The organism is Nonomuraea wenchangensis (assembly GCF_900111685.1).
Classification (GTDB): Bacteria; Actinomycetota; Actinomycetes; order Streptosporangiales; family Streptosporangiaceae; genus Nonomuraea; species Nonomuraea wenchangensis.
Genome location: NZ_FOHX01000002.1, coordinates 1 through 226,230, shown reverse-complemented (window position 1 = coordinate 226,230; position 226,230 = coordinate 1). Strand labels below are relative to the sequence as shown.

Sequence of the window (226,230 nt, the reverse complement as noted above, 5' to 3'; positions counted from 1 at the left end):
GGCCTGCGGGAGATCATCCTCGGCGAGAGCGACGTGCTGGACCAGACGGTGTTCGCGCAAGCCGGCCTGTTCGCCTTCGAGACAGCGCTCTACCGGCTCCTCGAATCCCTGGGGGTCCGGCCCGACTTCGTGGCCGGACATTCGCTGGGCGAGATCACCGCCGCTCACGTGGCAGGGGTGCTGGAACTGGCGGACGCGTGCCGGTTGGTGGCCGCTCGCGGCAGGTTGATGCAGGCGCTCCCGGCCGGCGGAGCGATGGCCGCGATCGGCTGCGGCGAAGAGGAAATCGCCCCCGTGCTGCGTGGTGACATTTCGGTGGCTGCGGTGAACGCGCCTGGTGCGGTCGTGGTTTCGGGCGCGGCCAGCCAAGTGGAGCAGGTCATCGACTGGGCGCGGGAGCGCGGATACCGGACCCGGCCGTTGCGGGTCTCGCACGCGTTCCATTCACCGCTCATGGAGCCGATGCTGGCCGAGTTCGAGCAGGTCGTCGCGGGATTGACGCTGCGGCGGCCGGAGCTGGCGCTGGTGTCCAACGTCTCAGGTGATCTGGCCGGCGAAGAGATCACTGACCCCGGCTATTGGGTGGAGCATGTGCGGCGGCCGGTCCGGTTCGCCGACGGCGTCCAAGTCATGCGGGAACGCGGCGTCACCCACTTCCTGGAGGTCGGCCCGGACGCGCAGCTCACTCCCATGGTCGAGCAAACGCTCACCCGCCAGGACGGCGAAGAGCCCTCGGTGGTGGCGTTGCTGCGCCGCGACCGCGACGAGATCACCCAACTGGTCGCCGGACTGGGCCAGGCATGGACGCGCGGCACCGGCGTGGACTGGACCGCCTGGCCGACCGGTGCACGCGGCAGCGACCTGGAGCTGCCCACCTACCCCTTCCAGCACCGCCGCTACTGGCTGCAGTTGCCTTCGACCGGCGACCCGGTCGCGCTCGGCCAGACTTCTGTCGATCATTCGATCCTGGGTGCGGTGGTGGAGCAGCCTGACGGCGGCGCGATCCTGACCGGCCGGTTGTCGGTCAGCGCCCAGCCCTGGCTGGCCGATCACGTCATCAACGGCACCGCGATCCTGCCCGGCACGGCATTCGTCGAGCTCGCCCTGCGCGCGGGTGACCAGGTCGGCTGCCCGGCCATCGACGAGCTCACTCTCCACGCCCCCCTGCCCATCCCCGACACCGACGGCGTCACTCTCCAGATCATCCTGAGCCCACCCGACGAGGACGGCCGGCGCCAGATCGGCATCCACTCCAAGGACGACCACGGAAACTGGACCCGGCACGCCACCGGCACCCTCACCCCCACCCCCGCCATCCCCGCCGACCTGAGCCACGCCTGGCCACCACCGGACGCCCAGCCACTGGACGTCACCGGCCTCTACGACCGCCTGGTCGACCACGGCTACGGCTACGGCCCCGCCTTCCACGGCCTCACCCACGCCTGGCAACACGGCGACGACCTCTACGCCGAGGTGTCGCTGCCGACCGACGTCGCGGACCCAGCGGGCTACGGCGTGCACCCGGCGCTGCTCGACGCGGCCATGCACGTGGGCATGCTGGCAGGACAGGGGGCGGGGGAAGACGGTCCGCTGATCCCGTTCAACTGGAACGGTGTCAGCCTGCACGCCGCCGGCGCCGCCACGCTACGCGTACGTCTGCGCCGCCTGGACGGCGACGCGGTCACCCGGCTGGATATCGCTGACTCGTCCGGCCGCCCGGTGGTGTCGGTGGAGGAGTTGACCGCGCGACCGCTCGCTCCCGGGCAGTTGAGCGGCGCGATCCCGGCCCAATGGTTGTACGAGGTGGCCTGGCGTCCGGTGGGCGAGCGTGGTGCCGAGGCCGTAGGGGCCGCTGCCGAGGTGCTGGACGTCGCTTCTTTGACAGGCGCCGGAGAGCCGGTGGACGGCGACGTCCCGGCCCGGGTACGGCGGGTCGTCGGCCAAGTCCTGAACGAATTGCAGACCTGGCTGACCGAGGGCGACACCCGACCGGTAGTGGTGGTGACCAGGGGCGCGGTCGCCGTGACCGACGCGGAGACGCCGGACCCGGCTCAGGCGGCGGTCTGGGGCCTGGTGCGTGCCGCTCAGTCGGAGGAACCCGGCCGGATCACCCTGGTCGACCTCGACCCGGACCTGGCAGGCGCGCAGGTCACCGACGGCATGTCGACCCCAGCGCTGCGGAGCGGCGAACCACAGGTCGCGTTGCGCGGCGACCGCCTCTGGGCGCCCCGCCTGGAGCGGGCCCGTCTCCGCGAGGAGCTCGCGACGCCCTGGCCGACCGACGGGACCACGCTGATCACCGGCGGCACCGGCGGCCTGGGCGCCCTGATGGCCCGGCACCTGGTCACCGAACACGGCGTGCGCCGCCTGCTGCTGATCTCCCGCCGCGGCCTGGACGCCCCCGGCGCCGCCGAACTCCGCGACGAACTGACCGAGCAGGGCGCGGAGGTGACCGTCGCCGCCTGCGACGTCGCCGATCGGGACGCCCTCACCGTACTGCTGGAGGAGATCCCCGACCTGCGCGCCGTGGTGCACAGCGCGGGGGCGAGCGCGAACGCGGTCCTCGCCGACCTCACGCCCGAGCTGGTCGACCAGGTGGCCGCGCCCAAGGCGGACGCCGCCTGGCACCTGCACGAGCTCACCCAGAAGCATGACCTGGCCGAGTTCGTGCTGTTCTCCTCGTCGGCGTCGCTGGTGGACAACCCGGGCCAGGGGAACTACGCGGCGGCGAACGCCTTCCTCAACGCGCTGGCCGAGCAGCGCCGGGCGGCGGGCCTGCCGGCGCGGACGCTGGCCTGGGGGCTGTGGGGCGGCGAGGCGGGCATGCAGAGCCTGCTGCGTGACGACGACCTGGCCAGGATCCGCCGCTGGGGCATGCTGCCGCTGCCGGTGGACGCGGGGCTGGCCTTGTTCGACGCGGCCCGGCGGGCGGATGCCGCCGTGCTGGCGCCGATCCGGCTGGACCCGGCCGCGGTGCGCGCCCGCGCGGACGGCGTTCCGGCGCTGCTCCAGGACCTGGCGCCGGCCGTACGGCGCACGACGGCGGCGCCGGGCGGGAACGAGCTGGAACCGCTGGCCGCGCTGGGCCCGGAGGAGCGCCTGGAGCGCCTGGTCGAGCTGGTACGCCGGCGCGCCGCCCAGGTGCTCGGACACGCGGACCCGGAGCCCGTCGAGCCGGACGCGGACCTGGTCGGCCTGGGCCTGGACTCGCTGGCCGCCATGGAGTTGCGTAACGCGCTCAACTCGGCCACCGGCGTCCGGCTGCCGGCCACCGCGGCCTTCGACTACCCGTCGGTCAGGGCGCTGGCCAGAGTGCTGGACGAGGAGATGGCTCCGGCGCCGGTCGCCGCGGCGCCCGGCGTACCGGCGACGGCGCACGGCGACGGGCCGGCCGCACAGGACGTGCCGGGTGCGGCGGAGACGTTGAGCGGCCTGTTCCGCGCGGCCGCCGCCGCCGGCAAGATCGAGGAGGGGATGACGCTGCTGCACGCCGCCGCCGCCGTCCGTCCCCGGTACGGCGTGGCCGACGCGCCGGCCCGTACCCCGGTGGTTTTGTCCACCGGCCCGCGTCGGCCTCGGCTGTTCTGCCTGAACTCGCCGATGGCCTTCGGCGGGCCGCACCAGTTCGTGCCGCTGGCCACGGAGTTCCGCGAGGTGCGTGACCTGGCCGTGCTGCCGGTGCCGGGGTTCGTCAGGGAGGAGAGCCTGCCTGACTCGCTGGACGCGCTCGTGCACGGGCTGGCCCGGGCGGTGACCGGCGGCGCGGAGGCCGTCGCGGAGCCGTACGCGCTGGTCGGGTACTCCGCCGGCGGGGTGTTCGCGCACGCGCTGGCCGGCGCGATGGCGGCGGCCGGGCAGGGCCCGGCCGCGGTGATCCTGCTCGACACGCACGTGCCCGGGGCGGGGGAGAGCACCGCGGTCTGGTCGTCGATCGTGGGCGGCCTGCTCGACCGGGAGGCCGTGTTCGGCCCGTTCACCGCCGCCCGGCTGTCGGCGATGGGCTGGTATGCCGCGCTGCTCTCCCAGTGGCGGCAGGGCGAGCTGGCGGCGCCGACGCTGTTCATCCGCGCCAACCAGGGGGTGGCGACGCCCGGCGGGACGACCGCGGGCGTCGGCGCGGGCTGGCAGCCGGCCATCACCCCTGGTACGGCGGTGCGCGAGGTGGCCGCCGACCACTTCAGCATCCTGGAGTCCGAGGCGCGGCAGACCGCCGCCGTGATCGAGGAATGGCTGGCTCAGCTGTCCGGGTGAGTCACCCGGACAGCGCGACGAGCGCGTCGGTCACCTCGGCCACCTGGTCGTCCAGGTAGAAGTGCCCGCCGGGGAAGATCCGCAGGTCGAAGCGGCCGGTGGTGTTCCGCTGCCAGGCGCGTGCCTCTTCGACCGTGGTCTTCGGGTCGTCGTCGCCGACGAAGACGACGAGGGGGCAGCCGACCGCGGCGTCCGAGTCGGACTTGTAGGTCTCCACCGCCCGGTAGTCGGCGCGCAGCGCCGGCAGCACCATCTCGAACAGCTCCGGGTCCTGCAGGAACACCGGGTCGGTGCCGTTGAGCTTGCGGAGTTCGGCGGCCACGCCGGCCGGGTCCCGCCGGTGCACCCACTCGTCACGGTAGGTGGACGGGCCGCGCCGGCCGGAGGCGACCAGCAGGTGCGGCGCCGTGCCGCGCCGCTCCAGGAGCAGGGCGAGCTCGAAGGCGACCAGCGCGCCCATGCTGTGCCCGAACAGCAGCGTGGGCCGCTCGTCGTCGGGGAGCGCGTCGGCGACGCCGGCGGCCAGCAGGCGCACGTCCGTCAAGGGCGGCTCGTGCCGGCGCTCCTGCCGGCCCGGGTACTGCACCGTGTGGGCGTCCAGCGCCGGGTGCAGCGCGGCGGACAGCTTGAAGTAGGCGCTGGCCGCGCCTCCGGCGTGCGGCAGCACGATGACCCGCGCCGGGGCGTCCGGCGCGGGGTGAAATCGCTTGATCCAACGCTCGTCCACGTCGTTCCTTCCGCAGTGATTCGTTCGCCGCCCCGCGGTGAGCCCTGGTGAGCTCACCGCGAGCCCGGCGATCACCCGCGGCCGGACGCCGCGGGCACCAGAGTGATGATGCTTTCCGTGTTCCGGGCGACCGCGGCCGCGCTGTAGAGCAGCGGCACCTGGGTTCCGGACGTCCAGGCGGCGGCGAGGTCCGAGTAGTGCGGGCTCGCCGGGTCCCCGGACTGCCCGGGGGCGCTCACGAAGGTGGAGTTGTCCCAGGCCCCGACGTCCAGCACCATCCGGTACGCGGCCCCGGACTGCGACCGGTAGAACCCTCGGTAATAGGTCGAGGCGTCCACCGTGGTCACGGAGCCGCCCCGGGGGAACGGGCCCACGCTGTCGCCCAAGGGGTTGGTGAACAGCGCCTGGTGCAGGCTTCCCCAGCGCCAGGCGGCCGGGTCGGCGCCGAGCTTGCCACGGACCTCGGCGTAGGCCGCGCGCAGCGTCTGCTGCACGAGCCGGTTCCGCACGGCGACGCCGTCCGTCCCGAACCAGCGCTCCGGCCGCTCCAGCGCGTCGATCACCTGCCGGGCGTCGGCGCGCGGCACCCGGGCGGCCACCGCCGCGGGCATGAACTGGGCGAGGAACGCCGGGCCGAGATGGCTGATGAGCCAGGGCTCGAACAGCGCGGCGCCGGGGGAGTCGGCGCTGGCCGTGCCGTCGTAGGCGAGCAGGTGCCGCAGCGCGGCCACGGTGTCCGGGTCGTCGCCGGCCGGGATGTCGCGCAGCACCGCGACGATGCGCCGGGCGTACTCGTCGACCTGGTCGCGCTGGAGCCGCGCCATCTCCGACGTGGTGTGCCGGGTGGAGCCGGACAGCACGTCCGAGATGCGTTCCTTGCGCGCCGACGGCTCCCACTCGTAGCCGACGCGCACCGGGTGGCCGGACGGCATGTCGTACTCGTTCGCCGAGGCGATGAAGCCGCTCTTGGGGTTGCTCACCTTGGGCAGCTCGGCGCCGTCGTGGAAGCCGTCCCATTCGTAGCGGCCGTCGCCGGGCACCGGCAGCAGCCCGTCGTGCCGTGGCCGCCGGGGGACCAGCGCGCCGGGCACCCAGCCGATGGTGCCGGAGGTGTCGGCGTAGATCAGGTTCTCCGGCGGCGCGGCCCAGCGCCGCACCCGGGCGGTGAACTCGGGGAAGCTCCGCGCGGTCATCGCGTCGAGACCGGTGAGGTACGGCGCCGCTCCCGGCTCCGACCAGGCGGTGCGCAGACCGAACGCGAGGCCGCGCGCCGCGTCCACCTTGAGCACCGGGCCGTGCCGGGAGAAGGTCAGCTCCACCTGGCGGGGCGTCGAGCCGGCCACCGGCACCTCCTCCCGCACCGTGGTGAAGGGCACCCAGCGGCCACGGTAGAGGTAGCGGCCCGGGTCGTCCGCCTTCAGGCGGTACACCTGGAGGTCTTCCTGGTCCGCGGCGAAGACGGTGAGCGAGAAGGCGGCGCGGTCGTTGTGCCCCAGGGAGATGCCGGGCAGCACCGGCTCGCCGGCGCCGATCACGTCCAGGCCGGGCGCGGACAGGTGGGCGACGTAGCGCAGCGCCGGGGCCGTGGTGGAGCGGTGCGGGTCGCCGGCGAGGATGGACCGGCCGGTGGCGGTGCGCGACGGCGCGAGCGCCCAGGCGTTCGACCCTCCGGGCGCCGGCGGCTCCGACCGGAGCGTGACACCGTCGAAGGTGACCGACGAGATGCCGAGCAGGTAGGTGTCGAGCACGTCCGCGGGCACGTCGCACGGGTCGAGCCCGTCCGGCACCTGAGGTTCGTGCGCGGGCTCCAGCTTGACGAGCGCCCGCGCGGCGGACTGTCCATTGGCGCACATCGCGGCCGCGCGCAGCGCCTCGGGGTACGCGTTGAGCGCCAGCCCGTGGCTGCGGATGCGCACCACGTCCTCGGGCTGCCAGCGGTCCGGCCGGTGACCCAGCCGGCGGAACTCCGGCGGCAGCGCCTCCGGGTGCGCGTTGACCCAGTCGACGTAGGCGTTGATGCCACGGACGAACGCGGTCACGGCGCGGCGCGTGTCCGGCCCGTAGGCGGCCCACTCCCGCTGCATGTCACCCCGGTACAGGAAGAGCCGGGCGGCCCGGTCCCTCTCCACGTAATTCGGCCCGAAGGCGGACGACAGCAGGCCGAGGCCGCGCCGCCGCCACAGGTCGAGCTGGAACAGCCGGTCCCGCGCCGCGTTGTACCCCTGCGCGAGGAACACGTCGTCGGTGTTGCGCGCGTACAGGTGCGGCACGCCGTAGCGGTCCACCACCAGCCGCACCGGCTCCCGCAGCCCGGGGACCTCGCGCGTGGAGGCGTCCACCGCGGCCTGCTCCGCCCGCGCGGGAACGGCCGGCGTGAGTGACAACACCGCGGTGACGATCGCGGTGACGGCACGGCGTAATGTCATGTTCCGCACCCGCCGGGCTCCCTCCGGAAGACGTCAATGTGGAAAAAATTCTCGTCGCCGGGGAGAGGCCGGGTAAGCCCCTACCCTCCCCTAATCCGGGTGGCTCACCGTGGCTGTGCGAAACCGGGCCTGGACGCCCCCTATTCGCCGGTCACAGGGGCTTTGGCGGTCCCTCGCCGATACCCCTGATGCTCCCCCTCTCTCCGGTCCGCGACCTTGCCGCTCCGCTCCGCCCCTGCTTAGCCTCGGGACACTTCCACGCAGCAGAGAGGTATAGGCCGTGAAAGGAATCGTTCTCGCGGGAGGTCGCGGAACGCGGCTGCATCCGATCACCGCCGTGGTTTCCAAACAGCTGCTCCCGGTGAGCGACAAGCCGATGATCTATTACCCGATATCGGTGCTCATGTTGGCCGGCATCAGGGACATCCTGCTCATTTCCTCGCCCGACCAGGTGCCCAACTACGTGCGGCTGCTGGGCGACGGCGCCCGCTTCGGGCTGAACATCTCCTACGCCTCCCAGGAATCGCCGGACGGGATAGCACAGGCGTTTCTCCTCGGCGCCTCCCACATCGGCGACGGCCCGGCCGCGCTGATTCTCGGCGACAACATCTTCCACGGCCCCTCCTTCTCGGAGGTGCTGGAGGAGAACGCGCGGGACGTGCAGGGGTGCGTGCTGTTCGGATATCCGGTGAGCGATCCCGGCCGGTACGGAGTCGGGACGACCGACGAGAGCGGACGCCTGATCTCGATAGAGGAGAAACCGGCGAAGCCGCGCTCCAACAGGGCCATCACCGGCCTCTACTTCTACGACAACGACGTCATCGACATCGCCGAGAATCTCAAGCCGTCCGAACGGGGCGAGCTGGAGATCACCGACGTGAACCTGGCCTACCTACGGGAGGGCAGGGCCAGACTGGTGGACCTCGGCAGAGGTTTCGCCTGGCTGGACACCGGCACGCCGGAGACGCTGCTCCAGGCCGGACAGTACGTGCAGACCCTCGAACAACGCCAAGGCGTGCGCATCGCCTGCCTGGAGGAGGTGGCGCTCCGCATGGACTTCATCGACGCGGAGGAGTGCTATCGGCTCGGAGCCGAGCAGTCGCAGTCCGGCTACGGCCAGTACGTCATGAGCATCGCGAGCAGTTACTCGCGATGAGGATCCTGGTCACCGGCGGCGCCGGTTTCATCGGCTCCCACTACGTCCGCACCCTGGCCGAGCGGGGCGACTGCACGCTGACGGTTCTCGACAAGCTCACCTACGCGGGCAACCTGGCCAACCTGGCGCCCGCCGACGGCCGCTTCACGTTCGTCCGCGGCGACATCTGCGACGCCGCCCTCGTCGGCGAGCTGGTGGCCGCGCACGACCAGGTGGTGCACTTCGCCGCCGAGACCCACGTCGACCGGTCCATCAGCGGTGCGGGGGAGTTCGTCCGCACCAACGTGACGGGGACGTACACGCTGCTCGCGGCGGCGGTCGAGCACGGGCTCGGCACGTTCGTGCACATCTCGACCGACGAGGTGTACGGCTCCATCCCCGAAGGCTCTTGGGGGGAGGAGCAGCCGCTGGCGCCCAGCTCGCCGTACTCGGCGTCGAAGGCGTCGTCCGACCTGCTCGCCCTCGCCTACCACCGGACGTACGGGCTGGACGTGCGGGTGACCCGCTGCTCCAACAACTACGGGCCGTACCAGTTCCCCGAGAAGGTCATCCCGCTGTTCGTCTCCCGCCTGCTCGACGGCGGCAAGGTCCCGCTGTACGGGGACGGCATGAACGCCCGCGACTGGCTCCACGTGTCCGACCACGTCGCGGGGATCGAACACGTACGGCAGGGCGGCCGGCCGGGAGAGGTCTACAACATCGGCGGCGGCACCGAGCTGACCAACCTCGAGCTGACCGGGCTGCTCCTCGAAGCGTGCGGCGCCGGATGGGAGCACGTGGAGTTCGTCGAGGACCGCCTGGGCCACGACCGCCGCTACTCCGTCGACGACGGCAAGATCCGCGCCGAGCTGGGCTACCGCCCGGCCGTGGACTTCGAGAAAGGCCTGGCCGAGACGGTCGAGTGGTACCGCGACAACCGCGCCTGGCACGAGGCGCATAAGGGGCCCTAGGGGTTGCCGCCGCTGATCATGGCGACCCACCATAACGTCGAAGGAGGGATCCGATGCGGATTCGCGAACTCGGCATCGGCGGGGCGTTCCTCGTCGAGCCCAAGGTCTTTCCCGACTCCAGAGGACTGTTCCTCGAAGTCTTCAAACAGCCTGCCTTCGCCGAGGCCGTCGGTCACCCGCTGACCGTGGCCCAGGTCAACTGCTCCGTCTCCACCCGCGGCACGATCCGCGGGCTGCACGCCATCCACCTGCCCGGCCAGGCCCGCTACGTGAGCTGCCCGAGCGGCGCCGTCCGCGACATCGTCGTGGACATCAGGGTGGGCTCGCCCACGTACGGCGAGCACGTGGTGGCGGAGCTGAGCGAGGACAACCGGCACGCGCTCTACCTGGCCGAAGGGCTCGCGCACGGGTTCGCCCCGCTGACCGGGCAGGCCACCGTCTTCTACCTGTGCTCCAGCACCTGGTCGCCGGAGAGCTCGTACGAGGTGAACCCGCTGGACCCCGACCTCGACCTGCCCTGGCCGCGCGACCACGAGCCCGTGCTGTCGGACAAGGACCGGGCCGCGCCCTCGCTGAAAGAGGCCGAACGGCTCGGCATCCTGCCTTCCTACGCCGACTGCCTGGCCCGTTACGCCGAACTCGCCACACCGGACGGAGCGCCGCGTTGATCCCGCTGTTCAAGGTCGCCATGTCGGAGTCGGCTCCGGCCGCGGTCGCCGAGGTCGTCGGCAGTGGCCAGATCGGCCAGGGCGCCAAGGTCGCCGCGTTCGAGCAGGCGCTGGGGGAGCGGATCGGCAACCCGCGCGTCGCCACGGTCAACAGCGGCACCTCGGGGCTGCACCTGGCGCTCCACATGGTCGCCGCGGCCGGGGACGACGAGGGCGAGGTGCTGTCCACGCCCCTGACGATGGAGGCCACCAACTGGGCCATCCTCGCCAACCGGCTGCGCATCAAGTGGGTGGACGTCGATCCCGCCACGCTCAACGTCGACCTCGACGACCTGGCCCGCAAGATCTCCCCCCGCACCCGCGCGATCGTCGTCGTGCACTTCGCCGGCTATCCGGTGGACCTCGGGCGGCTGGCGAAGATCCTCGACGAGGCCGAGGCGACCTTCGGGTTCCGCCCCGTGGTGATCGAGGACTGCGCTCACGCGTGGGGCGCCACCTACCAGGGCGGCCGCATGGGCACCCACGGCAACGTCGCGGTGTTCAGCTTCCAGGCGATCAAGCATCTGACCACCGGTGACGGTGGCGCTCTGGTGCTGCCGGACGACGAGCTGCACGAGCGGGCCACGCTGCTCCGCTGGTTCGGCATCAGCCGCGGCGCCGACCGGCTGCGCAACCCGCCGGACGTCGCCGAGTGGGGCTACAAGTTCCACATGACCGACATCAACGCCGCGATAGGGCTGGCCAATCTGGACTGGGCAGAGGAGGTCGTCGCCCGGCACCGGGCGCACGCCGCCCACTACGACCGGGAGCTCGCCGGCGTGCCGGGGCTGGAGCTGACCGAACGCGCGCAGGACCGCGAGTCGTCCTTCTGGATCTATCCCGTCAAGGTCGAGGACCGCGCCGGCTTCATGAAGCGCATGGACGAGGCCCAGATCATGGTCAGCAACGTCCACGAACGCAACGACACCCACACCTGCGTCCGCCGGTACGCCACGCTGCTGCCCGGACTCGACAGCGTGGCCGAGCGCGTCGTCTGCCTGCCCGTGGGCTGGTGGGTGACCGAGGAGCAGCGCGATCACATCGTCGAGACCGTACGTCGCGGCTGGTGAGAGCGGACCGCACCAACAGCTAGACCCGAGGGCTTGCCATCCATGTGATGCGCAGGCCCTTCTTCTTTGGCTCTTCGGCCGAACATGAATGCGGCGGGCGCTGGAGTGGAACCTGCGCCCGCCGCCCGATCTCAAGAACCTCCGCTATCCGTTGCCGCCCAGCTCCCGGTCCAGGATCTCGAAGAGCTCCTCCGCGGAGGCCGCGGCGAGCCGCTCGTCCTCCTCCGCCTTGGACGGACCGTCCGCCACGGGGGGAGCAGGCTCGGGAGCCACCGGCTCCGCCGGAGCCAGCCGCTCGGCCAGGTAGCGGGCGACCGCGGTGGCGTTCGGCTGGTCGAAGGCGAGCGTGGCGGGCAGCGGCAGGCCGGTACGCCGCCGCAGCCGGTTCCGCAGCTCGACGGCGGCCAGCGAGCTGAAGCCGAGCTGTACGAAGCCGCGCTCGGCGTCGATCACGTCCGCGCTGTCGTGCCCGAGCGCCACCGCCGCCTCGGCCTGGACCAGCTCGACCAGCATCCGGTCCCGCTCGCGGGCGGGCAGCCCGGCCAGCCGCTCGCGCAGCTCGGCCGCGCCGTTCGACTCGCTGGTCCGTTCGGCCACGGTGGCCGTACGGCGCACGCCCACGAAGTCACGCAGGAGCGCGGGCAGGTCGTCGCCACGAGCCCGCAGCGTGCGGACGTCCGGCTGGATCGGCGCCAGCACCGGCGCGGGCACGCGCAGCGCCGCGTCGAACAGCGCCAGCCCGGTGTCCGCGGAGATCGCCGGGATGCCCAGATTGCGGACCCGGGCCAGGTCGGTGTCCTGCAACGGCCCGCCCAGGCCGGTGTCCACCGCCCACATCCCCCACGTCAGTGAGGTGGCGGGCAGCCCGGCGGCGGCGCGCTCCGCGGCGAGCGCGTCGAGGAAGGCATTGGCCGCCGCGTAGTCGCCCTGCCCGGCGGCGAGCACCATCCCTCCTGCGGAGGAGAACAGCACGAAGCGGGCGAGGTCGTGCTTCTGGGTGAGCTCGTGCAGGTGCCAGGCGGCGTCCGCCTTGGGCCGCAACACGTGGTCCAGCCCCTCCTCCGTCAGCGTGCCGAGCACCCCGCCGGCCATCACTCCCGCGGTGTGCACCACGGCGCGCAGGCGGTGGGCGTCGGGGATCCCCTCCAGCAGCACGGTGAGGGCGTCCCGGTCGGCCACGTCGCAGGCGGCGACGATGACCTCCGCGCCCTGCTCGGTCAGTTCGTCGCGGAGTTCGGCGGCGCCGGGGGCGTCCAGGCCGCGGCGGGAGATCAGCAGCAGGCGTCGCACGCCGTGTTCGGTGACCAGGTGCCGGGCCATCAGGGCGCCCAGGCCGCCGGTGCCGCCGGTGATCAGCGTGGTCCCGTCGACCGGCCAGGTCCCGTCGTACGGGTCGGCGGCGCGCGACACCCGGTCGGCGCGACCCCTGGGCGGGAGCGCGGCACGGGTCAGCCGGGGGACCCACGGCCGGCCGTCACGGATCGCCAGCTCGGGCTCGCCGGCAGCCAGGGCGGCGCGCACGCCGTCCGACAGCTCGCCGGCCCGATCCAGGTCGACCAGGATGATCCGGCCGGGGTTCTCCTCCTGGGCGGCCCGCACCAGGCCCCAGACCGCGGCCCGCGCCGGATCCGGAGCCTCGGTGTCGCGCACCGCCACGGCGCCCCGGGTGACCACCACCACCGGCCGGGCGTCCGCCTCGGCCGACCAGTTCTGCAGCCCGGCAAGGACCGGACGCAGGGCACGCCGCACTCGATCCGGCACACCGCCGCCCGACGCCTCGCCGGTGCCGTCGATGACGAGCGCGCCGGAGACGTCCACGCTGCCGACGGAACCCGGCTGCGCGACCGGCCGCCACGTCACCGCGAGCAGCGAGTCCGAGGCCGGGCGGGCCTTCGCCAGCGCGTCGGCCTGAACCGGCCGGGACACCACCGTCTCCACCGTGGCCACCGGCCGTCCGGCGGAATCGGCCAGGTCCAGCCGGGTGACCTCGTCGCCGTCCAGCCGGCGCAGCCGTACTCGCACCGCGTCGGCGCCGGCGGCGTGCAGGGTGACGCCGTGCCAGTTGAACGGGATCAGCGTGGCCTTCGGCCCCGCCACCAGGTCCACGTGCATTGCGGCGTCGAGGAGCGCGGGGTGCAGGCCGTATCGGGTGGTCTGTCCGGCTTCTTCGGGGAGGGTGATGTCGGCGTAGAGGTCGTCGCCGTGTTGCCAGGCGTGGGTGAGGCCGTGGAAGGCGGGGCCGTAGCCGTAGCCGTGGTCGACCAGGCGGTCGTACAGGCCGGTGGTGTTCAGCGGCTCGGCGCCCGCCGGTGGCCAGGCGTGGCTCAGGTCGGCCGGGATGGCGGGGGTGGGGGTGAGGGTGCCGGTGGCGTGCCGGGTCCAGTTTCCGTGGTCGTCCTTGGAGTGGATGCCGATCTGCCGTCGGCCGTCCTCGCCGGGTGCGGTCACGGTGACCTGCACGACGACGCCACCGCTGGTGTCCGGGATGGGCAGCGGAGTGTAGAGGGTGAGCTCGTCGATGACCGGGCAGCCGACCTGGTCGCCGGCGCGCAGGGCGAGCTCGACGAAGCCGGTGCCGGGCAGGATCGCGGTGCCGTTGATCAGGTGATCGGCCAGCCACGGCTGGACGGTGACCGACAACCGGCCGGTCAGGATCGCGCCGCCGTCAGGCTGCTCCACCACCGCACCCAGGATCGGGTGGTCGGCGGCGGTCTGGCCGAAGGCGGCCAGGTCGCCGGTCGGGGCGGGCTGCAGCCAGTAGTGCCGCCGCTGGAAGGGATAGGTGGGCAGGTTCAGCTGGCTGGTCCGGGCACCGGTGGTCCAGTCCACGTCGGTGCCGCAGGTCCAGGCATGGCCCAGTCCGGCGATCAGTTGGGTGGTCTCGTCGCGGTCGCGGCGCAGCAGCGCCACCACCGAGGGCTCTTCGCCGTCCTGGTGGGTGAGCGTTTGCTCGATCATCGGGGTGAGCTGGGCGTCCGGGCCGGCTTCGATGAAGCAGCTGACTCCGTGCTCGCGCAGAGTGGTGACGGTGTCGGCGAATCGGACCGGCCGGCGTACATGCTCCACCCAATAGCCGGGATCGGTGATCTCTTCGTCGGCCAGCTCACCTGAGACGTTGGACACCAGCGCCAGCTCTGGCCGTCGCAGCGTCAGCCCCGCGACGACCTGCTCGAACTCGGCCAGCATCGGCTCCATCAACGGCGAGTGGAACGCGTGCGACACGCGCAACGGCCGGGTCCGATACCCCTGCTGCTGTGCCCACTCCACGACCTCGGCGACCTGCTCGGCCGCGCCCGAGACCACCACGGCACCGGGCGCGTTCACCGCCGCCACCGAGATCTCGCCACGCAGCATGGGGGCGATTTCCTCTTCGCCGCAGCCGATCGCGGCCATCGCTCCGCCGGCCGGGAGCGCCTGCATCAACCTGCCGCGAGCGGCCACCAGCCGGCACGCGTCCGCCAGATCCAGCACCCCAGCTACATGCGCGGCGGTGATCTCGCCCAGCGAATGCCCGGCCACAAAATCAGGTCGGACCCCCAGGGATTCCAGGAGCCGGTAGAGCGCTGTCTCGATGGCGAACAGGCCGGCTTGCGCGAACACCGTCTGGTCCAGCACGTCGCTCTCGCCGAGGATGATCTCCCGCAGGCCCACGCCACCGGCCAGGTCGGTCACCGCGAGTTCGGCTTCCAGGAGTGAGCACGTCTCGTCGAAGGCTCGGGCGAACACCGGGAAAGCCGCATGCAGTTCGCGGCCCATCCCGGGCCGCTGGGCCCCCTGGCCGGAGAACAGCACGGCCATCCGGCCCGGTCGCACCCGCCCCTGCACCACCGAGGCCGGTTCCGGCTCTCCGGCGGCCAGCGCTCGCAGCCCGGCCAGCAGATCCTCCCGGTCGGCTGCCAGCAGCACCGCCCGGTGCTCCAGCGCAGCCCTGCGTGCCAGTCCGGCCGCGACCTCCAGAGGATCGGCCTCGTCGTTCTCGGTCATGAAGCCGGCCAGCCGGTCGGCCTGCGCCCGCAGCGCAGCCTCGCTCTTGGCCGACAGCAGCACCGGAAGCGTGGCCGGCACGTTCACCGCCGACGGCTCCTCCGCGGGCGGCTCTTCCACAATCACATGAGCGTTGGTGCCGGAAATGCCGAACGACGACACCCCCGCCCGGCGCGGCCGACCCTCGACCTGCGGCCAGGGCTGGGGCTCGGTGAGCAGTTGAACCGCGCCGCCGGACCAGTCCACCTTCGACGACGGCGCGTCCACATGCAGCGTCTTGGGCAACAGGCCGTGCCGCATCGCCAGGATCATCTTGATGATGCCGGCGACGCCGGCCGCCGCCTGGGTGTGGCCCAGGTTCGACTTCACCGACCCCAGCCACAACGGCGACTCCCGGTCCTGACCGTAGGCGGCCAGCAGCGCCTGGGCCTCGATCGGGTCGCCCAGCGAAGTGCCGGTGCCGTGTCCTTCGACCACGTCCACCTGCGCAGGACGGATCCCCGCCGATGCCAGCGCCTGAGCGATCACCCGCTCCTGAGAGGGGCCGTTAGGCGCGGTCAGCCCGTTGGACGCCCCGTCCTGGTTGACCGCGCTGCCGCGCAGCACCGCCAGCACCTGATGGCCACGGCGCCGGGCGTCCGACAGCCGCTCCACCACCAGCACGCCCACGCCTTCGCCCCAGCCGACACCATCAGCCGCGTCGGCGAACGACTTACACCGCCCATCGGCGGCCAGCCCTCGCTGGAGACCGAAGTCGGTGAAGGTGTCCGGTGTGGACATCACCGTCACCCCACCGGCCAGTGCCAGATCACACTCACCCGAACGCAACGCCTGCGCCGCCAGATGCAGCGCCACCAGCGACGACGAACACGCCGTGTCCACGGAAACCGCCGGCCCTTCCAGGCCGAACGTGTACGCCACCCGCCCGGACACCACGCTGGCCAGGCTGCCGTTGCCCAGGTAGCCGGCATACTCCTCCGGCACCTGGCCCGGCCGAGTGCCCCAGTCGTGGTACATCACTCCGGCGAACACCCCGGTCGAGGTGCCGCGCAGCCCGGACGGGTCGATGCCGGCCCGCTCCAGGGCCTCCCAGGAGGTCTCCAGGAGAAGCCGCTGCTGCGGGTCCATGGCCGTGGCCTCACGCGGGCCGATATCGAACGGGGCGGGGTCGAAGTACGCCGCGTCGTGCAGGAATCCGCCCTGCTGGGTGTAGGTACGTCCCAGCTTGCCGGGCTCGGGGTCGTAGATGCCGGTGATGTCCCAGCCTCGGTCGGTGGGGAAGCCGGTGATGCCATCACGGTCATCGACCAGCAACTGCCAAAGGTCTTCCGGACTGGTCACCTGGCCGGGGAAACGACACGCCATCCCGACCACCACGATCGGATCACCAGCAGAGCTGGTCGGTGTGGCGGCCGGAACCGGACGGCGGGCAACGGTCCCCGACAGAGCAGCATCCAGATGCGCAGCCAGCGCGCGCGGAGTCGGATGATCGAACACCAGGGTAGGAGTGAGCCGCAGCCCGGTCACCGTGTGCAGCCGGTTACGCAACTCCACCGCGGTCAGCGAATCGAACCCGAACTCCTGGAAAGGCCGATCGGCATCGATGGCCTCAGCGCTGTCATGACCCAAGGTGGCCGCGGCCTGACCGCAGACCACATCCAGCAACCGCCGCTGCCGCTGCTGAGCCGACAGATGCGCCAGCTCCGCCACCACCGGCGGCACCTCACCGTCCCCGCCAGCTGCAGAGGTGTCGGCGGTGGGACGCGCGGCGGGACCGGCCAGCTCGCGCAACAGAGCCGGCAGATCATCTCGTCGTCCCAGCGCGGCCGGATCGAACCGGGCCGCCACCAGGTGAGGCTGACCGGCTTCCAAGCCGGCGTCCAGCAGGGCCAGCCCCTGATCCGCGGTCAGCGAGACATGTCCCGCGGCGCGCATCCGCGCCTCATCCCGCGCGCCGATCCGGCCGGCCATGCCCCGTTCCTCGGACCACGGTCCCCATGCCAGCGACACCGCCGGCAGACCGGCCGCGGCCCGGGCGACCGCCAGCGCATCGACGAAGGCGTTGGCCGCCGCGTAGTTCCCTTGCCCGGCCCCGTCCACCACTCCGGCCAGCGACGAGAACACCACGAATCGGGCCAGCTCACCATCACGGGTCAGCTCGTGCAGATGCCAGGCCGCATCCACCTTCGGCCGCAGCACCGCCTCCACCCGCTCGGCGGACAACGAAGAGATCACCCCGTCGTCCACCACCCCCGCCGCATGCACCACCGCACGCAGAGGGTTGGCGTCGGAGATCCCTTCCAGCAGCGTGGCGAGAGCGTCCCGATCACCCACGTCGCACGCGGCGACGGTGACCTCGGCGTTCAGCCCGGCCAACTCGTCGCGGAGTTCGGCAGCTCCGGGCGCGTCCATGCCCCGGCGGGAGACCAGCAGCAGATGCCGCACACCATGCTCGACCACCAGATGCCGCGCCACCAGAGCACCCAGCCCACCCGTACCGCCGGTGATCAGCGTGGTCCCATCGGTCGGCCAAGCCGCCACGGACTCCTCGCCACTCACCGGACCAGAACCGGGGGACGTCACCCGCCTCAGCCGCGGCACCCACAACCGGCCGCCGCGCAGCGCCACCTCCGGCTCACCGGAAGCCAGCGCCGCCGCCACCGCGTCGGCCATCTCACCTGCGTCGGTTTCCAGATCGACCAGTGCGATCCGGCCCGGATTCTCCGCCTGCGCGGCCCGTACCAACCCGAACACGGCGGCCTGAAGCGGGTCCACCTGCCCGCCGTCGGTGGCGACCGCACCTCGGGTGACCACCACCAGCCGGGCGTCGTCTCCCGGTTCCCGAGTCAGCCACTCCTGCAAGCGGGCCAGCACCGAACCCACGCCTTGGCGCAGGCGGTCCAGCAGCTCACTGTCGGCGGATCCGGCCCTGGCCCACTCGGTGGTGTCGATCACCAGATCTGCGCCGGTGCCGCCCGGCGACACCGTCACGTCCACCGGCCGCCACATGATCTCGTGCAGCCACTGGTACGCCGCAGAGCGCGAGCTCGACCATTGCGCCGGCACCGCACGGTAAGCCAGCGACGTCACCGTGGCCACCGGCCGGCCCACAGGGTCGGCGAGGTCGAGCCGGACCCCGGATTCGTCGTCCGGGCGCAGCCTGACCCGGGCCGCACGCGCCCCGTCGGCATGCAGCGACACCCCGCGCCAGGCGAACGGCAAGGCCGTGTCCTGGTCGTGGCCGGGCATCAGGTCCGTGCCGTGCAAGGCCGCGTCGAGCAGCGCCGGGTGCACGCCGAAGCCCGTTGCCTCCACCCCGTCGGCCAGCGCCACCTCGACGAACACTTCCTCGCCGCGCCGCCAGGCTCGGGTGAGGCCGCGGAAAGCGGGGCCGTAGCCGTAGCCGCGGTTCGCCATCGCCGGGTAGAGGCCGGTGACGTCGAGCGGTTCCGCGCCCGGCGGTGGCCAGTTCGCGAACTCCTGTGCCGACGCCGCCACGGGAGCCGGGGCGGGGGAGAGGAAGCCGGTGGCGTGCCGTAGCCAGATGCCGTCTTCGCCTATGGAGTGGATCTCCACGGGCCGCCGCCCGTCAGCGTCGGATCGGCCGGCGATCACCTGGATCGTCACCTGGCCCCGACTCGGCAGCTCCAGGGGGGCGTGCAGGGTGAGTTCGTCGATGGCCGGGCAGCCGACCTGGTCGCCGGCGCGCAGGGCGAGCTCGACGAAGGCGGTGCCGGGCAGGATCGGGGTGGCGTTGATGACGTGATCGGCCAGCCACGATTGAGCGCTGACCGACAACCGGCCGGTCAGGATCGCGCCGCCGTCGGGCTGTTCCACCACCGCACCGAGGATCGGATGGCCGGCGGCACCCAGACCGAGCGCGGCCGGGTCACTGGCCGGAGCGGGCTGCAGCCAGTAGCGGCGGTGCTGGAAGGGGTAGGTGGGCAGTTCCAGGTCACTGCTGCGGGCACCGGTCGGCCAGGCGGTCCAGTCCACGCCGGTGCCGCACGTCCATGCCTGGCCCAGTCCGGCGATCAGTTGAGCGGTCTCGTCCCGATCGCGGCGCAGCAACGCCACCACCGAGGGCTCTTCGCCGTCCTGGTTGATGAGGGTCTGTTCGACCATGGGGGTGAGCTGGGCGTCCGGGCCGACCTCCAGGAAGTGGGCGACGCCGCGTTCCCGCATGACTTGGACGCCGTCGGCGAACCGGACCGGCCGGCGCACATGCTCCACCCAATAGCCGGGCTCGGTGATCTCCTCGCCGGCCAGCTCACCTGAAACGTTGGACACCAGCGGCAGCTCCGGCCGCCGCAGCGTCAGCCCCGCCACGACCTGGCCGAACTCGGCCAGCATCGGCTCCATCAACGGCGAGTGGAACGCGTGCGACACCCGCAACGGCCGGGTCCGATACCCCTGTTGCCGCGCCCACTCCACGACCTCGGCCACCTGATCGGCCGCACCCGACACCACCACGGCACCGGGCGCGTTCACCGCCGCCACCGAGATGTCGCCACGCAGCATGGGGGCGATCTCGTCTTCGCCGCAACCGATCGCGGCCATCGCGCCCCCGGCCGGCAACGCCTGCATCATCCGCCCGCGAGCGGCCACCAGCCGGCACGCGTCCGCCAGATCCAGCACCCCGGCCACATGCGCGGCGGTGATCTCACCCAGCGAATGCCCAGCCACGAAATCAGGCCGGACCCCGAACGACTCCAGCAGTCGGAACAACGCCGTCTCGAACGCGAACAGCCCGGCCTGCGCGAACACCGTCTGATCCAGCACCCCATCGGCACCACGCTCGCCGAGGATGATCTCCCGCAGCCTTACACCATCGGCCAGGCCGCCGACCATCCCCGCGGTTTCGATGGCGGTGAGTTCGGCCTCCAGCAGGGCGCACGCGTCGTCGAAGGCACGAGCGAACACCGGGAAAGCCTCATACAGGCCGCGGCCCATCCCGGGCCGCTGGGCACCCTGACCGGAGAACAGCACGGCCACCCGGCCGGGCCGCACCCGGCCCTGCACCACCGAAGCCGCCGACTCTCCAGCCGCCAGCGCCCGCAGCGCGGCCAGCAGATCCTCCCGGTCCGCCGCCGGCAGCACCGCCCGGTGCTCCAGCGCAGCCCGGCGCACCAGCTCAGCCGCCACCTCCACCGGACCGGCCGCATCGTGCTCGGTCACGAACCCGGCCAGCCGCTCGGCCTGCGCCCGCAGCGCGGCCTCGCTCTTGGCCGACAGCAGCACCGGAAGCACCGGAAGCGCGGCCGGCACCTTCGCCGCCGACGCCTCCTCAGCGGGCGGCTCTTCCAGGATCACATGAGCGTTCGTGCCGGAGATGCCGAACGACGACACCCCCGCCCGGCGCGGCCGGCCCTCGACCCGCGGCCATTGCCGGGCCTCGGTCAGCAGCTCCACCGCCCCACCGGACCAGTCGATCTTCGACGAGGGCGCGTCCACGTGCAGCGTCTTGGGCAGCAGCTCGTGCCGCATCGCCATGACCATCTTGATCACGCTGGCGATGCCGCCGGCCGCCTGGGTGTGGCCCAGGTTGGACTTGGCCGAGCCCAGCCACAGCGGCGACTCCCGGTCCTGGCCGTAGGTGGCCAGCAGCGCGTGCGCCTCGATCGGGTCGCCCAGTCCGGTGCCGGTGCCGTGCGCGTCGACCGCGTCCACGTCCGCGGGCTCCAGCCGGGCGGCGGCCAGCGCGTCCCGGACGAGCCGGCGCTGTGCGGGGCCGCTCGGCGCGGTCAGCCCGTTGGACCTGCCGTCCTGGTTGATCGCGGTGCCGCGCACCACGGCCAGCACCCGGTGCCCGTTGCGGCGGGCGTCCGACAGCCGCTCCACCACCAGCACCCCGACGCCCTCGGAGAACGCGGTGCCGTCCGCGGCTTCGGCGAACGCCTTCACCCGGCCGTCCGGGGCGAGCCCCCGCTGCCGGCTGAACGCGGTGAACATGCCCGGGCTGCCCATCACGGCCACCCCGCCCACCAGGGCGAGGGACGACTCGCCCGAACGCAGCGAGGAGCAGGCCAGGTGCAGCGAGACGATCGCGCCGGAGCACGCGGTGTCCACCGTGATCGCGGGCCCGGACAGGCCGAGCAGATAGGCGAGCCGGCCGGTGACCACACTCGGCGCGTTGCCGGTCATCAGGTAGCCGTCCAGGCCCTCGGGCGCCTGGTGCACGCGCACGCCGTACTCGTGCACCTCGGCGCCGAAGAACGTGCCGACGGGCCGGTCGCGCAGCGACGTCGGGTCGATGCCCGCGTGCTCCAGCGCGGCCCAGCAGGTTTCCAGCACCACCCGCTGCTGCGGGTCCATGGCCAGCGCCTCGCGCGGGTTGATGCCGAAGAAGTCCGCGTCGAACCCGGTCGCGTCGGGCAGGAAGCCGCCGCGATCCACGTAGCTCTTCCCCGGGGCGTCCGGGTCCGGGTCGAAGAGGTTCTCCAGGTCCCAGCCGCGGTCCGTCGGGAAGTCGCCGAGCACCTCGCGTTCCTCGGCGAAGATCCGCCACAGCCCTTCGGCGGTGTCGACGCCGCCGGGGAAGCGGCACCCGATGCCGACGATGACGACCGGGTCGGCGTCGGCGTCGGGCGTGGCGTCCAGGACGTCCGCGCGGTCCGCCCCCGGCTCCGGCACGGGCAGACCGAGTACGGCGGCGCGGACGTACTCGGCCACCAGCTCGGGCGTCGGGAAGTCAAAGGCCAGGGTCATCGGCAGCGTCACGCCGGTGGCGGCGACCAGCCGGTCGTGCAGGTCCACCGCGGCCAGCGAGTCGAGGCCGAGCTCACGGAACGGTGCGCTGGAGGTCACCTCGGCCAGCTCGCCGCCCTCCACTCCGAGCAGCGACTCCCTGGTCTCCCGGAGCACCAGTTCCAGGAGCACCCGGCGCTGCTCCGCGGCGGGCAGCTCGTCGAGGCCGTCGAGCCCGGCCTCGAAGGGGCCGCCGTGGTCGCCAGGAAATGCCATCATGCGCTCCGGGGGTCGGGGTTCAGCGGCGGGTCGTAGACGCGTTGGCGTTGCAGCTGGGAGACGGAGACGATCTCGCCCCCGCGGATCACCACTTCGGTGGGCGCGGGGCGGCCGAGGAACAGCGACAGGCTGGCGGTGAGGCCGTAGGCGCCCGCGTGCGGGATGGTCACCAGATCGCCGGGGGCGGGGTCGGGCAGCTCGACCTCGCGGGCGAGCAGGTCGCCGGGCGTGCACAAGGGCCCGGCCAGCGCGGCCTTGCGGCCGGGCGCGGCGGCGGGCGGCGTGTCGCCGTTCGGTCGCGCGGGCTTGACCTGGACCGGGAGCAGCCGGCCGAGCCCGGCCATGCCGCCGAACGCGTTGATCCCCGCGTCCAGGATGGCGAAGGTGCGGCCCCGGCTCTCCTTGATGTTGATGACGGTGGTGTGCAGCTCGCCGCAGTCGGACACCAGGTAGCGGCCGGACTCGCAGGCGATGCTCGGCCGGCCCTCCCGCCACTGCGGCAGGTGCCGGTCCAGCGCCTCTTCCAGGCCCTTGCGCAGGTTGGGGTAGCCGGGCCGGGTGCCGGGCACGCCGTACGGCGCGGAGAACCCGCCGCCGAGATCCACCAGCTCCAGCGGTTCGCCCAGGATGCGCTGCACCTCGGCGGCGACCGTCACGGTGTGCTGGAACTCGCCGATCAGGCTGTCCTCGTCCGCGGCGTTGCTGAGCGGGAAGAAGTGGGCGCCGACGATCCGGACGCCGGGAACCGCGCGCATCGCGTCCACCTGCGCCGGCAGGTCCTCCATGTCGTTGCCGAACTGGGAGGGGGTGCCGGTCATCCGGATGCTGGTGGCGGCGGCCGCGGTGGCGCTGTTGACGCGCAGCAGGCATTTCGCGACGGTGCCCTGCGCGGTGGCGGCGGCGCCGACGTGTTCGAGGTCGGTGAGCGACTCCACGGAGAACAGCCGCACCCCGGCGGCGAGCGCCTCGGCCAGCTCCCCGGCGGTCTTGCCGGGTCCGGTGTACAGGCAGTCGGCGCCGGTGAAGCCCGCGGCCAGCGCGGCGGCCAGCTCCCCGGTGGAGCTGATCTCCGCCCGGCAGCCGCCGTCGCCCGCCGCCGTACGCAGCGCGCGGGCCACGTCCGGGTGCGGGTTGGCCTTGAGCGCGTAGTAGATCGCGGTGCCTTCCGGCATGAAGTCGGCCAGGTCCCGGTACGCCGCCGTGACCCGGTCCAGGTCGTACACGTAGAGCGGGGACCCGAACCGGCGGACCAGCTCCTCACGCGGGATGCCCGGCGGCTTCCGGTGGGGCTCCGCCTGCCGCGCCGAGTCCTGGGGCGCCGCCGCGCCCGTCTCCTGCGCGTGCAGGTGGCGCAGCCGGTCGCGGGCGTGCTTGCCGTGCGCGGACTGCGGGATCTCCTGGACCACCCTGCAGACCGCGGGCACCTTGGCCGGCTCCAGCCGGGCGGCCAGCTCGCGGAGTACGGCGTGGGGTTCCAGCGTCGCCCCGTCGGCGGCCTCGACGTAGATCGCGAGGTCGTGGTCGTCGTCCGGGGGCAGCGCGGCGGCCGCCCGTACCCCGGCGATGTCGAGCGCCGCCGCCTCGATCTCCACGGTGCTCATCCGGATGCCCTTGCGTTTGAACATGTCGTCCCTGCGGCCGTCGAAGTAGAGGTATCCGTCCTCGTCGAGGTGGCCGTAGTCGCCGGTGTGCAGGCGCGGCTCCCCGGTGCGCGGGTCGCGGCGGAAGGTCTTCGCGGTCACCTCGGGGTTGCGCCAGTACCCCGGCATGACGTGCGGGCCGGTCACCACGATCTCCCCGGTCGTCCCGGTGGGCACCGGGTTCCCTTCGGGGTCGAGAATGTGTACGGCGGTGCCGGCCAGCGGCCGTCCGACGGAGTCCGGGCGCTCCCGGTCCTCCTCCGGAGGCATGACGGAGATGCGCTTGCACTCGGTCTGGCCGAACTGGCGGACCACCCGGGCGCCGGGGAAGTGGGTCCGCAGCGCCTCGATGGTGGTGGCGGGCAGCGCCGCGCCGGTGTTGGTGAACAACCGCACCCCGGGAGTGGGCTCGCTCTTCCGCTGCGCCGAGGCGATGATCATGTTGGCCAGCGAGGGCACGATCGGCACCACCGTCGCCCGGGTCTTCCTGAGCTGGTCGACCAGCCGCAGGTCGGCGCCGGCGTCGGCGAAGACCACCTCGGCGCCCACGGCGCAGGTCATCAGCAGCTTGTAGAGCCCGTAGTCCCAGGACATCGGAAACCGGCAGAAGACCACGTCGTCCGGGCGGTAGCCGAGCGCCTCGACGAGCGCCACGGTGGCGAAGCAGACCTGGGCGTGGGGGAGGATGACCGCTTTCGGCTCCGCCGTGCTGCCCGAGGTGTACACCAGCGCGGCCAGGTCCGCGGGGTCGATCTCACTCGGTACGGTCCCGCGCGCCCCTCGGCTCGCGAGCTCGGTCACCTCGTCCCAGACCGTTCGGAAGTCGTGGACCGGTGCGCCGGTGAGGGCGCGTACGTCGTCGGGCTTCCCGTCGGCGGACGCGACGATCACCAGCGCGGGGTCGGCGTTCTCGAGCACCGAACGCAGGTGGAAGTTCTTCATCGCCGGGTTGAGCGGCACGAAGACGGCTCCGCGGCGGGAGACGCCGAAGAACAGCGCGGCCAACCGGCGGTCGGTGGGGGCCTGCACCACCACCCGCGAGCCCCGGCCGACGCCGTGCCGGTCCAGCCAGTTGTCCACCGCGTGGCTGGTCGTATCCAGTTCGTGATAGGTCCAGATCCCGGTGGAGTCCCTTACGGCTGGCGACTCGGGAAACTCCGCGGCGCTTTGGTCGAGAAAATCGTGGATGAATGTCCCGTTGTATCTCGGCCGGTTATTCCGCATAATCGACGATCTCCCTCAGGCGGCGGAGTTCAGGCTAAGCCGGGGCTCCGCCCCAGATGTACCCCTAGCCGCCCCTAACGTCGGGGCCGGTCGGCCTATGGTCGCGTTCAATAATTCGCTCTCTTTCCAGGGGGTTTACGCAGGGATTTCGCGGGAGTCGCGGGTTCGGGACAAGGGGTTGGCGGCGGCCATTCGAGCCGGCTTTCATGAGCAGGGCTCATCGGACCGGCGGGTCCACGTTCCACTTCTCGGGCAGATCACCGCCGCAGAAGACGCAGACGAAGTCGCTCTCGCGCACGATGTTGTGCTCCTGGCACCCAGGACAGCGCCGGAACACCACCTCGTGGGTGAAGCCGGACGGCCGCCCGAGCCCCGCACGATCGAGAGCCTGGGCGACCGACGGCCAGGAGCCGACGTCCGGGCAGTACCCGGTCGAATGGTTGCTGACGTCGCCCACGACCCATCGCCCTGCCTGGCGGGCGAAGCTGATCTCGCCGGCGCTCAGGACCGGCCGTCCGCCCGCACAGGCCACATGCTCGCTTCGTCGTGGCGCCAGCAGAAGCACGCCGTCCGCGCCGACCACGAAGGTGAACGGCTCGGCCAGCTCCGCCGGGGAGCGCTCGGCGACCCAAATGTCGAAATCAGCCGGCGAGCCGATCCGGCGGCCGCCGCCGCCGGGCCGGACCACGGCCTTCAGCTCGGCCGGTCCCACGTACCGGTAGTTCCACCCCCGCATGCTCACCTGTCAGGGCTCATGCGTCCGGCGGAGGGAGGCCGCGGGAGGTCCCCCGCCTGGGTCCAGGGAGCCGTACGGCGGGCCGGGCGCGGCGGGGCGGCGGCGGCAGTGGCGGCGGCGGTGGCGGCGGCGCGCAGGCGGATCGCGCAGATCAGCGCGCAGATCTCCTCGGCCGTGGGAGCTCCGGCGATCACTCTGATCTCGTTCACATCGGTGGGTTTCCGTGCTTGCGGTAAGGCGGAGGCACGTGCTTGGCGCGCAGCAGCCCGAGCGACCGGATCAGCCGCGCCCGGGTGTCGCGGGGGTGGATGATGTCGTTCACCAGGCCGTGTTCGGCCGCGTAGTAGGGGTGCATGAGCGCGCGGCGGTACTCCTCGACCCGGGTGTCCCGCTGCCGGTCCGGGTCGGGTGAGGAGGCGATCTCCCGGCGGAAGATGACGTTCGCCGCTCCTTCCGCGCCCATCACCGCGATCTCGTTCGTGGGCCACGCGAAGGACAGGTCCGCGCCGATCGAGAGGGAGTCCATCACGATGTAGGCGCCCCCGTACGCCTTGCGCACGATGACCTGGACGCGGGGGACGCTGGCCGCGCAGTACGCGTACAGCAGCTTGGCCCCGTGCCTGATGACGCCGCCGTGCTCCTGGTCGGCGCCGGGCAGGAAGCCGGGGACGTCGACGAGGCTGACGAGCGGGATGTTGAACGCATCGCACATCTGGATGAAGCGGGCGCCCTTCTCCGAGGACCCGATGTCCAGCACGCCCGCCAGATGGGAAGGCTGGTTGGCCACGATCCCGGTCACGTGACCGCCGAGCCTGGCGAGCCCGCAGATCAGGTTGGGCGCCCAGCCCTGGTGGAACTCGAAGAACAGGCCGTCGTCGACGATCTCCTCGATGACGGCCGACATGTCGTAGCTCTGCGCGGGGTCGCTCGGGACGAGGTCCACGAGCGGGTCGTTGCGGCGGTCCACCGGGTCGGCGCAGGAGACGGCCGGGGGCAGCTCCTGGTTGTTGGGCGGCAGCATGGAGAGCAGGAAGCGTACGTCCTCCAGGCACATCAGCTCGTCGTCGTAGACGAAGCCGGCCACTCCGGAGCGGGTGCCGTGGACCCCGGCGCCGCCCAGCGCCTCGCGGCTGATGTCCTCCCCGGTCACGGCCCGCACCACGTCGGGCCCGGTGATGAACATCTGCGCCGTGCCCTGCACCATGAAGACGAAGTCGGTGAGCGCCGGCGAATAGGCCGCTCCTCCGGCGCAGGGCCCGAGCATGACGCTGATCTGCGGGATGACGCCGGACATGCGTACGTGCCTGCGGAAGATGCCGCCGTAGCCGGCGAGGGCCGTGACGCCTTCCTGGATGCGGGCTCCCGCCCCGTCGTTGAGGCCGATCAGCGGCACCTTGGCGGAGGCGGCCAGATCCATCACTTTGTGGATCTTGTCCGCGTGGGCGGCGCCGAGCGCGCCGCCGAAGATGCGGAAGTCGTGGGCGTACACCATGACGTCCTGCCCGTGCACCTGCCCCCACCCGGCGACGACCCCGTCGGTGTACGGCCGCCGGGCCTCCAGCCCGAAGCCGGTGGCGGTGTGCCTGCGGAACGGTTCGACCTCGACGAACGTGCCGGGGTCGAGAAGGGCGTCCAGTCGCTCCCGCACGGTCAGCTTGCCCGCGGCGTGCTGTTTCTCCGTGGCCACCGGATCCGGCCCCTGGATGATGCCGTCCCGCACCAGTTCGAGTTCGGCGATCCTGTCGCGCATGGTCTCCTGCGGCAGCTGGCTCACAGGGCTCGGCGCGGTCTTGCTCATACAACCCCCACCGTGAAAAGCCAGGGAAATGAATATCGGCAACGCCTGCGAGGCGGACATTACGGGCAGCAGTGAAACAGGCCAACCCCTAACCATTAGGGGTGTCCGGGCGGTGACGGTCTCCGTATCGTCCCCTCATGTCGGCTGAGGAACTGTGCCGCCAGGAGGATGCGCGAACAATGACCGCCACCGATCAGAGTTCATGGGCGGTGTTTCGGCCCGGCATCAGTAGATTCGGCCAGACTTATCGTGCTTTCGCATGATTGAGGACCTCATGCCTCCCGGCGTGGTCATCGCCGAGTCGTTCGCCGATCCGCCGGACGCGGCGCTTTTCCCCGAGGAGGCGGCCCTGGTGGCACGGGCCGTGGACGCCCGGCGGACCGAGTTCGCCACGGGACGCCACTGCGCCCGTACGGCCCTGGCCGGGCTGGGGCTGCCGCCCGCGCCGATCCTGTCCGGACCGCGCGGCGAGCCGCTGTGGCCCGACGGCGTGGTCGGGAGCATCACGCACTGCCGCGGCTACCGCGCGGCGGCGGTGGCGCGGCGTTCCGACGTCCTCAGCATCGGCATGGACGCCGAGCCGCGCGAGCCGATGCCCCCCGGAGTCCTGGACGCCATCGCCCTGCCGCAGGAGCGGACCTGGGCGGAGAGCGCTCCGGAGCGGGGCCGCCTGCTGTTCACCATGAAGGAGTCGGTGTTCAAGGCGTGGTATCCGGTCACCCGCCGTAACCTGGGCTTCGACCAGGCGGAGATCACCGTCGACGACACCGGCACGTTCACCGCGAAGCTGCTGGTGCCCGGCCCGGTCGGCGAGTTCACCGGCCGATGGCTCGTCTCCGACGGATTCGTGGCCAGCGCGATCGTGTGGGGCTCGACGCCGCTGTCAGGCATGTGACCACTTGGACGCCGGTGACCTCCCGTTCCTTCGCGTCCTTTCGCATGGCGCTTGCCTGCTTACGTTCGGTGAGGCAGACTGGGGCTCGCCAATCCCTCTGGGGTGCGGAAGTGAGGCCGGGCCTCCCGATGGAATCGGGCGTCCGGCCTTTGCGCTGTCCGAGCTAGTCGACGCAGATGGTCGACATTTTGAGCGCCAGGTGACCGCCAGGCTTTTGGGCACAATGGTTGCTTTGCGGAGGCCGGTGAGAAGTCCTCGGTCGAGTTGGTCCTGCTAGGGCGAGCGCGATTCAATGACGACCTTGGCCGCTCCGGCTTGATCAACCTCGGTCAGGAGCCGTTCGAGGCAGCGCCGACGGGCTCGCTCGGTGCGGTGCCCGCCGCTGTATATGTGCACAGTCACGATGCCGGCTATCGGAAGTTCGGCGAGTGTGGTGGCGATGAGCCGCTGGCGGGCGGGGGTTTCGTCGCAGGGGGCGGCTCTTGTCGACCCGGGGATCACGGGTCCCGGCAGCCGTCCCGGGCAACCGGTCGACCGGCGCAGGCCCGCTGAGCCCTCAAGGGCTGTTCCGGGACCGGGCCGGCCATCTCGACGTCGTGAGCTACCTTCCCAAGAAGCACCACCACGGGATCGTCGTCAAGGGCGGCGTCACCTGACCTCCTGGATCCGGCCCGGCCGCGCCGGCGGCTCCTTCCCGGTCGCCGCGCCCTCCGCGACGTTGCCGCCGGACAGGACCGCGACGACGGGCCCCGGCGGCAGCTGCGCCCGGTGGGCGAGGTAGGCGGCCGTGGTGACCGCGCCGCTGGGCTCGGCGCGTTCCCCCAGCTCTCGTAGGAGCAGGCCGGCGGCGGCGTCGATGGCGTCCTCGGTCACGGTCAGCATGTCGTCCACGTACCGGTGGATGTGCTCCCACGCCAGGGCCCCCAGCACCGGCGCGCGCAGCCCGTCGGCGCGCGTGCGGTAGGTCAGCTCCACCGGCCACGCCGTCCGGGTGCCGGACCGGAAGCTGGCCGCCCCGTCGGCGGCCAGCTCGGGCTCGACGCCGATCACCCGGATCGCCGGGTCGGCGGCCTTGACCGCCACGGCGATCCCGGCCAGCAGGCCGCCGTTGCAGACCGGCACCAGGACGGACCCCACGTCCGGCAGGTCCGCGCGGATCTCGGCCCCGGCGCTGCCGTGCCCGGCGATGACGTCGAACGCGTCGGAGCCGATCACCGTCGCGCCGAACCGGTCGGCCAGCGCCAGGCAGACCTCCTCCCGCAGGGCGGGCGGCACGATCACCACCTCGGCGCCGAGCCGGCGCGCGGCGCTCACCTTCAGCTCCGGCGCCGTGTCCGGCAGGACGACGGTCGCCCGGATCCCCTGTTCGGCCGCGGCGTAGGCGATGGCCTGGGCGTGGTTGCCCGACGACTGCGCGATCACGTGCCGTACGCCCTGCCCGGCCAGCCGGACCACGGCGTTGACCGCGCCGCGCACCTTGAACGAGCGGGTGGGCTGCCGGTTCTCCGGCTTGACCCAGAGCCGTTCGCCGGGCAGCCGCAGCAGCGGCGTGCGCCGTACGTACGGCGCGATGCGGTCACCGGCCGCCCGGACGTCGGCCGCGGTGACGAACCTCGTGCGCACTGCGCCTTCCGTGTTCACGCGCTCAGCACCCTCTCCTGGATGGCGTCCAGATCGGCCGCGGCCTCCGACGGCGGCGCGGCGTCCGGGACCAGGTCCTCCAGGTGGTGCAGCGGCCGGTAGCGCAGCCCCAGCAGTCCCCACACCACCAGGAACACGCCGCTGGCCAGCAGCACCGCCCCCGCGCCACCGCCGGGCCCGTCGGTGAACCGCCCGGCCCACTCCGCCAGCGGGTCGGCGGCGAGGAAGCCGATCGGCTGCATGGCCGTGGCGATCATGATGTTCACCGCGAGGACCCGCCCCTGCAGCTCCGGCCCCACCTTGACCTGGATGATCGACAGCCAGTGCGCGTTGCCGATGCTCATGCACGCCAGCCGGATGAACAACCCGGCCGCGATCAGCCACACGACCGGCCACACGCCCATGAGCACGACGCCGAGCCCGGACCCGGCCACGAAGCCGATCATGCCGGTGGCCCGCCGCCGGGTGCCGCCCCACACCAGCACCACGCCGGTGCCCAGGGCCGCGCCGATGCCGCCGACGGCGGTCACCAAGCCCAGGTCGGCCGAGGTGCCGATGGACAGCACGACCGGGGTGACGAGCACCCACATCAGCGCGGTGCAGAAGTTCACCACCGCGAAGTAGAGCGCCATCACCAGCAGCGGCCGCCGCCTGCGCAGGAACCGCCACCCGCCGGTGAGCGCCGCCGTGAACGTCTCCTCGCGCCGGCGGAACAGCCGGTCGGGGAAGCGCACCAGCAGCAGCGTCACCACGCCGACCGCGAACGTGACCACGTCCACGGCCACGACCGCCGACAACCCGAACAGGCCGATCAGCGCGCCGCCCGCGAGCGGCGCGACCACGTTGCCCACGCCGAAGCCCACGTTCGCCAGCGCGTTGGCCTGCGGCAGGTACGGTTTCGGCACCAGCTGCGCGACCGCCGCCAGCCACGCGGGCTGCTGGAACGCCGCCACGACCGAGGTCACGCCCACGATGAGGCAGACGTTCCAGAACTCCAGTCCTCCGGTGGTCAGCAGCAGCACCAGCGCCACCATGGCGAGCCCGGACAGCGCGTCGCAGGCCAGCATGATCTTGCGCCGGTCCACCCGGTCGGCCAGCGCGCCGCCCAGCGGCGTGAGCAGCACGGCCGGGATCTGCGCCAGCATCGTGACCAGCGCCAGGTCCAGGATCTCGCCGCTGCGCTGGTAGGCCCACACGCCGAGCGCGAACGAGCTCAGCGCCGTGCCGAGCGCCGAGACGATCTGCCCGGACGCGACCGTGTAGAAGGGCCACAGCCGGGTGCGTTCGGGCGGTCGCACCGGCTCGGGGAGCGTTCCGGCCGCCCAGCGGGTCAGGTGCTCCAGCACCAGGGCGGCCAGCGGCTCGGCCTGGTGGCGCAGGAAGTAGTGGCCGGCCCTGGGCAGCACGGCCCGCTCCACCCGCGTCGCGAACGCCGCCCACTCGGCGTAGCGCTCCTCGTGCAGCTCGGTGGCGCGGTCGCGCTCCCCGACCAGGCTGAGGACGGGGGCGCGCAGCGGCGCCCCCTCGCCGGCCAGCTCGCGGCTGAACCACTCCTGCGCCTGGTCGGCGTCGTGCCGCATGGCGCGTACGGCGGTGCGCTTGGCGGCCTCGTCCATGTCGTCGAGCAGCCCGCCGGAGGCACGCAACGCGTCGCGGAACATCCGGTCCGACACCCAGCGGTCGCCGCCGAACAGCCGCCTGACCGCCCCGGGCAGCCGGGCCGCGGGGAAGCTCGCGGCGGCGATCACGCCCAGCACGGGCACGCCGTCCGCCTCCAGCCGGCGTGCGAGCGCGACGGCGGGCGCGGAGCCCACGCAGTGGCCGTAGATCGCGACCGGGCCCGACGCGCTCGCCGCCACCTCGGCGGCCAGCACGTCCACCAGCTCCTCCAGCGGCAGCGGCGGCTCGTCCGGGCGGGCGGGGTCGTGGCCGGGCAGTTCGGCCGAGAGCACCTCCACCCGGTCGCCCAGCGCCTTGGCCAGCGGCTGGTAAACCGCCGCGGAACCGCCGCCGTACGGCACGCACACCAGCGTGAACTCGCTGGCCCGCCCGCCGCCCAGGCGGTGCAGCAGCCCGCCGCCGTCCTCGCGGCCGAGGAACGCGGCCAGCTCGGCCACGGCGGGCCGGGTGAACAGGTCGATCACCCGCAGCCCGCGGCCGATCTCCTTGACCGCGCGCACCGCGGCGAACGAGTCGCCGCCGAGGGCGAAGAAGTCGTCGCCGGCCCCCACCCGCTCCACGCCGAGCACCCGGGCGTAGACCTCGGCGACCAGCTCCTCGTCCGGCGTCGCGGGCGCCGCGTACGCGGCCTGCTCCGCCACCGGCTCCGGCAGGGCGGCCCGGTCGATCTTCCCGTTCGGGTTGAGCGGGAGCCGGTCGAGCGCCATGACGTGCGCCGGCACCATGTAGTCGGGCAGCCGCTCGCGCAGCGCCGAGCGCACGGCCGCGGCCTCCACGGTCGCGGGCGTCACCCACGCGGCGAGCTGCCTGGCCTTCCCCTCGCCGACGGGCAGCACCACGGCCTCGGCGACCTGCGGCAGCGCCCGCAGCGCGGTGGTGACCTCGCCCAGCTCGACGCGGTAGCCGCGCACCTTGACCTGGTCGTCCACCCGGCCGCGGAACTCGATCCGCCCGTCTGCGGTGACGCGCAGCAGGTCGCCGCTGCGGTAGCAGCGTCCCTCCCCGGTCAGCGGGTCGGGGACGAACCGCTCGGCGGTCAGCTCGGGCCGGCCGATGTAGCCGCGGGTGACGCCGGGGCCGCCGACCACCAGCTCGCCGGGCACGCCGGGCGGCACCGGCCGCAGGGCGGCGTCCACCAGGTGCCCGTACACGCCGGGCAGCGGACGGCCCAGCGGCACGATGCCGGTCCGCCGGTCGGCGGGGATCTCCTCGGTATCGCACACCAGGCAGATCATCGTGGACTCGGTGTGGCCGTAGTGGCTCTGGATCCTGAGCCCCGGCCGGGCGGCCCTGGCCCGCTCCACCAGGTCCCACGGGCACGCCTCGCCCGCCAGGATCAGCAGCTCGCGCGGCAGCACGGCGGCCAGGTCGCCGCCCGAGGCCAGCAGCTCCAGGTGGCTCGGCACGCACTTGACGACGTCCACCCGGTGCTCGGCGAGGTAGCCGGCGAACGCGGCCGGGTCCATCGCGGTCTCGCGCGGCACCAGGTGCACCGTCCCGCCCGTGGTGAGCGCGCCGAACACGCAGGTCAGGCCGAAGTCGGCGGCGGGCGTGGAGACCACGGCGAACGAACCGCCGGGCACGCCGATGCGCGGCAGCATGCCGCCCAGGTAGTTCAGCACGCCGCCGTGCTCGGCGGCCACCGCCTTGGGCGTGCCGGTGGACCCCGACGTGAAGATCACGTGGTGCAGGTGCTCGGGCCGTACGTCGATCTCGGGGCGGGTGTCCGGCAGGGACGAGGGCCGGTCGAGGGCCAGCACCCGCCTGCCGTCGCCGATCAGGTGCGCGAACTCGCTCACCGTCACCACGGCCCGCACCCCGGCGGCCTCCAGCATCGCGGCGATCCGCGCCGCCGGGTACGCCGGGTCCATCGGCAGGTAGCCGCCGCCCGACTTCTGGATGCCGAACAACGCGCACGCGAGGTCCGCGCCCGGCTCCAGCAGCACGCCGACCGGCTCGTCCGCGCCCACCCCGGCCTCCAGCAGCCAGTGCGCGATCCGGTTCGCGGCCGACTCCAGCTCCGCGTACGTCAGCGCGCGGTCGGCGCCCACCACGGCCGGGGCGCCGGGCGTCTCGTCCACCCAGCGCTCGATCAGGTGGTGCACCGCCCCGGCGGGCCGATCGGGCGGCGGCCCGCCGGCCACGACCGGGCCGGTCACCGGCTCCAGCGGCACCGCGCCCACCGGCGCGTCCAGGTCGGCGAGCAGCCCGTCGAGCAGGGCGATGTACCAGCGGGTCAGCTTGGCCGCGGTGCCCGGCTCGAACAGGTCGGTCCGGTAGGCGAGCCCGCCGCGCAGCGGTGCTCCCGGCCCTTCGTCGACGACGTGCCAGCTCAGGTCGAACTTGGTGGTCAGCTCCGGCAGGTGGATCTCGGACGCCTCCAGGCCGGGCAGCTCCGGCCGCGCCACGCCCGAGATGTAGTTGAGCATCACCTGGAACAGCGGCGTGGCCGCCAGGTTCCGCTCCGGCCGCAGCCGGTCCACCACCCGGTCGAACGGCGTGCCCGCGTGCGCGAGCGCGCCCAGCGCGGACTCCCTCGCGCGGGCCAGCAGGTCACGCCCGGTCGGGTCGCCGCCCACGTCGGTCCGTACGACCACGGTGTTGAGGAAGCAACCCACCACCCCTTCGGTGTCGGGGTGGTCGCGGCCGGAGACCGGCACGCCGACCGCGATGTCCGCGCTCGCCGACAGCCGGGCCAGCAGCGCCTGCAGCCCGGCCAGCAGCACGATGAACGGCGTGGACCGGTAGGCGGCGGCCACCGCCCTGACCCGCTCGCTCAGCCCGGCGGGCAGCTCCAGGTCGAGCGCGGCCCCGCCCGGGTCGGGCACGGCCGGGCGCGGCCGGTCGGTGGGCAGGTCGAGCACCGGCGGCAGACCGTCCAGGTGCCCGGCCCACCAGTCCAGGTCGGCCGGGTCGGGCACCGGCGACACCTCGGCGTACTGCGCCGGCGGCGGGTCGAGCGGCGGGCGCAGGCCGAGGCGGGCGGCGTACAGGCCGGACAGCTCCGACAGCAGCAGCCCCCGCGTCCACGCGTCGGTGGCGATGTGGTGGAAGGTGAGCGAGAGCACGTGCTCGTCGTCGTTGACGGCGAGCAGCACGGCCCGCATCGGCGGCTCGCGGTCCAGCGCGAACGGCGTCGCCAGGTGGGCGGCCAGCACGTCCTCGACCTCCGACCGGTCCACACGCACGGTGGACACGGGCACCTCGCCGGCGTCGCGCACCACCATGACCGGCTCGGGGCCGGAGTCGTCCACCACGCCGCGCAGCACGTGGTGCCGCTCGGCCAGGTCACGTACCGCGCCCAGCAGCGCCTCCGCCCGCAGCGGGCCGCGCAGCCGCAGCGCCACCGGCACGTTGTACGCGCTGCTGTCCGGTTCGAGCTGCGCCAGGAACCACAGCCTGGCCTGCACCCCCGACAGCGGCACCGGCCCGTCCGCCGGCGCGCGCCGCACCCGCGCGGCCTCGGCCGGGCGGGGGAGCGCGGCGGCCAGGTCGGCCAGCACCGGGTGCTCGAACAACAGCCGCACCGGCACCGCCGCGCCCAGCCGCTCCCGCAGCCGACCGGCCACCCGGGTCGCCGCGAACGAGTGCCCGCCGAGGGCGAAGAAGTCGTCGTCCGCCCACACCTCCGCGAGCCCGAGCACGTCGGCCCAGACCTCGCCCACCAGGCGTTCCCCGGGAGTCCCCAGCGGCACCCGCACCGCGGGGCCCGCCTCGGGCACCGGCAGCGCGGCCCGGTCCACCTTGCCGTTCGGGGTGAGCGGCAACGCCTCCAGCACGCCGATCGCGGCCGGCACCATGTAGTCGGGCAGCCGCTCGCGCAGCGCCGCCCGCACCTCGGCCGCGTCCACCGTCGCCGGGGTCACCCAGGCGGCGAGGCGCCGCTCCAGTCCGGCGCCGACCGGCTGCACGTACGCCTCCGCGACCTGCGGCAGGGCCCGCAACGCCGCGGCGACCTCGCCCAGCTCGACGCGGAAGCCGCGCACCTTCACCTGGTCGTCGATCCGCCCCAGGAACTCGATGAGCCCGTCCCCGGTCACCCTGACCCGGTCGCCGGTGCGGTACCAGCCGCCGGTGAAACGTTCCGCCGTGAGGTCGGGGCGGCCCAGGTAGCCGCGGGCCACGCTGGGCCCGCCGATCCACAGCTCTCCGGGCACGCCGGGCGGCAGCGCCCTCCCGGACGGGTCGGCCACCCGGCACACCACGTCGGCCAGCGGCCGGCCCAGCGGCGCCCGGCCCGGGGAGCTCTCGCTCGCCTCGCAGGCCAGCACCGACACCGTGGTCTCGGTGGGGCCGTAGTGGATCTGCACCTCCAGGTCAGGCCGCGCCTCCCGGACCCGCGCCACCAGGTCCGCCGGCACCGCCTCACCGGCCAGGATCAGCAGCTTCGCCGGCAACGCGGCCGTGCCGAGGAGTTCGAGCTGGCTGGGCACCATCTTGATCGCGTCCACCGGGTGCGCCTGGAGGCGGGCGGCGAACGCGGCCGGGTCGGTGGCCGTCTCGTGGTCGATCAGGTGGAGGGTGGCGCCCGTGGTCAGCGCGCACCACACGTTCGTCATGCCCAGGTCGGCGGCGGCGGTGGAGACCAGCGCGTACGAGCTCAGCCCCGCCGGGACGACCTCGGCCACCGCGCCTAGATAGTGCGTGATGTGCCGGTGCTCGACCGCGACCCCCTTCGGCCGCCCGGTCGAGCCCGAGGTGTAGATCACGTACGCCAGGTGCTCCGGCCGCACGGCCACGCCGGGGCGTTCGCCGGAGGCGTCCGCGGCGGCGGCGAGCTCGGCGTCCGTGAGCACGATCCGCGCCCCGGCGTCGGCCACCACCGCCCGGTTGCGCCGCTCCGGGTAGACCGGGTCGAGCGGCAGGTAGGCCGCGCCCGCCTTGAGCACGCCGAGCATGGCGACGACCAGCTCGGGCCGCCGCTCCAGCAGCACGCCGACCGGCTCCTCCGGGCGCACCCCGCTCGCCAGCAGCCAGTGGGCCACCTGGTTGGCGCGGCGGTCCAGCTCCGCGTAGCTGAGCGAGCCGGCCGCGACCGCGTCCGGGCGGGCGTCGGCCATCCGCTCGACCAGCGTGTGCAGAGGCACGTCCACCGGCAGGTCCGCGTCCCGGCCGCGCAGGTCGTCGCCGGCCGGCAGCCGTACCGGCGCGTCCGGGTCGGTGAGCATGCCGTCCAGCAGCTCCAGATACCAGGCGGCGAGCCGCCGAACGGTGGCCTCGTCGAACAGGTCCTTGCGGTACCGTAACTCGCCCGAGAACCGGGTGCCGTCGTCGCCGAGCTCCAGGTTCAGGTCGAACTTCGCGGTCGGCGCGGGCGGCGACCCGGCCACGACCTCCAGCCCGGGCAACGACACCGGCGCCCCGGTGTCATAGACGTTCAGCATCACCTGGAACAGCGGCGTGACCGCCAGGTTCCGCTCCGGCTGCAGCCGCTCCACGATCCGCTCGAACGGCGTGCGGGCGTGCGCGTACGCGTCCAGCGCCGCCGTACGCGCCCGCGCCAGCAGCTCCGCGCCGGTCGGGTCGCCCGAGGTGTCGCCGCGTACCACCAGGGTGTTGACGAAACAGCCGACGACCCGCTCGGCGTCCGGGTGGTGCCGGCCCCCGTGCGGCACCCCCACGGCGAGGTCGTCGACGCCGGACAGGCGGCTCAGCAACGCCTGCAGCCCGGCCAGGAACACCATGAACGGCGACGTCCCCGCCACCGCGCGCACCTTCGCCGCCAGCGGCTCGGGCACCTCCACCGGAACCGCCGCGCCCTCCCACCCGGGCACGGACGGGCGCGGGCGGGCGAGCGGCAGGTCGAGCACCGGCGGCAGGCCCGCCAGGTGCCCGGCCCACCAGTCGAGGTCGGCCTCCGGCCGCCCGGCCTCCCACGCGGCCACGTCCGCGTACTGCAGGGCGGGGGGAGCGGGGGGCGGCTCCAGGCCGAGGCGGGCGGCGTACAGGCGGGCGAGATCGTCCAGCAGCACACGTTCCGACCAGGCGTCGGTGGCGATGTGGTGCAGGGTGAGCGCGAGCACGCACTCGTCGTCGGCGAGCCGGAACACCGTGGCCCGCAGGGGCGGCTCGGCGTCCAGCCGGAACGGCCGCCAGGCGTGCCCGGCCAGCTCCCGCTCCAGCTCCGCCGGGTCCACGTCCACCACCGGCACCGGCACGGCGGCGACGGGCCGCACCCGTCCCTCCGTGATGACGCCGCGCAGGATCCAGTGCCGCTCCGCCAGATCAGCCACCGCGCCGGTGAGGGCGGCGACGTCCACCGGGCCGCGCAGCCGCAGCGTCAGCGGCACGTTGTAGGCGGGCGTGTCCGGCTCCAACTGGGCCAGGAACCACAGCCGCTCCTGCGCCGGCGACAGCGGCATGTCCGTGGCCGACGTCGCCGGGATGCCGGGGGCGGCGGCCTTCTCGTTCTGCTTCAGCGCGGCGGCGAGCCTGGACCGGACGAGCTCGGCGATCCGGTCCTCACGTACCTCGGTCATCCCTCGTTCCCCTCCATCAGGTCGGCGGCCAGCAGCTCCTCCAGCGCGGCGGCGAAGTCGGCGAGCACCGGGCGGTCGAACAACAACCGCACGGGCACGGCGAGCTGCAACATCTCGCGGAGACGGGCGGCCACCCTGGTCGCGGCGAACGAGGCTCCGCCGAGGGCGAAGAAGTCGTCGCCGGCCCACACCTCGGGTCGTTCCAGCACCTCGGCCCAGACGGCGGCCACCAGGCGCTCGGCGTCGGTGGCCGGCGCGACCCGCGCCGGGTCCGGGCCGGTGTCCGGCTCGGGCAGCGCGTCGCGGTTCACCTTGCCGCTGGGCAGTGTGGGCAGGACCGGCAGGGCGACCCAGCGGCGCGGCACCATGTGGCCGGGCAGCCGGGACCGGGCGTGCCGCTCGATCGCGGCCAGGTCCGCCGTCTCCGGCGTGACGTAGCCGACCAGGTGCGCGTCCGCGCCCGTCCCCGCCACGGTCACCGCGGCTTCGGCGAGCTCGCGCAGCACGGCCTCGATCTCGCCCAGCTCGATCCGGTAGCCGCGGACCTTCACCTGGTGGTCGCGGCGGCCGTGGAACTCCAGCGTCCCGTCCGGCCGCCACCGCGCCAGGTCACCCGTGCGGTAGCACCGGCCGCCCGGCGCGAACGGGTCGGCCACGAAGGCGGCCGAGGTCAGGTCGGGCCGGCCCCGGTAGCCGCGGGCCACCCCGGCGCCGCCCAGCAGCAGCTCGCCGACCGCGCCCGGCGGGACCAGCCGCAGCCGCGCGTCCACCACGTACGCCCGCTCGCCCGGCATCGGCGACCCGATCGGCACCCGGTCGCCCTCGTGCGCGCGCACCCGGTGCAGTGTCGAGGTGACGGTGGCCTCGGTGGGCCCGTAGGCGTTCCACAGCTCGCCGACGCGGAGCAGGATCTGCTCGGCCAGCGCCGGGTCCAGTGCCTCCCCGCCGGCGAGGGCGCGCAGCGCGGGGCCGCCCGCCCAGCCGGCCGCGATCAACATCCGGTACGCGGTCGGCACCAGGTCGATCACCGTGGCCCCGCTCGTGCTGATCAGCTCCGCCAGCGCGTGCCCGTCGGTGGCCGTGGCCCGGTCCACCACCACCGACGTGCCGCCGGCGGTCAGGACGGCCCACAGCTCGGAGGCCGAGACGTCGAAGCTCAGCGGCGCGACCGCGGGCTGCACGTCGGCGGGGCCGAGGCGGAGCGTCGCGATCATCCCGGCCACGAGGGCGGCCAGGCCGCCGTGGGTCACCTCGACCCCCTTGGGGGCGCCGGTGGAGCCGGAGGTGTAGGTGAGATACGCCAGGTCCTCGGCACGCACCTCGGGCAGGTCCGCACGCGGACCCGCCGCGAGCCGATCCGCGTCGAGCGTCACCAGCCCGTCCGCGCCGGGGACCGGCGTCGCTTCGGCGGGTGCTTCGGCGGGTGCTTCGGCGGGTGCTTCGCCGCGCGTGAGCAGCACGCGGGCGCCCGCGTCCTCGGTCAGCAGGCGCAGCCGCTCGGCCGGGTGGTCCGGGTCCAGCGGCAGGTACGCCGCCCCCGCCCGCCACACGCCCAGCAGCACCGCCGGCAACATCCGGTCCCGAGGCACGCGGACGCCGACCACGTCGCCCCGGGACACCCCGTGCGCCAGCAGCCCGGCCGCGATCCGGTCGGCGCGGTCGTTCAGCTCGGCGTGGCTCAGCGCCGCGCCGTCCGGGCCGACGACCGCCGTGCCCGTCGTGTGCGACGCGAGCGCGACCGGCACCGGCGGCAGGTCCTCAGGCAGCCGCGGCCCGGCCGCGCGGGCCAGCAGCGCGGCGCGTTCGTCCGGGGTGACCGGCTCGAACGCCGAGATCACCAGGTCAGGCTCGGCCACCGCGCGCCGCAGCAGCCACAGCAGCCGGTCCAGATAAGCCTCGGCCGCCTCTCTGCCGAGCAGCGCCACCGCGTACTCCAGGTGCAGCTCGGCGCCGGCGGCCGTACGGTTGACGAGCACGCTGAACTCGTGCACCGCCGCGCCCGAGCCGACCTCGGTCAGCAGTTCGAGGCAGCCGGCCCGCACCGGCACTTCCGCGTGCTGCATGGCCAGCAGCACCGGGGCGCGGGGCAGGTCGGCGGGCGGGACCTCCTGATGGACCAGCGCCCGCGTGGCGGCCTGCCCGGCCTGCCTGACCAGCTCGCGGAAGGTCGGCGCGGCATCCGGCCGCAACCGCACCGGCAGCGTGTCGATCAGCGGTCCGACGACCCGGGCCAGCTCCGGCTCGGCGCGCCGCGCCGCGACCATGCCGACCAGCGTGTCCGGCTCACCGGCGGCCAGGGCGAGCGCGGCCAGGTAGACCGCGTACGGGGTCGTGCCGCACGCACGGGCCAGCGCGGCCACGCCGTCCGTGAACTCCCCGGGCAGCGGCCTGATCGCCCGGCCCGTCGTCAGGTCGGCGGGCGGCGGCCCCGCCACCGGCGCCCCCGCCAGCTCGCCGCGCCAGAACTCCCGCAGCCGCGCGAGGCCGGGCCGGTCCTCCTGCTCGCGCACCGCCACGTCGCCGAGCTGCACCGCCGGCTCGGGAACGGGCTCACCCGCCAGCTCGGCGGCCAGCTCGTCCATGAGCACGCCGACGGAACCGCCGTCGAAGGCGAGGTGGTCCGTCACGAGCACCAGCTCGGCCACGTCGTCCCCGGCGGGGCAAAGGCTCGCGCGGAGCAGCGGCACCTCGTCCGTCACGTCGAACACGTGCTCCGCCGCGGCCCGGGCCACCTTCACCGGGTCCGCGCCCGCCGAGTGCTCGATCAGGGGGACGGCGACGGGCGGGTGCACGACCGCGTACGGGACGCCGTCCTCGCCGACGGAGACGGTGCTGCGCAGGGCCTCGTGCCGGCGCAGGACCGCGTCCAGCGCCGCGCGCAGCGGCGCGCTCCCGCTGAGGCCGCGCACGCGCAGCCGGACGGACACGGTGGTGACCGGGGTGTGCGGGTGGAGCTGGCGCAACGTCCAGAGCTCGCGCTGCGTGGCGGTGAGCGGGTGCCGGGTCGCGCCGGTCCGCCGCACCGGCGCCGATCCCGGCTCACGCAGGCGCGCCGCCAGCCCGGCCGCGGTCGGCTCGGTCAGGAACGCCGCCAGCGGCACGGTGTGCCCGAGCCGCCGTGACAGCTCGGTCACCACCCGGGCGGCGGCCAGCGAGTGCCCGCCCAGGTCGGCGAACCGGTCGTGCACGCCCACCTCCGGCAGGCCCAGCACGTCCGCGATCACCTCGGCCACCTCGCGCTCGTCGTCGGTCCGCGGCGCGACCGGCGCCTCGCTCCCCGTGCGGGCGGCGCCCAGCTTGGGCAGGGCGTCGCGGTCCACCTTGCCGGTGGGGGCGATCGGCAGGTCGCCGGTTACGCCGATCCTGGCCGGGACCAGATGGTCGGGCAGGCGCTCGCGTAGCCAGTCGCGCAGCTCCGGTTCGGTCACGCCGGAGGCCGCCACGTGCGCGGCGAGGTAGGCGATGCCGTCGTCGTCGGTGTGCGCCAGCACGACGGAGCGGCGCACCGCGGGATGGCGGTCCAACGCCGACTCGACCTCGCCCAGCTCCACCCGGTATCCGCGGATCTTGACCTGGTCGTCGGCGCGGCCCACGTACCGCAGCAGGCCGTCCACCCACCGGACCAGGTCACCGCTGCGGTAGACGCGGGTGCCGTCCGGCTCGGTGCGGAACGCCTGCGACTCGTGGCCCAGGTATCCACGGGTCACGCCGGGCCCGCCGATCCACAACTCGCCCACTTCCCCGTCGGCGACCGGCCGGCCGGCGGCGTCGCGCACGCTGAGCAGCGCGCCCGCCATCGGCCCGCCCAGCGGCGGGTCGCCCTGGTGGTCGCGGCTCACCTCGAAGACGGTGCAGCCGGTGGTGCACTCGGTGGGGCCGTACATGTTGAGCACGCGGCGCACGCCGGGGTTCGCGTACATGCGCGCGACGAGGGCGGCGGTCAGCCGCTCGCCGCCGGACAGCACCATGCGCACGCCGTCCGGCAGCGGCTCGCGCAGCAGCACCGACAGGGCGGACGGGACACCGAAGACGGTGCGCACCTCGTCGCGGGCCGGCAGCGTCGGCAGGGCCAGCACGCTGTCCGCCATGATCACGGTTCCGCCCGCGCACAGCGGCGTGAAGATCTGCGTGATGGAGGCGTCGAAGCAGATGGAGGAGCCGGCCAGCATGCCGCTCAGCTCCTCGGCGGTGTAGGCGGACGCCTCCCAGCGCACGAAGTTGAGGGTGTTGCGGTGCTCCACGACCACGCCCTTGGGGCGGCCGGTGGAGCCGGAGGTGTAGATGACGTACGCGGCGTCGCCCGGCTCGCCCGGCGCCTCGGGCCCGCGCGCGGCGGGCGTCACGTCGTCCACGAGCACGGTGACGGCGCCGGTCAGCGACGCGGTGTCCCGCTGGGCCGCCGAGGTGACCACCACGCTGACGCCGGAGTCCTCGGCCATGAAACGTAACCGCTCGGCCGGGTAGGCCGGGTCCAGCGGCACGTAGGCCGCCCCCGCCTTCAGCACCCCGATCAGCGCGGGCACCAGCCACTCGTCGCGGCTCAGGCAGATCCCAGCCAGGTCGCCGCGTCCGACACCCCGCGCGGCCAGGGCGTGGGCGACCCCGTTGGCCATGCGGTGGAGCTCGGCGTAGGTCAGCCGGCTCGTGCCCGCGACGACGGCGACGCGATCGGGCGTACGCCGGCACTGCGCCTCCAGGGCTTCGTGGAGGCGGCCGGGCGGGTCTGTGAGAGGACGGTTCGCGCCCGTCACATCCGTGTTCATGTGTCCTCTTTCCAGCAAGGTCGAACGTGCCCGGGCGAGGTCGTCGCTGGGCACGCCAGGTCGCGCGGGCGGCTCACCGTCGCGTGGTCGGCGCATGCGTCCGCGGCGCGTGTCTGTTCCTTGGGGTCGTCTGCTCTATCCGCAAAAGATCATTATCCTCCGCAGAACAGCATCAATGGAGTGGCTTGCCGCTGACTTGGAACCTGCTTGATCTTGCTTGAAAAAGGCTGCGGCAACCGGGCCTGAGCGGGCTCAGGCGCAGACCGAGGGCAGCACGCACACCTTGGCCGCCATGCGGGCGGCGGTCTTGCGCAGCGTCCTGACGGCGTGGGCGCGGGAGTGGCCGAAGGTGTCCTGGTCGCCGGCCCAGCTGTACGGCTTTCCGTGCGGCGGGGTCCGGCGCCGGCGGGCGTCGGCGAGGAGGGTGCGCAGGGCGGTCCGGGCGGCGCCGGCGCTCCGGTTGATGACGAGCTGCTCGCTGGAGTGCTAAGGCGCTGGTGCCGTGGACGACGGTGCGCACGGCCGAGCGGTTCGCCGGTGAGACGTGTTCACGCCCGCAGGGGTTGAGCGTCAGGGGAGCGGTCGTCTTGTCGCTGATCCGCCACCAGGAGCGTGATCATGTCACGTTGGATGCGGCGAATGCCCTAATTGTTCGCCGACGGGCACGGGGGTCACGCGGATCGTCTCATCACGTGGAACTGCCGGGTGACCTCGTAGCCCGCCTTGGTGTAGAGGTGGCCGGCCGGGCTGTCCTCGCCGGTCCACAGGAACCACGACGAGTGCAGCCCTTCGGCGCGCATCCTGGTCATGGTGAGGTGGAGGAGGATCTTGCCGAGGCCGGTGCCGCGCCGGGTGGGGGCGACACCGAAGGGGCCGAAGCGCTCGGGGGTGCCGCGGTAGGCCGCGTACAGGGCGAAGCCCTCTATGTGGTCTTTTTTCGCGATGACGACCCGTTCGGGGTCGCGATGCTGCCGGATGGCCTCGCCCCAGTCGGGATTGAAGGCATCCGCCGCGAAACGGATCAGCTCGGGCAGCTCGCCCATGGTGGGGCTGCGGAAGACGTATCCCTCGCGCTCCCGCTCGCGCAGCAGCCCGTGCACCTCGGGCGGGGCCTGGTAGCCGACGAGGGTGCGGTCCATGGCGACCGGAGAGTGGAGCGTACGGAAGCCGAGCTCGCCCAGCAGCCGGTGTGCGCCGGGATAGAGCTCGGCGTCCACGCCCGGCAGCACGTAGTTGGGGGTGTACGACGAGAAGTCGACCTTCGTGCGGCCGAGGCCCTCCAGGAACGCCACCGCCTCGCCCACCAGCCGCCGCCCCAGGCCGCCGCCGCGGTGCTCAGGGACGACGAAGAAAAACGGGATCCAGCCGGCGTCCGGCTCCAGTCCGGTGCCGGGCGCCGGCGGGATCAGGCGGCGGACGGCGTACGCGCAGCCCACCACGTCGTCGCCGTCCACCGCCACGCGCAGGCCCTCGGGGTCGAAGTTGGGGTCGAGCAGCACACGCTCACCGAACCAGCGGGACGTCGTCGGGTCGGCGGGCATGCTGCGGTTCCAGGCGGCGACGAGAGGGATCTCGTCGCCGGACCGGAAGGGGCGGACGGCGATCACGAAGGAGAGCCTATGCCCGCGTCAGGGAGTGGTGAGATCGAAGCGGCGTACGGTCACCGCGCCGCCGAGCGCCTGGGTGGCGTAGTTGAAGATGCCGAAGCGGTAGCCCATGAAGAACTGCCAGGCGTTGTTCAACGTGAAGGCCGGCCCGAGGCTCGTGAACGTGCTGCCGTCGGTGCTGTAGGAGAAGCGGGCCTGCCTGCCGGACCCCGGCCGGATGTCGGCGGTGGCGCGCAACCAGATCCGGCCGCCCGAGACGGCCGCGCTCGCCGCCTCCGTGCCGGTGCCGGTGGTCTGCCACGAACCGTTCATGGTCAGCCCGTTGGTCATCACGACCCGGTTGACGCCGTTGTCGCGTTTGACCCCGATCCAGGCCGACTGGTCGCGCAGCATGGCCAGCCCGGCGCGGTCGCCGTTGCTCATCTGCGAGTAGTCGAGCTCGATCGTCGCCGTGGACGAGGGGCCCTGGATGCGGTGGGTCAGCGTGTTCCTGGCGTTGTAGAGGTCGCCCGTGACGGTCGCGGTCTGCAGGCGCAGGCCGTTGCCCGTGGAGAAGCGGGTGGTGTCGGGGTTGTGGTTCCACTCCCAGCGGTGGCCGAGGGTGCCCGAGGTGAAGGTGTCGGGCCCGATCATGGACGAGACGGTGCGGCTGGTCTGGATGTTCGGCTTCGGGTAGGTGGATCCCCAGCCGCCGTTGACAGTCTGCACGGTCGGCCAGTCGCCGGACCAGGTGATCGGCGCGAGCGCCGGCATCCGGCCGCCGGGGTAGGCGTCGACGAACGCCATGTAGTACCAGTCGCCGTTCTGCGTCTGGACGAGGCCGCCCTGGTGGGGGACGCCGCCGCCGGAGATGGGGCCGGGCATGTCCAACAGGACCTGGCGCATCTCGTACGGGCCCCACGGCGAGGTGGAGCGGAGGACGTACTGGCCGTTGGCGGGGCGGGTCAGCCAGATGTAGTAGTAGCCGTTCCGCTTGTAGAAGCGGGAGCCCTCCAGGGTGCCGACGTTGCTCGGGGTCTGGAACACCTGCTGGGAGCGGACCTGGCTGAGCCCGTCGGCCGAGAGCTGGGCGACGCTGATGGTGCCGTTGCCGTAGGCGACGTACATGGTGTCGTCGGTGTCGACCAGCAGGCCGGCGTCGTAGTAGCAGTTGTTGATCTGCGAGCGTTTGGTCCACGTGCCGTCCACGGCGGAGGCGGTGTAGACGTAGGTGCGGTTGAACTCGATGCAGCCGATCCAGTAGTAGGTGCTGTTGCTGGGCCGGTAGTTCAGGGTGGAGGCCCAGATGCCCTTCACGTACGCCCGGCCGCCGTTGAGGTCGTAGGCGCTGGAGCCGAAGTCGAGCCGCGGGACCGAGTGGCCCGCGTACTCCCAGTCGACCAGGTTGTAGGAGCGCAGGATCGGCGCGCCCGGCGAATAGTGCATCGTCGAGGCCGAGTAGTAGTAGGCGTCGCCGACCCGGATGATGTCGCCGTCGGCGAAGTCCTGCCAGACGACCGGGTTGGTGTAGCTGCCGTTGCCGTTGCCGTTGCCGCTGACCGGGACGAGCTGCCATTGCTGGTTGGTGCCGCCCCAGTCGTCGTACTGGACGATGTTGGCGCCGTCGGCGGTGGAGGCGCCCTGCACTTCGAGGGCTTTGCCGCTGTGGCGGGAGATCAGCCTGATGTAGCCGTCGGGGCTGTCGGCGAGCCGCCATTGCTGGTTGGCGCCGTTGGTGTCGCTCCATTGGACGATGGCGCCGCCGTTGGCGGTGGACCAGTTGGAGACGTCGAGGACCTTGCCGGAGTGGCGGGACTTGACGCGGTAGTAGCCGCCGCCGGAGTCGACGAACTGCCACTGCTGCTGGTTCTGGTTGTTGCGGGTCCACTGGGTGATGCGTCCGCCGTCCGCGGTGGACAGGTTGTAGACGTCCAGGGCCTTGCCGCTGTTGCGGTTGACCAGGACGTACCAGGCGTTGGTGTCCACGGTGGCGGCGTTGGCGGGCTGGGTCAGCGGGGCGATGAGCAGGCTCGCCAGTAAGGCGGCCACTGTCGCCAGGACGGACAGAGGTCTGTGCTTCATCGGGCGCTCCGTGTTAGCGCTAACATGAACGGGGCTTCGTCGCGGAGTACATCCGACGGGCGGCCCGCCGTCAACGAGCGGCGTCTCCCGCCGAGCGGGGGTTTTACCGTCACCCCGCCTTCCCTCCTGGAGTTTCGCCTCCGGCGAGGGGTGCTCGTCCTTATGAAAGTTTCATGGAATTCGCCGGGTGGCACTCGTTAAGTTGCGGCATCCGCGCTCGTTAAGTTTCTCCGCCGAATGGTTGACGGGCCGGAGTCAGGGCTTTACGTTCCTGCGGGACTGAAGCCACCAGGAGGAGCCATGACAGAGCCTGCGCGCGGAGACCGCCGATCGCTGAGCCGGAGAGCCGTCCTGACGACCATGGGAGCACTGCCGGTCCTCGCGGCCACGGCGCGGCCCGCGTCGGCCGCCGCGCCGGTGGTCATCGACCCGTCGGCGCGCCGGCAGACGATCCGGGGCTTCGGCGGCATGGCCCACGCGGCCTGGATCGGCGACCTGACGGCGGCTCAGCGGGACACGGCGTTCGGCGCCGGCGAAGGGCGGCTGGGGTTCTCGGTGCTGAGGATCCCCGTCCCCGAGAACCAGGCCGACTGGAGCCGCGACCTGGCGACGGCGAGGCGCGCGGTCGAGCTCGGGGCGACCGTGATCGCCTCGCCGTGGAACCCGCCGGCCGGCATGGTCGAGACCTTCGTACGCGGCAGCCAGACCAACGCCAGACGCCTCAAGTACGGCTCGTACGGCGCCTACGCCCAGCACCTGAACGACTTCACCACGTACATGCGGAACAACGGGGTGAACTTATACGGCATATCCGTGCAGAACGAGCCCGACTACGCGCAGGACTGGACCTGGTGGACCCCCACCGAGATGGTGCGCTTCCTGCGCGAGAACGCCGGCTCGATCAGCACCAGGGTCATCGCGCCCGAGTCCTTCCAGTACCTGAAGAACATGTCGGACCCGATACTCAACGACGCAACGGCGCTCGCCAACGTGGACATCATCGGAGCCCACCTCTACGGCACGCCGTACGCGAACTTCCCCTACCCGCTCTTCCAGCAGAAGGGCGCGGGCAAGGAACTCTGGATGACCGAGGTCTACTACCCCAACAGCAGCGACTCGGCGGACCTCTGGCCCCAGGCGCTGGACGTGGGGGAGCACATCCACCACGCCATGGTGGACGCCGAGTTCCAGGCCTACATCTGGTGGTACATCCGGCGCAGCTACGGCCCCATGCGGGAGGACGGGCAGCTCAGCAAGCGCGGCGCCAACATGGCGCACTTCGCCAGGTTCGTCCGCCCGGGATACGTGCGGATCGGGGCGACGGCGAACCCGGTGTCGAACGTCTACGTCTCGGCCTACCAGGGCGGTGACGGCACGGTCGCCGTCGTCGTCATCAACAAGGCGACCTCCGCCGTGAGCCAGCAGTTCACCCTGGCCGGCGGCACCGCGTCCAGCGTGTCGTCCTGGGTGACCGACGCGAGCAGGAACGTCGCGCCCCAGGGCGCGGCCGGCGTGTCGAACGGCTCCTTCACCGCCACGCTGCCCGCCCGCAGCGTGACGACCTTCGTGACCGGCGTGACCCAGACCCCTGGGGGCGTGGTCGACACCAGCGCCTGGTACGTCCTGGTCAACCGCAACAGCGGCAAGGCCCTGGACGTCTACAACCAGTCCACCGCCGACGGCGGACGCATCACCCAATGGACCCGCAACAACCAGAACCAGCAGCAGTGGCAGTTCGTCGACTCAGGCGGCGGCTACTACCGGCTCAAGTCCCGCCACTCCGGCAAGGTCCTCGACGTCTCCAACTGGTCCACCGCCAACGGCGGCGCCATCGTCCAATGGAGCGACACCAACGGCGCCAACCAGCAATGGCGACTCGCCGACAGCCCCGACGGCTACATCAGGCTCATCTCCCGCCACAGCGGCAAAGCACTCGAAGTCCAGGGCGCCTCCACCGCCGACGGCGCCAACATCGTCCAGTACGACGACTGGAGCGGCACCAATCAACAATGGCAACTGGCACGCGTGGGCTGACGAAAACCGAAAGTTTCACGGCAAGGCCCGCGCCGCGGCACCGCGGCAGGACTCAGAAATCCGAGGTGAGCGCCTCCACCCGCGGCCATTTCCACCCGGCCGTAAGCTAAGGCGCTCTTGACAGTACCTTTCTGCCCCGTATTTGCTCCGTCCTGCCACCACCTCCAGCAGATTGTTAGCGCTAACAGAGGAAAGGCGAACCGATGAAGCGTACGAGAAGACGTGCGGGCATCGGAGCCGCACTGGCGGTTCTGGTCACAGCGGTGGTCACCGCGCTGTCCGGGTTCCTCACGGTCACGCCGCAGGCGTCGGCCGCGGCCCTGACCGAGGTGACGGGCTTCGGGACCAACCCCGGCGGCCTGCGGATGTACCTCTACGTCCCCGACCGGGTGGCGGCCCGGCCGGGCGTCCTGGTCGCGATGCACGGCTGCAACGGCTGGGCGCCGGGCTTCCATCAGGGGACCGAGTTCGCCTCGCTGGCCGACAGGTACGGCTTCGTCGTCATCTACCCGCAGGCCAACAAGAGCGCCAACGGCATGTCGAACTGTTTCGACGTGTGGTCGAACGAGGCGCTGCGGCACGGCGGCGGCAGTGACCCGGTGTCGATCGTCTCCATGGTCAACCACGTGCTGCAGCGCTACAACGGCGACCCGCAGCGGGTGTTCGCCACCGGGTTCTCCTCCGGCGCGATGGAGACGCTCAACCTGCTCGCCACCTACCCGGACGTGTTCAAGGCCGGCGCGCCGTACGCGGGCGTTCCCTACGGCTGCCTCGGTCCCGCCGGGTGCGGCGACAAGACGCCGCAGCAGTGGGGCGACCTGGTGAGGAACGCCTACCCCGGCTACACCGGGCCCCGGCCGCGCGTGATGGCCTGGCACGGCACCGCCGACTCCGTGCTGTCGTACACGATGTTGCAGGAGGAGGTCGACCAGTGGACGAACGTGCACGGGCTGAGCCAGACCCCGGCCTCCACCGACAGCCCGCAGTCCGGCTGGACCCGGCGGGTGTACGGCTCGGGCCAGGTCGAGGCGTACACCATCACGGGAGCCGGCCACGACCTGCCGCGAGCGGGGATGGCCGCGTACGCCATCCGCTTCTTCGGCCTGGACGCCGGCTCCTCGACGACGACCCCCACCCCCGGTGAGGGGACCGGACAGCTCAAGGGAGTCGGCTCCGGGCGGTGCCTGGACGTGCCCGGCGCCGCCACCGCCGACGGCACGCAGGTGCAACTGTGGGACTGCAACGGGCAGGCCAACCAGCGGTGGGCCGTCACCTCGGCCGGCGAGCTCAGGGTCTACGGCAACAAATGCCTCGACGCGGCCGGCTCCGGCAACGGCGCCGCCATCCAGATCTACTCCTGCCACGGCGGCGCCAACCAGTCGTGGCGCCTGAACGCCGACGGCACCATCACCGGCGCGCAGTCCGGGCTGTGCCTGGACGCCGTGGGCCAGGGCACCGCCAACGGCACCCGGATCCAGCTCTACACCTGCCACGGCGGCGCCAACCAGCGCTGGACCCGCAGCTGACACCCCTCCCCCCAACAGAAGGTGATCATGAAACTTCGGTTCCGCGTCTTACCCGGGCGCGCCGCGCTCGTGATCATGGCGCTGCTCTGCGTCGTGGTGACGATCCCCGGCACCGCCAGGGCGGACAACCCGATCGTCCAGACGATCTACACGGCGGATCCCGCTCCGCTCGTGCACAACGGCCGGGTCTACCTCTACACCGGACATGACGAGGACGGCTCGACGTACTTCACGATGAAGGAGTGGCGGGTCTGGTCGTCCGCGGACCTGGTCAACTGGACCGACCACGGCTCGCCGATGAGCGTGGCCACCTTCAGCTGGGCGAGCGCGGACGCGTGGGCCGGCCAGGCCGTCGAGAGGAACGGCAAGTTCTACTGGTACGTCCCGGTGAAGGACCGGGCGAGCGGTCAGATGGCCATCGGCGTCGGGGTCTCCGACAGCCCCACCGGCCCCTTCAGGGACGCCATCGGCCGCCCCCTCGTCAGGAACGGCGAGATCGACCCCACGGTCTTCATCGACGACAACGGCCAGGCATACCTGTACTGGGGCAACCCCAACCTCTGGTACGTCAGGCTCAACGCCGACATGATCTCGTACTCAGGCAGCCCCACCCAGATCCCGCTCACCACGGCCGGCTTCGGCACCCGCACCGGCAACGCGAGCCGGCCCACCCTGTACGAGGAGGGCCCCTGGGTCTACAAGCGCAACGGCCTCTACTACAACGTCTTCGCCGCGAAATGCTGCTCGGAGTTCATCGGCTACTCGACGGCCCCCGGCCCCACCGGTCCCTGGACCTACCGGGGGACGGTCATGCCCACCCAGGGCAGCAGTTTCACCAACCATCCCGGCGTCATCGACTTCAACGGCGGTTCCTACTTCTTCTACCACAACGGCGCACTGCCGGGCGGTGGCGGCTACACCCGTTCGGTCGCCGTCGAGAAGTTCGCCTACAACGCCGACGGGACCATCCCGACGATCAACATGACCACGACCGGAGCGCCCCAGGTCGGCACGTTGAACCCCTTCGTCCGCCAGGAGGCCGAGACGATCGCCTGGGAGTCCGGCGTGGAGACCGAACCCGCCGGCGAGGGCGGCATGAACATCGGCTGGATCGAGAACGGCGACTACGTCAAGGTCAAGGGCGTCGCCTTCGGCTCCGGCGCGAGGTCCTTCAGCGCGCGGGTGGCCTCGGCGTCCAGCGGCGGCCGGATCGAGCTGCGGCTGGACGGGGCCAACGGCACCCTCGTGGGGACGTGCACCGTGCCCGGCACCGGCGGCTGGCAGACGTGGACGACGGTCACCTGCCCGGTGAACGGCGCGACAGGCACCCATGACCTGTACTTCAGGTACGCCGGCGGCAGCGGCTACCTCTTCAACGTGAACTGGTGGCAGTTCACCTCATGAAGGGAGGCAATCGGATGCGTAAGGTCATGAGATGGCTCCTGGCGGTATTACTGGCCGCCGGTTCGCTGGTCGCGGTCGGCGGCGGCACGTCGCCCGCCCTCGCCCTGGACAACGGGCTCGCCCGCACCCCGCAGATGGGCTGGAACGACTGGAACTCCTTCTTCTGCAACGTCAACGAGAGCCTCATCCGGCAGACCGCGGACATCATGGTCTCCAGCGGCATGGCCGCGGCCGGCTACCAGTACGTCAACATCGACGACTGCTGGTCCACGAAGAGCCGTGACGCCGGCGGCAACCTGGTGCCCGACCCGCAGAAGTTCCCCAGCGGCATGAAGGCGCTGGCGGACTACGTCCACGGCAAGGGGCTCAAGCTCGGCATCTACTCCTCGGCGGGCACGACCACGTGCGCGGGCTACCCGGCCAGCCTGGGCTACGAGCAGCGCGACGCCGCGCTGTGGGCGTCCTGGGGGATCGACTACCTGAAGTACGACAACTGCGGCGACCACCAGGGCAGGACCGGGCAGCAGCGCTACACCGCCATGCGCGACGCGCTGGCCGCCACCGGCCGCCCGATCGTCTACAGCCTGTGCAACTGGGGCCAGGAGAACGTGTGGACCTGGGGGATGCCGGTGGGCAACTCCTGGCGCACGACGGGTGACATCGCCTCGAACTGGAACTCCATCATGGGGATCCTGGACCAGCAGGTCGGGCTCGAGGCGTACTCGGGGCCCGGAGGCTGGAACGACCCCGACATGCTGGAGGTCGGCGTCGGCTCGCTCACGGCGACCGAGGGACGGGCGCACTTCAGCCTGTGGTCCCTGCTGAACGCGCCGCTCATCGCGGGCAACGACCTGCGGTCGATGAGCGCCGAGACCCGCACCATCCTGACGAACACCGAGGTCATCGCGGTCAACCAGGACTGGGGCGGCCGGCAGGGCCACAAGATCAGCGACAACGGCAACCTGGAGGTCTGGCGCAAGCCGATGTCGAACGGCTCGGTCGCGGTCGTCCTGCTCAACCGGGGCACCTCCACCTCGACCGTCTCCACCACCGCCGCGGCCCTCGGCCTGGGCTCGGCGTCCTCCTACTCGGTGCGCGACCTGTGGGCGCACACGACGTCCTCCTCCACCGGGACCATCAGCGCGTCGGTGCCCGGACACGGGGCGGCCATGTACACCGTCACCGGAGGGGGCATCGTCCCCGGGGTCGCGATCAGAGGCGCCGGCTCGGGCCGGTGCCTGGACGTCACGGGCGCCTCGCCGACCAACGGCGCTCAGGCGCAGATCTGGGACTGCAACGGCCAGGCCAACCAGCAGTGGACGCCCACCGCGAGCGGTGAGCTCCGGGTGTACGGCAACAAGTGCCTGGACGCCTACAACCAGGGCACCGCCAACGGCACCCAGGTGATCATCTGGGACTGCAACGGGCAGGCCAACCAGCAATGGCGCTTCAACGCCGACGGCACCATCACCGGAGTGCAGTCCGGCCGGTGCCTCGACGTGCCGAACAACGCCACCGCCAACGGCACCAAGCTGGTGCTCTGGTCCTGCAACGGCGGCGCCAACCAGCGGTGGAGCCGCGTCTGACGCGACACCACCGGACCCGGGGCCGGGCATGACGGCTAGGGTGACTCCGTGCGGTACTTAGTGATCTTGCTTGGGGTGCTCGCAGGGGTTCTCGCCGTCGCCCGGCGCCGGTTGGTGGTCGTCCAGGTGACCGGGCCGAGCATGCTGCCGACCTACCGCTCCGGCGATCGGGTGCTCGTCCGCCGGGTGGCCGGTGCGAGACTCGGACGGGGCCAGGTGGTGGTCTTCGAAGCGGCGCCGGACGGCCTGTGGCGCACCGGCCCGCTGTCCGCCCCGAAGGGCGCGAAGTGGCTCATCAAGCGGGTGGCCGCACTGCCCGGCGATCCGGTGCCGCCGGAGGTCGCGCCCGCGGCAGGCGCCCCCGAGGGGGCGCCGGTCCCCGCGGGGCGGCTGGTCGTGATCGGCGACGGCCCGCTGAGCGCGGACTCCCGGCACTGGGGCTATCTGCCCGCGGACCGGGTGCTGGGCGTGGTCGTGCGCAGGCTTTCCTCCTCGTAACCGCTGGCCTGGAGGCCGAACAGCCGCGCGTACTCGCCTCCCAGCGCCATGAGCTCGCCGTGTGAGCCGCGTTCGCGGATCCTCCCCTCGCTCAGCACCACGATGAGGTCCGCGTCCCGCAGGGCTCCCAGCCGGTGCGAGATCAGCACGCTGGTACGTCCCGCCCGATGCCGGCGCAGTCCCAGGTGGACGGCGTGCTCGGCCTCCGCGTCCAGGCCGGAGCTCGGCTCGTCGAGGATGAGCAGGTCGCGGCGGTGGCGCATCAGAGCGCGGGCCAGCGCCAGCCGCTGCCACTGCCCGCCCGACAACGTCACCCCCGCCTGCCGCTCGCCGCCGCCGTCACCGTCGCCTTCCCCGAAGAAGATCCGGCTGAGCAGCGTGTCGTAACCCCTGGGCAGGCTGTCGAGCGTGTCATGGATCCCGGCGCGCTGAGCGGCGGCCCGGATCGGCTCCGGGTCGGCGCCCGCGGCGAGGTCGCCGAGCATGATGTTCTCGGCGGCGGTGAGGTCGTACGACATGTAGTCCTGGAACACCACGCCGAGCCGGGCGCGCAGGTCGTCCGGGTGCACCTCCCGCAGGTCCACACCGTCCCAGAGGACGGCGCCGCGGACCGGGTCGTACAGCCGGCACAGCAGTTTGACCAGGGTGCTCTTGCCCGCCCCGTTCAGTCCGACCAGGGCGACGGCCTGGCCGTGCGGGATGAACAGGTTCACCCCGCGCAGCACCCAGGGGTGCTCGTCGTCGTAGCGGAACCACACGTCGCGCAGCTCGATGCCCTCGCGCAGCGGGGGCAGCGCGGCAGGCTCCGGGGCCACCGGGAGGCCGGGCTCGGCCTCGACGACACCGACGTAGTGCCCGAACATCAGCAGGGCGTTGTGCGCGCCGGCCCACTGGCTGACGATCGAGGTCAGGGCCGTCTGCACCCCGGCGACGGCGGCGACGAACACGGAGACGTCCCCCACGCTCAGGCTCCCCGCCGCGGCGGCCCGCACGGCCCAGAACAGGCCGCCGGCCGCGACGGCGGCGCCCAGCAGGGACATCAGCCCCTGGCTGCGCAGCGTCCGCCGGTCCAGATCCCGCTCGGCCTCGTTCACGGTCCCGAGTTCCCTGAGCATCCGGGAGCGCAGGAAGTCGCCGAGGCCGAACAGCCGCACCTCCTTGGCCGCGTCGGGGCTGGTGAGGAGGGCGCCGTAGAAGAGCTGGCGGCGGGTGTTGGAGCTGACGCCCCACAGCATGCGGGCCCTGCGGCGGCTCAGCGCGAGCTGCACCCGGGCCGACGGCAGCGCGGCGGCGATGACGATGACGACCATGACCGGACTGAGCACGGTCAGCGTGACCATGAACCCGAGCAGCGTCAGGATGCCCTGGCAGATCGCCAGTGACGAGCCGACGATCTGCTGCGGGGCGTTCTGGCCGGCCTCGTGGGCCAGCCGCAGCTCGTCGTGGAAGGAGGGGTTCTCGAACCGGCTGAGCCCGGGGTCGGCGTTGACGGCCCGGAACAGCCGATCGTAGATCAGCCGCTGCAGCCCCCGATGCAACTGTCCGTTGAGGTACTCGGCGACATGCGGCAGGACGACCAGGGCCAGGCCCGCCACTCCGAGCGCGGCGGCGAGGAGGAGGATGCCCGGGCCTCCGCCGGCCGCCAGGCTGTCGAGGACGAGCTTGGTCAGCCACGCGGTCGCCACCGGTGCCGCCCCCATGAGCAGCACCACTGCCAGCGAGCCGAGCACGGCGGCCGGCTGCGCCCGCCAGGCCAGCTCGGCCGCCACCCGTCCGCGACGGAACAAGGAGCCTGCTCCGGGGTCCGTCACGTGAGGGCCGCCAGCGGCAGCTCATCCGGGGTGAGCGCGGCGGCGGTGATCACCGCTCGGCCGTCGACGAGGTAGAAGGCAGGGAAGAACGACACCTGGAACGCCCTGCCCAGCGGCCCGTCCGGCGGCTCGACGACCACGGTCGCCACCGGGGCCAGGGCGGCCGCGAACGCACCGGCGTCCTCTTGCTCGTCCACGACCACCGCGAGCGCGCGCCCGGGCCCGAGGGTCTCCGCGCGGGTGGTGAACTCGGGCAGTCGTTCGTGACAGGCTGAGCAGGTGGTGGAGAACATCCCCACCAGGGTCGGCCCCGTGAAGAAGTCCCGCGACACCGTCGTGCCGTCGGTCGCGGCCGAGGTGAACCCCGGCAGCGCGGTGCCGGCCGCCACGAGGGGCGGTCTCGCCGGCCGGTCGGCGGCGAGCTGGGCCGAATGCTCCCGGAGACGGCGGATGACCGCCAGGGTCAGCAGCAGGTTCACGGCGCACAGGGCTCCGACGAGGACTACGGCGACAACGAGGTACGACATCGAATTCCCTTCACAGGCCGGCCCGCCCGGAGAACGGCGCCGACCGGCAGGCAGCCGGCGCCGCACTTCACAGGACGATCACTCGGTGCGGATCCCGGTCAGCGCCAGGGGGTGCAGCCGGTGTAACCGCCGGCGATGCAGCACGTCCTACGCATGGTGTAGCCGACGAACTTCGTCTCGTCCCAGCAGGTGTCCGCGGCGGCGGAGGTCGTGGGCAGCAGCTTGTCGAGCAGCCGGTCACCCAGCTTGCCAAGAGAACGGATCATGAACTCTCCTCTGGTCGAGCACCTCGTCCGTCGCGCCGTCACCGCGTCGCGGGAGTCGGTGATCATTGCTTGTGGCGCCTGCAACCTATGTCGGACCAAGATCAGAACTCGATGATGAAGATCGCCGCAAGGGGCAACCTTGTTTCGATGACTCTTGCCGTTGACAAGATCATCAGAGTCATGTAAAGGCGCGTAGCCGCTCAGGCGTGGCGGGGCGGAGCCGATCGCGGCGCCTTTTCCTCGGAAATTCAGGAAAGTCAATTACGGTATTGACACGCTTGAGTGAAGATCCGTAGCGTGTTGCGCAAAGGTCGGCATATGGGGCGCAATCGGGCGCCCTATGGAAAGGAAAAGTGTGCGACGTAGACTGGCGCAAGCCGCTTCAACGCTCCTGGCGGCAGTATTCCTGACAGCCGGAGGAAGCCTTCTCGCGACCGCTTCCGCACAAGCTCAGACCACGCACCAGACAAAGGTCGCAGCCCCGCCTGCGGTCTGGGTGGACTACAAGAACTACGCCACTTACGAAGCCTGCCGGCAGCAGGGCCGGGAAATGCTGGGCGGCGGAGTCGTCATCGCCTACACGTGCGACTATGACAGCCCGTTCTGGCTGCTCCGCGTACGCATCGAATAAACAGGAAACAGAGGACTGGTGGAGGGTGACGACCGTGCTCCGTCACCCTCCACCAGCCTTTCCTGAAGTTATCTGTAAACGCTCAGCAGCCAGTAGGGGCTGTCCCACGAACAGTCATAGTTCTTGACGATGCCCGCGTTCAGCAGCTCTTTCCCTTCCTGCTGGCAGGCCGCGTAGGTGGCGTAGTTCTTGTACGGCGTCCAGCCGGCCGCGGCGTAGGTCTGCTCTGTCGATCCGGCTTGGGCCGAAGCGGCCGCGAGGGAGGCTCCGCCGACCGTCAGGAATGCCGCTGCCATGAGCGTGGAGGTTGCTTGCGCCAGTCTACGTCGCACACTTTTCCTTTCCGCAGGACGCTGCAAAGCGCCCCATATGTCGGACTTTTCACAACACGCTACGGATCTTCACCAAGATCTGTCAACGCCGGGCGGAGGCCGGCCTACGGCGCAAGGCAGGCGGGAAGAACGCGCCGCCGGCCACGCCCCGCCGACCCGACTGCCCACCTGACCTCGGGCGGAGCAGCTTCACCCGGTCGAGCGGACCCGCCGGAACTCTGCCCGCCGTGAGGCGACGGACTAGGTGCCGCCGTCATCCGCTCCGCGGGAATCATCAGCCGCTCGACGCGCCAGCCACCGGATGACAAACACCCCGCCGAGCCAGCCGCCCCCGAACACGACAACCCGGGCGACGAGATACGCCGCCGTGATCCTCTCCGGCCCTTCGCTGATGAGATCTCCGGCCAGCAATCCCACGAGCACGATCAACAGCCAGAAGGTCCAGCTCTGCAGGGCCCTGGTCGCATCCCGGCCCCAGCGCCTTCGACGATCGGTCACCTCATGCCTCCGGCGGCGGGGACGCTCTGGCTCAAGGATGATCGCACATGCCCGCGTACTCATCGAAGGGCGAAAAGTCGCAGTAACTCCGCCTGCTCGGGGCGCAGGAGCAGCATCGGGTTGCTCGCGCGGGGGTAGATCTCGGCCGCCGCCCATTGTGCGGCCCGGACGCTGGAGGCGGTGCCGATCCTGACCCCGCGCGCGCGTAGCTCCGCCTGCACCTGCCGGACGTCGAACAAGTAGACCGACTCGATGCACCAGGGGCGAACGCTCCCGCGCGACGAAGCCGCCGGCGACGCCGGCCCCGTCAGCACGAGGTAGTAGTCCAGCGCCGCCCGCTCGTTCATGTCCACAAGGCCCTCGCGCTTCAAGTACCACTTCACGTTGACCGTCCGCCCATGCAGCGGACCAGCCGTGAACCGGCCGTCGACGGCGGTCACCGCGGACTTCTCCAGCTCGATGCCGAAGACCCGCGCCGCGATCCACCCGCCCAGGTGGCCCGCCGTCATAGGTCGCTGAATGATCGCCGCGATCTTCTCGTCGACGGTGTTCCGCTCCCTCAGCAGCGCCGCGATCTGCTCGACCTGGGAATCGCTCCTGTCGTCCACGGTCAGCCCGAGGTGAGGAGCGAGACGTAGGCGTTCGAATGCTGCTGCCCGGACATGAAGGAGACGAACTGTCTGACGAAGGCGCCCCGGGAGTAGCTGTCGCCGGCGCCGGTCAGGTCGCGTTGGAAGGCGGTGCGGAACAGGTTGAGGTATTCCTCGCTGTCGATCTTCTCGTCGTCGTCCACGTCGGTGACGTCGAACAGCACGTCGGCGATCTTGACGAGCCCGGTGCTGGGCAGGCGGGCGGCCGCGGCGGCGTATTCGTCGCGGGTGACCCGTCCGTCGCTGTCGCTGTCGAGAGCGCTCTGCAGCTCACGCCACCAGGCGGCGTACGCCTGGAACAGCCGGTCTTCCTCCTGCTCGCCCAGGTCGAGCCGGGTGGCGATCTCCCGCGCCATCGCGGCCAGGTCGGGCCAGCGCAGGTAGCCGTCGCCGGTCTGGTCGAGGACCTCGGCGAAGAACCGGTCGGCCGATCGGGTCACCTGGTCGTCCTCGCCGCCGCCGGCCGCGGGGGTGAGCAGACGCGCCAGGGCCGCTGCCTTGCCGGCCCGGCGGCGTACGGTCTCCCACGGGCCCGCCCCCTTGTGGGAGGGGTCGAGCAGACCCATGAAGAACTCCACCCGCGTCCAGCTCTCCGGCAGATGGCGGTTGGCGAGGGCGGCGCTGAGGTAGGCGGCCTGCATGAGGGTGCGGGCTCCCGGCAGGTCGGGCAGGGCGACGCGCCGGCTGAAGGCCTCGGGGAGCGAGGCGATGGTGATCGCCGTGGCCATCGGACCCGCCAGGGCCCGGCCCGCGGCCCACACCATGGGGTAGGGGCGCAGCACCGGAGGCGCGGGCACGTTGGCGAAGAGCCGGTAGAGGATGACGCTCACCGCCTCGTTGTTCTCCAGATGGTGCTCGACGATGTCGTCGTAGTAGGGCCAGAACTCCGGCAGCGTCGCGGGGAGGTGGTCGCTGGTGCCGTCGATCAGGGCCAGGAACGTGCGGTGCTCGGCGTAGAGCCGCCGCATCGCCTCGGCGTCGAGCGTGTCGCCGCTCAGCCGGCACATCGTCACCGTCGACTCGAACAGGGTCGCCACCACCCAGGCGCGCGCCGCCGGGTCGGTCGCGTCGTAGGGGCGGCCCTGCGCGTCGACGCCGGACATGCGGGAGTGGAGGCGGTTGAGCCGGGCCGCTTCGCGGTCGCGTACGCGCGGATCGGGGTCGAGGAGCCGCCGCGAACTCGTCGCCGTGTTGCGCAGCCGCCGCCAGGGGTGGGTGAGGAACGTGGAGTTCTCCATCAGCGCCGCGCCGATCTGCGGGTGGGCGGCCTCCAGCAGGGTGGCCCTCGTCACGGCGAGGCCCCAGCGCGCCTCGCCGACCAGGCGGCGCAGGATGGAGTCAGGTCCGAAGACGTCGATGTTCTCCTGGGAAACGGTGTGACTCATCGAAGGCCCTTTCCTGTCATGGTGGCGGGGCGGACGTCGCCGAACCGGCGCTGGCGACGGACGTAGGCGTCGAGGCATTCGCAGAAGTGGGCGGCGCGGAAGTCGGGCCAGAGCACCTTGGGGAAGACCCACTCGGCGTAGGCCACCTGCCAGAGCATGAAGTTGGAGATGCGCTGCTCGCCGGAGGTGCGGATGACCAGATCGACGTCGGGTGTGTCGGAGTAGGGCAGGTGCTCGGCGAAGCTCGCCTCCGTGACCTGGTCGGCCGGCGTCTCGGACCGGATCAGCGACCGCGCGGCCTCCACGATGTCGCGGCGGCCACCGTGGTCGAAGGCGACGGTCAGCGTCATGCGCTTGTTGTCGCGGGTGAGCGTCATCAGGTCGGTGATGTCCTGGACCAGCGGCGCCGGGATGCGCGGATCGGTCATGCCGAGGAACCTGCAGCGGATGCCCCGCGTGTGCAGCACCGGCGCGTGTTTGCGGATGGCGCGGCGGACGAGCCGCATGAGGATGTCGACCTCGCCGGACGGCCGCCGCCAGTTTTCTGTGGAGAAGGCGTAGAGGCTCAGCCAGGTGACCCCTGAGGAGCGCGCCGCCTCGATGACGTCCATGACGGCGGCCTCGGCGGCCTCGTGACCCGCGGTGCGCGGCAGCGATCGCTGCGCGGCCCACCGGCCGTTTCCGTCCATCACACAGGCCACGTGACGCGGCACGACCATGACCACCCCCATAGCTGTACGTGACTATACCAATACTCTAGGTGCTCGATGAGGTCATGGCTGCACGCGTACGGCTACCGGCCGGGAAATCTCGGAGACCCTACGGCGCGGATTCGGGGGGGCGCCGTGCTGCCTGCGATCTGCGGGGGCGGTCGGCGGACGGGGCCCGGCGGTCGTCCTCGCGCAGGACGCCGTCGGCCACCTGGTCGTACTCGGCCACGCGGGTCCGCCCGACCTCGCCCAGCTCCTCCACCACCGCCGCGATCAACGTCTCCAGCAGAGCCACGGCCGGGGTGAGCGAGTCGAACGGCGACGGCGAGCGCACCTGGGCGGGCAGCACCACGTCGGCCACCGCGGCGGCCGGGGACAGCCACGGGTCCGTCAGCAGCACGATCTTGACGTTGCGGGCGGCGGCGGCGTTGGCGAAGGCGATGCTCTCGTGCTGGTAGCGGCGGTAGTCGAACAGGACGAGCACGTCCTTGCGGCCCATGTCGAGCAGGTGGGCCGCGTGGTCGGCGGTCGAGCCCGCCAGGTGGGTCGTGCCCGGCCGTAGCTGCTGGAGGTGGGCGATCAGGTATTGGGCGAGGATCGTGCTGAAGCGCCCGCCGAGCGCCGAGACGCGCCGGGCGGGATCGGCCAGCAGCCCGGCCGCCTTGAGCAGCTCACCCTCCGGCAGTTGCTCGAAGGTCGCGGCGGTCGCCTCCAGGAGGACCCGGCCGGACCGTCCCAGCACGCCGTCGGAGTCCTCCTGCGGGGTGCCGTACTGGGCCAGCGGCGAGGTGTAGCGCTGCTGGGTCTCGCGCTTGATCGCCTGCTGCAGCTCCGGGTAGCCCTCGAAGCCGAGCCGGTACGCCAGCCGCAGCACGGTCGCGGCGCTGGTCTGGGCGAGCCCGGCGACGATGGCGAGCGGTTCGAGGCCCGCGGTGGGATAGCCGGCGAGGAGGGCGCGGGCCACCCGCTGCTCGGCCTTCGGAAGCTGGGGCAGCACCTCGCGGAGCTGCGCCGCGACGGTGCGCGACTCGGGCACGCCGGATGTCACCCTGCCTCCTGGGGGAAGAGACGGCGCGCCGCCCGCCGATGGGCGGCGCGCCGCAAAAGCGTACGCGGTTCACGCACCGTCCGTGAGCCCGCACCAGTCGATCGCGGTGAGCGCGTACGTCTTGGCCGACTGGACGAGCTGCGCGATCTCGACGTACTCGTTCTCGGCGTGGGCCGTGAAGCCGACGCCGGGGCCGTAGACCAGGCCGCCGAGGCCCTTGCGGTCCATCCACGTCAGGTCGCACACGCCCATGAAGCCGGCCCGCTGCGGCGCCACGCCGCCGGCCGCGGCGGCGTGCGCGCCCGCCACCACCGCGTTGAGCGGGGCGTCGTCGGGCAGCGAGTACGGCGGCCACAGCAGCTTCCACTCGAAGACCGGCGGGTGCTCGCGCAGCCAGGGGTCGGCGGCGCAGGCCGCGAGGACGCGGCTCTCGATCTCGGCGATGACCTCCTCGTTGGACCGGTCGGGGTGGTGGTAGACGCAGTACTCGACGGTCAGCTCGTCGGCGAGGAAGAACGGCACGAGGATCCCGGACGGGTTCGCCCGCAGCACGCCGGGGAGCAGGTTGAAGTAGCCGGGCGGGAAGAGCGGGTGCCGGTTGTGCCGGGCCCACTCGTCCTCCAGGGCACGCAGCGCCTGGTAGACGGTCAGGAACTTGTCGACGGTGTTCACGCCGAGCGCGTCACCTTCGAGGGTGGGGTGCACGGTCATGCCGCGCAGCCCGGAGTGGGCGGTCTTGCCCTCCAGCGAGATGCTGAACCAGAGCAGGCCGGGGGTCACCGGGACCTGCGCCGGCAGGGTGCCCGCCTGCCCGGACGGCTCGCAGACGATGGCCGCGTCGGCGGTGAACCCGGCCTCCAGCACGGCCGTGGTGCCGGCCTCGTGGTCGCCGACCTCCTCGCCGACGACGCCCTGCAGGAGGAGGTCGCCCGCGAGGCGCACCCCGGCCCGGCGCAGCGCGACGGCGGCGTAGGCGGCGGCGATCAGGCCGCCCTTCATGTCGGTCGCGCCGCGCCCGACCACCTTGTCGTCGGTGACGACGGCCTGGAACGGGTTGCCCCGCCACCGGTCGAGCCGGCCCTCGGGCACCACGTCCACGTGCCCGTTGAGCAGCAGCGACCGCCCGCCGCCGGCGCCCGCGACGACGCCGCACACGTTGTCGCGGCGGGGCTCGGCGGTGACCTTGGTGACGTCCGCGCCCGCCTCGGCGTAGAGGTCGGCCAGCAGGGCGCTGACGTCGCTCTCCGCGCCGACGATCTTGTCGTACTCCTGGCCGGGGTAGCGCGGGTTGACGCTGGGCACCGCGATGGCGTCGGACAGGCTGGACACCATGCGCTCGGCGAGCCGGTCCACCTCGTCGATGACCGCGTCCCGCAGGTCGCCGGTGTTCGTCATGACAGCTCCTTGACGTGGGTGATGGGTTCGGATGCGGACGGGGGGCGGTCGGCACGGCCGCGCCGTTCCCGCAGCGCGGTGACGGCGGAGCGGGCGAGGCCCGCCAGGCCCTTGGGCGCGGTCCAGAGGACGACGAGGATGAGCGTGGCGATCACGACGTCCCGCCACGGCCCGGCGTCCTGCAGCGCGTCCGAGACGACCGTGACGACCACGGCCCCGGCGATCGGCCCGTAGACGCTGCCGCTGCCACCCAGGAAGATCATGCTGAGCAGCAGGGTGAGGTAGCCGAAGCCGAAGATGTCGGTGCTGACCACGCCGTTCAGGAAGGCGTTGAAGCTGCCCGCCACGCCCGCGACGGCCGCGCCGATCATGAACACGATCAGGTGCTGCCGGACGCGGGAGATGCCCCGGCTGGTGGCCAGCGCCTCGTTGTCCCTGATCGCGAGCAGCGACCTGCCGAGCGTGGACCTGGTCAGGACCCGCACCAGCAGGGTGACCGCGAACAGCAGCGCCGCGCCGAGGAAGTAGTAGCCGATCCGGCCGTCGGCGCGCAGGCTCATGTCGCCCAGGGACAGCCGGGGGATGCCGACGATGCCGTTGGAACCCCCGGTCAGGCCCGCCTGCCCGAGCACCAGGTAGATGCAGAGCTGCGAGAACACGTACGTGGCCAGGCCGACGTAGATGCCGCGCAGCCGCAGCACCGGCAGGAACGCCACCAGCGACGCGAGCACCGCCGACACCCCGGAGACGGGCAGGGCCAGCCAGGGCTCGACGCCGGTGCGGGTGACGAGGATGCCGGTCGTGTACGCGCCGATGCCGAAGAAGCCGATCTGCGCGAAGTTGAAGATGCCCGCGAAGCCGAGCGTGAGGTTCCAGCTCAGCGCGAGCACGCCGTACATGGTGATGAGGATCAGCAGCAGCCTGCCGTGCGGATCGGTGACGACCAGCGGCAGGACCGCCAGCACGATCGCGTAGGCGGGCCATCCGGCCCACGTTCCGAACTTCGCCATCACGCGCTCCTCACCCGCGTGTGCAGCAGCCCTTCCGGCTTGACCAGCATGATCACGATCATCGCCAGGAACACCAGCACGGGGCTCCAGGACAGGCCGAAGTAGTACGTGGTGACCGCCTCCAGCAGGCCGATGGCGTACGCGCCGGCGATGGTCCCCGCGAGGCTGCCCGCGCCGCCGAAGGCGAGCACCACGAACGCGCGCAGCAGCGGGTCGCTCCCCATGGCCGGCGACATGAACTGCATGCTGCCGAGCAGCGCCCCCGCTACGGTGGCGAACCCGACCGCGACCATGACCACGAACAGGTAGACCCGGCGCGGCGGGATGCCCAGCAGTTGGGCGTGCTCGCGGTTCTGCTCCAGGGCGCGCACGGTCAGCCCGATGCTGCTGCGCCTGAGCACCAGCGCGAGCAGGCCGACCAGGAGCGGGGCGAGCACGATCGTGACGAGCTGGGTGCCCTGGACGACGGAGCCGGCCACGTCGACGCGCGCCCCGCCGAACGGCGGGAGCTGCTTGAGCTCCGGCCCCCAGATGAGCTGGGCGCCGGACTGCAGCAGCATGGTCGCCGCGAGCGTGGCCACCATCACCAGCATGTCCCCGTTGGGGCGCTTGATGAACGGGCTGACCAGCAGGAACTCGTACACCGCCCCGAGCGCGGCCATCGCCACGACGGCCCCGGCGAGCGAGACGATCAGCGGCAGCCCGGTCGTGTTGAGCAGCGTCCAGGTCAGGTAGGCGCCGAACATGAGCAGCGCGCCGTGCCCGAAGTTGAACACCCGCAGGGTGGACCAGATCAGGGTCAGGCCCGCCGCCATGAGCAGGTAGAGGCCGCCCAGCACGAGCGTGCTGGTGGCGATGACGCTAATGCCGCTCATCCGCGGCTCCTCCCAGAAAGAGCGACATCATCTCGTCGCGGCTCCGCTCGTCGTCCGACGCGCCGCTGTCCACGACGTCGCCGTGCAGGACGACGTGGTAGCGGTCGGTCAGATCGAGCACCAGCTCCATGTCGCCGTCGACCAGGATGATCGACGACACCTCGGCGCGGACCCGGACGATGCACTCGCTCAGCTCGTGCTTGACCTTCGGTGACAGGCCCAGGGTGGGCTCGTCGAGGATGAGCAGCGTGGGCTGGGCCATGAGGCCCATGCCGAGGCTGGCCATCTGGCGCTCACCGCCGCTCAGCGTGCCGGTGAGCTGGCGGCGGCGCTCCTTGAGCCGGGGGAAGACCGAGTAGACCCGGTCGAGCGAGTCCCGCCAGGAGCCGGCGTGGCCGCTGGAGGCGGCCGACAGCCGCAGCGCCTCCTCGACGGTGAGCTGCGGGAACAGCCGCGAGCCCTGCGGCACGTGGATCAGCCCGCTCCTGACCAGGTCGCGCGGCGAGCGACCGGCGGTGGAACGGCCGGCGAAGGTGATCGTGCCGGACGTGGGCCGGTGCAGGTTGGACACGCAGCGCAGCAGCGTCGTCTTGCCGTGGCCGTTGGGGCCGAGCAGTCCGACGGCCTCGTTCTCGCCGACGCGCAGCGAGATGCCGCGCAGCACTCCGGCCTGGCCGTAGCCGGCGGTCAGGTTCTCGACGGTCAGCAGATCGCTCATCGGGCGGCTCCCGGTCCGAGGTAGGCCTCCACGACCTTGGGGTCCGACAGGACCTCGGCCGGGACGCCGGTGGCGATGATCCGGCCGCTGTCCAGCACCGCCATGCGGCCGGCCAGGGCCTCCAGCACCGACAGCACGTGCTCGATGATCACCATGGTGACGCCGGAGCCGGCGATGCGGCCGAGCAGCCGGATCAGGGCGTCCTGGTCGGCCGGGTCGAGACCGGCGGCGGGCTCGTCGAGCAGCAGCAGCGCCGGACGGCTCACCAGTGCGCAGGCGATCATCAGCCGCTTGCGGTCGATGAGCGACAGGCCGTCCGCGGGGCGTTCCGGGTCGCCGCCGAGCTCCACGACGTCGAGGGCCTCGCGGCAGCGGGCCGGGTCGGGGCGTACGGCGCGGCCGGCCCCTCCGTACGCGGAGCTGACGCGCAGGTTCTCCATCACGCTCAGCGAGTCGAAGACGGCCTCGGTCTGGAAGGTGCGCTTCAGCCCCGCCTTGGCGATCAGGCGGGGCGAACGGTTCTGGATCTCCCGCCCGTCGAAGACGACCTCGCCCGAGTCGGGCCGGATGGGGATGCCGGTCAGCAGGTTGAACAGCGTGCTCTTGCCGGCGCCGTTCGGGCCGGCCAAGCCGAACACCTCACCCCGGCGGACCTCCAGGGAGACCCGGTCCACCGCCTTGAGGCTGCCGAACGACTTGCTCACCTCCCTCGCGGCGAGCAGCACGGGAGCGTCGCCCGTCATGCCAGCCCCCCGGGTCCGCGCCAGTCGCCCTGCGCCAGGAAGCCGCCGTCCACCGGCAGCAGCGTCCCGGTGACGAAGGAGGAGCGCGGGTCGGCCAGGAAGGCGACCGCGGTCGCGATCTCGTCCGGCGAGCACTGCCGCCCGATCGGCTGCCTGGCCGCCGCCGCCTCGCGCTGCCGCAGCGCCTCGGCGGCGTCGTCGGCGTCCAGCAGGTCGCGCGAGCGGCCCATGTCGTTGTCGACGTAGCCGGGCAGTACGGCGTTGACCCGGATGCCGAGCGGGCCGCCCTCGACGGCGAGCTGCCGGGTCAGGTTGGCGATGGCGCCCTTCGCCGCCGAGTAGGCGGGGAAGGCGGGCAGCCCCGTGACGCCGAAGATGGACGACAGGTTGACGACCGCGCCGCCGCCCGCCGCGGCCAGCAGCGGGAACGCCGCCCGGGCGCACAGGAACGTTCCGGTGACGTTGACGTCCAGCACCCGCCGCCACTCGGCGACGGGCACGCCGATGACGCCGCCGCCGCTCTCGGCCACGCCGGCGTTGTTCACCAGCACGTCCAAGCCGCCGAACTCATCCGTCACCCGGTCGAACAGGGCCGTCACGGAGCCTTCGTCCGACACGTCCGCCTCCTGGAAGGCGGCGGACAGGTCGCGGGCCGTACGGGCGCCGCGTCCGGCGTCGACGTCGGCGATCATCACCCGCGCCCCCTCCTGGAGCAGCCTGCGGGCGATGGCCGCGCCGATGCCGCTCGCCGCGCCGGTCACCAGGGCGCGCCGCCCTGCCAAAGGTGTGGCCATCGCATTGCCTTTCTCGAAATCGCTGGTGGTCATGGGGTGGGCACGCCCACGCCGTACGGCTTCATGAGGTCCACGCCCGCGGCCCACCGGTCGCCGGCCCGGCGGGCGATGCCGTTCGGGCGGGCGAAGTGCCAGGTGGTGGGCTCCTCGGCGACGATCTGGACGTCGAACCCGGCAGCGGCCAGCTCGCCGGCGGCCCGCTCGTCGGCGGCGGCCGCGCGCCGGTCCAGCCAGACCCGGCGGCCCTCCGCGTGCAGGCGCGGCGCGGAGACCGCCTCCTGGAGATCGGCGCCGTCGTGCCAGCGGGCGGCGATCTGGGCGACCGCCGAGATGATGCGCCGACCGCCCGACGCGCCCAGCGTGGCCTCGGCGCCGCCGGGACCTTCCAGGATCAGCGGGCTGACCGCGCTGAGCCCGGCCGCGCCGGGAGCGACGCTGGTCACCTGGCCGGGGCGGGGGTCGAAGTACATCATCCCGTCGTTGAGCAGGATGCCGGTCTCGGGCTCGACGATCCGCGAGCCGAACAGGTCCAGCACCGTCTGGGTGAGCGCCACCGTCATGCCGTCGCCGTCCACGGCCGACATGTGGGAGGTGCATCCCGCCTTGGGCGGGCCGCCGGCCTCGCGGGGGCCGGGGTCGCGGCCGGCGAGCCAGCCGTCCACGACCTCGGCGGCGTATTCGGCGGTGGCCAGCCTGGTCCACGGCCCGGGCTCGTCCGTGGTGACCTCGCGGAGCCGGTCGTCCATGGCCTGCGACAACACGCGCGCCCACAGCGCCGGTCCCGGGGGGAGGCCGCGGCGCCGCGCGGCGTCGGCGAGCTGCAGCGCCTCCGCCACAGTGATCACCCCGGTCGCCGCCGGCCCATAAAGACGTAGCCCACCGGTCCCGAGCCCACCAGTCCCGAGCCCACCAGTCCCGAACGCGCCGGTCCCGGTCCCGCCGACCCCGATCCCGTCGGCGCCGATCCCGCCGGCTCCGACCGCGCCAGCCACGGTCGCGCCGGCCACGATCGTGCCGATCTCGATGGGGGCGATCTGGCGTTCCTCCGCCTGGTAGCCGGCGAAGTCGGCCTCGCGGAGGAGGCCGCCCGCGGCGGCGAGCGTCGAGGCGATGGCCCGCGCGGCCCGGCCCCGGTAGAACGCGTCCGGGCCGCCGGCGGCGATCTCCCGCAGCACCCTGGCCAGCCTCGGCTGGACGAGCCGGTCGCCCGGCCCCATCGACGGCCCGCGCAGCGGCAGGCCGTCCGGCAGGAACAGCTCCGCGCTGGAGCGGAACCGGCGCAGCGTGCGGGCGTCGGTGCAGATCGCCGCCGAGGCGAACCAGTTCGTCTCGTGGCCGTCCTCGGCCAGCTCGATCGCCGGGGCCAGCACCTGGGCGAGCGGCAACCGGCCGAAGCGGGCGTGGGCGTGGCAGAGCGCGGCGACCGCGCCGGGCACGCCCACCGACAGCGGGCCGACGATGTTGGCGCCGTCCCGCACGGCGGGCCAGCCGTACAGTCCGGTGCCGGGCCCGGACGGGACCAGCGGGAACATCTCGGGCGTGGCCAGCGCGGGCGCGCGGATCGGCCCGGACACGGTGGTCGCGGTGGACGCGCCCGGCTCGCGGATCACGAGCCACGCGCCGCCGCCGACGCCGCTCATGAACGGCTCGACCACGCCGGTGGCGAAGGCGGTGGCCACCGCGGCGTCCACGGCGCTGCCGCCGGCGCGGAGCATCGCCGCGCCCGCCTCGGCCGCCCGCGGGTCCGGCGCGGTGACGAGCCCGCCGCCGCCGACCCGGCCGCCGCCGACCCCGCCGCCGTCAGCCCTGCCAGGCATCGGCGATCTCGCTCAAGGTCGCGAACCAGACGTCGCCCTTGCCCACCATCCGCTCCAGCAGCCCCTCCAGGACGAGCAGGTGGTGGGCGCGGCCGATCGTCTGCGGATGCATGGTGAGCACGTACACCGCGCCGGGCACGCGCTCATGGGCGTAGTCGAAGATGACGTTCCAGCGGTCCTCCATCGCCCGGTGCGAGCCCAGCGCGGACACGCCCGCCACGTACTCGACCGCGGGCCAGTCGTCGAGGTACCACGAGACGGGGATCTCGATGATCGGGCTCTCCGGGCCGAACTCGTTGGCCGACTCGTAGTTCACGGTGACCCGGCGCGGCCGGTACAGCTCGAACTCGCGGCCCATCAGCGAGCTGTCCCAGTCGAAGCCGAACTCCTCCAGCAGGTCCAGGGTGGTCTCGGAGAAGTCCCAGGCGGGGGAGCGGTAGCCGCGCGGGCGGCGGCCGACCACCTGCTCGTGCTGGCGCAGCGCCACCTCCATGAGCCGGCGTTCCTCGTCGGCGCCGAGGCTGGGCACGACCTCGTGGTAGCAGCCGTGCGCGGCGATCTCGTGCCCGGCCTGGAGGATCTGCTCGATGCGGTGCGGGAACGTCACCAGGTCGTGGCCGGGCGTCGCCCAGGTGGCGGGCACGTCGTGCCGGCCCAGCAGCTCGAGCAGCCGGGGCACGCCCTGCTCGGCGCCGAAGTCGCCGCGCGACAGGTACGACGGCGAGGTCCGCCCGAGCGTGCCCATCCACGGCGAGTGGGCGTCGAAGTCGAACGTCAGCGCCACGGCCATGCGCTTGCCGGGAGGCAGGGTGAGGAGGTTCGTCATCCCTGGTCAGCCCTTCGCCATCCACGGCGGCAGCCGGAAGGTGCCCGACTTGTACTTCTCGGGGGCGATCAGCACCCGCTTCTGGTCCTGGAACTGGAACGACTGCAGCGGCACGTAGTCGTCGCCCTGCTTGGCGAGGTGGGTGGCCTGGTCGAAGACGATCCGGCCGGACGCCTGCTCGGTGTCGATCTTGCTGATGGCCGAGCTGATGGCGAGCACGTCGTCGGGGTCGCCGACCTGCTTGAGCGCCTCCGCGTAGATCATGATCTCGACGTAGGTCATCACGCCCTGCGGGTCCACGTTGTCGGTCCCGTACGCGGCCTTCCAGTCGGCGGTGAGCTGGGCGGCGGGCGCGTAGTTCGCGGCGGGTACGAGTCCGGCGAGGTTGTTGAACAGCACGCCCTCGGCCTTGTCCTTGGTCAGCTCGAAGAACTGCGGCTGGTTCGGCCCGTACTGCATGAACACCAGCGACTGGGTGGGGTTCTGCAGGAACTGCTGCATGAAGCTGGCCTCGTTGGAGACCTGGTAGTCGGTGTTGACGATGAAGTCGGGGTCGGCGGCACGGATCTTGCCGATGATGGTGCCCCAGTCGTTGACCGCGCCGAAGGGCACCTTCTCCTCGCCGGCGATGGTCCAGCCCTTGGAGGTGAAGGTCTTGACCAGGCCGTCGGCGATGCCCTCGCTGTAGGGGTTGTCGGAGCGGACCACGAAGACCGACTTGTTGCGCGGCTTCCACAGGCCCTCTTCCGCCCACTTCTCGGCGAGCGCGACCGGCTCGGTGCCGTAGGCGTCGTAGTTGGGGGTGATGGACCAGACGGTCGGGTACTTGGCCGGGTCCTTCTCGATGATGGCCTGGGTCTGCGCGGTGTTGCCGCCGATCAGGTAGAGCTTCTCGGCCGCGGCGAACTCGTCGATCTCGAAGTTGGAGGTGGAGGCGTAGCCGGTGACGACCGCCTTGACCGAGTCGTCGTCGGTCAGGGTCTGCACGCCCTTGGTGACCGCGTCGTTCGACTGGCCCTGCACGTCGACCGTCTTGAGCTTGAACGTGTGGCCGGCCACGCCGCCGCGCTCGTTGAGCTGCTTGATCGCCAGCTCGGCGCCCTGCTGCATGCCCTTGCCGTCGGCGGCGGACCCGCCGGTCAGCGGGGCGAGCAGGCCGATCTGGATCTCCTTGCCGCCGCCCTCGGGCGCGGCGCCCTCGGACGCGGTGGTGGACGAGGAACAGGCGGTGGCGGCGGTCAGGGCGCCGGCCAGTGCGATGGCGGCGACGGCCCGGCGGCGGGTCCGGGGTCGGGGGAAGGGGAGACGGGCCACGGTGAAGCCTCTCTGCGCGATCAGCGATCGGGGGGTGGCGACGGTACGTCACCAATCGAAGTGAAATGTACGTTGCATATGCCGGTAAAGAGTAGGTGTGTAAAATATTCGTTACTTAACCGGGTCTGGCGGACATGCCGGTGATCAGGTGAAACGCGAATCAGCTCGGCGGAAGGGCCGTTCCGGCCAGGAAACCGCCGTCCACGTCGAGGACACTCCCCGTGACGAACGACGCGTCCGGATGGGCCAGGAAGAGGCAGGCGCGGGCGATCTCGGCCGGCGTGCCCATGCGGTGCACCGGCTGCCCGGCGACCAGGGTGGCCACGTACTCGGGGGCCAGGCCCGCCGTGGCGGGCACCTCGATGAGGCCGGGGGCGACCGCGTTCACCGTGACGCCGAGGGGGGACAGTTCGAGCGCCAGCACCTTGGTGAGCATCTCCACGGCCGCCTTCGACGAGCAGTAGTGGGACGCGCCCACCCGGGCGGACCTGGCCGCCGCCGACGAGACGGTGATGATCCGGCGGCCGTCGCGGCCCGGCAGCCTGGCGAACGCCTGCGAGGTCAGCATCACGCCGCGTACGTTGACGGCGTAGACCTCGTCCCACTCGGCGAGCGGCATGTCCAGCAGGGGCGTGTTGGGGTAGCGTCCGGCGCAGTTGACCAGGATGTCGAGGCGGCCGTGCCGCTCGGCGGCGCGGCGGAACGTCTCCTCCACGGAGGCCGGGTCGCGCACGTCGAGGCGGAGCGCCGACATCCGGCCGGGGCCCGCCACGACCTCGGCGGCGCGCTCGGCGTCCAGGTCGGCGACGACGACCGTCGCGCCCGCGTCGCGGAACGCCTCGGCGATGCCCCTGCCGATGCCCTGGGCGCCGCCGGTGACGAGGGCGACGGCTCCGGAAAGCCCGCCTGGGGAGGAGGTTCTGGCCATGGCTGCCCTTCCGTTCGGCGGCGGAGAGCGCCGTGACCTGCGCTTTCTCTCCGGCCGTGCTGAGTAACGTGCATGATAAATTTCATCTCGCCCTCTTGACCAGAGATTTGCATCAAATGTTTCATTTGGGCAGCCGGTCGCGGGCGTGCCGACCGGACTGGGAGGAGAGTGCGATGACCACCGGGACCGTCTTCGTGGCGACCTGCGACCTCGCGGCGCAGGTCCGCGGCCGGGCCGCGCCCGTGTCGAGGCTGGAACAGACGCTCCGCGGCGGAGTCGGCTGGGTGCCGGCCAACCTGGCGCTGAACTGCTTCGGCGACCTCGCGGCCGGCAACGTGTTCGGCTCGGTCGGCGACCTGCGGCTGATGCCCGACCCGGCCACCGCGATCGTCCTGCCGGCCGAGGAGGGGACGCCCGGCACCCGGCTCTACCTCGCCGACCAGACCGGCCTCGACGGCTCCCCCTGGCCCGGCTGCCCGCGCGGCTTCCTCCGCGCCGCACTCGACGACCTGCGCGAACGCGCCGGACTGGAGATCCACGCCTCCTTCGAGCACGAGTTCATGCTCGAAGGCGGCCAGCAGGGCGACGCCCCGCCGTTCTCGTTCCAGCGCGCCCGCGGCGCCGAGCCCTTCGGCACCGACCTGGTCACGCTGCTGGAGGACGCCGGGCTGGAGCCGGAGACCTGGCTGCCCGAGTACGGCCCCGGCCAGTTCGAGATCACCCTCCGCCCCGCCCCCGGCCTCGCCGCCGCCGACCGCGCCGTGCTCCTCCGCGAGATCGTCCGCGACCTCGCCCGCAGGCGCGGCCACCGGGCCACGTTCGCGCCGATCGCCGACCCGGACTCCGTCGGCAACGGCGTCCATGTGCACTTCTCGCTGCGGCGGGCGGGCGGCGGCGGCCCCGTCATGTACGACGCCGACGCCCCCGGCAGGCTGTCGGCCGTCGCCGCCGCGTTCGCCGCCGGCGTCCTGGAGCACGCCGGCGCCGTCGTGGCCGTCACCGCGCCCAGCCCCTCCTCCTCCATCCGGCTCACCCCGCACCGGTGGAGCTCCGGCGGGGTGTTCCTCGCCGAGCGCAACCGCGAGGCGCTGCTGCGCATCGCGCCCACCCTGGCGATCGGCGACGCCGACCCCGCCGCCCAGCTCCACCTGGAGTACCGGGCCGCGGACGCCACCGCCAACCCGTGGCTGGTCCTCGGCGTCCTCGTCCGCGCGGGGCTGGCCGGCCTGGCCGCCGGCGAGCCCGCCCGGGTCTGGCTCGAGTCCAGCAGCGAAGCCGACCTGGCCGGCGAGCCCCCGCTGCCCGCGTCGCTGCCGGAGGCGCTCGCCGCGCTCGAAGCCGACGACGTGGCGCGCGGCTGGTTCCCGCCCGAGCTGCTGCACACGTTCCTCACCGTGAAGCGGACCGAGCTGGACCACGTCGCGGGCCTGCCCTCCCACGAGCTCTGCAGGAAGGTCGCCGATGTCTACTGAGACCCCGGACGCCGCGCTGGAGACGGAACTCGCCGCGCTCCCCCTCGTCGACCACCACGTACACGGAGCCTCCGCCGACGATCTCGGCAGGGACGTGTTCGAGACCCTGGTGACCGAGTCGGACCGCCCGATCCCCGCGTTCATGACCCAGTTCGACTCCCAGATCGGGTTCGCCATCCGCCGCTGGTGCGCGCCCGTGCTCGGGCTGCCCGCGCACGCCTCACCCGAGGACTACCTGGCCCGCCGCGCCGAGCTCGGCGCGGCCGAGGTCAACCGGCTGCTGCTCACCGCGAGCGGCGTCGGCCGCTACGTGGTCGAGACCGGCTACCGGGGCGACGACGTGCTCAGCCCCGCCGGGATGACGGCCGTGTCCGGCCGGCCCGCCCACGAGGTGGTCCGGGTCGAACGGGTGATGGAGGACGTCGCGGCGTCCGGCGTCGCCGCCGCCGACCTGCCCGGCCGCTTCCGCGAGGAGCTGCGCCGCCGTACGGAGCACGCCGCCGGGCTCAAGAGCATCGTCGCCTACCGGCACGGCTTCGCCTTCGACCCCGCGCCGCCAGGCGAGCGCGAGGCCGTCGCGGCGGCGGGCCGATGGCTCGCCGACGCCGAGCGGACCGGGGAGTGGCGGGTGAGCGACCCCGTCCTGCTGCGCCTCGGCCTGTGGGCGGCGGCCGAGCGCGGCCTGCCGCTGCAACTGCACGCCGGGTACGGCGACCCCGACGTCGAGCTGCACCTGTGCGACCCGCTGCTGCTCACCCGGTGGCTCAAGCTGGTCGAGCCGACCGGCACGGACGTGCTGCTGCTGCACTGCTACCCGTACCACCGCAACGCCGGCTACCTCGCGCAGGTGTTCCCGCACGTCTACTTCGACGTCGGGCTCGGCGTCAACTACACCGGCAGCCGCTCGGCCGAGCTGATCGCCGAGTCGCTGGAGCTCGCCCCGTTCGCCAAGATTTTGTTCTCGTCCGACGCCTGGGGCCCCGCCGAGCTGCACTTCCTCGGCGCCCACCTGTTCCGCCGCGGCCTCGGCCGCGCCCTGCGGCACTGGGTCGACGCCGGCGAGTGGAGCGAGCGCGACGCCGTACGGGTCGCCCGCATGATCGGGGTGGACAACGCGCTGCGCGTGTACCGCCTGGAGGACGCCCCGTGAGCACGCGCCTGGCGGCCCGCCTGCTGCCCGCACTGGAGAAGGAGCTGCCCGCGGCCGGGGAGCTGCGCCGCAGACTGCACGCCGGCCCCGACCTGTCCGGCGAGGAGGGCCCCACCCGCGACCTCGTGCTCGCCGAGCTGCCCGGCGACGAGGCGCACCTGCTGGCAGGGACCGGCGCGCTCGTACGCGTCGGCGGGCCGGGCCCCGCCATCGGCGTCCGCGCCGAGCTCGACGCGCTCGCCGTGACCGAGCGGACCGGCGTCGCCTGGGCCTCCCGCACCCCGGGCCGCATGCACGCGTGCGGGCACGACGTGCACCTCGCCGCGCTGGTCGCGCTCGCCCGCGCGGTCGCCGCGACCGGCGACGCGGTGCCGCTGGTGGCGGTGCTGCAACCCCGCGAGGAGACCTATCCCTCGGGGGCGCGCGACATCGCCGGCTCGCCGCTGCTGGCCGCGCAGGAGCTCACCGCCGTGATCGGCGCGCACGTCCAGCCCACTCTCCCGGCGGGCACGGTCGCCGCCACCCCCGGCACGGTGAACGCCGCCGCCGACGAGTTCACCGTCGTCGTACGGGGCCGCGGCGGCCACGCCGCCTACCCGCACCTCACCAGCGACCCCGTGCTCGCCCTCGCCCACGTCATCGTCGGCCTCCAGCGGGTGGTGAGCCGTGACGTCGATCCGACCAGCTCGGCCGTGCTCGGCGTCTCCACCCTCGCCGCCGGGAGCGCGCCCAACGTCGTCCCCGACTCCGCCTCCGCCAGCGGCACGCTCAGATCGCTGAGCGACCCGGTGCGTGAGCGTGTCCACGCCCGCCTGCGCGAGGTGGCCGAGCTCGTCGCCCGCGCCCACGGCTGCGAGGCCACGGTCTCCATCACCCACGGCGAACCCATCCTGCACAACGATCCGGCACTCGCCGCCCTGGCCGGCGCGAACCTGACCGCGCTCGGGCTCGAACCCGCCCGGCCCATGTGGTCGTTCGGGGCCGACGACTTCTCGTACCTGTCGGCCGTGCTGCCGGGGCTGATGATGTTCGTCGGCGTGGACGACGGCGGCGGCGCCCGCCTGCACGGCTCGGACTTCCTGCCGGGCGACGACGCGGTACGCGACGTGGCCTTGGCGATGCTGGCGGGATACCTGGCGGCGGCCGGCGAAACGGCCTGACCTGGGAGTTCGGGTCCCGGCGAGCACCGGAACAAGTAAGCACTCGGCCAAGGGGGCGGCGTCCGGAGGCGACCGGGCGTGAGCATGTGATCATGCGTCACGTCCTCGCCGTCCTGATCCTGCTCGCCGCCGCCGCCGGCTGCTCCGCTCCCGCTCCCGTGGCCCCCGGGCCCGCCGCTCCCGAACGCGCCGCGCCTGCGCCCGCCCCCGCGCAGGCGCCGCCCGCCGGGCCCGTGCCCTGGCGCATCAAGAAACGCGGCGGCGAGCACGAGATCGAGGGCTACGCCGACCGCGTCAGCGTGCTGCCGGGGGAGCGGTTCCGGCTGCACGTCTCCACCACGGCGCCGCGCTTCATCGCGTCGGCGTTCCGGATGGGCGCCCGGCCGGTGCGGGTCTGGCGCTCCGCGCCGACCGGCGGGAGACGGCAGCCGCCGGCGCGCACCGTCGCGCGCACGGTGACCGCCGCCCACTGGAAGCCCTCGCTCACCGTCGACACCACCGGCTGGGCCGAGGGCGCATACCTGGTACGGCTGGACGCCTCCACCGGCGGCCAGCGGTACGTCCCGATCACCGTGCGCTCGGCCTCGGCCGAGGGTCGCGTGGTGCTCGTCAACGCGGTCACCACCTGGCAGGCGTACAACCTGTGGGGTGGCCGCAGCCTCTACAAGGGGCCAGGCGGCTTCGCCGACCGCTCACGCGCGGTCACCTTCGACCGCCCCTACGACGGCTCGGGCGCCCGGCTCTTCCTCGACTTCGAGTGGAACGCCATCCGGCTGGCCGAGCAGAGCGGCCTGCCGCTCGCCTATCTGACCAGCCTCGACCTGCGGCCGGGCGCGCTGCGCGGCGCCCGCGCCGTGGTGTCGCTGGGGCACGACGAGTACTGGTCGCCGACCATGCGGGAGGTCGTCACCCAGGCCCGCGACGAGGGCACGAACCTGGCCTTCCTCGGGGCCAACGCCGTCTACTGGCGGATCGCGCTGTCCGGCAGGACGGTCAGGTGCGACAAGGAGACCCAGTGCCCGCTCTGGCGGCAGTCGAAGCCGGAGAGCGAGCTGGTCGGGCAGATGTACGACTGCTTCCCCGCCGAGGCGGCCTACCGGGTGACCAGGCCGGGCCACTGGATCTTCGAGGGGACCCGGGGCAGGGTCTTCCCCGGCATGGCGGGCGTGGAGACCGACAAGGTGTCGGCCGGCTCGCCGGACGTCGAGGTGCTGGCCGAGTCGCCGGTCGACTGCGGCGGCCGGGCCACCGTGAGCAACAGCACCTACTACGTCGCCCCCAGCGGCGCCGGCGTGTTCGCCTCCGGCACGATGCGCTGGGTGTGCGGGATGAAGGGCGCGGCGTGCGGGCACGGTGTGACGCGGGCGGCCTCCGCCTTCACCCGGCGCGCCACGCTCAACCTGCTGACCAGGTTCGCCAAGGGCCCGGCCGGGGACCCGCACGAGCCCGGCCGCCGGCGTCACACCCGGACCTAGAGGTCGGCGACGCGGAGCGTGCCGGTCATGCCCAGCGGCTCGTGGCCGGTGACGCCGCACACGAGGGTCAGCAGCGCGCCGGACGGGGCGTCGAACCGCAGCGTCGCCGCCTGCCCCGGCGCCAGCACCGGCGTGTGCGCCGACACGCCGATGCCGGTCACGATGAGGTCGTGCGCCGTGGCCCCCGCGTTGGTCACCTCCAGCGTCACCGGTCCTGGCCGCAGCACGGGGTCGCCGACGCTCACGGCCCACTCGGTGAGGCCGACACGGGTGCTCGCGACCGGCGGCCGGTACTCATTGGAGTGCTTGACCATCAGCCGGTCCGACAGGAGCACCCCGCCGTCCATGCGGCCTTCGACGACCGCGCCCTGGCCGCCCGCGAAGACCGGGGAGACCTCGCCGGTGTGCCGCACCGGCAGGTTCCGTACGCCGTCGGTGAGCGTGAAGGAGACGCCCTGGGGCATGGTGTGCACGCTGCCGGCGACGACCAGCCCGCCGACCCGTACCCGGTCGTCCGGCTCCGGCGGCTCCTGGGCGATCTCCTGGGGCGTGCGGTAGTAGACGACCCCGTTGTCCAGCGCCTGGAAGACGAGCACGCCCCCGGCCACCACCGCCACGGCGGCGATCAGCAGCCTCATGACGGGGTGCGGCCGGACCACACGACGTATCCCGCCCAGGTGGCCACGGTGAGCAGGTAGCCGACGGCGACCCAGAGCCAGCCGCTCACCGCGCGGCTCCCGCCGGCAGGTGCGGAGCGGGGAGCGGCGGCGGGGGAGCGGCGGCGAGCGAGCGGACCCGGCGCGCGACCACCCAGGCCGCCAGCGCGGTGAACGCCGCCGTCGCCACGAGCAGCGCGGCCAGCATGGGCGCGGCGATCGGGAGCCGCCCTTCCGGGCTGAGCACCGTCGGCGGCTGGTGCAGGGCCCGCCACCACAGGACCGAGCCGTGCGCGAGCGGCACGGTCAGGAACCCGGCGCAGCCGGCGATCGCCGCCGCCCGTCCGCCCGCCAGCCGCCCTGCCAGCAGGTAGGCGACGTAAGCGGCGAGCATCAGCACCGTCGTGGTCAGCCGCGGGTCCCAGGTCCACCACACTCCCCAGACCGGCCGCCCCCACACCATGCCGAGCACGATGGCGAGGGCGGTGAGGCCGGCGCCGACCTCGCCCGCGGCCCTGCCGATCCGGTCCAGCTCCGGCCTGGGGTGCCGCAGCCGCAGCAGCCCGGCGGCGAAGACCGCCGTGAAGCACAGGTAGGCCGTCCAGGCGGCGGGCACGTGCACGTACATGAGGCGCTGGAGCTCGCCCTGCACGGCGTCGGGCGGCGCCACCGCCAGGCCCGTGACCAGGGCCGCCACGGCTCCCGCCGAGACCAGCGAGCCTGTCAGGGACGGTCGCATGCCGCCTCCTCCCGTTATCACTCTGCGTGACCGTGTCAATCTACCCACCCCGTCCGGGGCCACGGCGGAGGCGCACCCGCCGCAGCAGCCGCCAGGCGATCACGGCGAGGAGGAAACGCCTCAGCAGCCCGCTCAGCAGGCGCCCGGTGCGTGAGGGCGGCTCGCCGCGACCGGGGGGAGGAGGCGGGTAGGCCGTGTCGGCGCTGTGCCTGGCGGCCTGCTCGCTCGTGTACTCGGCGTTGCTGAGCAGGCACGTCTCCCCCTCGCGGTAGGCCCAGCGCCAGTAGCCGTTCGGCTGCCGCCACACCTCAACCCGCATGCCGGCCTCCCGCGTCCACGACCTGCGGCGCGTCCTCCGACGGCACGTCCGGCCGGCCGCCGACCACGCTCTCCCGCACCCGGCGGCGCGGTGGCCGGGCGCGGGACAGGCCCAGCGCCGCGCCAACCTGCCGGGGCTCCAGCGTCGTGAGCCGGCTCTCCGGATACGCCCGCAGGGCCCGCGCCAGCACGTACGCCACCGCCGCGATGACCGGCGGCCCGGCGAGCACGACGATCCGCAGCACCGCGATGACGTCCTCCACAGGAGCCTTCAGCCAGCGCGCGATCAGGTCGTCGGAGGCGGCGAACAGCAGCAGCCCCGTCTGCGCCACCGCCCACACGCCCACCGCCGTCCGCCCGGGACGGTCCCTGACGCGGGCGTCCACGTGATGCCGGCCCCGGTCGCCGGTGACCAGGCGGTCCAGCCACGGCCAGGCGTACATGACGAGGACCATCAGCAGCGGCAGCGCCACCGCGGGCAGGAACGGGGACGGCACCAGGTAGCCGAACACCCGGAACTCGGCCGCGGGGAACAGCCGGATCATGCCCTCCACCCAGCCCATGTAGAAGTCGGGCTGGCCCGGCGTGGTCGCGTTGGCCGGCTTGAACGGCCCCCATATCCACACCGGGTTGATCTGCGCCAGCGCGCCCAGGCCGAAGGTGACCGCCAGCACGCCGGACAGCAGGGCCAGGGAGCGGAAGGCGTACGTGGGCCACATCTTCGAGCCGACGACGTTGCTGTCGCGCCGCCCCGGGCCCGGGAAGTGCGTGTGCTTCTGGCGGATCAGGATCGCCATGTGGACGGCGATCAGCGTGGCGATGAGCGCGGGCAGCAGCAGCACGTGCAGGCCGTACAGGCGGGAGATGATCAGGTTGCCGGGGAACTCGCCGCCGAACAGCAGGAACGCCGCCCACGACCCCACCACCGGCACCGACAGCGCGATCGAGTAGCCGATGCGCAGCCCGGTGCCGGACAGCAGGTCGTCCAGCAGGGAGTAGCCGACGAAGCCATTGGCCAGCGACGTGAGCAGCAGGGTGACGCCGACCAGCCAGTTGATCTCACGCGGCTTGCGGAACGCGCCGGTGAAGAAGATCCGGCAGGCGTGCGCCGCGATCGCCCCCAGGAAGATCAGCGCCGACCAGTGGTGGACCTGACGGAACAGCAGCCCGCCGCGCACGTCGAAGCTGAGCTCGACCGCCGAGGCGTAGGCGGCCGACACGTACGAGCCGTGCAGCGGCGCGTACGAGCCCCCGTAGACCGTCTCGGCGCTGCTCGGCACGAAGAAGAAGGTGAGGAACACCCCGGTCGCGACCAGCGTGATGAAGCTGTAGAGGGCGATCTCGCCCAGCATGAACGTCCAGTGGTCGGGGAAGACCTTGGCCAGCGTGGTCCGGGTGATCTCGGCGGCCCGCAGCCGCCCGTCCACCCAGCGCCACCCGGTCCGCCCCAGGCGCCGGAGGATCACATCGGCCTCCAGTAGCCCGCGCCGACCGGCTCGTGGAAGTCGCCGGCGGCCACCAGCACCCCGTCGGGCCCGAGCCTGAGCGGCAGTTGCGGCAGCGAGCGGGCGGCCGGGCCGAACACCGGCTCCGCGCCGCGCAGCACGTCGAACACCGACTGGTGGCACGGGCAGACCAACCGCTCCTCGGGCCGCATGTACTGGCCGACGGGGCAGCCGGCGTGGGTGCACAGCTTGGAGTAGGCGATGATGCCGCCGACCGTCCAGCTCTCGCGGCCCCGCGGCAGGTCCAGGCGGGCCGGGTCCACGTGCAGCAGCAGCGCCATGCTGTCGCCGGTGTCGCGGTGGCCTTCGGGGAAGACCGTCAGCATCGTGCCCCGGACGACCCGCTCGGGACGGATGAGGTAGCCGTCCTGGTCCACCAGGCGTACGCCGTCCCGCCAGGCGGTGGTGGCCAGCGCGACCGCGGGGGAGGGGCCGTGCACCAGCAGCGACCGCAGCGGGAACAGCCCGGCCAGGCCGAGCGTGCCGAGCGCCGCCGTCAGCATGCGGCGCGGCAGCCGGCCGGCGGGCCGCCCGAACTCCGACTCCAGCGCCTCGCGCTCCTCCGGCGGGGAGCGCATCGGCTCGCGCTCCTCGACGTACGGGCCCTGCGGCAGCAGCCGGGCCGCCCACAGCGTGAACCCGGCGGCCAGCCCGGCGAAGGCCAGGCCGAAGCCGAGCCCGAGCAGCAGCCGGTCGTGGCCGCTCACGTAGCCGAACGCGGCCAGCGCCGCGCCGAGCACGGTCACCGCGAAGCCCACGGCGATGCCGCGCTCGGCCCGCCGTCCCCGATCGCTCATGGCGCCCTCTTCCCGATCAGGCGGATGAACAGCAGGAGCAGGCCGAGCCCGGCCAGCAGGGCGACCGCGCCCTCGGCGACCGGGCCGATGCCGCCCAGCGGGTTGCCGCCGTGGTCGAGCTGGGGGCGGGTGGTGGTCAGGTAGGAGGCGATGGAGTTCACCTCGGCGTCGCTGAGCACCGAGGGCGGGAAGGCGGGCATCGCGCCCGGGCCGATCCGCACGGCCTCGGCGATCTGCGTGGGCGTGGAGTGGAGCAGCGGGGGAGCGGCCAGCCCGTGGGCCAGCGTGCCGCCCGACTGCGCGCCGGAGTGGCAGGAGGCGCAGGTGGCCATGTAGAGCTCGCGGCCCAGCCGCACGTTCCCTGGCGCGACCTGGGGGATGGCCGGCCCCGGGCCGAGCGCGGCGATGTAGGAGGTGAGCGCGGCGATGTCGGCCTCGGTGAACGCGGGCGGGTGGCGTTCGGGGCGCACGTCGGGCCGCGGGATCGGCATGCGTCCCGTCGAGAGCTGGTAGTCGGCGTTCGCCGCGCCCACGCCCTTGAGCGACGGCCCGCGGTGGCTGCCCTCGCCCCCCTGGCCGTGGCAGGTCGCGCAGTGCGCGCCGAAGAGGTCCCTGCCGCGCTCCTCCGGGGACGGGGACGGGGACGGGGACGGCGGCCCGGCGAGCACGTGCTCGATCATCGCTCACCTCCGGACGCGGACGAGGCGACGGACGGCCTCGGAGCGCTCATTTCCCGGGGCCCGTCCATCCACGCGAGGAAGACGGCAAAGATCGCGCCGAGATATACCAGGTCAGCCGGTATCCACATGATCAGCCCGGCCAGTTGCTGATCGGTCAGCGGGTCGGCGCCCGACGCCAGCGCGGCCGCCGCCTGACCGGGGAACAGCGGCGCCCCGGCCAGGGTCAGGACCGCGCCGAGCGCCGCGCTCGGCAGCGCCGTGGCGAACAGGTAGAGGATGGCGACGGGCGGGTTCAGCCGTGACCGGGAGGACGACAGCACGTGCGTCCACAGCAGGTAAGAGGTCCCCAGGAAGCAGGCGTGCTCCACCAGGTGCGCCACCGGGTCGCGCAGCGCCAGCTCGTACGGGCCCGGCAGGTGCCAGAACCAGAGCACGCCCACGTGCGCCGCCCAGGCCGCGACCGGCCGTCTCGGCACCCGGCGCAGGACGTGCCTGGCCAGGGCGAGCACCCGCCGCGCCCGCCGGGGCAGTGCCAGGGTGAGCGGCAGGCCGGGCGAGCCGGCGGCCAGCAGCGGACCGGCCGCCGAGATGAGGATCATGTGCTGCAGCATGTGGGTGGAGAACCGCTCGTCGGCGACCGCGTCGAGGGGCGGCAGCAGGGCCGCCGCGACCGACCCGAGCCCGCCCGCGAAGGCCCACACCCTGACCCGGCCCAGCCGGCGCGCGCCCGTACGCGGCGAGCGGCCGGGGCCGCCGAGCCGCCGCAGCCCGAGCAGGTAGCCGGCGACGGCCAGGACCAGCCAGCAGACCACCGGCGCCACCCCGGCCAGGTCCGGCCCGCCCGCGTGATGGTGCAGGGCCACATGGTGCAGGGCCATTGGGTGCAGGGCCGTCACCCGCATGCGGCCAGCACCGCCACCGCGACCGCGCCGAACACGATCATCAGGCAGGACAGAGCGTCGAGCCCGAGCCCCAGCTCGGCCAGGAACCTCGCCCGCCGTTCCCGCCGCCCCTCCGGCTCGGTCAGGTGACGCAGGCGCAGCCGCCACGCGACGGCCAGCGCCGCGACCGCGACGACGCCGGGCAGGACGGTGGCCAGCAGCGCGAAGAGGCGCACGGGGATGCCGGCCACGTCGCGGTGGCCGATGGAGCAGGCCACCTCCACCACGGCCCAGGCCACCAGCAGGTGCAGCGCCCAGGCCAGCACGCCGCCCACGACGGCGAAGGCCAGCAGCCACCGCGCCGCCCGCCGGGTGCTCGGCCGCGTGGTCACAGGCGCGGGCTCAGGTAGAGGGAGAACAGGATGGCCAGCCATACCCCGTCCACGAAATGCCAGTAGAACGACACGATCCGCACCCGCTCGTGATGGGTGCGGCCGAACTTGCCGGCCAGCGCCGCCACCAGCGTGAAACCCACCATGAGCAGGCCGGTGAAGACGTGCGTGCCGTGGAAGCCGGTGATGACGTAGAACAGCGAGCCGTAGGTGTTCGTGGTCCAGGTGAACTCCGACAGCTTGGTGGCGTACTCGCTGATCTGGACGCCCAGGAAAGCCGCGCCGAACAGCATCGTGAGCGCCAGCATGCCCCTGAGCAGCCACCGCCGGTCGTGCCTGATCGCCCAGTCGGCCCAGACCATCCAGACGCTGCTCGTCAGCAGCAGCCCGGTCATCGCCAGCGGCTTGGCCAGCTCGGGCTTCTTGATGCCCGGCGGCGGCCACTCCGCGGAGGTCAGGAACCGCAGGTAGAAGTACGAGGCCAGCAGGCAGGCGAACAACGTCGCCTCGGTGGCCACGAACAGCACCATCCCCCACCAGGACGGGGTGCGGCCCTTGGGCGCGCTGCTCAGCGCCTCGGGCTCGGTGATCTCGTCGATCGTGGTCATGCCCGCGCGGCCTCCCTCGGCCAGAGCCAGCGGATGAGGACCAGTGCGGTCGCGACGCCGAAGGCGACGGCGAAGCCGGGCCGGTCGAACAGCAGGGCGGCGACGGCCAGGAACAGCGAGCCCGCGCCGGCGAGCGGCAGCCACGAGTGCTCCGGCATCTCCAGCGGCCCCTCCGGCTCGCCGTCCAGCTCCGAGGTGCGCAGCACCAGGTGCCCGTCGGCCAGCACCCGCGCCTCGGACGTCGCGCCCTCGGCGAGCGAGGCGCGCGAGCGCTCGTCCCACATCGGGTGCAGGCTGTGGACGGTGGGGATGACCGCGAAGTTGTACGGCTTCGGCGGGGACGCCGCCGCCCACTCCAGCGTCTCGCCGCCCCAAGGGTCGGCGGGCGCGACCGGGCCGCGCCGGTGCGCGTACCAGAGCGTGCCGAGCACGACCAGCAGCCCGGCGGTCAGCAGGTAGGCCCCGATGGTCGCGGCCATGGCCCACGGTTCCCAGCCGATGCCCGACGGGAAGGTGTAGACGCGGCGCGGCATCCCCAGCAGCCCGGAGACGTGCATGGGCAGGAACGTCAGGTTGAACCCGGCGAAGGTGAGCCAGAACGCCCAGCGCCCGGCCCGCTCGCTCGTCATCGTGCCGGTCAGCTTCGGCCACCAGTGGAACAGCCCGCCGATGATGGGGAACACCGCGCCGCCGAACAGCACGTAGTGGAAGTGCGCGACCACGAAGTAGGAGTCGGTGACCTGCTGGTCGAAGGGGACGACGGCGAACATCACCCCGGTCACGCCGCCCATCGTGAACACCACGATGAACCCGGCCGCCCACAACATCGGCGTCTTCAGCACGACCCGGCCCATGAGCATGGTGGCCAGCCAGGAGAAGACCTGGATCCCGGCGGGGATCGACACCACGATGCTGGCGGCGGAGAAGAACGTCAGCGACAGCTGCGGCAGGCCCACCGCGAACATGTGGTGCACCCACACCCCGAAGCTGATCACCCCGGTCGCCACCGTGGCCAGCACGATGAGGCTGTAGGCGGCGATCGGGCGGCGGGCGAAGACCGGCACGATCGAGGAGACGATGCCGAGCGCGGGCAGCACGATGATGTACACGTCGGGATGGCCGAACAGCCAGAACAGGTGCTGCCACAGCACCGCGTCCCCGCCCGCCGCCGGGTTGAAGAAGTGCGTCCCGAACCGGCGGTCCAGGAAGAGCAGGAAGTTGGCGGTGTTCAGCGGCGGCAGCGCGAACACCACCATGAACGAGGTGACCACCAGCGCCCACACGAACACCGGCACCCGGTTCAGCGTCATGCCGGGCGCGCGCAGCTTCAGCGCCGTGGAGATGAAGTTGATCGCGCCCGCCGTCGTGGACACGCCCAGGAACAGCAGCCCCAGCGTGTAGACGTCCAGATTGGGGCCGGGGGCGAAACGGGGGCCGGTGAGCGGCACGTACGCGAACCACCCGCCGTCCGGCGCGGCGCCGAACGGCAGGCTGCCGAACAACAGCACCCCCGCCAGCGCGAACACCCAGTAGCCGAAGGCGTTCAGCCGCGGGAAGGCCATGTCCCTGGTGCCCAGCATGAGCGGGAACAGGAAGTTGCCGAACCCGAACAGCATCGGCGTCGCGAACAGGAAGATCATCGCGGTGCCGTGCAGGCTGAAGAGCTGGTTGTAGGTCTGCGGCGCGACCACGCCGGCGTCCGGGGCGATGAGCTGGGTGCGCATCACCACGGCCTCCAGCCCGGCCAGCGTGAAGTACACGCCGGCGGTCACCAGGTAGCGGCGGCCCACGCGCTTGTGGTCCACCGTGGTCAGGAAGCCGCGCAGGCCGGGCGGCTCCTGCCAGCGGCGCGCGACGCGCTCGGCGGCGCTCGCCCGCGCCCCGGTGACGGTCTCCACGTGCTACTCCAGACTGTCCAGATAGGCGGTGATGACCCGCAACTGCTCCGGCGCGAGCGGCTGCGGCGGCATACGGTTGCCCGGCTTGTACGCCTGCGCGTTCGCGATCCAGGCGGCCAGGTCGGCCGGCGTGTTGTGCAGGGTGCCCGCGCCGAGGAAGCGGCGTCCGCCGACGTGCGTCAGGTCCGGCCCCTGCTTGCCCGCCGCCGACGTCCCGGCGACCGTGTGGCAGGAGGCGCAGGACGCCGCCTCGAACACCTGCCGCCCCTCGCCCGCCGCGGTCGCCGGCCGCGACTGCCGGGCCAGCCACGCGGTGAAGGCGGCGTCCGGCTCGGCCACGATGTGCAGGGCCATCCGGCCGTGCTGGGTGCCGCAGTACTCGGCGCACTGACCCCGGAACAGGCCCGGCCGGTTCGCCGTGAACCACATGTCGTTCACCCGTCCGGCGACCAGGTCGGTCTTCACCGTGAGCTGCGGCACCCAGAAGCTGTGGTTGACGTCGGCGGTGCGCAGCCGTACGTGGACGGTGCGCCCGACCGGCACGTGGATCTCGTTGGCCGTGGTGAAGTGCGAGGCGGGGTAGCGGACCTCCCACCACCACTGGTGCCCGGTCACCTCGACGGTCAGCGCCTTCGGGTCACGCGGGTCCTCGAACGCCCGCATCGCGTCCAGGCCGGTCAGGTACGTGAAGGTGAGGATGACGGCGGGGACGGCGAGCCCCCACACCACGACGAACCGGCGTCCCGACGCGGTGCCCGCGGTCGCGTCGCGGCGCCGCGCGACCGCCCACAGCACCAGGACCGTGACCACGACGCACACCACCACGGCGATGCCGAACAGCAGCCACCACAGACCGGCCACCCGCGCCGCGCCGGGACCGCCCGGCGACAGCGCCGACGGGGCGCCGGCGGAGCAGGACGCGGCGAGGAGCGGCGCGCAGGCCGCGGCCGTGCGCCCGATCTTCGTTGCCGCCACGCTCGGAGCCTCCCGTCCCCCTGTCCGCGCAGGCTAACCCGGAGCCTCGACCCGGCCCGCTCGCCACGCCAGCGACCTGGGGAAACTTGTCCAGCGCGGCGGTCGGCGCGATGCTGGCCGTGCCTCCCTCCGGATCCGTCGTTCTTCGGGAGGTAGCCGTGTCCGACCGCCGGGCCGCGCGACCGTGATCAACGTCCTGGGCGCCGCCGCGCTGTGGTGCGGGCTGGCCGCGTCGTTGGCCGCCGCGCTCACCTGGCCGCGCGCCCGTAGCCGCGCCCTGGCGGTCGGCGGCACGAGGGCGGCGCTCGGCGCCGCGCTCCTCGCCTTCCTGCTGCTGGAGACCGCGCTCGTCACCCACGACTTCGGCGTGGGGTTCGTGGCCCGGCACGGCGGACGTGAGGTGCCGCTCTTCTTCACGGTCACCAGCCTGTGGTCGGCGCTGGAAGGATCGCTGGTCCTGTGGCTGCTGATCCTCACCGGCGTCGCCGCCGTCGCCGCGCGGGCCCGCGATCCGCTCCAGCCGGTGGCGATGACCGTCGTCATGCTGGTCTGCGCCGCGTTCTTCGCGCTCACCGCGCTCGCCGCCGACCCCTTCGTGCCGGCCGACCCCGTCCCGGCGAACGGGCCGGGCCCCGACCCGCTGCTGCGCGGCAACCCGCTGATGGGGGTGCATCCGCCGCTGCTCTACCTGGGCTTCGCCGCCCTGGTGGCGCCCTTCGGGTACGGTGTCGCCTGCCTCGTCACCGGCGGCACGGCTCCGGCCCGCGTCAGGGCCTGGACGCTGGCCGCGTGGATCCCGCTGACCGCCGGGATCGTGCTCGGCGCGTGGTGGTCGTACGGGGTGCTCGGGTGGGGCGGCTACTGGGAGTGGGACCCCGTCGAGAACGCCTCCCTGATGCCCTGGCTGCTCGCCACGGCGCTGCTGCACGCCGTCAGGACGCGCTCGCTGGTCAACTGGACGACGCCGCTGGCCGTGGGGGCGTTCCTGCTGGTGCTGCTCGGCACGTTCCTGACCCGGAGCGGGGCGGTGGCGAGCGTGCACTCCTTCACCCGCTCGGAGGCGGGGCCGGCGCTGCTCGGGCTGCTGACGGTCGCGCTGGTCGGCGCGGGCGGCCTGCTCGCCCGGCGGGCGCGGCAGCCGCGGCCGGCGGCCCGGCCGGACCCGGCGCTCCTGCTCGGCTGCGCGCTCCTGACCGTGCTGGCCGGCACCGTGCTGCTCGGCACCCTGTTCCCCGCCGTCGCCGAGTTCCTGCACGGCGAGCAGGTGTCGGTCGGGCCGCCGTACTACGACCGCACCGTGGTGCCGGGCCTGCTGGCGCTGGTCGTCCTCATGGGAGCGGGCGTGCGCCGCGCGGGCCGCGGCCTGGCCGTGCCCGTCGCGGCGGGGGCCGCCACCGTCGCCTGCCTCGGGTTCACCGGCCGCCACCCCGTCATGGCCCTGGTCGCCTTCGGGGCGGCGGCGTTCGCGCTGGCGGCGCTCGCGGGACGCCTGCTCGGCCCGGCCCGCGAGCGGCTCGACCGCAGACGCGCGGGCGCGCTGCTCGCGCACGCGGGGGTCGCCCTGGCCGCCGTCGCCGTCGCCGCCTCCACCGCCTACGCCGAGGAGAGCCAGGGCCGGCTCCAGCAGGGCGGCTCCCTCCTGGCTGGCGGCTACAGCGTGCGGCTCGACGGCGTCGAACGGCAGCGGACCGGTGACGCCATGACGGCGACCGCCCGCGTCACCGTCACCCGCGAGGGACGGCTCGCCGGGGTGCTGCGGCCCTCGCTCGTGTTCTTCCCCGCCCGCGGCGGCTCGCCGGTCGCCCGGCCGGCCATCCGCGGCGGGCTCGCGGGCGATCTGTACGTGTCCGTGACGGAGATCGACCAGGAGGGGACCGAGGTGATGCTGCGGGTGGCGGTGAACCCCCTCATGGGGATGCTCTGGGGAAGCGGCGGCCTGATCGCCCTGGGCGGCCTCCTCGCCGCGCTCCCCATGGGCCGCGGGCGAACCCGCACCTCCGGGGCGGCCCGACGCGAGGAGGTGACGGTGGCATGAGGCGGCTGCCGGCCGTCGTCGCCGTCGTTGTGGCCTTGCCGATGCTGGTGGCCGTGCTCGTCCACGCCCTCGGCGACGACCGGGAAGGGACGTGGATCGCGCCCGAGCGGCGCAGGCCCGACCTGTCCGGTCACACGCTCGACGGGCGGCCGTTCACGCTCGCCGGCCTGCGCGGCAGCCCGGTCCTCGTCACCGTGTGGGCCTCCTGGTGCGACCCGTGCCGCGAGGAGTTCCCGCTGCTCGTCGCCGCCGCACGCGACCTGCGCGGCGTCCGTGTGCTCGGGGTGGACCTGCGCGACGCGGCCGGCGCGGCCCGCGCGTTCCTGACGGAGACGGGCGCGACGTCCTTCCCGCACCTGTCCGACCCCGACGGGCGGCTCGCTCTCGAACTCGGGGCGCGGGGCGTGCCGGAGACGTTCCTGCTCGACCGGGACGGCTTCGTCGTCGACCGCCTGATCGGCACGCTCACCCCCGGCTGGATCGAGGCGCACGTGCCGCCGCTGCTGGACCCATGATGGCCAGGCTCGCCGCACTGATCCTGACCGTGCTCGCCGCCCTGGCGCTCTGGAACTCCGCCCAGAGGGAGCCCGGCCTGGCCGAGCGGACGCACGACCTCGCCGCGATGGTGCGCTGCCCGGACTGCTCGGGCGTGTCGGCGGCGGAGTCGTCCTCGGCGATGGCCCTGTCGGTCCGGGCCGAGATCGAGCGCCTGCTGCGCGCCGGCGTCGGCGACGACGACATCCTCCGGCATTTCCGGCAGCGTTACGGGGACTGGATCCTGCTCTCCCCGCCGATGACGGGGCTGCCGCTGGCGCTCTGGGCGCTTCCCGCGGCGGCCGTCCTGGCACTGATGCCCCTGGCCGCGCGCCGACGGCGCCCGCCGCCTCGCGGCTCCTCGGCAGCGTACGCGCCCGTGGCCGCCAAGACCGTGCCCGTGGTCGCGCTCGGCGTCCTGGCCGTCGTCGCGGGGGCCGTCGTGATCCGGGTGAGTCACGAACCCGCGCGACCGGTGACGGCGGACCAGCCCGACGACCCGGTGGCCAGGGGACGGCTGCTCGCGTCCGCCGGCGACCACGAGGGCGCGGTCCGTGCCTACCGGGAGGCCCTGCGCCGGCGTCCCGACGACCGCGCCGCGCTCTCCCTGCTCGGACTGCAGCTCATCGAGACGGGACGGGCCGCCGAGGCCGTGTCCCTGCTGAGGAAGGTGGCCGACCGCCGGTCACGGGACGCCGACCTGCTGCTCGTCCTCGGCACGGCGCAGCTGGCCACCGAGCCGGAGCGGGGCCGCCGCACGCTCGCCCGCTTCCTGACCGTCGCCCCCGCAGGACACCCGGCGGTGCCGCGGATCCGTGACCTCCTCTTGCATTCGGTACCCAGGTACGGGCTTAACGTCGGAACATGACGGAAAACCTCGCCCCTGATGAGGTATGGGCTCCCTCCGCGTGCACGCTGCCCACGGTCGAGCGGCCACTGCGGGTGGCCGAGTTCGATGCGCTGTTCGCCGAGACCGTCCGGGCGGTGCGGCGGCCCGGGCGGGAGCGGCTGCGGCTGGAGCTCGCCCCTGGCCCGGACAACGCCGCCAGGGCCGCCGAGCTGGCGGCGCGGGAGAGCGGCTGCTGCTCCTTCTTCACCTTCGTCCTCACCGTCGCCGACGGCGGTCTCGCGCTGGAGGTGGCGGTGCCGCCGGAGCACGTCGAGGTGCTGGACGCGCTGGCCGAACGCGCGGGGAGATCGGCGTGAGGCAGGACCCCGACGGCCCGTACCTGCGCAGCGGGCAGGTCGCCGAGCGGGCCGGGGTCAACCCGCAGACCCTGCGTTACTACGAACGCCGGGGGCTGATCGCCGAACCGGCCCGCAGCCCCGGCGGGCACCGCGCCTACCCGCCGGACACGGTCACCCTGCTGACCGTGATCAAGGCGGCCCAGCGGCTCGGCTTCACCCTGGACGAGGTGGCCGAGCTGCTCGACACCGGGCGGCGCGGCCATCCCACCCCTGACCTGCGGGCCCGCGCCCAGGCCAAGATCGCCGAAGTGGACGCGAAGATCGCCGACCTGACCACGATCAGGACGGCGCTGGGCCAGGTGGTGAGCGCCGGCTGCGACAGCCTGACGCACTGCACCTGCCCCGACTGCCCGCTGCCCTTCGCCGACCTCGCCCTCAGGAGCGGGAGGCCGCCGGGCCGGCCAGCCCGCGCTCGATGGCCTCGATGATCCGGGGACGCAGCTCCGCGACGCTGACGATCGCGTCCACCGAGCCGACCTCCACGGCCCGCTGGATGCTGTGCACCCGGTCGAACTCCGCGGCGATCTCGCCCAGCTTCTCCGCCCGCACGGCCGCCTGCACCTCCACGAGCTGGGCGTTCAGCACCGCCCGCTCGGCCCCGGTGAGCCCCGAGAGGCGCCCCTGCAGCTCGGTGACGCGCGCGTCGGTCGCCGTGCGGTGGTTCACCTCGCCGGCGAACACCACGGCGGCCGCCGGCGCCCCGCCCAGCACCGAGGCGAACGAGCCTTCCAGCGCGAGCACGGTCATGTTCGGGTTGAGCGCCTTGGAGAACACCACGAACGCCCCGCCGTGGTAGCGCGAGATCACGCAGAACACGATCGGGCCCTCGAAGTTGACGATCGCCCGGCCGATCTCCGCGCCGTACTCGAGCTGGAGCTTGCGCATCGACTCCGGCGAGCCGTCGAAGCCGGACAGGTTGGCCAGCACCACCAGGGGCCGGTTGCCGGACGCCGCGTTGATCGCGCGGGCGGTCTTCTTCGACGAGCGCGGGAAGAGCGTGCCCGCGGTGTAGGTGTCGGGGCCGTCGGTGGGCGGGAAGCCCCGCCTCGGCACCGCGCGGGACTCGATGCCGATCAGGCAGACCGGCCGGCCGCCGATGTGCGCGTCCTGGACCGCGGCCGTCTCCGCGTCGGCCATGCCCGCCCAGCGCTCCAGCACCGGATGGTCCTGGTCGGCCAGCGCGCGCATCACCGTACGGATGTCGAACGGCTTCTTGCGGTCCGGGTTGTGCTCGGCCGAGAAGATCTCGCCCACCGTGGCGAAGTCGCTGCCCGCGACCGCGTGCGGGAAGGGCGAGATGTCCCGGTCGGCGGGGTCGCTGGTGACGGCCCGCCGCGGCCCGGTCTCGCCGGGCGCGACGTAGGTGTGGTCGTAGTGCGCCATCAGCACGTCGTGGGCGGCGCGCAGGTCGGGGGCCCAGTATTGCGCCTGGCCGTTCGGGCCCATGACGCGGTCGTAGCCGCCGATGCCGAAGTTGTCCTCGGCCGACACCCCGCCGGAGAAGTCCAGCGACTGCTTGCCGGTGAGCACCATCGCCGAGTCCGGGGTCATCACCAGGACGCCCTTGGTGTGCATGAGCATCGTCGCCTCGGCGTTCCAGTAGGGCTGGGCGCCGACGTTGATCCCGGCGACCACGACGTTGATCTCGCCGCCCGCCTGCGTGAACGTGACGATGCGCTTGAGCGCCGCCGCGACCCAGTCCATGTTCTCGGTGCCCGAGGTCATCGAGATCCGCGCGCCCGCCGACAGCGCGTACCACTCCAGCGGGACGCGCATCCGCTCGGCGAGGTCGAGCGCGGCGATCACCCGTGAGCACTCCGGCTCCGACAGCGCGCCCAGCGCCTTGGTCGGGTCGCCGAGCAGGACCACGCGGGTGACGCCCTCCGGGTGCCGCTCGGTCGGCGTCGAGACGACGCCCGCCACGATCGCCGCGGTGTTGCGGCCCTTCGGCCGCTCCACCGGCACGAGCGCGCCGTGCTCGTCGAGGTCGTGCTCGACGAAGCGGCCGAGCATGGCGCTCAGCTCGTACGGGTAGACGTTGCCGCGCCGGGCGGCCCGCAGCACCTTCTGGCGGTAGTCGTCGAGTGGCAGCACCGGCTCCGTCGAGGGCTTCTCCACGTGCAGGGTCGCGCCGCGGCCGGCGTCGAGCGTGATGCGCACGGCGACCTCGCTCAGCTCGCCCGCGGCGTTGCGCTGGCGGGCCACGAACAGGACCTCCTCCAGCCCCGCGCCCACCGTGGTCGGCAGGATGCGCTGGACCAGCGCGTTGAGCTCGTCGTGCGAGATCTCGGTGGCCGGCCAGACGTACATCATGATGCGGTTGGTGTCGAGGCGCTTGTTCTGCGGGCGCTGCGCCTGGAAGTTGCGGATCGCGTCGAGGCCCGCGGTGAGCGCGTCCTCGACGGCCGGCAGCGCGACCAGCCTGCCGTCGGCCTCGCGCAGCGGCGTCAGGTCGCGGACCTGGCCCATCGCGAGCAGCCGCTCGTCGGTGGGGTTGCTCTTCGCGACGGCCTTGAACAGGTAGATCTCCTCGTCGACCGACGGCAGCCGGGTGAGGTCGAACTCGCGCCATCGTTGGAGCTGGAGGCGCTGCGCGATCTGCGGATGGATGCCGCGGATCAGCCGGTCCTCGGCGAAACCCGTCCCGTCGGGCCGGAAGGTGAAGTGGTGGTGCATCACGGCGCCGCCGGTGCCGGCCACGATGACGGTGATCCGCTGGACGCCCGCGGGCCGCGCGTGCTCGGCGACGAGCCCGTCCAGCCGTACGGCCAGGGCGTCGTCGTCGGGCTGGTCCTCCCAGGTGACGTAGACGTCCACGGCCATCTCGGGCCCGTCGGCCTCGGCGGTGAGCGTGGCGGCGGCCCTGAGCGCGTCCGGCAGGGCGGTGATGTCGGCGGCGGTGGCGACCACGCGGATCGCGCCGTCCGAGCCCGCGCGGGTCGCCGTGACGAACCGGCAGCCGTCGATGTCGCGCGCGACGACCTCCGACAGCCCGCGGTTGCCGTAGTAGCGCCGGGTCAGCACCTCCAGCAGCGGCGCGTGGTCGCGCCCCGGCCGGCCGATCCGCTGGCCGAGCAGCCGGACCAGCGGCTCGGCGCTGGCCACCATCGCCTGGATCCGCTCGGCGCGGTCGGGCGCGTGCGGGTCGCGGTCGAGGTGGCGCAGGTGGCCGCGGACCGCCGCGTACACCTCGGCGCGGTTGCGCCGCAGCAGCGGCTGGGCGAACCAGCGGAACACCACGCCGCGGGCCAGGTCGGTCAGCGTGGGGAAACGTACCTGGGTGGCCTCGACCAGGTGCTCAAGGGTGAGCCCCGCGGGCTCGCTCAGCGACTCCAGCGGCGGCGGGCCGGCCAGCCACCGGCGCAGCAGCTCCGACACGATCGCGACGCCCGCGCTCATCCGCTGCTGCGCCAGGAAGATCCGGAACACCGCGGACTCCAGCTCCGGCGTCCGGTCGAGACTCGTGACGCCGTAGTGGGCGAGGACCTTGGCGAGCTTGGCCTGGAAGCCCTCGGTGAGGCCGGCGCGTTCGACGTCGAGGCTCTGCAGGTAGCTGTGGAAGAACTCGCGCGGGCTGTGCACCGCGCTGTCGGACCCGGCGCCGAGGTCGCCGCTCGGCTTGTTGCGGCTCAGCTCGCACAGGTCGGCGAAGACGGTGAGCAGGTCGAGCTCGCCTTCGAGCACCTGGCCGCCCAGCTCGTCGCGGGCGGACACGTAGTCCGACAGCACCCGCTGGTGGCCCTGCGGATCGGCGTCGAAGCCCAGCAGCAGCCCGCGCAGGTGCCGCAGGCCGCGCTCGGCCCGCTCGGCCGCGGGGGCGTCCGCCGGCTCGGCCGGCAGGTCGATCTCGGCGACGCCGGACTCCTCCTGCGGGCTGTCGTCGGTGAGCGGCTCCAGGCGCATCAGGGCCGCGCCGGTCTCGACCTGGCTCCCCACCGGGACCGGGCACTCGCGCACCCGGGCGCGGAACGGCGCGCGCAGCACCGTCTCCATCTTCATGCTCTCCAGGACCAGGATGGGCGCGCCCGCCTCGATCTCGTCGCCCACCGCCACCGGCGCCGCCACGACCAGCGCGGGGGCGGGGGAGCGGACCACGCCGCCCTCGTCGCGGCTGATCCGGTGGGTGACGCCGTCGACCTCGACCAGGTGGGTCGGGCCGTGGGCGGCCGCCACCAGGCGGAAACGGCGGCCGTTGACCACGATCTGGCCGCTGTGCGCGTCGAACCGGTCGACCTCGACGTCCGCGTGGTGCGCGTCGCCGCCGCCGGAGACGCCCACCCGGAACCGCTCGGGACCGACCCTGGCCACGCTCACGCGGTAGCCGACGCCGCGGAGCTTGAGGTCCAGCGGGCGGCCCGGGTCGTGCCGCACCTGAGGACGGCCGCCGTAGGCGGTGGACAGGAGCCGGCGGAGGCTGAGCTCCTCCTCGTCGCGGTAGGCCCTGATGGCGGCGGCGACGAGGGCGACGGCGGAGTGGCGGTGGCTGACCAGGCGGCCTTCGGCGCGTACGCGGTCGATCCAGCCGGTGTCGGCCCGGGCGGTGACGACCTCGGGCTGGTCGAGCAGGTCGAGGATGAAGCTCTTGTTGGTGGCGCCGCCCTCGATGATCACGGTGATGTCGGTCATCGCCCGGCGCAGCCGGCCCAGCGCCTGCTCGCGGTCGCGGCCGTACGCGATGATCTTCGCGATCATCGAGTCGAACGCGGCCGGGATGACGTCGCCCTCCCTGACGCCGGTGTCGACGCGGATGCCGGGCCCGGCGGGCAGCACCAGGCGCGCGACGCGTCCGGGGGACGGCGCGAAGTCGCGGTCGGGGTCCTCGGCGTTGAGCCGGGCCTCGACGGCGTGGCCGGTCTCGACCGGCGGCGGCCCCTCCAGCCTGCCGCCCGCGGCCACGTGGAGCTGCAGCCGGACCAGGTCGGTGCCGGTGGTGACCTCGGTGATGGGGTGCTCGACCTGCAGCCGGGTGTTGACCTCCAGGAAGGCGAACAGCTCCTCGCCGGGGTGGTAGAGGAACTCCACGGTGCAGGCGCCGCGGTAGCCGACCGCTTTGGCCAGCCGCTCGGCCGACGCCTTGAGCTCGGCGGCCTGCTCCTCGGTCAGGACCGGGGAGGACGACTCCTCGATGACCTTCTGGTTGCGCCGCTGGACCGAGCAGTCGCGTACGCCGAGCGCCCACGCGGTGCCCTGGCCGTCGGCGACGACCTGGACCTCGACGTGCCGGGCCCCCGTGACCAGCCGCTCCAGGAACACCACGCCGGAGCCGAACGCGCGCAGCGCCTCCTGGCGGGTGCGCTCGTAGGCGTCGGCCAGCTCCTCCTCGGAGGTGATCACGCGGATGCCCCGGCCGCCGCCGCCGGCGCTCGCCTTGAGCATCAGCGGGTAGCCGATCTCCTGGCCGGCGCGCAGCGCCTGCTCCAGGGTGGCCACCTCGCCGCGGCTCCACGGCGCGACCGGGACGCCGGCCTCCTCGGCGAGCAGCTTCGCGCCGATCTTGTCACCGAGCCGGCGCATCGCCTCGGCGCCGGGCCCGATGAAGGTCACCCCGATCTTCTCGCACAACTCGGCGAAGGCCGGGTCCTCGGCCACGAAGCCCCAGCCGACCCAGGCGGCGTCGGCCCCGGTCTCGACGAGCGCCCGCTCCAGGACGGCGTGGTCGAGGTACGGCCGGGCCGAGGCGGGCCCGAGCAGATGCGCGAGATCGGCCTCCCGGACGAAGGTGGCGTCACGATCGGCGTCGGTGTAGAGGGCGACCGTCTCGATCCGCGCCCCGGTCTCCGCCGAGAGGTCCCTGACCGCGTGGATGAGCCGCATCGCGGCCTCTCCGCGGTTGACGATGGCGACACGTTTGAACACCGACTGATTCTCCCCGCTGTCACGTGCGCGAGGCGACGTTCATCGCATCGCGTCGCCTCCACCCGTTCCACGGTGCTCGAACATCATCATTCGCGGCGCCATATGGAGGCCGCCACATTGTAAAAGATCCGCCTCGTGACGGGGTGTGCGCGTCGTCGTTACCGGCGGGTATCAGCCCTGGTAAGGCGGCGCGACGCCCCACCCCCAATGCGGCACCGGGGCCTGCTCGACGGGGGTGGCGCCGGGCTGGGAGTTGGCCAGGGCGAGCCTGGTGCCCCATTCGATGTAGCCCATGAACGCGGCGCGGAACTCCGGGTCGTCCGGCAGCCCGACCTCGTCGGCCGCGTCGACCAGCAGGTTGACCCAGCGGCGGCGCTGCTGCTCGCTGATCCCCTTGTCGCGGTGCATGCCGAGCATGTGAGGGTAGCCCCCGCGCTCGCCCGTGTAGCGGGCCGGGCCGCCGAACACCTCGGCCAGCCACATGGCGACGAAGCGGGGGTGGCCGGGGTCCATGTGGGCGAACAGCGGCCCGACGACGTCGTCGGCCTTGACCAGCTCGTAGAAGCGCTCGGTGAGCCGTTCGAGCGCCTCGGTGCCGCCGGCCCACTCGTGCAGGGAGGGGACGGAGGCGCCGGGGCCGCGCACCTGGGTCTGCTCGTAGTGGCGCATCTCCTCGATCTGCTCCACGTAGGGGCGGATCTCCTTGAAGAAGGCGGGGAAGTGCTCGCCCGCCCTGAAACCCTTCAGGTGGTCCTCGGCCGAGGTCCAGGTGATGCGCAGGATGTAGCAGGCGGGCTCGTCCACGCAGCGGCTGAGCTCGTAGTCCACGCACTGCGGTGCTTCGGCGAGCGACCGGGCCGCCCTGCCGTAGGCGGCCTCGAACTCCGCCGAGGCCTCGGCGGGTATGCGATAACGGATGTACTCCACGATCACGATGGTTCCTCTCGGAGGGTGTAATCATGTAAGCACACCCGCTGTCCGGCGGCGACCTCTCAGCTCTGGACGAACGCGAGCGGCACGCCACAGGCGTCACCGGCGGAGACGTAGAAGCCGTCCGGGGTGATCCGGGTGGGGATGCCGTTGCCCTCGATCAGCCGGCGTGCGGCGGTCAGGTCGCGGACGGCGACGGTGTGCGCGGCCAGCAGGGGAACGGCGGGCAGGTCGTGTCCGGGCAGGAAGTGGTCGAGCGCGGACCGCGGCAGGATCTCCACCCGGCCGTGCCGCAGCGGCAGCACCCGCTTGGGGCCGTCGATCCACACGTCGGAGTCCACGATGCGGGCGTAGCGCTCCTCGTGCTCGTCCACCTCGTCGTCGGGCACGACCATCAGCACGCCGTGCAGGCCGGTCGCGCCGTTGGGGTGGTCGAGGTAGCGGGGCTGGTGCACGTACTGCGGGGTGAAGTGCTGGGTGGCCTGCAACGCGCCCTCGGGGGTGTGCGCGGCGTCGACGCGGACGCTGTCGGCGCGTACGGTCCGCGGCCCCTCGGGGGTGGTGACCTCGCGCTCCAGCCCGCGGACGCCGGTGGAGGCCAGGCCCGCGGCGTGCAGCCGTTCCGCCGTGGCCCGCACGTCACGGGAGCCGAGCGTCATCAGCAGGCCGCGGTAGGTCCGGCGGAGCTGGTGCACGCCCCAGGGGTCGGGCGCGGCAGGGTCCACGATGCCGAGGAGCTCGATGAACGACTGCCCGAAGTAGGCGCAGCGGTTGGCCGTGCAGGTGGGCGTCAGGGGACCGCCGGGCCGTTCGGTGAGCTGGTGGGGCGAGACGGGGCTGAGGGTGAAGCCGAGTGCCTGGTAGCGGGCGGACGTCGCGGCGAGGTCCGTCGTGATGAGGACCGTGTGGTCGATGTAGTCGATGTCGGGGTGGGTCATGCGTGAATTCCTTTGAGGGCGATGAACGGAACCATCCGTCCTCCAATCTTGTCAGCGGCAAGATTGGAGGAGATTCGCCATCTTGTCAATGTCAAGATAAGGTGAGGTCGCACCGCGACAGCACCGGAGGTGAGCGGGATCAGCCAGCAGGGCTACCACCACGGCAACCTGAGGCGCGCCGTCATCGACGCCGCCCTCCAGGCCATCAGCGAGTCCGGCCCGGCCGGATGGAGCCTGCGCGAGCTCGCGCGCCGCGCCGGCGTCTCGCACGCCGCCCCCGCCCACCACTTCGGCGACAAGCAGGGGCTGCTCACCGCCGTGGCCGCCGAGGGGTTCGCGATGTTCGCCGACGCCCTCGAACGGGCCGCCGACGACGTGTGGGAGATCGGCGTCGCCTACGTCCGCTTCGCCATCGACCACCGGCCCTATTTCGAGGTGATGTTCCGGCCCGAGCTGTACCGCGGCGACGACCCCGGCGTGCGGTCCGGGCACGAGCGCGCCGCCGGCGTGCTCATCGCCGGCGCCGCCGCGCTGGCACCCCGCCCGGCGGACGACCGGCTGACCACGGTCGCCGCCTGGTCGCTGGTCCACGGCTTCACCAGCCTGTGGCTGAGCGGCGCGCTGCCGGAGAGCGCCGACGGCGATCCTGAGGCGCTCGCCCGCTCGATGATCCGGCTCGTCTTCGGCGCGATCCGCTGAGACCCCGGTCAGGCGGGCCGGCGACCTTCCCCAAGGGTTGTTGGAGAACCTATGATCCGACCGTGTCCTCGGAAGATGAGCTAGTACCGCTGCGCGCCCTGGCCAACCCGCTGCGCATGCGCATCGTGTCGCTGCTCACCGGCGCGTCGATGTCGGCCACCGAGGTCGCCGACGAGCTCGGGATCGCGCACGCCTCGGCCAGCTACCACCTGCGCCGGCTCGCCGAGGCGGGCTTCCTGCGGCAGGTGGACGAGCCGCCGCCGCCGGGCAAGGGCCGGCCGCGGGTGCGCTACCGCTACGACCCGTCCAGCGCCGAGCGCATCGACCGGTCCGACGGCAGGCAACTCCTCCACCAGGCGATGAGCGACGACCTGGCCAGGCGCCTCACCGAGACCGAGCGCCAGCGCATGTCCATGGACGCCGAGGTGTGGCTGCCCAGGCCCGTGTGGGAGGAGATCGTCGGCCTGGTCGGCCAGGCCGTCGCGCTTCTGCACGACGGAGCAGGAGCGCCGCACGAAGGCGTCAAGGTCAGCATGACCGCGCTCCTGCTCGAACTGCGTGACGAACGATGAGTCAGACCGAGGTCAGCGCTGCAGGGTCAGCAGGCCCGGCCGGTAGGGCAGGAGGCCGTAGTCGCCGCCCGAGCTGGGGCTGCGTCCCTGGTAGAGCAGTTGCAGGTTGCATGGGTCGACGGTGAAGGTCTGGTCCGCGCTGGTGCGGATCAGCTCACCGTGGCTGATGTCGTTGGTCCAGGTGGCGCCGCTGTTGGCCTTGCCGGCGAACGGGTTGCTCTCGCTGGCGGCCTGGGGGGTCCAGGTGCCGTTCAGGCTGGTGGCGGTGAAGGAGCGGAAGTACCGGCCCTGCGAGCCGATCGCCTCGACGAGCATGAGGTACTTGTTCTGGCCCTGGAGCTTGTAGACCTGGACGGCCTCGAAGAGGTTGTTGGTCGAGTCGCTCATGATGACGGTCGAGGTGGAGCCGAAGCTGCCGGGGAAGTTCCCGATGGGCATGCTCGCCCGGTAGATCTTGCCGTTGTCGCCGGCGAAGAACAGGTACATGTTCGTGCTGTCGCCGATGACCGTCTGGTCGATGGGCCCGGTGCCGGAGCCGGAGATGCTTCCGGAGAAGAGCACCTGCTGCGCGGACCAGCCGTTGGGGTTGGTGGGGTCGGTGGAGGTCCGGTAGGAGAAGGCGGTGCCGCCCCACTGGTAGGCGAGCACCCAGAGGTTCCTCGGGGCGAAGTAGAAGAGCGTGGGCGCGACGGTCGAGGAGGACATGGCGTTCTGGCTCGCCGAGGCCATCTCGGACCAGTTGGTGAAGGGGGTGAAGTTCATCGAGCCCCATCTCGTCCCCGTGTCGTGCGTGGTGGCGTAGACGAGGTGCTTGCCGTTGTAGGGGGCGACGGTGAAGTCCTTGAGCGAGACCCAGCCCGACTTCGGGGTGGCCAGGGCGCCGGTCGAGCTCCATCGGTAGGTCGACGGGAGGTCGCACTGGCCGGGGTTGCCGGGGTTGCCGGTGTCGCCGTCCACCCGTACGAACTGCCACTGCTGGTTGGTGCCGCCCCAGTCGTCGTACTGGACGATGTTGCCGCCGTCGGCGGTGGAGGCGCCCTGCACTTCGAGCGCCTTGCCGCTGTGGCGGGAGATCAGCCGTACGTAGCCGTCGGCGCTGTCGGCGAGCCGCCATTGCTGGTTGGCGCCGTTGGTGTCGGTCCACTGGACGATGGCGCCGCCGTTGGCGGTGGACCAGTTGTACACGTCGAGGACCTTGCCGGAGTGGCGGGACTTGACGCGGTAGTAGCCGCCGCCTGAGTCGACGAACTGCCACTGCTGCTGGTTCTGGTTGTTGCGGGTCCACTGGGTGATGCGTCCGCCGTCCGCGGTGGACAGGTTGTAGACGTCCAGGGCCTTGCCGCTGTTGCGGTTCACCAGGACGTACCAGGCGTTGGTGTCCACGGTGGCGGCGTTGGCGGGCTGGGTCTGCAGGGCGATGAGCAGGCTCGCCAGTAAGGCGGTCAGCGTCGCCAGGACGGACAGAGGTCTGTGCTTCATCGGGGCTCCATTGTTAGCGCTAACAAGAATTGGTGCGGAGCGTTGTCGCGGAGTACATCCGACGGGCGGCCCGGCGTCAACGAGAGAGGTCTCCCGCCGAGCCGGGCCGTGCCGTCACACCGCCTTCCCTCCTGGGGCTTCGCCTCCGGGACGACCGCGCCGCACCCCTCGTCCGCCTGAAAGTTTCAAGGGGCGGATGGGTAACTTGCGGTCGTCCGGAGGTTAAGTTGCTGTCCGGACCTACTAGGCCGGGGTGTAGGTCCACTTCTGGTTGGTGCCGCCCCAGCAGGAGTAGAGCTGCAGCCCCGTGCCGTTGCCGGTGCCGGCGCCGACCGCGTCGAGGCACAGCCCGGACTGGACGCCGGTGATGGTGCCGTCGGAGTTGACGCGCCACTTCTGGTTGTCGCCGCCCCAGCAGGAGTAGATCTGGATCTTGGCGCCGTTGCCTGTGCCCCCGGCGTCCAGGCACTTGTTGCCGTACACCCGCAGCTCCCCTGCGGAGGTCTGCGTCCACTGCTGGTTGGTCTGGCCGTTGCAGTCCCAGAGCTGGACCCCGGTGCCGTCGGCGGTGCCGGCGTTGGGCACGTCCACGCAGCGGCCGGAGGCCGTCCCCTTGATCTGGCCCGCGGTGCCGCCGCCCGGGTCCTGCGTCGGGGTGGTGGTCGGGGTGCTGGTGGCGCCGCCGTTGAGCGCGTTCAGCACGGAGGTGTAGGCGGCCTTCTTGTTGCCGTTGCCGTCGAATAGCAGCGCGGAGGCGCCGGAGCCGAGCCAGGAGTCGGTGTCACGCACCCCCCAGACCGTGATGCCGGCGCACCGCGACACCGCCAGGCAGTCGTTGACGACGTTGGCGTACGTGGTGGCCGAGCCGCCCTGGATGTCCAGCTCGGTGATCTGCACGTCCACCCCCAGCGCGGCGAAGCTCTGGATGGTCGTGCGGTAGTTGCTGTTGTAGGGGCTGTTGCCGTTGAAGTGCGACTGCAGGCCGACGCAGTCGATCGGCACGCCGCGCGACTTGAAGTCGCGGACCATGTTGTAGACGCCCTGCGTCTTGGCCCAGCTCCAGTTGTCGATGTTGTAGTCGTTGTAACACAGCTTGGCCGCGGGGTCGGCGGCGCGCGCGGTGCGGAAGGCGACCTCGATCCAGTCGTTCCCGGTGCGCTGGAGGTTGGAGTCGCGCCGGCCGCCGGAGTTGCCGTCGGCGAAGGCCTCGTTGACCACGTCCCAGGCGTAGATCTTGCCCTTGTAGTGGCCCACGACGCCGTTGATGTGGTCGATCATCGCCTGGCGCAGCGAGCTGCCCGACAGCGACTGCATCCAGCCCGGCTGCTGGTTGTGCCAGGCCAGGGTGTGCCCGCGCACCCGCTTGCCGTTCTGCACGGCCCAGTTGTAGACCCGGTCCCCGTTGGTGAAGTTGAACTGCCCCCGGTTGGGCTCGGTGGCGTCGATCTTCATCTCGTTCTCGGCCGTCACCATGTTGAACTCGCGGTTGGCGATCGTCGTGTAGGCCGAGTCGCCGAGCTTGCCGGCGGCGATGGCGGTGCCGAAGTAGCGGCCGCTCTGGGCGGCCGCCGCGCCCAGCGTGCTCGCCGCGGCGTCGGCGGGGATCGCCGTCGCGAACGCCGCGACCAGGCCGATCGCGCCGAGCGCGCCGGCGATCATTGCCCGGCGGCGCCCGCCGGGCGGGCGGTGTTCGGCAGGTGGGGACATGGCGTTGACGCGCATGACTGAGCCTCCATAAGCGAATCGGAGAGAGAACGTGCGGGACGCGCCCGCAGGACCGACGCCGCGCGATGGAGAACGCGCACCACGAGGGCGTCGTGACGGCGGTCCCTGCCGTGCGCCACCGATGCGGCAGGGAGATCGCCTCGGGGACTCAGTGTGAGGACGCTCGCCGAAACTTGTCAAGAATGCAGTGAAACTTTTCGTGCCGTTCTGCCTGGGATCTTGCCTTTGTCCAGGAGGTACGCTCGATCGGGCGATCGCGAAAGTTTCGGGCCCGTGAAGATCCGAGATGAAAGTTTCATGGCGATGTCCGCGCCGTTTCTTCCCCGTAACGCCAGGTGGGCGCGGCCGGTCCCCGTCTCCTTCGCTCCGCTGCCTGTATCGGCGGGGTTGACAGGACCTTTCCTGCTCGGCTTTGCTCCGTGAACGCCGCCACCCCCCGCCGGCCGCCGAGGAGGAGTTCGACGAGAAAACTTCCTGTTAGCGTTAACAGTCGCGGATGGTCACCCGGGCTCGGGGGCGAGGCAGCTGCCGGTCTCGTGCACCTGGTCCTCCGGCGGGGGCTCGACGGACACGGCGCTCCCCCAGCCGGTGAAGTCGATCTCCGTCACGGTGGTCCTGGGAACGCCCTCCACGGCCTCCGGGTCGGTCGTGACGAGCCGGACCCGGCGGGGCAGCCCGTCCTGTCCGACCCACAACCGCCACGAGACCTCCGTCTGGCGGACCCGCTCCCGCAGCTGCGCCGCCATGACCGGATCGTCACCCGGGGCCGGGACGACGAACTCGGTCTGCGCGGCGCTCCCGGCGTGCACGACGGTGGCGACCCCGTCGATGACCTCGCCGGAGGAAGGCGCGGGGGCGGCGAGCCTCCGCAGCACCTGGGGAGACAGGACCGTCCGCGCGTCCAGGTTTCCGGCCAGCCGCGCCGCCGTCCCGCAGCCGGCGTCGCCGTGGTGCAGCCAGGTCTTGCCGGCGGGCACGTCTCTCCGGTCGGCTCGCTGCTCGTACGTGCCGGAGCCGCCGATCGAGATCGCCCTGGTCGTCATATAGGACAGATCATCGGGGATGACGCTCTTCAGGTCCTCGGGGATGTTGGTCCGGGAGTAGGTCGTGGTCAGATCGGAGGCGGCCGTACCGAGCCGCAGGACTCCCGTGGTCCGGCTCTCGCTGTATTCGCCGATGTCGACCGGCACGATGGTGTCGCCGTCGGCCGGAGAGGTGGGCATCGCCTCGCCGTAGTCCAGCCGGACGATCTTGGTGACCTTCACCCCGGCCGAGTTCTCCACCTGCCGGGCCACCGCCTCGGCGGGCGTCAGCGCGGCCGGCGCGCTCTGTGCGCCGCACCCGGTCGTCAGAGTGATCACGAGCGCGGCCGGCGCGAGCCTCGGTAAGTGCATCCCAAGATCATAAAGGGCCGGAACGCGGGCGGGAGCTGTGCCAGCGGCTGTAGGTGGGATGCGCGGCCAGCGCCTCCTGGTGGGCGTGGGTGGCGAAGGTCGCCAGTTCGTCCGCCCGGTGGGCGAGGGCGCCGTCGCGGTGCCAGGCGATCAGGTGTCTCATCCACAGCGGAGTGCCGGCGAGCGGGCGTACGACGATGCCGTCCCCGGGCGCGAAGGTGGCCTGGCACGGCGAGACGGCGTGCCCTTGGGTGATGAGGAGGCGGATCATCGGCGCCTCGGTCATGATGTGCTGCACCCTCGGCGTGAACCCCTCGTCCTGGCAGGCCGTACGGAAACATTCGGGCCAGCCGGCGCCGTCGGAGGGCGACAGCACCCAGTCCTCCTCGGCCAGCCGGGCGAGCGGCACCTCCGGCTGGGACGCGAGCGCGTGCGCGGCGGACATCGCGACGAAGACCGGCTCCATGGCGACCGGACGCACGTCCACGGAGGCGGGTACGGGCAGCTCGTGCCCGGGATAGTCGACGAGGACGGCGGCGTCGAGCCGCCGCGAGGCGAGCAGGTCCATGAGCAGGCGCGGCGAGTGCTCGGTGTGGACGGTGATCGGCGCGCCGGGCAGCTCGAACAGCCTGCGCAGCAGGCCGCCGAGCACGGGGTTGGCGTAGCCGCCGATCCGGGCGGCCCGTGGCCGGTCGGCTCCCGGCGGGGTGCCGACCATCAGCTCGTCCACGGTCTGCAGGGCCGACCGCGCCCTGACGAGCACGAACTGTCCGAAGGGGGTGGGCGTCATGCCGAGCCGGCCGCGCCGGTAGACCTGGCCGCCGAGCGCGGACTCGATCCGCTGCAACTGGGCGGTCAGGGCGGGCTGCGAGACGCCCAGCGCCGCGGCGGCCTTGCTGAGGCTGCCGGCGTCGGCGATCTCGCACAAGGTGCGCAGATGCCGCAACTCCAGTTGCATGCGCTCAGATTAGTAGGCATAACGCCGACGTGATGTGTGTCCCGCGCGGCCGGGCCGGTCGCGGGCCCGGGGCGGCCTGACGGCGGGCGTGCCTGCGCCCAGGTGACGATCGGGGTTCCCGGCCGGCTCGCGGCCATCCCAAATGCGGATAACTCCCGGGTTATGCCTGGGTCTGACCTGCGGCGGGGCCCTGAGCGCCCTTGGCCCTGACCTGGCTCGACATCGGGGCGCGACCTTCCCGTGACTCATCGGCCCTGACAATTTGCGCGATATCCGACTACTGGAGAGAAAATGCGCAAATTGAGCTTAGCTCTCGGAGGGGTGCTCCTCCTGGCGGCGGGCCTCTCGGCCGCACCCGCCCACGCGGCCGACCCCGGCGAGCGGAAGGTGGAGATCTTCGGCGAGGAGGCTCCCCAGGGCTTCACCGAGGTCCCCGCGCAGATCGGCACGCCCGGCAAGAACCGCGCGGCCGCGCCCTCCGCGACCGTGACGCCCGTCGAGGTGAACGGCCCCAGCGACAAGCGCATCGACCTGGTCTATCTCGGGGACGGCTTCACCGCCGCCGAGCAGGATCGCTACTCCGCCCAGGTGGCGACGAGCTGGAACCTGCTCGCCGAGCGCGAGCCCTTCAAGACCTACCGCAAGCTGTTCAACGTCTGGCAGGTCAACGTCGTCTCCGCCGAGTCCGGCTCGGACAACGACCCGGCGGAGGGCGTGGTCAAGGACACGGCGCTCAACAGCACGTACTTCTGCGAGGGCCTGGCCCGCCTGATCTGCCTGGACATCCCCACCGCCGAGTCCTACGCCGCGCTGGCGCCCGCCTTCGACCAGATCGCCGTGGTGATCAACAGCGACACCTACGGCGGCGCCGGTTACATCGAGGAGAACCTGGTCACCTTCTCCGGCGGGCACGTCTCCGGACCCGAGATCCTGCCGCACGAGCTCGGCCACTCCCTCGGCGACCTCGCCGACGAGTACCCGTACTGGGCCTATCCCGGCGACGGCAGCGTCTACCCCGGCGAGGAGCCGGTCGAGGCGAACGTCTCCGTCCACGACGCGGCCCAGCAGACCGCGAAACGGACCAAGTGGTGGCGCTGGCTGGGGGCGGAGACGCCCGACGGCGGCGCCATCGGGACCTTCGAGGGGGCGAACTACTACGAGCTCGGCATCTACCGGCCCAGCGACAACTCCCTGATGCGCACCCTGCGCAAGCCGTTCAACTCCGTGGGCCAGGAGGAGATGACCCGCAAGTTCTACGAGATCACCGGCCTGATCGACAGCGCGGCGCCGCCGAGCGGGGCCCCGGTCACCGCGCCCGCCAAGCTGACCGTCGCCCACGTCGGCATCCCGACGGTCTCCACCCGCTGGTACGTCAACGGCCACGAGATCACCGAGTGGGCCGGCGCCACCTCGGTCGACGTCCTCGCCAAGAAGCCCAAGGGCCACGGCAAGGAGGCCGCGTGGTGCGGTCGCAAGGACCTGCGTGACAAGCGCGGGTGCACCTACACCGTCACCGTGACCGACTCCACCGCCTTCGTCCGCGACCCCGCCTACCGGCAGGACGCTCTCACGTCCTCGATCACCTGGCGCGTCGGCGACAAGCGCCACTGAGACGTCTGGCCGGGCCGCCGGGCCCGGCCAGCACCGTCACGGGTCAGGACATCGTCTCCAGCTCGCTGCGCGTCACCTTGATGGTGTTCTCCGGCAGCGGCGCCGGGTTGTTGGCCGCGTCCAGCGGATACTTGGCCTGGACGGGGTTGAGCAGCGCCGCGGGGGAGTCGGGGTAGGTCTCCAGGAACAGGATGTACCCGCTGCCCGCGTTCAGGGCCGTGGTGTGCTCCTCCTCGTACGTCACGCCCTCGAAGACGCCGCCGAGCTCCTTGACCTCGACCTTCTGCCCCACCTGGGCCTCGCCCTTGTAGACCTTCAGCACCTCGGCGGTGCGGACGGTGATGACCATCGGCGGGGCGTCGGGCTGGGCGGCGGCCACCGCGGCGGGGGCTCCCGCCATGGGGTTCAGCCGCGGATCCGTCTCCGCGGAGTCGGGCTTGGTCACTTCCTGCAGGTAGCGCGGCTCGCCGACGATGCGGGCCTCGACGACCAGGTTCGCCCGGTCGAAGAGCGCGTCGGCGTTCTCGTACTGCGGATAGTCGGCCCGGTAGAGAACGGGCTCCTCGTGGGCGGCGCACGCGGTGACGAACAACGCGGTCAGTACGAGTGCGCCAAGACGCCGTAGCACCCTGCGGCCTCCCTCAGTAGTAGGCGTTGACGTCGGCGACATCGTGCGACTGGGGTTTCGTCATCGAGTTACGGTTGCGGCTCGTGTTCATGATGGACGTGAGCGAGTTGTGCGCGAGATTCAGCGCGTGCCCGAACTCGTGGACCAGCGTGCTGGTGACGAAATTGGAGAAGTTCGAGGCGTCCCTGTTGATGGTGCGCGAGTTCAGCCGGACGTACATGCACATCCCGCCGCACCTTTGATAGGTGCCGTACCAGGTGTTGCTGTAGGACTTCACCGTGATGGTCGAGCCCGAATTCGAGTTCTTGTAGAAATTGGCGGGGCTCGACGTCGCGTTCCAGTTGGCGAGCGCCTTGTTCATCGGCGTCTGCCACGTGCTGTTGTAGTTGTACGGGTACATGTGGATGCTGGCGATGTCCTGGCCGGTGCCGTTCCAGTGGGCGAACGCCGGGTCGGCGCTCGTCGTCGTCAGCAGGATGACGGCGGCCGCTGCGGCCGATCCCCGTCGGAGGGCACGCCCTAACACTCCCGAAGGCATTTCGAGATGTCACTCCCTGCGAATTTGAGATGCTGGCGGAAAATGCAGGAATCCGGGCCGGAGAATGGCGGAGGGGAATTAAGGCCCGGGGGTCGGGAGGGTTTTTGACAACCTCTTTGAGGCGTCTTGATGGGAGTATGCAAGGTCCATGATCACCGTGTCAATGGCGAAGGGCCGCCCGCGTCGTCGCGGACGGCCCTTTCGCCTGATGCTCAGATCAGGCCGAGCGACAGCATCGCGTCGGCGACCCGGCGGAAGCCGTCGATGTTTGCGCCGGCCACGTAGTCGCCGGGCATGCCGTACTCGTCGGCGGTCTGCAGGCAGCGGCCGTGGATGTCGCGCATGATCTCCTGCAGCTTGTGCTCGGAGTACTCGAACGTCCACGAGTCGCGGCTGGCGTTCTGCTGCATCTCCAGCGCGCTGGTGGCTACGCCGCCCGCGTTGGCGGCCTTGCCCGGCCCGAACGCGACCCCCGCCTCCAGGAACACCCTGATGCCCTCGGGCATGGTCGGCATGTTGGCACCTTCGCCCACCGCAATGCACCCGTTCTGCACCAGGAACGCGGCGTCGCGGCCGGTGATCTCGTTCTGCGTGGCGGACGGCATCGCCACCTCGCAGGGCACCTCCCACACGCTGCGTCCGGGCACGAAGGAGACGTGATCGCCGCGGCGGGCCGCGTACGTCTCCAGCCGGCCGCGCTCGACCTGCTTGATGTGCTTGAGCAGCGCCAGGTCGATGCCCTTCTCGTCCACGACGTAGCCGGAGGAGTCTGAGCAGGCCACCACGATCCCGCCGAGCTGCTCGATCTTCTCGATCGTGTAGACCGCGACGTTGCCGGAGCCGGACACCACGACCCGCTTGCCGTCGAACGAGGTGCCGCGCGCCTTCAGCATCTCGTCCACGAAGAACGCGCAGCCGTAGCCGGTGGCCTCGGTCCGCACCTGCGCGCCGCCGTACGCGAGGCCCTTGCCGGTGATCACGCCCGACTCGTAGCGGTTCGTGATGCGCTTGTACTGGCCGAACAGGTAGCCGATCTCCCGCCCGCCGACGCCGATGTCACCGGCGGGGACGTCGGTGTACTCGCCGATGTGCCGGTAGAGCTCCGTCATGAAGCTCTGGCAGAAGGCCATCACCTCGCGGTCCGAGCGGCCCTTGGGGTCGAAGTCGGACCCGCCCTTGCCGCCGCCGATCGGCAGGCCCGTCAGGCCGTTCTTGAAGATCTGCTCGAAGCCCAGGAACTTGATGATCCCCAGGTATACGGAGGGGTGGAAGCGCAACCCGCCCTTGTACGGCCCGAGCGCGCTGTTGAACTCGACCCGGAAGCCACGGTTGATCTGCACCTCGCCGCTGTCATCGATCCACGGCACACGAAAGATGATCTGCCGCTCCGGCTCGCAGATGCGCTCGATGATTTTCGATTCGGCGTACTCGGGGTGCTTGCCGAGAACCGGGCCGATGCTCTCGAGCACCTCGCGCACCGCCTGGTGGAACTCGACCTCCCCAGGGTTACGGCGCAGGACGTTGTCGTAGATCGACGACAGTTTCTCGTGCAACATGTGCTCCCGACCTCAATGCGATAATCCGTGCTCACCTTACGGTTAGTGGTGAAGTGCGAAGAACTCGCCCCGGCACTCTGCCGCAATCATTACCCGGCGGGGAACGACGGCTGGGTGAGCGGCAGGCCGAGCTGGGCGCGTTCGGTGAGCCAGCGGGTGGGGCGGTAGCGGGGGTCGCCGGTGGCGGCGTACAGGCTCCGCTGCAGGCGGAGCAGCCGGTCCACGCCGATACGCTCGCCCCAGGCGAGGGGGCCGTACGGGTAGCCCAGGCCCGCCGTGGACGCGGCGCCGGCTCCGCGCCGGCGCGGGCCTCCCGCTGGGACCGGGTCGCCGACATCGCCGCCGTGGACGGCATGAACGTCTTCGACCCGGCCCTCGCCGCCAGGTACGTGGCGGCGGGGGCGTCGTTCGTGCTGCTCGGGGCGGACGTCGCGATCCTGGCGCGCGGCTCGGAGCGCCTGGCCAGGATCGCGGCCGGCCTGGTCACCCGTCCCGAGGCCGGTCCCTGATCATCTCGTCGAAGGCCCGGCCGACGCCGACCTCGCGGCATCGGGTCAGCAGGCACTCGTGCATGCGCAGCAGCTTGGCGGCGCGCCGGTCGTCCATCTCCGGGTAGACCAGCAGCGGCAGGTCCGGATCGTCCACGATCGCGCTGACGATCAGCTTCGCCACGGGATCGAGCAGGTGCGGGCGGGCGGCCAGCACCTCACGGGACTCCGGCCAGGTGCCCGCCCGCAGGAAGTCGATCAGGCTGTCGAAGATCGGCTCGATGCCGGGCATCATCATGCCGCCGGCCTCCTCGGGCCCGGCCGGCGCCGGTCAATGCCGGCGTCGCCGGTGGTTGTCCATGATGATGGGCGCCCAGCCGGAGATCTGCGGGTCCTGGTCCGCGAGCCCGGCCAGGAAGCCCTTGACGTAGCCGCGCTCCACCTGCTCGTAGCCGGCCTCGATCTGCAGGGTCTGCTCCTGCTGGTAGGTGCCGCCGCCGTCCAGGAAGTGCTCCAGGCCCGCCGCGTGGCGCTCGTCGCGCCGCGCCCGCTCGTTGGCCTGCTCCAGCGCCGCCGAGAGCTGGCGCAGGCGGGCCTGCCCGTCCTTCAGCCGCTTGTCGTTCGGGTTGCCCATCCGCCGGCCGGTCTCCAGCGCGATCACCGCGGAGAAGATCATCAGGGCCAGGAGCAGGATGAACGTGGGCACCAGGCCGATGCCGTCGGCGATCTCGCTCAGCCCGGTGGTCTGCCCGGTCGAGGACGTGTACGGCAGCGGCGCCGACAGCATCCTCAGCCGGGTGACGGCGACGGTGACCACGGCCGCGAGCCAGAGCAGGGGCAGCAGGGTCATCGGCGACGGCCGGGTGAACCAGTCGCGCAGGCGGAACTCGCGGGCCTGCCGCGGCGCGGTGCCCTCCTCCTGCCACTCGCGGAACTTGCGCCCGTACAGGTGCGGGCCGAAGCCGAAGATGAGCACCGCGACGACCGCGAACATCACCGTCAGCAGGGGGCGGTCCCCGAGGTCGAGGAAGGTCTCGTAGTAGATCGGGATCTCCACGCCGAGCAGCACGGCCAGCAGCAGCAACGGTGGGCCGTCCCTGCGCAGCCGCTTGCCGAGGCCGCCGGAGATGGCGGCCTCGCTGGCGAGCTGGTCGCCGGGGCGGCGCGAGGCGTACGCGGTGAGCCGGTCCACGACCAGGCGGGCCTCGTCGTGGCTCTCCCTGACGTGGCGGTGCCGGGAGGCGCGCTCGTCCTCGTCCACCTTGTGCTCGCGCAGCCGCACCCCGGCCGCGTCCCGCTCGGCGACGTAGTGGGCGGAGAGCGCGCGCAGGTCGGCGGCTCGCCTGGCGCAGATCGTGGCCAGGCCCGGCGGCTCGTACCCGGCGGCCATGACCTCGGCGGCGTCCACGCCGGACCGCCGGGCGTCGTCCGGGGCCGTGTGCGCCACCCGCCGCGCCTCGCTCTCGTAGTCCGGCAGGGGGAACGGCCGGGGCCGCCAGCCCGCGAAGCCCTCTTCCATGATCTGCGTCACAGCAGGCTCACCTGCCCCGCGCCGGCGGCGGCGAAGATCGCCCGCCACACCTGTTCGAGCTGACTCACCCGGTCACCTTCCTTCTCCGAGAGCAGGTTGAACCCGTGCACGGTGATCGTGGGCCGGCCGGCCAGCTCCGGCAGCAGGTCCGCGTCGCGGAGCTCGCGCACCTTCGCCTCCCGGACGCCGGCGGAGGCCATGCCGCCCTTCTGCAACGGCAGCGCGCCCTTGTTGTTCATGAGGTCGCTGAAGATGATGATCTTCGAGGGCGCGGTCCGGTCGGGCGCGTCGCGCAGCCGCTGGCCGATCACCCGGAGCCCGCCCAGCACGTCGGAGCCCGACGCCGGGTCCTCGCACTTGGTCAGCAGACTGACGGCGTGCTGGTAGAACTCGCCGAGCCGCCGCTCCCTGACGAGCCGGGCGACGCGCGGGTTGTCCTTGGGGTTCTCGTCCGCGGTGGCGACCAGCCGCAGCGACGGCCGCTGGCAGGGCGTCCCGACCGAGTTGCCGGTGACGGCGGCGAACGCGGCCCAGCCGCAGGTCTTGCCGAACGCCACCAGATGCTGGTCGATGAGCTCCTTCGCGGTGGGGTAATCGGCGTATCTGGTCGTGTCCACGACGACGCCGCAGTTGTCGCGCGGCTCGGCCGGCTCACCGCCGCAGGCCGACGCGGACACGACGAGCGCCACCCCGCACACCACGGCCGGCCAGGACCGGGCAGTCATGACGGATCCTCCCCTTCCTCGTTCTCCTCCTCGGGCCGCGGCTCCTCCTCCGGCGCCTGGTGCAGGCTGAGGAAGTGCTGCCACGCCTGGGTCACCGTCTGGCCCTCGGCGCTCAGCAGCTCCTGGGGCAGGTCGTCGTCGTTCCACTCAGGGCCGAGGCTCAGCTCGCGCGGACGCCAGCCCTTCCGTACGGCCTCGCGGCGCGGATGCACCGAGACGAACGCCTCGTAGTACGCCGTGACCAGCGGCCGGGTCTCCTCCAGGGCGACCATGGCGTTGTTGCGGTACTTCCTGTGGACCTGCCGCCACCGGTCGGCGTCACCGCGCAGCGCGCCGACCATGCCCGAGAACGCGCCGCGGCGCTCGGCGTTCTGGGCGCGCAGGCGCCTGACGTCGTTCACCTGCCGCCGCTCGGCCACCTCCGCCGGGCTGAGCCCCTGGTACGGGCTCTCCGGCACGGCCGGCTGCCCCGCGCCGGAGGCGAGCGCCTTGCGCTGCTCGTCGAGGCGGTGCTCGATCTCGCGGATGTGGTGGTCGTTCTCCATCTTCAGGCTGATCAGGTTCTCCATCTCGGTGGCCTGCTCCTTGACCTGGCTGCGCATCCGGAGCAGCTCCTCGTCGCGGCACTGCACCAGGTGCAGCTCGGCGCGGCGGAAGTGGCTGAAGATCCAGGTCAGCCGGCTCGGCTCGAACTCCGGGCCGTACTCGTGGACGTAGAGGTACTGGGGGTCCCTGCCGTCCGCCCAGCCCCACTCACTCGCCAGGCGGAGGTCGATGCGCCCGTTGCCGCCGTTGCCGTTGCCGTTGTCCATGGGCTCGCCCCGTCCCCTGCCGCGCCCCCGGCGGTACTTGCCAGTGCCCCATCGCACGATCCGACCCTTCTCGGCCCCGTTGCTTCGCACCCCATGAGAGCGAGCGCCGCGCTTCCGAGGTAAGCCTCCGGCTGCTTCCGAAATGCTTCCCGCGCCTGGCGGCTCGTTGATGGTGGATTCGCTAGAATCGCCCCGATATCAACACCATAAAAGCGTCGGCAAGATCATTTCGGGGTGTGATCAGCCAGAAATGTCGTGAGTCGCCAAGTGAAATCGCTATTTGTGTCATTTATCCGTTTTGTGAATCCGTCGGTCGCTTCTCCGTCCGGGAGGGCGGCATGCCGAGACTTCGGATAGGACTCCTCGGGCGGGCACGCGTCGAGCTGGACGGCGCGCCGGTCAAGCTCAGCGCCGCCACCCTGGCGGTGCTCATCCGGATGGTCGTGGCCGAGGGCGAGGCCGTGACCGTGGACGAGATTCACCAGGACGTGTGGAACGCGCCAACCGGCAGGATCAGCGCGGCCGAACGCCGCAGGAACCACCTCAACGTGCAGAAGCACATCTGGCGGCTGCGCCGGGTGCTCGATCCCGGCAGCCCCGGCGAGAACTCGCGGCTCCTGCGCACCGAGCGGGGCCGGCCGTCGGCGTACCGGCTCGTGCTGGAGCGCGACTCCTGCGACCTCTTCGAGTTCCAGGACCTCGTGGGCCGGGCCAGGCACGCCCCGCCGACGGCCGCCGTGGAACTGCTGACCCGCGCGCTCGACCTGTGGCGCGAGCGCCCGCTCGTCGAGGCCCGCCAGAGCCCTTTCGCCGAGCGCACCATCCGCAGGCTGAACGAGCTGCACGAGGCGGCGAAGCGGACGTTGATGCGCTCGTACATCGCCATCGGCTTGCCGGACAAGGCCCTCTACATCGGCGAGGCGCTCTCCGCCGACCGGCCCGACGACCTCGAACTCGCCACCTCCCTGGCGGCCCTGCGCGAGCGGCTGAGTGGCAAGCTGGACGGCGAGGTGCTGAGGGCCGACGTGGCCAAGGGCAATGCCGAGCTCGTGATCGCCCTCGGCGACCTCTTCGCCCAGGACGACGCCCATCTCGTCGTCGGCTTCACCGACACTTTTGACACCGCGACGGAGCAGGACCTCGTCATCAACAGCGGCAGCGTCCAGGGTCAGCTCGTCGAACACCTGTACGGCGGCGACCGCGCCCTGCTCGACCGCCAGTTGCGGATGGCGCTGCGGAACGTTCCCACGACGGTCACGGAGAGCCGGTCGGCCAAGCCGAAGGGCAAGAGGACGCGCTTCCCGCTGGGCACCGTGGCCACCCTCAGGCACTCGGGGCGGTGCGTCTTCGCCGTGGCCTACAGCCGGATGGGCAACGACCTGCTGGCCACGTCCAGCGTGGCCGACCTGCGGTTGAGCCTGGACCGGCTGTGGCAGACCGTCTACCTCCACGGTCAGCTCAAGCCGGTGGCCCTGGCCCTGGTCGGCGCAGGGCTCGCACGGGTGGACGCGGGCCCCGAGGAACTGCTCATCATGATCATCGAGTCGTTCGCGGCGGCGGCGCTGGCCCGGCGCTTCTGCTCCGAACTGCGGATCGTCATCCAGCCGTCGGCGCTGGAGAGGATCACCATGCTGGACGTCTCCAGGTTCATCAGGGAAGAACTGCCGACGCGCGTCGGCTGAGCGGAGAGGGAAGCACATGATGTCGACGCCGGAGAGCCGTTCAACGGAGGCGGAGCCGACGGCCGGGGCCCTGACGGTGCTGCGGGACATGCTGACGTGGGAGCTCGCGCCGCCCCGCTGGGAACGGCTCGCAGAGCTGCTCGACCTCGCCGCCGCCGCCCGGGAGTCCGGCGACCTCGACGCTCTACGGCAGGTTGTCGCCGACCTGGAGCTGGCCGGCCCCGTGCGGATCACCCGGCTCGGCGCGACGCCCGCCGTCCCCGCGCCCCGGCCGGTCCGCGAACGGATCAACGTCCTGATCCACGAGCTGGGCGGCCCGCCGCGCGAGGCCGACGAGGAGGACGAGTCGTGACCGTCCTGGACCAGCAACTGGTCGTGCACCTCTACGCGCCCGCCGATGGGCCCGGCGCCGCAGCCGCCTACCGTGACCTGCGGCAGGTGTGGCTCGGCTGCCGCCTCCTCGGCATGCGCGACCCGGTGCCCGGGCTCGGACTGCCGCACATGCTCCCCGAGACCTTGACAGATCTGCCCGCTGGCCCGTCCGCCGGTCTGCCCGCTGGCCCGTCCGCCGGTCTGCCCGCTGGGACGTCGGCCGGTCCGCCCGCCGGCGTGCTGGTCGGGGCGGAGGCGCCGCTGGCCGCGGCGGAGGCGCGTGGCGCCGACCGCCAGGTGATCCTGCGCCGGCACCACGACGTGCTCAACCTCTCGGTCGCCCTGGCGGGGCCGTCCTCGGCCGTGGACGGGCCGGGCTGGGCGGCGCTGGAGGACGACTGGAACGCCCTCGTCTCCCCGTGCTCCCGCCACCTGATCGGCGAGACCCGGCTCTACCTCGCCCGCCTGGAACAGGCCCCGCCCGGTGAAGGCCCGCCGGACCTGGCCGCGCCGGACCTGGCCGCGCCGGACCTGGCCCTGGCGGGGCTGCTGCCGGCCGCCGCGCAGGCCGGCGACTGGTGGAATCACGGCGTCGTCGTCCCGCGTGACCTGGCCTTCTGGGAGACCACGACGACGCCGGACGACCGCGCGCTGCGCCGCTTCGTGCTCGCCTTCACGGCGGACCGCGAGGACGAGGCCAGCGCGTGGGCCTGGTCACGGGGCGACCCGGCCATGCCGCCCCTGGGCCGCTACCTCCTGCACGCCGCCAAACTCAGGTACGAACTGCGCGTCTGGGAACGCGACGGCCGGACCCGCGAACTCCGCGGCACCCTGCGCGACCTGTCCGCCGAGCCACACGAGCGCCGCCCGGCGACGTCCCCCGGCGCGGACCTCCTGACCGCGCACCGGCTCGACGCCGAGCTCATGACCGTCGACCTGCTGGAGCTGCGGCGGGCGGTCGAGATCGCGGCCGACAACATGGGGCGCGTCCCGTTCCCGTGCGGGCCGCCGCCCGGGGACGCCGGGCCATTCGCCGACGACCGCGACCTGGCCGCATGGTTCATGGACCGGCTGGACGACGAGATCGCCTACCTGGGCCTGGCCGCGCGGCGAGCCGAGCACGCCGCGGCCGCGCGTCCCCCGGCCGCGCCCGCCCCGGCCGCCCGCCCGGACCCGGAGCCGACGGAGAGCAGCGGGCCGGACGGTGACATCGGCCGCCACGTCTTCGTGGTCCACGGCCGCGACGAACAGGTCCGTACGGCCGTCTTCGACTTCCTCAGGGCGCTCGACCTCCGCCCGCTGGAATGGGAGCAGCTCGTCGAGCAGACCGGCAGCTCCCTGCCGTTCCTCGGCGAGGTCGTCGCGCGGGCCGTGACCAGGGCGCAGGCGGCGGTGGTGGTGATGACCCCGGAGGACGAGGTCCGCCTGCACCCCGAGCTGCTCGCCCCCGACGACGACCCCGCCGAGAAGACCGTGGCGATGCAGGTCCGCCCCAACGTCCTGATCGAGCTGGGGATGGCGCTGGCCACGTACCCGGATCGCACGATCATCCTCATGGTGGGCGACCACCGGCCCATCGCCGACCTGGGCGGGCGCAACTACGTCCGGCTCACCGACCGTCCGGAGAGCCTGCGCAAGATCGCGCTGCGGCTGCGGCTGGCCGGCTGCCGCCTCGACGACCAGGGGCAGGACTGGCTCGACGGGCGACGTTTCGCGTTCCTGCGCGCCTACGACCGGCGGCCGGGCACCGAGCGCGCCTGACCCCGGTCAGACCCTGCCGCCCTCCCAGGGGGCGTGGTTGGAACGGACCAGGACGCAGACCGCCGTCCGGTGGCCGCTCTGCCACGCCTGCACGTTCGGGTACAGCGCGAACGAGGCGAAGCCGAGCCGGACGTCGTCGTCGAGCTCGGCGAACCTCCTGCCGCACGCGGCGTCCGCGCCCTTCGCCAGCTCGCCGAGCGTCACCGTACGGACGTCGAGGGGAAGGCGGGCGAAAGCCTGCCCCCAGTGCAGCTCGTCGCAGTCGCCGACCACGGGAAGAGTCTTCTCGTTCACCGGGTACACGAGACATTCGCCCACGTCGAGCGCCAGGCCCGCCTTGGTGTGCGGGACGACCGGCGGATCGAAGAGCGACCTGACCGACACCGCGAGATCGACCACCGACCCGACCAGCCCGCTGATCAGCGCCCACCCCAGGCCCACGACCACGAACGCCACGAAGGACACCGAGACCACCCGCTTCGCCAGCGCTCGGAGGGTGGCGACCGGAGAGCGGCGCAACCGGGCCCAGAGCGCCGGCAGCGCCGACAGCCTCGGCTTCGGCGGCTTCTGCGGCTGCGGGTCCGGCGGGTCCGGCGGGGCGGGGGCCGGAACGGCTGGGACGACCGGTGGCCGGTCGGGACGGGCGGCGTCGTCCAGCCGCCGCAGGGCCGCCGCGTCGCCGGCCGGGAAGGCCGCGTCCAGGAGCTCCACCCAGGCGCCCGGCGCGGTACGTCCGTCCGGATCGAGCGGCGTGCCCAGCGTCGCCTCCAGCGCCTCCCGCAGCCCGGGATCGGCGTCGGGCGGGATGGCGGCGGGACGCGGCCATCTCCCGTCCGCCCCCCGGGCGAGGTTGCCCGGCACCAGGAACAGCCCGCGATACAGGGCGAGGGCGAGCGCGTAACGGTCGCTGGCCCCGTCGTGGGCGGGGATCAGCCCCGCGACCAGCCGCGGATCCTGCCACCCCGGCGTGGAGACGCCCCGCCAGGGCGGAGGGTCGGCGGGGGCGACGCCGTCCACGTCGATCAGGCACAGGCCGGGAGCAGGCGCGTCGCACCAGGCGATGTTCTTCGGGGCCAGATCGCCGTGCACGAGCCGCAGCTCCTCCAGCCAGGCGAAGATCCCGGCCAGCCGGGCCAGCACGGCGACGCGCACCTCGGCCGAGGGCGGCGCGGCGCGGCGCAGCAGGAGGAAGTCCAGGGTTCGGGGGGATCCGCCGGGCCGCAGGAAACGGTCGGGAAGCAGAGGCATGACCACCCCTGTCACGGCCCCGGACCGCCGCGTCACCAGGTCGATCGGCCAGCACAGGGAGTCGCGTACGGTGTCGCCGACGGCGGGGACGCCCTCGCCGTGGACGTTGCGGCCGAGCGCGCACAGCTCCTCCAGCATGCCGAGCCGCGCCGGCTCCACCACGGGGGTGGCGTACCTCTTGAAGACCAGCTCCGCCCCGCTGATCCGGTGCACGGCGGCCATGCCGCCGGTGGCGAACGCGGTGTCCTCGATGTCGTAGTCGCCGTAGCGCCCAGCGATGCGCACGATGGCCTGCTTTCGCGTCAGTCGCCGGCCGGCTCGGGAAAGGGCGGGATCCACACGACCAGCGCCGTACGGTCGTCCTGCGATCCCTGCCGGCGGTAGCGCAGGGAGTTGAGCATCCACGCCGTGTGGCAGGGCAGCCGCCAGCGGGAGGCCAGCCACGCACGGACGGCGGGGGACCCATGGACGTCCTCGGCGAGCCCGTCGCTGGCGAGGATCAGGGCGCGGGCGCCGCCCGGGGCGAGCGGCGCGGTCTCCAGGCCGTGGGCGGGGTCCCGCGAGGGGAGCGCGGCCACCGCCTCGTTGAGCGCTCCGCCACCCCGTTCGAAGATCGGCGCGAACCCGTCGTCCGCCAGGCTGAACGCCGCGCAGTCGCCCACCCTGCCCACGACGACCGGCTCGGTGAGCGGGTCCGCGGGCAGCCGGGCGAAGCAGGTGACGGACGACAGCGGCTCATCACCGCCGCCGAGGCGCGGGTCCCGCAGGTCGAGCAGACGCTCGTTCGCCGCCGCCACCGCCGCCGGGACCGGCAACGCGGGAAGCTGCTCGCAGATGGCCTGGACCAGGGTGTACGCCCCGATCTGCGACGTACGGGGCCGCGACCCGAGCCCGTCCGCCACCGCCACCGCCGCCGCGCCGGTGTCCTCGTCGAGGTGGAAGGCGTAGGCGTCCTGGCCGGTGCGGCCCCGGTGCAGGTGCGCCAGGCCGGTGAGCGCCGCCGCGGCGATCCAGTACGGGCCGAGCTGCCCCGCGTCGGCGACGACGCTCGGCACACGCAGCCCGTTCGTGCCGTCGAGCCGGGTGTGGAAACCCGGCGAGAGCCGTCCGACGGACGGGGCGCCGCTGTCGTCGTCCACGACGGCGGGCGGGCCGGGGTGCCCGCTGCCCGGCGTCCCGAGGGTCACTCCCTGACCTCCATCAGCGGCAGCGGCGTGAACTTGGAACGGTCGACGTCCACGACGAGCCCGCCGTCGCCGTCGGGACGCAGCGAGCCCGAGGTCGTGCGGATGCTGCGCACCAGCGTCGAGATGATCTCGCGGGCCTGCGCGGCCGGGTCGGCGCCGTTGGCCTTGAAGGCGTAGCGGGTGGCGATCGTGCCGAGCGCCTCCGCCTCGGCCGCGCCGAAACCGAAGGCCACCACCTCGGGGGCGAACGGCCAGTCCGGGCTGGTGAGCTGCCGCAAAGGCCCTCTCCAGTCCTCGTCGGCCACGTGCATGCCGTCGCTCATGAAGAACAGCACCGGCCGGTAGAACCGGCTGCCCCGGCCGAGCCCCCGGATCGCGCGCTCGATCTCCTCGCGGGCGGCGCGGAAGGCTTCGGCGAAGTTCGTCGCGCCGCCGGGTTCGAGAAGCGGCAGGCCGGCGTACTGGAGGTCGCTGAGCGGGAGCACCACCGTCGCGGTGTCGGCGAAGGCGATGACGGCGACGCGGGCCAACTCGCCCACGGTCGGATCGTCCTCGATCGCCGCCTTCAGGTCGGGCAGCGCCGCGTTCACCGCCTCGATCGGCTCGCCCGCCATCGAATAAGAGACGTCTATCACCAGGAAGACCGGGAACACCGGATGGCTCTCGGTCTCGGAAAAGTGCGCCAAGGTGCTTTCACCAACCCTTCCGAGAATTACCCGGCCGGAGGAAGGAAACGCGCTCGCGGTATCGACACGATTATGTCTGAGAACGGCAGGAACGAGGAGACGAAATTGGACGAACGAGCGACGCCCGGCCGTACCTGGGCGGTGGTGGTCGCCGTGGAGGATTACGCATGCGTGCCCGGCTGGAGCATGCGCGGCCCGGTGCGGGACGCCGCGCGTTTTGTCGCCTGGCTGCGCCGCGCCGGTGTGCCGGACCACCAGATCATCAAGCTCGCCTCGCCGTTCCGCGGCGGCTCGGGAGCGGCCTCGCTCGGGCTGCTGGACGGCCCCGCCACCTACGCCGCCGCCGACGAGGTGCTGAACCGGCGGCTGCCGGAGGCGGACGGCGACCTGCTCTGGTTCTTCTGGGCCGGTCACGGGGTGGAGGCGCGGGACGCCGCGCAGCTGCTGTTCTTCTCCGACGCCGACCTGGTCACCGGGCGGCATCTCGACCTCGACGCGCTGCTGACGAGCTACCGTACGGGCTTCGTGGGCTTCTCGCGGCAGATCTACGTCGTCGACGCCTGCCGTACGCGCGCTCAGGGCTCCATGGCGGCCGGCTGGCAGCCGCTCCCGCACACCGCGACGCAGGCCAGGCTCGGGTGGGACCAGACGCTCCTCCTGGGCGCGCGCAGCGGCGAGGCCGCCCACCAGGACCCCGACCGGGGCGGCCGGTTCTCCTCGGCGCTGATGGACGTCCTGGAGGAGGGGGAGGGGGAGCAGGAGTGGCCGCCCGCCCTGCGGCCGGCGTTCCAGGCGGTACTGGAGCGGATGAAGGCGGAGGAGCCCGGCGGGCAGCCTCAGCGGCCCTGGTGGCTCCGCTTCCGCGATATGTCCGGCGGCGAGGAGAACATCTCCGGCGGCCACCCCGCTCCCCAGCCCCCAGCACCGCCCCCGCCCGGCGACCTCCCCCCGGCCCCGGCTCCGGCCGGAGGGCTGGTTCCGGCTCCTGAGCAGTGGCGGCTGTTCGCCGAGGCGACGTTGCGCTCCTTCGCCGCCGCCCGTGCCCGACGACTGGCTGGTCACCCGGCGGGCGGACCTGGAGGTGGAGATCAGGGGGCTCGACGACGCCCGGCGGCTGGCCCGCGCCGTCCACCGGGGCCGGCCGTACAGCCGGCCGGTCACCCGGCTCTCCGCCGCCCTCGCCGGCGCAGGACGGCGGTGGGAGGGCGGCGACGACCACCGCGTGGTGCTCCTGGAGGGCGGGCCGGGGGCGGGGAAGAGCACGGCGCTGCGCGACCGGGTACGCGACTCGCTGGAGGAGGCGGTCCGCCGCCCCGGCGCCGAGCTCGTGATCCCCGTCTACGTGGACCTGCGCGACTTCCGCCCGGGAGGGCCCGTGACGGCGGCGGCCATCCGCGCGCACATCATGGCGTGCATGAGCGGCGGCGGCGACGGCCGGCTCGCGTCCTTCGTCAGGACGTGGTTCGACCACGGGCTGGACGCCGGCTGGTGGTGGTTCCTCTTCGACTCCTTCGACGAACTGCCCGCCCTGCTCACCGCGCGCAACCCGGCGAGGACCGCCGAGGACTACGCCTCGGCCATCACCGCGTTCCTGTACGACCTCACCCCGTGCCGCGCGGTCATCGCCACCAGGGACGCGGCCGACTGCGCCACCTTCCGCAGCCTGCCGCAGCTCCGGATCCTGCCCATGAGCACCCAGGTCCAGCGCCAGCTCATCGAGCACATCGCGGTGAGCCGCGGCCGGCGTCTCCGGATCAGCGGCTGGCTCGCCACCGCGCCCGCCCCGATCCAGGAGATGGCCGAGAACCCCCTGCTGCTGAGCCTGCTCTGCCACACCATCACGCGCCACGCCGAGACCTGGGTGCCGGGGGACCGCTACGAGGTGCTGGACGGGTTCGTCCGCGACCGCCTGAGCCCCGACGAGCGCCGGGCGGAGTGGGTCGGCGACTTTGCGGCCGAGATCGCCATGGCCATGACCCGTGACGCCGGCCCGGGGCTGAACCCGTCCGTCGCCGAGTTACGCGCGGCGCTCGCGCCGCCCGGCGGCGGCGGTCCGCCTCCGGAGGCAGCCGTGCTCCAGGTGCTCGACGAATTGAAGGAGGCCAAGCTCGGCAGGTACACGACGACCGCGACCCGGCCCGCGCAGCGCCGCTTCGCCTTCGCACACCGCAGCGTCCAGGAGTACTTCGTCACCCGGGCGCTGCTGGCCCAGCCGGACCGGGTGCCGCCCAGGGAGCTGCTGTCCGAGCCGCGCTGGCAGGGGGCGGCCGTGTCGCTGCTGCGGACCGGCCCCGCCGCGAACGTCGCCGCGCTGGTGGCCGAGGCCCGCCGCATCCTGGACAGCGACCCGAGCGACCCGAGCGACCCGAGCGGGCCGGGCGAGGAGGATCGGATGGGCGCGGACCGGCCGGTGCTGGCCGTTCTCGCGGGCGGGTTCGCCCCTCCGGAGCCTGCCGAACTACCGGCGGACATCCGGGACAGAGTGGGCAGATCGCTGCTGCGGATGTGGGCAAAGGGCAGCGGGTCGGAACGGATCGAGGCGGTGCGGTTCGTCCCCGCCGCCGATCCTGGCACCGCCGTCAAGGTGCTGAAGCTCGCCTTCGGCCATTCCAGCGCGTTCTACCGTGACGAGGCGTACCGGCGGACGGTCTCGATGCCGCGCATCCCCGACACCCTGCTGCACGAGGTGCGCCGCAGCCTGGTCACCCTGTGGGTGGACGGCCGGCTGTGGCGGGACGCGGCGATCGTGGAGGCCCAGATGCGCGGCGGCAGCCTGCTCGGGGCCGTCCGCCTGCTGCGCTTCGGCTGGCTCGCCGACCTGGCGCTGTGCCTGGCCGTGATGCCCGTCTGGTTCCTCTTGACGGACGAGGAGCAGGACGTCCAGATGCTGGTGATCGGCGGCGGCCTGTTCGGCCTGTTCTGGCACCTGGGCTACCACCACGTGCTGCGCCAGGCCGCGTGGCCGGGGGCGGAGGGGCCCTGGCACCGGCGGGTCTGGCGCTTCCTCCGGCACACTGCGCTGTTCCCCGGCCAGGTGTCGGACTTCGCGTCGTCGTTCAGGCGGATGCTCTGCGGCGTGTCGGCGTTGGGCGCGATCCTGCTCCTGCCCATCGACTACTTCACCGGAGCCCCGGCAGGCACGGTGCTCGGCCTCCTGGCGCTCTCCGTGATCGCGCTGCTCGTCTGCGTCTGGCCGTCCGGCGTGCGCGAAGCCGTGCTCCACGGGCGTACGGGGGCGGACCTGGGCGAGTGGCTGCTGCTGCCGCTGCGCCCGTTCCCGCAGCGGTTCCGGCGGGCCGGGCGCCGGCTGCGCAGCCCGGCGCGCTGGTGGCCCGACTGGCTGAGACCGCGGGCGCTGTCGCGCTACTACAGCGGCCGCTACAAATGGTGGAAGATCGCCGGTACGGTCGCCGCCGTGCTCGCGGGCGGAGGCTACAGCGTCTTCGAGGACCCGATCGACGCGCTGCTGCGGGAGAACCCCCTGCTGCGCCGGCTCGTCGCCACAGCCGCGTTCGTGATCCTCGCGCCGCTCTACCTCTACGGCGTCGTCCGGATCACCCGTCCGCTGCTCCGGGCGCGCCGGGACCGCAAGGCGGTGGACGCCTTCCGCGCCGACGCGCAGCGCGCGGACCCGGAAGTCCTGGGGCTGCCGGCGTTCCTGGAGATCCTGGCGGCGCTCCGCACCACCGACGGCCTGCACCGGCTGGTGAGCGGCCTGTCCGCCGAGCCTCAGGAGGAGCTGGCGGACGCCACCCTGCTGCCGGTCGGCGCGGAGGTCATGGAGCTGCTGTCGTGGATCGCGGCGGCGCGGGAGAGGTTCGACGCCCTTGAGTCCGCGAGCCCGGGTGAGGACGCGCCCCTGACGCTGGACGGGTGGCGGGAGGAGTGGGAGGCGCTGCTCACCGACGACGGCGACCTCGAGGTCCTCGCGCTGGCCGACCGGGAGTCGCTCGACCTGATCGCGGCGCTGCAGCTCACGTGGAGCGCCAGAACGGCCTGACGGAGGATGATCATCCATGTTGCACGCGGTGTTGGTGGGCGTCGACCGCTATCTCGACCCAGGGATCGCCTCCCTGCGCTACGCGGCGGCCGACGCCGTCGCGATGGCGGAGCTCGTCTCCAGGGTCGAGCCCGCCGAGCGGGAGATCACCCTGCTGCTGGACGCCGACGCGACCCGGCGCAACGTCGTCATGGAGATCGGCGAGCGGCTGCCGCGCGCCGTCGCTCCCGGCGACGTCGTCCTGATCTACTTCGCCGCGCACGGAAGCCCGGAGAGCGACCCCGCCGACCCGGACGACGTGGCCCGCTACCTGGTCGCCCACGACACCGAGCTCGACCACGTCTACACGACCGGCATCACCATGGAGCACCAGCTCCAGAGCTGGCTCGCCCGGCTGAGCGGCCCCAGGCTGGTCATGGTCGTCATCGACGCGTGCTTCAGCGGCATGGCCGGAGGGCGTACCTTCGAGGGCCCCACCCTCCGCCGCCGCCGTGAGGGGACCCGCGTCCCCGGGGTCGTCTCGCTCAAGGACCTGGACCTCGGCGAGGGCCGGCTGATCATGAGCGCGTGCGGGGAGCACCAGGTCGCGCGGGAGTTCGCGTCGCTGGGCCACGGGGTCTTCACGCACTACCTGCTGCGGGGGCCAGGCCAGGTCGAGGGCGCCACGGTCGGCGTCCATGAGCTGTACGAGAAGGTGGCCGGAGCCGTGCGCCGGCACACCAAGGGCCGGCAGGTCCCGGTGCTCAACGGTCGCTCCGCGATCCCGCGGCTGCCCCGCCTCTGGTGACCTCGGGCGGGGCGCGCGGTGCTCAGCGGACCCGGATGAAGACCGGGTTGGAGTAGAACCAGAGGTCCTGCCAGGGGTTCTCCTTGCCGTCCGCGAGCGGCTCCATCTCGTCGGTGCTGGTGCCGCGCACCCGGAGGTAGCTGTCCTGGCCCACGTCGCGCAGGGTGTGGCGGATGACGAGGTCCTGGCCCTGGCGGCGCCAGTCGTTCGGGCCGAAGCGGGCGACGACCTTGGTGGTGGGGTTGGTGGCCGCGTCGAGGTCGGCGCTGACGCCCGTGACCTGGCCGGTGATGAGGTCGACGCGCCGGACCTCGGGGCGGTCGCCGTTGCCGTTGACGCCGTTCAGCGGGCGGAAGCGGATCTCCACCTCGACGTCGCCCCGGTTGCGGCTGTTGACGACCAGCGTCTCGCTCACGGTGGCGGAGCGGCCCTGCGCGCTCGCGGTGACGTCCAGGGCGGTGACCAGGTCGCCCGTCGTGACGAAGATGCGGCCGTTGCGCAGGGCGTCCATGATGTCGCCGTAGTCCTGGCGGGCCATCACGTACGTCTTGCTGTACTCGCCCGGCCAGAAGTCGGAGCCGCCACGGGTCCAGTGCACGTGGGAGTCGGAGGTGGCGGTGATCCACCAGTGCCGGCCCTCGCCGAGCAGGGAGTCCCACAGGCCGCCGACGCGGGCGGTCATCTGGTCGAAGCCGCCGTAGGTGGGGTGGTTGCCGTAGCCGCCGCGCGCGCCGCCGTTCAGCGGGCCGGCCTGGTGGCCGGGGGCGCCCTCGAAGCCGACGTACACGTCGGGGGCCACGTTGTTGCCGTTGCGGAATTCGCGCGGCGTGTCCTGACCCCACACGCCCAGCCCGGACGCCGAACGCGAGGCGTGGTGGGCGATGACCAGCGGCTTCTGCCGCATGTCGCGGGCGGCCTTCAGGAACTCCACCATCTTGGCCTCGGTGTCGCGGCCCGGGTCGGCGGGGAAGGCGTCGTGCTTGGCGAAGCGGCTCTCCAGCTCGAACAGCTGCTGCGCTTCCCCGTCGTGGTGGGGGATCATCAGGGTGTGGTGGTCGAGCGCCGGCGCGTCGAACTCCATGCCCCAGAACTGCAGCACCTCGGGCACCAGCACCCGCGAGCGCAGCAGGTCGGGGTACGCCTGCTCCAGGTTCACCTTGGAGTGGGTGGGGCCGCCGTGGTCGGTGCACATCGCCCAGGTCAGGCCGAAGTGCTTGGCCATGATCGCGTTGGTGACGATCGGGTAGACCGCGTCCGCGCCCTTGTGGAAGGTGGGCGGGCTGGTCTTGGTGTCGAACTCGCCGCTGTACTCGGAGTGGATGTGGTGGTCGCCGGCCCGCCACCTGCGGCCGTTGCCGCCGCCGTTGCCGAACTTGCGCTCGTCGTCGGCCTGGGCGGGGGTGCCGCCCATCAGGGGAGCGGCAGCGGCCAGGGTGGCGCCGACGCCGGCGTACTTGACCAGCCGCCGGCGGGAGAGCCGGGCCGCCTCGGCCTGTTCGGCCTTGTTCTTGCTCACGGTGAAGCCTCTCGTGCGTGCGATGAGGGTGCCGGGCCGCAAGCCTTAGGGAGTGGATCGAACGCCGAGTGAACGACGTTCGGTACGCGCGCGAACAGCGTTGGATCATCGGATGCATCGGGCCATTGACGACGGCCCTAACGCCGCTGCCGTGGCTTCCGGTAGGTGGTGATCTGGTCGCCCGGTCCCGGGTACGCCATGATGAGCAGCCGCTGGGTACCGTCGCCCTCGTCCTTCCAGGGGAACCAGGCGTAGTGCACGCGGATGCGGTAGTGGCCCTTGCGTCCGCCGAGTGACAGGTCAGGCAGCACGCTTCCGCTCAGGCCGTCCATGAAGACCATCTCGCCGGTCCTGTTGAGGTAGCCGACCTCCACGACGTCCGCCCAGCCCTTGGTCTCGACGGGTGGGCGGCGCGTGTAGGTCTCCAGCGTGACGCAGACGTGGAAGTCGGCGCGCGTGGACACCCGCAGGTGGCCGGGCCCCGACTCGACCGGGCCGGCGGTCGTGCTGCGGCCCTCGGTGGCGTACTCGTCGTACAGCTCCAGCCCCGCCTCGGGCCACTCCGGCTCCTTGAGCCTGATCGCCTTCGCGGGCCTGATGAGCGGGCGGTGCCGGGGGGTGGCGGCGCACTTGCGCCGCTCCTCGGCCTGGAAGTCGGCGAACTCGCGGTCCTCGGCGGCATCCTCCGCGCGGGCGTCGGCGTCCGCGGCCGGGCAGATGCCGGCGAGCGCCCAGTTCAGGCCGCGTACGTTCACCCCTTCCACGTCCCGCAGACGGGCCAGTTCGGCGGGGTCGGCGCGGGTGTAGGCGGCGCACAGGCGGCGGCCGTGGGCGAGCACCACCTGGTCGGGCGTGGTGGCGGCGAATCCGAGCGCCTGATGCTGACGTACGGCGCAGAGGTAGGCACGGGGGCCGGTCCGCGGCACGGGCTCCCGGGACTCGCCGGCGCGCTCCCAGGGCTGGGCGGGCGAGCAGTCCGCGGCGGTGGTGACCGGGCCACGGGACTGGTCGGCGGCGGGCAGGAGGCACAGCGCCACGGCGACGGCAAGCGCCGCCACCACCACCTGGTGGCGCGGGCGGGCGGCCGGCGGCGGGGCGGCGTACAGGAAGAACAGGACGAGGGCGGAGCCGGCGAGCGCGGCGCTGTACCAGAGCGGGGAGATGCCGAAGGCGAACCCGCCGTCCGCGTCCGGCACGAACAGCCCGTCCGGGTACCACCTCAGCCGCTGCTCGACCACCTCGGGGATGAGCAGCCAGTCGGTGTCGCCTGGCGTGGTGAGCGTGGTGACGACGCCCGCCGCCGCGGCGAGGGTCAGGGTCGCCGTCGTGATCCGCAGCAGCCCCCGGGTCCTGCGCACGACCGCGACCAGGACCAGCACGGCCGGGGCGCCGACGCCGACGAGGAGGTCCAGGGCGACCCAGAGCAGGGTCGCGGGCTCGCTGACGTACCCGTGGAAGAGCTCGTCGAGCAGACCTCTGGGGCCGATCCACGCGGGCATGCCGTTCGCGAGGTTGACGGCGGCGGGGACCAGCGGCAGCGCCACGGCCACGGCGGCGAACGGCCACGTCCACGTCCACGCCCGCGCGGGCGCGACGCGGACCGGCGCCACTGGGGCCGGCTCGGGCGCGGGGGCGCCGAGGTCGTGCGCCGAGCGGGCCTGCCACGCCGCCGCGAGCACGCCCAGCACGCCGATGAGCATGAACAGCACCAGGCCGGGGTCCAGTCCCCCGCCGAACGTGATGAACGAGTGCCCGCCGGACGACAGCAGCGACAGCGCCGCCGTGGCCGCGCCCACCCGTACGGTGCCCCGGGTCCAGCGCGCGTCCCTGGCCTGACCGGCCAGGACCGGCACCAGCCACAGCAGGTGGACGAGGTCGCCGAGCCAGCTCGGGGAGACGACCTTCACCAGGTCATAACTCCCGAACTGGATGATGAAGGTGACCGCCACGTCCATGACGGTGTCCGTCAGCCCCGCCACGAGCCCGACCAGGCGCAGCGGGCGCGGCAGGACCCCGGCGAGCGCCACGAAGAACAGGCAGACGACGGCGACCTGGAGCAGGTCGGCGGGCAGATAGGACCACCACAGGTAGGGGAGCGGCAGCCGGGGCAGCAGCATCGAGACGACGCCGAGATACAGGGCGGCCCGTAACAGCCGGACCGGCCGGTCGTTGGCGGCCGGCGTGCCGGCCGGACGTCCGCGCAGCACCTGCCAGTAGGCCCAGCCCTGCACGATCCCGCCCGCGACCAGCAGGACCTCGACCCACCAGGCGGAGGTCATGGTGTCCGCGTCCCACCCCGTGGCCACGATCGCGCGCAGCAGCGCGGGATCGCCGGTGACCAGCGCGAGAACGCCGGCCACGACGACCGCCGTCACGTAGCCGACGGCGAAAAAGGCGGCAGTTCTCCCGAAACGGTACCGGCGCACGGAGGACAACCTTAGAGCACAAGGGGACGGGTCCCGTCGCGATTATGTGCCAGTCGAATTCGCTAAATCAGGATGACCCTAAAGAAAGGAAGGAAGAGCGTCCCCTTTTGCCGCTACTCTTCTGCGTCGGGCGGTCGGCGGACGAGGGAGACTGCGTGCTGGACCAGCGAAATCATCAGGGCAAGTTCGCCGAGGACTACGTGCGGGTGCTCGCCTCGGCGGCGGGCCTCCTCGTCTATCAGGACGACCTCGACCACGACGGCATCGACCTGGGCTTCCGATATCCCGCAAGGACCGGCCACATTTCCTCGCCCGCCATCGAGGTGCAGATCAAGTCCTGGTCGGCCCCCCGGTCCAAGGGCGCGGCCCTGCATTATTGCGGGCTGAACGAGGTGCAGTACAACAAGCTCGTCGACGGCCCGTTTCTCGTCCCGCGTTACCTGTTCCTCGTCGTGGTCCCCCAGGAGAGCGACCGGTACGCCCGCGTGGAGACCGACGGGCTCACGTTGAGCCGGCTCTGCTACTACCGCGGCTTCGAGGACGACCGGCCCGTCCCCGCGCCCAGCGCCGCACGGAAGGTGCCGCTCCAGGTGCCGCTCGGGAACGTTCTCACGGTCCGCGCGTTACGCGAGCTCGTCGGCGCGCCCGCGGGCCCCTCCGACCGATGAGGAGCCTGTCGGTCGCCGACGTCAGCAGCTATCTCGCCGCGACCGGCTGGGTCCGCCGGCCGGGGACCTGGCGGGGCGCGGCGAGCTGGGTGCACGACGGCGACCACGAGATCCTGGTGCCCGGCACGGACCACCTGGCCGACGGGCCGCGCCGGCTCAGGGAGATCCTGTCGCTGCTCGCGCTGGTCGAGGGCCGCGCGCCCGAGGACATCGCCTCCGACATCGGCTCGCCCATGGCCGACGTCCAGTGGTACCGCGCGCCCATCGTCCCCGCGGGCGGGGAGCTCGGGCTGGTGGACGCGGTCACGGCCGTGACCAGCGCCCACGCCGCCCTGAGCGCGGCGGCGCGGGCCGCGCTGAGCGGGCCACGGCCGGTGTTCGACGGCCCGGCTCCCAAACCGGTGCGCGACCTGCTGGCGCGCGTCCGGATCGGACCGATCGTGCCGTCCACCGACCTCCTGACCGTACGCCTCCCGCTGGACGGCGGCGGCCTCGGCGACCCTCCGCTGGCCCGCCGCGCCTTGACCCTGCTCCAGCGCGCCGCGCTGCTCCTGCGCCAGGCCACCGCCGAGGTGCGCGGAACCGGCGACATCGGCGTCTTCGACGACCTGGTACAGGACGGCGTGTCGGCAGACCTGTGCCTCGCGCTCGCCCGCTTCGCCGGAGCCGACCCCGGCGCCGGGTTCGAGGTCGGCTTCCGCTGGGCCCGGGGGCTGCCCGCCGAGGTCCCCGCGCGGAGCGTGGTCTTCGAGCCGGGCACCGGCACCCTGCTGCGCCGGGTCGGCCACCGGCTGCGGCGCCTGCACCGCGAGAGCGCCGCGGTGACGGGCCTCATCGGCGCGCTCGTCGACGACGGCGGCGAGGACCGGTTCCGCGTCCACGTACGCGGCCAGGTGACGACCGGGGACGGCGAGCCGCGCCGCGCCGTCATCTGGGTCCGCCTGCCCGGCGAGGCGGACTACGACATGGCCGTCAGGGCGCACCGCGACCGGATCCCCGTACGTGCCGCCGGCACGCTCAGGGAGGTCAACGGCCGCCGTGAGCTCATGGCGACCGGCTTCACCACTGTCGCCGACGATCGATCCGAGGAGAGCTGACCATGAAGAACACCGGCTTCGGCACCCGCGAACGGGCCGTGCTCCTGGGCCTGATGACGCTCGGCGGAACGGCGTCCAACGCGGAGCTCAAGGCCCACGTCGGATGCACCCTCGACGGACAGCCCCGGCACCGCCTCAACAAGAGCGGCCTCGTCATGAGCGAGAAGCCCGGCAGGTCCTACCGTCACACGCTCACCGACGACGGCTGGGCCTGGTGCGTGACGGAGCTGGACGGCTCCGCCCCGGATCGCGGCGGTTCGCTCGGCCGCACCCTCTACGGCGTGCTCCACCTGCTCAAGGGCTATCTCGACGCGGCGGACCTCAGCCTCGCCGAGTTCGTCGTCAAGGCCGGCGAAGGCGGCGCCGCCGTCGCCCCGGCCGAGCTGCCCGAGGCGATCCGGGACGCGTACTGGCGTCTGGCCCGCGAGCCGCAGGACTGGGTGCTCCTGACGCGGCTGCGCGCGGAGCTGGGCGACGTCCCCCGCGAGGCGCTCGACGAGGCGCTGCGACGGCTCGAACGCCTCCCGGACGTCCATCTGGCGCCCGAGGCCGACCAGAAGAGGCTGACCGACGAGGACAGGAACGCGGCCGTCCTCGTCGGCGGAGTGAGCAAGCATCTGCTGGCGATGGAGGCGCGATGAACGAGACCGAGGAACGGGCACTGCGCGCCATCTCCAGGGTGCTCACCTGGACGACCATGGCCGAGCACGCCTGGAACCCGCCGCCTTTCCATGTCGGCGGCGTGCACCCGCGGGCGGAGCAGCTCATCCTCGACGGCATCGACGAGGCGTGCGAGGACTCCAGGAGCAGTCCGCTCGGCGTCGTGATCCAGGGCGAGGGCGGCGCGGGCAAGACGCATCTCCTCGGCTGGGTCAGGGGCGAGATCGCGCGGGCCGGCGGCTACTTCTTCCTGGTGGACTTCAGCGCGGGCGACGACTTCTGGCGGCGGACCGCGGGCGCGATGGTCGACGACCTCGGCCGCTCGGCGGCCGGCCCGGACACCCCGACCCAGGCGGTGACGGCCCTGCGCGGCCTGGCCGCACTCGCGGGGGCCGGGGACCGCTTCGCGGCGGTCGTCGAGGACGGGAAGGACATCACCCGCGAGGACCTCGACGCCCTGGTGGCCGGTCTGGTGGCCAGGGACCGGCGGTTGCAGCGGTGCCGCGACACGATCCGGGCGCTCGCCCTCTACGCCGTCGCCTCGGGCCCCGCCTTCGACGTCGCGCACGACCACCTCATGTCGACCGAGGAGGCCGAGGAAGGCGACCGCGGGGCCTGGGGGATGAGCAGAGAGATCAAGGCGCCGCACGACATCGTGCTCGAGCTGTCGACGATCCTCGCGCTGACCGGCCCCAGCGTCATCGCGGTGGACCAGATCGACGCGCTGCTCGAACACTCCCGCGCGGCCACGGATCCGGACCCCGTCGCGCCTTCCGTGGCTGGGCCCCGCAAGGACGTCATCGACGGGATCGCCAGCGGCCTCATGGCCCTGGTGCACGCCACCCATCGCACGTTGTGCCTGGTGGCCTGCCTGCCCTCGTCGTGGGGCCTGATCCGGGACCGGGCCATCGGCACGGCGAAGGACCGGTTCCGGTTGTCCCTGATCCTGGACACGATCGCGAGCCCGGAGCTCGCCAGGAACCTGGTCGAGCGCAGGTTCGCGGTCGCCTTCGCGCGGGCGGGCTTCACCCCGCCCGACCCGGTCTGGCCGGTCGCCCCCGGCGCGTTCGCGACCGCGCCGGGCAGGACGCCGAGGACGCTGCTCCGCCTCATCGCAGCGCACGTCGCGGCCTGCCGGGCGGACGGCGTCGTACGCCTCCTGGAACGTTTCGACAGGGAGGATCCGGTCGCCGCACCGTCCCCTCCCGCCCCGGCCGTCGCCGTCGCCGTGCCGGAGGCCAACTTGGCCAGGCTCGACGCGCGCTTCGCCGACCTGTACGGCCGGGCGGACGTGTCGGCCGCGTTCGATCCCGAGCACGAGGACGAGCTGGCCCCTTCCCTGCTCGCCGCGGGGCTCCACGCCTGGATCAGGGAGCAGGACCGGGCGGGCGAGTCCTTCTCCGTCGATCCGCCGCCTGGGCGGCGGCCCAGCCTGCACGCGCGGTTGCGGCAGGCGCTGGACCCCGAGTCCGAGGATCAGCGGCACTGGACGTTCCGGATGATCGGTGCGGTGCACCACAGCTCGGCGCTGAAACGGCTGAACGACGGCATCGCGGCGTCCGGACTGGGGCCGGAGACGCCCGGACGATGTTTCGTCGTGCTACGCAACCAGGCGTGGTCGGACGGCCCGGCCACGCGGTCCCGCCTGGCGGAGCTCAAGGAGTGGGGCGGGCTCTCGCTTCCCGTACGGGGTGACGACCTGCGGGTCTTCGCGGCGCTACGGCAGATGGCGGCCGACGGGGACCCGGAGTTCGAGACCTGGCTGCGGGCCCGCCGCCCGGCCGGCGGCACGGAGCTGTTCACCGGCCTGTTCGGCGCGCTCACCCGCGAAGAGACGGCCCCGTCGCCGCAGCCGTCGATCCCTGAGACCGGATGGCCGGAGGGGAGCGAGCGGGAGGCCGCGCGGCCCGAGGGGAGTGGGCCGGCGCCCGCGCGGGCGGCGGAGAGCGAGCCGGGGCCCGTGGGTGGCCCTGTGCCGGTCATTTCGGTCGGCCGGCGCATGGACACCAGTGCCGAGCTCGAACTGAAGCTGGCCGCGCTCGCCCGCCACACGGCCGTGTTCGCCGGCTCCGGCTCGGGCAAGACCGTGTTCCTGCGGCGGCTCATCGAGGAGTGCGCGCTGCTCGGGGTGTCGTCGATCGTGCTCGACTCCAACAACGACCTCGCCCGGCTGGGCGATCCCTGGCCCGCCCCGCCACCGGGCTGGGGAGACGGGGACGCGGACAAGGCGGCCCGCTACTTCGCCGAGACCGAGGTCGTGATCTGGACGCCGGGACGCTCGCGCGGACGCCCGCTGACGTTCCAGCCGCTTCCCGACTTCGCGGCCGTGCTCGACGACCGCGACGAGCTGGAGACGGCGCTCGCCCTGGCCGTCGAAGCGCTCGCCCACCGGGCGAACGTGGACGGGGCGAGCGCCAAGGCCCGCAAGGGCAAGGCCATACTCCGTCAGGCGCTGGCCCACTTCGCCCGTTCGGGCGGCGGGAGCTTCGCCGCGTTCCTCGGCCTGCTCGGCGCGCTGCCGCTGGAGGTCAGCCAGATCGACCGGGCGGACCAGCTCGCCGCCGAGCTGGGCCAGCTCCTCACGGCCGCGACGATCACCGATCCGCTCTTCGCGGGCCAAGGTGAGCCCGCGGACCCGGGGGAGTTGCTCACCCCGTCCCCGGGCAAGCGGGCCCGCGTTTCCGTGATCAGCTTCGTCGGGCTCGGCGACCAGGCGCGGCCGGCGTTCGTCAACCAGCTCCAGATGGCCCTGTTCTCCTGGATCAGGCGGAACCCGGCGCGCGGCCGGCCGCTCGGCGGTCTCTACGTGATGGACGAGGCGCAGGCCCTGGTGCCGGCGACGCCGAAGACCGAGGCGCTGGCGAGCACGCTGACCCTGGCCTCGCAGGCCCGCAAGTACGGGCTCGGCCTGGTCTTCGCCACCCAGACGCCGCGCGGCCTGCACAACCACATCGCGGGCAACGCGACGACGCAGTTCATCGGCAGGATCAACAGCCCCACGCAGATCGAGGTGGTCAAAGGGCTGGCCCGGGCCCGGGGCGGCCGGGCCGACCGGGTGGGGCGGCTGGAGGCCGGGCAGTTCTACGCCGCGAGCGACGGCGTGCCCGAGGTGCTCGTACGGGCGCGGCAGTGCCTGAGCCACCATCCTCCTGACCCGCTCACCGAGCAGGAGATCATCGAGCGGGCGGGGCAGCGTTCTGCCAGGTTACGGGGCGGGGTGGGTGGGCAGCCGCAACGGCGAGAGCAAACGGGGGAGGCGTCATGACCGAGCAGCCGCAGGAGGATCGCCGGATCGTGGACGAGGACGTGGAGGACGTGGAGATGGAGGAAGAGGAGGTCGCCGAGTTCAAGCGCCTCAAGGAGCTCAACCCCGACGACTTCGAGTGAGTGACGCCCTGATCCTGGCCAGAGCGGGAGCGGGGTCGCGGAGCGACAGGGTGCTGTGGACGGCGCCGACGGCGTAGCGGAGGGTGCCGGCCAGGTCGAGGAGCAGGCCGGACCGGCGTTCCACGGCCGCCCGCCGCAGGTCGCCCTCCAGCCAGTGGTAGCGCACCCCGGGCCGGGCCCGCGTCGGCGGCACGTCGTGGCCGACGGCCAGGGCGGCCCAGGCCGCCGGTAGGTTGGCGCCGGCGGCGGTGGCGAGGGCCATCGAGCCGTAGAAACGGCCGTTGAGGTCGATGAGCCGGGGCCGGCCGTCCTCGGGCACCACGAACTGCAGTTGCGCGAGCCCGAACCAGCCGAGGGCGGCCAGCAGCCGGGCGGCGCGGTCGCTGATCGCGGCGTCCACCCGTACGGTCTCGGCGCGGCAGCTCGCGCCCGCCCCCGGCGGCCAGATGCGTGAGGCCACCTGCATGCAGTCGCACACCACCCGGCCGCCGGGCGCGGTGACGGCCGAGTAGGCCATCAGGCGTCCCTCGTGGAACTCCTCGACGCGCGGCTCGCCGCCGAGCCTGCGCACCTCGTCCACCCGGCGGCGGGCGGCCTCGGCGCCGGACACGACGAGCGTGTCGATCCTGGGCGGCGCCCCCGGCCGTTCCGGGTGGGCGTGCAGCCGGGACTTGACGACCAGGGGCGGGCGTTCGCCGGCGAGCGCCGACGGGTCGAGGGCGCGGGCCGTGAGGAAGCCCACGGACCCGGCCGCCTCGGACAGCTCCTGCTTGTCGATCGCGCGTACGACCTGCCGGTGTCCCGCGTGCGGCACGATCGCCCCGACCTCGTCCCTGAGCAGGGACAGCGCGAGGACCTCGGCCTCGCCCGCGCCGAAGACCACGTCGTAGCGGTGGTCGCGGACCGCGCGCCGCACGGCGGCGAGGAAGGCGTCGCGGTCCTCGTGCGCCGCCGGCACCAGGTGGCGCCGGCGGCGGAAGCGGGACGAGGACGCGAGGCCCGCGCCGGTGGGAGCGCCGACGCCGACCTCCCAGCCGGCCGCGGCGAGCGAGCGTACGGCGGCGAGCGCTCCCCGGCTGAAGCCGGTCTCCACGATCAGTGCGCGCACGGCGGTCCACGTCCCCTTACTCACGGCCGTCCGACGACGCCCAGGTACCCGTGCGGACCGCCGGCATGCGTCAGCGGACCGTCACCTCCAGCGTGCCGGTCACCGGGGCCTCGCCGGGCGAGCGCACGGTGAGCGTGCCGGTGTAGACGCCCGTCGTGTCGAAGGACCTGGTGGAGGTGACGGTGTAGGCGGCGTTGACGCGCATCCCGGGGATGCTCGCCTCCCGCTCCGTCACCGGCGCCGGGGTCTCCCTGACGCCGTCGTTCCAGGTGATGACCGCGCCGAGGTCGGCGGCGGCCTTGCCGGGGGCGGTGACGGTCCAGGTCGCGCCCGAGGGCCGGCCGGTGGCGGTGGTCACCGCAGGGGCCAGGATCTCCGTGCGCCACGCCACGTCGGCGGTGGGGAAGAAGTTGGTGCCCTGCACGGTCAGCCGGCCGCCCATCTTCGACAGGCGGGTCTTGAAGTCGCCGTAGTCACGCTGCGCCTGCGGGGTCCAGCCGGCCTCGGCGGTGGCAATGAGCCTCGGGTACGCGTAGTACTGCGCCTGCGGCACGCGGCGGATGAACTCGCCCCACACCGCCGACTCCACGCCCAGCACGCTGCTCTCCTGGATGCCGGGGATGTACGTGCCCGGGTCCCAGTTGTAGTGGCGGTCGAGACCGCACGGCCCGCCGCACGCCCAGGTGCCGCCGTCCGGCTGCCGGGAGTCCTGCTTCTGCGGCGAGTACGCGTTGGCCGCCGGCGACAGCACGACCTTGGCGCCGCGGTTCTTCACGGCGTTCGCGACGGCGTTGCGGTCGCCGTTCCAGAACTGCACGACGGCGTCGTCCTGGGGCAGGGCGCTGCTCGCGTACTCGTTCCAGCCGACGACGGTCTTGCCGAGCGCGTGCACGCGGGCGGTGAAGGCGTCGACCATCCTCACGTAGTCGGTGTGGCTGGTGACGTGCGCCTCGTCTCCTCCGATGTGCAGGTAGGGGCCGGGGGTCATGGCGGCGAGCTCGGCCAGGACGTGCCCGACGAACTCGTACGTGACCGCGCTGTTCGCGTCGAAGGAGGAGTAGCCGACGGAGCCGGTGCCGTTGTGCGGGACGGTGGTCTGGCCTGCGGCGGGCCTCGGCTGGGAGCCGGCGGTGTTGAGCTGCGGGACGGAGTGCAGCGCCGAGTTGACGTGACCGGGCATGTCGATCTCGGGGATGACGGTCATGCCGTTCTCGCCGGCGTAGCGGACGATCTCGGCGTAGTCGGCCTTGGTGTAGAAACCGGTGATGCCGGGCTCGGTGCCCCGCTCGGTCATCGCGGTGCCGCCGCCGACCCGGGTGAGCAGGCCGTAGTCGATGCCGGACGGGTTGCCCGCCGGGTCGTCGATCACGATGCGCCAGCCCTGGTCGTCGGTCAGGTGCAGGTGCAGCCGGTTGACCTTGAACAGCGCGGCCGCGTCGATGTAGGTCTTGACCTCGTCCACCGGGTAGAAGCTGCGCGCGACGTCGAGCATCATGCCGCGGTGCGCGAAGCGGGGGTAGTCGGTGATCCGCACGGCGGGCACGGTCCACGTGGTGTCGACGGTCTCCTTGGACTCGACCCACTGCGGGAGGAGCTGGCGGAGCGTCTGGACGCCGTTGAGCGCGCCGTTCGGGGTGGCGGCGCGCAGGCGGATCTCGCCGGCGGCGACGGACAGCGTGTAGCCCTCGTCCTCGTGGCCCTCGGGGCCCTTGCCTGCGCCGACCTCGATGATGATCGCGGCGGGGCCGCGGCCGTTCTCGGCGACCTTGAGCTTCTGGCCGGTGGCGCGGCGCAGCAGCCTGGCCAGGTAGTCGGCCGGCGCCTGCGCGCCGTCTCCCTGGGCGAGGACGCGGGTGTTCTTGTGCAGCGTGAACGGGGCGGCGCCGGTCTCGGTGACGGACACCGGCTTCGGGATCAGGCCGAGCGTGGGCGCGGGGGCGGCGGGCGGGCCGTCCCAGATCTCGAACTCGGAGATCGAGTAGCCGTAGGCGGCCCAGCGCTTGCGGCCCTGCATGCGTACGTACCCGACGGGCTCGTCGGAGAGCACGTCGATGACGTCGGTGCGCGGGCAGGTGTCGCGCTGGAGCGCGGCCACGTCGGTCCAGGTGCGGCCGTCGAGCGAGGTCTGCAGGACGAAGTCGCGGGCGCAGGCGTTCGGCCAGGTGAGCTTCACGTGGTCGACCTTGGCGGGCCGGGCGAGCTGGATCTGCACCCAGTTGTCGTCCTGGTACTTCGACGACCAGCGGGTGGCGGTGTCGCCGTCGTTGACGTGGGCGGCCACGAAGTCGGTGCGGTCCAGCTCGACGCTGGAGGCGGTGGCCGTGCCGGTCAGCGCCAGGTTGGCGGGGGGATCGGCGGCCCGGGCGGCGGGCGCCGGGGCCAGCAGCGCAGCCGCGAGCGCGGCTGCCGCGAGGGTCGCGAGGGGACGACGCATGGGTCTCCTTCTCATGGGGGGTCGGCTGGGGGATCAGCGCTCAGTCTGGCCACGCTCGCCGATTTAGGTCAAGAGACAGGAATAAAAAGGCGGACAATCCGCCCCGCTCCCTCTTGTGATCTCTCTGATCGTCCCTTTAACGTAAAGGCTCGGTACTAAATCGCGATCGGAGCATGAGTGACCAGTCCACGCAACGTCCTGTTCCTGATGACCGACCAGCATCGGGTGGACACCCTCGGCTGCTACGGCAACCCGGTGATAAGCACGCCCGCACTGGACGGCCTGGCGGCGGAGGGCACGCGCTTCGACCGGTTCTACACGCCGACCGCCATCTGCACCCCGGCCCGCGCCTCGCTGTTCACCGGGCTCCACCCGTTCCGGCACGGCCTGCTGGTCAACCCCGAGCGCAACGGCGGCGGGCGCGACGAGGTCGCCGAGCACGACCCGGTCATGTCCGCGCCGCTGCTGGCCGCCGGCTACAACATGGGCCACGTCGGCAAGTGGCACATCGGCCGCGAGCACGGGCCCGAGCACTACGGCATGGACGGCGAGCACCTGCCCGGCGCGCTCAACCCCTTCCACCACCCGTCGTACGAGCGGTGGCTGAAGGAGCGGGGGCATCCGCCGTTCGCCGTGGAGCGGCCGGTCTTCGGCAAGGCCGCCAACGGCACCGGCCGCGGCCACCTCATCGCCGGCCGGTTGAAGCAGCCGGCGGCGGCCACGATGGAGGCGTTCCTCGCCGACCAGACGCTGGAGCTGCTCGAACGCTACGCCCGCGACTTCCGCGAGGCCGGTCGGCCGTTCATGCTGTCGTGCCACTGGTACGGCCCGCACCTGCCGTACCTGATCCCCGACGAGTACTACGACATGTACGACCCCCAGAGCGTCCCGCTCCCTGAGTCCATGGCCGAGACCTTCGACGGCAAGCCGGAGGTGCAGCGCCGCTACTCCGAGTACTGGTCGGCCGACAGCTTCGACGCCGACGCCTGGCGCGAGCTCATCGCCGCCTACTGGGGTTACGTCTCCCTGATCGACGCCCAGATCGGCCGGCTGCTGTCCGCGCTGCGCGAGCTGGGCCTCTGGGACGACACGGCGGTGATCTTCACGGCCGACCACGGCGAGTTCACCGGCGCCCACCGGCTCAACGACAAGGGCCCGGCCATGTACGAGGACATCTACCGCATCCCCGGCATCATCCGGGTGCCGGGCGCGCCCGCGCGCACCGTGGACGCGTTCGCGACGCTGATCGACCTCAACCCCACCATCCTCGACCTGGCCGGGCTGCCGCCGCAGGAGCCGTGCGACGGCGAGAGCCTGCTGCCGCTGCTGTCCGGCGCGCCGGCCGAGGGCCGGGACTCGGTGACCGCCGAGTTCCACGGCCACCACTTCCCCTACTCGCAGCGCATGTTCCGGGACCGCCGCCACAAGCTGGTGTTCAACCCCGAAGGCGTGCACGAGCTGTACGACCTGGACAGCGATCCCCACGAACTGCGCAACGTCTACGCGGTGCCCGCCTACGCGGCGGTCCGCAGGGACCTGACCGTGCGGCTCTACCGCGAGCTGCTGCACCGCGGCGATCCCGCGTACACGTGGATGAGCTACATGGCCGACATCGGCGAGGGCCGCGCCCCTGACGTGGACGGCGTCGCCGACGAACTGGGCTGAGCCCGTCCACGTCACCCCCCGAACAAGAACGAGAAAGGATCCGCCGATGAGGCGTCCCCGCATCCTGGCCACCGTCCTCGCGGCGCTGGCCGTCCTCCTGCCCGCCGCCGGGTGCGGCTCCTCCGACTCAGGGGGCGGCGCGGCCGAGCCGAAGAAGGTGCGTTTCGGCTACATCGCCGACTTCTCCGGCGCGGCCGTGCTCGCCGCCGCCGACAAGCAGGGCCTGTGGGCCAAGAACGGCCTGGAGCCGGAGCTGAAGGTGTTCACCAACGGCCCGCTGCAGATCCAGGCGCTCGGCGCGGGCGACCTCGACTTCGGCTACATCGGCTCCGGCGCGACCTGGCTGGCCGCGAGCGGCAAAGCCAAGATCGTCGCGCCGAACATGCTCGGCCAGGCCGACCGCGTCATCACCTACCCGGGCTCCGGCATCTCCTCGATCGCCGACCTGAAGGGCAAGAAGATCGGCGTGCCCGAGGGCACCTCCGGCGACATGATCCTGGAGCTGGCGCTCAAGGAGGCCGGGCTGTCCGGCAAGGACGTGCAGAAGGTCAACATGGACGCCAGCACGGTCGTCACGGCCTTCAGCGGCAAGCAGGTCGACGCGGCCGCCATCTGGTATCCGCTGATCGACACCATCAAGAAGAACGTGCCCGACCTGGTCGAGCTGACCAAGAGCGAGGACTTCTACCCGAGGCTCAGCTTCCCCAGCTCCTTCGTCGCCCGCAACGAGATCGTCACCGAGGACGCCGACACCGTCAGCAAGGTGCTCAAGGTGCTCCAGCAGGGCAACGACTGGGTCGCGGCCAACACCACCGAGGCCGAGGCGCTGACCGCCACGTTCCTCAAGGCGCCCGCCGAGCAGTTCAAGGGCTCGTCGGCGGTGACGAAGATCCTGCCGACCAGCGAGCTGAAGGGGCTCATGGCGGACGGCTCGGTGTCCGGCTGGTACAAGGGCCTCGCCGACCTCTTCGTCACGATGGGCAAGCTGACCGAGTCGCCCGATCCGGCCACGTACATCACGACCGACCTCTACACCGCCGCGGCCGGCGGCTGACCAGCGGCGGAAAATGGACCCATGTCGACCCCCACTGACGCCCTGCAACGGCTGCGGCGGGTGCACGAGGACGCCGTCCTGTCCGCGCTGCGCTCGGCCGGCGGGCTGAGCCGCGCCCAGCTCACCGAGCGCACCGGACTGTCCCGCACCACGATGTTCGCGATCGTCTCCGGGCTGCTCGAACGCGGCGTGGTCATCGAGACCGAGGGCTCGGCCGCGGAGCCGCGCGGGCGGGGCCGACCGGCCGCGCTGGTCTCGCTCAACCCCGACGCCGGCCTGCTCCTCGGCCTCGACCTGGGGCGCAACCGGGTACGCCTGGCCGTCGCCAACGCCGCACACCAGGTGGTCGCGACGGCCTCGGCCGACCTGCCCGAGGAGGCCGGCCCGGAGGAGGAGGCGGAGAGCGCGGTGCGGCTGGTCCGCGCCGCCGCCGCCGAGCGCGGCCTGAGCCTGGGCGCGCTGGAGGCGATCGGGCTCGGCCTCGTCGGCGTGGTCGACGAGCACCTGCCGCCCGTCCCCCTGGGCGGCGAGCGGTCCGCGGTCGTCCCCGCCCGCTACCTGCCGCTGGCCAGGCGGCTCGGCGAGGAGTTCGGGGTGCGGCTCGCCGTGGACAACAACGCCCGGCTGGCCGCGCTCGCCGAGGCGACGTGGGGGGTGGCCAGGCCGGTCCGCGACATGGTGTACGTGCGCTGGTCGGTCGGCGTCGGCGGCGGCTTCCTCGCCGGCGGCCGGCTGATGCGCGGCGCGCACGGCGCCGGCGGCGAGCTCGGCCACGTCTGCCTCGACCCCGAGGGCCCGCCCTGCCACTGCGGCTCGCGCGGCTGCCTGGAGGGGCACATCGGCGGCCGGGGCCTGCTGGAGCGGTGCGCCGCCCAGGGCGTCCGGCTGCCCGCGCTGGACGCGCTGGTCGCCGCGGCCCAGGACCGCGTGCCCGCCGTGTGCGAGATCGTCGCCTCGGCCGCGGCCGACCTCGGGCGGGTGCTGGCGGGCACCGTCACCCAGCTCGACCCGGCGCTCGTCGTGGTCGGGGGCGAGCTGGCCGGGCTCGGCAGCCTGGTCCTCGACCCGATCCGCGAGGCCATCACAGAGCGGTCGCTGCCGCGTTCGTCCCGCGAGATCGCCGTCGTCCCCGCCGACCTCGGCGTGAACGCCTCCGCGATGGGCGCGATCGCCCTCCTCCTGCACGAGGAGCCCTCGATCCCCGCCCACCTCCGCCCCGACGTCCCCTGAACCGTACCGAGAAGGATCCACCACACCATGCAGAGCTGCGAGCCATGACCGCCGCCACCGTCACAGAACCGTCCGCCTCGCCGCGCCGCCGCCGCCCGCGGCCCGGCCGCACGGTCGTGCTCAACGTGGCGGCCGTGATCGCCGGACTCGCCGTCTGGACCGGCCTGTCCGTGTCCGGCATCACGGGCCTGACCGGGCCGGTCGAGGTGGTGCGGCGGGGCGCCGAGCTCATCGCCGACGGCACCCTCGTCACCGACGTCCTGGCGAGCCTGCGCCGCGTCTTCACCGGCTTCGTGCTGGGCACGGTGCTGGCCATCCCGGTCGGCTTCCTCATGGGCTGGTACGCCACCGCCCGCGCGCTGATCGAGCCTTACGTGCAGTTCTTCCGTACGATCCCGCCGCTGGCGATCATCCCGCTGGCCATCCTGCTGATGGGCATCGGCGAGACGCCCAAGGTGTTCGTCATCTTCCTGGCCGCGTTCCTGTCCAGCGTGGTCTCCACCTTCCAGGGCGTCCTGGACGTGGACAGGACGCTCATCAACGCCGCCCGCGTGCTGGGCGCGTCCGACCGCACGATCTTCATGAAGGTGGTGGTGCCGGCCTCGACGCCGTTCATCATCGTCGGCATGCGCATCGGCCTCGGCGCGGCCTGGGGCACCCTCGTGGCGGCCGAGCTGATCGCCGCCCAGGAAGGGCTGGGCTACCGCATGCAGCAGGCCCAGCTCTACTACGACCTTCCCACGATTTTCGTCGGCCTGATCAGCATCGGGGTGCTCGGCCTGGTCATGGACCGGCTCCTGCTGCTGGCCGAGCGCAGGCTGACCGGATGGCAGGAGCGCCGATGATCCCCAAGATCTCCTTCAGGAACGTGTCGAAGTCGTTCCCGCTGAAGGGCGGCGACTTCCTCGCCCTCGACCGGGTGGACCTGGACATCGCCGACCGCGAGTTCGTCACCGTCGTCGGCCCGTCGGGCTGCGGCAAGAGCACGCTCATGAGCATGGCCGCCGGCCTGACCGAGCCGGGGACGGGCGACATCCTGCTCGACGGCGCGCCCGTCGCCGGCCCGGGCCCGGACCGCGGGGTGATCTTCCAGCAGTACGCGTTGTTCCCGTGGCTGAGCGTGCGCAAGAACGTCGAGTTCGGGCTCAAGCTCATGAACCTGCCGCCCGACGAGCGGAAGAGACGGGCCGAGCACGCGATCGAGCTGGTCGGGCTGTCGGACTTCGCCGACGCGCTGCCGAAGACCCTGTCCGGCGGCATGAAGCAGCGCTGCGCCATCGCCCGCGCGTACGCGGTGGACCCGCAGGTGCTGCTCATGGACGAGCCGTTCGGCGCCCTCGACGCGCTCACCCGCGTCCAGCTCCAGGACCAGCTCCTCGACACGTGGAGCAGGGAGCGGCGCACGGTCATGTTCATCACGCACGACGTGGACGAGGCCGTCTACCTGGCCAATCGGGTCGTGGTCATGGCGGCGCGGCCGGGGCGCATCCACCGGGTCATCGACGTGGACCTGCCGTACCCGAGGACCGAGGAGGTGCGGCTGTCGCCGGAGTTCTCCCGCATCCGCAACGAGGTCTGGCACTCCGTCTACCACCAGGCGCCCGCCGCCTGACCCGCCCGGCTACTCGCCGGGGTTCGTGGTGAACGGCAGGACGAGCCGCGACGGGTGGGCGGCATCGCGGTAGATCTTGTGCGTGACCGGGCGGCCCACCGGCAGGTGGAAGGCGTCCGGCGGCAGCAGCGCGTTGTGCGCGTCGGCCAGCGGCTCGTCGTTCGACAGCTCCGCCACCAGGCGGTGGCCGGGGCGGAAGGTGGCCGCGAACGGGTAGAGGCGCAGCACGTACTCCTCGACGGCGCCCGGCTCGACGGGGACCGCGCGGGTGTGCGGATGGTACGGATCGCCCTCGGTGGTGCGCTCGTCCAGCTCGCGGTGCGACGCCTTGAGATAGCCGGTGGTGATGAGCTGCCGCCTGCCGTCGGGCGCGGCGTCCCACAGACGCAGGATGAAGTTGGTGTCGTCCTGGTCGATCTCGGCGAACAGGTGCGCCGCGCCGGTCCCGATCAGCTCGGTGGCCTGCTCGAACGGCTCGGTGCTCCAGCTCACCGTCTCGACCTTGTCGGTGACCGTGAGCGGGGCCTGGTAGAAGCCGTCGGGGGCGGCGTGCTCGGCGCCCATCAGCTCCGGCTCGGACGACAGCTTGTGGCGCGGGCGCAGGTAGAGCGGGCGGTGCTCGACCGGCTTGGGCGGCCACTGGCCGGCGGTGACGACCTCGCGGGAGCCCTCGACGAAGACGCTGACGGCCGGCTCGTCCATGACGCCGTTGTCGATGCCCTTGAGCCAGTGGTCGTACCAGCGGAACATCTTGTCGTGCTCCTCGACCCAGGGGCGGGACTGCATCGGCGGGTAGGAGCCGATGTCCAGCTTCTTGGGGCCCTTGAGCGCGTGGAACAGCTCGATGTGGCCGTCCACGGTCCAGCCGCGGCCCTGGTCGATCTGCAGGTAGACCGGGATGTCGATGGTGCGGGCCAGGTTGATGGGGTTGCGTTCCTCGTACCAGGGGCCGTCGAGGGGGTTCATCACGATGTCGAACCAGAACTCGCGGTTTTTCGGATATTTCAGGACGTGTACGAGGTTGGGCCACGCGGCCACGTCCGGGTCCCGCAACCGCTCCTCGACCAGGCGCTCCAGCTCCTCCGGGGAGTGCACGTGCCGCATGCGGGAGATCACGTTGGTGTGGGCGATGCCGGAGTCGCCGCCGCGGCCCTCGCGGGCGGCCCGCGGCATGAACCACATGATGCCGCCGTGGTAGGTGGTCTCGTAGAAGTCGAAGTGGCCGCCGCTGACGAAGATCGCCTTCAGGTGCGGGGGCCGTTCGGCGGCGGCGAGCACCTGCATGGAGCCGAAGTAGGAGATGCCGATCATGCCGACGTTCCCGTCGCACCAGGGCTGGGCGGCGACCCATTCGATGAGGTCGTACAGGTCCTGGCCCTGCGGCACGCCGCCGGCGTTGTAGTTGCCGATCATCTCGCCGCCGGAGTCGCCGGTGCCGCGCATGTCGCCGATGACGTGGACGTAGTCCTCCTTGACCACGCGGGCGATGTCACCGGCCTCGATGCAGCCGTCCCACATAGGGGAGGGGCGGCGCTGGGGCGGCGTGGTGAGGGCGAGGGCCTGCAGCTCCTTGCCGTACGCGCTCATCGCGACCAGCGCTGGCCGCGGCTTGTCCTCGGTGCCGTGGTAGGCGTCCACGGCGAGGGTGACCCCGTCGCGCATCGGGACCCGCAGGTCCTTGCGCACGGCGATCCGCTGCGAGCCCGCCTGGATCGTCGGGATGTCAGCCATGGTGGGTGGTTCCTTCTCTCACGAGTTCGGCTCGGTAGGCGTGCATCGAGGTGAAGAACGGCGACGGTTCGAGCGTGGGGTCGCCGGTGTAGCCGAGGCTTCCGGCGACGGGGGCGAACGGCGAGTACGGCGAGTCCGTCTCGCGCGGGCCCTCACGCAGGCAGCGGCGGGCCGCCGCGCCGACCCGGGCCTCGATGTCCAGGCTCCCCTGGATCGCCTCGCGGGCCTGACCGGCGTCGAGCTCGACGCCGTACGGCACGCCGTCCGCGCGCCGGTACGGATGCCCGAGATACAGGTGCCGCGGGCGCACCTCGTCGCGCAGACGCTCCAGGCTCGCCCGGTAGGCGACCGGATCGGTGTAGCCGGGGAAGCCGTTGGCGGCCCCGTGCACCTGGACCGCGTCGCCGACGAACACGTCGTCCTGGCCGTCGAGCACGTAGGCCACCGATCCGGGCGTGTGCCCGGGGATGGCGTGCACCGAGACGGTGACGTCGCCGCCGAGCGGGATGGTCTCGCCGCCCCTGACCAGCAGGTCCGGCTCCATCTCGCCGGAGATGACCGCCTCGGTGGCCGCCGCCACCCTGGCCGCGCCGTCCGGGTCGGCCAGGTAGCGGCCCCGGCCGGCGAGGTACTCCTCGACGTGCGCGTGCCGCGAGCGCAGCATCGGCGCGTCGGCCTCGTGGATGACGACCCGCGCCCGCCGGCCGGTCCGCTCCCACAGCGCGTACGCGCCGCCGACGTGGTCGATGTGGCCGTGCGTGAGCAGGATCCAGCGCACGTCCTCGATCCGCCGCCCGATCGCCTCCAGCGCGGGGGCCATGCCCTCGGCGGGCGAGGACGCGATGCCCGTGTCCACGATCGCCGGCTCGGGCGCGTCGATGAAGAAGCTGTAAAGGCCGAACCGGCCCCACGGCGAGACCAGCGGGTGCACGCGCGTCACGACGCGCCCCGCAGGAAGCCGGCCGTCTCCTCGAAGGCCCGGTGGTAGTCCGGGATCCAGGAGAAGTGCTGGACGAACCCGTGGCCCGCGCCCGGGTAGCGGCTCACCGTGGCGGGCACGCCGGCCTCCGCCAGCCGCCGGCCGTACAGCTCGCCCTCGTCGCGCATGGGGTCGTACTCGCCGGTGATGACCAGCGCGGGCGGCAGCCCGGTGAGGTCCGGGCGCTTGATCGGCGAGACCAGCGGATCGGCGGGATCGGCCCCGCTGCCGAGGTAGAAGGCGTTGAACGGCTTCAGCCCCGCCGTCTCCAGGCCGTAGCCGACGGCGTTCTCGCGCAGCGACGGATAACGGTCGACGTCGAAGTCCAGGTCGAGCGACGGGTAGTACATGACCTGGTGCGTGATCCGGTCGAAGCCGTCGTCGTGCGCCATCGCGGCCACCGCCGCGACGAACGTGCCGCCCGAGCTGTCGCCGGCGACGGCGAGGGTGCCGCCGTCCCAGGCGAGGCTCCCGCCCTGCTCGGCGGCCCAGCGGACCACCCCGTAGCAGTCCTGGAGGCCGGCGGGGAACGCGTGCTCCGGCGCCCGGCGGTAGCCGACGGAGATCACCTTGAGCCCGGTCTCCTTCGCCAGGGACCGCGCGACGTGGTCGTGCGTCTCCAGGCTGCCGAGGAAGAAGGCCCCGCCGTGGAAGTAGACGAGCAGGCCGTACGCGGCCGCGTCGGCCGGGGTGTAGATCCGCACGGGCACCTCGCCCGACGCGGTGCGCGCGGTGGCGTCCTCCACGGCGTGCAGCGGCAGGCGCTCTGCCATCGGCGGGACGTCCGCCTCCTCGGCCGCGCGCATGGCGGCCGGGTCGAGCGGTCCTGGCGGCGGCGCCGGCATGGCGGCCAGCGCCTTGGCGATGTCGGGATGCAGAGGCATGGCGTCAGTCCTGCGGCTGTTCGGAGGAAGGCTGCTGGGAGTTGGGCTTCTGGCCGGGGAAGACGTCGTTGATCTCGTCCTCCGTCCAGCCCTGGCGGGAGATCCGCTGCAGTTCGTCGGTCACCGGCTTGCGGGCGGCCTGGTAGGAGGCCAGCGCCTCCTTGACGGAGCCGGCCTCCTTGAGCGCGTCGGCGAGGGCGCCGGCGTCCAGGATCGCGGAGTTAGCTCCCTGGCCCTGGTGGTGCAGCATCGAGTGGGCCGCGTCGCCCACGAGGACGACCGAGTCCGAGTGCCAGGTGTCCACCGGGTCGATGTCGTAGACCGCGCGGCAGTTGACGGCGTCCACGTCCAGGCTGCGGGTGATGTCGACGATCCGCGGGTCGAAGCCCTCGACGGTCTTCAGCAGGTCGTCCTTGGTGACCTTCGGCGCCCAGGTGGGGTCGGGGCAGAGGGCGGTGATGTCGAAGGAGACCTGGTCGCGGTGGCGCAGCGGCAGGAAGTAGACCTTGGTGCCGCGGCCGATGTACATCCGCAGGTTGTCGTCCACGGCCAGGCCGTGCGCGTCGGCCACGGAGATCACGACGCGGTAGGCGTGCTCGCCGGAGAAGACCGGCGGGTTGTCGCCGAACAACCGCGCGCGCACCACCGACTTGATGCCGTCGGCGCCGACGACCAGGTCGGCGGTGACCGACCGGCCGCCCGCGAAGGTCAGCCTGGCCCGGTCGCCCTCGTCCTCGACGGACTCCAGCTTGTGGCCGAGGTGCACCATGCCCTCGGGGAGCACGCCCAGCAGGGCCTCGATGAAGTCGCAGCGGTGGATCAGGTGGGTCTTCTCGCCGTACGTGGCGATCTCCGGCCACTCCTCCTTGGCGATGGGGTCGGAGGTGGCGGTGAGGATCTCGAAGTAGTCGCTCGGCGAGCTGACCTCGGCGATGGCGTCGAAGACGCCCCACTGGCGGAACCGGTCCATGGTGGAGGGCCGCAGGCCGATGCCGGCCCCGACCTCGCGGACGGCGCCCGCCTGCTCGTACACGTTGACCGTGGCGCCGAGGAGACTCAGGGCCTTGGCGGCGGCGGCGCCGGCGTACCCCGCGCCGACGATCGCGATGTTCAGGTTTCTCAGGTCGGAAGGCTGCATGGTCCCGGTTCTCTGTTCTCAGGTCTGGATGGTCAGGAAATCCGCGGGGTTGTCGACGAAGACGGTCGCGATCGTGCGCTCGTCGAGGCCGGCGGCCCGGAGGTCGGGGATGAGGTCCTCGAAGATGTAGTTGACGGTGTGGCCCTTCACGCCGGGCCAGCCCAGGGGGCTGCAGTTGGCGTCGGCCGAGGCGAGGACCCTGCGCAGATGCCCCTGCCCGATGAAGCGGAGGAAGTGGTCGAGCCGCTCCCTGCGCGGGCGGGCCCAGAACGGCGGGTCGGGCAGCTCGGTCTCGTAGCCGAAGGTGTCGAAGCCGACCCGGCCGCCCTGCTCGGCGATCCAGGTGTCGCGGGTCTTCTCGGCGTTCACGCCGTCGTCGGCGTGGCCGAACAGCACCCGGTCGAGGGGCAGGCCCTCCTCGTTGAAGATCGCGATGGCGGTCTCGGCGTCGATCGCCAGGTGGGTGAGGATCGGCACGCCGGTCTCCAGCGCGGCGCGGGCGGCGGCCCGGTAGATGCGCTTGTCCAGCTCGGTCATGCGTCCGCCGCGGCTCACCCCGACCTTGATGACGCCCGCGCGGCCGCCGGTGCCGCCGATGCCGACGGTGATCTCGTGCGCGAACTGCCGGGTCAGGTAGTCGACGCTCGCCCGCTCGAAGAACGGCAGGGCGGTGTCGCCGCCGACGAAGCCGGTGCAGGCCACGATGTGCACGCCGGTCCTCGCCGACAGCGTCCGGTAGTAGTCGACGTCGCGGCCGTTGCAGATGCCGGTGGCGTCGACGAAGGTGCCGCCGCCGTACTCGCGGCTGTGGTCGTGGAACGCGCGCAGCTTCGGCACGGTCTCCGCGTAACGCTGCTCGGGGGACTTCCACCACGTGCTGTCCAGCTCGGAGCCGGGCATGCCGTACCCGATGTGCTCGTGGATGGCCACGATCCCCAGCTCCTCGGCCGGGATGGGCCCGAGTACGGTGTTCACTCTCGTCACAGAACTCACCTCTTGAAGGTCCGGAAAGGCTCTCGCCGGTGGCGGTCAGCGCACCGAGAGCAGGTCGCGGGGGTTGCCGGCGAGGATGCGCCGGACGTCCTCGTCGCCGAGGCCCCGCGCGGTGAGCAGGGGGACGAACTCCGACAGGACGTGGCTGAACGGCAGGTCGTTGCCGGGGTGGCCCTTGGCCACGCCGACGGCGTTGGCCGACAGCAGGACACGGTCGCCGTGCCCGGCACCGACGAGGTCGAGCACGAGGGCCGCGCGGTCCTGGTCGGTGACGCCCCCGTCCGAGCCGACGTGGTCGAGTGCGACGTACGCGCCGCGGCGGGCGATCTCCAGAGGGGCGCCGGCGGCGAGGGCGTCCTCGCGGTCGAGCCCGCCGACGACGACGCGGTCGGCCGGCAGCTTCTCGTCCAGGACGATCTCCAGGTCGTGCACGGCGTCGGCGCCGTGGCGGACGGAGAGCGGCACGCCGGTGGCGAGGGCGGTGCGGGCCGCGCCGCGCAGCAGGCTCTCGTCGGTGGCGGTCATGCCCTCGCGGGTCGCGGCGGTGGCCACGAGGCCCGCGGCGGCCCGCCGCTCGACGCGCGGGACCACCATGCCCTCGGTGACCTCCTGGGTGAAGAGGCGGGCGAACTTCTCGGCCGGCCACGGCGTCGGCGGGTTGGTCTGCGGGGTGAGGAAGTAGCCGCCGAGCAGCTTCTCCGGGCCCATGCCCGTGGACGCCACGATGTGCACGCCGGTCGAGCGGGACAGCGCCTCGTACAGCCGCGGGTCGCGGCCGTGGAACATGCCCGTGCTGTCGACGATCGTCCCGCCGCCGTGCGCCCGGAAGTCCGCCAGCTTCCGCGCCAGGATCTCGAAGATCTCGGCGCGGTCGATGGTGATGTCGAAGGCGTGCTCCGCCCCCGGGAGCACCGACAGCAGGGCCTCGTGGATCGCGACGACCCCGAGGTCGTCCGCGGGGACGGGCCCGAGGACGGTGTTGACGGTGCTGCTCATGGCAGTTCGCGCACCTTTCACCGGTACTTCCTTTCGCTGGCGATCGTGTCACATAATTTTACAGGGCGTCAAGCAAATGTCCTCCCTGTAAATTCTTCTGGTCGAGGCGTCAGGTGGCGGCGATGAGCTGGTCGTCGTCGTCCAGGTGCTCCTCGACGTCGGCCCGGCCGGAGCCGAAGAGCCCGGCCAGGGTCAGGACGGCGGCGACGGCCGCGCACAGCCCGGCGACCAGGAAGGCGACGTTGTAGGCGTTGCCCAGGGACTCGAAGGCCAGCACGCGCAGGCTGTCCGGCATGGGCACCGGCGGCAGGTCAGGGCCCGCGCCAGGCACCACCGGCATCGAGTTGACCGCCATCGCGCCGCCCTGCTGGGCCAGGCCGCCCGCGACCTCCGTGTACGGCGCCTTCAACCCGGAGGCCGCGATCGCGGGGCCGAGGCCCTGCGTCAGGTCACCGTTCGCGCGGCTCACCGCGAACGCGGCGATGAGCACGGGCCCGAGCGCGAAGCCGAAGTCGCGCAGCAGGTTGGTGGTGGCGCTGGCCATGCCCGCCAGCCGCAGCGGCACCGCGTTGATCGCCACGGCCGTGATCGAGCCGACGGTGAGCGCGAAGCCGACGCCGAGGGCCAGCATCGGCAGCATGAAACGGGTCCAGCTCGGGTCGTGCACGTCGAACGTCGAGCACCAGATGCCGCTGACCGCGATGAGCGCGAAGCCGGTGGTGAGCACCCAGCGCGGCGCGACGTTGCGGATCAGGTGCGAGACGACCGGCACCAGCAGGAAGGCGGGACCCTGGATGAACAGGAACAGCACCCCGACCCTGAGCGCGCTCTGGTGCTGGATGGCGCCGAGCCAGATGCTCATCGAGTAGCAGGTGGCGAGGAAGGCGAACATGCCGACGACCGTGGCGACGGCCACGACCGCGTAGGAGCGGTTGGCGAAGATGGTGAGGCGCAGCAGCGGGACCTCGGTCCGCAGCTCGATGACGACGAACGCGCCGAGCAGCACCACGCTCGCGGCGAAGGCCCCGATGATCTCGGGTCGGGCGAAGCCCGCCTCGGAGCCCTGGGTGGCCGCGAAGAGCAGCGCGATCAGGCCGAGAGCCAGGGTGACCTGGCCGGGAACGTCCAGCCGGCGGCCCTCGGGCGCGGAGGAGTCGGCGGCGAACTGGGTGATGGCGATCGAGACGACCGAGGCGGCGATCACCACCAGGTACGACGTGCGCCACCCGCCGTCCGCCGCCAGCCAGCCGCCCATCAGCGGGGAGATCGCGGCGCCGGCCGAGAGGAAGCCCGCCCACATCGCGATGGACCTGGACCTGGCCTCCTGCGACGTGCTCACGGCGGCCAGCATGGCGAGCGAGATCGGGTACAGGATCGCCGCGCCGACGCCGGCGACGACCTGGCCGATCCACAGGACTTGGACCGTTCCCGCGAGGTAACAGATGACCGAGCCGGCGACGGTGAGCGCCGCGCCGGCCTGCAGCAGGCGCTTGCGGCCGAACAGGTCGCCGATCACGCCGGTGGTCAGTTCGAGGACGACCATGGGGATCGCGAAGGCGGCCGTGATCCAGGCCAGTTCGGCGCCGGTGGTCTGGAACTCCTGCTGGAAGGTGCCGTTGAGCGCGCCGGGCAGCGAGTACGCCACCTGCGCGAGGAGCACGGCGAAGCAGCCGGCGAGCACCGTTGCGGTGTGCCCCTGCCTGCGCGCGGCGGTCTGAGTCATGGCGGTCGTCTTCCTCGTCAAAGGGGAGGGGGGTGGGGTGTGAGCGGCATCACCGCGTTGATTGTGCAAAGTGGCACAAGATTTAACATGGCGTCAAGAGTTTGAGCAGCGCGTATCCGAAATGGGCGCCGAGGACGGAACACGGCCTGAGTGCTCTACGCTGGCCGCATGGCGAGGCTTCGTGAGGCACAGAAGGAGATGACACGCAAGCTCCTGCTGGACGCCGGCCTGGAGCTGTTCGTGTCGAAGGGCTACGCGGCCACCACGGTCGACGACATCGCCTCGGCGGCGGGCACGACAAGGGTGACGTTCTACGCCTACTTCCCCTCGAAGGTCGAGCTGATGAAGGCGCTCATCACCGAGCGGCTCAACGCCGAGCTCGGCCGCGTCCCCTCACCGGAGCACGGCTCGACCGCGCACGACCTGGTCACCGTGGTCGCGGACGGCACCAGGGAGCGGATCCGCGACTGGCTCGCGGCGATCTCGCTGCGCTGGCCGGTCATCCGCCCCTACACCACGGCGGCCTTCGAGGCCGCCGCCGTCGACCCCGAGATCCGCGAGCTCCTCGGCGCCTGGCTCAACGAGGCCATCGGCGACGTCGAGGAGGGACTCAACCGCGCGGACCGGTTCCCGGCCGCCACCCGCCACTTCCGCAGCGTCATCGCCATCACCGAGCTCGACCACGTCGCGCGCCACTGGGTGGCGGGACACTGGGGCGTCCAGCGCGAGGAGATGCTGGACGTGCTCACCGAGAGCTGGCTCGGCACGATCGGCCGCCGCTGACGGCCCGGCTCAGGCCCGCGCCGCGTCGAACAGCAGCTGCCGCAGCCACGCCATGAAGTGGTGGTCGCCGAGCCGCGGGTTCCACACCATGTCGATGCCCAGACCGGGGATGGGGAACGGGAACTCCTCGATCCGCAGCGGCACGAGCGTGCTCATCTCGCGCGCCACCCGGTACCTCATCAGCGCCACCCCGCCGGCCCGCCCCACCAGGTAGGGCACGAGCAGGAAGTCCGAGATCAGCAGCCCCACCCGGTAGGGGACGCCGTGCTCGTCGAGCACCGAGTAGGGGAAGACCCGCCGCTCGGTGTCCACCACCACGTGCGGCTGCGCGGACAGCAGGTCGAGCGCGCTCGACTCCGGCGGCGTGTCCACGGAGGTCACCACCACGCCGCGGTCGTCGTACAGCCGCTCACGCGGGTACGGCGCGGCGATCGCCTCGGACACCAGGACGACGTCCACGCCGTGCTCGGTGTAGGTGGACTCGGTCGGCACGGTGATCGTACGCAGGCGCAGCGTCGCGTTCGGCGCCCGCTCGGCCACCAGGCGGGCCAGCCGCGCCCCGAGGACGAACGCCGTGCTGGTGGTCATCGCGACCGTGATCACCCGGCCGTCCGTCGCCGGGTCGAAGACGGGGAACCTGACCACGTCCGCGACCTGTTCGAGCGTCGCCCGCAGCGGCGCGATGAGCTGCACGGCGCGCGGGGTCAGCGTGACGCCGTTGCCCTGCCGGACGAGCAGGTCGTCGCCGAGCAGCCGCCGCAGGCGGCCGAGTGCGTGGCTCATCGCCGACTGGGAGAGGCCGACCCGCTGGGCGGCCCTGGTGACCGAGCGCTCCTCCAGCACCGCGAGCAGGGGCACCAGCAGGTTGAGGTTGACCGACGCCAGCCGGTCCAGCCCCGAGCCCGCGGTGCCCCTGTCGTCGTCGTCGCTCATCGCGACGCATCCTATGCGGCGGCCTGGCTCACCCGGCGCAGCTTCGGGATGGGGACGCGGTGGTTCAGCGCCACGGCCACGCCGCGGCCGTCGCCGTGGGACCAGCGCATCAGCGCCGGCCCGCCGGGCCCGCCCTCGACGAACGCCGGCTCTCCCGCCACCGGTAGCTCGCCCGCCGCCTTGAGGCTGAGCCCGAACTGCTCGGTCCAGAAGTACGGCTGGAACCGCAGCGGCGGCGTCTGCTCACCGCGCACGAGGGCGGCCCCGGCCACCTTCGCCTGCTCGATCGCGCTGCTCCACAGCGGGACGCGGCGCCGCCCGTACGGGGTCGGGAACGCCGCCAGGTCGCCGGCCGCCGCGACGCCGGGGCGCACCAGTCCGCGCTCGTCCACCTGGAGGACGCCGCCGCCGTCGGCCAGGCCGGTGCCGGCCAGCCATTCGGTGTTGGGGACGTCGCCGACGGCCGACACCAGCAGCTCCGCCTCGACGACCTCCCCGTCGCCGAGATGGACGCGGGCCTGCCCGGCGGACGCCTCGACGTGCGTGGCGCCGTTCGTGAGCAGGGTCAGCCCGCGCTCCAGCGCGGCCCTGACGAAGACGCCCGCCAGGTACGGCCCCAGCTGCGCGCTCAACGGCACCCCGTCGGAGACGAGCGTGACCCGGCAGCCCGCCGCCAGGCAGCCGGAGGCGATCTCCATGCCGAGCGGGCCGCCGCCGACCACGACGACCGACGGCCGCCCGGCTAGCCGCGCCCGCAGCGCCAGCGCGTCGTCCAGCCCGCGCAGGGTGAGCTCGTCGGGCAGCCCGGTCAGCCGCCGGGCGCGGGAGCCGGTGGCGATCACCAGCCGGTCGTACGGCAGCGCGTCGCCGCCGTCGAGCCTGACGAGCCGGCGCTCCAGGTCGAGCCCCGAGGCCCGGACCCCGAGCAGTTCGTGCGCCCCGTGCGTGGCCGGCGGCAGCTCGTGGGACGACAGGTCGTCGCCGTCGAGCAGGAGCGCCTTCGACAGCGCCGGGCGGCTGTAGGCAGGATGCCGCTCGTCGCCGACGACGGTCAGCTCCCCGTCGTAGCCGCTGTCGCGCAGGGCGTCCGCCGCGGTGAGCCCGGCGACGCCGTTGCCGACGACGACGACCCGCCTGACCGGCCCGTTCACGCGAGGCCCGTTCACGCGAGGCCCGTTCACGTGAGGCGGAGGGCCGCGACCGGGCAGACCCGGACGGCGGCCTGGGCCTGCGGGACGTCGGCGTCGCCGATCTCCTCCTGGTGCAGGACCAGCTCGCCGTCGTCGTCGAGGTGCATGAGCGCGGGCGCGGCCTCCTCGCAGAGGCCGTGACCCTCGCAGCGGGGACGGTTCAGGACGATCTTCATGCGGGGAACACTTCCAGGACGGGGAGCTCTTCGATGCTCCGGGTGACGTTGCTCGGCACCCGCACCTCGGGGCCGACGACGAGCCGTTCGACGCGGCGGGACAGGGACGTGATGACCGCGTGCGCCTCCAGCCGGGCGAGTCCCTGACCGGCGCAGCCGTGCGGACCGTAGCCGAACGACAGGTGGTCGATCGGGTTGCGCTCGACCAGGAACGCGTCGGGGTCGGGGTAGTGGCGCGGGTCCCGGTTGCCGGCGCCGAGCAGGACCGCGACCTTCGCGCCCTTCGGGATCAGGACGCCGTCGATCTCCACGTCCCGGGTCGCGCGGCGTCCCCAGGCGTTGATCGGCGGCCAGAAACGGAGCGTCTCGTTGAACGCGGCCGGGACCAGCGCCGGGTTCTCCCGCACCAGGGCGAGCTGGTCGGGGTGCCGGGCGAAGAGCGCGACGATGTTGCCGATGGAGGCGATTGTGGTGTCGACGCCGGCGCCGAGGTACTGGTGGATGATGTGGCCGGCGGTGTCCGGCGGGATCTCGCCGCGGGCCTCGGCCTCGAAGATCCCGCGTCCGACGGAGCCGGGCGTCAGGTCGCCGGCGGTGACCGCCGAGCACCAGGCGTACAGCTCGCCCGCGATCGGGAAGCTCTCCGCGGTGCGCTGGTTCATCGGCCCGAGGACCTGCATCGCCGCCTGCCCCCAGCGCAGCATGTTGTCGCGGACGTGGCCGGTGAACCCGATGAGGTCGGCGACGATCTCCAGCGGCAGGGCGCGGGCCAGCGCGTCGATGGCCTCGAACGAGCCCTTGGCGACCAGCTCCTCGACGAGCGCGTCCGCCTTGGCCTCGATGGTGGCCTTCAGCCCGCGCAGCGCCCGCGGCGACAGGTTGGCGGTCAGCGCCGCCCGCAGCCGGGTGTGCGCGGGCGGGTCCGAGGAGAGTGACGTGCCGGTCAGGGCCTCGTTGACCATCGGGTTGAAGCCGATGGCGCCGGCCGAGGAGAAGGTCTCCCAGTCGGCGAGGGCGTCGCGGATCACGTCGTAGCGGGTGAGCGCGTAGGCGTCGTTCGCCGGGAGGCGGACGACGGCGCCGAGCTCGCGCAGCGCCGCGTACGACGGATAGGGGTCGACCAGCACCTCGTCGTCGAAGAGGTCCAGGTCGGAGACGGGGGCAGCGGAGTCGGTCATCGGTCTCACCTCGGGGGTCGGTCGCTGGTAGTCCAGTGAAACGACCGGGATGCCATCAGGCAAACGCATGTTCTGCATGGCCGGACATGAATCCCGTGCATGCCTGGTTCGACCCGTACAAGCGATCTAGGATCGACATATGTGGATCCTGCCGCTCGTGGTGCTGCTCGGGGGCCTCGTCCTCGGGGTCGTCGGCTACCTGGGCCTGGTCGGGCGGCTGCCGCGCAACGAGTTCGCCGGGGTCCGCACCGCCACGACGATGCGCAGCGACGCCACGTTCCTGGCCGCGAACCGCGCGGCGGGCCCGCCCACGCTGGCCGGCGGCGGCGTCGGCCTGGTGGGAGCGGTGGTGGCCTGGCTCATGCCGGGCGAGATCGGCGTGGTCACCGCGTCCCTCGTGGCGCTCGCCGTGATGACGGGGCTGACGGTCCTGGGTGCCGTGAAGGGTGTCCGCGCCGCGAAGGCGGTCGTCGACCCCCGCTGACTTGTCCCCCGTGCGAGCTACCCGCGAGTGTCCACCGTACGGTGACGATTCCCGAGGGCCGGATCTCTAGCGTTCTGTGCGTGGCCGCGGCGCACGGACCGGCGGTCTCCCGAACCCTCTCCAAGGAGTCGTCATGCGACTGGTGAAACAGTTCGTGGCCGTCGCGGTGGTCGCGTTCGCCGGCAACGCGGGGGTGAGCGCGGTACAGGGGAACGCGCTCCTCACCCTGATACTCGGCGTCGCGACGGCGGCGCTCGCCCTGTTCGTCTACGCCCGCGTGGTGCGCTGGTCCGAGCGCCGCGACCCGGTGGAGGTGGCCACGGCGGGCGCCGCCCGGACGGTCGGGCGCGGGGCGCTGATCGGGGCCGGGCTGTTCGCCGCGGTGATCGTGAACATCGCCTTCATGGGCGGCTACCGGATCGACGGCATGGGCTCGATGATGGGCGCGCTGGGGCTGGTCGGCTTCATGGCGGCGGCCGCCGTGACGGAGGAGCTGCTCTTCCGGGGGATTCTGTTCAGGATCGTCGAGGAACGCCTCGGCACCTGGCTCGCGCTGACGCTCACCGCAGCGGTGTTCGGGCTGGTGCACCTGGTCAACCCGCACGCCGACCTGTGGGGCGCGACCGCCATCGCGATCGAGGCGGGCGGCATGCTCGCCGCCTGCTACGCCGCCACCCGCACCCTCTGGCTGCCGATCGGCCTGCACTTCGGCTGGAACTTCGCCGCCGCCGGCATCTTCGGCGCGGAGGTCTCCGGCAACGGCGCCTCGGACGGGCTGCTGCACGGCGTGACGTCGGGCCCCGCCGCGCTCACCGGCGGCGCGTTCGGTCCCGAGGGCAGCGTGTACGCGGTGGTGTTCTGCACGCTGCTGACGATCGTGTTCGTGTGGCTGGCCCACCGGCGCGGCACCTGGATCCCGCGCAGGCGCGTCGCGGCGGCCGGCGAGGACGCTAGGCTCTCCCGATGATCGACTTCCGCCGGGTCAGGGAGCTGTGGCAGCGGCTCCACGTCACGGTCCGGGACGCACCGCTCGGGGTGGCGCTGATGGTCACGTCGTTCCTGCCGGCGCTCCAGAACAACGGGACGCAGCTCGGCGACCTGCCGGCCCGCCCCTTCGACGAGCTGGCCGTCGTGGCGATCGCCCTCCAGTGCCTTCCGCTCGCCGTGCGCCGCCAGTGGCCGGCCGTCTCCATCGGCCTGGTCTCGCTCGGGTTCGCCCTCGACCAGGTCCGCGTCTACCACACGGTGGCCGGCACCGCGCTGGCCTTCGCGCTCATCAGCGCGGGCGCCCACCTCGAACGGGGCCGGCGGGTCGTCGTGGTCCTGCTGTCGGCGGCGTACGTGACGCTCGCGGTGGTGCTCACCCGGCTCGGCTCGACCGAGGGGCCGGAGGGGTTCACGGTGTTCTATTTGGTGCTGGTGCTCGCCTGGTGCAGCGGGGCCTGGCTGCGCTCCACCCGGATCGCCGAGGCCGAACGCCGCCGTGCCGTCGCCGAGGCCACCCGCACCGCCGAGCGCACCCGCATCGCCCGCGAGCTGCACGACGTCGTCACCCACCACGTCACGGCGATGGTCGTGCAGGCCGAGGCGGCCCGCTACCTGACCGCGGCCCCCGAACGCCTCGACGCCACCTTGAGCGCCGTCACCGACACCGGCCGCCGGGCCATCTCCGACCTGCGGCACCTGCTCAACCTGCTCAACCCCGACCACGACGGCGCCGGCGCCGCCCATGTCCGGGCGCCGTCCATCGGCGACCTCCGCGAGCTCGTCGAGCAGACCCGCCAGGCGGGGCAGCCGGTGGAGCTCACGGAGGCGGGCGAACCCGCGGGAACGGCGGGCAGCGCCGAGTTCGTGGCCTATAGGGTCGTGCAGGAATCCCTGACGAACGCCCTCAAACACGCCCACGGCAGTCGCACCGCGGTCAGCGTCCGCCACGGCGAGAAGGAGATCACCGTGGAGGTCACCACCGAAGGCTCCGGCTCCGCGGCCGGCTCACCCGGAGGGAGCGGGCGCGGCCTCGCCGGGCTGCGCGAGCGGGTCGACGCCCTCGGCGGCGAGTTCAGCGCCGACCGGCGGGCGGGCGGCGGCTTCGTCGTACGGGCCCGCATCCCCGCGGGAAACCCGGCGTGACCGCGCCGGTACGCGTCCTGGTCTGCGACGACCAGGCGCTCATCCGCACCGGGTTCGCCACGATCATCGACGCGCAGCCCGACCTGGAGGTGGTGGGCGAGTGCGGCGACGGCCGCGCCGCGGTCGAGCTCGCCCGTGAGGTGGACCCGGACATCGTGGTGATGGATGTCCGGATGCCGGTGCTCGACGGCATCGAGGCGACCCGTCTGCTGGCCGGCGCCGGCGTGGCGCGTCCCGTCAAGGTGCTCGTGGTCACGACGTTCAACCTGGACGAGTACGTCTACGAGGCGCTGCGCGCCGGCGCGAGCGGCTTCCTGCTCAAGGACGCCCCGCCCGCGCAGCTCCTCCAGGGCATCCGCACCGTCGCCTCGGGCGCCGCGCTGCTGGCCCCCGAGGTGACCAGGCAGCTCGTCGGCCGCTACGCCTCCCGCATCCGCCCCACCGAGCAGACCCCGGACGACCAGGCGCTCACCCCGCGCGAGCTGGAGGTGCTGCGCCTCATCGCCGACGGCCTGTCCAACAGCGAGATCGCCGCGACGCTGGTCATCAGCCAGGAGACGGTGAAGACGTACGTCTCCCGCATCCTCACCAAGCTCGACCTGCGCGACCGCGTGCAGGCCGTCGTCTACGCCTACCGCAGGGGACTCGTGACCTGACCGATGTCCTAGGGTGTGGGGGCGTGCGGATCACTTCACTGAACACCTGGGGCGGGGCGATGTTCGACGAGCTCGCCCCCTGGCTCGGCGGCTGCGACGCCGACGTCCTGTGCCTGCAGGAGGTCACCCACACCCCGACCGCGGCCGGCTGGACCCGGTTCGACGACGACGATCGTTCGCTGCCGCAGCGGGCCGACCTCCTGGGCGACGTACGCGCCCGCCTGCCCCGCCACCACGCCCTGTTCAGCGCGTGCGACTCCGGGCCGGTCCAGGACCACGAGCACCGCGTCCACCAGCAGGACTTCGGGCTCGCCACCTTCGTCGCCCCGGCCTTCCCCGTCGTCGGCGTGCGCTCCGGCTTCGCCCACGGCGAGTACGCCGACCACGGCGACCGGTGGCCCAGCGACGGCCGGCCGCGGGTCGCGCTGGCGGTGCGTGTGTTCGACCGGCGGGCCGGGCGGTTCGCCACCGTCGTGAACTTCCACGGCCTGCGGGACGCGAGCGGCAAGGCCGACACCCCCGCCCGCCGCGCGCAGGCCGAACGCCTCGCGGACCTCGTCGCCGGGGCGCGCGAGAAGGGCGATCTGACCGTGGTGTGCGGCGACTTCAACGTCCTGCCCGGCAGCGAGACGTTCCAGGTGCTCGGCGGGCTGGACCTGGTGGACCTGGTGCGGGACGCCGACACCCGGACCTCCCGCTATCCCAAGCCGGTGCGGCACGCGAGCTACCTGCTGGTGTCCGAGCCGGACGCGGTCACGCGGTTCGAGATCGTGGCCGCCCCCGAGGTGTCCGACCACCGGGCGCTGACGCTCGACCTCTGGGGGTAGCGCGCGTTCACCTGGACGTCAGGCCCGGTTCACACACTTTTCCCAGCTTCGTGCTGTCGGATGTGTGCGGACGAAAGGAGGGCCATGCACGCGTTCAACCGGTACGAGATCAAGTATCTCGTCGACGTGGCCGAGGCCGCCGCGCTCCGCGAGGAGATCGGGCGGCGGCTCGACCGCGACCGCCACAGCGGCGACCGGGGCTACGGCGTCTGGAGCGTCTACTACGACACCCGGCAGCTCCGCTTCTACTGGGAGAAGATCGAGGGGCTGAAGTTCCGCAGGAAGCTGCGGGTGCGCCACTACGGCGACCGGTTCTCGGTGGGCGAGGACACGCCGGTGTACGTCGAGATCAAGCAGCGGGTCAACCGGGTCACCCAGAAGCGGCGGGTACGCCTGCCGTACCGTGACGCGCTGCTCCTCTGCGACGGGCGGACGCTCGTCGAGCACGAGCCCGCCCAGCGGCCCTTCCTGGAGGAGGTGCTGGACCTGGTCCTGCGCCTCGACCTGCGAGCCGTCGCGATGACCGGCTACACCAGGCACGCCTACGTCGGCCGCGACGCCGACGTGGGCCTGCGGGTGACGTTCGACCAGCGGATCCGCGGCCGGGACCGGGACTTCCACCTCGGCGCGGACGCCGAGGACCGGCTCATCGTCCCCGCCCGCAAGGTGATCGTGGAGGTCAAGGCCGACGAGCGGGTGCCGTACTGGCTGACCGACCTCACCGCGAAGCGGAACCTGCAGGTGGTGCGGGTCTCCAAGTACTGCCAGAGCGTCGAGGCGTACGGGCTCGCGCCGCGCTCGGTGTTCCACATTCCTGACCACGACCTCGACACCGACCTCGACGCCGGCCGCTCCCGGCCGGCGGTCCCCTTGGAGGCATGACCCCCTATGGACTTCTCCTTCCAGGACCTGTCCGGCACGTTCAGCGTGGCCGACATCGCGATCGCGATGTCGCTGTCGTTCGTGCTCAGCGCGATGATCGGCTGGGTCTACCGGGCCACGCACCGCAACGTGTCCTACAGCCAGTCCTACGTCCAGACGCTGGTCGTCCTGGGCATGCTCATCTCGCTGATCATGCTGGTCGTCGGCTCGAACATCGCTCGCGCGTTCGCCCTGGTCGGCGCCCTGTCGGTGGTGCGGTTCCGCAACGCCATCAAGGAGACCCGCGACGTCGGGTTCATCTTCCTGGTGATGGGCGTCGGGATGGCCGTCGGCACCCGCTTCTACCTGCTGGCCGTGGTCGCCGCCGTCGCGATCTCGCTGATCGTCGTGGTCATGCACCGGTTCAACTGGTTCCAGCTCAACGTACGGCGTCAGGTCGTCAAGGTGCAGGTGCCGTCGGACGACGACTACACCACGGCGATCCAGGACGTGCTCGTCCGGCACACCGACGAGTTCGAGCTGGTCAGCATGGAGTCGATCCGGGGCGGCGCGCTGCTCGAACTGATGTACACCGTCAAGATCAAGAAGGGCAGCGAGCCCGCCGACGTCATCTCCGGACTGCGCGAGCGCAACCACGGCCAGTCGGTCACGGTCCTGACCGGGTACGACCAGACCGATCTGTAGGGCCCGGCCATGGCACAGCTCAAACACCGCGTCCCGGTCAGACTTCGGCAGAACTGGAGGCTGGTCGCGCTGTGCGCGGCGTTCCTGGCCGTCTGCTGGGGCGTGTTCGGCAGCGGGACGATCCGCCCGTACGTCACCAGCGCCCGCGCCGCCGAGGCCGGCACCGTCACCACGAACCTGACCGGCTCCAAGGACCTGTTCGACGCCTCGGTGCCGCACGACGTGCGACTCACCTTCACCGACGAGGCGTACGAGGACATGCTGACCGAGTACTTCAAGGACGGGGAGAAGAAGTACGTCGAGGCCGACCTGGTCATCGACGGCACCCGGATCCCCAGCGTCGGCGTCCGGCTCAAGGGCAACTCCACGTTGCAGGGGCTGACCTGGAAGGGGCAGAGCAAGCGGCGGGTCATGCCGGGCGGCGGCCCGCCGGACGGCTTCCAGCCTCCCGAAGGCTTCCAGCCTCCCGAAGGCTTCCAGCCTCCCGAGGGCTTCCAGCCGGGCAACGGACAGCCTCCGCCGGGCAACGGGCGGCCGCCCGGTGGCGGTGGCATGATGCGGGCCTCGCTCAAGGCCGAGGAGCCGGAGAGCCTGCCCTGGCTGATCAGCTTCGACGAGTTCGTGGAGGGCCGCCGCTACCAGGGCCACAGTCAGCTGGCCGTGCGCCCGTCCCTGTCCGGTTCGACGGCGATGCTGAACGAGGCGCTCGGCATCGCGGTCGTCGGCGCGGCCGGCGAGCCCACCCAGCGCTCCACCTACGGCTCCTTCACCGTCAACGGCCGCGCCTCGACGCCCCGCCTGCTGGTGGAGTACCTGGACGAGGGCTACGCCGAGGGCCTGGGCGACGGCGTGCTGTACAAGTCGCTGGCCTCCAGTTCCTTCACCTACAAGGGCGAGGACCAGACCGCGTACGGCACCGACTTCAAGCAGGTCGACAAGGTCGGCGGCAAGGACCTGCAGCCGGTCATCGACTTCGTGAAGTGGGTGAACGAGTCCTCCGCCGAGGAGTTCGCGGCCGGCCTGGCCGAGCGCCTGGACGTGGAGTCGTTCGCCCGTTACGTGGCCCTGCAGAACCTCATGGTCAACTTCGACGACATGGCCGGCCCCGGCCGCAACTACTACCTCTGGTACGACCTCGCCGCCGGGAAGTTCACGGTCGTCACCTGGGACCTCAACCTCGCCTTCAACGGCGACGCCACGAGCGGCGTGCACGACACGATCAGCATGGGACGCATGGGCGGGCACCCGCTGAAGAAGAAGTTCCTCGCCGACGCCGGCTTCAAGAAGCTCTACGAGGAGCAGTACCGCGCCCTGTACGCCAAGCTGCTGGCCGGCGACGCCGCCACCGGCCTGCTGGACAAGCTGGTCGCGGCCTACAACCTCAACGACGGGGCCGACGCCGCCAAGGTGGGGGAGGAGGCGGCGACGCTGCGCACGTTCCTGGAGACCAGGAAGAAGACGCTCGGCGCCGACCAGGCGATCACCGGGGCGTGAGCCGCGCCGCCGCCGCGCGGCCGCCCGTACGCGAGAGGAGGACCCCGGCGACCACGAGGACGCCGCCCGCGACGGTGTTCCAGCCCAGCGGCTCGGCCAGCAGCGCCGTGCCGAGCAACGTCGACCACAGGGGCGTCACGTACGTCACGGTGGAGGCGATCGTGGACCCCGCCGAGCGGATCACCCGCAGGTTGAGTATGTACGCCAGCCCGGTGCCGACCGCGCCGAGCAGCACGAGCGCCGACGCGGCGGGCACGCCGGGCCAGGACGGCCCGCCGCCGGCGAACGGGAGGACGACGGCCAGCTCGGCGGTCGCGCAGACGATCTGCACGGCCGACAGCGCCGCGGCGGAGCCCTCGCGCCCCGAGTAGAACCTGCGGGTATAGGCGAACCCGGCTCCGTAGCAGGCCGTGGCCGCCAGGCAGGCGAGGCTCCCGATCGGCGGGCCGCCGCCCGCGTCCGGCCCTGCGGCGAGCACCACGAGCGCCCCGGCGAAGCCGACCAGCAGCCCGAGCAGGCGGCGGGCGGTCGGCCGCTCCTGCGGCACCAGGAGCAGGACGAACACCAGCGTGGTCAGCGGCGTCGTCGCGTTCCACACGCCGGCGAGCACCGAGCTGACCAGCGTCTCGCCGTACGCGAGGAGGGCGAACGGCACCGCGTTGAGCAGCGCGGCCACGACCAGCGCGTGCCCCCAGACGGCCCGGTCGCGAGGCAGCGGCTCGCGCCGCAGCGCGCACACCGCGAGCAGGGCCAGCGCGCCGAAGAAGCAGCGCCAGAACGCCACCCACAGCGGTGAGACCCCCGCCTCGACCGCGATCTTGATCAACGCGAAGCTCGCCCCCCAGATGGCGGACAACGTCACGAACGCCGGCATCCATCGCATTCCGCCTCCCCCTTTCCTCAGGAATGGACGGCATCCTGCTGAACAGGGGAGCATGAGTCCAACAAGCCGGCCCGCCGACCCTATGAAGGAAACTCATGACGGTGCACCTGGCCCAGTTGCGGGCGTTCGTGGCGGTGCTCGACGAGGGCGGCTTCGGCGCGGCGGCCGACGCCCTCGGCGTGAGCCAGTCGGCCGTCTCGCACGCCGTCGCCGCCCTGGAACGCGCGCTCAAGGCTCCGGTGCTGCTGCGTCAGGGCCGGCCGCGGCCCACGGCGTTCGGCGAGCGGATCCTCGCCCACGCGCGGGCCGCGGTCGCGGCGGCCGTCGCCATCGACGACCTCGTGGCCCTGCGCGACGGCGTGCCGCGCGGGGCCGTCAGGCTGGGCGCCCCGCCGTCCGTGTGCCAGGGGCTCCTCCCCGGGCTGCTCAACCGGTGGAAGGCCGACTTCCCCGAGGTCGAGATCACCGTGTTCGAGGGCGAGGACGACGAGGTCGCCGGCTGGCTCGCGGGCTCCGCCGTCGAGCTCGCCGTGCTCGTCGACCCGCCGCCGGGCACCGGGGTGGTCGTCGGCGTGGACGCCTTCCACGCCCTGCTCCGGCGGGACCACCCGCTCGCGGGGGAGGCGTCGATCAGCGTCACGGACCTGGAGGACGACCCCTTCCTGCTGTCCCGTGGCGGCTGCGAGTCGCACGTCAGAGAGGTCTTCCGCCAGGGGCGGGCGCCGTTCGCGCCCGCCCACCGGATCAGGGAGATGGGCACGCTGCTCGCCATGGTCCGCAGCGGCGTCGGGGTGACCTTGGTGCCCGGTCTCACCGCGGCGATGCTGGACGAGCGGCTGGTCCTGGTGCCGCTCGACCAGCGGGTCACCAGGAGACTCGTGCTCAGCGGCCCGTTCGGCCGGCCCTGGCACCCCGCCGCCGAAGCCCTCGTCGCCGCCTCCCACCCGCCCGCTTGATGCTCAGCCTTCGCCGGCCTCTGCGGCGAGGAGGCCGGCGAGTTCGCGCGGCCGGGTCAGCATGGGCCAGTGACCGGAGTCGAGGTCGGCGAACGTGACGTTCCTGGCCCGCGCCAGCTCGGGGATGTCCCCGGCGTCGATCCACGCCTTGGCCTCGGCCGGCCCGAACTCGGGGCACACGACGACGACCGGCACGTCGTGACGGCGTTCGTCGGTCAGCCGTACGACGCCCTTGGCGACGCCCTCGGGCACGGGGATCGCGGCGGCGGCGAAGGCCCGCCTGGCCTCCTCGTCGAGGTCGGCCGAGTCGGCCCCCTCGAACGGCCCCCACCCGGGAAAGGGCATGACGCCGTCCGTCACCTCGAAGAAGTCCGCGTACGCGGCCCCGTCGGCGGCAGGGAAACCGCCGACGAGCGCCACCTTGGAGACCCGTTCCGGCCGCGCGTCGGCGGCCAGCCACGCCAGGGTGCAGGCGGCCGAGTGCCCCACCACCATGACCTCGCCGGACGCCGTGTCGAGGGCGGCGAGCACGGCCGCCACCTGGTCGGCGAGCGTGGCCGAGCGGGAGCCGTCGCCCTGGCCGGGCAGGGCGACGGGCACCGGGCGGTGGCCCAGCGCGGCGAGCTCGGGCACGACGTCGTCCCAGGTGGAGGCGTCGAGCCAGAGGCCGCCGATGAGCAGGATGTCCACAGTCAGTCTTCCTTCTGCAGTGCGTTCAGATCGCGTTCGGCGTAGAGCCGGTGCTCCCACTCCTCGTTGAGGACGATGTGGAGGCATTCCTTGAGGGGGAAACGTTCGAGGCGCGGCCAGCCGGGCTCGGTGCGCGTCACCTCGGCGGCCAGCCGCTCGTCGGTGAGCGCGTCCAGGACGCCGCGCACCATCGCCTGCCGCTCGCGGCGGACGGCGAGCACCTCGTCGAGCGAGGGGCGCAGGTCGCGCTCGCACGGGATGCCGTCCCACCGGGGCGCCTCGTCCCAGGGCAGGTCGAGCGGATGCCAGGGCGAAGGATCGCCGAGGACCATCCGGCCCGCCCAGGCGGCCGAGGCGAAGTTCAGGTGCCGGAGGGTCTGGATGAAGGACCACTCGTCATCGACGCCGCGGTGCAGTGCGGCCTCGGGGAACGTACGGGCCCGCGCGAGGGTGCCCTCCCACAGCCGCTCCAGGATCGCCCACGCCTCGCGGAACCCGGCGGGGTCGTCGGGGCGCATCTTCGCCCGTTCCGGCATGCGCCGGTTGAGCTCGGCCTCGACCAGCGGGGCGATGTCGACGCCGTTGACGACGACGTTGCTCAGCTCGCCGGAGATCTCGACGTCGATCAGCTCGACGCCGCGCAGGCGGGTCCGCCGGAACAGGGCGGCACGGAGGTCGGCCCCGGTGAAGTCGACCGAGTGCATCCGGGCGTTGACCAGGTCCACCCGGTCGAAGGCGGCGTCCTGGAGGTTCACGCGCTCGAAGCGCGCCGCGGAGAGGTCCCGCTCGCGAAACTCGTCCATGAGCCCCGACCCTAGGCCCCATTCCGGACGTTGTGCTTCCGGTTAGAGCGGGGGCGGGCTGCCAGATTGATCCGATACGTTGGAGTTCATGGTCGCCGCCCCCGCTTCCACCGTTGCCCGCAAGGAGACGACCCGGCTCGACTGGCTGGACGCGCTGCGCGGCCTCGGCGCCCTGGCGGTGGTGGGGGAGCACCTGACGACGTGGGCCATCCCGTGGCTGCGGCCCACCGCGATCAATCTCGGCATCTACGGCGTGCTGGTGTTCTTCCTGGTCAGCGGCTACATCATCCCGCACTCGCTGGAGCGGCACGGCGACGTACGGAAGTTCTGGATCGGCCGCGTCTTCCGGCTCTACCCGCTCTACCTGGCGGCGATCGTGCTGACGCTGGCGCTCTCGCCGTGGATCGCGGTCCGGGCCGAGGTGCCGCGCGACGCCTCGGCGGTGGCCGCGCACGCGACGATGCTGCTCGACGCCGTCGGGTCGGCCGGCGTGCTCAACACCATGTGGACGCTCTCGTACGAGATGGTGTTCTACCTGCTCGCGGCGGCGCTGTTCGTGCTCGGCGTACGTGACGGGCGGGGCGTGCTGCCGGTGCTGCCGGCCGTGGCGGCGGCCGTGACCGGCCTGGCGTGGGCGTCGCCGCCGATGTCGGGGGCGTGGCTGTCGTGGTTGTCGCTGGCGGTGTTCGCCGCCGGGCTGGCCTGCGTGCTCGCGGGGCGGGCGGTGCGCGGCGCGAGCGTGGCGCTGGGGGTCATGGCGCTGGCGCTGCTGCTGCTCAGCAGCCGGGTGCCGTGGTTCGGGGCGGCGATCGTGGCGGTGATGTTCGCCGGCACGGCCATCCACCGGTGGGAACGCGGCCAGGGCCGGCTGTGGCCGGTCGGCGTCGCGGCGGCGCTGGTGGCCGCGACGCCGGTGTGGGCGCTCAGCGCCGGCTGGTGGTGGGTGCGACCGCCGGTGTGGATCCTGACCGTCGTGCTGGCCGCCGCCACCTTCGGCGCGGCCATGGCGCTGCGCGGCCGGCGGCTGCCCGCCGCGCTGACCAGGCTCGGCGTCGTCAGCTACTCGCTCTACCTGGTGCATCTGCCGCTGCTGCTGATCTTCATGACGGTGCTCGGGGAGATGTCGGGGGCGCCGGCGGGCGCGCAGCTCGGCGTCGGCGTGCTCGTGCTCGCCCTGCTGCTGCCGCTGAGCTGGCTCAGCCACCGCTTCCTGGAGCTGCCCGGTCAGCGGCTGGGCCGCCGTCTGGCCCGCCGGCTCCGCTGAACGCGCCGCCGGCTTCGCTCAGCGCGCCGGGGGCCGGCCCGCCGGTTTCGACGAGCGCGGTGATGGCGGTCAGCAGGCAGGCGAAGTCCTCGTCGCGTACGCGCCGGTCGTGGCGGTCGAAGCGGCCGGCGGCCTCGCCGGCGGCGTAGCCCACGACGGCGGTGCTGATCAGCCGCTCGGCGCGGGCGGCCGGACCGGGCGCGAGCCCCGCTTGCCGCAGGGCGGCCACCACGCCGTCGCGGATCTCGCGGGCTCGCTCGGTCGCGGCCGGGCGCTGGAGCAGCAGTGGGAAGACCGCCGGGTGGCGGGCCGCGGTGTCGCGGATCGCGGCGGCCATCGCGCCCAGCCGCTCCCGCCAGGACGCCCCGCCGCTCTCCGGGGGCAGCGGCGGGAGCAGCGCCTCCACGAGCGCGTCGAGCAGGTCGTCCTTGCTCGCGACGTGCCGGTAGAGCGCCATGGTGGTGACGCCGAGGCGGGCGGCGACGGCCGGCATGGTGAGCCCGGCGAGGCCGTGCTCGTCGGCGACGGCCATCGCGGCGGCCACGACGGCGGGGCGACTGAGCTGCGCGGGACGTCCCATCCCATAAGTATATGACGTACGCTTACCCCATAAACAAACGGGAGGGCGTCATGCGGATCCTGTTGTCGGACGGCTCGGGGCTGACCTCGCGGCAGTGCGCCACCGTCCTGTCGCGCGCCGGCCACCAAGTGGAGGCGCTGTCCCCCGACCCCTGGTGCGTGTGCGCCTTCACCCGGCACGTCCGGCGCGTGCACCGGGTGCCCGCCTTCGGCGACGACCCGTTCGCCTGGCTGGAGTCGGCCCTCGCGGTCTACGACGAGGGCGGCTTCGACGTGCTGCTGCCCACGCAGGAGCAGGTGAGCGTGCTGTCCGCGGCGGCCGGACGGCTGCGCGGGCGAGGGGTGGCCACGGCGGCGCCGCCGTTCCCGGCGCTCGCCGCCGTGCAGGACAAGGTGACGGCGTACGCCACGCTGGAGGCGGCGGGGGTGCCGCAGCCGCCGTCGGCCGTGGTGTCCGGCGCGGCGCAGGCCGCCGCCTGGGAGGCGTTCCCCGCCTATCTCAAGCGGCCGATCGGCACGGCCTCCAGCGGGGTGATCCGCCTGACCGGGCCCGCGAGCCTGGCGGGCCTCACCTGGCCGGAAGGAGAGCGCCGGCTGATCCAGCAGGAGGCGCGCGGGCCGCTGGTGATGACGCAGGCGGTCTTCGCCTCCGGGGAGCTGGTCGCCTTCCACGCCTGCCGCCGCACCGGCGAGGGCTCGCGCGGCGGCGCGAGCCGCAAGCTCGGCCTGCGCCTGCCCGAGGCCGAGGCGCAGTTACGGCGGCTCGGCGGCGGCCTCCGCTGGCACGGCGCGCTGTCGGCCGACGTCGTCCTGACCGCCGACGGCCCCGTGGTCATCGACGTGAACCCACGGCTGGTCGAGCCGGTCAACGCCCTGCTGTCCGGGGTCGATCTGCTGACGCCGCTGCTGGACCTCGCCCGCGGCCGGACCCCCTCCCCGCAGCCGCCGGGCCGGGCGGGGGTGGCCACCCACCAACTGCTGCTCGCGGTGCTGGGCGCGGCCGAGCACACCGGGCGGCGGCGGGCCGTGCTCGGCGAGCTCGCCTCCGCGCTGCTGCGGCGCGGCGGCTACGCGGGCAGCGTGGAGGAGCTGGCCCCCGGTCCCGACGCGCGGGCCGCGCTGCTGCTGGCCGCCGTGTCCGGGCTGGTGCTCGCCCGCCCGCGCGCCTGGCGGCGCTTCGCCACGGGCAGCGTCACCGCGTACGCGCTCAGCCCGGAGGGATGGGAGCGCATCCGGGCCGCGGCCGCATTCCCCTCCGGGAGCCCATGCGATGAATGAGGCATGAATCTCGACGAGCTGACCGCGATCGACGTTCACACCCACGCCGAGGTCTCGGACGGCCACGGCTCGCTCAGCCCCGAGCTGTTCGGCGTCCCAAGATTCTCAAGCACGACGCCGCCCGCGTGCTCGGCCTGGCTCCCGGCCCTTCTTGACGATCTCGGGCGTGCGGCGGGGCGCGAACTGGCAGAATTCCCCCAACGTCGGGCGATCCAGTCGTGTCGCACCGCCTGGTTGGAAAACGGAGAAGAAGGCACAGTGGCGATCGAGACGTGGCCGGCCGACCCCGCCACGCCCGCCGATCCCGGCCGCCGGGGCGCCATCCGCGCGACCGCCCAGGCGATCGGGGCGGCCCGGCGTACCGTCGTCATCGGCTGCGGCGGCGGATCGGGACCGGCGCGCGTCCTCGGCCACCTCGGGCTCACCCTGGGGCACGACGTCCGGCTCGCGCTCGGCTCGACCACCGCCCAGGCCGTCCAGGTGTCCCAGCTGCAGGCGGGCGACTGCCTGGTCGTGGTCCACCTCTGGCGCCTCGTACGCGGACTGCGCGGCCTGACCCGGCTGGGCAGGGAGCGCGGCGCCACCGTGTGCGTCCTGACCGACCTGCGCTCCTCGCCGCTCGCCGACGAGGCCCACCATCTGATCGTCACGCCCGTCGAGGGCTTCCGCGGCGGCCCCTCCCGCGCCGCGATGGTCGCGGACGTCCACGCCGTCCTGGCCGAGCTCACCCCCACCGGATCCCCCGGGGATGGGCAACCGCATCGGTACGTGCCATCCTGACGAGGGCACGGTCCGAGCGACCGGGTTCGCTCCGTACCCTGCCGGCGAGGGAGCCTGGGCGCGTACGGGAGGAGGGGCCGGCGTGCGAGTCGTCGTCATCGGCGCGGGGGTCGTGGGATCGGCGGTCGCGGCGGGGCTGACCCGGCGCGGCGCGCGGGTCACCGTCCTGGAGGCGCGCACCCCCGGATCGGGCACCTCCGCCACCTCCATGGCCTGGGTCAACGCCAACAACAAACGGCTTGAGGAGTACTTCCGCCTCAACCACGCCGGGGTCCTGGCGCACCACGAGCTGCCGGGCCCGTGGTTCTTCCCCACCGGCCACCTCGAACGCGCGACGACCGACGAGCACAAGGAGCTGCTGGACGCGCGGGTGGCGCGGCTGGCCTCCCTGGGTTACCCGGTGGAGCGGGTGACCGAGGCGCGGGCCGGCGACCTGGAGCCCGACCTGGTACGGCCTCCCGGAGCCGAGTACGCGTTCTTCCCCGGCGAGGGGCACGTCCACCCGATGCGGCTGATCGGGCGGCTGCTGGGCGAGGCCCGCGACGGCGGGGCGGCGGTCGAGTGCGGCGCCGAGGTCACGGCGATCGAGGCGTCGGCGTCCGGGGTGCGGGTGAGCGTGGCCGGCGGGCGCGCGTTCGACGGCGACGCCGTGGTGACCTGCGCCGGACGCTGGACGCAGGGGGTGGCCGCGCTGGCCGGCGCGTACGTCCCCATGCTGGACCCGGCCAGGTCCGGCCGCCTCACCAACGGCTTCCTGGTCACCACGGCCCCGGTGCCGGCCCGCCTGTCCCGGATGGTCACCACGTCCGGGGTCAACCTGCGCCCCGACGGGGCCGGCCGGCTCCTGCTGCAGGCCCTGGGGCTGGACGACCGGGCCGATCCGGCCACGCCGGTGCCGGCCGACGTCCGGGACACGATCCTGGCCAGACTGCCGGCCGCGCTGCACGCCACCGAGGGGGTCACGGCCGAGCGGGCGGTCGTGGGGCAGCGTGCCCTCCCCGGCGACGGGCTGACGGTGGCGGGCTTCGCCGATCCTGCGGGGCGCGTGTACACCGTGGCCACCCACAGCGGCGTCACCCTCGCCCCGCTGCTCGGGCGGGAGGTCGCCGGCGAGCTGTACGGCGAGGAGTCGGCGCTGCTCGCCCCCTTCCGCCCCGGCCGCTTCACGGACGGCACCGCCGGCCCGCCGCCCGTTCCGGCCCGCCGCGCTGGGGAGCAGTGACCCCGGTCCGCGGGAGGTGATCCACCTGTCGGCCTCACCGGCCGGAAAGCCGCTGGAGCATGCCCTCATCACGAGTGACGTCACCAGGTGCCGTCAGAACGGGTTGTCGTGACGCCATGATGGTGTCATAGTGGCGTCATGGATCTAGCTCCCTATGTCGACCAGCTCCGCCGCGAGCTGGCCGTCGCCGCAGGGGCGGGCGGGGAGGAGGCGCGCGCGCTGGCCGAGCGCCTCTCCGCCGCGCTCGAACCGGCCGCCAGGCTCGCGCTGCTCGAGGCGTTGTCCGCCGCCGCGGACGAGATCACCCGCGACCTCGCGCCGGGCGCGGTCGAGGTGCGTCTGCGCGGGCGCGACCCCGACTTCGTCGTGACGCCACCGCCCGGCGGCGGCCCGTACGAGGAGAGCGGCCCGTACGAGGAGGAAAGCGTTCCCGCCCGTCCGACCGTGACGCCGGCGCCGCCCGACGCCGACGAGGGCGGCACCTCCCGGATCTCGCTCCGGGTGCCCGAGCACCTCAAGCCGCGCATCGAGGAGGCGGCCGGCCGCGAAGGGCTGTCGGTCAACGCCTGGCTGGTCCGGGCCGTGGCCGGCGCGCTCGACGCCGGTGACCCGGGCCGCCGGCCGGGCCGTCCGCCGCAGCCGCAGTCCGGCAGGCGCTTCAGCGGCTGGGTGCGTTGATGCCCGTCCCGACCCATCAAGGAGGAGCCGTGATGCCGACCTCTTTCCCGACCTCTTTCCCGGCCTTCGACACGCCGGAGCCCATCCACGTTCTCGTCGACGTGCCGACCGCGGTCGTCCGGATCACCGCGAGCGACCGCGCCGACACGGTCGTCGAGGTCCGTCCGGCCGACGAGACCGACGACACCGACGTCCAGGCCGCGCGGGACGTCCAGATCGACCACTCGGACGGCCGGCTCCTCGTCCGCGCCGATCCCGCCGCGCCCAGCTCGGCGCCCGGCTGGGGGCTGTCACTCGGCAGGCTCATCGAGTCGCCGGGGGACTGGGCGCGTGCGCTGCTGCGCGGGCAGGGCGCGGTGCAGGTGGCGATCCACCTGCCCGCGGGCTCCCGCGTGGACGCCAAGGCGGCGGCGGGCCTGCACTGCCGCGGGCCGCTCGGCCAGGTGGCCTTCACCACCTCCTACGGCGACATCCGCGTCGAGGAGGCCGGCCGCGTACGGCTCCAGAGCACCCACGGCGACATCTCGGTCGGCCGCGCCGCCGGGCACGCCGAGGTCACCACGACCAACGGCGCCATCCGCCTCGGCCGGATCGACGGCACGGCGGTGGTCAAGAGCGCACACGGAGACGTACGCATCGGCGAGGTGACCGGCGAGCTGCGCCTGAACACCGCCTACGGCGAGGTCACCGTGGACCGCACGCTGGCCGGGGTCATCGCCAAGACCGCGCACGGCGGCGTGAACATCGGCGAGGTGGTCTCCGGCGCGGTCGTCATGGAGACCACCGGCGGCGGGCTCGACCTCGGGATCCGCGAGGGCAGCGCCGCCTGGCTGGACGTCAGCTCCAAGTACGGCCTCGTGGACGTCCGCCTGGACTCCGCCGACGGCCCCGGCACGGCCGGGAACGTCGTCGAGGTGCGCGCCCACACCGCCTATGGCGACATCGTCATTCAACGTTCCTGAGGAGGAGAACTTCCGATGACCGACGCGATCATGGCCACCGGCCTGGTCAAGAGCTACGGCGACGTGACCGCCCTCGACGGCCTGGATTTGGCCGTGCCCCAGGGGACGGTGTTCGGGCTGCTCGGCCCCAACGGCGCCGGCAAGACCACGGCCGTGCGCATCCTGACCACCTTATTGAGGCCGGACGCCGGGCAGGCGACGGTGGCCGGGCTCGACGTCGTACGCGACGCCGCCCGGCTGCGCGCCCGCATCGGCGCCTCCGGCCAGTACGCCGCCGTCGACGACCACCTCACCGGCGCCGAGAACCTGGAGATGGTCGGCCGCCTCTACCACCTGGGGACGCGGCGCAGCCGGGAGCGCGCCCGCGAGCTGCTGACCCGCTTCGACCTGACCGACGCCGCCGACCGTCCGGTGCGGGGCTGGTCGGGCGGCATGCGGCGGCGGCTCGACCTGGCCGGGGCGCTGGTCGCCCAGCCGCCCGTGCTGTTCCTCGACGAGCCCACGACCGGCCTCGACCCGCGCGCCCGCGCGGGACTCTGGGACGTCATCGCCGAGCTCGTCGCGGAGGGCACGACGGTGCTGCTCACCACCCAGTACATGGAGGAGGCCGACCGGCTCGCCGACCGGATCGCGGTCGTCGACCAGGGGCGGGTGATCGCCCGCGGCACCGCCGACGAGCTGAAGGACCAGATCGGTGGCGACCGCGTCGAGCTGTCGGTGACCGGCCGGGCCGACCTGGAGGCCGCGACGCGGGCGCTGGCGCCGCTGGCCGTCGAGGACATCCAGGTCGACGCCGCCGCCCTCCGGATGACCGTCCCGGTCACCGGCGGCGCGGTGGCGCTGACCGAGGCGCTCGGCCGGCTGGCCGCCGAGCGGATCGCCGTCCGCGACGCGGGCCTGCGCCGCCCGACCCTGGACGACGTGTTCCTGACCCTCACCGGCCAGGGGACCGGCAAGATCGAGGAGACCGTACGATGAACGCACTCAAACTCGCCGCCGCCGACGGCCTCACCATCGCCAGGCGTGACGCGCTGAAGATCCGGCGCGCCCCCGACCTGCTGGGCGGCGTGATCACGCTGCCCATCGTGTTCGTGCTGCTGTTCGCCTACGTCTTCGGCAGCATGATCAGCCTGCCCGGCATGTCGTACGGCGAATACCTGCTCCCCGGCATCTTCGTCATGACGATCGTCATGAGCTCCCAGATCACCGGCTACACGCTGACCCAGGACCTGCAGAAGGGCATCTTCGACCGGTTCCGCACGCTGCCGATGTCGCCCTCGGCGGTGCTGATCGGCCAGACCGTCAGCGACGTGATCATGAACCTGGCCAGCGTCGTCACGATGGCGCTGGTCGGGCTGCTGGTCGGCTGGCGGATCCACAGCTCGCCGGGGGAGGCCGCGCTCGGCTTCCTCATGCTGCTGCTGTTCTCGTACGCCTTCTCGTGGGTGACCGCGACGGTCGCGCTGGCCCTGCGCACGCCGGAGACGTTCAACAACGTGGCCACCATCGTCTCGTTCCCGATCGTGTTCCTGTCCAACGCCTTCGTCGACAGCGCCCGCCTGCCGGGACCGCTCAAGCCGATCGCCGAGTGGAACCCGGTCTCCACGCTGATCCAGGGCGCGCGCGAGCTGTTCGGCAACACCAGCGCGGCCATGCCCGTGCCCGACGTCTGGCCGCTGCGGCACCCGGTGGCGGCGTCGCTGCTCTGGTCGGTGGTGCTGCTGGCGGTGTTCGTGCCGCTGGCCACGCGGCTCTACCAGCGGGCCATCAGCCGCTGAGCCGCCCGCCGGGCGGCGGCGCGGCCCCCCTCGCTCAGCCGCGGTCGGGGGCCGCGCCGTCGAGCACGTGGTCGATGCGGGCGGCGAGCTCGACATCCCGCGCCGTCACCCCGCCCGCGCTGTGGGTGGACAGCCGGAACCGGATGCCGTCGGCGTTGTGCTCGATCTCCGGATGGTGGTCGAGCACCGCGGCCTCGTTCATCACCGCCTCGGTCAGCCAGCCGTGGCTGTCCGGCGTCACCGGCACGTCCTTCAGCAGGGCGTCGCCCTCGCGGCGCCAGCCCTCCAGCGCCGCGAGCGCGGTGTCGATGTCCTCATCGGTCAAGAGCCCCTCGGCCATGTCGCCTCCCGTGTCGTGATCCGGTTCTCGCCTACCACGGGCCGGGGCGTTCACACCTCGGATCAGTCGGCGAGGTAGCTGATCGAGCTCACCTCGTAGCCGCTGGATCTCGTGCCGCGCACGTGCATCAGCATCGCGCCGCCCTCGTAGGAGTAGGCGCACGAGAACCCCTTGGGCTCGGGCGTGCAGCCCTGGAAGTGGTAGGCGACGCCGCGCGGGTCGTACTTGACCTTGAACAGCGTCTTCACCGCGCCCGTGGAGGCGATCTCCAGGGCGCTGTAGCGGTCGCCGCGCCGCCAGGCGGTGAAGAGCCGCGTGGCCACCGTGGACGGCTTCGTGACGTGCCGCGACTGGTAGACCTTGGTGACCTTGGAGCCGGTCACCACCATCGCGAGGCCGTCCAGCCCGCCGGGCACGCGCACGCTCGTGTGCGTGAACCGGCACACCGCGCCGGAGCAGCCGGCGAAGCGGTCGGGCGCGCGGTAGACATAGCCGAAGATCGAGGCGACCGCGGCCGGGGTGGCCACCTTCGCGGCGGCCGTACGGTCGTCGGCCAGCCAGGCGCGGAACAGCTTGTTCGCCACCCCGGAGGGCGCGGCGGAGGCGGGCGCGAAGGCGGGCGCGGCGGAGGCGGGGGCGGCGGTGAGCGTCATCGTCGCGGACACCGCGAGCGCGGCGCCGCCGAGAACCAGTCGTCTGTACACGGCCCGACCCTACGGCCGGCGTCTTGCGCCCCGATTGCCCCCGGCTTGCAGCCGCGTTCAGGTCGTGCCGTGATCTACTTCGCGTATGGGGTTACGTCGCTCTATTCGACCGTTCAGGGCGCTCGGCACGATGAGCGCCTTGATGCTTCTGGGGGGCGGCCTGATCGGCTGCACCCCCGGCCACGAGGGTACGTACGGTGGCGGCCAGGTGTGCGTCGACCGGGCGAACCGGGAGAACGCCCTGTTCCTGAAGGCGGTCAGCCCTGTTCTGCCGTCGGACAAGCGGGTGAGCGTCGACGAGTGGAACGGATGCGACTCCACCGACAACGGCGCCTCACTGTCCGTTCTGGTGGACCCCGGACTCCGGCGTGATCAGTTGTGGAAGGCGTTCGTCAAGGCGGGGTGGTCACCGGCCTCGCAGGCATGCGCGCCACGCTGCAAATTCCAGCTGGTCCACCAGCTGGACAAGCGGCTCGTCGGGATCGCCTTGGAAGAGACCCGAGAAACCGGACGAGAGGGCCTGTGGGTCATCGCGGCCGCGGCCGACGCCTGCTGGGACGACCGCGGATACCGGTGCGGATAGGCACGAAAACGGCCCCGTGAGCACGGGGCCGTCTTCCGTTCGGGCCCGGGGTGCGCCCTCAGCGGTGGTCGGTGACCTGGCGGGCCTGCTCGCGGGCGTGCTGCGCGGTGTCGCCGGCCGCCTCGGCGGCGGTCTCCCGCACCTGGTGCGCGGCCTGGCCGGCGACCTCCCTGGCCTCCTGGCCGAGCTGCCGCACGCTCTCCATCCCGGCCTCCCTGACCGGCTCCAGCACGTCGCCGACCTGCTCGCGGAGCTGCCCGACGGCCTGCTCCTCGGCCTGCGTACGCGGGATGAGCGCGGCGGCCAGCAGCCCCGCGCCGAACGCGATCAGCCCGGCGGCCAGCGGGTTGCCCTGCGTGCCGCGCCTCGCCTGCTCCGGCGCGGCCCGTACCGCCTCGGCGGCCTGGTGGGCGCCGTGCCGTACGCTTTCGGCCGCCTGCTGCGAGCCCTCCCTGACCGTCTGCGCGGCCTGGTGGGCGCCGTGGGCCACGGTGTCCGCGCCCTGGTGCGCCCGGTCGGCGGCGTGGGCCGGCGTGCCCATGACCCGCTCACGGAACGTACGCGCCGCCCGCCGCACCCCTTCGGTCCGCCGCCGCGCGATGCGGGACGGGCTCGTCCGGTCGGCCAGCCGGTCGACGTCGGCGGCGAGCTCGGCGCGCGTGGCCGCGATCTCGCTTCTCATTTCCTCAGGTCGCGTGCCCATTGCGCGTCCTCCTTGAGCGTCTCGATGGTCTGCTCGGGCTTGGGTTCGACCTCGCGCATCCGGGTGCGTCCGGTCGTGTAGAGCACGCCGGCGGCGATCGCCCAGATCACCGCGACGATGAACGCCGCCCAGCCCAGGTCCATGACGTTGCCCAGGCCGAACATGACGGCCAGGGTCAGCAGCAGCGCCGTCATGGAGGCGGCGAACCCGGCGCCGCCGAGCAGCCCGGCGGCCTTGCCCGCCTTGGTGGCCTCCTGGCGGATCTCCGCCTTGGCCAGCGCCACCTCCTGGCGGAACAGTTTGGAGATGTCCTCGCCGATCTCGCCGACCAGTTGGCCGATCGTCGGTTCCTCGGGTTGCACGGTCATGGCAGGTCACTCCCGGTGCCGTAGGTGGGGGGAGTGACGCGCGGTGGCACCTGCCTCGGCTGCTCGGGGCCGGGCACCGCCGGTCCGGGCTCCTCGTACGCGGGCGGGACCACGGGCCTGGTCTCCTCGCGGGAGTCGCGGGAGTCGCGGGAGTCGCGGGAGTCGCGGGAGGAGAACGCGTCTCCGACCGGCTCCGGCGGGATGACGGGCGCGGGGGCGCTCGGCACGGTGTCGGCGGAGGACAGCGGGGTCCGCTGCTCGGGACCGGACGTCGGCTCCGGGCTGTCGTTCGCGGCCTTCATGATCCGGCCCACCAGGAAGCCCGCGGCCAGCGCCCCCGCGAGGAACGTGCCGGGGCGGCGGCGGGCGAAGCTCTGCACGTCGTTGACCACGCCGGTCAGGCCGTTGCGGTCCAGATAGTCGGCGGCCCGGTGGCCCTGGCCGGCGATCTGGCGCACGACGCCGTTGACCGGGGAGTCGGGCTTGGCGTGCTCCTGGAGGGACGACAGGTCCTCGGACCACTGCCGCAGGCTCTGGGCGGCCCGCTGGCTCTGGTGGTCGGACTGCTCGCGCACCCGGTTCCGCAGCTCGTTGACGGCGCGGCGGGCCTGGTGCCTGGCCTCGTCGGCGACCTGCGCCGTACGTTCCACGGCGGTGCCCGCCACCTCGCGGGCGGCGTCCTTGCCCTGTTGGAGCGTTCCTTCCTGTGGAGAGGCCGGTCGCCCGGTCCCCGTCGGATACTCGCTCATGGGATGCCTCCTCGTGCGAATGATGTCGCCTGCGGCTACCCAGAGCGTCAACAACAAACCAAAACCGCCCCAACGCAGGGCAAAGCGGGCTGCCGGCCGCCTCCTACCGGAGCACCCAAGGGCTCTCCAGGCCGCCGCCGAAGACGCCGTCGACCAGGGCCACGCACGGCGACATCTCGACGCCGTCCGCCGCCCGGCCCCAGGAGCGGCACTGCCACCCGGGGGACGTCGCGGGCGGGCGAGGCGTCTCGGCGTCCTCCACGGGCTCCTCGGTCACGGACGGCGAGTGGACCGGGCGAGGGGTGCGCACGGCCTTGGTGGGCGGGTCGGTCGAGGGACGCCGGGCGGGCCCGGTGCCCGCCTCGATGAGCACGTTCCCCGGTTTGACGTCGCGGTGGGCGACCCCGGCGGCGTGCGCGGCGGCCAGGGCGGCGGCGACCTGGGCCAGCAGCCGGGCCGCCTCACCTGGCGGCAGGGTGCCGCGCCGCCGGAGCAGGCCGCGCAGGTCGCCGCCCTCGACGAGGTCCATGACCAGGGCGAGCCGGTCGCCCTCGACGACGAAGTCGCGCACGGCGACGATGCCGGGGTGGCGCAGGGCGCGCATGACGTTGCGTTCCTGGACGAAGCGCAGCACCAGGTCGGGATCGCCGGCGAGCCCGTCGCGCAGCAGCTTCACCGCCACGATGTCGCCGGTGTCGCGCTCGCGCGCCCGCCAGGCCGTGCCCATGCCCCCGGCGCCGATCTCGTCGAGCAGCGTGTAACGGCTTCCCAGGGACGACTCCGACCCGTCCTGCCCCATCAGCTTGCTCCCCCTGTGCCGTGCGATGGAGATCAAACTATAAGGATTTCACCTGGGCGAAACCTTAAGCGCACAGGGAGCGGGTACATTGCCGCCATCCTCGCGAACATAGACCCCTTCATCGGCACAGCGGCCACCGACCTGCCTCAGGCACACGGTCTCGCCGCCACTTGGTGGTGGCCGAAACCGCAGGTCGGCAACACGCACCCGGGTGCGACCTCGCCGCTCGGCATGGTTTCCGCCTGCGCCTACTCCGGCGCCTACCCCACGGGCTACGGCCGCTACGCCAAGAACACCGAGGGCGTGCCCGAGGAGATGTTCGAGCGGCTGCAGGCGTCCGGGTTCACCCACTTCCAGCAGTCCGGCACCGGCGCGATCCGCAAGTACTACAACTATGTCCGGGTCACCCCGATGGTGCAGCCGCTGGACGACCTCAACGAGTCCTGGCCGCTGCACGACGAGGTGGCCGAGGCGGGCTACTACGCCGCCACCCTCGACACCGGCATCCGCTGCGAGCTGACCGTGGGCACCAAGGTCGCCGTGCACCGCTACACCTTCCCCGAGCACTCCAGCGCCCGGGTGGTGATCGACCTGTCCTGCGGCGGCCTCGGCATCGACCTCGGCCGTACGGTGCCGGTCCGGGCGCAGGCCGAGAGCATGGGGCACGGCAGGGCGCAGGGCACGGTGGTGATGGAGGGCGTCCCGCTGTCGGTCTACCTGGAGGTGGACAGCCCCGGCTGGCGGCAGATGCTCTGGTACGACCGCCGCCTCATCCACGGCGGCACCCGCCTCGACTTCGACAGCATCCGGCAGACCACGCTGCGCCCGTTCGGCATGCTCTTCATGGGCCCGGCGAGGGCGGGGCAGACGGTCGAGGTGCGGCTCGGGTTCTCGCTGCGCGGCTGCGAGCAGGCCCGCCACAACCTCGAACGCGAGTGCGGCCAGGCGAGCTCCGCCTTCGACACGGTGCGCCTGCGCACCCGCGCCCGCTGGGGCGACCACCTCGGCCGCGTCCAGGTCGAGGGCGGCACGCCCGCCCGCCGTACGGTCTTCGCCACCTCGCTCTACCACGCGCTGATCAAGCCGTGCTTCGGCGACGACGAGAGCCCGTTCTGGCCGACCCCGGGGCCGTTCGCGTTCGACGTGTGCACCATGTGGGACATCTACAAGACCCAGCTCCCGCTGCTGTCCGCCATCGTCCCCGAGCGGGCGAACGACCTGCTGGAGTCGCTGATCCGGGTCTGCGAGGAGGAGGGCAACTTCCCGATCGGCTACCGCATGGCCCGCGGCGCCGACCGGTTCTTCCGGCAGGCGAGCGCGCTCGTCCACACGGCGCTGGCCGACGCCCACGCGCTCGGCCGTACCGCGCTCGACTGGAACTGGGCGCTCGTGCACATGGTGGGCGACCTGCGCCGCATGTACGGCGAGGACTTCTTCGAGCACGGCGTGGTGCACCCCATCACGCACACCCTCGACCTGGCCTACGCCCACCACTGCACCGCCAAGGTCGCCCGCGCGCTCAACGACCGCCGGCTGGCCGAGGACCTGGAGCGGCGCAGCCACCAGTGGACCAACGCCTTCGACCCCGAGACGGGCCTGCTGCGCGACTCGGAGTTCTACGAGGGCGGCAAGTGGAACTATTCCTTCCGCCTGCTGCACGACATGGCCGCCAGGATCGCCCTGGCCGGCGGCGACAAGGAGTTCATCGACAAGCTCGACCGCTTCTTCGGCTTCGGGGCGCGGCCGGTGCGGCAGCCGGGCCGGCGCCCGGACCAGGCGGAGATGGCGGCGGGATACGCGCTCAACCGGTTCGAGGGCCTGAACAACGAGCCCGACATGGAGGCGCCCTGGGCCTACCACTACGCGGGCCGCCCCGACCGTACGGCCGAGGTGGTGCACGCGGCGCTGACCTGGCAGTTCGGCACCGGGCCCGGCGGACTGCCGGGCAACGACGACTCCGGGGGCCTGAGCTCCTGGTACGTGTGGGCGTCGCTGGGCCTGTTCCCGGTCGCCGGGCAGAGCCTGTTCCTGGTCAACGCGCCCGCCTTCGAGCGGGCCGTGCTCCGCACGGGCGACGGCGAGTTCGTCGTCGAGACGAGCGGCCATCGCGAGACCCCGATCGGCGTGGACGGCCCGGAGGGCCACCCGCCCCCGCAGTACGTGCAGTCGGCGACGCTCGACGGCAAGCCCCTGCACGCGACGCATCTGGACGCCGTCACCGTGCACCGCGGCGGCGTCCTCCACCTCCGGCTCGGACCGGAGCCGTCGGCGTGGGGCCGGGAGCTCCGGCCTCCGTCTCTTTCCGATCCACCCGTGACATAGGAGGTAGCGCGATGAACCCCCCACATCGCCGTCTCGTCATCGTGGTCAGGGCCGATCCGGTCATCTGCGGTCACTCGGGCGAAGCACGCAATCTCGCCGAGGTGGCACTGACCCGCGGGTTCACCGACGTGCGGCTGCTGACGTGGCCGATCCCCGCGTTGCGGGCGGCAGGGCTGCCGCTCAAGCCGCTGGACCGGCTGCTGCCGTACAGTCCCGGCATCACCGTGGAGCGGCCGGAGCCGGTGGGCGACTACCGGGTGCCCGACGGACGCCATCAGGCCGGGCTCACCGGGCGGCTGGTCGAGCTGCTGGCCGAGCCGGTGCCGACGGTCTGCCTGTCGATGTACCTCGCGCCGCACACCTCGGTCGTCGTGGACGCGGTCGCGGCGGCCCGCGCGGCCGGTTACGCGCCCGACGTCCACACGGTCGCCAAGGCGGTCGGCTCCGACGTGACGAACGTGATCCGCTCGTGCCTGCGCGAGGGCCGGTTCGGCGCGGCGACCGTGCTGTTCACCACGTTCCTCGCCAACGACGAGGTCGTGGCGGTCTCCGACTACACCAGGGACGAGATCATCGCCTCGGCCGAGCAGGTGGACGCGCGCTGCGGCACCGGGTTCGCCGAGCAGTGCCGGCGGCGGGTGACCGTCAGCTACCCGCCGATCGACTCCTCGGCCTTCCTCGGCCTCGACGAGGAGGAGGTGGACGCCGCGCTCGCCCGCCGCGGGCTGGACCGTGACGGCTACGTGCTGTTCCTGTCGCGGGTGACCCGCGCCAAGGGCATCTACGAGCTGGTGTCGGCCTTCGCGCGGACGCGCTGCCGCTCGCGGGTGAAGCTGGTCGTCGCGGGCACGGGCCCGGCGCTGGCGGAGGTCAGGGCGCTGGCCGCGGCCGACGATCGGGTGGTCTTCCTGGACGACGTGGACGACCGGGAGAAGGCGCTGCTCATGCACGGGTGCGCGGCCTACGCGCTGCCCACCAAGCCCGAGCCGGACTTCGTCGAGACTTTCGGCATCGCCCTGGCCGAGAAGATGCTGGCGGGCGGCGGGCCGATCATCACCACCACGACGGGCGGCGCTCCGGAGGCGGTCGGCGACACCGCCGTCATCGTCCGGCCCGGCGACGTCCCGAGCCTGGTGGCGGCGCTCGACCGGGTGGTGCTGGAGCTGTCCGCCGCCGAGCGGCACGACCTGGAGATGCGGGCCCGTGCCCGCGCGCTGCGCTTCGACCGGGCGGCGGTGTTCGACGACCTCTTCCCGCAGACGCCGGTGATCGAGGTCGCCTGACGCTCTCCTCGTGCCCGGCCGGCGTACGACGAGCGGGCCCCGCTTCCCGTGCGAGGCCCGCTGCCGCCGGGCGAGCGGGTGAGCGCCTACAGCGGCGGAGGGCGGTCGCCCCGCTTGGCGTCGGGGGTCGTGTCCTCCTCGTCGATCTCCACGTGCTCCTTGCGGACCTGCCCGCCCACCGTCTTCTCCTGCTCGACGGACTGCTTGTGCGCGTGGATGCGCTCCACGGGCCGGGTCTCCTTGCCGATGACCGCGCGCTCCTCGTGCAGGGTGATGCTCTGCTCGTCCTCGCCGATCTCGTACGAGCCCGCGGGCGCCTCGCCCTCGCGGATCGGCTCGCGCTCGATCACCACCTCCTCGTGCATGAGCGGGACGGTCTCCTGCACGTTCTCGGTCTCGACGTACTTGCGCAGCCGCACCCGGCCGCTCTCCACGGTCTCCTTGCCGATGCGGAGCCGCTCCTCGGACATGGTCATTTCGACGTCGCCGGCCATCTCCCCTGTCCGGCCCATCTCCCCGGTGCGGCCCGTCTCCGTCTTGGGGCCCATGGCGCCGGGAGGTTCCATGCCCGTGGTCTTGCCCGTCTCGCGCTCGCGGCGCAGGCGCTCCAGGTCGCTCACGTCCTCGCGGCCGCCCGTCGTGCCGCCCGTCGTGCCGGTCGTAGTGCCGGTCGTGGGCGTGGCAGGCGTGCTGGGCCTGGCGGGCATGGTGGGCGTGCCAGGGCCGGGGACCGGGCCGGGGCGGGCCTCGCCGGTGGGCGACGTGCTGCGCTGCTGCGGGACGGCCGGCGGCTGGAGGCCGTAGTGCCGGTAGAGCCGCGCTTCCTCCTCGATGGTCAGGTGGCCGTCCACGTCGATGTTCGGTGCGTCCTTGATCTTGTCCTTGTCGAAGGGGACCCGGATCTCGTCCCCGCTGCGGTGGGAGCCGGCGAGGGGCACGAAGGTCTCCTTCATGCCGAACATCCCCGTCCGGACGGTGACCCACTCCGGCTCGCCGGTGCGGTCGTTGAGGTATACCTGGCCTACCTGGCCGATGGACTGCCCGTCCGACCCCACGAGGTGGCAGTCGAACAGCTGCCGGATCTCTGTTTGCAGTGCCACGACGATTTCCCCCGTTTGTTCGTCTGATTCACGAGGGACGTACCCGCAATCGGAACAAAGCACCACAATTCGGACAAATGGCACGGTCAAGGTTGGGCTGGTCGCATGGGTGGGGCCCGTCGCGTACGGCGGGCCCCTGGGTGAGAACGTCGGCGTGCTACCGCCGCATGTTGCGACCGCCGACGTTCTCGGCGGTCCCGACGTCGTGGTGCTCACGGCGCCGCATGCCGGCGAAGCCCAGAAGCCCGAGCAGGCCCAGCAGGCCCCACAGACCGGCATTGCCCCCGCCGTCGTTGCTCTGCCTGTTGTTGTCCTGCGGCGCAGGAGTTACCTGACTGTGCGCCACGGGCGCGACCGGCGTCTCGGCCGTCGCCGCGGCGGCCGGGGCGAGCGTCAGGAAGAACGCCAGTCCCAGTCCGGTGAGTGTCTTGCGCATTGGGTTCCCCCGATCCGGCGGTCCCGTTGATTGCCGGGGCCGCCTGTTTTGCCTCCCTGAAGGAAGGCCCCAAGCGGGGCGATCTCTATCTCCCCCTGCTCATGTGGTCCCATACCGTGACGAATCGGTATCAAACGCCTTCTATTCGCGGGTGGAGGCGATTGCCGGGGCGTGACGGGCCGGTGCCGACGGCCCTTCCGTGCGGCTTACTCGCCGGAGTGACCTGCGTCTCTCCCAGTCACGTAAGGTTTCGGATCTCTTCCTTTGGGCAGAAACACGAGGTCAACACATCCGATCGAGCCGGCCCTCCGGCCCCGACCCCCTCTGCCTGGAGACGACCATGCCTTCGACCGCCACTCCCGCCGATCCTGCCGGATCCCGCATGTTCTGCTCCGGTGACCCGTCCAACCTGGCCGGCAACGCCCACTGGTGGAACGAGTTCGGCGAGGACGGCAGGGGCACGCTCTACCGGTGCGAGGTGTGCGGAGTGACCGACCTGGGGTGAGGTGGCCCGATGTGAGTAGCCTGCCTGAATGATGGCAGGCTGTCCCGCATGGAAAACTCCCAGCCCCGCCCGGAGGGGGCCGTCCTCGAGGAGCTCCAGCGGCTCCGCGCCAGCATCGACAACCTCGACGCCGCTCTCGTGCACCTGCTGGCGGAGCGGTTCAAGTGCACGCAGGAGGTCGGCCGGCTCAAGGCGGAGCACCGGCTGCCGCCGGCGGACCCCGAGCGCGAGGCGCGGCAGATCCAGCGCCTGCGCGGCCTGGCAGAGGAGTCGAAGCTCGATCCGGTCTTCGCCGAGCGGTTCCTGAACTTCATCATCGCCGAGGTGGTACGCCACCACGAGCTGATAGCCAGCAGCATGTCGGAGAACCGCGCGCGGAGCTAGCCGGCGAACGCCCAGGCAGTGGCCGGTGGGCACGGAATCCCGCCCGAGTCAAGACTTTCTTGACGAAGATCGGCGAGGTATGTTCGGCCCACCGGCGAAAGAAACTTTCATCCGAAGAGGTGAAATGGGCAAGAAGTTACACCCGCTTCTGACTCTGCCGATCGCGGCGCTCGCGCTGCCCCTCATGGCCGCCCCGGCGCACGCCGCCGACGGCTACGACCGTTGCCATGAGGGCTACTACTGCCTGTTCAGCGGCCTCGACGGCACGGGCGACATCGTCGAGCTGAACGCCAACGTCCCCGACCTGGCGGTCTACGGCATGGCCGACCGCGCCAAGTCCGACTGGAACCGTACCGGCTACGTCATCCACCTCTACTCCGAGGCCAACTGGGGCGGCTGCACCGCGACGACCGCGCCACGCGGGAAGGGCAACTTCTACAGCACCTACCGCGACTTCTTCAACGGGGTGCGCATCGGCGGGCCGAACGGTCCCTCCTGCGGAATCTCGGACGAGTTCCGCGTCAAGGCGCACGTCTGACCTCACGGCTCCGCGATTGGCGGCGTCCGGCAGCTCCTTCAGTGCCGGGCGCCGCCCTTTTTGCGCCGCTGATCCGTATGCTGTACGGTACAGCGTACGGCAAGCACGAGGACAAGGGAGTCGCCGCATGTATCAGCCGAGCGCCGAAGAGCTGAAGAGCGTCGAGGATTGGTTCGCCGAGTACGACGCGCTGGCCGAGCGGGGAGAGCTCGACAAGCTGGCCGACCTCGCCGTCTTCCCCATGAACGTGGCCACCGACGTCCCCGGCGGCCACGCCGCGGTCCGTCAGTGGACGCGCGAGGAGTACCTGGAGACGATGAAGGAGGCGATGGGCGGCGGCACGGCCGGGCTGGACCTGCGCTCGCAGCGGACCCCGCGTTTCCTGACCCCCAACCTGGTGGTCGTCGAGACACGGGCCACCATGACCGTCGAGGGCCAGGAGCAGGAGATGCACTACGCCGACCTGCTGGTGCGCACCGAGGACGGCTGGGCCTTCCAGACGATGATCCAGGGCGGCTGGGGCTACGACTGGCCCGCCGCCAGGCGCGGCTGAGCCCCTGGCCTCACAGGTAGGGGCCCGTGCCGCGCGGCCGGTCCGGCAGCTCGTGACCCTGACCCTCGGGGTGCGGCGGCCGGGCGCCGGCCTGCTGGAGCGCCAGCCCGGCCTTGATGCCCTGGAAGACGCCGTCCAGCCAGCCCACGAGCTGACCCTGCATGATGCGCAGCTCCGCCTGGCTCGGCAGGCCGGCCGGCTCCTCGGGCATGAGGCGTTCCAGCTCCTCCCGCAGCTCGGGCGCCACCGACTCGCCGATCTCCTCGATGGCCTGCAGGTGGATGTGCCTGAGCTGGTCGCGGGCGCCCTCGTCCAGGGGCATGCCCTGGGCCTCGTCCAGCAGCATGTGCACCATGTCGCTCATGCGCAGCAGCCGGGCCGGCTCGGTGACGCGGGCGATCTCCCGTTCCGCCGCGGTGGCCTGCGGCGACACCGCCGGCGGGCCGTGCTCTTCAGGGCGGGGCGGGCCGGGTGTCGATGTCATGAGCCGTCCTCCGGGGTGCTGGTTCGCGCGTGCGATCTCGGTTCCCCACCCCCTGCCCACGAACGGTGGCCTGATTACCCGCCCTCCGTGGGCTGCGGGCGGCAGCACTCGCAGGTCGGGACCCGGCCGAGCTTTGCGGCCACCCAGTCCGTCGCCAGCCGCAGTCCCTCCATCGCGTGGCCGGTGTGGTAGTAGAGCCTCGGCGGCATGTGCGCGAGCAGCGTGGAGTGCCGCTGGCCGAGCAGCGTGACGAACTGATGCGGCGGGAGGGCGGCGTAGCGGGGCAGGTTCTCGTACCAGCGGGCGCTGTTGCGGGCCGAGCGCTGGGTGGGCCGGATGGAGAGGCTGCGCTTGTGCGAGTAGAGGGCGAGCGCGGCCTGCGGGTCGGGGTCGCTGTGCAGCGCCTCGGCCAGGAAGGCGGCGTCGCCCAGCGCGAGCGCGGTGCCCGCGCCGATGGAGTAATGGGTGGTGTGCGCGGCGTCCCCGAGCAGGACCAGGTTGCCGCGGTGCCAGCTGCGGTTGGTGAGGGTGCGGAACCTGAGCCAGTGGGCGCTGCCGTCGGGCTGCGCGCGGCCGATCAGCGGGTGCCCGTCCAGGACGTCGGCGAACAGCTTCTCCAGCACCGCCAGGCTGTCGGCCTCGCTCGCCGCGTCGAGGCCGAGGCCCGTCCAGGTCGCGGGCGCGCACTCGACCACGCAGGTGCTGTGCTCGGTGCCGTACGGGTAGCCGTAGCACCAGATCCAGCCGTGCGCGGTCTCCACGAACGAGAAGACGAACGTGTCGAAGATCCTCGTCGTGCCGAGCCACATGTAGACGTTGCGGCCGACGGCGAACTCGGAGCCGAAGTGCTCGGCGTTCGGCTCGCGCAGCCTGCTGTTGATCCCGTCGCCCGCCACGACCACGTCCGCGCCGGCCAGCTCGGGTGCGTCGGGGCCGGAGATCTCGTGCTCGTACGCGATCCGCACGCCGAGCCCGCCCGCGCGCCGGGCGAGGATGTCGAGCAGGGTGTGGCGGCCGATGCCGAAGCCGTCGTCCCCGTGCTCCATCGTGAGCGTCGCGCGCTCCTGGATCTCGACCACCCAGTCGTTCCAGTGGACGGAGTTCTCCCGGATCTCCTGGGCGGACTCCGGGTCGAGGCCGTACAGGCTCTGCAGGAGCGCGGCCCAGTACGTCACGCCCCAGCCGTAGGTCGAACCGGCCGGGTTGCGCTCGTAGACCGTGACCTCGTGGGACGGGTCCATCCGCTTCATGAGGATCGAGAAGTACAGGCTGGCGGGCCCACCGCCGACGCAGGCGACCTTCATCATCGAACTCCCAATGCGCGTATTGTGACCGGTATGTAGCAGAAAGTAGCAGACTGGTTACAGGGGGAGGTCTGCTCTCATAGAGCCTCAGGTCATGACCTCGCCACGGGGTCGTAGACTGCCCCGCCGCGACGGCGGGTGCGACGGCGGGCGCGCGGACGACGGAAGCCCGCCAGAAGTTCACGGGGGGCGGCCCAAAAAATCTTTGGCGCGGTATTCCGGGGTGGCTCGCGCCGCAGGCAGGCCGGTGAAATTACGTTCTGTCGTGGCTCCTATCCGTGAGTTACCCAAAGGGGGAAACCGAATGCTTCGTCGTGCTCTGGCGGGCTGCCTCGCCCTCGCGGCCGCCGGCCTCGTCACCATCACCGGCACCGCGGCCCATGCCGACCTCAAGGCGCCCTTCGCCCGGGCCGGGGCGGTCGTGGCCCTGGACGGCCGCCTGATGGACGGCAAGAACGTCCACCGGACGTGGCGCTCGGCCACCGGCAACTACTGCGTCCAGGTCGCGTACTTCGTGAACACGACGGACGCGCTGATCCAGCTCACGTCACGGACCGCGGCGCGGCTGCCGTACATCGCCTACCGCTTCCCGTCGACGCAGTGCGGCAACCAGCCCAACACCGTCGCGGTCAGCGTCATCAACACCAACACGGGCCGGCTCGCGGACGGCGGCTTCGACCTGCTCATCTCCTGACGTCCGCACGCCGTGACGGCCGCGCGCCCCGCCCGGGGCGCGCGGCCGCGCCGTTTTCCGGGTTCAGGGGATGTGGGCCACGGCTCCGTAGTTGCCCGAGGTGGCGGGCTGGTCGGCGCAGGCGGCGTCGTCGCCCGGGACGGGGTCGCCGGCGTGCCACTCCGGCACCCAGACGAGGCCGGGGTCCACCAGGTCCAGGCCGTCCAGCAGGGCCTCGACCTCCTCCTTCGTACGGATCGCGAGACGCGGGAGCGTCATGGCGAGCATGTCGCGGACGGCGGGGAGCAACTCCGGGGGGACGGCGTCGAACGTGGTGTGCGCCAGGACGAGGAAACTGCCCGCCGGAGCCGTGTGACGCAGGCGCTTGATGACGTAGTGGGCGTACTCCTCGTCGTCCAGGCTCTGCGCGGACAGCAGCAGGACCGCTATGGGCCGGTCCCAGTCGAGGAAGGTCTGGACGACCCGGTCGCCGAGCAGCTCGTCGATCTCGTGGGCGTCGCCGTCCACGACCCGGACGAGGTCGGAGAAGGGTTCGATGGTGGCCTGGGCCATGGTGACGACCATCGGGTTGTTCTCGACGTACACGGTCCGGACGGCGGGGCCGGGGGAGGCCTGGCGGGCGATGTCGTGCAGGCGGCGGCCGGGCGGGAGGCCGCTGGGCACGCCACTGCCGATGATGATGAACTGGTCGACGCCCTCGGCGGCGGCCAGATGGCGTACGACGCGGGAGAGGAACTGCAGGACGGCGCGGGCGGCGGTGGTGAGGACGGGAGCGGCTTGGTCGAAATGGCGCACCATGTCCTTGTCCGCCTGGAAGTTGTTCTTCCCACCGGCCGCGGCGTCGAAAATGCGCGTCATGCGCGCTTGCGTCGTTTCGAGCTTGGCCAGGTTTCGGACAGCCCTTTGGTGCATGAGCGTTGCCCCTTTCCCACGCCGTCACCCGTCCGGGGTTGACGATCTTCGGACCTCACTCGATGACTCTGACCATATGTTCCAACAATTCCAGTCAATCGCAATGCGGTAGACCGGTTATTTCGGGAAATGTTTGTGACCAGAATCGCGGCGACGGGGGCTGGCGGGCGTTGTTCGATCAAGAAATTGCGCGGTGTTCGCGCACGTCGGCGGTGGTTCGGCGGAATGGTAAGAAGGGGCTCCGTGGGCCGCTGAATGATCGAATGCGCGGGCTGTTCCGGGGTTGTGATATTTCGGGCTTATGGGCTGAGTGAGGTTTGTGGGGTTGGCGGGCCCGCGTGTGGTTTCCGTGCGGCGGCCCCCGTCGGTCAAGGCGCCGTGTCCGCAACGGGCGGACGGCCGCGGGCGCGGCGCCCGCAGGGGGGCGGCGCCCCCGGAGCGGCGGCCGGTACGGCGGCCAACTCTTACAGATCACGGAAAACAGGGTGATCGTGGAGACGTCCCCCCATACCCGCCTATAACCTTCCCGTCGGCAATCGATCCGGGAAGGGAATGGGGTGGCCGGCCATGGCCGAGCAGGGGGACCCGCGGCGCGGGCCGAGGTTATCGGGCGTGACCGGGCCGGCGAGGGAGAACCACCGGACGACGGCCTTCGAGCTCTTCTTCGACCTGGTCTTCGTGTTCGCGGCGACCCGGGTCACCGTCCTCATGGCCCGTGAGCACGGCGTTCACGGGCTGTTCCAAGGGTTTCTGCTGCTCGCGCTGCTGTGGTGGACGTGGGAGGCATTCACCTGGCTCGGCAACCAGGCGCGGGCCGACGACGGCGTGGTGCGCGGGGGCATGGCGGTGGCGAGCGCCGCGGTGTTCGTCATGGCGCTGACGATCCCAGAAGCCTGGCGCGACACTCCTGGCGGGCTGGACGGGCCGCTCGTGCTCGTGGGGGCGTACGTGCTGGTGCGGGCCCTGTACCTCGCCGTGCGGTTCGCCGTGGACGGGGCCGCGGCGGAGTCGGGGACGGCGGCCGGGGACGACGAGGGGGCGCGCCGCCGGCTCGGGCTCTCCCTGGCGACGTTGCTGGCGGTCGTGCCGCCGCTGGTGGCGGGGGCGCTGCTCGGCGGGTGGGCGCAGACGGTGCTGTTCGCCGGGGCGCTCGCCGTCGACCGGGCCGGGACTCACCTGGCCGCGCGCCACGGCGGCCTGCGGGTCGGCGACGCGGCGCGGTGGAGCGAACGGCACGGGCTGTTCGTGCTGCTCGCCATCGGGGAGTCGGCCTTGGCCGCCGGCGTGGGGGCGGCGGGGCGGGCGGTGAGCGTCCCGCTGCTCGCCGGGGTCGTGCTCGGGATCGCCGTGGCCGTCTGCCTGTGGTGGCTGTACTTCGACGTGGTCGCGCCGGCGGCCGAGCACCGGCTGGTGCGGGCGCTCGGCGTGATCCGCGTCAAGATGGTCGTGGAGGGCTACACCTACGGGCACTTCCCCATCGTGGCCGGCGTCATCGTGACCGGGCTCGGCGTCCAGGGCGTGCTGGCCCGCGCGGGCGAGGGCGTGGCGCTCGGCGGGTTCTACGCGTCCGTCCTGTACGGCGGCGCGGCGCTCTACCTCGGCGGGCACGTGCTGTTCGGCGGCCTGATGCACGCCGTGCTCAGCCTGCCGCGACTGCTCGCCATCGGCGCGCTGCTGGCCGGGCTGCCGGTGGCGATCGCGCTGCCGCCGCTGGCCGCGCTGGCGGGGCTGGCGCTCGTCCTGGTCGTGCTGGTCGCCGTGGAGACCACGCGCTACGCCGAGCAGCGCCGCGACCTCCGAGAAGCCTGACAGGACCGGGCCCGCGGTCGGGAACGCGGCCCGCTCAGGAACGCGGCCCGCTCAGGAGCGCGGCCCGCTCAGGAACGCGGCGCGACGACCCGCCAGGCGGCCGGGCGGAGGGTCCAGGAGCGGTGCGGCGCGGGTGGGCACAGCTCGCCGTCGGCGTTGGCGGGCACCGGCTCGCCCTCGACCACGACCGCGCGTCCCCGGAACGTCGCCACGTCGTCCCGCTCGGGATGCCGGCCGAGCCGCAGCAGCACCCCGTACGCCAACCGCCCCCAAGGCGAGACCGCGTAGGAGACGACCACGTCGGCGAGCCCGTCGTCCGGGCGGGCGTCAGGTGTGAGGGGAGTGCCGCCGCCGATCGAGGCGCCGTTGCCGACGCCCACCATGAGGACCCGCCGCCGCCCGTCGGCGACCAGCTCGTCGTCCACGCGCACCCGGAGCCGCCAGCCCTTGCTGCGCACGCCCGCGAGCAGCGCGCCGGCGGCGTACGCGGCCCGGCGCAGGACCGGCTTGAGCGGCGTCGCCCGCCGGCTCGCCTCCGCGCCGACGCCCACGTGCACGGCGTTGAGCACGATCCCCCTACCGGGCGCGTCCTCGACGAGCAGGTCCAGGGGGCGGGGCGCGCCGTCCAGGACGACCCGCGCGGCGTCGGCGGGCTCCAGCGGAATGCCGAGCGTACGGGCCAGGTCGTTGCCGGTGCCCATCGGGATCAGGCCCACCGGCCGGCTCTCCAGCTCGCCACGGGCCAGCAGCGCCGCCACCACCCGGTGCAGGGTGCCGTCGCCGCCGAGCACGACGGGCTCGCGGTCGGGATGCTCGGCGAGCGCCCGGTCCAGGTCGTCCGGCCGCTCCAGGGCGTGGAAGACCACGTCGGCCCCGCCGCCGAGCACGTCGAGCACCGCCCGGCGGGTCGCCTCGTCGTCCCCGCCCGCGGCCGGGTTGCCCATCGCCAGCAGCCTGCGTGCCATCCCACTCCTCCCAGCGACCGCCCCGGTGCCCCGCCACGGGCGGGCCAAACGCGGTCAGGCCGGCAGGACCCGTACCTCGGCCGCCGGCAGGGCGCCCCACCAGCGGGCGTAACTCAGGTAGACGCGCGGGTCGCGGCCGGCCAGCAGCGCCAGCAGCTCCCTGGCCTCGGCGGCGAGCCCGTCCCACGTCTCCTCGGGCAGGGGGTGGAAGGCGGACGCCTCGATGCCGCCCTCCGCAGGCCGCCACACCCCGGCCACGTGACCGTCCACGAGCAGCGTGGGCAGGACGTCGCCGTTGGCGCGGATCACGAGCTTGCGGTACGCGGGCGGGATGACGCGGGCCCGGTCGGCGTAGGCGAGCAGCAGGTTGTCCCACATGGCCATGAGCCGGGGCGGGGCGGGCGTGTCCCCGCCGGGCCGCGGCGCCCCCGGGACGTCGTACAGCTCCGTGCCGTCCGGCCCCTCCAGGCGCTCCAGCCGGTCGGACAGCGTCTGGAGCGCCGCGCGCGCCCGTGGCCGGTGGACCATCGCGAACTGGGCCACGTCCAGCACCGACGCGGGCCCGAACGCCTCCAGGTAGCGCAGGACGAGCTCCCGCAGGCAGTCGTCCTCGTCCCCGGGGACGGAGCCCGCCCGGGCGGCCAGGTAAGCGGGCCGCGGCCCGAACGACCACGCCCCGCCGGTCGGCGCGTGCCGCAGCGGCGCGATCGAGCGCATCACCCGCAGCACGTTCCTCGGTGAGAGGGGGGCGCGCTCGGCGATCCACGCCTCGATCTCGGCGCCCGTACGCGGCCGGTCGGCGGCGAAGGCCAGCAGGTCCGGCACCAGAGCGTCGGCCTCGGCGGGCGTGAGGCCGGTCTCGGCGAAGCGCCGGTCGCCGAGCCGTGAGCCCCGCAGCGTGCGCCGCAGGGCGAGGTGCATGGCCGGATGGTCGTCGGCGTGCACCACGTGCAGGGTGATCCGCATGAGCGTGGCCTTCACCAGCGAGCCGCCGGCGAACGCCGCGTCCAGCGCGGCCGGGTCGAACCCGGCGAGCCGGTTCCAGAGCGCGAGGTAGGGCGAGGCGGGCTGCTGCGCCTGCAGCCCGACCAGGCGGCGGACCGCGGGGGCGACGTCCAGCGCCTCCCGGCGCAGCAGGAGCTGCCGGGCCAGGGTGGCGCGGTTGAGGTCGCGGAGGGTCAGGGGCATGGGGACAATCTAGGCGTTCTCCGGCTGGCGCAGCCGCCGTCCCAGCCGCTGCGCCGGCGCCTCGATCAGCCGGTACGTCACCCCGCTCAACGGGACCAGCACCAGGTAGTACACCCCCAGATTGGGCGCGAGGTGCAGCAGGAGCGGATGCAGCAGGTAGAGCGAGAAGCTGACCACGCCGAGCCAGGTCAGCCAGCGCGGGAAGGCCCGCCCGCGCAGCGCGAACGCCAGCCCGAACGCGGCGAAGGCCAGCACGAGCGCCGGCGCCCAGCCGGGGTCGTCCTTGGCCGGGATCCCGCAGCCGAGCACGGCCGCCACGGCGACGGCCGCCGCCCGCCACGGGATCTCCCCGCGTTCGGCCCGGTAGACGGCGGTGCCCGCGAACATGGCCGCCAGGATGATCACGCCCTGCCAGGTGCCGCCCCGGCTGCCGGCGACCACCAGCGCGAGGCCGAGCAGGCCGCCCGTGACGGCGGCCGCCGTACGGGCCCGGCCGCCGGCCAGCGCGGTCACCACGACGGCGGCCACCACGGCGAGGCCGAGCAGCGCGGCGAGCAGGTCGCCGCGGCCGATCGCGGCCCGCGGTAAGAGCAGCCCCAAGGGCACGGCGGCGACCGCCAGTGCCAGGGAGATCCCCGCTGACCTGCGGGCCTGGCCGGTCACGTAGAGGGCCACGCTGATGAGGTAGAACGCCATCTCGTACGACAGCGTCCAGGTCACGGAGACGACGGCGGGCAGGTTGAGCAGCTCCTGGAGCATCGCCACGTTGCCGAGCGCGACGAGGAGGAGCGGGCGGGAGTCGAGCCCGGAGGCGGGCGGGACCAGCCCTGCGGCGGCCAGCAGGAGCGCCGCGCAGCAGGCCGTGAGCAGGAGCGGGAGGAGGCGGAAGGCCCGCCCGGTCCAGAAGGCGCGTACGTCGCCGCGCCGCTCCAGCGAGGCGGGGATGATGTAGCCGCTCACCAGGAAGAACAGGAACACCCCCCACGTGCCCAGATCGACGCGCGCGTCGACGACGGCGTAGAGGGCGGGGACGAAGGTCCAGCCGCCGTGGTGCGCGGTCACGGCCAGCGCCGCCGGCCCCCGGAGGGCGTCCAGCCAGGCCAGCCGGGCAGGGGGCAAGGACATTCGTCGGAGTCTAGGCCATGAAGGACGATGCTAAACCTGCGATTTATGGGGGAGTGTCACCCTTTAGGGCGCAATGTCGGGGGTGATGGCCGTGCCAGAGCCAGGAGAGCCCATCAAAGTAGGGGTGGAGGAGGAGTTCCACGTCGTGGACCTGCGGACGCGCCACCTGGCGGCCCGGTCGGGACTGCTGCTGGAGGCACTGCCCCCTGCCCGCTTCACGCACGAGCTGCAGCGCTCGATGGTGGAGTCCAACAGCTTGCCCTTCCGCGCCCTGACCGAGCTGGCCCGCGACCTGTGCGGCATGCGCGCCGCGCTGGTCCGCGAGGCGGAGGCGCTCGGCCTCGGCGTCGTGGCCGCGGGCAGCCCCCAGCTCGTGGACGAGGACCAGCTCAAGATCTTCCCCGACCCCCGCTACGAGCGGATGCTCATCGACTTCCAGGTGCTCACCCGCGAGCAGCTCATCTGCGGCATGCACGTGCACGCCGAGGTGCGCGACCGGGAGCTGGCCGTGGCCGTCGCGCACCGGCTCGCCCCGTGGCTGCCGCCGCTGCTGGCGCTCAGCGCCAGCTCCCCGTTCTGGGACGGCGCCGACACCGGCTACGCCAGCTACCGCACCCTGGTGTGGCGGCGCTGGCCCACCACCGGCCCGATGGCGTGTTACGGCTCGGCCGCCGACTACCAGCAGATGGTCGACGGGCTGATCCGCTCCGGGGTGATCGCCGACCCCGGGATGATCTACTTCGACATCCGGCCCTCCTGCCACCTGCCCACCGTGGAGCTGCGCATCTGCGACTCCTGCCCGCGGCTGGCGGACGTCGTGCTGATCGCCGGGCTGTTCCGGGCGCTGGTCGCCACCGAGCTGGAGGCGGCCCGCCGGGGCACCGGGCGCGAGGTGCGCCTGGAGCCGGTGCGCGCGGCGACCTGGCAGGCGGCGCGCTCGGGGCTGGAGGGCGAGCTGGTCGACCCGGTGGAGGGGGTGCCGCGCCCGGCGGCCGAGGTGATCGCGCGCCTGCTCGACCGGGCGCGCCCGCACCTCGCGGAGGCAGGCGACTGGGAGCTGGTCTCGGCGCTGGCGCGGCAGGCGCCGGCGCGGGGCAGCTCGGCGGCGCGGCAGCGGTCGGCCCATGCCCGGCGTGGCCGCCTGGAGGACGTCGTGGACCTCCTGCTGGCGGAGACCCGCTCCTCCGACTGGGCCCCGGACCCGCCCGCCCCCCAGCCCGGAGACCAGATCGACCCAAGGCCCGACCAGCGGCCTGACCATCAGACCGTCCACCGAACCGACCCCCGGCCCGATCATCGGCCGGCGGTCTGACGACAAGGAGGTTCTTTCATCATGTGCGGCCTGTGCGGTGAGATCCGCTTCGACGACGAGGAGGCGGACATCGCCGCGGTGGACCGGATGACGGAGGCGATGCACGACCGAGGGCCGGACGGCTCGGGATTGTGGTCACAGGGCCCGGTCGCGCTGGGCCACCGCCGCCTGAAGATCATCGACCTGTCGGACAAGGCGGCCCAGCCGATGGTGGACGGCGAGCTGGGGCTGGCCGTGGTGTTCAACGGCTGCCTGTACAACTACGCGGAGCTCCGCGACGAGCTGCGCCGCGACGGCTACCGCTTCTACTCCACCTCCGACACCGAGGTGCTGATGAAGGCGTACCACCGATGGGGCACCGCCTGCGTCGAGCGCTTCAAGGGCATGTTCGCCTTCGCCGTCGTCGAACGCGACACCGGCCGCGTGGTGCTGGGCCGTGACCGGCTTGGCATCAAGCCGATGTACCTGGCCGAGGACGGCCGCCGGCTGCGCTTCGCCTCCTCACTGCCCGCCCTGCTGGCCGCCGGCGACGTGGACACCAGTGTCGATCCGGTGGCCCTGCACCACTACATGACCTTCCACGCGCTGGTGCCGGGCGAGCGTACGATCCTCGCCGGGGTGCGCAAGCTGCCCGCCGCGACCGTCCGCGTGGTCGAGCCGGACGGCACCAGCCGCGAGCACCGCTACTGGGACCCGCCCTACACCCGTGGCGCGCTGCCCGAGCACGCCGGGCTCGACGCCGAGGAGTGGCGGCGGGCCGTCCTGGACGCGCTGCGCACGGCCGTGCGCCGCCGCATGGTGGCCGACGTGCCGGTTGGCGTGCTGCTGTCCGGCGGCCTGGACTCCAGCCTCATCGTGGCGCTGCTGGCCGAGCAGGGGCAGGAGGGGCTGGCCACGTTCAGCATCGGCTTCGAGTCGGCGGGCGGTGAGAAGGGCGACGAGTTCGCCTACTCCGACATGGTGGCCGAGCGCTTCGGCACCGCCCACCACCGCATCCGCATCCCCGACGCCCGCCTCCTCGACGGCCTGGAGCAGGCGGTGCGGGCCATGAGCGAGCCGATGGTCAGCCACGACTGCGTCGCCTTCTACCTGCTGTCGGAGGAGGTCTCCCAGCACGTCAAGGTGGTGCAGTCTGGCCAGGGCGCCGACGAGGTGTTCGCCGGCTACCGCTGGTTCCCGCCGCTGGCGGACGTGCCGCGCGAGCGGGCCGCCGAGGTCTACGCCCGCGAGTTCTTCGACCGCCCGCACGGCGAGCTGGCCCGCGTCCTCGCGTCCGGGCGCCTGCTGGACCACGACGCGAGCGGCGCTTTCGTCCGCGAGCACCTGGCCAGGCCGGGCGCCGACACCGCACTCGACGCCGTGCTGCGCCTGGAGACCACCGCCATGCTGGTGGACGACCCGGTCAAACGGGTGGACAACATGACCATGGCGCACGGGCTGGAGGCCCGCACCCCGTTCCTGGACCATGAGCTGGTCGAGCTGGCCGCGGCCTGCCCCGCCGAGCTGAAGCTGGCGCACGGCGGCAAGGGCGTGCTCAAGGACGCCGCCCGCCGCCTGCTGCCCGCCGACGTCATCGACCGGCCCAAGGGCTACTTCCCCGTCCCGGCCATCCGGCACGTGGACGGGCGCGTCCTGGACCTGGTGCGCGACGCGCTGACCAGCCGCGCGGCCCGCGAGCGCGGCCTGTTCCGCCCCGACTACGTCGCCCGCCTGCTCGCCGACCCCGATGCCGACGGCACACCGACCGGCGTGAACCCGCTCTGGCAGCTCGGCCTGCTCGAACTGTGGCTCCAGGCACAGGGGGTATGACGGGCGCATGACGCCGGACCTGGGCGGGCTCGCCCACGTTCCCTCGCCCGCCAGCCTGACCGCCGAGAGCTGCCTGGCGCCGGCGCTGGCTCCCGACGACAGCGCCGTGGCCTACGTCAGCGACCGTGACGGCCATCCCAAGGTCTGGGTTCAGCCGCTGCGGGACGGTGCCGAGGCGTGGCCGGTGGACACCGGGCCGCAGCCGGTCGTGGACGTGCGGTGGGCGCCCACGGGCGGGCATCTGGCCGTGGTGGTCGCGCCGGGCGGCGGGGAGCACACGCAGGTGGAGGCCGTGCAGACGCACGGCGGCGACCTGCGCACGCTGGCCGCCCCGCCCGGCGGGTCGGCGTCGATGGTGCACTGGACCGGCCGTGGCGAGACGCTGCTCGTCGCCGAGACCGCCGCCGACGGCCTGACCAGCGCCGTCCTGGTGGACGCCGTCACCGGCGGGCGCCGGCCGATCGCCGCCGGCCACCTGCTGTGGCCGGCCTCGGTCAGTCGCGACCATTCCAGGATGCTGCTGCGGCGCGGCCCGCGCGGCGCCCGCCGGATGTACGTGGCCGACCTTGCCAACGGCATGGAGCAGCGGCTGCTGCCCGGCCTGCCCGGCACCACCGATTTCGGCGTGCTGTCGCCGGACGGCGGGACCGCCTACCTGGTCACCGACGCCGGCCGTGACCGCGCCGCGCTGCTGGCCGCCCGTCGCGGCGCGCTGGCTCCCGCGCAGGTGCTGGCCGAGCGCGAGGACGCGGAGCTGGACCGGTTCTCGCTGAGCGCGGACGGTCGCCGGGCGCTGCTGGTCTGGAACCGGTACGGCCGCTCGGAGCTGGACGTCCTGGACCTGGCCAGGGGCGAGCTGCGGACGTTGCCGCCCCCGCCCGCCGCCGTGGTCACCTCGGCCCGCATCTCCTGGCACGGCACCCTGGCCGCGCTCGCCGCCGAAAGCCCGGAGGAGCCGTCCCACGTGCTGGTGTGCGACCTCGGGACGGGCCGCTACCGGCGGGTGGCGGGCGCCGGCCCGCTGCCGGCGGGGGGCGGGGCCGAGCCGGTGCGCCTGCGCGCCCGGGACGGGCTGGAGCTGACCGCCTGGCTCTACCGGCCGCCGCACGTCACCGGGCCCGCCCCGTACGCGCTCTACCTGCACGGCGGTCCCGAGGACGAGGAGCGCCCGACGTTCAATCCGCTGTTCCAGAACCTGCTGGCCGCCGGGATCGGGGTGTTCGCCCCCAATGTGCGCGGCTCCGGCGGGCACGGCCGTGCCTTCCGCCGCGCCGACGACGGCCCGTTGCGCTTTCGCGCCATCGAGGATGTGGCCGACTGCGCGGCCGAGCTGGTCCGTCTGGGGCTGGCCGATCCTGGCCGGCTGGCCTGTATGGGCTGGTCGTACGGCGGCTACCTGACCCTGGCCGCGCTGGTCGCCCATCCCGGTCTCTTCCGTGCGGGCGTTAGCGTGGCGGGCATCGCCGACTTCGAGACCTTCTACGCCCGCACCGAGCCGTGGATCGCCGAGGCGGCCTTCGGCGAGTACGGCCATCCGGAGGCCGACCGCGACCTGCTGCGCGCCCTGTCGCCGCTGCGCGCGCTCGACCGGCTGGCCGCCCCGCTCCTGCTGGTGCACGGCGCCGCGGACACGAACGTGCCGCTGTACGAGGCCGAGCAGGTCCTCGCCGCCGCCCGCGGGCTGGGCCTGTCCTGTGAGGCGCTGGTCTTCGACGACGAGGGCCACGAGATCCGGCAGGTCGCCAACCGGATCAGTTTCGTGGCCAAAGTGGTGGACTGGCTCTCACATCAGCTCAGAACGGTCGAGTACCGCCCAACCGGTCGCAAGGACTTCGGTCGCGCTCGGTAATCAGGCGATTCCCGTCAGAAGCCACGGGTACCGGATGTTCGACCCGTGGCGCCCGCATGACGGAGAGTGGCGATGACGACGTACCGGCCTGGCGAGGAACCGCTGACCTCACCGCTGGCGCCCGTGCGCCACCACCGCAAGGGCGCGGTGATCGTGTCGTGGCTGACGAGCACCGACCACAAGGTGATTGGCTACCTCTACCTCATCACGTCGTTCGTCTTCTTCACCCTGGCCGGGATCATGGCGTTGATCATCCGCGCCGAGCTGGCCCGGCCGGGCCTGCAGGTGGTGAGCCAGCAGGCGTACAACCAGCTCTTCACCCTGCACGGCACGGCGATGCTGCTGCTGTTCGCCACGCCGCTGTTCGCCGGCTTCGCGAACGTGATCATGCCGCTCCAGATCGGCTCGCCGGACGTGGCCTTCCCCCGGCTGAACGCGGTCAGCTACTGGCTGTTCCTGTTCGGCGGGCTGATCGTGTTCAGCGCCATCTTCACCAACTTCGGCTCGCCCGACTTCGGCTGGACCGGGTACACGCCGCTGTCGCGCGCCACCTACAGCCATGGGGCCGGCGGCGACCTGTGGGTGATGGGCCTGGCGTTGTCCGGTCTCGGCACGATCCTCGGCTCGGTGAACTTCTTCACCACCATCATCTGCATGCGGGCGCCGGGCCTGAGCATGTTCCGGATGTCGATCTTCACCTGGAACGTGCTGCTGACCAGCATGCTCGTGCTCATGGCGTTCCCGGTGCTGACGGGGGCGCTGCTCGCGCTGGAGGCCGACCGCAAGCTCGGCACCCACGTCTACGAGCCGGCGAGCGGCGGGCCGATGCTCTGGCAGCACCTGTTCTGGTTCTTCGGCCATCCCGAGGTCTACATCATCGCGCTGCCGTTCTTCGGCATCATCACCGAGGTCATCCCGGTCTTCAGCCGCAAGCCGATCTTCGGCTACGTGGGGCTGGTGGGCGCGACCGTGGCCATCGCGGGGCTGTCGATGACGGTGTGGGCGCACCACATGTTCGCCACCGGGCAGGTGCTGTTGCCGTTCTTCTCGTTCATGACGTTCCTCATCGCGGTGCCGACGGGCGTGAAGTTCTTCAACTGGGTCGGCACGATGTGGCGCGGCTACCTGACGTTCGAGACGCCGATGATGTTCGCGATCGGGTTCCTCGTCACCTTCCTGCTCGGCGGGCTCACCGGGGTCATCCTCGGCTCGCCGCCGCTGGACTTCCACCTGACCGACTCCTACTTCGTCGTCGCGCACTTCCACTACGTGGTGTTCGGGACCGTGGTGTTCGCCATGTTCTCCGGGTTCTACTTCTGGTGGCCGAAGATGACAGGCAGGATGCTCAACGACCGCATCGGCAAGTGGCACTTCTGGCTGCTGTTCATCGGCTTCCACGTCACGTTCCTGGTGCAGCACTGGCTCGGGGCCCTGGGCATGCCGCGCCGCTACGCCGACTACAGCGCCATCGACGGTTTCACCACGCTCAACGAGATCTCCTCCGTCGGCGCGTTCATCCTGGGCATCTCGACGCTGCCGTTCCTCTACAACGTCTGGTGGACGGCCCGGCACGCGCCGCGCGTCACCGTGGACGACCCGTGGGGGTTCGGCAACTCGCTGGAGTGGGCCACCTCCTGCCCGCCGCCCCGGCACAACTTCGTCAGCATGCCGGTGATCCGCTCCGAACGCCCCGCGTTCGACATGCACCACCCGCACCCCGTCTACCACCGCCGCCGCGACGAGGACGAGCTGCCGGGCCCGGAGAGCGACGCCGGCATCGAGCGGTGAGCCTGTCCGACCGCGAGCGACGGCTGCTCGCGGAGATCGAGCAGGACCTGCGCTGCGGCGACCCCGGCTTCACCCGCCGGATCGACGCGCTGAACCGCCAGGGGCCGCAGCGCTACGCCTGCCATGTGAGCAACCGCCAGATGGTGGGCGTGCTGCTCGTCGTGGTCGTGCTGAGCCTGCTGTCGGCGGCGATCCTCGTGCTGACCGCTCCCACGGGCACCCCGCGCGGCGGCTCGGGGAGCGGCCGGGCTCACACAAAGGCGCTCAGCCCCGTCACCGCGCGGCCCACGATGAGGGTGTTGATCTCGCGGGTGCCCTCGTAGGAGTAGAGCGCCTCGGCGTCGGCCACGAACCGGCCGATGTCGTAGTCGAGCACGATGCCGTTGCCCGCGAGCAGCTCACGTGCCCAGCCGACGACCTCGCGCATGCGCGTCGTGCAGTACGCCTTGGCCAGCGCCGAGTGCTCGTCCCGGTAGGTGCCGGCGTCCTGGAGCTGGGCCAGCCGCACCACCATGCCGAGCGAGCCCGTGGCGTTGCCGAGCATCCGCACCAGCAGGTCCTGCACGAGCTGGAACTTGCCGATCGGCCGGCCGAACTGCTCGCGCTCCTTCGCGTAGGCGAGGGCGATCTCGTACGCGGCCAGCATCACCCCGACCGCCTGCCAGGCCACCCCGCTGCGGGTGCGCCGCAGGATGCCGGCCGTGTCGCGGAAGGAGTTGGCGCCCTCCAGCCGGTTCGCCTCGGGCACCCGGCAGCCGTCGAGCGTGATGTCGGCGTTCTGGACCGAGCGCAGCGCGATCTTGTTCTCGATCTTGGTAGCGGTGAAACCGGGGGTGTCCTTCTCCACCACGAAGCCCTTGACGTGCCCGTCGTCCGTGTCGCGGGCCCAGACCACGACGAGGTCGGCGAAGGTGGCGTTGCCGATCCACCGCTTGGCCCCGTCCAGCACCCACGTGTCGCCCTCCCGCCGGGCCGTGGTGCGCATCCCGCCGGACACGTCCGAGCCCCCGTCCGGCTCGGTCAGCGCGAACGCGCCGATCTGCTCCATCGCGCTCATCGCCGGCAGCCAGCGCGCCCGCTGCTCGGCCGAGCCGCAGGCGGCGATGCTGCCCATGGCGAGCCCCGTGTGCACGCCGTAGAAGGTGGCCATCGACGGGTCGGCGTGCGCCATCTCCATCGCGAGGAAGCCGCTGAGCAGGCTGCTCGGCTTCGGCCCGGGCAGCTCCTCGAAGGCGAGCCCGGCGATCCCGAGCTCGGCGTACTCCTTCACCAGATGGGTCGGGAACTCCGCGCGGGCCCAGTAGTCGTTGGCGATGGGGACGACCTTCTCCCGCAGGAACTCCCGCACCCGCAGCAGCGTCTCGCGCTCCTCGCCGGCCAGCAGCTCCTCGAACGCGTAGAAGTCCCCCGTCAGCAGCTCCGCCATCTCCGCCCTTCCTCTTCTCGTCGGTCAATAGGGGCGGCCGGTGCCCTCGCCGGGCAGGTAGCCGCCGTCGTCTTCGGCCGTGCGGCCGGAGCCGCCGTCCGGGTCGTCCTCCTCGTCGGAGGCCACCCAGTCCACGCCCGCGCTGATGTGCTCGCCGCCGGGCAGGCCGGGCTCCGGCTCCGAGGGCGGCTCGCCCCCGTCGTCGATCACCATGCCGTGCTCGGCCTCGTCCACGGGGCCGGTGACGCGGAAGCCGGGGTCGCCGCCCATGTCGTGCAGCTCGGCGTCGAACGTCGTGCCCCGGTCCTGCTCGCGTCGTTTGTCGCGCTGCTCGCGTTCACGCTTCTCGTCAGACATGCCTCCTCCTCATTCGGGCTCGACCCGCATGGCCGCCTCTTCGGCGCTGTAGCCGCCCGAGTCCGGGCCCACCTCCGTGGCGATCTCGTCGGCCTCGGCGTCGCCGTGCGTCCCCTCGTCGGGCGCGACCAGCCGGCCGGCCCGGCGCGGCTCGTCCCAGACCTGGCCGGAGGGCTCCTCGGGCTGCGCCTCCCAGCCGGGGTCCACGTCGTCGTCGCGCTCGTAGCCCGTGTCCAGGTCGGCGCCCACGCCGAGGCCGCCCTCCTCGGTCACCCGCTCGACCTCGGGCGCGTCGTCCTGGTCGGTGGGCAGCCGGTCGGCGGTGGCGGACTCGGCCACGCCGAACACCGGCTGGTCCTCGGGAACCTCGCGCTCCAGCCGGCCGTTCAGCGACTCGCCCTGGATCTGCTCGTCGACGGTGGTGCCGAAGTCGTCCACCGCCACCGGGTGGTCGGCCGGCAGCGGGGCCTCCTGCGGGTCCACCGCCCACTGCTGCTGGGGCGTGCCGTCCTGCAGGTCGGGGATGCCCTCGTCCTCGAAACGGGAGCGAGGGTCACGCTCGGGTGTGTTGTGACTCATGATTCCGCCCCTACCCATACGTCGCAAAAGGCCACTTAACCGGCGTGATCCTCTTCGGCGACGACCCGGACGGGGCCGGGTGAGCGCACCCGGCCCCCTCCGTACGGTCAGGCGGCCGGCGGGAACCGCTCCCACACCCGGTGCGCCGCCAGCAGCCCGATCGTCTCGCGCAGGACCTGCTCGCCGTCCTCGCCGACGACCACGCCGGGCGCCTGCTCGGGCACGCCCGCCTGGGTGAGCACCCGCGCGGCCGTCCCCCAGCCGCCGATCGCCTTGGCGTGCCGGTACACCTCCATGACCATGAGCACGACGCGCGGGTCCACGGACCCGTCCGGCAGGAGGTTGCCCGCCTTGGCGTCGCGCGCACCGAAGGCGTCCTTGCCCGGCGCGGGCGCGCCCGCCAGCAGCAGGGCGTCGAACTCGACCGAGCGCGCGGTCAGGAACGTCCGCTGCACCGGCATCGTCCCCAGCATGCCGCCCTTCGGCGCGACGATCAGCGGCACCATGCCGGCGGCCAGCACGGCCTCCCGCACCGCGCCGACCACGCCGAGGTCGCAGGAGTCGTCGGCGACGACGCCGATGATCCGCCCGGCGGTCGGCCACTCCCGGCCCACCTGCGACAGCGCGGGGCTCGGCGCCGGCTCGGCCAGCGGCTCGGACGGCTCGGGCGCGGGCAGCCCCAGCCCCTGGGCGACCTCACGGCACAGCACCGGGTCGATGTTGGCCAGCACCCTGAGCTGCCGCTCCTTCACCGCCTGCTCGTAGCACTTGCCCAGCTCGAAGGTGTAGGCGTCGATGATGTGCTCCTTCTCGACAGGAGACATGCTGCGCCAGAACAGCCGCGGCTGGCTGAAGTGGTCGGCGTACGAGGCGGGCGCCTCGCGCACCTTCCGCCCCGACACCTCCAGCGGCACCTCGACGTAGCCGCCCTGGGCCGCGCCCGCCTGGAAGGGGCAGCCGCCGTCCAGCGAGTTCGGCCGGTACGGCGCCACCCCCCGGTGCACCGCGTCCTGGTGGAAGCCGTCCCGCAGCATGTCGTTGACCGGGGCGTGCGGCCGGTTGATCGGGATCTGCGGGAAGTTCGGCCCGCCGAGCCGGGTGAGCTGCGTGTCCAGGTAGGAGAACAGCCGGGCGGCCAGCAGCGGGTCGTCGGTGACGTCGATGCCGGGCACCAGGTGGCCGGCGTGGAAGGCGACCTGCTCGGTCTCGGCGAAGAAGTTGGACGGGTTGCGGTTGAGCTCCAGCAGGCCGATCGGCTGGACCGGCGCCAGCTCCTCGGGCACGATCTTCGTCGGGTCGAGCAGGTCGATGCCCTCGAACATCTGCTCAGGGGTGTCGGGGAAGGTCTGGATGCCCAGCTCCCACTGCGGGTACGCGCCCGCCTCGATCGCGTCGGCGAGGTCGCGCCGGTGGTAGTCGGGGTCCACGCCGTTGATGAGCTGCGCCTCCTCCCACGTCAGGGAGTGCACGCCGAGCTTCGGCTTCCAGTGGAACTTCACCAGCGTCGTCGCGCCCTCGGCGTTGACCAGGCGGAAGGTGTGGACGCCGAAGCCCTCCATCATCCGGAAGGAGCGGGGGATGCCGCGGTCCGACATGTTCCACATCGTGTGGTGGGTGGCCTCGGTGTGCAGGGAGACGAAGTCCCAGAACGTGTCGTGGGCGCTCTGCGCCTGCGGGATCTCCCGGTCGGGGTGCGGCTTGCCCGCGTGGATGACGTCGGGGAACTTGATGCCGTCCTGGATGAAGAACACCGGGATGTTGTTGCCGACCAGGTCGTACACGCCTTCCGTGGTGTAGAACTTGGTCGCGAAGCCGCGCGTGTCGCGTACGGTGTCGGCCGAGCCGCGCGAGCCGAGCACGGTGGAGAACCGCACGAAGACCGGCGTCTCGACCCCTTCGGCGAGGAAGGCGGCCTTGGTGATGTTCGCGGCGGTGCCGTAGGAACGGAAGACGCCGTGGGCGGCCGAGCCACGGGCGTGCACCACCCGCTCCGGGATGCGCTCGTGGTCGAAGTGCATGATCTTCTCGCGCAGGTGGAAGTCCTGCAGCAGCACCGGGCCGCGCGGGCCGGCCTTGAGCGAGTGGTCGGTGTCGGGCAGCCGCACCCCCTGGGCGCTGGTCAGGAACGCGCCGCCCTGAGCCACCGCGTCCTGCGAGGCGCCCGTCGGCTGCCCGGTGGGGGAGAAGGTGTCCGGACCCGTCTGGTCGGGCTTCGGCGCCAGGGGCTCGCGCGGCTCGACCGGCTCCTCCAGCGAGGGCGGTTCGCTGTTGGGCACGCCGGGGATCTCGGCCTTCTCCGGGTGGCCGTGGTGGGCCACGGTGTCCACGACCTTCTCGACCGCGGACTTGATCGGGTTTGACTCGCTCATGGATAGCACTCCTCGGCAGGCGCCGTGACGTGGTGTCTTCCTGTCAGGCGTCGTTCGCTACCCAGGCCGGCCACGGCCATTCCGGAGAGCCGAGGTCAAGGCGGTGACACCGGTCACCCCGCGGGCGGCAGGCAGATCGTGAGCGCGCCGGGCGCGGCCTCGGCCTCGATCTCCGTGACGCTGTCCCGGTCGCCGCCGTCCAGCTCGTACGTCAGCGGCGACCCGAACTTCGCCGTCACCTTCCGCGCCCGCGTGATCCGTACGAACGGCGACTCGTCGGAGCGCCCGGCCGCCATCCTGCCGAGCACCCGGGCCCACTGCACCGGGCCCTTGGCGGTCGAGACGCCCACGTCCAGCCAGCCGTCGTCCGGCCGGGCGTCGTCGAACGCCTCGATGCCGCCCGCGATCGTGCTCACGTTGCCCAGCAGCAGGCAGCTCGCCATGCCGTCGAACCAGGTGGTGCCGTCGACGTCGATCGTCATCGGCACGAGCGGGCCGCCGACGCCCTGGACGGCCGCCTTGACGTAGCTGAGCCTGCCGAGCCGCCGCTTGGCCGCCCCGTCGGTCGCGGCGATCATCTCCGCGTCGAACCCGGCCCCGGCCATGACGGCGAAGTGCTCGCCGTTGACCACTCCCAGGTCCAGCCGCTCGCGCCGCCCGTGGAAGCCGATCCGCACGGCCTCCTCCAGATCGACGGGGATGCCGAGGTTGCCGGCGAACAGGTTCGCGGTGCCGGCGGGCAGGATGGCCATCGGCACCTTGGAGTCGGCGAGCGCGTCGGCGCAACGCTGCACCATGCCGTCGCCGCCCCAGACGAATACCAGGTCGGCGCCCTTCTTCAGCGCCTTGCGCACCTTCTTGGGCGCCTTCTTGCTCTTCGGCACCTCGTACCAGAGCAGGTCGCCGACGCCTTCCTCGGTGATGAGCACCCGGAGCCGGTCCAGGCCGGCGCCTAATGTCTTCTTGCGGTGGGCGATCACCGCCACGGTGGGGGACATGTGTGTGCGACTACCCGCGCCGCGGCTTCTCAGACAGAGCATTGATCGCGGCATTAATCGCGCGCCCGCTGGGTAGCCGTGGCGGACGCGCAACCGAGGGAAGGGCGGGAGAACGTGAGACTTCCACAGCTCAAAGATCCTGATCGCGGTCTCGGGCTGCGGCTGGCGCTGGCGAGTCTCGCCGTGGCGCTGATCATGATCCCGTTCACCCTTCTCCTCGTCGTGGCCAAGATGCCGCTGAACGGCCTGGACCACCAGGTCGCGGTGGATCTGCACGCGTACGCGCTCGCCCATCCCGGCATGACCCGGGTGCTGATCGTCTGGACGGACCTGTTCGGGCCGTGGCCGTGGCGGATCGCGGTCGGCCTGTACGCCGCCTGGCTGCTCTACCGGGGCGCGCCCCGCCTGGCCGCATGGGCGATCACCACGATGGTCGTGGGCGGGCTGCTCGGGCTCGCGCTGAAGATCGTCGTGGCCCGCGCCAGGCCGCACCTCCCCGACCCGGTCGCGCTCGCGCCGGGCGACTCGTTCCCGTCGGGCCACGCGGTCAACGTGACGCTCGGCGTGGGCGTGATCGTCCTGCTCCTGCTGCCGTCGCTGCCCCGGTGGGGGCGGCGGGCGGTGTGGGCGGCCGGCTGGCTCGTGGTGCTGTCGGTGGCGTACACGCGGGTGGCGCTCGGCGTGCACTGGGTGAGCGACGTGGTGGGCGGCATCGTGCTGGGCGTGGCGGTGATCGCGGCCACGGCGGCGGCGTTCGAGACGTGGCGGCGCGAGCAGGGACGCAGGCCGGCCTCGCCGGTGAGCGAAGGAGTGGAACCGGAATCGGTGAAGGTGACCCATGAGTGAGCACGTGAAGTACTACGCCGCGACGATCTTCTTACCGCTGGTGCTGCTGGCCGCCGTGACGTACGGGGCCGGCCGGGCGATCCTCGCCTGGCCGACCGGGGAGGCCGGACTGAGCCGGGCGCTGGCCGCCGACCGCACCTCCGAGTGGAACACCCTCACCGACTTCGGCAGCAGCCTGTCCGACACCCCCTACATCGTCGCGCTCACCGCGATCGCCGCGATCGCCTTCCGGCTGGTGTGGAAACGCTGGCTGGAGTCGGTCTTCCTGATCGTCGCGGTGTGGAGCCAGTCACTGGTCTTCCTCGCGACCACCGAGGTCGTCGGCCGGCACCGGCCGCCGGTGGAGCACCTCGACCCGGCCCCGCCCACCTCCAGCTTCCCGTCCGGGCACGTCAGCGCGGCGGTCGCGTTCTACTGCGGCCTCGCCCTGGTGCTCACCACGCACACCCGCAGCCGGGCGTTGCAGGTGGTGATCTGGGTGCTCGGCGTGGCCGCGCCGCTGAGCGTGGCGTTCTCCCGCCTGTACCGGGGGATGCACTTCCTCACCGACGTGAGCTGGGGCCTGCTGCTCGGCCTGGTCTGCGTGGTCGTGGCGGCGCGAGCCATCCTGTTCCGGCGCGTGGGCGCGGAGGGCCGGCCGGCGGTGGCCCTCAAGGCGCAGGCGCAGGCGTCCTGACGCCAGCGCGGCGGCCAGGCACGCGGGCGGGACGGCGGGCAGCACGTACCGGTGGTCGAAGTCCAGCGCGGCCACCGGCGCCACCAGCAGGAACATCGCGAACGCCCACGGCAGCAGCACGGCCCGCCGTTCCCGCCCCGCGGCCACGCCGAGCCCGCCCACGACGAGCAGCACGCCCAGCAGCGGGCCGTGCAGCGCCCACGGGTAGGGGTAGGCGGCCAGGACCGACGCGTACGGCTCCACGGACGACATCCCGCTGATGTCGGGGTCGTACTCGGCGCGGACCTTCCCGATGAGAGCGTGCTCCTCGGGCAGCGACCACGACCCGACGGGGAAGGTCGAGGCGGGTGTGACCCGTTTCGGATGGGCGACCGGCTCCCAGGTGAAGGCCAGGGAGGTGTCCTTGATCACCTCGCGCAGGTAGTCGAGGGGCTGGGCGGAGATCGCGGCCAGGGCGAACGACCTGGCCGCGTCGTTGTACGAGAAACGGTCGCCGGGCAGGCGGTTGAGCGCCGAGCCCGGCGCCCAGACGTACTCGGAGGCGGCGTCCACGACGGTGCCGTTCGGGCAGAGCGGGGCCAGCTCGGGCGGCGGCTCGATCACCGAGCAGTCGGCGAACGTCATCGTGCGCGCCCACAGCGCCACCCCGTCCGAGCCGCTCAGGCCGAACCTGCCGTGGTGCTGGGCGTACCAGCCGGCGTAGGCCAGCAGCGGCAGGCCGCCCGCGAGCGCCAGCGCGACGAGCCGCCGCCAGGGCGTGCGGCGCAGCAGCAGCCAGAGCGCGGCGAGGCCGAGCAGCGGCACGGCGGCGGTGCGGGTCAGCCCGGCCAGGGCGAGCAGCAGGCCCGCCACGGCCGCGGCCCGGACGGAGATCACCCCGGGCCGCCACATCAGGGCCAGCAGCGCGGCCATGACCAGGAAGATCACCTGGAGGTCGGACAGCACCGCGTGCTCCAGGCGGACGAACGGCGGGGCGAACAGGACCGGCAGGGTCGCCAGCGCCGCCCCCCAGCCGGGCAGCGAGCGCCGGCGCAGCAGGACGTACATCATCACCCCGATCCCCAGGCCCATCACGTGCTGGACCGCGACCACGAGCCGGACGCTGTGGAAGGGGAGCAGCGCCCACAGGAACCACGAGTACCCGGCGGGGTGGAAGGCGCCCTGCGGCCTCATGTGCACGGCGGTGTCGAGGTAGGTGAAGGAGTCGTACCAGTAGACCTGCGCCGTGTCGTAGCCGAGCATGACCAGCACACGCAGCGCGGCGGCGAGGGCGAGCACGCAGCAGAACAGCCGGTGCGTCCGGAGCAGTCGGGCGGTCACGGACGTCCTCCCGTACGTCGGGCCGGTCGGATCCGGCCGTAGGCAGGGCAGTCCAGCGGATGACCGATAACCTGATCGTCACGAGATGTGGTTATGCGGGCGTTATGTGGGTTCGGCGAGGATCTTCGCCGTTCGTGGATCTCGCAAGGGGGGCGCGCGTGCGGGTGCTTGTGGCTGAGGACGAGAAGATGCTCGCCGACTCGATCGCCGAGGGGCTGCGGGGCGAGGCGCTGGCGGTGGACGTCGCCTACGACGGGGAGGCGGCGCTGGAACGCCTCGCCGTGCACGACTACGACGTGCTCGTCCTCGACCGCGACCTGCCCCAGGTGCACGGCGACGAGGTGTGCAGGACCGTGGTGGAGAAGGAGTGGCTGGTCAGGGTGCTGATGCTGACCGCCGCCAGGGACGTGCGCGACCGCGTACGCGGGCTGTCGCTGGGGGCCGACGACTACCTGCCGAAGCCGTTCGCGTTCGAGGAGCTGGTGGCCCGCGTGCACGCGCTCGGCCGCCGCGCGCGGAGGGCCGACCCGCCGCTGCTGGAGCGGGCCGGGGTGCGGCTCGACTGGGCGCACCGGCAGGTGTTCCGCGACGGCGTGTACGTGCCGCTGGCGCGCAAGGAGTTCGGCGTGCTGGCCGAGCTGCTGCGCGCCCGGGGCGCGGTCGTCTCGGCCGAGGACCTGCTGGAGAAGGTGTGGGACGAGCACATCGACCCGTTCACCAACACCGTGCGCACCACGGTCATGAAGCTGCGCAAGAAGCTCGGCGAGCCCCAGGTCATCGAGACCGTGCCGGGATCGGGCTACCGCATCCCATGAGCGCCCGTCTCCGCTTCGCCGTGGCCGGCGCCGTGGTGTTCCTCGTGCTCGGCGCCCTCGTGCTCACCGGCGTGTGGCTCGTCGTGCGCTCCAACCTCGAATACCGCGCCGACCTGCTCATGCCCACCTGCACGCAGGAGGGATTCTGCAGGAACGACCCGCTGTACGAGGTGGCGCGCCGGCAGGCGATGCGGGTGCGCGCCGCCTACCAGCGCGACACGCTCAAGGCCGTGCGCGACGTCGGCGCGCTCGTCGTGGTGGCGGGGGCGGCCGGGGCGTTCGGGCTCGCCTGGCGGACCGCCGGCTGGGTGCTGCGGCCCCTGCGGCGGATGACCGAGACCGCCCGCCAGGTCGCCCAGAGCCACGACCTCACCGAGCGCATCGCCTACGAGGGTCCGCGCGAGGAGGTCAAGGAGCTGGCCGACACCTTCGACACCATGCTGGGCCGGCTGGCCCGCTCGTTCGACGCGCAGCGCAAGTTCGTCGCGAACGCCTCCCACGAACTGCGCACCCCGCTGACCATCAACAGGACGCTCGTGGACGTGGCCGTGCGCCGGCCCGACGCCACCGACGACGTCAAACGGCTCGGCGAGTCGCTGCTGCTGGTCAACGCCCGGCACGAACGCCTCATCGACGGCCTGCTGGCGCTGGCGGAGGGCGAGCAGGCGGTGCTGGACCGGCGGCCGTTCGACCTGACGGACGTGGCCGAGCACGTGCTCGACCAGGCCGCCGCCGAGGCCGCCGAGCGGGAGGTGACCATCCACCGGCTGCTCGACCCCGCGCCGACCACCGGCGAGGCGGTGCTGGTGGAGCGGCTGGTGCAGAACCTCCTGGAGAACGCGATCCGGCACAACCACCCGAAGGGCGAGGTCTGGGTCTCGACCCGGCGCAGGGCCGAGCGGGTCGAGCTGGTCGTGGCCAACACCGGGCTGCCCGTGCCGGCCTACGAGATCGAGACGATCTTCGAGCCGTTCCGGCGGCTGCACGGCGACCGGCTGCGCTCGGACAGGGGGAGCGGGCTCGGCCTGTCGATCGTCAAGGTCATCGCCGAGGCCCACGGCGGCACGGTCACGGGCTGGCCGCGCGAGGAGGGCGGCCTGACCATCACCGTCGAGCTGCCGGTGGACCCGGCCGCGTGAGCGCCTGGTCGTCGAGGGTGCCGTAGGCGGTGGCGCGGAACAGGAAGGACGCCCACGAGCGGTAGGGCCGCCACGCCGCGGCCAGCTCGCGATAGGCGGCCGGCGGGGCGTCCTCGGGCAGGCCGTACGCCTCCCGCAGGATCGCGAACAGCCGCGGCTCGTCGCCGGGGAAGGCGTCAGGCGCGCCCGCGCCGCGGATCAGGATGAGCCCGGCGGAGAACGGCCCCACCCCCGGCAGGGCCCGCAGCTCGGCCAGCGCCTCCTCGGGGGCGAGCGAGCGCAGGTGCTCGGTGGTCAGCACGCCGTCGAGCGCCGCCCGCGCCAGCCCGCGCACCCACTCCTCCTTCTGCGCGGGCAGCCCGAGCCCGCCCGCCTCCAGCAGCGACACCGGCGGCGGGAACGCCTGGAACGGCTGCCCGTCCACGACGACCTCGGCGCCGAAGCGCGCGGCGATGCGCTGCTTGACGCGCGAGGCGACGAGCATCGACGAGCGCTGCACGATGACCGCCCAGCACGCCGCCTCCCAAGGGCTCCAGAAGCACAGCGGGCGCAGGCCGGGACGACGCCGCTGCACGTCGCCGAGGACGGGATCGGCCTCGCCGGTCTTGGCGAAGCCCGTGCCGTCGACGTCGAGCGAGAGGATCCGCGCCACCTCGCCGCGGATCGACGGGCCCGCGGGCCGTGTGGTGGCCACCTCGACCCCGCCCGGCGCGGCCGTCACCCGCACCCCGATCGGCTTCCAGTCGTGCTCGGCGCAGTAGGCGAAGCGCAGGGCCCGCCCGTCGGAGGGCAGCGCGCTGGTGACCGGCCAGTCCTCGGCGAAGCGCAGGCAGCCGGCGAAGTCGAACGGGCCGTCGGCGGTGATCGTGAATCCGTGCGGGGTCATAACCGTAGAGTAGAAGCCGCCCCCGACAGACCCGGTTCGCTCCACCGGAACGCTCTCGATTCCCGGTAAAGTCCATAGGCAATGAGGAAAACCCTAAAGAAGGGGCAAGCGGCGATGTCCGGCACCCAGTCCAGCCCTACGCTCGGTCCCATGCCGATCGACGAGAACGCCCTTCTGCCCGACCCCGCCCGCGCCCGCGTGGCGATCGGGCCGCCGTCGCCGGGGGAGGGCCACTGGGCGGGCGCGCCCAGCGCCGTCGCCGCCGGCGGGCTCATTCACCTGGCCTACCGGCTGCGCCGCCCCGTCGGGCAGGGCCGGGGCTACGCGGTGGCGATCGCCCGCTCCGTGGACGGCGAGCGCTTCGAGACGCTCGCCACGATCACGCGGGAGGAGATGGACGCCGAGTCGCTGGAGCGGCCCTCCCTCGTCCACCTGCCCGACGGGCGCTGGCGGCTCTACCTGAGCTGCGCCACCACCGGCACCAAGCACTGGCGGGTGGAGGTGCTGGAGGCCGACGAGCCCGGCGCGTTCGACCCGCGCACCCGCGTGACGGTCCTGCCCGGCGACCCGAAGACCGGGGTGAAGGACACAGTCGTCGTCCGGCGGGACGGCGGGTGGCACCTGTGGGCGTCGTGCCACCCGCTCGCCGACCCCGACGAGGCCGACCAGATGGTCACCGACTACGCCACCAGCGCCGACGGCCTGGAGTGGACCTGGCAGGGCACGGCGCTGACCGGCCGGCCGGGGATGTGGGACGCGCGCGGCGTCCGCGTGAGCGCGGTGCGCTTCGACGGCGACCGGGTGGTGGCCTTCTACGACGGCCGGGCCGGCGCGGAGGAGAACTACGAGGAGCGCACCGGCATCGCCGTCGGGGCCGACCCGGCCGCGCTGATCGCCGTGGGCGAGCGGCCCGCCGCGCGCTCGCCGTACGGCGGGGGCGGCCTGCGCTACCTGGAGCTCGTGGACCTGCCCGGCGGCGGCACCCGCCTCTACTACGAGTACACCCGGGAGGACGGTGCCCACGAGCTGCGCACCGAGCTGCGGTGACTCACCCCTGGCCGCGGCGGCCGTTGCGCGACTGGCGCTGCCCCGGCGGCCGGACGCCGACCAGGCCGCCGGAGCGTGCCCTCGGCCGCAGCCAGTCGCCGAAGTCCTCGCCGGTAACCCGCTGGAGCAGCGCGATGTCCTCGGCGAAGTACGGGATGAGCCGCTGCCGCCGCTCCCACGACAGCGGGCGGCGGGCCTCGCCCCGGTGCTGGAGCAGACCCTCGATCGGCCGGGCCAGGGCGGGCAGGCGGCGGGCCAGCGTGGACAGCACGGCGTGCCGGGCGCCGGGGGCGGGGTGCGCGGTGACGTTGCGCCGGGGCACCTCGGTGAGCAGCCCCTGCCGCACCCCGAGGAAGGCGCAGATGCGGTCGAGGGTCTCGGCCGGGCGGTCCACGACGTCCCGGTAGCGGAAGACGAGCACCTGCTCGCGCGGGAACAGCTCGTACAGGTCGGCCAGTTGCTCGCCGTAGCGGCCGAGGCCGACGTAGTGCCAGAAGTGCGACCAGCCGGCGGCGACGCGCTCCGGCTCGGCCTCGCAGGCGCGTACGAGGTCGTCGATCGGCTCCAGCCCGGCCGACCAGAGGTGCGTCCAGTTGGAATGGGCGCGCTCGACCGGGTCCCGCAGCGTCACGATGATCCGTACGTCCGGGACGAGGGTTCGGATCCGCCGTCGCGCTCCGGCGTCGTAGAGGTAGAACGGGGTGGACTCGCCGGTCAGCGTGCCCGGAGGGGCGTCGGCGAACAGCGCCTCGTAGTCCTCACGCCGCCAGACGTGCTCCCGGTAGGTCTCCACGTCGCCGGGGCCGCCGCGCTCGGGCGGCGGACCGTCGGTGAGGAAGAACTTCGGTTCCTTGATCCTGGACAGGTAGAGTTCGGGATGCCGCCGCAGCGCTGTGTGCAGGGCGGTCGTGCCGGCTTTGGGCACGCCCGCGATCAGGAAATCGGGCAGGGCCACCGTCTTCCCTCCAGGCGACTCGACCAGTGCCCTGATTTTCCTACCAGAAGTGTGGGATAATCAAACGTATGGGTTTGGACAAGACCCGCTCGCCGAGCGAGCGTGCCGAGACGCCCTTGACCGCCGCCATCCTGGCGGGCCGGTGGATCCGCACCGCCGCCCGCGACGACGCCGCCGGTCGCACCTGGGCCGCCAACCCGGACGCCCGCGGGCGCTCCGCGCTGGCCGCCCCCGATCCTGCCTCCCTCTACGCGGGGGCGGCCGGCATCGTCCTGTTCTTCCTGGAGCTCGCCGCGGCCACCGGGCACGAGGCCTACCTGGAGGACGCCGCGGCCGGGGCGCGCCGGCTCGCGGCCACCTGGCGCGAGCAACAGGACCTCACCCTCTACCACGGGCTCACCGGCACCGTCGTCGCGCTCGCCGAGGCCGGCTGGGCGCTCGGCGACGAGCGGCTGGAGTCGGCGGCGCGGGCCGCGGCCGAGCACGTCGTACGGTCCGCCCGGCCGCTCCCCGGCGGCCCCGGCTGGACCGGCGACCCCGCCCAGCGCGGCGACGGCGGCATCGTGCTCGGGCTGCTGCGCGCCGCCACCGCACTCGGCGTGCCGCGCCACGAGGAGATCGCGGTCGAGGCGGGGGAGCGGATCGCCGGGCTCGCCGTCCCCGGCCACCGCTTCGGCGACTGCCCCGACCTGCCCACGGACGCCGTCACCCCCGGCTTCCTGGCCGGCACCGCGGGGACCGCGTTCCTCCTCGCCCGCCTGTACGGCGTCACCGGCGAGACGCGCTTCCTTGGGGCGGCCGACCGGGGGGCGGGCTTCGTCCGCGAGGTCAGCGTCCTCTCCGAGCGGTGCGCGCTGGTCCCCCACCACGTGCCGCAGGGGCGCGGCCTGCACTACCTCGGGTTCTGCTCCGGCTCGGCGGGCGTGGCCAGGATGTTCCAGGAGCTCCACCGGGTCACCGGCGAGCGGGGCCACCTCGAATGGGTGGAGCGGCTGGCCGGCGGCATCGTCCGCAGCGGCGTGCCGGAGCGGCGCACCCCCGGCTTCTGGAACACGGCCTGCCAGTGCTGCGGCTCGGCCGGGCTGCTGGAGCTGTTCACCGGCCTCTGGGCGGAGACCGGCGACCAGGCCCACCTCGGCTACGCCCGCCGGCTCGCCCGCCACCTCATCGGCGCGACCACCGACCACGACGACCGCGGGTTCCGCTGGTACCAGGCCTACCGGCGGTTACGGCCGGGCGAGGTGAGCGCGGACACCGGCTACATGGTGGGCGCGGCCGGCATCGGCGCGGCGCTGCTCCACCTCGACGCCGCCCTGCGGCCCCGGCAGGCCCGCCGCGTCATCCTCCTGCCCGACAACCCGTTCCCCTCGATCCCCGTGCCGGCGGCGCACCTGACCGACCCCGGCCCGGCCTGAACGTGACTGCCCGGCCCCGCGGGGTAGGGGGCCCGGGTAATCGACACGAGGGGGCGTCATGAGCCGCATCGCGGAATGGCTGAAGAAGGCCGAGAACCTGGCCCGCGGGCACTCCAAGCAGGCCGACCAGATGCTCGACAAGGCCGAGCGGTACGCCAAGGAACGCACCGGCCACAAGTACGACGAGCACATCGAGAAGGGCGCGGACGCCGTACAGCGCCGCTACGGCGGCGGCACGAGCGGCACCACGAGCGCCGGCGGGACCACCGAGGGCACCGGCCCGACGCCGGCCGAGCGCGAGCAGATGTCCGCCCAGCACGACCCCACCGGCGAGCCCTACCGGCGCGGCCCCCAGGGCTGACGCACACGATCATCGGCGCCACCGGGGGTCCGGTACGGTGATCGCATGGTCACCGGAGGGCTGCTCGTCGCGGGCACCACGTCCGACGCGGGCAAGAGCGTCGTCACCGCGGGCATCTGCCGCTGGCTCGCTCGCCAGGGCGTGCGCGTGGCGCCGTTCAAGGCGCAGAACATGTCGCTCAACTCCTACGTGACCCCTGGTGGCGCCGAGATCGGCCGGGCCCAGGCGGCGCAGGCGCAGGCCGCCGGCCTGGAGCCGGTCGCCGACATGAACCCGATCCTGCTCAAACCGGGCGGCGAGCGCCGCAGCCAGGTCGTCCTCATGGGCCGGCCGGTCGCCGACGTGGACGCCATGGAGTACGGCGACCTCAAGGACCTGCTCCGCACCACCGCACTGGAGTCCCTGGCCCGGTTAAGGGCCCAGTACGACGTGGTGGTGTGCGAGGGGGCCGGCAGCCCCGCCGAGATCAACCTGCGCCGCACCGACCTCGCCAACATGGGCCTGGCCAGGGCCGCCGGCCTGCCGGTCGTCGTGGTCGGCGACATCGACAGGGGAGGCGTGTTCGCCGCGTTCCACGGCACCGTCGCCCTGCTGGAGCCCGCCGACCAGGCGCTCGTCGCCGGGTTCGTGATCAACAAGTTCCGGGGCGCGAGAGAGCTGCTGGAGCCCGGCCTCGACATGCTGCGCGAGCTGACCGGCCGGCACGTCTACGGCGTGCTGCCCTGGCTCGACGGCCTCTGGCTGGACGTCGAGGACTCCCTGGCGCTCGACGCCCGCCACGTCGCAGCCCGCCCGCCGCACGGCCGGCAGACCCTGCGTGTCGCGGTCGTCCGGCTGCCGCGCATCTCCAACTTCACCGACCTCGACGCGCTGGCCGCCGAACCGGGCGTCGTCGTCCGCTTTGTCACCGACCCCGCCGAGCTGGACGACGCCGACCTCGTCGTGCTGCCCGGCTCGCGGGCCACGGTCGACGACCTGCGCTGGCTGCGCCGCACCGGACTCGCCGCGGCGTTGACCGAGCGGAAGGGGCCGGTGCTCGGCGTGTGCGGCGGGTTCCAGATGCTCGGGCGCGAGATCGTTGACGACGTCGAGTCGGGCGCGGGCCGGGTGGACGGGCTCGGGCTGCTGCCGGCCCGCGTCGAGTTCGCCCCGGACAAGCGCCTCGGCCGGCCCGAGGGCAGCGCGTACGGGCAGCCGGTGCGCGCGTACGAGATCCACCACGGGCGGGTCACCGTGGAGGGCGGGGAGCCGTTCCTCGACGGCTGCCGGGCCGGCGACGTGTGGGGCACCACCTGGCACGGCGCGCTGGAGAACGACGGCTTCCGCCGCGCGTTCCTCGCCGACGTGGCCGCGCGGGCGGGGCGCGACTTCGTCCCGGCGCCCGGCACCGACTTCGCCGCGCTCAGGGAGGCCAGGCTGGACGCGCTCGGCGACCTCGTCGAACGCCACCTCGACACCGGCGCGCTGCTCCGGCTGATCAACGACGGCCCGCCGGAGGTGCCGTTCCTTCCACCGGGAGCTCCCGCCGCTCGCTGATCCAGGCGTCGACGCGCTCCCAGTTGTCGTACAGCCAGCGCACGCCCTCCTCGCGCCCGCGCGGCACCTCGGCGGCCGGGACCCGCCACCACGTCGCGGAGATGCGCGCGGTGTAGGGCAGCCTGCGCCACACGTCCCCCAGCGTGACCAGGTCGTCGAGGCCCGTGTGCGCCACGAACACCACGTCGGCCCCCGGGCAGGCGGCGATCGCGGCGAGCGCGCCGTTCGGCCGGGGCGGCAGCACGTGCTCCATGCGGCGGGCCCGCGCGGCCTCCTCCGCCAGGCCCTTCGCCGCCAGACGGCGGATCGCCACCTGACGGCGGCGCGGGCTGAAGTTCGCGCCCTCCGGGAAGATCACCAGGGCGTCCCGGTCGCCCATCGTGGCGGCCAGGCGGCGGATCTCCTGGACGATGCGGCGGCGGCCCGAGCGGCGGGGGACGAACGCGTTCGGCAGCCGGTTGACCACCACGTCGAGCGTGGGATCGTACTGGAGTGCGGCCTTCATCACGATCCTCGGCCGCCGCCCGTGGGCGATGAGCAGGCGGTGGATCAGCAGGAACGAGTCACCGGGGCCGGCGTGCCTGGACAGCACGATCAGCGGCCGGGGCGGCGCGTCGTCCGCGCAGGGCGGACCCTCGACGTCCACGGTCAGGCGGAAGATCCGCACGGCGGCGCCGTACACGCGCGACAGGAACCACCCGACCAGCGCGTAGTGCCGCTCCTGGCGGCGGGCCCCGCCCGCCACCCACAACCACAGGCAGGCGATCAGCACCAGCGACTCCAGCGTCAGCCAGGCGACCCCGAACCACACGAACCGCGGCGCCCGCCGCTGCGGCGGCGGCAGCCCCAGCGAGGCGACGGCCGCGACGACGAGCCACAGCGGCAGCGTGACCAGCATGGCCACCGTCACCAGGACGATCAGCGGCGCCAGCACGACCCGGCGCAGGATACGTGGGGGGAGCAACACGGCCTCCCTGGACGTAGGTTGTCCTACCTCCCCTGCCCTCAACTGCCATGGTCGCTCAAATACCGCGCGGACGCGCGGTACGCCCGCTCGATGCAGGCAGACACCTGCCCGCCGTCCCGGTAGCGGAGCGGCGACATCGCCTCGGTCGCCCCGGCGGGCAGCACGTGCACCTCCACGCCCGGCGGCAGGCTCGCCATGTCCTCGGCGAAACGGTGCCGGCGGGCGATCTCGAACGCCACCATGCCCACCTCCCAGAACCGCCGCGGCGCCGTCAGCGGCCGCTCGATCCTGCCGACGTGCAGCACGTACACGCGTTTGGCCCCGAGCCGCACCGCCCGGCCCACCGGGATGCTGTGGACCAGCCCGCCGTCGTAGAAATGCTCCCCGCCGATCACCACCGGCGGCAGCAGACCCGGCACCGCGCACGACGCCAGCACCGCGGGCACCAGCGGCCCGCCCGTGAACCAGTGCGCCGCCGCCCGCTCCACCGACGCCGCCACGCACTGGAACGGCACCGCCAGGTCCTCGATCCGCCCCACCTGGACGGTCTCGGCGAGCACGTCGCGCAGCGGCCCGATCGGATGCAGGTGGGTGCCGGTCCTCGCCAGCGTCGACAGCCGGGCCACCCACGAGCCGGCGAACGCCGTACGGACGATGTCGGAGCTCCACAACCCGGTCAGCCGCTCCACCGCCTCGCCCGGGCCGGCGGCGATGACGGCCCCGTTCAGCGCGCCCACGGACGTGCCCACCACCAGATCGGGACGGATGCCCGCCGCGTCCAGCGCCTGCAGCATGCCCACCTCGTGCGCGCCGAGCACCCCACCGCCACCGAGCACGAACGCCGTCTCCACGTCCCTCACCCTTTCCCGCTGCCCTTGCCGTGCTCCGGAAACGAACGGCCCGCGAACCTGCCGGATCCGCCCGCTGACGCCCTACCCACAGCGGCGGGACGATGCCGCCATGACAGCAGTGGTGCAGGCCGAAGGGCTGACCAAGTACTACGGCAGCCGCCGGGGACTCGCGGACCTCACGATGGAGATCCAGCCGGGCGAGGTCTTCGGCTACCTCGGACCCAACGGCGCCGGCAAGACCACCACCATCAGGCTCCTGCTCGACGTGATCCGGCCGACCAGCGGCCTCGTACGCGTCCTCGGCGGCTCCCCCCGCGAGCCCGCCGTCCGCGCCCGCATCGGCTACCTGCCGGGCGACCTCGTCCTGGAGAGCCGCGACCGCGCGCTCGACTACCTGCGCTTCCTCGGCCGGGTACGCGGCGGCGTCCCCAGCTCGCGCATCGAGTCCCTCGCCGACCGCTTCGACGCCGACCTGTCGGTGCCCATGCGCAAGCTCTCCAAGGGCAACCGGCAGAAGATCGGGCTCATCCAGGCGTTCATGCACGAACCCGAGTTCGTCATCCTCGACGAGCCGACCATGGGGCTCGACCCGCTCGTGCAGCACGAGTTCCTGGCGCTGGTGCGCGAGGTGCGCGCCTCCGGGCGTACCGTCCTCATGTCCTCGCACGTCCTCGCCGAGGTGGAGAGCGTCTCCGACCGGGTCGGCATCGTACGCGGCGGGCGGCTCGTCGCCGTCGAGAACGTCGCCGCGCTGCGCGAGAAGGCGGTGCGCCGGGTCGAGCTGCACTTCGCGGCGCCCGTGCCGCGCGCCGACTTCGAGGGGCTGCCCGGCGTACGCGACCTGCGCGTGGAGGGCGCCGCCCTCGCCTGCACCATCGACGGCCGACCGGACGCGCTGATCAAGGCCGCCGCCCGCCACACCGTGGTCCACCTGGTGAGCGCCGAACCCGACCTCGAAGAGATCTTCCTGACCTACTACAGCGACGAGGAGCCTCCCCGATGAACGGCCCGCTGATCAGCAAGAGCCTGCGTGACCACCGCGGCGTGACGTTCTGGTGGACCGTCGGCATCAGCGCCTTCATGGCGCTCTACCTCGCGGTCTACGGAAGCATCAAGGAGAGCCCGGAGGTGTACGGGCCGGCGATGATCGCCAAGTTCCCCGGCCCGCTGCGCGACCTCATGGGCGGCCTCGCGGACATGACCAGCGGCGCCGGCTACCTCCAGACCGCCGTCTACCAGCTCTTCGTCCCCATGCTGTTCATCGCGTGCGCCACGCTGCTCGCCAACCGTTCGCTCGCCGGGCCCGAGGAGAACGGAACCCTGGAGCTCGTACTCACCCTGCCCGTGGACCGCAGGCGGCTCGTCCTCGCCAGGCTCGCCGCGCTGGCGCTCGGCCTGCTCGCGGTCGCCGCCGTGACGCTGCTGGTCGCGTGGGGGATGAGCGTCGTGGTGGACAACGGGGTGGCGTTCGGCCACATCCTCGCCGGGCACCTCGGCGTGCTGCTGCTCGGCCTCTTCCACGGCACCGTGGCCCTCGCCGTGGGCGCGGCCACCGGGCGGCGGCTCGTCGCCTCGGCCGTGGTCGGGGTGTGGGTCGTGGCCGGCTACATGGTCGTCACCGTCGGGCGCTCCTGGGACGCGATCTCCTGGCTCAAGTGGGTCTCGCCGTTCCACTACTACGCCGAAGGGCGGCCCCTCTATGAGGGGGTGCCGGTGGGGGACTACCTTGTGCTGGCGGGGGCGACGGTCGTGCTCGCGCTCACCGCGGTGCTCGCCTTCGACCGGCGCGACGTAGGAGTGTGATGACCCCGCCACCCCTGCCCGCCTCCGGCACGGGGGCATCCGAGGCGCAGGGCGGGTTGCTCGGCGCGTACCGGCGGTGCCTGGCCGAGGCGGCGGGGACGGGCCGGGCGCCCGACCGGCAGGCCCTTGACTCCTGCCGCGCCGCCGGCGTACGAGCCGCCGAACTGGGCGTGCCGCTGCGCTCGCTCGTGGACGACGCCCTGGCCGCCGCCGACGGCCTCCCACCAGTCCTCCCCGCGCTCCGCCGAGCCGTCTCCGCCCTCATGGAGGGGTACGAACAGGCCCAGCTCGCCGCGATCCGGGACGAGCAGGAGGCCCGCAGGGAGTTCGTGGACGACCTGCTCCAGGGCCGGGCCGAACGCCTGGCCGAACGCGCCGAGCACTTCGGCCTGCGCCTCGCCGAGTCGTACGTCGTCGCCGTGGCCGGCAACCTCCCGCCCACGGACCTCACCCCGCACAGGAACGCCGTCGAACGCGCCCTCGTCACCCGCTTCGGCTCGCACAACGTCCTGGTCGCCGTCCGCGACGACCTCCTGGTGTGCGTGGCCCCCGCCACTCTGCCGGCCGCCGTCGGCGAGTTCACGCACCACGTACGCGCCCGCTTCGCCACCGGCTGGCGCGTCGGCCTGGGCCGGGCGCACCGCGGCCCGGGCGGCGTCGTCACCTCCTACCGCGAGGCCGCCCAGGCCCTGGAGCTCGCCGACGCCCTGTCACTCAAGATCGACGTCGTACGGGCCGCCGACCTGCTGGTCTTCCCCGTCCTCCTCCGCGACCGCAGCGCCATCGAAGACCTGGTGACCAGCGTCCTCAGCCCACTGCTGGAGGCACGCGGCGGCCACGAGCCGCTGCTGGAGACCCTGGAGGCCATCTTCGCCTCACACGGCAACCAGACGGCCGCCGCCCGGAAGCTGCGGCTGAGCCCGCGCGCGGTGACGTACCGCCTGGAGCGCATCCGCCGCCTGACCGGCTTCTCCCCGGACGACCCGACGCAGCGCTTCACCCTGGAGACCGCCGTCCTGGGCGCCCGCCTCCTCGGCTGGCCGAACGGCTGACCAAGTCCTACGGCAGCCGCCGGGTATGGACGCCGGCCGCGGTGCTAGGCATGTGCTCGACGCCGGACGATCCATACCCCATGGGTCACGTTCCCCGCAGGCGCGGATGCGAGCGTGGGCGCGGTCGACCGAGCGCTGATGGCGCGACAGCGGCGACCGCAGCCGATGGCCTTTGAACAGTGTGCGGATTACTCGTCCACCGTCAGCGGCGCCGGACGACTCTCCTCAGTGGTCGGTATGGTCGCCGGCCGAGCCGGCCGAGCCGACTGGGATGAGGAGCAGTTTGCCGGTCGTACGTCGGCCGGCCAGGTCCTCGTGAGCCTTGCGCGCGTCCGCCAGCGGGTAGCGGCGCGAGATGTTGATCCGCAGTTCGCCCGCCGCGATCCAGCCGAACAGGTCGGACGCCCGCTGCAGCAGCTCCGCCCGATCGGCGATGTAGTGCACGAGTGTCGGCCTGGTCAGGAAGAGCGAGCCCTTCTTGTTGAGGGTCTGCGGGTCGAGGGGCGGGACCGGGCCGCTCGCGGCGCCGTACAGGGCCATGAGGCCGCGTGGGCGCAGGGCGTCCAGGCTGCCGTCGAACGTGGCCTTGCCGACGCCGTCGTACACGACGTCGATCGTGCCGCGCAGTGCCTCGGCGAAGTCGTCGTAGCGCAGCACTTCGTCGGCCCCGGCCTCGCGGGCCAGCTTCTCCTTCTCGTCGGTGGACACCGTGGCGTACACCTTGGCGCCGCGCAGCTTGGCGAGCTGGATCAGCAGCTGGCCCATGCCGCCCGCGCCCGCGTGTACGAGGACGCGGTCGCCCTCCTTCACCTCGTGCGTGGAGTGGGTCAGGTAGTGGGCGGTCATGCCCTGCAGCATCGTCGCGGCGGCCAGCTCGGCCGACACGCCGTCCGGCACCGGCACCAGCCGGGCGGCCGGTACGACGGCCTTCTCGGCGTAGCTGCCGAGCACGTTGGCCCAGGCCACGGTGTCGCCGACGGCCACGTCCCGCACCCCGGCCCCGACCGCCGCGACCGTGCCCGCCCCCTCGGAGCCGATGGTGATCGGCAGGTCGAGCGGGTAGGCGCCGGAGCGGTGGTAGATGTCGATGAAGTTGACGCCGCTGGCGGCGACGTCGACAACGACCTCGCCGTCACCGGGCGTGGGGTCGGGACGCTCGACGTATTCGAGGACTTCTGGACCGCCCTGGGCGGAGACGAAGATGGCATGCATGCCCCTAGTCAACTCCGCCCGGAAGCCCGGCCGCCACCCGGACCCCCGCCCACGCCGTCACCGCAGGGGCGATCGGGTGGTCAGGGCAGGGTGAGGCGGGCCAGGGCGCCGGCTTCGAGGGCGATCCAGATCGCTCCGTCAGGTCCCACCGTCAGGCCGTGTGGCTCTGCCTTCCATGGTTCGCCGCCCCCATGACCGGCCGGCCGCTCCGGGAGGGGGAACTCCTGGATGGTGCCGTCGGGGGTGATGCGGCCGACGCGGTCGGTGCCCCAGAGGGTGAACCACAGGGCGCCGTCGGGGCCCGCGACGATCGCGTGCGGGCGGGAGGCGGGGTCGGCGAGCGGGTACTCGTCGATCTTGCCGGTCGGGTCGATGCGGCCGATCTGCCCGGCGCCGATCTCCACGAACCACAGCGCCGCGTCGGGGCCGAGCGTGATGCCGACCGGGGCGGCGCCCTCCGTGGGCAGCGGGTGGAGGGTCACCTCGCCGGTCAGCGAGACGCGGCCGATCGCGTTGCCCTGGTTGAGGGTGAACCACAGGGCCTCATCGGGGCCGGGGGTGATGAAGGCGGGCATGCCGCCGGGCGACGGGACCTCGAAGTCGGCGCGGTCGCCGCCCGGAGTGATGCGGCCGATGCGGCCCGGCTGCATCTGGGTGAACCACATCGCGCCGTCGGGGCCCGCCGTGATGCCGAACGGGGAGTCGGCGGCGTAGGCGGTCACCTCGCCGTCGGCGGTGATCCTGGACACCCGGCCGCCCTGGCCCTCGGTGAACCACATCGCGCCGTCCGGGCCGGGCGTGATCACGGTGGGCCCGCCGTCGGCCGGGTCGAGCTGGTGGATCACCGGGGCGTGGCCAGGGCGCAGGCGTCCGACGCGGCCCTGGTGGACGAGGGTGAACCAGAGCTCGCCGTCGGGGCCGGTCGTGATGCCGTACGGTGCGCCGGCGTCGATCATGGTCAACATACGCGTCCCCCCATGAGGTGCAGGTGTTCGCCGCGGAAGCGCCGGGTCAGCGCGCGGTCGTGCGACACCACGACGAGCGTGCCGCGGTAGTGGTCGAGTGCCTGCTCCAGCTCCTCGGCCAGGAGTGGCGAGAGGTGGTTGGTGGGCTCGTCGAGCAGGAGCAGGTCGTGCTCGGAGGCCAGCAGGCAGGCGAGGGCGAGGCGGCGCCGCTGGCCGACCGACAGCTCGCCGACCTTCTGCCGGAGTGTGTGCGGGGCGAACAGGCCGGTGCCTAGGAGTGCGGCCTCGCGTTCGTCCGGGTAGCCGTCCCGGCCGTAGGCGGCGAGGACGGTGAGGCCGGGGTCGAACGTCACCTCCTGCTGGAGGTGGCCGACTCTGACCGAGGCGCGGGCGGCGTGCTCGGCGAGCGCTTGCAGGAGCGTGGACTTGCCGGCGCCGTTGGGGCCGCGTACGAGCAGGCGCTCGCCCGGGGCGAGGGCCAGATGCGGGATCTGCAGGCGGCCGTCGCCGACCCGGACGTCGCGGAGCTCGACCAGCACCGCCCGCCCCGGCATGCCGGTGGTCCCGGCGGCGATGGTCCCGGCGGCGATGGTCCCGGTGGCGATGGTCCCGGTGGCGGTCCCGCTCCCCGCGGAGGTCCCGCCGTGGGTTCCGGGGGTGGGGGGCGGGGTGAAGGGGGAGTGGA

Annotated in this window: 189 protein-coding genes and 3 pseudogenes; 85 read left to right on the top strand and 107 right to left on the bottom strand. The window is 72.7% G+C overall.

Translation table 11 applies throughout. From position 1 onward, the window contains the following. Positions 1–4,251 (top strand): type I polyketide synthase (locus BMW85_RS51805; RefSeq protein ID WP_177240499.1); only part of this gene is annotated, 4,251 nt, incomplete at its 5' end. Position 4,252: 1 nt separating this feature from the next. Here the strand turns inward: BMW85_RS51805 and BMW85_RS05285 are convergent. Both BMW85_RS05285 and BMW85_RS05280 read right to left on the bottom strand, forming a co-directional pair. Next, positions 4,253–4,978, bottom strand: coding sequence for a thioesterase II family protein (locus BMW85_RS05285; RefSeq protein ID WP_091077619.1), 726 nt, complete (start codon positions 4,976–4,978; stop codon positions 4,253–4,255). Positions 4,979–5,049: 71 nt separating this feature from the next. Next, a complete protein-coding gene (locus BMW85_RS05280; RefSeq protein ID WP_091078880.1) occupies positions 5,050–7,404 on the bottom strand; it encodes a penicillin acylase family protein in 2,355 nt (784 codons plus the stop codon). A gap of 280 nt (positions 7,405–7,684) precedes the next feature. Here BMW85_RS05280 and rfbA point away from each other — a divergent pair, with 280 nt between their 5' ends. From rfbA to BMW85_RS05260, 4 genes are read left to right on the top strand one after another with little or no spacing between them, the layout of a single operon-like run. Beyond that, entirely contained in the window at positions 7,685–8,560 is an 876-nt protein-coding gene (gene rfbA / locus BMW85_RS05275) for a glucose-1-phosphate thymidylyltransferase RfbA (protein WP_091077616.1), read from the top strand. Further along, positions 8,557–9,510, top strand: coding sequence for a dTDP-glucose 4,6-dehydratase (gene rfbB / locus BMW85_RS05270; protein WP_091077613.1), 954 nt, complete (start codon positions 8,557–8,559; stop codon positions 9,508–9,510). The genes rfbA and rfbB overlap by 4 nt, the downstream gene beginning before the upstream one ends. A 53-nt stretch (positions 9,511–9,563) precedes the next feature. Then, complete coding sequence (gene rfbC / locus BMW85_RS05265; protein WP_091077611.1) at positions 9,564–10,178, top strand: dTDP-4-dehydrorhamnose 3,5-epimerase; 615 nt, start codon at positions 9,564–9,566, stop codon at positions 10,176–10,178. Continuing rightward, positions 10,175–11,287: a DegT/DnrJ/EryC1/StrS family aminotransferase gene (locus BMW85_RS05260; RefSeq protein WP_091077608.1), complete on the top strand. Its 1,113-nt coding sequence runs from the start codon at positions 10,175–10,177 to the stop codon at positions 11,285–11,287. Before rfbC ends, BMW85_RS05260 begins: the two co-directional genes overlap by 4 nt. A 144-nt stretch (positions 11,288–11,431) precedes the next feature. Here BMW85_RS05260 and BMW85_RS05255 read toward each other — a convergent pair whose 3' ends face one another. The 5 genes from BMW85_RS05255 to BMW85_RS05230 all read right to left on the bottom strand — a co-directional run bounded on the left by BMW85_RS05255 (position 11,432) and on the right by BMW85_RS05230 (position 27,635). Next, a complete protein-coding gene (locus BMW85_RS05255; RefSeq protein ID WP_091077606.1) occupies positions 11,432–22,237 on the bottom strand; it encodes a type I polyketide synthase in 10,806 nt (3,601 codons plus the stop codon). After that, the gene (locus BMW85_RS50790; protein WP_245774636.1) at positions 22,234–25,101 is read right to left on the bottom strand and encodes an AMP-binding protein; all 2,868 of its coding nucleotides are present in this window, start codon (positions 25,099–25,101) and stop codon (positions 22,234–22,236) included. The genes BMW85_RS05255 and BMW85_RS50790 overlap by 4 nt, the downstream gene beginning before the upstream one ends. 217 nt (positions 25,102–25,318) lie before the next feature. After that, complete coding sequence (locus BMW85_RS05240; RefSeq protein ID WP_091077604.1) at positions 25,319–25,837, bottom strand: hypothetical protein; 519 nt, start codon at positions 25,835–25,837, stop codon at positions 25,319–25,321. Positions 25,838–25,839: 2 nt separating this feature from the next. Next, positions 25,840–26,046 (bottom strand): acyl-CoA carboxylase epsilon subunit, encoded by a 207-nt coding sequence (locus BMW85_RS05235; RefSeq protein ID WP_091077602.1) that lies wholly within the window; start codon positions 26,044–26,046, stop codon positions 25,840–25,842. Beyond that, a complete protein-coding gene (locus BMW85_RS05230; protein ID WP_245774635.1) occupies positions 26,043–27,635 on the bottom strand; it encodes an acyl-CoA carboxylase subunit beta in 1,593 nt (530 codons plus the stop codon). The genes BMW85_RS05235 and BMW85_RS05230 overlap by 4 nt, the downstream gene beginning before the upstream one ends. Positions 27,636–27,894: 259 nt before the next feature. Between BMW85_RS05230 and BMW85_RS05225 the strand changes: the two genes are divergently transcribed. Both BMW85_RS05225 and BMW85_RS49270 read left to right on the top strand, forming a co-directional pair. Continuing rightward, on the top strand, positions 27,895–28,530 hold the full coding sequence (locus BMW85_RS05225) for a 4'-phosphopantetheinyl transferase family protein (protein WP_091077600.1): 636 nt from the start codon (positions 27,895–27,897) through the stop codon (positions 28,528–28,530). A gap of 482 nt (positions 28,531–29,012) precedes the next feature. Further along, positions 29,013–29,186: a hypothetical protein gene (locus BMW85_RS49270; RefSeq protein WP_177240498.1), complete on the top strand. Its 174-nt coding sequence runs from the start codon at positions 29,013–29,015 to the stop codon at positions 29,184–29,186. Here BMW85_RS49270 and BMW85_RS05215 read toward each other — a convergent pair. The 5 genes from BMW85_RS05215 to BMW85_RS05190 all read right to left on the bottom strand — a co-directional run bounded on the left by BMW85_RS05215 (position 29,179) and on the right by BMW85_RS05190 (position 46,761). Continuing rightward, a complete protein-coding gene (locus BMW85_RS05215; RefSeq protein WP_091077596.1) occupies positions 29,179–30,153 on the bottom strand; it encodes a threonine ammonia-lyase in 975 nt (324 codons plus the stop codon). The genes BMW85_RS49270 and BMW85_RS05215 overlap by 8 nt on opposite strands. A gap of 14 nt (positions 30,154–30,167) precedes the next feature. After that, entirely contained in the window at positions 30,168–38,330 is an 8,163-nt protein-coding gene (locus tag BMW85_RS05210; RefSeq protein ID WP_091077593.1) for a non-ribosomal peptide synthetase/MFS transporter, read from the bottom strand. After that, positions 38,327–43,093 (bottom strand): non-ribosomal peptide synthetase, encoded by a 4,767-nt coding sequence (locus tag BMW85_RS05205; RefSeq protein WP_177240497.1) that lies wholly within the window; start codon positions 43,091–43,093, stop codon positions 38,327–38,329. Before BMW85_RS05205 ends, BMW85_RS05210 begins: the two co-directional genes overlap by 4 nt. 671 nt (positions 43,094–43,764) lie before the next feature. Next, positions 43,765–44,700 carry a GNAT family N-acetyltransferase gene (locus tag BMW85_RS05195; RefSeq protein WP_218155669.1) on the bottom strand — a complete coding sequence of 312 codons (936 nt, stop codon included), beginning with the start codon at positions 44,698–44,700 and terminating at the stop codon, positions 43,765–43,767. A gap of 21 nt (positions 44,701–44,721) precedes the next feature. Beyond that, a complete protein-coding gene (locus BMW85_RS05190) occupies positions 44,722–46,761 on the bottom strand; it encodes a family 43 glycosylhydrolase (RefSeq protein ID WP_091077586.1) in 2,040 nt (679 codons plus the stop codon). A 360-nt stretch (positions 46,762–47,121) separates the two neighbouring features. On the opposite strand from BMW85_RS05190, the gene xynC reads away from it, so the two are divergent. The 5 genes from xynC (at position 47,122) to BMW85_RS05165 (ending at position 53,809) form a co-directional block, all read left to right on the top strand. Further along, positions 47,122–48,795, top strand: a complete 1,674-nt coding sequence (xynC, locus tag BMW85_RS05185) for a glucuronoarabinoxylan endo-1,4-beta-xylanase XynC (RefSeq protein WP_281249547.1) — start codon at positions 47,122–47,124, stop codon at positions 48,793–48,795. 203 nt (positions 48,796–48,998) lie between these two features. Then, positions 48,999–50,321, top strand: a complete 1,323-nt coding sequence (locus tag BMW85_RS05180) for an extracellular catalytic domain type 1 short-chain-length polyhydroxyalkanoate depolymerase (RefSeq protein WP_091077582.1) — start codon at positions 48,999–49,001, stop codon at positions 50,319–50,321. A 27-nt stretch (positions 50,322–50,348) separates the two neighbouring features. Continuing rightward, complete coding sequence (locus BMW85_RS05175; protein ID WP_245774634.1) at positions 50,349–51,725, top strand: glycoside hydrolase family 43 protein; 1,377 nt, start codon at positions 50,349–50,351, stop codon at positions 51,723–51,725. Between the two features lie 26 nt (positions 51,726–51,751). Then, positions 51,752–53,311 (top strand): lectin, encoded by a 1,560-nt coding sequence (locus BMW85_RS05170; protein ID WP_245774633.1) that lies wholly within the window; start codon positions 51,752–51,754, stop codon positions 53,309–53,311. Between the two features lie 48 nt (positions 53,312–53,359). Beyond that, a complete protein-coding gene (locus tag BMW85_RS05165) occupies positions 53,360–53,809 on the top strand; it encodes a S26 family signal peptidase (RefSeq protein WP_091077577.1) in 450 nt (149 codons plus the stop codon). Here BMW85_RS05165 and BMW85_RS05160 read toward each other — a convergent pair. The 3 genes from BMW85_RS05160 to BMW85_RS49265 all read right to left on the bottom strand — a co-directional run bounded on the left by BMW85_RS05160 (position 53,752) and on the right by BMW85_RS49265 (position 56,413). Further along, entirely contained in the window at positions 53,752–55,620 is a 1,869-nt protein-coding gene (locus BMW85_RS05160; protein ID WP_091077574.1) for an ABC transporter ATP-binding protein, read from the bottom strand. The genes BMW85_RS05165 and BMW85_RS05160 overlap by 58 nt on opposite strands. Continuing rightward, positions 55,617–56,147, bottom strand: coding sequence for a TlpA family protein disulfide reductase (locus BMW85_RS05155; RefSeq protein WP_091077572.1), 531 nt, complete (start codon positions 56,145–56,147; stop codon positions 55,617–55,619). The genes BMW85_RS05160 and BMW85_RS05155 overlap by 4 nt, the downstream gene beginning before the upstream one ends. Before the next feature lie 98 nt (positions 56,148–56,245). Further along, positions 56,246–56,413: a hypothetical protein gene (locus BMW85_RS49265; protein ID WP_177240496.1), complete on the bottom strand. Its 168-nt coding sequence runs from the start codon at positions 56,411–56,413 to the stop codon at positions 56,246–56,248. Positions 56,414–56,768: 355 nt separating this feature from the next. Between BMW85_RS49265 and BMW85_RS48080 the strand changes: the two genes are divergently transcribed. Next, positions 56,769–57,044, top strand: a complete 276-nt coding sequence (locus tag BMW85_RS48080) for a hypothetical protein (protein ID WP_143082096.1) — start codon at positions 56,769–56,771, stop codon at positions 57,042–57,044. 68 nt (positions 57,045–57,112) lie between these two features. Here the strand turns inward: BMW85_RS48080 and BMW85_RS05150 are convergent, their stop codons facing one another. The 16 genes from BMW85_RS05150 to BMW85_RS05075 form a co-directional block, all read right to left on the bottom strand. Continuing rightward, entirely contained in the window at positions 57,113–57,340 is a 228-nt protein-coding gene (locus BMW85_RS05150) for a hypothetical protein (RefSeq protein WP_091077570.1), read from the bottom strand. Positions 57,341–57,616: 276 nt separating this feature from the next. Then, positions 57,617–57,874 carry a hypothetical protein gene (locus BMW85_RS05145; protein ID WP_091077567.1) on the bottom strand — a complete coding sequence of 86 codons (258 nt, stop codon included), beginning with the start codon at positions 57,872–57,874 and terminating at the stop codon, positions 57,617–57,619. A 59-nt stretch (positions 57,875–57,933) separates the two neighbouring features. Then, complete coding sequence (locus tag BMW85_RS05140; protein ID WP_091077565.1) at positions 57,934–58,482, bottom strand: hypothetical protein; 549 nt, start codon at positions 58,480–58,482, stop codon at positions 57,934–57,936. A gap of 2 nt (positions 58,483–58,484) precedes the next feature. After that, positions 58,485–59,909: an oxygenase MpaB family protein gene (locus BMW85_RS05135; RefSeq protein ID WP_091077563.1), complete on the bottom strand. Its 1,425-nt coding sequence runs from the start codon at positions 59,907–59,909 to the stop codon at positions 58,485–58,487. Then, the gene (gene uppS / locus BMW85_RS05130; protein WP_245774631.1) at positions 59,906–60,628 is read right to left on the bottom strand and encodes a polyprenyl diphosphate synthase; all 723 of its coding nucleotides are present in this window, start codon (positions 60,626–60,628) and stop codon (positions 59,906–59,908) included. Before uppS ends, BMW85_RS05135 begins: the two co-directional genes overlap by 4 nt. A 100-nt stretch (positions 60,629–60,728) precedes the next feature. Continuing rightward, positions 60,729–61,667, bottom strand: a complete 939-nt coding sequence (locus BMW85_RS05125) for a MurR/RpiR family transcriptional regulator (protein WP_245774630.1) — start codon at positions 61,665–61,667, stop codon at positions 60,729–60,731. Between the two features lie 69 nt (positions 61,668–61,736). Then, entirely contained in the window at positions 61,737–63,062 is a 1,326-nt protein-coding gene (locus BMW85_RS05120; RefSeq protein ID WP_091077555.1) for an ArgE/DapE family deacylase, read from the bottom strand. Further along, positions 63,059–64,072 carry a branched-chain amino acid ABC transporter permease gene (locus tag BMW85_RS05115; protein WP_091077553.1) on the bottom strand — a complete coding sequence of 338 codons (1,014 nt, stop codon included), beginning with the start codon at positions 64,070–64,072 and terminating at the stop codon, positions 63,059–63,061. Before BMW85_RS05115 ends, BMW85_RS05120 begins: the two co-directional genes overlap by 4 nt. Next, positions 64,072–64,947, bottom strand: coding sequence for a branched-chain amino acid ABC transporter permease (locus BMW85_RS05110; protein ID WP_091077550.1), 876 nt, complete (start codon positions 64,945–64,947; stop codon positions 64,072–64,074). The genes BMW85_RS05115 and BMW85_RS05110 overlap by 1 nt, the downstream gene beginning before the upstream one ends. After that, positions 64,934–65,665, bottom strand: a complete 732-nt coding sequence (locus tag BMW85_RS05105; protein ID WP_091077548.1) for an ABC transporter ATP-binding protein — start codon at positions 65,663–65,665, stop codon at positions 64,934–64,936. The genes BMW85_RS05110 and BMW85_RS05105 overlap by 14 nt, the downstream gene beginning before the upstream one ends. Further along, positions 65,662–66,408 (bottom strand): ABC transporter ATP-binding protein, encoded by a 747-nt coding sequence (locus BMW85_RS05100; protein WP_091077546.1) that lies wholly within the window; start codon positions 66,406–66,408, stop codon positions 65,662–65,664. Before BMW85_RS05100 ends, BMW85_RS05105 begins: the two co-directional genes overlap by 4 nt. After that, the gene (locus BMW85_RS05095) at positions 66,405–67,202 is read right to left on the bottom strand and encodes an SDR family NAD(P)-dependent oxidoreductase (RefSeq protein ID WP_091078870.1); all 798 of its coding nucleotides are present in this window, start codon (positions 67,200–67,202) and stop codon (positions 66,405–66,407) included. Before BMW85_RS05095 ends, BMW85_RS05100 begins: the two co-directional genes overlap by 4 nt. A 29-nt stretch (positions 67,203–67,231) precedes the next feature. Beyond that, on the bottom strand, positions 67,232–69,019 hold the full coding sequence (locus BMW85_RS05090; protein ID WP_091077543.1) for a gamma-glutamyltransferase family protein: 1,788 nt from the start codon (positions 69,017–69,019) through the stop codon (positions 67,232–67,234). Next, on the bottom strand, positions 69,003–69,845 hold the full coding sequence (locus tag BMW85_RS05085; RefSeq protein WP_091077542.1) for a polysaccharide deacetylase family protein: 843 nt from the start codon (positions 69,843–69,845) through the stop codon (positions 69,003–69,005). The genes BMW85_RS05090 and BMW85_RS05085 overlap by 17 nt, the downstream gene beginning before the upstream one ends. 6 nt (positions 69,846–69,851) lie before the next feature. Beyond that, positions 69,852–71,159, bottom strand: coding sequence for an ABC transporter substrate-binding protein (locus BMW85_RS05080; RefSeq protein WP_177240495.1), 1,308 nt, complete (start codon positions 71,157–71,159; stop codon positions 69,852–69,854). A gap of 160 nt (positions 71,160–71,319) precedes the next feature. Continuing rightward, complete coding sequence (locus tag BMW85_RS05075) at positions 71,320–72,087, bottom strand: SDR family NAD(P)-dependent oxidoreductase (RefSeq protein ID WP_091077536.1); 768 nt, start codon at positions 72,085–72,087, stop codon at positions 71,320–71,322. A gap of 173 nt (positions 72,088–72,260) precedes the next feature. Between BMW85_RS05075 and BMW85_RS05070 the strand changes: the two genes are divergently transcribed. The 4 genes from BMW85_RS05070 (at position 72,261) to BMW85_RS05055 (ending at position 77,344) form a co-directional block, all read left to right on the top strand. Beyond that, positions 72,261–73,559, top strand: a complete 1,299-nt coding sequence (locus BMW85_RS05070; RefSeq protein ID WP_091077533.1) for a glutamine synthetase family protein — start codon at positions 72,261–72,263, stop codon at positions 73,557–73,559. After that, complete coding sequence (locus BMW85_RS05065; RefSeq protein WP_091077530.1) at positions 73,549–74,709, top strand: amidohydrolase family protein; 1,161 nt, start codon at positions 73,549–73,551, stop codon at positions 74,707–74,709. Before BMW85_RS05070 ends, BMW85_RS05065 begins: the two co-directional genes overlap by 11 nt. Then, positions 74,706–75,869, top strand: a complete 1,164-nt coding sequence (locus BMW85_RS05060; protein WP_091077529.1) for a M20 metallopeptidase family protein — start codon at positions 74,706–74,708, stop codon at positions 75,867–75,869. Before BMW85_RS05065 ends, BMW85_RS05060 begins: the two co-directional genes overlap by 4 nt. A gap of 92 nt (positions 75,870–75,961) precedes the next feature. Further along, on the top strand, positions 75,962–77,344 hold the full coding sequence (locus tag BMW85_RS05055; protein ID WP_091078867.1) for a N,N-dimethylformamidase beta subunit family domain-containing protein: 1,383 nt from the start codon (positions 75,962–75,964) through the stop codon (positions 77,342–77,344). On the opposite strand, the gene BMW85_RS05050 is transcribed toward BMW85_RS05055, so the two are convergent. The 11 genes from BMW85_RS05050 to coxB form a co-directional block, all read right to left on the bottom strand. Continuing rightward, positions 77,341–77,982 (bottom strand): cytochrome c maturation protein CcmE domain-containing protein, encoded by a 642-nt coding sequence (locus BMW85_RS05050; protein ID WP_091077526.1) that lies wholly within the window; start codon positions 77,980–77,982, stop codon positions 77,341–77,343. The genes BMW85_RS05055 and BMW85_RS05050 overlap by 4 nt on opposite strands. An 85-nt stretch (positions 77,983–78,067) precedes the next feature. Then, positions 78,068–78,739: a cytochrome c biogenesis protein CcsA gene (gene ccsA, locus BMW85_RS05045; protein WP_091077524.1), complete on the bottom strand. Its 672-nt coding sequence runs from the start codon at positions 78,737–78,739 to the stop codon at positions 78,068–78,070. Between the two features lie 40 nt (positions 78,740–78,779). Further along, entirely contained in the window at positions 78,780–79,058 is a 279-nt protein-coding gene (locus tag BMW85_RS05040) for a hypothetical protein (protein ID WP_091077522.1), read from the bottom strand. Then, positions 79,048–80,523, bottom strand: coding sequence for a cytochrome bc1 complex cytochrome b subunit (qcrB, locus tag BMW85_RS05035; RefSeq protein WP_218155668.1), 1,476 nt, complete (start codon positions 80,521–80,523; stop codon positions 79,048–79,050). The genes BMW85_RS05040 and qcrB overlap by 11 nt, the downstream gene beginning before the upstream one ends. Continuing rightward, complete coding sequence (locus tag BMW85_RS05030) at positions 80,520–81,359, bottom strand: Rieske 2Fe-2S domain-containing protein (protein WP_091077520.1); 840 nt, start codon at positions 81,357–81,359, stop codon at positions 80,520–80,522. The genes qcrB and BMW85_RS05030 overlap by 4 nt, the downstream gene beginning before the upstream one ends. Further along, on the bottom strand, positions 81,356–82,039 hold the full coding sequence (gene qcrC, locus BMW85_RS05025; RefSeq protein ID WP_091077518.1) for a cytochrome bc1 complex diheme cytochrome c subunit: 684 nt from the start codon (positions 82,037–82,039) through the stop codon (positions 81,356–81,358). Before qcrC ends, BMW85_RS05030 begins: the two co-directional genes overlap by 4 nt. Next, positions 82,036–82,917, bottom strand: a complete 882-nt coding sequence (locus BMW85_RS05020) for a cytochrome c oxidase assembly protein (protein ID WP_177240494.1) — start codon at positions 82,915–82,917, stop codon at positions 82,036–82,038. Before BMW85_RS05020 ends, qcrC begins: the two co-directional genes overlap by 4 nt. A gap of 14 nt (positions 82,918–82,931) precedes the next feature. Then, positions 82,932–83,312: a hypothetical protein gene (locus tag BMW85_RS05015; protein ID WP_091077513.1), complete on the bottom strand. Its 381-nt coding sequence runs from the start codon at positions 83,310–83,312 to the stop codon at positions 82,932–82,934. After that, positions 83,309–83,920 (bottom strand): cytochrome c oxidase subunit 3, encoded by a 612-nt coding sequence (locus tag BMW85_RS05010; protein ID WP_091077511.1) that lies wholly within the window; start codon positions 83,918–83,920, stop codon positions 83,309–83,311. The genes BMW85_RS05015 and BMW85_RS05010 overlap by 4 nt, the downstream gene beginning before the upstream one ends. Next, positions 83,917–85,818 (bottom strand): cytochrome c oxidase subunit I, encoded by a 1,902-nt coding sequence (gene ctaD / locus BMW85_RS05005; protein WP_091077507.1) that lies wholly within the window; start codon positions 85,816–85,818, stop codon positions 83,917–83,919. The genes BMW85_RS05010 and ctaD (BMW85_RS05005) overlap by 4 nt, the downstream gene beginning before the upstream one ends. A 3-nt stretch (positions 85,819–85,821) precedes the next feature. Next, entirely contained in the window at positions 85,822–86,793 is a 972-nt protein-coding gene (gene coxB / locus BMW85_RS05000; RefSeq protein WP_091077505.1) for a cytochrome c oxidase subunit II, read from the bottom strand. 184 nt (positions 86,794–86,977) lie between these two features. On the opposite strand from coxB, the gene BMW85_RS04995 reads away from it, so the two are divergent. Genes BMW85_RS04995 through BMW85_RS04975 form a run of 5 tightly spaced genes read left to right on the top strand, consistent with a single transcriptional unit; the run spans position 86,978 to position 91,038 of the window. After that, complete coding sequence (locus BMW85_RS04995; protein WP_091077502.1) at positions 86,978–88,828, top strand: cytochrome c biogenesis protein CcsA; 1,851 nt, start codon at positions 86,978–86,980, stop codon at positions 88,826–88,828. Further along, the gene (locus tag BMW85_RS04990; protein WP_091077499.1) at positions 88,825–89,343 is read left to right on the top strand and encodes a TlpA family protein disulfide reductase; all 519 of its coding nucleotides are present in this window, start codon (positions 88,825–88,827) and stop codon (positions 89,341–89,343) included. The genes BMW85_RS04995 and BMW85_RS04990 overlap by 4 nt, the downstream gene beginning before the upstream one ends. Beyond that, entirely contained in the window at positions 89,340–90,230 is an 891-nt protein-coding gene (locus tag BMW85_RS04985) for a cytochrome c-type biogenesis protein CcmH (protein ID WP_091077497.1), read from the top strand. The genes BMW85_RS04990 and BMW85_RS04985 overlap by 4 nt, the downstream gene beginning before the upstream one ends. Then, the gene (locus BMW85_RS04980; RefSeq protein WP_091077495.1) at positions 90,227–90,568 is read left to right on the top strand and encodes a hypothetical protein; all 342 of its coding nucleotides are present in this window, start codon (positions 90,227–90,229) and stop codon (positions 90,566–90,568) included. The genes BMW85_RS04985 and BMW85_RS04980 overlap by 4 nt, the downstream gene beginning before the upstream one ends. Beyond that, a complete protein-coding gene (locus BMW85_RS04975; protein WP_091077493.1) occupies positions 90,565–91,038 on the top strand; it encodes a MerR family transcriptional regulator in 474 nt (157 codons plus the stop codon). The genes BMW85_RS04980 and BMW85_RS04975 overlap by 4 nt, the downstream gene beginning before the upstream one ends. Here the strand turns inward: BMW85_RS04975 and BMW85_RS04970 are convergent. The 3 genes from BMW85_RS04970 to BMW85_RS04960 all read right to left on the bottom strand — a co-directional run bounded on the left by BMW85_RS04970 (position 90,986) and on the right by BMW85_RS04960 (position 98,334). Then, positions 90,986–96,466 (bottom strand): ATP-binding protein, encoded by a 5,481-nt coding sequence (locus tag BMW85_RS04970; protein ID WP_091077491.1) that lies wholly within the window; start codon positions 96,464–96,466, stop codon positions 90,986–90,988. The genes BMW85_RS04975 and BMW85_RS04970 overlap by 53 nt on opposite strands. Before the next feature lie 171 nt (positions 96,467–96,637). Further along, on the bottom strand, positions 96,638–97,399 hold the full coding sequence (locus tag BMW85_RS04965; RefSeq protein ID WP_091077489.1) for a group II truncated hemoglobin: 762 nt from the start codon (positions 97,397–97,399) through the stop codon (positions 96,638–96,640). A gap of 59 nt (positions 97,400–97,458) precedes the next feature. Next, entirely contained in the window at positions 97,459–98,334 is an 876-nt protein-coding gene (locus BMW85_RS04960; RefSeq protein ID WP_091077487.1) for a VOC family protein, read from the bottom strand. Between the two features lie 129 nt (positions 98,335–98,463). On the opposite strand from BMW85_RS04960, the gene BMW85_RS04955 reads away from it, so the two are divergent. Next, positions 98,464–99,033 carry a TetR/AcrR family transcriptional regulator gene (locus BMW85_RS04955; RefSeq protein ID WP_245774629.1) on the top strand — a complete coding sequence of 190 codons (570 nt, stop codon included), beginning with the start codon at positions 98,464–98,466 and terminating at the stop codon, positions 99,031–99,033. Between the two features lie 62 nt (positions 99,034–99,095). After that, positions 99,096–99,605: an ArsR/SmtB family transcription factor gene (locus BMW85_RS04950; protein ID WP_091077484.1), complete on the top strand. Its 510-nt coding sequence runs from the start codon at positions 99,096–99,098 to the stop codon at positions 99,603–99,605. A 12-nt stretch (positions 99,606–99,617) separates the two neighbouring features. On the opposite strand, the gene BMW85_RS04945 is transcribed toward BMW85_RS04950, so the two are convergent. From BMW85_RS04945 to BMW85_RS04930, 4 genes are all read right to left on the bottom strand, one after another. Then, positions 99,618–101,084, bottom strand: a complete 1,467-nt coding sequence (locus BMW85_RS04945; protein WP_091077481.1) for a non-reducing end alpha-L-arabinofuranosidase family hydrolase — start codon at positions 101,082–101,084, stop codon at positions 99,618–99,620. Positions 101,085–101,327: 243 nt separating this feature from the next. Further along, positions 101,328–102,806, bottom strand: a complete 1,479-nt coding sequence (locus BMW85_RS04940; protein WP_091077480.1) for an endo-1,4-beta-xylanase — start codon at positions 102,804–102,806, stop codon at positions 101,328–101,330. 503 nt (positions 102,807–103,309) lie between these two features. Then, positions 103,310–104,203, bottom strand: a complete 894-nt coding sequence (locus tag BMW85_RS04935) for a hypothetical protein (protein ID WP_091077477.1) — start codon at positions 104,201–104,203, stop codon at positions 103,310–103,312. 7 nt (positions 104,204–104,210) lie between these two features. Next, a complete protein-coding gene (locus tag BMW85_RS04930) occupies positions 104,211–105,161 on the bottom strand; it encodes a LysR family transcriptional regulator (RefSeq protein WP_091077474.1) in 951 nt (316 codons plus the stop codon). A 300-nt stretch (positions 105,162–105,461) separates the two neighbouring features. Here BMW85_RS04930 and BMW85_RS04925 point away from each other — a divergent pair, with 300 nt between their 5' ends. Further along, complete coding sequence (locus BMW85_RS04925; protein WP_177240493.1) at positions 105,462–106,772, top strand: M64 family metallopeptidase; 1,311 nt, start codon at positions 105,462–105,464, stop codon at positions 106,770–106,772. A 43-nt stretch (positions 106,773–106,815) separates the two neighbouring features. Here BMW85_RS04925 and BMW85_RS04920 read toward each other — a convergent pair whose 3' ends face one another. The 4 genes and pseudogenes from BMW85_RS04920 to BMW85_RS04905 all read right to left on the bottom strand — a co-directional run. Next, positions 106,816–107,400 carry a hypothetical protein gene (locus tag BMW85_RS04920; protein WP_143082094.1) on the bottom strand — a complete coding sequence of 195 codons (585 nt, stop codon included), beginning with the start codon at positions 107,398–107,400 and terminating at the stop codon, positions 106,816–106,818. Between the two features lie 13 nt (positions 107,401–107,413). After that, entirely contained in the window at positions 107,414–107,938 is a 525-nt protein-coding gene (locus BMW85_RS04915) for a zinc metalloprotease (RefSeq protein WP_177240492.1), read from the bottom strand. A gap of 212 nt (positions 107,939–108,150) precedes the next feature. Continuing rightward, positions 108,151–109,494: an NADP-specific glutamate dehydrogenase gene (gene gdhA, locus BMW85_RS04910; RefSeq protein ID WP_091077465.1), complete on the bottom strand. Its 1,344-nt coding sequence runs from the start codon at positions 109,492–109,494 to the stop codon at positions 108,151–108,153. Positions 109,495–109,583: 89 nt separating this feature from the next. Continuing rightward, positions 109,584–109,766, bottom strand: a pseudogene (locus BMW85_RS04905) (3-hydroxyacyl-CoA dehydrogenase family protein); the annotation flags it as partial. Positions 109,767–109,838: 72 nt separating this feature from the next. Between BMW85_RS04905 and BMW85_RS04900 the strand changes: the two are divergent. Continuing rightward, positions 109,839–110,003 carry a hypothetical protein gene (locus BMW85_RS04900; protein WP_218155667.1) on the top strand — a complete coding sequence of 55 codons (165 nt, stop codon included), beginning with the start codon at positions 109,839–109,841 and terminating at the stop codon, positions 110,001–110,003. On the opposite strand, the gene BMW85_RS04895 is transcribed toward BMW85_RS04900, so the two are convergent. From BMW85_RS04895 to BMW85_RS04880, 4 genes are read right to left on the bottom strand one after another with little or no spacing between them, the layout of a single operon-like run. Then, the gene (locus tag BMW85_RS04895; protein WP_091077460.1) at positions 109,978–110,280 is read right to left on the bottom strand and encodes a hypothetical protein; all 303 of its coding nucleotides are present in this window, start codon (positions 110,278–110,280) and stop codon (positions 109,978–109,980) included. The genes BMW85_RS04900 and BMW85_RS04895 overlap by 26 nt on opposite strands. 33 nt (positions 110,281–110,313) lie before the next feature. Next, positions 110,314–111,513, bottom strand: coding sequence for a hypothetical protein (locus BMW85_RS04890; protein WP_091077459.1), 1,200 nt, complete (start codon positions 111,511–111,513; stop codon positions 110,314–110,316). Beyond that, positions 111,510–112,238, bottom strand: a complete 729-nt coding sequence (locus BMW85_RS04885; RefSeq protein ID WP_091077456.1) for a hypothetical protein — start codon at positions 112,236–112,238, stop codon at positions 111,510–111,512. The genes BMW85_RS04890 and BMW85_RS04885 overlap by 4 nt, the downstream gene beginning before the upstream one ends. Next, positions 112,235–113,107, bottom strand: a complete 873-nt coding sequence (locus tag BMW85_RS04880) for a hypothetical protein (RefSeq protein ID WP_143082093.1) — start codon at positions 113,105–113,107, stop codon at positions 112,235–112,237. Before BMW85_RS04880 ends, BMW85_RS04885 begins: the two co-directional genes overlap by 4 nt. Positions 113,108–113,388: 281 nt before the next feature. Here BMW85_RS04880 and BMW85_RS04875 point away from each other — a divergent pair, with 281 nt between their 5' ends. The 3 genes from BMW85_RS04875 to BMW85_RS04865 are packed head-to-tail and all read left to right on the top strand — an operon-like array spanning position 113,389 to position 116,865. Beyond that, complete coding sequence (locus tag BMW85_RS04875) at positions 113,389–114,732, top strand: AfsR/SARP family transcriptional regulator (protein WP_091077452.1); 1,344 nt, start codon at positions 113,389–113,391, stop codon at positions 114,730–114,732. 16 nt (positions 114,733–114,748) lie between these two features. Beyond that, positions 114,749–115,084, top strand: a complete 336-nt coding sequence (locus BMW85_RS04870) for a CATRA system-associated protein (RefSeq protein ID WP_091077450.1) — start codon at positions 114,749–114,751, stop codon at positions 115,082–115,084. Beyond that, positions 115,081–116,865 carry a CATRA conflict system CASPASE/TPR repeat-associated protein gene (locus BMW85_RS04865; protein WP_091077448.1) on the top strand — a complete coding sequence of 595 codons (1,785 nt, stop codon included), beginning with the start codon at positions 115,081–115,083 and terminating at the stop codon, positions 116,863–116,865. Before BMW85_RS04870 ends, BMW85_RS04865 begins: the two co-directional genes overlap by 4 nt. A gap of 6 nt (positions 116,866–116,871) precedes the next feature. On the opposite strand, the gene BMW85_RS04860 is transcribed toward BMW85_RS04865, so the two are convergent. The 3 genes from BMW85_RS04860 to BMW85_RS04850 are packed head-to-tail and all read right to left on the bottom strand — an operon-like array spanning position 116,872 to position 119,986. After that, on the bottom strand, positions 116,872–118,398 hold the full coding sequence (locus BMW85_RS04860) for a hypothetical protein (protein ID WP_143082092.1): 1,527 nt from the start codon (positions 118,396–118,398) through the stop codon (positions 116,872–116,874). Positions 118,399–118,415: 17 nt separating this feature from the next. Continuing rightward, positions 118,416–119,300 carry a protein phosphatase 2C domain-containing protein gene (locus BMW85_RS04855; RefSeq protein WP_177240491.1) on the bottom strand — a complete coding sequence of 295 codons (885 nt, stop codon included), beginning with the start codon at positions 119,298–119,300 and terminating at the stop codon, positions 118,416–118,418. Continuing rightward, complete coding sequence (locus tag BMW85_RS04850; protein WP_091077442.1) at positions 119,297–119,986, bottom strand: vWA domain-containing protein; 690 nt, start codon at positions 119,984–119,986, stop codon at positions 119,297–119,299. Before BMW85_RS04850 ends, BMW85_RS04855 begins: the two co-directional genes overlap by 4 nt. Between BMW85_RS04850 and BMW85_RS52470 the strand changes: the two are divergent. The 3 genes and pseudogenes from BMW85_RS52470 to BMW85_RS04840 all read left to right on the top strand — a co-directional run. Then, positions 119,957–120,829: pseudogene (locus BMW85_RS52470) on the top strand (caspase family protein); the annotation flags it as partial. The gene BMW85_RS04850 and the pseudogene BMW85_RS52470 overlap by 30 nt on opposite strands. A gap of 196 nt (positions 120,830–121,025) precedes the next feature. Next, positions 121,026–123,986, top strand: coding sequence for an NACHT domain-containing protein (locus BMW85_RS50780; protein WP_177240490.1), 2,961 nt, complete (start codon positions 121,026–121,028; stop codon positions 123,984–123,986). A gap of 16 nt (positions 123,987–124,002) precedes the next feature. Further along, entirely contained in the window at positions 124,003–124,773 is a 771-nt protein-coding gene (locus BMW85_RS04840) for a caspase family protein (RefSeq protein ID WP_091077440.1), read from the top strand. A 22-nt stretch (positions 124,774–124,795) separates the two neighbouring features. On the opposite strand, the gene BMW85_RS04835 is transcribed toward BMW85_RS04840, so the two are convergent. Together BMW85_RS04835 and BMW85_RS04830 are read right to left on the bottom strand one after the other, a co-directional pair. After that, the gene (locus BMW85_RS04835) at positions 124,796–126,289 is read right to left on the bottom strand and encodes a CehA/McbA family metallohydrolase domain-containing protein (RefSeq protein WP_091078858.1); all 1,494 of its coding nucleotides are present in this window, start codon (positions 126,287–126,289) and stop codon (positions 124,796–124,798) included. 137 nt (positions 126,290–126,426) lie between these two features. Further along, complete coding sequence (locus BMW85_RS04830; protein ID WP_143082091.1) at positions 126,427–128,715, bottom strand: hypothetical protein; 2,289 nt, start codon at positions 128,713–128,715, stop codon at positions 126,427–126,429. A gap of 155 nt (positions 128,716–128,870) precedes the next feature. On the opposite strand from BMW85_RS04830, the gene BMW85_RS04825 reads away from it, so the two are divergent. From BMW85_RS04825 to BMW85_RS51800, 5 genes are read left to right on the top strand one after another with little or no spacing between them, the layout of a single operon-like run. Beyond that, entirely contained in the window at positions 128,871–129,383 is a 513-nt protein-coding gene (locus tag BMW85_RS04825) for a DUF4365 domain-containing protein (protein WP_091077435.1), read from the top strand. After that, entirely contained in the window at positions 129,380–130,480 is a 1,101-nt protein-coding gene (locus tag BMW85_RS04820) for a hypothetical protein (RefSeq protein ID WP_091077433.1), read from the top strand. Before BMW85_RS04825 ends, BMW85_RS04820 begins: the two co-directional genes overlap by 4 nt. A 2-nt stretch (positions 130,481–130,482) precedes the next feature. Then, complete coding sequence (locus tag BMW85_RS04815) at positions 130,483–131,121, top strand: hypothetical protein (protein WP_091077431.1); 639 nt, start codon at positions 130,483–130,485, stop codon at positions 131,119–131,121. Next, a complete protein-coding gene (locus BMW85_RS04810) occupies positions 131,118–134,405 on the top strand; it encodes an ATP-binding protein (RefSeq protein ID WP_091077429.1) in 3,288 nt (1,095 codons plus the stop codon). The genes BMW85_RS04815 and BMW85_RS04810 overlap by 4 nt, the downstream gene beginning before the upstream one ends. Further along, entirely contained in the window at positions 134,402–134,527 is a 126-nt protein-coding gene (locus BMW85_RS51800; protein ID WP_281249546.1) for a hypothetical protein, read from the top strand. Before BMW85_RS04810 ends, BMW85_RS51800 begins: the two co-directional genes overlap by 4 nt. Here BMW85_RS51800 and BMW85_RS04805 read toward each other — a convergent pair. Next, a complete protein-coding gene (locus BMW85_RS04805; RefSeq protein WP_091077427.1) occupies positions 134,505–135,635 on the bottom strand; it encodes an ATP-grasp domain-containing protein in 1,131 nt (376 codons plus the stop codon). The genes BMW85_RS51800 and BMW85_RS04805 overlap by 23 nt on opposite strands. 70 nt (positions 135,636–135,705) lie before the next feature. Next, a complete protein-coding gene (locus BMW85_RS04800) occupies positions 135,706–138,069 on the bottom strand; it encodes a family 20 glycosylhydrolase (protein ID WP_091077425.1) in 2,364 nt (787 codons plus the stop codon). Positions 138,070–138,246: 177 nt separating this feature from the next. Between BMW85_RS04800 and BMW85_RS04795 the strand changes: the two genes are divergently transcribed. From BMW85_RS04795 to BMW85_RS04775, 5 genes are read left to right on the top strand one after another with little or no spacing between them, the layout of a single operon-like run. Next, entirely contained in the window at positions 138,247–139,734 is a 1,488-nt protein-coding gene (locus BMW85_RS04795; RefSeq protein WP_245774627.1) for a sulfatase family protein, read from the top strand. A gap of 46 nt (positions 139,735–139,780) precedes the next feature. Further along, complete coding sequence (locus BMW85_RS04790; RefSeq protein WP_091077423.1) at positions 139,781–140,788, top strand: aliphatic sulfonate ABC transporter substrate-binding protein; 1,008 nt, start codon at positions 139,781–139,783, stop codon at positions 140,786–140,788. Positions 140,789–140,809: 21 nt separating this feature from the next. Then, a complete protein-coding gene (locus BMW85_RS04785; protein ID WP_091077420.1) occupies positions 140,810–142,018 on the top strand; it encodes an ROK family transcriptional regulator in 1,209 nt (402 codons plus the stop codon). A 44-nt stretch (positions 142,019–142,062) separates the two neighbouring features. Beyond that, positions 142,063–142,863, top strand: a complete 801-nt coding sequence (locus BMW85_RS04780; protein ID WP_091077418.1) for an ABC transporter permease — start codon at positions 142,063–142,065, stop codon at positions 142,861–142,863. Beyond that, the gene (locus BMW85_RS04775; protein ID WP_091077415.1) at positions 142,860–143,630 is read left to right on the top strand and encodes an ABC transporter ATP-binding protein; all 771 of its coding nucleotides are present in this window, start codon (positions 142,860–142,862) and stop codon (positions 143,628–143,630) included. Before BMW85_RS04780 ends, BMW85_RS04775 begins: the two co-directional genes overlap by 4 nt. Before the next feature lie 9 nt (positions 143,631–143,639). On the opposite strand, the gene BMW85_RS04770 is transcribed toward BMW85_RS04775, so the two are convergent. The 7 genes from BMW85_RS04770 to BMW85_RS04740 all read right to left on the bottom strand — a co-directional run bounded on the left by BMW85_RS04770 (position 143,640) and on the right by BMW85_RS04740 (position 152,074). After that, on the bottom strand, positions 143,640–145,361 hold the full coding sequence (locus BMW85_RS04770; RefSeq protein ID WP_091077413.1) for a CocE/NonD family hydrolase: 1,722 nt from the start codon (positions 145,359–145,361) through the stop codon (positions 143,640–143,642). Continuing rightward, complete coding sequence (locus tag BMW85_RS04765; protein ID WP_091077410.1) at positions 145,354–146,301, bottom strand: MBL fold metallo-hydrolase; 948 nt, start codon at positions 146,299–146,301, stop codon at positions 145,354–145,356. The genes BMW85_RS04770 and BMW85_RS04765 overlap by 8 nt, the downstream gene beginning before the upstream one ends. After that, a complete protein-coding gene (locus tag BMW85_RS04760) occupies positions 146,298–147,224 on the bottom strand; it encodes an alpha/beta hydrolase (RefSeq protein WP_091077408.1) in 927 nt (308 codons plus the stop codon). Before BMW85_RS04760 ends, BMW85_RS04765 begins: the two co-directional genes overlap by 4 nt. 4 nt (positions 147,225–147,228) lie before the next feature. Then, positions 147,229–148,362: an FAD-dependent oxidoreductase gene (locus BMW85_RS04755; RefSeq protein WP_091077406.1), complete on the bottom strand. Its 1,134-nt coding sequence runs from the start codon at positions 148,360–148,362 to the stop codon at positions 147,229–147,231. 18 nt (positions 148,363–148,380) lie between these two features. Further along, positions 148,381–149,346: a phosphotriesterase family protein gene (locus BMW85_RS04750; RefSeq protein ID WP_091077404.1), complete on the bottom strand. Its 966-nt coding sequence runs from the start codon at positions 149,344–149,346 to the stop codon at positions 148,381–148,383. A gap of 45 nt (positions 149,347–149,391) precedes the next feature. Next, positions 149,392–150,351 carry a phosphotriesterase family protein gene (locus BMW85_RS04745; RefSeq protein WP_091077402.1) on the bottom strand — a complete coding sequence of 320 codons (960 nt, stop codon included), beginning with the start codon at positions 150,349–150,351 and terminating at the stop codon, positions 149,392–149,394. Positions 150,352–150,460: 109 nt separating this feature from the next. Then, positions 150,461–152,074, bottom strand: coding sequence for an MFS transporter (locus BMW85_RS04740; RefSeq protein WP_091077400.1), 1,614 nt, complete (start codon positions 152,072–152,074; stop codon positions 150,461–150,463). A gap of 198 nt (positions 152,075–152,272) precedes the next feature. Here BMW85_RS04740 and BMW85_RS04735 point away from each other — a divergent pair, with 198 nt between their 5' ends. After that, on the top strand, positions 152,273–152,857 hold the full coding sequence (locus BMW85_RS04735; protein ID WP_218155666.1) for a TetR/AcrR family transcriptional regulator: 585 nt from the start codon (positions 152,273–152,275) through the stop codon (positions 152,855–152,857). Positions 152,858–152,866: 9 nt separating this feature from the next. On the opposite strand, the gene BMW85_RS04730 is transcribed toward BMW85_RS04735, so the two are convergent. Genes BMW85_RS04730 through BMW85_RS04715 form a run of 4 tightly spaced genes read right to left on the bottom strand, consistent with a single transcriptional unit; the run spans position 152,867 to position 156,334 of the window. After that, positions 152,867–153,790, bottom strand: coding sequence for a LysR family transcriptional regulator (locus BMW85_RS04730; protein ID WP_091077395.1), 924 nt, complete (start codon positions 153,788–153,790; stop codon positions 152,867–152,869). Between the two features lie 11 nt (positions 153,791–153,801). After that, entirely contained in the window at positions 153,802–154,956 is a 1,155-nt protein-coding gene (locus BMW85_RS04725) for an NAD(P)/FAD-dependent oxidoreductase (protein WP_245774626.1), read from the bottom strand. 11 nt (positions 154,957–154,967) lie between these two features. Continuing rightward, positions 154,968–155,156, bottom strand: a complete 189-nt coding sequence (locus BMW85_RS04720) for a ferredoxin (RefSeq protein ID WP_091077391.1) — start codon at positions 155,154–155,156, stop codon at positions 154,968–154,970. Next, entirely contained in the window at positions 155,153–156,334 is a 1,182-nt protein-coding gene (locus BMW85_RS04715; protein WP_091077388.1) for a cytochrome P450, read from the bottom strand. Before BMW85_RS04715 ends, BMW85_RS04720 begins: the two co-directional genes overlap by 4 nt. A gap of 139 nt (positions 156,335–156,473) precedes the next feature. On the opposite strand from BMW85_RS04715, the gene BMW85_RS04710 reads away from it, so the two are divergent. The 8 genes from BMW85_RS04710 to BMW85_RS04675 all read left to right on the top strand — a co-directional run bounded on the left by BMW85_RS04710 (position 156,474) and on the right by BMW85_RS04675 (position 163,491). Beyond that, entirely contained in the window at positions 156,474–156,818 is a 345-nt protein-coding gene (locus tag BMW85_RS04710; RefSeq protein ID WP_091077386.1) for an SdpI family protein, read from the top strand. A 133-nt stretch (positions 156,819–156,951) separates the two neighbouring features. Next, positions 156,952–157,785 carry a CPBP family intramembrane glutamic endopeptidase gene (locus BMW85_RS04705; protein WP_091077384.1) on the top strand — a complete coding sequence of 278 codons (834 nt, stop codon included), beginning with the start codon at positions 156,952–156,954 and terminating at the stop codon, positions 157,783–157,785. Continuing rightward, positions 157,782–158,948, top strand: coding sequence for a sensor histidine kinase (locus BMW85_RS04700; RefSeq protein ID WP_091077382.1), 1,167 nt, complete (start codon positions 157,782–157,784; stop codon positions 158,946–158,948). The genes BMW85_RS04705 and BMW85_RS04700 overlap by 4 nt, the downstream gene beginning before the upstream one ends. Then, positions 158,945–159,604, top strand: a complete 660-nt coding sequence (locus BMW85_RS04695) for a response regulator (RefSeq protein WP_091077380.1) — start codon at positions 158,945–158,947, stop codon at positions 159,602–159,604. The genes BMW85_RS04700 and BMW85_RS04695 overlap by 4 nt, the downstream gene beginning before the upstream one ends. Positions 159,605–159,627: 23 nt before the next feature. After that, positions 159,628–160,431, top strand: a complete 804-nt coding sequence (locus BMW85_RS04690; protein ID WP_177240489.1) for an endonuclease/exonuclease/phosphatase family protein — start codon at positions 159,628–159,630, stop codon at positions 160,429–160,431. Between the two features lie 84 nt (positions 160,432–160,515). Continuing rightward, positions 160,516–161,313, top strand: coding sequence for a polyphosphate polymerase domain-containing protein (locus tag BMW85_RS04685; protein ID WP_245774625.1), 798 nt, complete (start codon positions 160,516–160,518; stop codon positions 161,311–161,313). A 6-nt stretch (positions 161,314–161,319) separates the two neighbouring features. Next, positions 161,320–161,997, top strand: coding sequence for a DUF4956 domain-containing protein (locus BMW85_RS04680; protein WP_091077374.1), 678 nt, complete (start codon positions 161,320–161,322; stop codon positions 161,995–161,997). A 9-nt stretch (positions 161,998–162,006) separates the two neighbouring features. Continuing rightward, entirely contained in the window at positions 162,007–163,491 is a 1,485-nt protein-coding gene (locus tag BMW85_RS04675) for a CotH kinase family protein (RefSeq protein ID WP_091077371.1), read from the top strand. Here the strand turns inward: BMW85_RS04675 and BMW85_RS04670 are convergent. Then, positions 163,478–164,374: a DMT family transporter gene (locus BMW85_RS04670; protein WP_091077368.1), complete on the bottom strand. Its 897-nt coding sequence runs from the start codon at positions 164,372–164,374 to the stop codon at positions 163,478–163,480. The two genes, BMW85_RS04675 and BMW85_RS04670, sit on opposite strands and share 14 nt — an antisense overlap. A 95-nt stretch (positions 164,375–164,469) precedes the next feature. Here BMW85_RS04670 and BMW85_RS04665 point away from each other — a divergent pair, with 95 nt between their 5' ends. Continuing rightward, positions 164,470–165,330, top strand: coding sequence for a LysR family transcriptional regulator (locus BMW85_RS04665; RefSeq protein ID WP_091077365.1), 861 nt, complete (start codon positions 164,470–164,472; stop codon positions 165,328–165,330). Positions 165,331–165,333: 3 nt separating this feature from the next. Here the strand turns inward: BMW85_RS04665 and BMW85_RS04660 are convergent, their stop codons facing one another. After that, positions 165,334–166,020, bottom strand: a complete 687-nt coding sequence (locus tag BMW85_RS04660; RefSeq protein ID WP_091077363.1) for an alpha/beta fold hydrolase — start codon at positions 166,018–166,020, stop codon at positions 165,334–165,336. Between the two features lie 2 nt (positions 166,021–166,022). After that, positions 166,023–166,823, bottom strand: coding sequence for a DinB family protein (locus tag BMW85_RS04655; RefSeq protein ID WP_091077360.1), 801 nt, complete (start codon positions 166,821–166,823; stop codon positions 166,023–166,025). 88 nt (positions 166,824–166,911) lie between these two features. Here BMW85_RS04655 and BMW85_RS04650 point away from each other — a divergent pair, with 88 nt between their 5' ends. Then, positions 166,912–168,087: an acyltransferase family protein gene (locus BMW85_RS04650; protein ID WP_245774624.1), complete on the top strand. Its 1,176-nt coding sequence runs from the start codon at positions 166,912–166,914 to the stop codon at positions 168,085–168,087. Here the strand turns inward: BMW85_RS04650 and BMW85_RS04645 are convergent. Further along, entirely contained in the window at positions 168,020–168,667 is a 648-nt protein-coding gene (locus BMW85_RS04645; protein WP_091077356.1) for a TetR/AcrR family transcriptional regulator, read from the bottom strand. The genes BMW85_RS04650 and BMW85_RS04645 overlap by 68 nt on opposite strands. A 50-nt stretch (positions 168,668–168,717) precedes the next feature. Between BMW85_RS04645 and BMW85_RS04640 the strand changes: the two genes are divergently transcribed. The 7 genes from BMW85_RS04640 (at position 168,718) to BMW85_RS04610 (ending at position 175,364) form a co-directional block, all read left to right on the top strand. Then, the gene (locus BMW85_RS04640; RefSeq protein ID WP_091077353.1) at positions 168,718–169,944 is read left to right on the top strand and encodes an ATP-grasp domain-containing protein; all 1,227 of its coding nucleotides are present in this window, start codon (positions 168,718–168,720) and stop codon (positions 169,942–169,944) included. Between the two features lie 258 nt (positions 169,945–170,202). Further along, complete coding sequence (locus BMW85_RS51795) at positions 170,203–170,724, top strand: MurR/RpiR family transcriptional regulator (protein ID WP_091077351.1); 522 nt, start codon at positions 170,203–170,205, stop codon at positions 170,722–170,724. 82 nt (positions 170,725–170,806) lie between these two features. Continuing rightward, positions 170,807–171,946: an NAD(P)/FAD-dependent oxidoreductase gene (locus tag BMW85_RS04630; RefSeq protein WP_091077349.1), complete on the top strand. Its 1,140-nt coding sequence runs from the start codon at positions 170,807–170,809 to the stop codon at positions 171,944–171,946. A gap of 138 nt (positions 171,947–172,084) precedes the next feature. Beyond that, positions 172,085–172,624 carry a hypothetical protein gene (locus BMW85_RS04625; protein ID WP_091077346.1) on the top strand — a complete coding sequence of 180 codons (540 nt, stop codon included), beginning with the start codon at positions 172,085–172,087 and terminating at the stop codon, positions 172,622–172,624. Between the two features lie 32 nt (positions 172,625–172,656). Further along, positions 172,657–173,586, top strand: coding sequence for a DUF4097 family beta strand repeat-containing protein (locus tag BMW85_RS04620; RefSeq protein WP_091077345.1), 930 nt, complete (start codon positions 172,657–172,659; stop codon positions 173,584–173,586). Positions 173,587–173,601: 15 nt separating this feature from the next. Beyond that, positions 173,602–174,564: an ATP-binding cassette domain-containing protein gene (locus BMW85_RS04615; protein ID WP_091077342.1), complete on the top strand. Its 963-nt coding sequence runs from the start codon at positions 173,602–173,604 to the stop codon at positions 174,562–174,564. Then, a complete protein-coding gene (locus BMW85_RS04610; protein ID WP_091077340.1) occupies positions 174,561–175,364 on the top strand; it encodes an ABC transporter permease in 804 nt (267 codons plus the stop codon). The genes BMW85_RS04615 and BMW85_RS04610 overlap by 4 nt, the downstream gene beginning before the upstream one ends. A 34-nt stretch (positions 175,365–175,398) precedes the next feature. On the opposite strand, the gene BMW85_RS04605 is transcribed toward BMW85_RS04610, so the two are convergent. Beyond that, positions 175,399–175,704, bottom strand: a complete 306-nt coding sequence (locus BMW85_RS04605) for a 4a-hydroxytetrahydrobiopterin dehydratase (protein WP_091077337.1) — start codon at positions 175,702–175,704, stop codon at positions 175,399–175,401. A gap of 62 nt (positions 175,705–175,766) precedes the next feature. Then, positions 175,767–176,408: a hypothetical protein gene (locus tag BMW85_RS04600; RefSeq protein ID WP_091077335.1), complete on the bottom strand. Its 642-nt coding sequence runs from the start codon at positions 176,406–176,408 to the stop codon at positions 175,767–175,769. A gap of 85 nt (positions 176,409–176,493) precedes the next feature. Here BMW85_RS04600 and BMW85_RS04595 point away from each other — a divergent pair, with 85 nt between their 5' ends. After that, the gene (locus tag BMW85_RS04595) at positions 176,494–176,991 is read left to right on the top strand and encodes a hypothetical protein (RefSeq protein ID WP_218155664.1); all 498 of its coding nucleotides are present in this window, start codon (positions 176,494–176,496) and stop codon (positions 176,989–176,991) included. Positions 176,992–177,049: 58 nt separating this feature from the next. On the opposite strand, the gene BMW85_RS04590 is transcribed toward BMW85_RS04595, so the two are convergent. The 4 genes from BMW85_RS04590 to BMW85_RS04575 form a co-directional block, all read right to left on the bottom strand. Next, positions 177,050–177,673 (bottom strand): DUF3618 domain-containing protein, encoded by a 624-nt coding sequence (locus tag BMW85_RS04590; RefSeq protein WP_091077330.1) that lies wholly within the window; start codon positions 177,671–177,673, stop codon positions 177,050–177,052. Further along, positions 177,670–178,062: a phage holin family protein gene (locus BMW85_RS04585; RefSeq protein ID WP_091077328.1), complete on the bottom strand. Its 393-nt coding sequence runs from the start codon at positions 178,060–178,062 to the stop codon at positions 177,670–177,672. Before BMW85_RS04585 ends, BMW85_RS04590 begins: the two co-directional genes overlap by 4 nt. After that, positions 178,059–178,811, bottom strand: a complete 753-nt coding sequence (locus tag BMW85_RS49250) for a hypothetical protein (protein WP_177240488.1) — start codon at positions 178,809–178,811, stop codon at positions 178,059–178,061. The genes BMW85_RS04585 and BMW85_RS49250 overlap by 4 nt, the downstream gene beginning before the upstream one ends. Positions 178,812–178,914: 103 nt before the next feature. Continuing rightward, complete coding sequence (locus tag BMW85_RS04575) at positions 178,915–179,610, bottom strand: protein kinase domain-containing protein (RefSeq protein ID WP_091077323.1); 696 nt, start codon at positions 179,608–179,610, stop codon at positions 178,915–178,917. Positions 179,611–179,625: 15 nt separating this feature from the next. On the opposite strand from BMW85_RS04575, the gene BMW85_RS04570 reads away from it, so the two are divergent. Beyond that, positions 179,626–181,932, top strand: coding sequence for a GH92 family glycosyl hydrolase (locus BMW85_RS04570; RefSeq protein ID WP_245774623.1), 2,307 nt, complete (start codon positions 179,626–179,628; stop codon positions 181,930–181,932). A gap of 11 nt (positions 181,933–181,943) precedes the next feature. Further along, positions 181,944–183,215: a glycosyltransferase gene (locus tag BMW85_RS04565; protein ID WP_091077317.1), complete on the top strand. Its 1,272-nt coding sequence runs from the start codon at positions 181,944–181,946 to the stop codon at positions 183,213–183,215. 86 nt (positions 183,216–183,301) lie between these two features. Here the strand turns inward: BMW85_RS04565 and BMW85_RS04560 are convergent, their stop codons facing one another. Together BMW85_RS04560 and BMW85_RS50275 are read right to left on the bottom strand one after the other, a co-directional pair. Further along, positions 183,302–184,315 carry a DUF2382 domain-containing protein gene (locus tag BMW85_RS04560; RefSeq protein WP_218155663.1) on the bottom strand — a complete coding sequence of 338 codons (1,014 nt, stop codon included), beginning with the start codon at positions 184,313–184,315 and terminating at the stop codon, positions 183,302–183,304. Positions 184,316–184,472: 157 nt separating this feature from the next. Then, on the bottom strand, positions 184,473–184,751 hold the full coding sequence (locus BMW85_RS50275; RefSeq protein WP_218155662.1) for a WGxxGxxG family protein: 279 nt from the start codon (positions 184,749–184,751) through the stop codon (positions 184,473–184,475). A gap of 340 nt (positions 184,752–185,091) precedes the next feature. Between BMW85_RS50275 and BMW85_RS49245 the strand changes: the two genes are divergently transcribed. The 4 genes from BMW85_RS49245 (at position 185,092) to BMW85_RS04545 (ending at position 186,731) form a co-directional block, all read left to right on the top strand. Continuing rightward, on the top strand, positions 185,092–185,256 hold the full coding sequence (locus tag BMW85_RS49245) for a hypothetical protein (RefSeq protein WP_177240487.1): 165 nt from the start codon (positions 185,092–185,094) through the stop codon (positions 185,254–185,256). A 48-nt stretch (positions 185,257–185,304) separates the two neighbouring features. Beyond that, positions 185,305–185,640 (top strand): chorismate mutase, encoded by a 336-nt coding sequence (locus tag BMW85_RS04555; RefSeq protein ID WP_091077313.1) that lies wholly within the window; start codon positions 185,305–185,307, stop codon positions 185,638–185,640. 124 nt (positions 185,641–185,764) lie between these two features. Beyond that, positions 185,765–186,178, top strand: coding sequence for a peptidase inhibitor family I36 protein (locus tag BMW85_RS04550; RefSeq protein WP_091077310.1), 414 nt, complete (start codon positions 185,765–185,767; stop codon positions 186,176–186,178). Between the two features lie 127 nt (positions 186,179–186,305). After that, positions 186,306–186,731 (top strand): hypothetical protein, encoded by a 426-nt coding sequence (locus tag BMW85_RS04545; RefSeq protein WP_091077309.1) that lies wholly within the window; start codon positions 186,306–186,308, stop codon positions 186,729–186,731. 10 nt (positions 186,732–186,741) lie between these two features. Here the strand turns inward: BMW85_RS04545 and BMW85_RS04540 are convergent, their stop codons facing one another. Together BMW85_RS04540 and BMW85_RS04535 are read right to left on the bottom strand one after the other, a co-directional pair. After that, a complete protein-coding gene (locus BMW85_RS04540; protein WP_091077306.1) occupies positions 186,742–187,215 on the bottom strand; it encodes a proteasome activator in 474 nt (157 codons plus the stop codon). A 74-nt stretch (positions 187,216–187,289) separates the two neighbouring features. Further along, positions 187,290–188,522 carry an FAD-dependent monooxygenase gene (locus BMW85_RS04535; RefSeq protein ID WP_091077304.1) on the bottom strand — a complete coding sequence of 411 codons (1,233 nt, stop codon included), beginning with the start codon at positions 188,520–188,522 and terminating at the stop codon, positions 187,290–187,292. Between the two features lie 301 nt (positions 188,523–188,823). On the opposite strand from BMW85_RS04535, the gene BMW85_RS04530 reads away from it, so the two are divergent. Next, on the top strand, positions 188,824–189,213 hold the full coding sequence (locus BMW85_RS04530) for a hypothetical protein (RefSeq protein WP_091077302.1): 390 nt from the start codon (positions 188,824–188,826) through the stop codon (positions 189,211–189,213). Between the two features lie 63 nt (positions 189,214–189,276). On the opposite strand, the gene BMW85_RS04525 is transcribed toward BMW85_RS04530, so the two are convergent. Further along, positions 189,277–190,125, bottom strand: coding sequence for an SAM-dependent methyltransferase (locus tag BMW85_RS04525; protein WP_091077300.1), 849 nt, complete (start codon positions 190,123–190,125; stop codon positions 189,277–189,279). 612 nt (positions 190,126–190,737) lie between these two features. Between BMW85_RS04525 and BMW85_RS04520 the strand changes: the two genes are divergently transcribed. Continuing rightward, positions 190,738–191,934 carry a low temperature requirement protein A gene (locus BMW85_RS04520; protein WP_245774621.1) on the top strand — a complete coding sequence of 399 codons (1,197 nt, stop codon included), beginning with the start codon at positions 190,738–190,740 and terminating at the stop codon, positions 191,932–191,934. Positions 191,935–192,002: 68 nt separating this feature from the next. Here the strand turns inward: BMW85_RS04520 and BMW85_RS04515 are convergent, their stop codons facing one another. Genes BMW85_RS04515 through BMW85_RS04505 form a run of 3 tightly spaced genes read right to left on the bottom strand, consistent with a single transcriptional unit; the run spans position 192,003 to position 195,212 of the window. Continuing rightward, positions 192,003–192,899, bottom strand: coding sequence for a diacylglycerol/lipid kinase family protein (locus BMW85_RS04515; protein WP_091077295.1), 897 nt, complete (start codon positions 192,897–192,899; stop codon positions 192,003–192,005). A gap of 54 nt (positions 192,900–192,953) precedes the next feature. Further along, complete coding sequence (locus BMW85_RS04510) at positions 192,954–194,087, bottom strand: winged helix DNA-binding domain-containing protein (protein ID WP_091077293.1); 1,134 nt, start codon at positions 194,085–194,087, stop codon at positions 192,954–192,956. A 9-nt stretch (positions 194,088–194,096) separates the two neighbouring features. Beyond that, positions 194,097–195,212 carry an acyltransferase family protein gene (locus tag BMW85_RS04505; RefSeq protein ID WP_091077291.1) on the bottom strand — a complete coding sequence of 372 codons (1,116 nt, stop codon included), beginning with the start codon at positions 195,210–195,212 and terminating at the stop codon, positions 194,097–194,099. A gap of 91 nt (positions 195,213–195,303) precedes the next feature. Between BMW85_RS04505 and BMW85_RS04500 the strand changes: the two genes are divergently transcribed. The 5 genes from BMW85_RS04500 (at position 195,304) to BMW85_RS04480 (ending at position 202,293) form a co-directional block, all read left to right on the top strand. After that, positions 195,304–196,524 (top strand): carboxylate-amine ligase, encoded by a 1,221-nt coding sequence (locus BMW85_RS04500; RefSeq protein WP_245774620.1) that lies wholly within the window; start codon positions 195,304–195,306, stop codon positions 196,522–196,524. A gap of 21 nt (positions 196,525–196,545) precedes the next feature. After that, positions 196,546–198,333 carry an N-acetylglutaminylglutamine amidotransferase gene (locus BMW85_RS04495; protein WP_091077287.1) on the top strand — a complete coding sequence of 596 codons (1,788 nt, stop codon included), beginning with the start codon at positions 196,546–196,548 and terminating at the stop codon, positions 198,331–198,333. 7 nt (positions 198,334–198,340) lie between these two features. Beyond that, positions 198,341–200,182 (top strand): S9 family peptidase, encoded by a 1,842-nt coding sequence (locus BMW85_RS04490; protein ID WP_091077284.1) that lies wholly within the window; start codon positions 198,341–198,343, stop codon positions 200,180–200,182. Between the two features lie 72 nt (positions 200,183–200,254). Then, positions 200,255–201,970 carry an aa3-type cytochrome oxidase subunit I gene (ctaD, locus tag BMW85_RS04485; RefSeq protein WP_091077282.1) on the top strand — a complete coding sequence of 572 codons (1,716 nt, stop codon included), beginning with the start codon at positions 200,255–200,257 and terminating at the stop codon, positions 201,968–201,970. Then, a complete protein-coding gene (locus BMW85_RS04480; RefSeq protein ID WP_091077279.1) occupies positions 201,967–202,293 on the top strand; it encodes a DUF3040 domain-containing protein in 327 nt (108 codons plus the stop codon). Before ctaD (BMW85_RS04485) ends, BMW85_RS04480 begins: the two co-directional genes overlap by 4 nt. Here the strand turns inward: BMW85_RS04480 and BMW85_RS04475 are convergent. The 5 genes from BMW85_RS04475 to BMW85_RS04455 form a co-directional block, all read right to left on the bottom strand. Next, positions 202,221–203,396 carry an acyl-CoA dehydrogenase family protein gene (locus tag BMW85_RS04475; protein WP_091077277.1) on the bottom strand — a complete coding sequence of 392 codons (1,176 nt, stop codon included), beginning with the start codon at positions 203,394–203,396 and terminating at the stop codon, positions 202,221–202,223. The two genes, BMW85_RS04480 and BMW85_RS04475, sit on opposite strands and share 73 nt — an antisense overlap. 24 nt (positions 203,397–203,420) lie before the next feature. Then, positions 203,421–203,753, bottom strand: coding sequence for a hypothetical protein (locus BMW85_RS04470; RefSeq protein ID WP_091077275.1), 333 nt, complete (start codon positions 203,751–203,753; stop codon positions 203,421–203,423). 9 nt (positions 203,754–203,762) lie between these two features. Then, positions 203,763–204,332: a DUF5709 domain-containing protein gene (locus BMW85_RS49240; RefSeq protein WP_091077273.1), complete on the bottom strand. Its 570-nt coding sequence runs from the start codon at positions 204,330–204,332 to the stop codon at positions 203,763–203,765. A gap of 107 nt (positions 204,333–204,439) precedes the next feature. Then, positions 204,440–206,701: a catalase gene (locus BMW85_RS04460; RefSeq protein ID WP_091077271.1), complete on the bottom strand. Its 2,262-nt coding sequence runs from the start codon at positions 206,699–206,701 to the stop codon at positions 204,440–204,442. A gap of 113 nt (positions 206,702–206,814) precedes the next feature. Next, positions 206,815–207,699: a diacylglycerol/lipid kinase family protein gene (locus BMW85_RS04455; protein WP_091077269.1), complete on the bottom strand. Its 885-nt coding sequence runs from the start codon at positions 207,697–207,699 to the stop codon at positions 206,815–206,817. 114 nt (positions 207,700–207,813) lie between these two features. Between BMW85_RS04455 and BMW85_RS04450 the strand changes: the two genes are divergently transcribed. After that, entirely contained in the window at positions 207,814–208,545 is a 732-nt protein-coding gene (locus BMW85_RS04450; RefSeq protein ID WP_091077267.1) for a phosphatase PAP2 family protein, read from the top strand. Between the two features lie 12 nt (positions 208,546–208,557). On the opposite strand, the gene BMW85_RS50770 is transcribed toward BMW85_RS04450, so the two are convergent. Next, complete coding sequence (locus BMW85_RS50770) at positions 208,558–208,731, bottom strand: hypothetical protein (protein ID WP_245774619.1); 174 nt, start codon at positions 208,729–208,731, stop codon at positions 208,558–208,560. A gap of 49 nt (positions 208,732–208,780) precedes the next feature. On the opposite strand from BMW85_RS50770, the gene BMW85_RS52465 reads away from it, so the two are divergent. The 3 genes from BMW85_RS52465 (at position 208,781) to BMW85_RS04430 (ending at position 212,495) form a co-directional block, all read left to right on the top strand. Then, positions 208,781–209,221 carry a phosphatase PAP2 family protein gene (locus BMW85_RS52465; protein WP_425434325.1) on the top strand — a complete coding sequence of 147 codons (441 nt, stop codon included), beginning with the start codon at positions 208,781–208,783 and terminating at the stop codon, positions 209,219–209,221. 1,478 nt (positions 209,222–210,699) lie between these two features. Further along, positions 210,700–211,356 carry a response regulator transcription factor gene (locus BMW85_RS04435; RefSeq protein WP_091077263.1) on the top strand — a complete coding sequence of 219 codons (657 nt, stop codon included), beginning with the start codon at positions 210,700–210,702 and terminating at the stop codon, positions 211,354–211,356. Beyond that, positions 211,353–212,495: a sensor histidine kinase gene (locus BMW85_RS04430; protein WP_091077260.1), complete on the top strand. Its 1,143-nt coding sequence runs from the start codon at positions 211,353–211,355 to the stop codon at positions 212,493–212,495. Before BMW85_RS04435 ends, BMW85_RS04430 begins: the two co-directional genes overlap by 4 nt. Here the strand turns inward: BMW85_RS04430 and BMW85_RS04425 are convergent. Next, positions 212,461–213,381: a DNA-3-methyladenine glycosylase family protein gene (locus tag BMW85_RS04425; RefSeq protein WP_177240486.1), complete on the bottom strand. Its 921-nt coding sequence runs from the start codon at positions 213,379–213,381 to the stop codon at positions 212,461–212,463. The genes BMW85_RS04430 and BMW85_RS04425 overlap by 35 nt on opposite strands. Positions 213,382–213,531: 150 nt before the next feature. Here BMW85_RS04425 and BMW85_RS04420 point away from each other — a divergent pair, with 150 nt between their 5' ends. Next, positions 213,532–214,428 carry a glycoside hydrolase family 32 protein gene (locus BMW85_RS04420; protein ID WP_245774617.1) on the top strand — a complete coding sequence of 299 codons (897 nt, stop codon included), beginning with the start codon at positions 213,532–213,534 and terminating at the stop codon, positions 214,426–214,428. Position 214,429: 1 nt separating this feature from the next. On the opposite strand, the gene BMW85_RS04415 is transcribed toward BMW85_RS04420, so the two are convergent. Next, entirely contained in the window at positions 214,430–215,383 is a 954-nt protein-coding gene (locus BMW85_RS04415; protein WP_091077255.1) for a sulfotransferase family protein, read from the bottom strand. 68 nt (positions 215,384–215,451) lie between these two features. Between BMW85_RS04415 and BMW85_RS04410 the strand changes: the two genes are divergently transcribed. From BMW85_RS04410 to BMW85_RS04400, 3 genes are read left to right on the top strand one after another with little or no spacing between them, the layout of a single operon-like run. Then, positions 215,452–216,798, top strand: a complete 1,347-nt coding sequence (locus BMW85_RS04410) for a lanthionine synthetase LanC family protein (protein WP_091077254.1) — start codon at positions 215,452–215,454, stop codon at positions 216,796–216,798. Positions 216,799–216,856: 58 nt separating this feature from the next. Then, positions 216,857–217,159: an antitoxin gene (locus tag BMW85_RS04405; protein WP_091077251.1), complete on the top strand. Its 303-nt coding sequence runs from the start codon at positions 216,857–216,859 to the stop codon at positions 217,157–217,159. A gap of 45 nt (positions 217,160–217,204) precedes the next feature. Further along, a complete protein-coding gene (locus tag BMW85_RS04400; protein ID WP_091077250.1) occupies positions 217,205–218,695 on the top strand; it encodes a cobyric acid synthase in 1,491 nt (496 codons plus the stop codon). On the opposite strand, the gene BMW85_RS04395 is transcribed toward BMW85_RS04400, so the two are convergent. Together BMW85_RS04395 and BMW85_RS04390 are read right to left on the bottom strand one after the other, a co-directional pair. After that, positions 218,637–219,662 carry a lysophospholipid acyltransferase family protein gene (locus tag BMW85_RS04395; RefSeq protein WP_245774616.1) on the bottom strand — a complete coding sequence of 342 codons (1,026 nt, stop codon included), beginning with the start codon at positions 219,660–219,662 and terminating at the stop codon, positions 218,637–218,639. The two genes, BMW85_RS04400 and BMW85_RS04395, sit on opposite strands and share 59 nt — an antisense overlap. Before the next feature lie 38 nt (positions 219,663–219,700). Next, the gene (locus tag BMW85_RS04390) at positions 219,701–220,513 is read right to left on the bottom strand and encodes a patatin-like phospholipase family protein (RefSeq protein ID WP_091077246.1); all 813 of its coding nucleotides are present in this window, start codon (positions 220,511–220,513) and stop codon (positions 219,701–219,703) included. A gap of 109 nt (positions 220,514–220,622) precedes the next feature. On the opposite strand from BMW85_RS04390, the gene BMW85_RS04385 reads away from it, so the two are divergent. From BMW85_RS04385 to BMW85_RS04375, 3 genes are read left to right on the top strand one after another with little or no spacing between them, the layout of a single operon-like run. Continuing rightward, a complete protein-coding gene (locus BMW85_RS04385; protein WP_091077243.1) occupies positions 220,623–221,516 on the top strand; it encodes an ABC transporter ATP-binding protein in 894 nt (297 codons plus the stop codon). After that, positions 221,513–222,316, top strand: coding sequence for a DUF2705 family protein (locus BMW85_RS04380; protein WP_091077241.1), 804 nt, complete (start codon positions 221,513–221,515; stop codon positions 222,314–222,316). Before BMW85_RS04385 ends, BMW85_RS04380 begins: the two co-directional genes overlap by 4 nt. Beyond that, entirely contained in the window at positions 222,316–223,368 is a 1,053-nt protein-coding gene (locus BMW85_RS04375) for a PucR family transcriptional regulator (RefSeq protein ID WP_245774615.1), read from the top strand. The genes BMW85_RS04380 and BMW85_RS04375 overlap by 1 nt, the downstream gene beginning before the upstream one ends. A gap of 87 nt (positions 223,369–223,455) precedes the next feature. Here BMW85_RS04375 and BMW85_RS48065 read toward each other — a convergent pair. The 4 genes and pseudogenes from BMW85_RS48065 to BMW85_RS04360 all read right to left on the bottom strand — a co-directional run. After that, a pseudogene (locus BMW85_RS48065) lies at positions 223,456–223,566 on the bottom strand (IS5/IS1182 family transposase); the annotation flags it as partial. Between the two features lie 27 nt (positions 223,567–223,593). After that, the gene (locus BMW85_RS04370) at positions 223,594–224,580 is read right to left on the bottom strand and encodes a quinone oxidoreductase family protein (protein ID WP_091077238.1); all 987 of its coding nucleotides are present in this window, start codon (positions 224,578–224,580) and stop codon (positions 223,594–223,596) included. A gap of 80 nt (positions 224,581–224,660) precedes the next feature. Continuing rightward, positions 224,661–225,536: a Vgb family protein gene (locus tag BMW85_RS04365; protein ID WP_218155698.1), complete on the bottom strand. Its 876-nt coding sequence runs from the start codon at positions 225,534–225,536 to the stop codon at positions 224,661–224,663. Between the two features lie 2 nt (positions 225,537–225,538). Continuing rightward, on the bottom strand, positions 225,539–226,230 hold a 692-nt coding region (locus tag BMW85_RS04360), incomplete at its 5' end, for an ATP-binding cassette domain-containing protein (protein WP_245774614.1).

What these genes read in the sequence shown, in the direction of transcription:
- BMW85_RS05280 (WP_091078880.1), bottom strand. Translation starts at nt 7,404, where the DNA reads ATGACATTACGCCGTGCCGTCACCGCGATCGTCACCGCGGTGTTGTCA.
- rfbB (WP_091077613.1), top strand. Translation starts at nt 8,557, where the DNA reads ATGAGGATCCTGGTCACCGGCGGCGCCGGTTTCATCGGCTCCCACTAC.
- rfbC (WP_091077611.1), top strand. Translation starts at nt 9,564, where the DNA reads ATGCGGATTCGCGAACTCGGCATCGGCGGGGCGTTCCTCGTCGAGCCC.
- BMW85_RS05255 (WP_091077606.1), bottom strand. Translation starts at nt 22,237, where the DNA reads ATGATGGCATTTCCTGGCGACCACGGCGGCCCCTTCGAGGCCGGGCTC.
- BMW85_RS50790 (WP_245774636.1), bottom strand. Translation starts at nt 25,101, where the DNA reads ATGCGGAATAACCGGCCGAGATACAACGGGACATTCATCCACGATTTT.
- BMW85_RS05240 (WP_091077604.1), bottom strand. Translation starts at nt 25,837, where the DNA reads ATGCGGGGGTGGAACTACCGGTACGTGGGACCGGCCGAGCTGAAGGCC.
- BMW85_RS05230 (WP_245774635.1), bottom strand. Translation starts at nt 27,635, where the DNA reads ATGAGCAAGACCGCGCCGAGCCCTGTGAGCCAGCTGCCGCAGGAGACC.
- BMW85_RS05225 (WP_091077600.1), top strand. Translation starts at nt 27,895, where the DNA reads ATGATTGAGGACCTCATGCCTCCCGGCGTGGTCATCGCCGAGTCGTTC.
- BMW85_RS05210 (WP_091077593.1), bottom strand. Translation starts at nt 38,330, where the DNA reads ATGACCGAGGTACGTGAGGACCGGATCGCCGAGCTCGTCCGGTCCAGG.
- BMW85_RS05205 (WP_177240497.1), bottom strand. Translation starts at nt 43,093, where the DNA reads ATGAACACGGATGTGACGGGCGCGAACCGTCCTCTCACAGACCCGCCC.
- BMW85_RS05190 (WP_091077586.1), bottom strand. Translation starts at nt 46,761, where the DNA reads ATGAAGCACAGACCTCTGTCCGTCCTGGCGACAGTGGCCGCCTTACTG.
- xynC (WP_281249547.1), top strand. Translation starts at nt 47,122, where the DNA reads ATGGGAGCACTGCCGGTCCTCGCGGCCACGGCGCGGCCCGCGTCGGCC.
- BMW85_RS05180 (WP_091077582.1), top strand. Translation starts at nt 48,999, where the DNA reads ATGAAGCGTACGAGAAGACGTGCGGGCATCGGAGCCGCACTGGCGGTT.
- BMW85_RS05175 (WP_245774634.1), top strand. Translation starts at nt 50,349, where the DNA reads ATGAAACTTCGGTTCCGCGTCTTACCCGGGCGCGCCGCGCTCGTGATC.
- BMW85_RS05170 (WP_245774633.1), top strand. Translation starts at nt 51,752, where the DNA reads ATGAGATGGCTCCTGGCGGTATTACTGGCCGCCGGTTCGCTGGTCGCG.
- BMW85_RS05155 (WP_091077572.1), bottom strand. Translation starts at nt 56,147, where the DNA reads ATGTCGTACCTCGTTGTCGCCGTAGTCCTCGTCGGAGCCCTGTGCGCC.
- BMW85_RS49265 (WP_177240496.1), bottom strand. Translation starts at nt 56,413, where the DNA reads ATGATCCGTTCTCTTGGCAAGCTGGGTGACCGGCTGCTCGACAAGCTG.
- BMW85_RS05150 (WP_091077570.1), bottom strand. Translation starts at nt 57,340, where the DNA reads ATGGCAGCGGCATTCCTGACGGTCGGCGGAGCCTCCCTCGCGGCCGCT.
- BMW85_RS05135 (WP_091077563.1), bottom strand. Translation starts at nt 59,909, where the DNA reads ATGAGTCACACCGTTTCCCAGGAGAACATCGACGTCTTCGGACCTGAC.
- uppS (WP_245774631.1), bottom strand. Translation starts at nt 60,628, where the DNA reads ATGGTCGTGCCGCGTCACGTGGCCTGTGTGATGGACGGAAACGGCCGG.
- BMW85_RS05120 (WP_091077555.1), bottom strand. Translation starts at nt 63,062, where the DNA reads ATGACGAACACCGGCGACCTGCGGGACGCGGTCATCGACGAGGTGGAC.
- BMW85_RS05115 (WP_091077553.1), bottom strand. Translation starts at nt 64,072, where the DNA reads ATGGCGAAGTTCGGAACGTGGGCCGGATGGCCCGCCTACGCGATCGTG.
- BMW85_RS05110 (WP_091077550.1), bottom strand. Translation starts at nt 64,947, where the DNA reads ATGAGCGGCATTAGCGTCATCGCCACCAGCACGCTCGTGCTGGGCGGC.
- BMW85_RS05105 (WP_091077548.1), bottom strand. Translation starts at nt 65,665, where the DNA reads ATGAGCGATCTGCTGACCGTCGAGAACCTGACCGCCGGCTACGGCCAG.
- BMW85_RS05100 (WP_091077546.1), bottom strand. Translation starts at nt 66,408, where the DNA reads ATGACGGGCGACGCTCCCGTGCTGCTCGCCGCGAGGGAGGTGAGCAAG.
- BMW85_RS05095 (WP_091078870.1), bottom strand. Translation starts at nt 67,202, where the DNA reads ATGGCCACACCTTTGGCAGGGCGGCGCGCCCTGGTGACCGGCGCGGCG.
- BMW85_RS05090 (WP_091077543.1), bottom strand. Translation starts at nt 69,019, where the DNA reads ATGCCTGGCAGGGCTGACGGCGGCGGGGTCGGCGGCGGCCGGGTCGGC.
- BMW85_RS05085 (WP_091077542.1), bottom strand. Translation starts at nt 69,845, where the DNA reads ATGACGAACCTCCTCACCCTGCCTCCCGGCAAGCGCATGGCCGTGGCG.
- BMW85_RS05075 (WP_091077536.1), bottom strand. Translation starts at nt 72,087, where the DNA reads ATGGCCAGAACCTCCTCCCCAGGCGGGCTTTCCGGAGCCGTCGCCCTC.
- BMW85_RS05070 (WP_091077533.1), top strand. Translation starts at nt 72,261, where the DNA reads ATGACCACCGGGACCGTCTTCGTGGCGACCTGCGACCTCGCGGCGCAG.
- BMW85_RS05065 (WP_091077530.1), top strand. Translation starts at nt 73,549, where the DNA reads ATGTCTACTGAGACCCCGGACGCCGCGCTGGAGACGGAACTCGCCGCG.
- BMW85_RS05055 (WP_091078867.1), top strand. Translation starts at nt 75,962, where the DNA reads ATGCGTCACGTCCTCGCCGTCCTGATCCTGCTCGCCGCCGCCGCCGGC.
- BMW85_RS05050 (WP_091077526.1), bottom strand. Translation starts at nt 77,982, where the DNA reads ATGAGGCTGCTGATCGCCGCCGTGGCGGTGGTGGCCGGGGGCGTGCTC.
- ccsA (WP_091077524.1), bottom strand. Translation starts at nt 78,739, where the DNA reads ATGCGACCGTCCCTGACAGGCTCGCTGGTCTCGGCGGGAGCCGTGGCG.
- BMW85_RS05040 (WP_091077522.1), bottom strand. Translation starts at nt 79,058, where the DNA reads ATGCGGGTTGAGGTGTGGCGGCAGCCGAACGGCTACTGGCGCTGGGCC.
- BMW85_RS05030 (WP_091077520.1), bottom strand. Translation starts at nt 81,359, where the DNA reads ATGAGCGATCGGGGACGGCGGGCCGAGCGCGGCATCGCCGTGGGCTTC.
- qcrC (WP_091077518.1), bottom strand. Translation starts at nt 82,039, where the DNA reads ATGATCGAGCACGTGCTCGCCGGGCCGCCGTCCCCGTCCCCGTCCCCG.
- BMW85_RS05020 (WP_177240494.1), bottom strand. Translation starts at nt 82,917, where the DNA reads ATGGCCCTGCACCATGTGGCCCTGCACCATCACGCGGGCGGGCCGGAC.
- BMW85_RS05010 (WP_091077511.1), bottom strand. Translation starts at nt 83,920, where the DNA reads ATGACCACGATCGACGAGATCACCGAGCCCGAGGCGCTGAGCAGCGCG.
- BMW85_RS04990 (WP_091077499.1), top strand. Translation starts at nt 88,825, where the DNA reads ATGAGGCGGCTGCCGGCCGTCGTCGCCGTCGTTGTGGCCTTGCCGATG.
- BMW85_RS04985 (WP_091077497.1), top strand. Translation starts at nt 89,340, where the DNA reads ATGATGGCCAGGCTCGCCGCACTGATCCTGACCGTGCTCGCCGCCCTG.
- BMW85_RS04980 (WP_091077495.1), top strand. Translation starts at nt 90,227, where the DNA reads ATGACGGAAAACCTCGCCCCTGATGAGGTATGGGCTCCCTCCGCGTGC.
- BMW85_RS04960 (WP_091077487.1), bottom strand. Translation starts at nt 98,334, where the DNA reads ATGACCCACCCCGACATCGACTACATCGACCACACGGTCCTCATCACG.
- BMW85_RS04945 (WP_091077481.1), bottom strand. Translation starts at nt 101,084, where the DNA reads ATGAAGCACAGACCTCTGTCCGTCCTGGCGACGCTGACCGCCTTACTG.
- BMW85_RS04940 (WP_091077480.1), bottom strand. Translation starts at nt 102,806, where the DNA reads ATGCGCGTCAACGCCATGTCCCCACCTGCCGAACACCGCCCGCCCGGC.
- BMW85_RS04935 (WP_091077477.1), bottom strand. Translation starts at nt 104,203, where the DNA reads ATGCACTTACCGAGGCTCGCGCCGGCCGCGCTCGTGATCACTCTGACG.
- BMW85_RS04930 (WP_091077474.1), bottom strand. Translation starts at nt 105,161, where the DNA reads ATGCAACTGGAGTTGCGGCATCTGCGCACCTTGTGCGAGATCGCCGAC.
- BMW85_RS04915 (WP_177240492.1), bottom strand. Translation starts at nt 107,938, where the DNA reads ATGCCTTCGGGAGTGTTAGGGCGTGCCCTCCGACGGGGATCGGCCGCA.
- gdhA (WP_091077465.1), bottom strand. Translation starts at nt 109,494, where the DNA reads ATGTTGCACGAGAAACTGTCGTCGATCTACGACAACGTCCTGCGCCGT.
- BMW85_RS04895 (WP_091077460.1), bottom strand. Translation starts at nt 110,280, where the DNA reads ATGATGATGCCCGGCATCGAGCCGATCTTCGACAGCCTGATCGACTTC.
- BMW85_RS04885 (WP_091077456.1), bottom strand. Translation starts at nt 112,238, where the DNA reads ATGACTGCCCGGTCCTGGCCGGCCGTGGTGTGCGGGGTGGCGCTCGTC.
- BMW85_RS04875 (WP_091077452.1), top strand. Translation starts at nt 113,389, where the DNA reads ATGCCGAGACTTCGGATAGGACTCCTCGGGCGGGCACGCGTCGAGCTG.
- BMW85_RS04870 (WP_091077450.1), top strand. Translation starts at nt 114,749, where the DNA reads ATGATGTCGACGCCGGAGAGCCGTTCAACGGAGGCGGAGCCGACGGCC.
- BMW85_RS04840 (WP_091077440.1), top strand. Translation starts at nt 124,003, where the DNA reads ATGTTGCACGCGGTGTTGGTGGGCGTCGACCGCTATCTCGACCCAGGG.
- BMW85_RS04820 (WP_091077433.1), top strand. Translation starts at nt 129,380, where the DNA reads ATGAGGAGCCTGTCGGTCGCCGACGTCAGCAGCTATCTCGCCGCGACC.
- BMW85_RS04815 (WP_091077431.1), top strand. Translation starts at nt 130,483, where the DNA reads ATGAAGAACACCGGCTTCGGCACCCGCGAACGGGCCGTGCTCCTGGGC.
- BMW85_RS04810 (WP_091077429.1), top strand. Translation starts at nt 131,118, where the DNA reads ATGAACGAGACCGAGGAACGGGCACTGCGCGCCATCTCCAGGGTGCTC.
- BMW85_RS51800 (WP_281249546.1), top strand. Translation starts at nt 134,402, where the DNA reads ATGACCGAGCAGCCGCAGGAGGATCGCCGGATCGTGGACGAGGACGTG.
- BMW85_RS04800 (WP_091077425.1), bottom strand. Translation starts at nt 138,069, where the DNA reads ATGCGTCGTCCCCTCGCGACCCTCGCGGCAGCCGCGCTCGCGGCTGCG.
- BMW85_RS04790 (WP_091077423.1), top strand. Translation starts at nt 139,781, where the DNA reads ATGAGGCGTCCCCGCATCCTGGCCACCGTCCTCGCGGCGCTGGCCGTC.
- BMW85_RS04785 (WP_091077420.1), top strand. Translation starts at nt 140,810, where the DNA reads ATGTCGACCCCCACTGACGCCCTGCAACGGCTGCGGCGGGTGCACGAG.
- BMW85_RS04780 (WP_091077418.1), top strand. Translation starts at nt 142,063, where the DNA reads ATGACCGCCGCCACCGTCACAGAACCGTCCGCCTCGCCGCGCCGCCGC.
- BMW85_RS04775 (WP_091077415.1), top strand. Translation starts at nt 142,860, where the DNA reads ATGATCCCCAAGATCTCCTTCAGGAACGTGTCGAAGTCGTTCCCGCTG.
- BMW85_RS04770 (WP_091077413.1), bottom strand. Translation starts at nt 145,361, where the DNA reads ATGGCTGACATCCCGACGATCCAGGCGGGCTCGCAGCGGATCGCCGTG.
- BMW85_RS04760 (WP_091077408.1), bottom strand. Translation starts at nt 147,224, where the DNA reads ATGCCTCTGCATCCCGACATCGCCAAGGCGCTGGCCGCCATGCCGGCG.
- BMW85_RS04755 (WP_091077406.1), bottom strand. Translation starts at nt 148,362, where the DNA reads ATGCAGCCTTCCGACCTGAGAAACCTGAACATCGCGATCGTCGGCGCG.
- BMW85_RS04745 (WP_091077402.1), bottom strand. Translation starts at nt 150,351, where the DNA reads ATGAGCAGCACCGTCAACACCGTCCTCGGGCCCGTCCCCGCGGACGAC.
- BMW85_RS04740 (WP_091077400.1), bottom strand. Translation starts at nt 152,074, where the DNA reads ATGACTCAGACCGCCGCGCGCAGGCAGGGGCACACCGCAACGGTGCTC.
- BMW85_RS04735 (WP_218155666.1), top strand. Translation starts at nt 152,273, where the DNA reads ATGACACGCAAGCTCCTGCTGGACGCCGGCCTGGAGCTGTTCGTGTCG.
- BMW85_RS04730 (WP_091077395.1), bottom strand. Translation starts at nt 153,790, where the DNA reads ATGAGCGACGACGACGACAGGGGCACCGCGGGCTCGGGGCTGGACCGG.
- BMW85_RS04720 (WP_091077391.1), bottom strand. Translation starts at nt 155,156, where the DNA reads ATGAAGATCGTCCTGAACCGTCCCCGCTGCGAGGGTCACGGCCTCTGC.
- BMW85_RS04715 (WP_091077388.1), bottom strand. Translation starts at nt 156,334, where the DNA reads ATGACCGACTCCGCTGCCCCCGTCTCCGACCTGGACCTCTTCGACGAC.
- BMW85_RS04710 (WP_091077386.1), top strand. Translation starts at nt 156,474, where the DNA reads ATGTGGATCCTGCCGCTCGTGGTGCTGCTCGGGGGCCTCGTCCTCGGG.
- BMW85_RS04705 (WP_091077384.1), top strand. Translation starts at nt 156,952, where the DNA reads ATGCGACTGGTGAAACAGTTCGTGGCCGTCGCGGTGGTCGCGTTCGCC.
- BMW85_RS04700 (WP_091077382.1), top strand. Translation starts at nt 157,782, where the DNA reads ATGATCGACTTCCGCCGGGTCAGGGAGCTGTGGCAGCGGCTCCACGTC.
- BMW85_RS04685 (WP_245774625.1), top strand. Translation starts at nt 160,516, where the DNA reads ATGCACGCGTTCAACCGGTACGAGATCAAGTATCTCGTCGACGTGGCC.
- BMW85_RS04680 (WP_091077374.1), top strand. Translation starts at nt 161,320, where the DNA reads ATGGACTTCTCCTTCCAGGACCTGTCCGGCACGTTCAGCGTGGCCGAC.
- BMW85_RS04675 (WP_091077371.1), top strand. Translation starts at nt 162,007, where the DNA reads ATGGCACAGCTCAAACACCGCGTCCCGGTCAGACTTCGGCAGAACTGG.
- BMW85_RS04670 (WP_091077368.1), bottom strand. Translation starts at nt 164,374, where the DNA reads ATGCGATGGATGCCGGCGTTCGTGACGTTGTCCGCCATCTGGGGGGCG.
- BMW85_RS04665 (WP_091077365.1), top strand. Translation starts at nt 164,470, where the DNA reads ATGACGGTGCACCTGGCCCAGTTGCGGGCGTTCGTGGCGGTGCTCGAC.
- BMW85_RS04655 (WP_091077360.1), bottom strand. Translation starts at nt 166,823, where the DNA reads ATGGACGAGTTTCGCGAGCGGGACCTCTCCGCGGCGCGCTTCGAGCGC.
- BMW85_RS04650 (WP_245774624.1), top strand. Translation starts at nt 166,912, where the DNA reads ATGGTCGCCGCCCCCGCTTCCACCGTTGCCCGCAAGGAGACGACCCGG.
- BMW85_RS04645 (WP_091077356.1), bottom strand. Translation starts at nt 168,667, where the DNA reads ATGGGACGTCCCGCGCAGCTCAGTCGCCCCGCCGTCGTGGCCGCCGCG.
- BMW85_RS04640 (WP_091077353.1), top strand. Translation starts at nt 168,718, where the DNA reads ATGCGGATCCTGTTGTCGGACGGCTCGGGGCTGACCTCGCGGCAGTGC.
- BMW85_RS04625 (WP_091077346.1), top strand. Translation starts at nt 172,085, where the DNA reads ATGGATCTAGCTCCCTATGTCGACCAGCTCCGCCGCGAGCTGGCCGTC.
- BMW85_RS04620 (WP_091077345.1), top strand. Translation starts at nt 172,657, where the DNA reads ATGCCGACCTCTTTCCCGACCTCTTTCCCGGCCTTCGACACGCCGGAG.
- BMW85_RS04615 (WP_091077342.1), top strand. Translation starts at nt 173,602, where the DNA reads ATGACCGACGCGATCATGGCCACCGGCCTGGTCAAGAGCTACGGCGAC.
- BMW85_RS04610 (WP_091077340.1), top strand. Translation starts at nt 174,561, where the DNA reads ATGAACGCACTCAAACTCGCCGCCGCCGACGGCCTCACCATCGCCAGG.
- BMW85_RS04605 (WP_091077337.1), bottom strand. Translation starts at nt 175,704, where the DNA reads ATGGCCGAGGGGCTCTTGACCGATGAGGACATCGACACCGCGCTCGCG.
- BMW85_RS04595 (WP_218155664.1), top strand. Translation starts at nt 176,494, where the DNA reads ATGGGGTTACGTCGCTCTATTCGACCGTTCAGGGCGCTCGGCACGATG.
- BMW85_RS04590 (WP_091077330.1), bottom strand. Translation starts at nt 177,673, where the DNA reads ATGAGAAGCGAGATCGCGGCCACGCGCGCCGAGCTCGCCGCCGACGTC.
- BMW85_RS04585 (WP_091077328.1), bottom strand. Translation starts at nt 178,062, where the DNA reads ATGACCGTGCAACCCGAGGAACCGACGATCGGCCAACTGGTCGGCGAG.
- BMW85_RS49250 (WP_177240488.1), bottom strand. Translation starts at nt 178,811, where the DNA reads ATGAGCGAGTATCCGACGGGGACCGGGCGACCGGCCTCTCCACAGGAA.
- BMW85_RS04575 (WP_091077323.1), bottom strand. Translation starts at nt 179,610, where the DNA reads ATGGGGCAGGACGGGTCGGAGTCGTCCCTGGGAAGCCGTTACACGCTG.
- BMW85_RS04565 (WP_091077317.1), top strand. Translation starts at nt 181,944, where the DNA reads ATGAACCCCCCACATCGCCGTCTCGTCATCGTGGTCAGGGCCGATCCG.
- BMW85_RS50275 (WP_218155662.1), bottom strand. Translation starts at nt 184,751, where the DNA reads ATGCGCAAGACACTCACCGGACTGGGACTGGCGTTCTTCCTGACGCTC.
- BMW85_RS49245 (WP_177240487.1), top strand. Translation starts at nt 185,092, where the DNA reads ATGCCTTCGACCGCCACTCCCGCCGATCCTGCCGGATCCCGCATGTTC.
- BMW85_RS04555 (WP_091077313.1), top strand. Translation starts at nt 185,305, where the DNA reads ATGGAAAACTCCCAGCCCCGCCCGGAGGGGGCCGTCCTCGAGGAGCTC.
- BMW85_RS04550 (WP_091077310.1), top strand. Translation starts at nt 185,765, where the DNA reads ATGGGCAAGAAGTTACACCCGCTTCTGACTCTGCCGATCGCGGCGCTC.
- BMW85_RS04545 (WP_091077309.1), top strand. Translation starts at nt 186,306, where the DNA reads ATGTATCAGCCGAGCGCCGAAGAGCTGAAGAGCGTCGAGGATTGGTTC.
- BMW85_RS04540 (WP_091077306.1), bottom strand. Translation starts at nt 187,215, where the DNA reads ATGACATCGACACCCGGCCCGCCCCGCCCTGAAGAGCACGGCCCGCCG.
- BMW85_RS04535 (WP_091077304.1), bottom strand. Translation starts at nt 188,522, where the DNA reads ATGATGAAGGTCGCCTGCGTCGGCGGTGGGCCCGCCAGCCTGTACTTC.
- BMW85_RS04530 (WP_091077302.1), top strand. Translation starts at nt 188,824, where the DNA reads ATGCTTCGTCGTGCTCTGGCGGGCTGCCTCGCCCTCGCGGCCGCCGGC.
- BMW85_RS04525 (WP_091077300.1), bottom strand. Translation starts at nt 190,125, where the DNA reads ATGCACCAAAGGGCTGTCCGAAACCTGGCCAAGCTCGAAACGACGCAA.
- BMW85_RS04515 (WP_091077295.1), bottom strand. Translation starts at nt 192,899, where the DNA reads ATGGCACGCAGGCTGCTGGCGATGGGCAACCCGGCCGCGGGCGGGGAC.
- BMW85_RS04510 (WP_091077293.1), bottom strand. Translation starts at nt 194,087, where the DNA reads ATGCCCCTGACCCTCCGCGACCTCAACCGCGCCACCCTGGCCCGGCAG.
- BMW85_RS04505 (WP_091077291.1), bottom strand. Translation starts at nt 195,212, where the DNA reads ATGTCCTTGCCCCCTGCCCGGCTGGCCTGGCTGGACGCCCTCCGGGGG.
- BMW85_RS04495 (WP_091077287.1), top strand. Translation starts at nt 196,546, where the DNA reads ATGTGCGGCCTGTGCGGTGAGATCCGCTTCGACGACGAGGAGGCGGAC.
- BMW85_RS04490 (WP_091077284.1), top strand. Translation starts at nt 198,341, where the DNA reads ATGACGCCGGACCTGGGCGGGCTCGCCCACGTTCCCTCGCCCGCCAGC.
- ctaD (WP_091077282.1), top strand. Translation starts at nt 200,255, where the DNA reads ATGACGACGTACCGGCCTGGCGAGGAACCGCTGACCTCACCGCTGGCG.
- BMW85_RS04475 (WP_091077277.1), bottom strand. Translation starts at nt 203,396, where the DNA reads ATGGCGGAGCTGCTGACGGGGGACTTCTACGCGTTCGAGGAGCTGCTG.
- BMW85_RS04470 (WP_091077275.1), bottom strand. Translation starts at nt 203,753, where the DNA reads ATGTCTGACGAGAAGCGTGAACGCGAGCAGCGCGACAAACGACGCGAG.
- BMW85_RS49240 (WP_091077273.1), bottom strand. Translation starts at nt 204,332, where the DNA reads ATGAGTCACAACACACCCGAGCGTGACCCTCGCTCCCGTTTCGAGGAC.
- BMW85_RS04460 (WP_091077271.1), bottom strand. Translation starts at nt 206,701, where the DNA reads ATGAGCGAGTCAAACCCGATCAAGTCCGCGGTCGAGAAGGTCGTGGAC.
- BMW85_RS04455 (WP_091077269.1), bottom strand. Translation starts at nt 207,699, where the DNA reads ATGTCCCCCACCGTGGCGGTGATCGCCCACCGCAAGAAGACATTAGGC.
- BMW85_RS04430 (WP_091077260.1), top strand. Translation starts at nt 211,353, where the DNA reads ATGAGCGCCCGTCTCCGCTTCGCCGTGGCCGGCGCCGTGGTGTTCCTC.
- BMW85_RS04425 (WP_177240486.1), bottom strand. Translation starts at nt 213,381, where the DNA reads ATGACCCCGCACGGATTCACGATCACCGCCGACGGCCCGTTCGACTTC.
- BMW85_RS04420 (WP_245774617.1), top strand. Translation starts at nt 213,532, where the DNA reads ATGCCGATCGACGAGAACGCCCTTCTGCCCGACCCCGCCCGCGCCCGC.
- BMW85_RS04410 (WP_091077254.1), top strand. Translation starts at nt 215,452, where the DNA reads ATGGGTTTGGACAAGACCCGCTCGCCGAGCGAGCGTGCCGAGACGCCC.
- BMW85_RS04405 (WP_091077251.1), top strand. Translation starts at nt 216,857, where the DNA reads ATGAGCCGCATCGCGGAATGGCTGAAGAAGGCCGAGAACCTGGCCCGC.
- BMW85_RS04400 (WP_091077250.1), top strand. Translation starts at nt 217,205, where the DNA reads ATGGTCACCGGAGGGCTGCTCGTCGCGGGCACCACGTCCGACGCGGGC.
- BMW85_RS04385 (WP_091077243.1), top strand. Translation starts at nt 220,623, where the DNA reads ATGACAGCAGTGGTGCAGGCCGAAGGGCTGACCAAGTACTACGGCAGC.
- BMW85_RS04380 (WP_091077241.1), top strand. Translation starts at nt 221,513, where the DNA reads ATGAACGGCCCGCTGATCAGCAAGAGCCTGCGTGACCACCGCGGCGTG.
- BMW85_RS04375 (WP_245774615.1), top strand. Translation starts at nt 222,316, where the DNA reads ATGACCCCGCCACCCCTGCCCGCCTCCGGCACGGGGGCATCCGAGGCG.
- BMW85_RS04370 (WP_091077238.1), bottom strand. Translation starts at nt 224,580, where the DNA reads ATGCATGCCATCTTCGTCTCCGCCCAGGGCGGTCCAGAAGTCCTCGAA.
- BMW85_RS04365 (WP_218155698.1), bottom strand. Translation starts at nt 225,536, where the DNA reads ATGATCGACGCCGGCGCACCGTACGGCATCACGACCGGCCCCGACGGC.